Here is a 230,686-nt window from a genome sequence, read left to right on the forward strand (position 1 = left end):
TTCAGGCGAGGCGCGTCAGCCAGTTGCGGGTGTCCTCGGTCCGGCCGTATTGCAGGTCGAGCAGGGTACGGCGGATTTCCGCGGTGACCGGGCCGACGCCGTCGTTGACGTCGTGGTCGCCGATGACCTGGTCGCCGCCTTCCCAGACCAGCCGGCCGACCGGAGTGACCGCGGCCGCCGTGCCGCAGGCGAACACCTCGGTGATCTCGCCACTGGCCACACCGTCGCGCCACTCGTCGATGCTCATCCGGCGCTCTTCCACCTTGTGGCCGAGGTCGGCGGCGAGCTCGATCACCGAGGCGCGGGTGATACCGGCGAGGATCGTGCCGGACAGCTCCGGGGTGACGATCCGGCCGTCCTTGTGCACGAAGAAGAGCAGCATGCTGCCGATCTCCTCCAGCCATTGGCGCTCGACCGCGTCGAGGAAGACGACCTGCTCGCAGCCGTTGGCGACGGCCTCGACCTGGGCGGCGAGGCTGGCGGCGTAGTTGCCACCGGTCTTGGCCTCGCCCGTGCCGCCCGGAGAGGCGCGGGTGTAGCGGGTCGAGAGCCAGATGGAGACCGGCTTCAGCCCGGACTGGAAGTACGCCCCGGCGGGGGAGGCGATCACGCCGTACAACACCTCGCGGGAAGGCCGGACGCTCAGGCTGGCCTCGGTCGCGATCATGTACGGCCGGAGGTAAAGGCTGGACTCGCCGCCGGTCGGCACCCATCGCTTGTCGACACCGACCAGCGCCTGCAGCGACGCGACGAACTCGTCCTCGGGGAGCTCGGGTAGTGCCAGTCGCCTGGCGCTACCCGTGAAACGTGCGGCGTTGTCCTGCGGGCGGAAGGCCCAGACCGAGCCGTCCGCGTGCCGGAACGCCTTGAGGCCCTCGAAGATCTCCTGCGCGTAGTGCAACACCGCTGCCGCCGGGGAGACCTTGAGTGGGGCGAACGCCGTTACGCGCGGGTCATGCCAGCCGAGGTCGGCCGACCAGTTCGCGAGCACCATGTGATCGGTGAAGGCCTGCCCGAAGCCGGGGGCGGCCAGGATCGCCTCCCGGGCTTCTTCGGCGGCCGGATCGGCCCGCAACTCGACCTCGAACTTCCACGCGTCTGGCACTGCTACTCCCGGCTCTGCTGATCACTGCTGATCTCTGATGTCCTGGCACGTTACCGCCGGAACTGGTGTCTCCCTACTCAACGGCCAAGGTGTGGTCGGGTCACCAGCAGCTCCCGGTAATCCCGCACCACGGACTTCGCGAGATCTCCCGGCTGGACACTGGCCAGCACCTGGCCCGCTACGACGTACAACCTCTCGTTGTGGCAGTGCGCGGGTAGCTCCAGCAGAACACGCATTGCGAACCCCAGGCCGGTCAGCTCGCCATAGCCGACCAGGCCGGCCGCACGATGCAGCTGAACCATGGCGAGCTCACCGCACAGCTCTGCCGGGTAGAGCGCGAAGGCGCGGTCCTGGGCGTCGAAGGCCGCCAGGTAATCGCCCAAGGTGGTGAACACCAAGCTCTCGGCATGACGCAGCCTGTACTCCGGCCAGCCGAACAGTGAACCCTCATCCGGCGTCTGCACCACCTCTGCCAACTGCGCGAGCGTCTGCCGCGCCTCGGCCCCGCGGCCCAGCTGTGCGAGCGCTTGCGCCTTCCCCACCAGCACGCCGGCACCGCTCGCTTGGACCGGCCCGCGGGCTTGTGCGAGCGCCTCCTCGCTCAGCCGCAGCAGCTCGGCGGCGGATCTGCGCTCGGACCAGCCGCTCAGGATCTCCCAGGCGCGCGGCAGCAGGCGTAGCTCGGGATCGCCGGTGTGGTCCGCGCTGTGGTCTGCGGTGGCCCGGGCGGTCCGCCACCAGCGCCGGGCCTCCCGAACTCGCCCGAGCCCGGCCAGCGTCCACGCCATCACCACCGTCAGCCGGGTGGCCGGATCCGCCAGGGCGGCCGGGCTGCTCGAGTCGGTGGCGACGGTCTGACGCAGTAGCTCCAGATCCGCCGTCAGCTCGGTCAGCAGCACGGCCGGGTCGGTGCTGAAGACGTCCTGCCCGTACGCCGCGGCGACGGCCTGCCACTCCTGCACGCCGGGCACCTGGGTGAAGGAGAAGGTCAGCCCGTGCCGCGTCGATTCCAGACTCGGCGCCGCCGTCGGCTCCGTCTCGACCTTGCCGCCGGTGGCCGGCGCGGGGCTCGGCGGGTGGGCCTGCTGGTAGGCGGTGGTGAGCTCGCCGCCGGTGGCCAGCCGCTGATCGCACAGCGTCGCCAGGTGCGCCGATCCGGGCCGCAGGCCGCGCTCGACCTGAGACAGATAGCTGTGGTCATAACCGACCTGGCCCGCGAGCTGCCGCAGGCTCAGCCCGGCCGCCTGCCGGCATCGCCGCAGGCGCCCGCCGAACGTGGACTCCGTCAGGGAATCCGTGCTGGGAATCGTCACAGGAACCTCCGCACACTCGAGGACGTGTTGCGCCTGGTGGTTGCGGTGCGCGGTGACGACAGTACAAGCCCCGACCGACAGAACAGGACGTAGTGGAAATCTCCGATATCCCTTGTGGGCTTGAACTCTGTGGGCTGTCGGAACAGCCCACAGATCACGCCTGGTGCCGGTGAAGTGCGCCGGGAAGGCTGGGCGGCATGAAGCGAATCACCGAGTCTGTCAGTCACTTGCCCGCCTCACCGGTAGTGCCGGTGCCGGGTCCCGACGGCCTGTGCAGCCAGTGCGGCCGGCCCTGGCCCTGCCTGCGCTGCCCGGACGACTGGTGTGTGGACGATCTCCGTCCGGACGATCCCGAACCGGACCAATCGGCCCGGGATCCCTGAGGCCAAGGCCGGTCCGTCGACAGTGGCGGATTTCCGACAGGTCCGCAGTGTCCGAATCCATTGACGATCAGTTATGAAACCTCTCTACTAAATGGACCCGCCCGGAAGGTATGCCATGAAACGCTCGCGTCTGCTTGCCCTCGTCTCCGCCCTCGTGCTCGCGACCGCCGGCCTGATCGCCGGTGCCGCCCCGGCCCAGGCCGCGAACCTGCTCACCAACCCCGGCTTCGAGACCGGTTCACTGTCCGGCTGGTCCTGCTCCGGCGGTACCGGCTCGGTCGTGACCAGCCCGGTCCGTTCCGGCAGCCGTGCGCTGGCCGGTGCCGCGAGCAGTTCGGACCAGGCGTTGTGCACCCAGACCGTGTCCGTGCTGCCCAACACGGCGTACTCGCTGACAGCCTGGGTCCGCGGCAACTACGTCTACCTCGGCGTCACGGGTGGTGCTTCGACGTGGACGCCCGGCGCCGCGTCGTACACGCAGCTCACCGTCAACTTCACCACCGGAGCGAGTCAGACGACCGCCCAGGTCTTCCTGCACGGCTGGTACGGCCAGGGAACGTACTACGCCGACGACGTCAGCCTGGACGGCCCTGGCGGTAGCGACCCGCCTACCGGGGGAGTGCCGGGTGCACCGGCCAATCCCAGTGTCACCGGCACAACCGCTAACTCGATCTCCCTGTCCTGGACGGCTTCCACTGGCACGGTGACGGGTTATCGCGTCTACGAAGGCTCGCAGGTGGTCAAGACCGTTACCGGCACCTCGACGGCGATCGACGGCCTCAGCGCCTGTACGTCGCACTCGTACGCAGTCGCGGCGTACAACGCGAATGGAGAGTCGGCGAAGTCCGCAACCGTCTCAGGTACGACAACCGGTTGTGCCAACACCGGCCTGCCCAAGCACGCGCTGATCGGCTACCTGCACGCGAGTTTCGCCAACGGCTCGGGCTATATCCGGATGGCCGACGTGCCTTCGCAGTGGAACATCATCAACCTGTCCTTCGGCGAACCGACCTCGGTCACCTCCGGCGATATCCGCTTCAACCGATGCCCGGTCGCGGAATGCCCGAACGTGGAGAGCGAGGCGGAGTTCATCTCGGCGATCCGGGCCAAACAAGCCGCCGGTAAGAAGGTGCTGATCTCCATCGGCGGCCAGAACGGCCAGGTCCAGCTCACCACCACGGCCGCGCGGGATGCCTTCGTCAGCTCGGTCAGCGCGATCATCGACCGCTACGGGCTGAACGGTCTGGACATCGATTTCGAGGGCCACTCGCTTTACTTCAACTCGGGTGACACCGACTTCCGCAACCCGACCACCCCGGTCGTCGTCAACCTGATCTCCGCGCTGAAGAGCCTCAAGGCCAAGTACGGCGCCAACTTCGTGCTCACGATGGCGCCGGAGACGTTCTTCGTGCAGGTCGGCTACCAGTTCTACGGTGGTGCGGGTGGCGGGGACAACCGCACCGGCTCGTACTTGCCCGTCATCCACGCCATGCGCGACGCGTTGACCGTGCTGCACGTGCAGGACTACAACTCGGGCCCGGTGATGGGCCTCGACGGGCAGTACCACAACATCGGCAACGCCGACTTCCACATCGCGATGACGGACATGATGAAGGCCGGTTTCCCCGTCGCTAATACCGGTCACACCTTCCCCGGCTTGCGGCAGGACCAGCTCGCGTTCGGACTTCCGGCGGCTACTAGTGCCGGTAACGGCTATACGGCGCCGGCGGCCGTGCACCAGGCGCTGGACTGTCTGGCGAAGGGTACGAGCTGTGGCGGCTACACGCTTCGGGGAGGCGCGTCACCGTCGTTCCGGGGCCTGATGACCTGGTCGATCAACTGGGATCGCTACTACAACTGGGAGTTCCAGAACAGCCACGCGCCGTACCTCGCCTCCCTGCCCTGATAAGTGTCCCGAGGCCGGTGTGGCTTGAGGTAGGAGGCCACACGGGCCTCGGGACACTTATCAGCTTGGCCTACCCGTACCTGGTTCTAGCCGGGCGTGGGTAAGAATGTGGGCTTGACGTCCTCCACCCACCTGAAGGTGGGGGATTTCACCCCACTACCCGGAGGTAGCGAGATGAGGTTCGCGGATCAATGCCGTGCCGGACTGCGCAAGAAGGCTCACCGCGCTGCCACGGCCCGTCCGGCCGCAGTAACCACAAGGTTTAACTGTCGTGCTGATGCCGGTCGCTTGGTTATCGCAGGCCAGCACCGCAAAACCTACCCGATGCCACCGACAAACCCTGAATGGAGGGACCGGCGTTTCCTCCCTGCCATGAAGGACGGGGCTTTCACGCCGGACAATCGATGACAGCGTCAACGGTCCGCCCGGTCATCCTGACGGTAGATGACGATCCAGGGGTCTCCAGGTCGATCGCCCGCGACCTCCGCAGGCAGTACGGCGAGCAGAACCGCATTGTGCGGGCCGAGGCGCCAGACCAGGCGCTGGAGGCTCTCCGCGAGCTCAAGTTGCGCGGGGAGCCAGTGGCCGTGCTGCTGGCCGACTACCGGATGCCGGGCATGTCGGGTATCGAGTTCCTGGAGCAGGCGATGGACCTGTTCCCGCGGGCACGACGGGTGCTGCTGACTGCGTACGCCGACACGGACGCGGCGATCCAGGCGATCAACGTGGTCGACCTGGACCACTACCTGTTGAAGCCGTGGGATCCGCCGGAGGAGAAGCTCTACCCGGTCATCGACAATCTGCTGGACGCATGGCGGGCCAGTCCCGAGCGTCCGGCCGACGAGGTGCGGGTGATCGGTCACCGCTGGTCTGCCGCCTCCTACACCGCACGGGACTTCCTGGCCCGCAATGCCGTTCCGTACCGCTGGTACCGGGTGGACGACGATGACGAGGGCTGCCGCCTCCTTGCCGCGGCAGGCGTCGACGGAAGCGATTTGCCCGTAGTGATCTGCCCAGACGGCACAGTGCTGGTTTCGCCGTCAGAGGGCGAGCTGGCGGCAAACGTCGGCCTATCCACCAACCCGGCCGAGGAGTTCTACGACCTCGTAGTGATCGGTGGTGGGCCTGCAGGTCTCGGTGCCGCGGTGTACGGCGCAAGCGAAGGCCTTCGCACGGTCCTGGTCGAACAACTCGCCACAGGTGGTCAGGCCGGCCAGTCGAGCCGGATCGAGAACTACCTGGGCTTTCCGGATGGCGTCTCGGGTGCGCAGCTCACGGATCGGGCCCGTCGTCAGGCGGTCCGGTTCGGGGCGGAATTGCTGACCGCCCGCGAGGTGGTCGCGCTCGAATCCCTCGGGTCGGCGCGGCGGGTGCGGTTCTCCGACGGCAGCGAGCTCTCGGCACACGCGGTCATCCTCGCGACCGGCGTCGCCTACCGCACGCTGGAGGTGCCCGGGCTGGCCGAGATGGCCGGCCGTGGCGTCTTCTACGGCGGCGGATCGACCGAGGCGCCGAGCTGTTCGGGTCAGGACGTCTACATCGTCGGCGGGGCCAACTCGGCCGGACAAGCCGCCGTCTACTTCTCCCGGCACGCCCGCAAAGTGCATCTCCTGGTTCGCGGACCGGGGCTCGAGGCAACTATGTCGAGCTACCTGATCGAGCAGATCCGGGAGATTCCTGGGATCGAGGTGCACACTTGTACGGAGGTGATCAGCGGCAAGGGCGGTGACCACCTCGAGCGCCTGACTCTGCTGAACAACGCGACCGGGGAGTCCCGCGAGGTCAACGCCGAGTGGTTGTTCGTCTTCATCGGCGCGGCACCGCGAACCGACTGGCTGCCTGCCGATCTGTCTCGGGACCAGCGCGGCTTCGTGCTGACCGGCCCGGATCTGAACGGACGCCCGGCCGGCTGGTCCCTCGATCGCGAGCCGTACCACCTGGAGACGAGCCTGCCCGGGGTCTTCGCCGCCGGGGACGTCCGGGCCGAGTCGGTGAAGCGGGTCGCCTCGGCGGTCGGCGACGGCGCGATGGCGGTCACCCTGGTCCACCGATACCTGGAGATGCTCTGATGACGACGACCGAAGACCCGGCCCGGATCGGTATCGACGATCTGCGCACGCTCTTCCTGTTCGAGAGCCTCACCGACGACCAGCTCGAGTGGCTCGCGCGGGAGGGCAAGGTGGAGTCGATCGACGAGGGCATCGTCTTCGCCGAGGGCGACCCCGGTACCTGCTGCTACGTCTTGCTGGACGGCGAGCTCCGGCTGTGCAAGTTGTCGCACGGCCAGGAAGTCGAGATCAACCGGACGTCGCAGCGCGGGGTCTACGCCGGTGCGTTCACGGCATTCCTCGGCGCCGACGAGCGTACGGCGTACACGGCGACGATGCGGGTGACGCGACCGTCGGTCTTCTTCGTCGTGGACGCCAAGACCATGGCCACGATGATGAACACCTGGTTCCCGATGGCGGTGCATCTGATCGAGGGTTTCGTGATGAGCATGCGCCGGACCGGCCAGACGATGGCCCAGCGCGAACGCCTGCTCGCCCTCGGCTCGCTGTCGGCCGGTCTGACCCACGAGCTGAACAACCCGGCGGCAGCCGCCGTACGGGCCGCCGCGACTCTGCGCCAACGAGTCGCCGGGATGCGGGCGAAACTCGCCATGCTCGCCGACGGCACGTTGGACGCGACCAAGTTGCACGCGATCGTCGAGCTCCAAGAGGCCGCCGTCGAGCGCCTCGCGAAGGCGCCCGAACGTTCCCCGATGGAGCTCAGCGACGCCGAGGACACGTTGTCCGACTGGCTCGAGGACCACAACGTGGCCAACAGCTGGGACGTCGCGCCGGTCTTCGCGAGCGCGGGCGTCGACGAGGCGTGGGTGGACAACGTGCTCGCGGCGGTCGGCCCGGAGTACCTCGAAGGCGCTGTGCGCTGGCTGATGTACACCATCGATACCGAATCGCTGATGAACGAGATCGACGACTCGGTCACCCGCATCTCCACGCTCGTCGGCGCCGCCAAGCAGTACTCGCAGATCGATCGCGCGCCGTACCAGACGATCAACCTGCACGAGTTGCTCAAGTCGACGCTGGTGATGATGTCCGGCAAGCTCACCGGTATCGAGGTGGTCAAGGACTTCGACAAGTCACTGCCCGACATCCCGGCCTACGCGGCCGAGCTGAACCAGGTCTGGACCAACATCATCGACAACGCCGTCAGCGCGATGGGCGGCTCCGGCACCCTCACCATCCACACCCGCCGCGACGGCGAAGACGCCGTAGTCGAGATCACCGATAGCGGACCCGGCATCCCCGCGGATATCCGCGACCGCATCTTCGACCCCTTCTTCACCACCAAGCCGATCGGCGAAGGCACCGGTCTGGGCCTCGACATCTCCTGGCGCATCATCGTCAAAAAACACCACGGCGACCTCCGCGTCGACTCGGTCCCCGGCCGCACCACCTTCAAAATCGTCCTCCCGCTAGACCCCGAATCCGAGCCCGACATCGAGCTCGCCTGACGCCGGGCTTCGCGTGACCGACCCACCAGTCATTGGCGTGGTCGCCAGTGGTGCGGGCGGGGCTGAAGATTTGCGCGCAGGTCTGGTGGAACCGTTGCTCGCGAAGGGATGCCGAGTCGCCGTGACTCTCACCCCAACGGCCGCGCGATGGCTGGGCGAACTCGGGGAGATCGACCGCCTGGCCGAACTCACTGGCCTGCCGGTGCGCTCAACGCCTCGCATGCCCGGCGAACCTCGCGAGCACCCGAAGGTCGACGTGTTCGCAGTTGCTCCCGCGACAGCCAACACGGTGGCCAAACTCGCCCTCGGCATCGCCGACAACCAGGCGCTCTCGCTCCTCTGCGAAGCCGTCGGTTCCACGCCGATGCTGGTCTTCCCGCGCGTGAACGCCGCCCACGCACGTCACCCGTCCTGGCCGTCACACCTGAAGTTGCTCCAGTCCGCAGGCGTCCACCTGGTCTACGGCGACGACGTCTGGCCTCTCTACGAACCACGCGACGCAGGCGACGTACGACCGCTGCTCTGGGCTGCCATCCTCACCGGCATCGAGCGCCTTCTTCATCCCTCGCGGTAATCCCTCACGTTTGGTCACAAGGGCCCGATGAACGGCGACACGCCGCGTCACAAGGGCCCGATGACCAGGTTTGACTCAGGCGACGATTGCGCGGATGTGGGTTAGGGACTTGGGGGAGTCGGGGGTGGAGGGGCTGTATTCGAGGCCGAGGGGGCACTGGTAGCCGATGGTGGTCAAGGTGGCGATTTGCTGGCGCCAGTCGATGTGGCCCGAGCCGGGTTCGTGGCGGCCGGGATGGTCGGCGATCTGGACGTGGCCGATCAGGTCTGCGGCTCCCGAGAGCACCTCCGAAGGCGTCTCGCCCATGACGACTGAGTGGTAGAGGTCGTATAGCAGCTTGACGTTGGGCGAGTCGATCTCGGCCAGTAGTTCCAGGGCGAGCGGAGTCGAGTCCAGGAAGTTGCCGATGTGGTCGACCCGCGTGTTGAGCGGTTCGAGCACGAGGGTCACGCCCGCGGCCTCGGCGATCGGTGCGGCTGCTCGTAGCCCGGTGACGATCGCGCTCGTCTGTTCTGCGGCGGGGATCCCCGGGCGGGAGTCGCCGGACAGCACAACGAGGTTTGGCACACCAAGCCGGTTGGCAACTCGCACCGAGTCACGAACACCGCTGAGGAACTCGTCGTGACGGCTCGGGTCAACGAGATGGCTCGTCGGCTCACTTACCATGGACGTGATTCGTAGGCCGAGTTCGCTGGTGAGTCGCTCGATGGAGTCGATGTTCTTGTTGCGCCACATCCAGAACTCGACCGCGTCGATACCGGCCGCCTTCACCGCCTTGAGTTGCTGCTCCGACATTGGGTCGCCGTGCTCGCGGAACAACATCTCTACACAGACAGACAGTTCGTACGCCATACCGCTCTTCTCTCGTGGACGGTTCACCGCAGTCGCCGCGTGACGATCATGCCTTGCTCAACGGCGCGGTGAGATTTAGCGGAGGGTGGTGCCGGGGGTGTGGGGGGTTAGGTCTTGGCGGGTGGGGAGGGATTCCCAGTCGCCGTGGGCGGAGACGCAGAAGGCGCCGCAGGCGGTGGCTCGGGCTAGGCGGGCGGGGATGTCGAGGGCGTCGAGGGTGGCGCTTAGGTAGCCCGCTACGAAGGCGTCGCCGGCGCCGATGCTGTCGACTACCGTGACCGGGAGGGCGGGTTGGTGGATGGTGCCCGCCGAGGTGTGGGTCCACGCGCCGGCGCCGCCTGCGGTGACGACGACTTCCGTCACGCCGGCTGCTAGGAGGGCCGGGACCGGGTCGGGCGCTGCGGTGAGGATGTCGAGTTCGTCGTCGGAGGCGAAGACCGTGGTGAGGTGGGGAAGTAGGGGCCGAAGGCAACTAGCCGCCCCGGCGCGGGACCACAGACGGCTGCGGTAGTTGACGTCCAGCGAGACCGGTACGCCCTCGGCAGCAGCAGCCTGTACGACGTACGCCGTTGCCTTGCGGGCGCGTTCGGATAACGCCGGGGTGATGCCGGTGACGTGCAGGAGGCGCGGCCGGGCTGCCGCCAAGGCCTTTGCGACATCGGCGACGGTCAGTTCCGAACCGGCCGAGCCGCGGCGGTGATAGCTCACCCGGGTGACGTCGTGCGCGGGTTGGTCGAACGCGATGAAACCGGTGAACGAGGTGTCCGACAAGCGGGTCAGGCTTATGTCGACGCCTTCGGCGCGGAGCGTGCGTAGCACCAGTTGGCCGGGTTGGTCGTTGCCGACGGCACCTACCCAGCGGGGGTGATGGCCAAGCCGGGCAAGGCCGATCGCGACATTGCTCTCGGAGCCTGCGACGGATAGCGATGCCTCGCCGCCGAGTCGTAAGGCCTGGCGGGTGCGGATCGAGACCATCGCTTCGCCAAACGTCAGCACATCCGGAGCTGGCGCGCCACTGGCCGCGAGGCCAGCGGCGCCGGGCTCAGCAGCCGCGGGGTCAGCGGCGGCGGGGGCAGAGGTCGGGTCGTCCGACGTGGGGAGGTCGGAGTTCTCGGCGTCAGGCATTTGCGACTGCCTTGAGGAATTCGTTGGCTCGGGCGGCTAGTGCGGTCTGGGAACCGCCTTGGCCGGCATCGCCTAGCAGGGGGGAGCCGATGCCGACGGCGAAGGCGCCGGCGCGGAGGTACTCAGGGGCGGAGGTCGCGTCGATACCGCCGACGGCGATCAAAGGGGCCTTGGGCAACGGTGCGCGCAGCTCCTTGAGATAGCCGGGGCCGTACAGCTTGGCCGGGAAGATCTTCACCGCGAGCGCGCCGAGGTCCAGCGCGGTGATGACCTCGGTCGGGGTCAACGCGCCGCACAGCAGTGGCAGACCGAGCTCGATACTCCGCTGGGCACCACGCGTGATCGCCGGAGTGACGATGAACCCGACCCCGGCGGCGGCCACCTCGTCGGCCTGCTCCGGTGTCACCACCGTGCCCGCGCCGAGCAGCACCTCCGGGCCGAACTCCGCCCGCGCTTCTCGCAGAGCCTCGGCCGCGCCGGGCGTGGTCAGCGAGATCTCGAGCGCGGTCACGCCGGCCTCGATCAACGTGCGCACGCTGGTGAGCGCGAGCTCGGCACTGTCCGCGCGGATGATCGCGAGCACCCGCCTCCGGGTGAGTTCCGCCAGTAGTTCCATGTCGCTTCCTTCCCTGGACATCTCACACCGTAGTGCGGTCACGTTCCGTCGTGGTTAACTTACCGAGAGAGTTGATCTTCAGGTAACTAAGTTCCGAACCGCCCGAATCGGAAGGTCACCATGCGCAGACTCCTCACCCTCGCCCTCCTCAGCGCCACCCTGACCGCCACCGCCACCACCCAAACCGCCGCGACCACCCAGCTGACCGCAACCGGCCAAACCGCTGCGACCGCGCAAACCGCCGGGACTGACCGAACCGCCGCCACCGCCCGTGCGGCCGCGACCGACCGAACCGCCGCGACCGCGCAACCTGCCGCGATTAACGCGATCACCCAGACCGTGTTGTTCGACAAGGGTGGCGCGGGCTACGGCTGCTACCGCATCCCAGCGATCGTCCGTACCAACACCGGCGCCCTGCTCGCCTTTGCCGAGGCTCGTCGCGCCTGGTGTGGCGACTCGCAGGAGATCGACCTGGTGATGCGCCGATCGATCGACAACGGCCGGACCTGGAGCCCACAGAAGATCGTGCTCTCCGGCACCGACACCAACCCGAACGCCGTCGCGACCCGCGGCAACCCCACCCCAATCGCCGATCTCGAGACGGGCCGAGTGGTTCTGCTGAGCACGTTCGACCCCGGTACGACGACGGACCGCCCGCGGACGCCGTACGTGCAGATCAGCGACGACGACGGCGTCACCTTCAAACCGGCGCGAAGCCTGGCAGGCGAGATCGACGACCCCGCGTGGGGTTGGTATGCGACAGGTCCCGGCCATGGCATCCAGTTGACCCGCGGCGAACACGCGGGCGATCTCGTCGCGGGCACGAACTACGACACGAGCGGTCGGGGTGCGGGCCAACTCGTCTACAGCAGCGATCACGGCGATACCTGGCACAAAGGCGCGACCGACCTGCGCAGCGACTCTGCGGTGCCGCAGGAGATCAGCCTGGTGGAGAAGGCGGGCGGCGGTATCTACGCCGCCGCGCGGAACAACACGGGCGCGCCTGGCGCCAGCCGAATGGGTGCCGTGAGCAACGACGGCGGCCGGACCTTCGCGGCACCGTTCGCGACGATCCCGAACCTCACCACCCCGGTCGTCCAAGGCGCGGTGCAACGCCTGCGAGCGACCGACGAGGGTGACCGCTACAACCGGATCCTCTTCTCGGCGCCGGCCGATCCCGAACGCCGCCGCTACATGACCATCCGCTCCAGCTACGACGAAGGCAAGAACTGGGACACCGGCACTCGCATCACCTCGGACTGGTCCGGCTATTCCGACCTGACCGAATTGGCGACAGGCGAGCTCGGCCTGCTCTACGAGGCGGGCGCGGTCGATGCGCGAGACCAGATCCGTTTCGCGCGCTTCACCGAGTCGGACCTCGGGCTGCCCGATGGCGCGACCGGTCCGACCACCCCGGACATCTCGGGCCTCGGGAACCACGCCTACCTTCGCGGCGGTCCGGCCGTTGCCACGGGCAAGTTCGGTCAAGGGCGGGATCTCGACGGGACGGACGATCACCTGCAACTGCCGTTCGCCGAATCCCTCGCGCTCGGCGCGGGCGACTTCACCACGATGACGTGGATCAAGTACGGCGCTTCGACCGCGAATCAGGCGATCTTCTGGGGTTACGGGATCGACCAGTTCTCGCAGTTCTGGTTGCGCGCCGAACCGGGATCGAGCCGGATCCGCGGCCTGATCACCAGCAACGGAAACACCGGATCGGTCGCCACCACCAAGGCGTACAACGACAACGCCTGGCACCACGTCGCCCTGCAACGGAAGGCCGGAACGCTGTCGATCTGGGTCGACGGCGTCCAGGTGGCGTCGGCGGCTGCGCCCGCTGGTTCGATCAGCCCGGCTCGCCCGTTCCGGATGTACGTCGGCCAGCGGTTGGACGGCCTGCACCGGTTCGACGGAACGCTCGACGAGGTCCGGATCTACCGACGGGCGTTGACCGTCGACGAGTTGAAGCGGATCTACTCGAGTAACTCGACCGACGTGCCCGGCGCCGTGCTCGATCTGCCGCTCGGATGACCCGGTCATCCGGATGACGTGATCATTCGACACTGAGGGTCAGTCGCCAGTTGACCTCGCCGGACGGACCAACGACAGCAGTGTCGGATGGTCCGGCGTCGGCGAGGTCGAAGGCCCTGCCCAGCATTGGTTCGACGCCGAGGCTGCGATAGGGCGACGAGGCGGGAAAGCCGCCGAGGTTCCGCCACAACGCGATCGACACTGGTTGCCCCGGGCAACTGACCGCCAACGTCAACGTCTGGCCGCGATCGACCACCGACGCGGCCGGGCAATCGACCAGCACCGCACCAACCGCCGTACCGTCGTCCGGCCCGTACGACGCAAGGTCCAGCGACGTTGGCCAGACACGATCCACCCACGGCTCAGAAGAGAACTCGCCGAGCAACTCGAACGCCTCAGGATGCAGCCGCGCAACCGTCCCAGCGGGTACGACGATCCGCGCGCCCACCTCGCAATCCAGCAACGCGTGCGCCGCCCAAATGAACCGATAACCGGGCGCGGCCAAGAGCCGATAGTCGGCCCACATCGAATGCGGCCCAAGCTCATCCGGAGCCTCGCCACCATTGACCCGGCGCAGGAACAACGCGTCTTCGAGCTCCACGACGTCCCACTCGTCAGCCTTGTCGACCACACCCCAAGGCTGGTTCCACAACGACCCGTGATCGGGAGTGCCGCGCACGGTCGGGAAGCACTCGTCCAGCCCGCCCGCATCGACGTACGACGTGAGGCCGTTCCGATTCCCGCGATGCGGGCCGGTCCAGAACCACTCCCGCCCGCCGAGGATCAGCGACGTCCAGCGCCCGCCATCGTCGAGATCCAGCCCGACCGTGTTCTCGGGTATCACCATTCCGCGAAAGATCCATCCTCGTGCGTCCACACCGGGTTACGCCACGTATGCCCGGTCTTGTCAGCGGCCCGAACCGCATCCTCGTCGACGCTGATTCCCAAGCCAGGCAGGAGATTCAGCTCGGCGTGTCCCTGCACCCATTCGAACGGCGCGGGATCCAGCACGTAGTCGACCAGATCGCCCTCCCGCTGGTAGTGCAGCCCACGGCTCTGCTCCTGGATCAGGAAGTTCGGCGTCGCGAAGGCCACCTGCAGACTCGCCGCGAGCGAGATCGGCCCGAGCGGGCAGTGCGGAGCGAGCATCGCGCCATGCGTCTCGGCCAGTACGGCGATCCGCCGCAACTCCGAGATGCCGCCAGCATGCGAAACATCAGGCTGAACCACCGCCACGCCGGCCGCCAACGGGCCGATGAACTCGCTGCGATGAAACAGCCGTTCCCCAAGCGCCACCGGCACGGTCGAACTCTCGACCACCTCGCGCAGATGCGCCAGGTTCTCCGGCAGCACCGGCTCCTCCACGAAGAGCGGGTGGTACTCCTCGACACGACGCATGATCCGCCGGGCGCCGGCCACGCCGACGCGTCCGTGCAGGTCGATCGCGACATCCCGATCCGGCCCGAGCACCTCGCGCGCGGCCGCGAGCCGTCCCGCGATGAGGTCGACCTCGCCGAGCGTCGGCATCGGGTGGATCCGGCCGCTGCCGTTCATCTTCACGGCCGTCATCCCGGCTTCGACCTGAGCCGCGACCTGGTCCGCGACCTCGCCCGGCTCGTCACCACCGACCCACGCGTAGACCCGGACCCGGTCGCGGACCCGTCCACCGAGCAGCGCGTGCACCGGTGCGTCGTACACCTTGCCGGCGATATCCCACAGCGCGTGGTCGAGTCCGGCGACGGCGCTGCTGAGCACCGGGCCGCCTCGGTAGAAGCCGCCCTTGGTGAGGATCTGCCAGTGCCGTTCGATCTGGAGCGGGTCCTTGCCGATCAAGTACTCGGACAAGGTCTCGATCGCTGTCCGGACCACCTCGGCGCGCCCCTCGACCACAGGTTCGCCCCAGCCGACGACGCCATCGCTGGTCTCGATCCGGCAGAACAGCCAGCGCGGCGGAACCAGGAACGTCTCGATCCGCTCGATTCTCACTTGCGCCGGCCCTTGCGCGTACGAACCTCGGTGACGTCCTCGGCGGCCTTCGCGAGCAACTTGCGCATGGCCTTCTCGGCGATATCCGGATCCTGGCTGCGCACCGCCTCCAGCACGGCGCGGTGACTCGGGATCGGGTCGTCGGCCGGCTTGGTGCGATGGACCAGCCGGTCCCGATCGGCGAGACCGGTCGCCATCACGACCTCCATCCGGATCAGCAGCTCGTTGCCGGTGGCAACCAGTAGCGCGCGGTGGAAGGCCAGGTCGGCGTCGACGGCGTCGAGGTCGGTCTTGGCCGTCGCCATCGATTCCAGCGCCGTTTCGAGGGCTTCGAGTTGCGCGGAGTCGGCCCGTACGGCGGCCAGGCGCGCGGCGGCCGGCTCGATGATGCCGCGGACCTCGTGTAATTCCTCCAGCAATTCGGGCCGGACGTCATCGTCGAAGTGCCAGCGGATCATGTCCGCGTCGAGCAGGTTCCAGGCGGAGCGCGGGCGGACGAACGTGCCGCGCTTCTGCCGCGCATCGACCAGGCCCTTCGCGGTCAGCACCTTGAGCGCCTCGCGGACGGCCGTCAGGCTGACCCCGAGATCCTGCTGCAGGTCGGGCACGTTGATCGTCGCGCCCTCGGCGATCTGGCCGGACAGGATGCGCTGGGCCATCGTCTCGACGATCTGGCCGTGCAGTCCTCGCGACACCCCGCGCTGAATCCCCGTCACCCGTGTCACTCCGCTCTCATCTGATCAGAAACAGAAACAGAAACAGAAACAGCCATCATGCCGAGTCCTTACTGGCAGCCCAGCCGCCGTCCACGAGCAGGTCCGCACCGGTGACGAACGAGGCCTGGTCCGACAGCAGGAACGCGATCGCCGCGGCGACCTCATCCGGTCGTCCGAGCCGGTTCATCGCGGTGGCCCGGGCGCTGCGCTCCTTGCCCTCGGCCGGTACCCGCTGCCACGCGGCCGTGTCGATCGGCCCGGGCAAGACCGAGTTCACCCGGATGGCCGGGCCGTACTCGACCGCGAGCTGCCGGCCGAGCGAGACCAGCGCGCCCTTGCTCGCGGCGTACGCCGGTTGCCCGGGAATGCCCGCGACCGCGTGCACCGAGGAGACCAGTACGACGGAACCGCCGCGCGCGAGATCGTCGTACAGGCTCCGGAATCCGAGGTAGGCCGCCGTGAGATTGACGTCGAGCTGCCGCTGCCAAGATGCCGGATCGAGCGTGTGCGCGGGGGAGACCTCGGTGATGAAGGCGTTGCTGACGAGGCCGTCAACCCGGCCGAGCTCGGATCGCCGCTGAGCCACCAAATCCCAGGTCCGCGCATCACTGACGTCGCCGGTGATCGCGATGGATCGGCCGGGAATCTCCTTGCACGGCTGGACGTCGACCTGGACGACGGACGCGCCTTCGTCCAGAAGTCGCGTGACACAAGCGGCGCCGATACCGCTCGCGGCACCCGTCACCACAATGACGCGATCACTCAGCAGCACACCGGCCTCCTTGGACTCGCTCGGACCCTGGTTGAAGGGTGCCGGTCCGAACACGATAATCGATTACGCCATTATTTACGAATTAATATTGCCATGCAAGGCGGGTCAAAGCCAGATGTCGTCGATCTCGAAGGTCTGGATCGTGTTGGCCGGGAACCACGCCCAGACCCGCTTGCCGGCCTGGATCTTTGTGTCGGTGTGATGCGCGACGTACCGTTCGATGGCGGAATCGGTCTGGGTCTCCCACCGGCGGACGAAGCAGGGAGCGAACTGAATCCCGACAGGTCGTACGTCACCCACTGAGGTGTGCCGTAGTTGGCGGTGACCAGGACCAGCCGGTGCGCCACTGAGTCGTACGCCGCGACGGTATTGACGTCGGCTCCGCCGGACAGGATGTGCATGCCGGGACGGATGTGGCGTGCGTACTGCGCCATCACCCAGTACTTCGGGCTCACCGCGCCAGCCAACGAGGTGCCCCAGCCCTCCCACGTTCCCCAGTTCGACGCTGGGTCAGGCGTCCCGGCAGTCGCTTGCAGGAACTTTCTGCGGGTGCTCATGACGCTCCGCCTATCAACCGGCTGTTCAAGCGGTGCTGCCAGTCGAGGTTGCGCCAGCCGGGGTGATGGGGCGCGGAGTTCGAGCCGAGCACGGTGCCCCAGAAGCCGTGCTCCTCGCACTTCCTGACCGCGTACTCGGCGATGTCCTGGCCGACCGGGCCGTCCTCGAACTCGGCGAGCAGCGGGGTGTACCCGATCCACCCTTCGCCGATCACCGCGGGAATGTCGTGGCGTTGCGCGAACTGGGAGATCGCCTGGAGCCGGTCGTCGATCGCCTGCCGCATCGCGACGCGGTAGGCGCCGTAGTTGTCGTACAGCCAACGGTCCCACTTGGCCGGGTCCACCCAGTCATAGGTGTAGAACATGCTGGCCGAAACTCCGGTGGCCTCGAGCCGCCACGGTTCGGCAGCCTCTGCGTAGGTCTGGAAGTCCGGCGCCTCGTCCCGCAGCAATGACCGCAGCGAAGTACGCGGGAATTCCGGCGGTGATACCCGTACTCCGGCCCACTCCTCCAGTGCGGACAGCACGCCGTAGACGTAGACGTGGAAGTGCGCTATCTGGCCGTTGTCCGGCACGGAGTCCATGTCGAGGTACGGCGTGATGCCGTAGCAGGACGTGGCCAGGATGTCGGGGTGCCGCTTACGCATCAGCTCGACAGCCTCGGCGACATGGCCGCGCTGGGACCAATAGGGATTGTCGCCGACGTCCCTGAGGCGGCTGAGGTCCACCTCGTTGTGCAGTTCCGCATAGGCGATGCGGTCGGCGAGATCGCAGTCCTTCAAGTACTGCACGAGGTCGGCCATCGCGAGAGCCATGGCGCGGTGGCGTTCCTCCGGCGGCACGCCCGTCAGAGCGTCGTACCAGTCCCGGCTGTCGAGGAACGCCGGACTCTGCTGGTACTCCCACGAGGAGAGGATCACGTAGCAGCCATGGCGGCGTGCCGCCTCGAAGAGCTCGCGCAAATGCTGCCGCCCGTCGATGACGGCACCGCCCCTGACGTCGTACCAGCGGGTGTGCCGGCCGATCGAGCCGCCCATCCCGGCGATGCGCAGGTGGGCGGTGTCGATGCCGTGATCGCCGAAGAGCAGGTACGGCATGGCGCAGATGCGGACGGTGTTGTAGCCACGTTCGACCGCTTGACCGAAGGCCACGTCCAGGTCGTGGAAGGGCTCGGCCGCGGTCGTCTGGGTGTACCAGGTGAAGTCCCATAGCGTGATGGTGAGCCTCGCCGGCAGATGTGAGGGAATCTTGGTGGAAGGCATAGCAACCTTTCAAGGCGAGGTGAGCGGTTATCGGGGGTTCTGGGCGCGCTGGAAGTCGTTGTAGATGACGCGTTTCGTGGTGGAATCGAAGCCGACCAGGCCCATCACCGAGATGCCGTTGAGGTGCATGTTGTAGCCGAGCCGCTCCTTGTAGTCCTTGAGGACCCAGAAGGTGTAGCCGGCCACGAACTCGCTGCGTGCGGTGACCTGGTCCCAGTGCGAGCGGAAGCCCGCCGCGTGCCACTCCTCGGTGCCGATCTGGGTTTCCGGTCCGTGCACCCCGAGGTCGGACCATGAGCCGTTCTCGGTGATCAGGATCGGCTTGTCCGGATGCAGCTCGTGCACCTTGTCGAGGTTCGGGCCGAGGTCCTCGTTCTTGCCATAGAAGTAGCCGAAGTACTCGTTGTAGCCGATCACGTCGGCGATATCGAACGCGGGATCCCACGACGACCCAGACGCCCAGGTGACGGGCCGATCCTGGATGTCGAGCGCCTTGACCGCCGCTTTCATGTCCAGCAGCCACGCGCGGTAGATCGGTCCGCGGTTCGGGTCGGTGCCGGGCTCGTTGACGAAGTTGTCGATCTCCGACTCGTTCTGCAGGCACCACAAGATCACCGACGGCCGGTTGTGCTGGTTCCATGCCATCGCCGCGGCGAGGGCCCGGCATAACCCGTAGCGCTCGGTCTGCACCTTCTGCTGCGCGGTGTTCATCCACATGGTGTCGATGTCGTCCATCACGAACACGCCATGACGGTCGGCCCACTCATAGGCATAGGGATGCCGGTTGTAGACACAGTTGCGGAGGAAGTTCGCGCCGACGGTGGTCGCGTGACCGAGTTCCTGGTCGTACTCCTCGATCGTCATCGACCGGCCACGCGCGGCCGACTCCTCGTGCCAGTTGAATCCCTTCAGGAACACCGGCTCGCCGTTGACAGTGAGGGTTGAACCCTGGGTACCGACGGTGCGCACGCCGTAGGTGGTGGACAGTTGGTCCACCGCCGATCGTTGCGGCACGATCGGACCTTCGCGCAACTCCGCGCCGGCGGTGAGCAGCGTCGGTGAGTCCGGGGACCACGCGGGCGCAGCAGGGATCGCCACGACCGCGCGGGCAACGGTTACCCCGCCCGCGGTGACCGTCACCGGTACGACGGCCGGCCGGCCGCCGGATCCTTCGCCAGGTCGCAGCAGCACGTGGCCGGTGAAGGTTCGGGCGCTGTGGTTGGCGACGACGATCCGCGCGTCCAACCGGCCGTCCGTGGCGGCGACCAGGACCTTCGCGATGGTGACCTGCGGCACCACCTCGAGCCAGACCGAGCGGGTGATGCCGGCGTACGGCCAATAGTCCACCGGCTTGTACGGAACCGCGAGCGGATCGGTGATGGGCCCGGAACCGGAGACGTAATCGGTGAAGGTCGCGCGACGATGTACGCGCACCACGATGACCGCCGGCCGGCCTGGCCGGGCCGCATCACCGAGCGGCAGTGCGAACGGCGTATGACCGCCCTCGTGGGCACCAACGAAGGCGCCGTTCACCCACACGTCGGCTCGGTAGTTCACCGCCAGGAACATCAGCCGGATCCGCTTCCCGGTCCACGCGCCCGGAACCCGCAGCGTCGTCCGGTACCAGGCATACCCGTCACTGAACGCGGTGCCCGTGCCGAACCGCGAACCGTCGTAGCTGCCCCACGGCGTGGGGTTGTTCTTCAGGTCCCAGGCCGACGGGACTGCCAGCTGGTCCCACTCCGAGACATCCGTGTTCGGCAGGTGCCAGTTTTGCGCTAGTCCCTCGTCGCGCGGATCGAACCGGAACGCCCAGTCGCCATCCAGGCTGCGGTAGGAGCGGGTGGGCTCGTGTTGTGCCCAGCCGTCGAATGACGGCACTACCTCGCCGTACTGGAACAGCACGCCGGTGTCCGCGATCCGTTCGATCCGGGTATCGGCGGGCTCGCGTTCACCGTGCGGGGGCAGGCTCGGATCGCCTGCGGTGATTGCCGCGTGGGCTGCGGCGAATCCTGCGGGGGCTGGTACGGCGACGGCCGCGCCGGTGGCCAGGCCGGCCATCAGAACGGTCCTGCGTCGGGGCAGATCGGGCATTGCGTTCCCTTCGATGGTCAAGCTGGGCATTGGCACCGGGTTGTTCGTGTTCGTGCTCAGCCGCCGTCGATTTCGAAGCCTTGTCGCTTGCCGTAGTCGACGAGCGCGTCCTGCCAGGCCTTGAGCCCGGCGTTGAGGTCGGACTTGTTCTTGTAGGACTGGCCGACGGTGTCACCGAAGATGCTGTTGGCGTAGGTCTGGTAGGGCAGGAACTGCCATCCCTCACCCACGGTGTCGCTGGTCACGTCGAACAGCCGGTTGATCTTCTGGTCGCCGAACGCGGCGTAGGCCTTGTCCAGGAAAGCGGGGTCGCGGGTCTCTTCGAGCGATGACGGGTAGCCTCCCGCCTCGATGTACAGGTCGTTGCCGTCCTCGTGGTTGAGCCAGCGCAGGAAGGCCGCCGCGAGGGCAGGATTCTGGCTCTGCTTGAGGACCGCCTGAGCGCTGCCGCCGTGCTCGGCGCTTACTGGCTTACCGCCGTCATAGGTCGGCATCGGGGCGACGCGCCAGAGGTCCTTGACCTTGGGCCCCAGGCCGTCGATGACCCCGCCCATCCAGTTGCCGAAGGGCAGTGTGGCGATGCTTCCGTCGACGAGGCCCTTGAACCACTCGTCGGTCCAGTGGGCGGAGGGCTGCAGCAGTCCTTCGGAGAGGAGCTGATTCCAGACCGACGTCCACTTCAGGGTTCCCTCGTCCGCGAGGTTGACGGTGATCTTCTTGCCGTCGACGGTGAACGGTCTGCCCCCGGCCTGCCAGATCATGCTGGTCGCGAAACCGGCATCGCCGACGTCGGCGGTGATGTACTTGGTGGGATCGGCCTGGTGCAGCTTCCGGGCCGCGGCGAGGTACTCGTCCCAGGTCTTCGGTACGGCGATGCCGTACTTGTCGAAGACCTTCTTGTTGTAGAACAGCGCCATCGGGCCCGGGCCCTGCGGCAGGCCGACCAGGCTCTCACCGACGTGCGAGATCGCCCAGCTCGACTGCGCGTAGTCGGGCCCGAAAGCCTCGAACCCGTACTGCCTGAGGTCCACCAGGTGCCCAGGCAGCCCGAACTGCGGGAGCGCGAAGAACTCGATCTGCGCCACATCCGGGGCTCCGCTGCCGGCCTTGATGGTGTTCTGCAGCTTCGTGTAGTGCTCGTCCCCGGTGCCGGCGTTGACCAGCTTCACCTTGACGTTCGGGTACTTCTTCTGGAATGCCTCGACCTGCTTCTTGGCATCTGTCCAGGTCCAGTAGGTGATCGTGCCGCCGGCCTGCAGCGCGGCGTCCACCGCCTCCTGCGATCCCTGGCCGCCGCCTTGACCGTTGTCGGCGGTCCCGGCCGGGCCTCCGCACGCGGCCAGCACGAGCGATGCGGACGCGACGGCGACGGCCGTCACCAACGCGAATCGCCGGCTGCCATACCGTCGTCTGAAAATCATGGCTGGTCCTTTCACTGCTTGGTGAATTGCTCGGCTCATTGCTTGACGCCTCCCGCGGTCAGGCCGGACTGCCAGTACCGCTGGAGTAGGAAGAAGACGATGATCAGCGGGACGATGGTCAGCAGGGATCCGGTGATCACGAGGTTGTAGATCGGGTCCGCGCCGACCCCGGCGGCCTGCTTGCTCCATTGCGAGAGGCCCACCGTGAGCGGGTAGAGATCCGGTTCGCTGAGCATGATCAGAGGCAGGAAGTAGTTGTTCCAGACCCCGACCACGCCGAACAGCAGCACCGTCACGATCCCCGGCGCCAGGAGGCGCAGCGCGACCGTGGTGAAGATCCTGATCTCGCCCGCGCCGTCGATGCGGGCCGCTTCGAGCAGCTCCTGCGGCACGGCCTCGGTGGCGTAGATCCAGATCAGGTAGAGGCCGAACGGGCTGACCAGTGACGGGACCACGATCGCCCAGATCGTGTTGGTCAGGCCCATCGACGAGAACATCAGGAACGTCGGGACCGCCAACGCCGTACCCGGCACCGCGATGGATCCGAGCAGCAGCGCGAACACCGCCCGTCGGCCGCGGAACCGGTATTTCGCCAGGCCGTAGCCGGCGGCGGTTGCCAGCGCGGTCGCACCGCCGGCCCCCAGTACGACGTACAGCAGAGTGTTGCCGACCCAGCGCAGGAAGATGCCGTCGCGATACGTCAGCGTTTCCCGCACGTTGGAGAACAGGGCGAACGTGTCACCCAGCTCCCAGCCCGCGGTGGACACCAGGTCGTCTTGGGTCTTGGTGGCGCTGATCAGCAGCCACACCAGAGGGACCAGCGTGTAGATCAGGAAGATCGCCATCACGCCGGTCAACAGCGGCGACTTCCGCGGCTTCAAGGTCGGTTTCCTGCGCCGCACCACGGGCAGTCGCAGCGAACGCCGCCTCCCGGCACTGGCTTTCACAGCGCCTCCCGGGAACCACGCAGCTGCAGGACATACGCGATGGCCGCGGTCAAGACGCCCATGATGATCGCGACGGTGGCCGAGTAGCTGAACTCCTGTCCGGCGAACGACAGGTTGTAGGCGTACATGTTGGGCGTGTAGAAGGTCGTGATCTCGTTCGGCGCCAGCGAGCGCAGGATGTTCGGCTCGTTGAACAGCTGGAAAGTACCGATGATCGAGAAGATCGTGACGATCACGAGCGCACCGCGCAGCGCGGGAAGCTTGATCGCTCGCGCGATCCGGATCGGGCCCGCACCGTCGATCGCCGCCGCCTCGTACAGCTCCTCCGGAATGGTGCGCAGCGCGGAGTAGAAGACGAGCATGTTGTAACCCACGAACTCCCAGGTCACGATGTTCGCGATCGCGGGCAGCATCCAGCTGCCGCTGAGCGGGTGGAGCGCCGTTCCGAGCAGGTTGTTCAGATCGCCGGCCAGCCCGAACTTGTCGCCGTACAGGTATCCCCACATCAGCACCGCGACCACGCCGGGAACCGCGTAGGGCAAGAAGATCACCAACCGGAACATGCCCGCCGCGTGCAGCCGCGCGCTGTCGATGGCCAGCGCCGCCAGCAACGCCAGCACCAGCATGAGCGGGACCTGGATGACGAAGAACACCAGCACCCGGGCCGCCGCTTCCAGCAGCTTCGCGTCGCTCAGGGCATCGGCGTAGTTCCCCAGGCCGACGAACACGTTGCCGCCGAAGAAGGTCTGCTCGCGAAACAGGCTCAGGTACAAGGCGTATCCGATCGGCGCCAAGAACAGGAGCGCGAACACGGCCAGGAACGGGGCGACGAACAACCAGCCCTTGGACTCCTGCCGAGCCAGCAGGCGTCCTCGTTCGTGCACGAGCGGCTGAGCCACGCGTCGCCTCCTCCATCGGTAGTGGCCGGCCCGTCTGGCCGGATTCGATCCACTGCGAGCGTGGCCCCGGAGGTCGATGCTGTCAAGATGTAATAGTAATTAATGTTTTCATGTAAAGTTGCGGTGGCGCTTGGGAAGGCCCCACCGTCGACGGAGGCTGGAGGGTGGTAAAGGATTCCCTATGAACACGAATCGGCAGGCAGGCAGTTACGGCGGTCGCGGCATCCACGGCGAGGTCGTCGAGGAACTCGGCCAGCGCATCGTCGGCGGCCAAATTGCCGAAGGCGAGACCCTCGACATCGTCGCGCTGGAGGCCGAGCTGGACATCAGCCGGACCGTTCTTCGTGAGTCGCTCCGCGTGCTCAAGGCGAAAGGCCTCGTCGATGCGCGGCAGAAGCGCGGCACGTTCGTTCAGCCACGCAGCGAGTGGCGCCTGCTCGACCCGGACATGATCCGCTGGCAGTTCCACGGCCGCGAGGACAGCCAGTTCCTGGACGATCTGGCCGAGGTCCGCGGCATCATCGAACCGGCCAGTGCCCGGCTGGCAGCGATCCGGCGAGACGACCAGGACATCGCCACCATGGAGCAAGCCCTCGAACGCATGTCCGCGGCAGCAAAGGGTGACGGTGACGCGGTCGATGCCGACCTGGCGTTCCACCGTGCCTTGCTGGCATCCACCCACAACGAGTTGCTGCTGCGGATGGAGGTCGTCCTGGAGGCAGGCCTTGCCGCTCGCGACTCCCTCGTCCACGGAGCCGTCGCGGACGACGACCCCACACCGGCTCATGCCGCCGTGCTGGACGCCATCCGCGACCGCGACTCCGACCGCGCGGCCCACGCCGCGAGCGCCCTACTCGCCAAGTCCCTGTTCGACCTGGACCGCGCCCGCTCCACCGCCACCGACGACGCCTGAAGACCGCCTCCGCTGAACGTCCGCGTTCGTACCTCCCGCGAGTGGTCGCTTCTGAACCCCGCGAGTGGTCGGGTAGCACGCGACCACTCGCGGGGACCTTGAACGCCTACTTCACTACCGGCACCCCACCTGCCGACAGTTGCTTCTAAGCGCCGCGGGTGGTGAGGATGGTGTCGCGATACCAGAGGGCGCTTTGCTTCGGCGTGCGCTTTTGGGTGTCGTAGTCGACGCGGACGATGCCGAAGCGTTTGTCGTAGCCGTAGGCCCATTCGAAGTTGTCCATGAGGGACCAGGCGAAGTAGCCGCGTACGTCAGCGCCCTGCTGGCGCGCGGCCGCGACAGCTGCCACGTGCGAGACGAAGTACGCCGTACGGCCGTCGTCGGTGACGTAGCCGTTCTCGTCCGCCTCGTCCTCGAAGGCGGCACCGTTCTCCGTCACCACCAGCGGGATCCCCGGGTAGTCCTTGCTGATCCGCACCAGCAGATCGGTGAAGCCCTCAGGCACGATCTCCCAGTCCATCGCCGTCGTCGGCCGGCCGAGCGGAAGCGTCCGGCTGATCGGATTACCCTCGTCGTCGGTAGTCCGGCCGTTCTCGTCCGACCCGCTGAACTTCTGGCTGAAGTAGTAGTTCAGCCCGAGTACGTCGATCGGCGTCGAGATGATCTCCAAATCGCCATCCTGGATCGGCAGCTCGATCCCACGCTTACCCAGGTCGGCCACGACGTCAGCCGGATACCGCCCATGGACCAACGGGTCGAGGTAGATCCGCGCCCCCATCCCGTCGGCCCGTCGCGCCGCCTCGACATCCTCAACAGCGTCAGTAGCCGGGTACGCCGTCGCGGCGTTCAGCACGATGGCCAAGTCGATCGGCGCAGACGCGGCCGCCCGCATCGCCTTGGTGGCAAGACCATGCCCAAGCAACAGGTGATGTACGGCGTTCATCGCGGCCGGGAAATCCTGCTTACCAGGCGCGTGCAACCCATAGGCATACCCGAGCATCGCGGAACACCACGGCTCGTTCAACGTGGTCCAGTTCTTGACCCGATCCTGCAACGCGTCGAACACCAGCATCGAGTAGTCCGCGAACCGGTACGCCGTATCCCGCGCCGGCCAACCGCCCGCGTCCTCGAGCTCCTGCGGCAGATCCCAGTGATAGAGCGTCAGCCACGGATCGATGCCCTGAGCAAGCAATTCGTCCACTAGTCGGTCATAGAACGCCAGGCCGGCCGGGTTCACAGGCCCACGCCCGCGCGGCTGCACGCGCGGCCACGCCACCGAGAACCGGTAGCTGTCGATCGCGAGATCCTTCAGCATGGCCACGTCGGCGGGCATCCGGGTGTAGTGCTCGCAGGCGACATCCCCGTTGTCACCCTCGTGCACCGCACCGGGCACCCGGCAGAAGGTGTCCCAGATGGAAGGCGTGCGGCCGTCGACGTCCACCGCGCCCTCGATCTGGTACGACGAGGTGGCGACACCCCAGCGGAAGTCGGTCGGCAGACTCGCGATCAGCGCTCGATCCTGCTCGGAAACAGATACGGCCACAGGCGCGGCAACAGTGTTCATAGGCGGAGTACGGCGCGCGGTGGACCGCGTGCCGTACGAACTCCCTTCGGAAGGTCAGGCGACCGGGGTGAGGTTGGTTTCGTGCAACCAGCAGGCGACCGATCGGCTTGCATCGGTCCGGACGGTCGGATTACCGAGCAGCGGGATCTCCGTCGAGCACCGGTCGAAGGCGTGCGGGCAGCGCGGGTGGAACGCACACCCCGTGGGCATCCCGCGCAGGTCCGGCGGCGAACCGGGGATACCGGCCAGCTCCTTCTTTGGACCACGCAACGCCGGGAACGACTTCAGCAGGCCCTCGCTGTACGGATGCAGGCTGTCCCGGTAGAGGTCGGCCGCCCGCGCCTCCTCGACGATGCGACCGCCGTACATGATCGCGATCCGGTCGGAGAACTCCACCAGCAAGGACAAGTCGTGCGTGATGAACAGGACTGAGAAGTCGAGCCGCTCGCGTAGTTCGACCAGCTGGGCCAGGATTTGCCGCTGCATCACCACGTCGAGCGCGGTGGTCGGCTCGTCCATGATCACGACCTGCGGTTCGAGCGCGAGCGCCATCCCGATCATCACCCGCTGGCGCATACCGCCGGAGAGCTGATGCGGGTACGCCTCCATCCGGTCGCCGGAGATACCGACCAGCTTGAGCAACTCCCGCGCGCGAGCCATCCGGGCGGCCGGAGTGGTGTGTGGCTGGTGGGCCTTCAGTACGTCGAGCAACTGGGTCGAGACCTTGTGCACCGGGTTCAGCGAGTTCATCGCACCCTGGAACACGATCGACGTCTCGGCCCAACGGAACTTGCGCAGATCCTGGTCGGAAAGGCTCATCACGTCGTACGGCTGCCCGTTCGGCGGGTGGTAGATGACCGAGCCGCCGCTGATCACGCCCGGAGGCGGCAGCAGCCGGGTCACGCCGTACGCCAGCGTCGACTTGCCGCTGCCACTCTCGCCGGCCAGGCCGAGCACCTCGCCCTTGCGCAAGGTCAGCGTGACGTCGCGAACCGCCTGGACCGCCTTGTCACCAAGGCCGTAGTCGACGTTGAGGTTCTTGATCTCGAGCACGGGTGGCTTCATCGCACGACGTCCTTCACCTTGTCGTCGTCGGCCGGGGCCGGACGGAGAACGGGGGTGGCGAGCGGCTGGGTGCCGAGGACGGGAGTGAACCCGACCCGCATCCGCACGGTGCGGCCGTCGACCGTCTTCACCTTGGTCTTGCCGCTGTTGCGCAGTCGCGGGCTGACGAACTCGTCGATGCCGAAGTTGATCAGCGACAACGCGGTACCGAGGATGGCGATGGCCAGACCCGCCGGTACGAACCACCACCAGGCGCCCTGGGCAAGGGCCTGCTGGCTCTGCGCCCAGAACAGGATCGTGCCCCAGTTCCATTCGGAGATGGTGGAGATACCGATGAAGGCCAGCGTGATCTCGGACATGACGGCGAAGATCACCGTGCCGACGAAGCTGGAGGCGATGATCGCGGTCAGGTTCGGCAGGATCTCGACACAGACGATGCGCCAGGTGCTCTCACCAGTGGCGCGCGCGGCCTCGACGTAATCCCGCCGTCGTAGCGACAACGTCTGCGCCCGCAACACTCGAGCCCCCCATGCCCACGACGTCAAACCGATGACCAGGGCGACCATCAGGTCACCCGCGCCGGGAATGGTGGAGGCCACGATGATGATCAGCGGCAGGGCCGGGATGACCAGGAAGACGTTCGACAGTGCGGACAGTCCCTCGTCGGCGGCACCGCCGAGGAAGCCCGAGCTGACACCGATGAGCACGGACAGCACAGTCGCGATGACGCCGGCCAGCAGCCCGACGAACATAACGCCCCGGGTGCCGACCAGGATCTGGCTGAAGATGTCCTGGCCCAGGTGGGTGGTGCCGAACCAGTGCTTACCGGATGGCCCCTGGAGGATGTCGCTACTACGCGCGGACGGGTCGAACGGCGCGATCCACGAACCGATGATCGCGATCAAGACGAAGAAGGCGAGTACGACGAGACCGGTGGCCGCCTTGCCGTTGGCGACGAAGCGCAGGCGCTGCCGTTTCGCCGCGGGCGCGGTTTCGGCGGCGACGACCGGGCCGTCCGGTCCGACCGTGGTGGCGGTGCTGGCGGAGACGGACATGCTCAGCCCTCCTTGCGGGTGCGCGGGTCGAGGACGAGGTAGGCCACGTCGGCGATCAGGTTCGCGACCAGGACCGACAAGGTGATGACCAGGAAGACGCCCTGCATCAGCGGGTAGTCCTTCGAGCCGACCGCCTGGAACAGGTTGAAGCCGATGCCGGGATAGGAGAAGACGATCTCCACCAGCAGCGTGCCGCCGACGATGAAGCCGAGCGACAACGCGAACCCGGCCACGTTCGGCAGCAGCGCGTTGCGGGCGGCGTACCCGACCATGACGCGACGCTCGGACAGGCCCTTGGCGTGCGCGACGGTGATGTAGTCCTCGGAGGCGACCGTGATCATCATGTTCCGCATGCCGAGGATCCAGCCGCTGACCGACGAGATCAGGATCGTGATCGCGGGCAGCAGGCTGTGCCGGATCGCGCTGCCGATGAACTCGCCGTCCCAGCTCGGCACCAGGCCGGGCTCGTAACCACCCGACGAGGGGAAGTAGCTGCCCTGACCGGCGAACAACGCGATCGCGATCAGGCCGAGCCAGAAGTAGGGGATCGACGACAGGAACGTTGTCGCCGGCAACAATCCGTCGATCCACGAACCACGACGCCAACCGGCGAGCACGCCAAGGAAGGTGCCGATCATGAAGCTGGCCATAGTGGTGATACCGACCAGCGCGACCGTCCAGGGCAGGCTCTGCCCGATCACGGATGCCACCGGCGTCGGGAAGAACGTGAAGGACAATCCAAGGTCGCCGCTGAACAGCTGGCCCCAGTAGTCGACGTACTGACTCCACATGCTGGCGTCTTTATCCAACCCGAACAGCACATAGAGAGAGTCGAGCGCCTCCGTGCTGATCTGGCCCTGGTACCGGTTGATCAGCGAGGTGACCGGGTCACCCGGGATCAGCCGCGGGATGAAGAAGTTGATCGTGATCGCGGCCCACGCGGTGAAGAGATAGAACGCGATCCGCTGCAGCAGGAACTTCACAGCTTCACTCCTTGCGGCTTCTCGGTGATCTCGTAAAGCCAGCAGGCGGCCCAGTGACCCTCGCCATCGGGCAGGTCGAACCGGGGCGGCAGGTCGGTCGAGCACTTCGGCATCGCGTGAATACAGCGCGGGTGGAACCGGCAGCCCGACGGCGGCCGGATCAGGCTCGGCGGTTCGCCACCGGCCTTGTCCTCCGGCACCTCGTCCGGCCCGACAGCGGTCATCCGGTCCGGATCGGGCGCGCTCTCGATCAGCAGCCGCGTGTACGGATGGGCCGGCGCCTGCGTCACGGTCTCGGAATCACCGCCCTCGACCATGCGGCCGGCGTACATCACCAACGTCTCGTCCGCGAAGTACCGCGCGGAGGCGATGTCGTGGGTGATGTAGAGAATGGCCAGATCGAGGCGATCCTTCAGATCACGCAGCAGGTTCAGGACGCCGAGGCGGATCGAGACGTCGAGCATCGAGACGGGCTCATCCGCCAGCAGGGCCTCGGGATTCGCCCCGAGCGCGCGGGCGATCGCGACCCGCTGGCGCTGGCCACCGGACAGCTCGTGCGGGAACTTGTCGATATAGCGCTCCGCCGGAACGAGCTGGACCCGCTGCAGCAAGGTCTCGAGCGCCTTCTCCAGTTCGGCGGAACCCTTACCGGCGTTGCCGTGGATCTTGAGCGCGCGAGTCAGGTGGTACCGCACGGTGTGCACCGGGTTCAGCGAGGCGAACGGGTCCTGGAAGATCATCTGGACCTGCCGGACATACCGGCGGAAGGGCCGGCCGCCCTTCACGGTGATGCTCTTGCCGTGCAGGCGGATATCGCCGCCGGTGCGCGGGTACAGCTGGGCGAGCAACCGCGCGACGGTCGACTTGCCGGAACCGGACTCGCCCACGAGGGCCGTCACGCGGCCGCGTCGCAGGGTCACGGTGACATCGTCGACGGCGTGGACCGCGTGCTTCTCCCTGGTCAGGAGGTCGCGAACGCCGCGTCGTACGGAGAAGTGTTTGGTGAGGCCTTCTGCCTCGAGGACCACATCGGACGTGGTCTGAGCCGTGGGGGTGGCCGTCATGCCTGGACTCCTAGCTGGGACTCATCGTGGCGGTGAAGAGCGCCCGGACAGGGAACCGGAGGGCGGTCCGATTCCCTGTCCAGGCGGGCTAGAAGGTCACGAAGCAGCGGGCTTCAGGTTGAGGACGATCTGCAGCGCGTTCTGCTGCGTCGGCTGGGCCGGCGCGTACTGGTTCTGCTCGTCGGGCCAGCCGATCCAGTTCTTCGTGTTGTACATACCGCCGACGTTCGACGCCGAGGTGGGCACCATCGGCATCTGCTCGACCATGATCTTCTGCAGCGTGTTCAGCGCCTTGGTCCGGGCGGCGTCGTTGGTGGCGTTGGCGTACTCGTCGAGCGCCTTGGTGGCCTCGGCGTTCTGGAAGCGGCCGTAGTTGCCGGAGACGCCACCCTTGCCGAGCGGCTTGTAGATCTTGCCGTCCATGATGTTCTGGTAGATGTCGTACGGCGTGGCGCCACCGTTGGTCCAGTGCATCGTGGCGTCGAAGTTGCCCTCGTCAACGGCCTTGAACCACGCGTCCTGGTTCGCCTTGTCGACGGTCGCCTTGATCCCGATCGTGGACAGGTTGTCCTTGATGATCTCGAGGTCGGTGATGTAGTCGGACCAGCCGGCCGGGTCGGTCAGCGTGATCGTGACGGGCTTGCCGCTCGGGTCCGACAGCACGTCGCCCTCGAGCTTGAAGCCGGCGGCGGCCAGTTCCTTCTTCGCGCCTTCGACGTCGACCTTGTGCATCGCGTCCTTGAACTCGGGTGCGATGAACGACTCACCGGCCGGGGTCGGGATACCGGTCACGCTCTCGATCTTCGGGTAGAAGTACCCGGCCTCACCCTGCAGGAAGATGTCGTCGCGGTTGATCACCTTGTCCATCGCGCGGCGCAGGGCGGGGTTGTCGAACGGCTTCTTCTGGGTGTTGATCCACAGACCGTGAATACCGAGGTTCGCCGGGAACCAGAGCTTGTGGTGCGCCGGGTCCTTGTCGACGTACACGGTCTTGTAGTTCGGGATGAAGACGAAGCTCCACTCCGAGGCGCCGTTGGCCAGCGCCGTGGTCTGCGCGTTGTTGTCGTTGTACGACGTGTAGCGCAGCTCCTTGACCTTCGGCAGCTCCTGCCAGTACTCGGCGCGCACCGTCAGGGTGGTGGTCTGCGGGGTGAACGACTTCAGCGTGTACGGGCCGGTGCCGATCGGGTTCTTCACCACGTCCGTCGTCGGGTCCTTGACCGCCGACCAGATGTGCTTGGGAATGACGAAGGTCGTCAGCACCTTGGCCTGGTTGACGAACTGCGACTTGGTGAAGGTCAGGTCGACCTTGCTCCCGGTCTGCTTGATCTCGCCGTACGGAATGGCCTCGGGGTTCAGACCGGCGTTCTTCTTGCGCAGCTCGAACGTGTACGCCACGTCCTCGGCGCTCATCGGCTTGCCGTCCGACCACTTCACGCCGTCGCGAATCGTGAACGACAGCTTGGTGAAGTTGTCGGCCCACTTCCACTCGGTCGCCAGCCACGGCTTGCCTTCTTCGGCCGGCTTGATCGAGTTCAGCATCACCAGCGGCTCGTAGATCATCCACCGGTAGCCGAGCGAGGCGCCCGAGGACGACCCGAGGAACGGGTTGTGGTTCTCGGTCTGCGGGCCGTTCGGCATGCCCACGTTCAGCACGGTGGCCGGGCCGTTCGAGCCGCTGTTGTTGTTCGATTCACCACTACAGGCAGCCATGGCTACCGCGAGCACGCCCGCTAGGGCGAGAGCGACTGTACGTCGAGCTCGCATGACGTTCCTCCTGTTGATCGGTCACAGCTTGTTGGACGGATGACTGACGGTTACTACTCGCCTAGGTGATGCAGGGGGAGAGAGCCTGGACGGCGAGGCACGGGCAGGTACCTCGCCGTCGCGGCGGCTCGTCGGGCTACGCCGGGGCGGTCGAACCACGCACGACCAGCGTCGTGGGCAGCACGGTGGGTTCCTCGGGTAGCGGTTGACCGTTGAAGTAGCCCATCAGCATCCGGGCCGCGGCCTGACCCATCAGGCGCATCGGCTGATGCACCGTGGTGAGCGGTGGCTCGGTGTGCTGGGCGTAGGGGATGTCGTCGAACCCGACCACGGAGACGTCGCCGGGAACTGTCCGGCCCGACTCCCGGACGGCTTGGATGGCGCCGCCGGCGGTCAGGTCGTTGTGCGCGAAGATCGCGTCGAACTCGAGCTTGGAGTCGATCGCGTACTGGACCCCGCGCCGGCCGCAGTCGTGGGTGAAGTCACCCTCGAAGACCAGCCGTGGATCCAGTTCGATACCGGCGGCCGCGTAGGTGTCGCGGAAACCGCTGAGCCGTTCTTGCGTGCAGCCGAAGCGCTCGACACCGGTGATCACGAGCGGGCGCTTGCGGCCGAGCTCGATCAGGTGCCGGGCGGCGGCCTCGGCCCCGTCGACATTGGTGGTGGCCACCGACGGGAAGACTGGTTGTTTGCTGCGGTCGTCGATCATCACGACCGGCAGACCACGGGCGTGCAGCTGCTCGATGTACGCCAGCGTGCCCTCGGGCTCGATCACCAGCAGACCGTCGAACGACTGCGCCGAGACCTGCGAGGCGAACTGCTGCATCGACTCCTCACCCCGGTTGCAGGTGAACAGCAGCAGGCCGTAGCCCTCGGTCTCGACCACGTCGACGGCACCCTGCAGCACCTCGCCCATCCAGGGCCAGGTCAGCGAGGGCACCAGCATGCCGACGATCCGGGTACGGCCACGAGCCAGGCCGACGGCTCGTGCGCTGGGCACGTAACCGAGCTCGGCGATCACCTGGCGGACCCGTTCGGCCGTACGCAGGTCCAGCTCGCCCTTGCCGTTCAGGACTCGCGAAACAGTGGTCTTGCTGACCCCTGCTCGGGCCGCGACGTCGGCGATCGTGATCGACATTTGAACTCCCCTCGGGCGGTTGGGGCTTGTTTCCGAACCGTGAACGGAGTGTTCGGAACCGGTTTCGGAAGCGGTTCCGAGAACTAAAGCCGAGTGGTTCAGGTCACGTCAATCACGGTTCGGTAACGAAGTCGACGTCGTGACCGAACTGTGTTGAAAGGTCTTTCGTTGTCACGCTCAAATCTCCCAGCTCATCCGTAAGAGCGCTCTCATGCGCTGACGCCAGCCTGTCAGAGCGCTCTCATGCGCGCTAGCCCTCAGCTGCTGGTGCATGATGGCTGGGCGCTTCGTTCGGGCGTTTCAGGGCCGGCACAGACAGGTGGGGCGAGCACGCGATGGAGTCACGTCGGACCACGGTCCGCGATATGCGACGGTCCAACCGGTCCGTCATCCTGACCAGCATCTACCGGTCCGGCCCGCTGAGCCGGTTCGAGCTGGTCCGGGAGACGTCGCTGAGCGCCGCGAGCGTCAGCAACCTGGTCGGTGAGCTGCTGGACGAAGGCGTCGTAGAGGAGGCCGGTTCGGTCGAGTCCGACGGCGGCCGCCCGCGCGTACTGCTCCGCGTCGCGCCCGGGTTCGGGGCCGTCGCGGGCGCCGAGGTGGGGGAGACGCGCGTCCGCGTCGAGCTGTTCGACCTCGCGATGAAGGTGCTGGCCGCCGTCGAGTATCCGATCGAGTCGCCGACGCCCGAGCCGTCCCTCGTGGTCGACCGGGTGCTGCAAGGCCTCGGCGAGGTGACCGCGCAAGCCGGCGTCTCGCCGTCGCAGGTGCTCGGCCTCGGTGTCGCCGTCGCGGGCATCGTGGAGGGACCGGCCGATGCCGTCGTGCACGCGCAGACGCTCGGCTGGGACGCCGTACCGCTGGGTGCCATGTTGCAAGCCGGTACGACGGTGCCGGTCGAGGTCGACAACGGCGCGAACACCCTTGGCCAGGCCGAGATGTGGTTCGGCGCAGGCCGCGGTGCCGAACACGCCGTCGTCGCACTGGTCGGGTCCGGCGTCGGCTCCGGCCTTGTCGCCAACGGATTGAGCTACCGCGGTGCGCGGAGTAGTGCCGGCGAATGGGGTCACACGACCATCGCGTACGGCGGGCGCAAGTGCCGGTGCGGGTCATCCGGTTGCCTCGAGGCGTACGTCGGGGCCGAGGGGGTGCTGGATCGATTCCGGCTGGCCAACCGGGGGAAGCCCGCGCCTGGTGCTGACGAGGAGTCGGCGTTCGTCGCGTTGCTCGAGTTGGCGGGGTCGTCGAAGATCGCCGCGGGCGTGGTGGACGAGACGATCGGGTATCTCGGGGCGGGGTTTGCGAACTTGGTCAACCTGTTCAACCCCGAGCGGATCGTGCTCGGCGGGTGGGCCGGGTTGGCGTTGGGCGAGCGGTATCTGCCGCAGTTGCGGGAGGCCACGGCCAACCATGCGCTGCGCCAGCCGTTCGCCCAGGTATCGATCGTGCTGTGCGAGCTCGGCCAGGACGCGGTCGCGCTCGGCGCGGCCACCCTCCCGGTCCTCCGTCTCCTCCGCGAAGGCGGCGCCACCCGCCCAGACGCCCTGATCGCCCGCGCCCGCTGACTTTTCGGAATTCCTGCTGCGGGGATTCCACCGGATGGACGTTCGGCTAGGCCGGATTCACGACTTCAACTATCGTGTGTAAAAAGTTCTTCTCCGTGGGGGTTCGCAGATGCCAGACTTGACCGCGCTCGGCCAGGATTTCGTCTGGGGCAGCGCCACCTCGGCGTACCAGATCGAAGGCGCCATCGACGTCGACGGCCGACTGCCGTCCATCTGGGACACCTTTTGCGACACCCCGGGCGCGATCGACAATGGCGATACCGGCGCGGTCGCGTGCGACTCGTACCACCGCTGGACCGAGGACATCGCCCTGCTGAAGCAACTCGGCGTCGACGCGTACCGGTTCTCCGTCGCCTGGCCGCGGGTCATCCCGACAGGCTCGGGCGCGGTCAACGCGGCCGGGCTCGACTACTACGACCGCCTGGTCGACGGATTGCTTGCCGAGGGCATCAAACCCTTTCTGACCTTGTATCACTGGGATCTGCCGCAGGCGCTGCAGGATCTCGGCGGCTGGTCGGAGCGCGACACGGCGTACCGCTTCGCCGAATACGCGACGGTCGTGGGCGAGCGCCTCGGCGATCGCGTGCACGACTGGGTGACGTTGAACGAGCCGCTGTGCTCGGCGTGGATCGGCCACTGGGAAGGCCGGATGGCGCCGGGCATCACCGACCCCGCGACCGCCGTGCGCGCGTCGTACAACTTGTTGCTGGCACACGGTCTCGGCGTACAGGCCCTGCGTGCTGCCGCACCGGACGCCTCGGTCGGCATCGTCGTGAACCTCAGCCCGATCGAGCCCGCGACCGACTCCGCCGAAGACGGCCGCGCCGCCCGAATCGCCGACGGCCACATCAACCGCTGGTGGCTCGACCCGGTCAACGGCCGCGGTTTCCCAACGGACATGGTCGAGCAGTACGGCGTGGAGCTGCCCGAGCAGCCAGGTGATACCGACATCATCGCGGCGCCGACGGACTTCATCGGGCTGAACTACTACTTCCGGCAGATCGTGAAGGCCGACGAAACCGTGCCAGTGCTGGGTTTCAGCCAGGTCGAGGGCCCTAATCCCGAGCGCACGATGCTCGACTGGGAGGTCCATCCGGGGGGTCTCGAGGACCTGCTGCTCCGGCTGACCAAGGAGTACGGCGCGGAGAAGATCTACGTGACGGAGAACGGTTCGGCCTGGGTCGATACACCCGACGCGTCGTTCAACGTCGACGACGAGCCGCGTACCCGCTTCCTCGAAGACCACCTCGCCGCCTGCGCCCGAGCCGTCGAACAAGGCGCACCCCTGGCCGGCTACTTCGCCTGGAGCCTGCTCGACAACTTCGAATGGGCCTACGGCTACGCCCCCCGCTTCGGCCTCGCCTACGTCGACTACCCCACCGGCACCCGCACCCTAAAATCCAGCGGCCACCACTACGCCACCCTCATCAAGTCCCACCGCGCCTAACACCAAAATCCTTTGCACTCATTCGTCGGAATCCGCCCTCTCAGCACCACGAACTTGTACAGGTTCGCGGCGGGAAGAGGGCGGATTCCGACGAATGAGTGCAAAGGATTAGCGGCAACGTCCGAAGGCCTGGGGCTTGGCCGTCGGACGTTGGCGATTCCGCCTGCGGGATTGCGGGCTAGCTGATGGTCCACTTCTGGTTGGCGCCGCCGCCGCAGTCCCAGATCTGGACAGGCGTGGCGTTGGCCGAGTTGTTGCCGGTGACATCAAGGCACTTGTTCGCCCTTGGGTTCACTAGATCTTTCGCGGCCGTGTAGGTCCACTGCTGCGCGGCATTCCCGTTGCAGGTGGCGATCTGGACGCGGGTGCCGTTGGCGGTGGCGGCGTTCGCGACGTCCAGGCACTTGCCGAGGGCGCGGATGGTGCCGTCACCTGGGCGGGACCACTGCTGGGCCGCCGTACCGTTGCAGTCGTACAGCTGGACCGTCGTACCGTCGGCCGAGTTGGCGCCGGCAACGTCGAGGCACTTGCCCGCCAGGCCGGTGATCTGGCCACCGCCGCCGCTGGTCAGCTCGTAGACGCGGACGTAGTCGATCGCCATGGTCTGCGGCATCACCGTGCTGCCGTCGGGGTAGCCCGGCCAGTGGCCGCCGACCGCGACGTTCATGATCATGAAGAACGGGTGGTTGAAGACCCACGGGTCGCCGCCGAGATCAGCCGGCGTCTTGCGGGCGAACTGCTGGCCGTCGACGTACCAGGTGACCGCGTTCGGCTCCCAGTCCATCGTGAAGGTATGGAAGGCGTCGGCGAACTGCTGGCCGTTCGGCAACGTGTAGCGCGAGCTGACGGCCTCACCGGCGGAGTAGCCCGGACCGTGCAGCGTGCCGTAGGAGTTGCTCGGCTCGCGGCCGATGTTCTCCATGATGTCGATCTCGCCGTTGGCCGGCCATTGCGCGCCGCCATCGCCGAGCATCCAGAACGCCGGCCAGAGACCCTGCGTACGCGGCAGCTTGAGCCGCGCCTCGAAGCGGCCGTACTGCTTGGCGTATGTGCCGGCCGTGAGCAACCGTGCCGACGTGTATTCGCATGGTCCGTAGTGGCAGTTGTAACCACCTTCGCGGCGGGCGGTGATCACCAGGTTCCCGTTGCCGTCGTGGGCGGAGTTGCGGGTGCTGTTGGTGTAGTACTGGCGCTCGTTGTTGCCCCAGCCGTGGCCGCCGATGTCGTAGCGCCACTTGCTGGAGTTGGGCGGTGTGCCCGCGGCCGCGTTCATCTCGTCGGACCAGACCAGCGGGCCGACCGCGGCTGGGGCGTTCACGGCGTTTGCCGCACTGTCTGCGGCTGGAAGAGTGACTGGAAGAGCAGCCGGAAGAGCGGCTGGAAGGGCGTTCGGTTGGGCGGTCGCGGTGGGCTGGATCAGGCCGGAGCCGGCCAGGAGGGCGCCGGCGGCGAGCAGGAAGGCGGTACGACGACGCCGTCGGCGGGCGGGCAGGGTGTTGGCAAGCATCGTGGAGCCTCTACTTTCGCTCGGCCGGTGGGGCACCGGCCACGGGGGCGGACACGAACGAGGCAGGGGAATCGCAGGGGCAGCCTGCTGGTAGAACAGGGTTCCGGTCAAGACTAAGCATTAATTAAAGACTTGAAAAAAGTCTACTACCAATCGTTGACACGTCTTACGCACAGTGGTTATCTCGGGGTGACCAGCTGTTGCGGCGCGGGCAGACGCCGGGAACTCGGGGATGACCCAGCTGGTCGCCCGCCCTGTAGAAGCCCTTGGCACAAAGGGAGATTCCGCCATGCCCCGATCCGCCCCGCACCCCCGGCGCGACCGCCGCCCTTCCCCGGTCGCCCGGGCCTTCCGGCGCAGACGTCCGCGCGCCCGCACCCTGATCTCCGGACTGACCGCAGTCTGCGCTGTCGCCGCAGGTCTGACCGTCGTAAAACCTGCGGACCCTGCATATGCCGCCGGTGAGCAGGTGAACGTCTGGCTCACCACCACGAACGACAGCGCAGGCCGCAACGTGACCCGAGGGCTGCAGCAGCAGACGCCGGTAAACTTCGGCCCGGCCGGTGGTAGCGCCAACCAGACCATCACGGTCAACGAGAACACGACGTACCAGACGTTCGAGGGTGGCGGTGCGTCCTTCACCGACAGCGCCGCCTGGTTGCTCAACAGCAGCAACACGATCAGCGCGACCACCCGCAACCAGGTGATGCGCGACCTGTTCGACCCGGTCAACGGCATCGGCCTCGCGTTCATGCGCAACCCGATGGGCGCCTCGGACCTTGCCCGGTTCAACTACTCGTACGACGACACCTGCTGCGACCTCGGCAACTTCAGCATCAACCACGACCTCACGGACGTAGTGCCGTTGACGAAACAGGCCCGCCAGCTGAACCCGGCGCTCAAGGTCAAGGGCGCGCCGTGGAGTGCGCCGGCCTGGATGAAGGACAACAACAAGTTCACGAACCGCGGTTGGCTCAAGTGGGAGTACTACCCGATGTACGCCCAGTACTTCGTGAAGTACGTGCAGCAGAACGCTGCCCAGGGCAACCGGATCGACTACGTCTCCGTGCAGAACGAGCCGACTTGTTGCGGTACGGACGACACCGGCTACGCGTCGATGAACTGGAACGGCGCGGGTCTGCTCGAGTTCACCAAGAACCACCTGATCCCGGCATTTCGGGCGGCCGGCATCACCACGAAGGTGATGATCCTGGACTACAACTGGGGCAACTACAACGACCTCGGCTCGGTCCCGCTGGCCGACGCGGCGTTGCGCAACGACCCGTTGTTCGGCGGGATCGCGTGGCACGGCTACGGCGGTGACGTGAACCTGCAGACGACGGTCCACAACCAGTACCCGGCGGTCAACCACTACATGACCGAGCACTCGGGCGGTACGTGGATCCCGAACCAGCAGGTCGAGGACATGAACAACCTGATCGACTACACCCGGAACTGGAGCAAGTCCTGGGTGAAGTGGAGCCTCGGCCAAGACCAGAACATGCTTCCGTACGTCGGTGCCGGGTGCAACGTCTGCACTGGCCTCGTGACGATCCAGCGTGGCGGTAGCCGGCCGGGTCAGGTCGACAAGACCGTCGAGTACTACACGATGGGCCACCTGACGAAGTTCGTGAAGCCGGGTGCGGCTCGTATCGAGTCCAACGCCAACAGTGCCGTGAAGAACGTGGCGTGGAAGAACCCTGACGGTTCGAAGGCCTTGATCGCCTTCAACACCACTAGTGGTTCGCAGTCGGTTCGGGTGAACTGGGGGAGTCAGTCGTTCGTCTACACGCTGCCGACGAAGACCTCCGCGACGTTCACGTGGTCTGGCTCTCAGAGCGGTGACGGCGGTGGAACCACTGGACAGATCACCGGTCTGGCCGGCAAGTGTGTCGATGTCGCTGGGGCCAACAGCGCTGACGGCACCGCGGTGAACCTGTACGACTGCAACGGGACTTCTGCCCAGCAGTGGAACCGTCCGGGCGACGGGACCCTGCGGGCGCTCGGCAAGTGCCTGGACGTCAGTGCGGGCTCGGTCGCCGATGGAGCGAAGGTGCAGCTCTGGACTTGTAATGGCAGTGGAGCCCAACAGTGGAGCTACACCGCCTCTAAGGATCTAGTGAATCCACAAGCCAACAAGTGCCTCGATGTGACCGGCAATAACTCTGCCAACGGCACACCACTCCAGATCTGGTCCTGCTCTGGTGCTGCCAATCAGAAGTGGAACTTGTAGTAGTCGAGTAGTTGCGGGCGTGTCGGCTGCTAGCCCGGCTCAGGCGGCCGAGGCCACCGGAACCTGTGTGGACGTAGTCGGAGCCAACGGGACCTAGTCGGTGTCAACTCGGCCGGCGGGACGGCAGTCGACCTGTACGACTACGGCGGACTACAAGAGGGACCTCACCGGCTCGCGATGGTTTATTCGCGGGCCGGTGAGGTTTTTTGGGCCTCCGCGTTTGACCCTCCGGTAGCCGGAGGGTGAATGCTGGTCCCATGACCGCATCGGTGACCATCGGGGAGTTTTCCCGGCTCACGCATCTGAGCGTGAAGACGCTGCATCACTATCACGACATCGGCCTGTTGCAGCCGGCCCGGATCGACCCGTCCTCGGGTTACCGGCAGTACGAGACGTCCCAAGTCGCGGTGGCGCAGCTGATCCGCCGCTTGCGCGAGCTGAAGATGCCGCTGCCGCAGGTCCGGGCCGTGGTCGAGGCGCCGGATGTGCCGTCACGGGATGTCGCATTGCGCGCGCACTTGGATCAGATGGAGGGCGAACTCGTCCGGACGCAGCAGGTGATCGCGTCCTTGCGGTCGATGCTGACGCTGGCCGTGCCGGCGGCCCGGGTGGAGTACCGGTTCATCCCCGCCTTCCGCGCGCTCACGATCACCGCACAGGTCGATCGGGCCGAAATCGACGTCTGGTGCGAGACCACCTTCGGCCGCCTCGGCGCAACGGCCGGGGCACTCGGCATCACGGCCACGGCCGGTGCGACGTACGGCGATGGCTTCTTCACCGACGACATCGGCGAGGTGATGGCCTTCCTTCCGGTCGCGCCCGACCAGACGCCGTACGACGGGCTGGGGCTGACCGACCTGCCGGCCGGGTTCTTCGCGGTCACGCCGCATGACGGACCGTTCAACGATTTCGACCGCACGTACGGCGCACTCGGCAGCCACGTCGCCGAGTACTGCGAGGTGGCACCGGGCCCGATCCGCGAGCTGTACGTCGTGGGGCCGGACGCCACCGCCGACGAGACGGCCTTCCGCACCGACGTGTGCTGGCCGATCCAGGCCATTCCGGCTGTCACCAAGTCTGGCCAGTAATTCCCGTGCCCCCGCCCCGGCAATTCCCCTGCCGCGGTGTTCCTCTGCTGCGGTGTTGCTCTGCCCAGTAGTTGCATCCGACCAGTTGTTTGACCAAAGAAGGGTTCCACCATGTCCATCCAGCTTGAGCACGTTACCTTCGACGCGGCCAACGCCGCCGGCCTCGCCGCCTTCTGGTCCGGGGTCTTCGAGCGTCCGGTAGATGCCGAGGGCAACGAGTTCTTCGCGACCGTCGGCCGTGCCGAGCCGGCCTTGTCGCCGGTGCTGATGTTCATCCAGGTGCCGGAGGAGCGTGCGGGCAAGAACCGGTTGCACCTGGACCTGGCCAGCGACGACTGGTCCGCCGAGGTAGACCGGCTCGTCGGCCTGGGCGCCAAACGTCTCAACGAGTACGACGAGTACGGCGCGCACTGGGTCACGCTCGCCGACCCCGAGGGCAACCTCTTCGACGTGGCCGAGATCCGCGCCTGACCCCAGCGAGTTGCGGTGGATCCAGCGGTGCCCGTTCCAGTGGCTCAGTCCATGGTGTCGAGGTGGCGCTCGAGGGCGGACAGGCGGTCGCGCCAAAGGTCGCGGTAGGGCTCGAGCCACGCGTCGATCTCGGTGAGTGGCTCGGGCCGCAGGCGATACCACCGGCGCTGCGCGTCTTGCCGCACTACGACCAGCCCGGCGTCGCGAAGGATCTTCAGGTGCTTCGAGACGGCGGGCTGGCTCAAGCCCAGGTGGTCGACCAGATCCCCGACGGGCCGCTCGCCGCCTCGCAACAGGTCGAGGATCTGGCGACGCCGCGGCTCCGCGAGCACCTCGAACGTAGTTGCCATACCGGCAATATAACCGCTCCGGCACGCAATCCGTACTGCGCGGGCCGGTCAGACGAGGGCGTGCCACGGCGCTGGCGGGTCGTTGGCGAAGAACTCGAGTAGCCCGAGTAATCGGCTGGCGGGTGGGGCGGTCCAATGCCGTTCGCTCGGACGGGGTCCCTTGGCGAGGCCGGACACGCCCCAGCTGAGGTGATACCAAAGAGCCCGGGCCGCGATCGCTGTCGGATCCACCTCGCCGTACCGCCCGCCACTCAAGACGGCGGCCACATCCCGAAGTCGCAGCTTCGCGAACTCCATGCCCGGTTCGGCCCAGGCGGCATCACCCCAATCGATCAGGCCGGTGAGGTCTCCGGTTTGCGGATCGACCATGAGGTTCTGCGGGGCGATATCCCCATGCACAAGTACGACGCGCTCGTCGGCGGGGAATCCCGCCTCCAGCCGGTCGAACCACCCGACCAGCCACCGCGCCGTGCCGGCATCGAGGTATCCGCGCCGGACGAGATCCCCAACACCCGGCCGTGGATCACCTGGCCGGTCGATCGGCACGCCCGCCAAGGCGCCAACCGAATCCGGCGTCATCCGATGCAACGCATCGAGCTCCCGCCCCAGCTCGCCCCACAGCCCGTCCGCCGTCCGCGGAGTCGCGATATGCCCCGCGGCGATGTGCCCCGCAGCGGAGTGTCCCGCGGTGGTGTGCCCCGCGCCGGTGTGCACTGCCGTGGTGTTCCGCGTTGCGAGGTCTGTGCCGGGTTGCCGCTCGAGCAGTAGATACGGCGACTCGATCAGATCGAGGCTCTCGTTGAACTCAACGATCCCGGGCGTCCGCACGCCGGCCTTCCGGGCCACTGGGATGACGCCGACCTCCTTGCGCAAATCCGCCACGAAGTCGGCACTCCGCGGAATCCGAAGAACCAGCTCGTCCCCAAGCATGAAGACGTGGTTCGCCACCCCACCAGGCACGCTCACCACCTGCTCCCGCATCACGCCGTACTTCTGCGCAATCGCCGTCACCGCGTCGATCATGGTGCGCCGCCCGCGCCCGCGCCCGCCTGTCGGCCGCGACCGTTTGACCGGCTGCTCAGTGGGTTCGTCATGAGTCGAGGTATCTGAGGACGGCCAGCACGCGGCGGCTGTAGCCGGAGGTGTGGGCGATGCTGAGTTTGTCGAAGATGGCGTTGACGTGCTTCTCGACGGCGCTTTGGGAGATGAAGAGTTCGCCGGCGATACCCGCGTTGGTATGGCCTTGGGCCATCCGGTCGAGCACCTCGCGCTCCCGGCCGGTGAGGCTGCCGAGGGGATCGGTATGCGTGCTGCGGGTGAGCAGTTGGCGGACCACCTCGGGGTCGAAGGCAGCGCCGCCGTTGCCGACCCGTTCCAGGGCGTCGAGGAACTCCTCCATTCGCATCACTCGGTCCTTCAGCAGATAGCCCACGCCATCGGCATCGGCGGTGATCAGCTCAGCGGCATACGAACGCTCGACATATTGCGACAGCACCAGCACACCCACGTCCGCCCAGCGGCGGCGGATCTCTAACGCGGCACGCAGCCCTTCGTCCGTATGGGTAGGCGGCATCCGAACGTCGACAACCACGACATCCGGCTGATCCGCGGCCACCGCTTTGACCAGGGCTTCACCGTCGCTGACCGCGGCGATGACCTCGTGCCCCTCGTCCTCGAGAAGGCGCACCAGCCCTTCGCGCAGCAGCGTGGCGTCTTCGGCCAGGATCACCCGCATGGCAGCTCCGCCCAGATGGTCGTCGGCCCGCCGGGCGGACTGATCACTTCGAAGTGGCCGTCGGTCGCCGCCACGCGCCCGGCCAGCCCGGTCAGGCCGCGCCCGCCCGGATCCGCGCCGCCGCGGCCGTTGTCCGCGATCATCACGGCGATCGACTCCGGAGCATCCTGCATGGGCCGTCCTATCGGGGTGACGGTGATCTCGAGCCGATCGGCGCCAGAGTGTTTGACGGCATTGCTGACCGCCTCGGAAATGACGAAATAGGCGACGGTCTCAGTGGCTGCTGGTGGTCTGCTGCGGAGCTGGTACGCCAAGGTGACCGGGATGCCTGCGCGATCCGCCACGTCGATGAGCACGTCGTGCAGGCCGAGCTGGTCCAGAACGGTGGGGTAGACCCGCCAGGCGACATCTCGAAGATCGTGCAGGGCTTGCTCGGACTCCTCGTGAGCCTGCCGGACGAGGTCGGCGGACTTCGCCGCGTCCCCGCTGTTGCGCGCCCGGCTGAGGAGGAGCCCGAGAGCGACGAGTCGTTGCTGGACGCCGTCGTGCAGGTCGCGCTCGATCCGGCGACGCTCATCGTTCACCGCCTGCACCACTTCGGCTCGGCTGATCGACAGCTCCGAGACTCGGCGCTGGAGCAACTCGGCAGCCGTGGGACCCAGGAATCGGCGGGCCGTGTACACCTCAAGATCGGCGACACCCTTCAGGCCGGTGATGTCCAGATAGAGCAACACGATCCCAGGCACGGCTGCGAGCAATATCGTCGGTGTGCTGACACCGCCGCCGTCCTCGACCATGCTCCACGAGCCACCCGTCACCCAGGCGCTGACCATGGATCCGGCGACCGCGAGGCCGAGCAATAGTAAGAGGACGACGATGGCGCCGAGGAAGCCGACGACACAGCGAACCGCCAGATACCTCAGTGCCGCGCGATCGGTGAACGGGCCGACCTCTGGATGAGGCCCGAACCGGTCGAGCCGCCACAGCTCGAGCCTGGTCAGTTGCCTCGCACAACGAAACACCGGGGGGCGCAGCGCGGGGATCGCCTTGCCTGCGAGCAGCATCGGGCCGGCCCAGATCAGGAATATCAGCTCGAGCACGGCGCTATACGACCCGAGCGCGACGCCCAGCAATGTCCGCCCGCTTCGTCGTATCAACGCTGCCACTGTCATGTGCCCGAGGTTAGTCGGCGAGAAGGCTCTGCAAACTGTGGTTTTCCACAATTCAGTACTGTGGAAAAGCGTCGCCAATCGGGTGGCAAACCTCAGTGTGCGGGCGATTCCGCATTCCTAGGGTTGACGACATGATCTGGACGAATGTGGTGGTGACCTCGCAGGCAGCTGCGGCAATCGATGAACCGATGGGTGGCGTGGCCGGCTGGGCCGTCGACCTGATGGAGAAGCTCGGCGGCCCTGGCGCCGGGCTGGCGATCGCCTTGGAGAACCTGTTTCCACCGTTGCCGAGCGAGTTGATCCTGCCCTTGGCGGGTTTCGCCGCCAACCGGGGAGAACTCGGCCTGGTCAGCGCCATCGTGTGGACCACACTCGGCTCGATCGTCGGTGCGCTCCTTTTGTACGGGGTGGGCGCCGGGCTCGGGCGGCAACGGACTAGAGCGCTGGTCGGCAAGTTGCCGCTGGTCAAGATCGAGGACGTCGACAAAGCCGAGGGCTGGTTCGCGCGGCATGGGCCGAAGGCGGTGCTGATCGGGCGGCTGGTCCCGGTCGTGCGCAGCCTGATCTCGATCCCGGCCGGCGTCGAACGGATGAGTGTGCCGTTGTTCCTCGGCCTCACCGCTGTCGGAAGTCTGATCTGGAACAGCCTGCTGATCATCGCCGGGTATCAGCTGGGTGAGCAGTGGCACCTGATCGAGCAGTATGTCGGGGTTCTGCAGAAGGTGGTGATCGTGGCGGTGGTCGGGTCGCTCGCGTGGTTCGTATTCAGCCGGATCCGGAGCAAACGTCCAGCCAGTGAGAAAGTCGAGTAGCGCGCTCGACTTTGACTAGGCTCGGAGCATCACCACGCGGGTGTTGACCAGGTCGCCATCTGCGTCCGATCTCTTGCTGGGAGACCTACCCGATGCCATCAGTCGCCTTCGAGCCCCGGATCGTGCCCGATCCGCCGATCTGGCCGCAGTCCGTCGTGACCGTCGTTGGTAATCCGAAGCCCGCCTCGCGGACGGCGACCGCGGCAACCTCCGTGGCGGAGCTGCTGGCTTCCGAGCTCGGTGCGCCGTTCAAGGTCGATGCGCTGGTCGATCTCGTCACTTTCGCGCCCGCGTTGTTCCAGCAGGTGGGGGAGTCGGAGGACCAGATCGCCTTGGCCGACGCGATCGACCTGGCCACCTCGGCATCGGTGCTGGTGCTGGCGACGCCTGTCTACAAGGGCAGCTACACCGGTTTGCTCAAGTCGTTCCTGGACGTATTGCCACCACATGCGCTGGCCGGATCGGTCGTGGTCCCGGTGACGATCTCGGCGTCGCCCGCACATCGCCTGTTGGCCGACTTGCACCTGCGGCCGGTGCTGGCGGAGCTTGGGGCGAGTGTGCCCACACCTCCAGTGGCACTCGAGGAGCGCGACCTGGAAGACCTGCAGTTGGCGGTCTCCGCCTGGGTCCGGCACAACGCCGGCCTGGTCCAAGCCGCCACCATCGCCCTCCAACCCGTAGCCGAACCGACCCCCGCCCGCTAGCCGCAAACCCGCCGCTAGCCGCGACCCGCCGACGCTTGCGAGCTCGCCGCTTGACCCGAGCGTGCCGATAACCGTGTGCCCGTCGCTTGACGCGAACACGCTAGATAGACGCGCACCTAGGCCCGTGTGTCGAGCGGCCTGGCATGAGGGAAATGGTGTGCGTGCGGCCTTGGGTGCGTGGTTGGTTGAGGGGGTGGCCGAGACCGAGACCGAGACCGAGACCGATACCAAGACCGAGAGCGCCAGCGCGCGCGAGACCGTCAGCGCGACTCAGACCGGTAGCGATAGCGAGGCCGTGGCGTCGCATGGGAAGGAGACGTTCTGCCTGAAGGCCGAGAGCGTCGGTGGGGCTGAGGGTGGTAGTGGGGAGTTTGCGGCGTTGGTGGGGCGGGTTGAGGGGGATGCGGGGGTGGTTGGGGTGGTGCTGAGTGGGTCGCGGGCTCGGGAAGGGACGGCTACTGAGTACTCCGACTACGACGTGTTGTTGGTGGTGGGGGATGAGGTGGGGGAGCGGTTGGATGGTGAGGCGCGGCGGGATGCGCGGTTGGATGTGTCGACGATGGCGTTGGGGGAGTTTCGGACGCATGCGTTGGCGGGTTCTGGGGCTGAGTGGAATCGGTATGCCTTTAGGGGTGCCAAGGTGCTCAAGGACACTGCCGATGGGTTGATCGCTGGGCTGGTTGCGGAGAAAGGGCGGCTGGCGGAGGCTGAGGCGGGCCAGTTGGCGCCGGGAGTGCTTGATGCCTTTCTCAACAGCGTGTATCGCTGTCTGAAGAACGACCGCGATGGGAACGAGGTCGGCGCCCGGATGGATGGGGCTGAGGCCATCCCTCACTACCTCACGTACGTCTTCGCTTTGCACGGTCGGGTTCGGCCGTACAACAAGTACCTGGCTTGGGAGTTGGAGCGCTATCCGCTGAGTCGGCCGGAGCGGGGGCGCGATGAGCTGCTGTCGCGGTTGGTGCGGGTGTATTTCGACGATGTGGCTCAGGTTGTTCGGGAGCTCTTCAGGGAGTTGGAGCCGCACGCGCGGGCGGCCGGACATGGTGGGGTTCTAGATGCCTGGGGCAACGACCTCGTCTTCATGCGAGGCGGTGCGTAAAGGCGAGGCGGCGAGTGAAGGCGAGGCGGCGAGTGAAGGCGAGGCGGCGGGTAGGGCGAGGCGGCGCGTGGGGCGAGGCGGCGGGTAAGGCGAGGTAGCGCGACAGCCTGAGCCCGAGCCGGGGGCCGGGTCGGGCTCAGGGTGGGGGAGAGGACGGGTTAGTCGGCGCGGGCGGCGGCTTGGGCGGGGTGGGAGCGGAGGGAGAGGGTGGTTGGGAGGAGGGTGGCGGTGAGGGTTAGGAGGATGGCGGTGGCGGCGATGCCCAGGTAGATCCAGATCGGGCCGCTGGGGAGGGCCGAGCCGGAGAGGGATTGGCTGAAGGGGAGGAGGCAGGCGACGGCTACCAAGGTGCCGAGGGCGAGGCCGACGGCGGCTACCAGGAGGGCTTCGGTTGTCATCATGCGGAGTACCTGCAGGCGGGTTGAGCCGGTCAGGCGTTGCAGCGCGAACTCGCGACGGCGTCGTACGGTCGAAGAGGCGAGTGTGTTGAGGACCGCGACCGCCGTGTAGGCGATGATCATGCCGACCAGTAGGTAGTTCACCCACGCTTGGGTTTGCAGGCCTTCTTGGTTGCTCTTGATCAACGACTGCCGATCCGCGAGTACGACACCCGGCGGCAGCGAGGCGAAGGCCGGCTGGGCGCCGGGTTCGGCGCGGATCAGGATCTGGTCCGCCAGACCGTTGGTCGTGTGCGAAGCGAGGAAGGTCGCCGGGAGCAGCAGAGTTTCGTAGCCACGCCGAGCCTCGTACGTCGCGACTACCCGCAGGTCGACGCGAGTGCCATCGCCGAGAGTCATGGTGATGGTCGAACCCGGCTGCCGGTCGATCTTCTTGGCCAAAGTGGTCGGCAGCGCCACGGTCGACCCGGTCAACGCCTGCAGGGATCCCGAGGCCACTGTGACCTGGGTGGTGCCGTCGTTGCCGATGCCTTGCAGGGGCCAGCCGTCTTCGGTTCGGCCGCGCGCGGGTTCGTCGATCACGCCGAGGCTGCGTACGTAAGGGGAGGCGCTCGCCACGCCGGGCGTACGTCGTACCGTGTCGAGCAGGTCCGGGGTCAGGCCGCCGGTGGTCGAGACCAGGACCGCGTCCGCGCGGAGGTCCGCGGTGAAGGCCTTGTCGGCAGCGTCTACCGAAGTCGTCTGCATGTAGAGGTTGGCCGTCGCGATACCGGTGGCCAGCATGACCGGCATCACCGCGGCGGACATCGCGACAGTGCGGGCGGTGACGTTGCGTATGGCGAGCCGCCCGTTGACGCCGGCCATCGCCTGCACGGGCCAGCGCACCAACGCGAGCACGGCGCCCGTCATGGCCGGACCGAGCAACGCGACACCGATCGCCAGGCACAACACCGCGGGTCCGGCCGTCGCGCTCGCCAGCGGACCGCTCATCACGGTGGCGGTGATGATCAGCAATGCGGCGGCACCGCCGAGGAAGAGCAGACCGGCGACCAAACGCGTCCAGGTGAACCACTTCCGGCCGAGACCGGCTTCCGTGAGGGCCTCCACCGGGCGGGCCTTCCCGGCGCGACGTCCGGCGATCACGGCCGCGCCGAAGGCCGCGAGTACGGCCGCACCGGCACCGGCGATGAGCGGGATCCACCCTTGCTCGTAACTGATCAGCGGCGACGTCACGCCCTGAGACGCGAGCCGATCGAAGAGGAACCGCCCGAGCGCAAGCCCCGGCAGACAACCGATCAACACGGCAGGCAGCGAAACGACCATGGCCTCACCGAGGACCATCCGGCGTACCTGCCCGGGCGTGGTGCCGATCGTGCGCAGCAACGCGAGTTCCCGCTGCCGCTGCTGCGTGGACAGCGTCAAAGTCGAGGCGACCACGAACATCATCGTCATCGCGGCGATACCGCCGAGCGAGCCGGCCAACGCGATCAGGTTCTCCCGATCGGCGAACTCGGGATGTTCCGCGAGCCCGCGTTCCGTGCCCTGCAAGGCGACAGCCCGGCCCGAGACGGCCGAGTCGATCTGCTTGCGAAGCGCGGTGATATCGGTGCCGGGAGCAACGGTCACGCCGATCGCGTCGAGCTGACCCGGCCGTCCGGACAACCGCGAGGCCTCGGCGGCGGTGAAGAAGCTGGCTGCCGCAGGGCCGTCGGCGATGCCGCGAAGAGTAAAGCTACGGGGCTCACCGCGAACGAGTAGACGTACCGAAGACCCTGGCGAAGCCTTCAGACGTGTGGCGGTCGCGGAGTCGAGTACGACGTCCCCGCGCCGCGCAGGCGCCGTACCAGTGACAAGGCGGTACGGCGCGAGACTGGCCGCCGCCCAGTTGTGGCCGAGCCCCGGCGCCGTACCGGACAAAGGCTGGTTGTTGTCCAGGGCAACGGCTGGGAACGAGATGTCGGGAATGGCCGCCGTGACGCCGCGGACGGCGCTCACGATGGGAACAAGGTCAGAGGAGAGCCGGACCCGCTCGGGTAGCGGGACAGCGTGGGTTTCGTCGCCGGCCTGCCAGCGATGGCTTTGCTCGGCCGCGACCACGATCGGCGCGGCGGCGTACCGCTCGGCGGGGATGTTGGACCGGATGCCGGTCTCCATCAGACCGCCACAAGCCATCACGATCGCGGCGCCGAGGGCTACCGCGACGAAGGTGGCGACAAATCCACCTTTGCGATAACGCAGCGTACGAAGGGCGAGGCGGATCATCGGACCTCACCACCAGAAACCACAGCAAGGGCAGGGGAACGGTCGGCCCAGGCGCCGAGGTGGGTCATCCGGTCCGCGATCTGCTCGGCCGTCGGGGCGATCAGGCTGCCGACCAGAACGCCGTCGGCGAGGAAGACGACCTGATCGGCGTACGACGCGGCGACCGGGTCGTGCGTCACCATCACCACGGTCTGGCCGTCGGTGTGTACCGGTCCGCGCAGGAGGTCGAGTACGTCAGCGGCGGTCCGGGTGTCGAGGGCGCCGGTCGGTTCGTCGGCGAAGATCACCGCGGGCCGTGCGACCAGCGCGCGAGCGATCGCGACTCGTTGCTGCTGGCCACCGGACAACTCGGCCGGCCGGTGCTTGTGCCGGTCGCCGAGTCCGACCCGGTCCAGTACGGCGGCGACGGCCCGGCGGTCCGGATGGCGGCCGCCGAGTTCGAGCGGCAGCGTGACGTTCTGCCAGACCGTCAACGCGGGCAGCAGGTTGAACGCCTGGAAGATGAAACCGACTCGGTCGCGGCGCAGCCTGGTCAGCTGGGCCTCCTTCAACTCGGCCAGCGGCGTGCCGTCGATCGACACCGACCCGGAGGTGGGCCGATCCAGGCCGGCCGCGCAATGCAGGAAGGTGCTCTTACCGGACCCCGACGGGCCCATCACAGCAGTGAAAGTGCCCCGGGCGAAGCCGATGGTCACCCCGTCGAGCGCGGCGACGGCATTACCGCCGCGACCGTAGACCCGGCGTACAGCCTGCAACGCCACCGCGTCCACCGCATCGGTCCCGCGCTCGTACTTGTTTCTCATGATCGCCCCTCGGTTCGCGTCGTACTTCGTCAGCGCGACCGACGCTACGGATCCGCGACCGGCGTCCCCAGGGCGCTGAACCGCCATCAGGGGTAGACAAAACTCCCCAACAGACTGGCGCCAAACGCCAGCGGGGTCAGGCGAAGAGAGCGGCGAAACCCGCGCTATAGCTGGCAGGAGTCACATCGCCAAGGATCAGCCGCTGCAGGATGAACCCCGGGATGAGCCCGAACAGCACCTGCGCGACCTCTTCCGAATCAGCGTCCGCGGCGATCGTGCCATCGGCCTTCGCGCGATCGGCCACCTCGACGAAGCGCCCGCGCAGCATCGCGTACTTCCCGCTGGCCGTGGCCATGATCGCGTCGTTGTGCAGCGCCTCGGCCCAGGCCTGGACGCCGACGCGGGTGACGTCGCCGTCCGGGTGATCGGCGACCTCGACGACGTACTCCAAGGCACTGCGCAGGGCCGCGACCGGGGTGACCGGCTCGGTGCTGGAAAGGATCGCGCGGAAGACCTGGTCGACCGAGCCGAGGGCCTCGTCGGCGATGGCCGCGACCAACTCGTCCTTGCTCTTGAAATAGCTGTAGACGGCACCTGCGGACAGGCCGGAGGCGCTGATGACATCGGCCATCGTCGTCTTGTGGAAGCCCTGCCGGATCACACATTGCCGCGCGGCCATCACGATCTGGCTGCGCCTGGCAGTGCGGTGTTCGTCAGTGACCTTGGGCATGGCGTGAACAATAAAACGAATGTCCGTTCTTGACAAGTAAGCCCCTCGCTGCCAGGCTCGAAATCCAAGAGAACGAGCATTCGGTTTAGGAGACAGCGATGACAGCGGACCCCTCCGTAATCCCGACGGAGTCCCCCAAGGAAGGCCCACCGAAGGCGGAGCGCAAGCCGCCCGTCGCCGCGGTGGTCACGCTGCTGACGGTGGTCCTGACCGTGCTGCTGATCGCGTTCGCCTGGCCCGCCACCCGTTCCGCGCCGCGGGATCTGCCGATCGCCATCGCGGCGCCAGCGCCGGTCGCAGCCCAGATCACCACGGCGCTGAACGGCGCGATGCCCGGCGCCTTCGAACTGAAGACCGAGGCCAACCGCGACGCCGCGGTCGAGGCGATAAAGGACCGCGAGGTGTACGGCGCGATCGTGGTCGGCGAGAAGGGGCCCGAGGTGCTGACCGCCTCGGCGGCGAGCCCGGCCGTCGCGCAGATCCTCACGCAGCTCGCGACCAGGCTTGCCCAGCAGCAGCCCGGCACGGTCATTCCCGTCACTGACGTGGTCCCGGTGCCGGCGGACGATCCCCGAGGTGCCGGTTTGGCCGCGGGCGCGTTGCCGTTGGTGCTCGGCGGGATCCTGGCCGCGGTGGCGTTGACCCAGCTCGTCAGCGCAGGCGCTCGCCGGATCGTGGGCGCGTTGGCCTTCTCCGTGACGGGTGCCCTCGCGCTCACCGCCGTACTGCAGTATTGGCTCGGCTCGCTCGGCGGCAACTACTGGGCGAACGCCTCGATCATCGCGTTTTCGGTGGCGGCCATCTCGGTGACCCTGCTCGGCCTCGAATGGTTGCTCGGATCACCGGGTCTCGGTCTCGGCGCCGCCACGATGATGCTCCTGGGCAATCCGTTGTCGGGTCTGGCCAGTGCGCCGGAGATGCTGCCGAGTGGCTGGGGAGCTTTCGGGCAATACCTGCCGCCGGGAGCAGCTGGTACGGCGCTTCGCTCGGTCTCGTTCTTCGATGGCGCCGGTGTGGGTCGTTCGTTGCTGGTGCTGGCCGCCTGGCTGGCCTTCGGTCTGATCCTGGTCGCGATCGCCTCCGCGCGCAGCCGCCGCACCACCTAGGCGCGGACCTGGCAATGGTGACCGTACCCGTAGGCGGCGGTCACCGGCCGTCAGCGGCCAGGGTGATCGGATTGTTACGTCAAAGTCCCGCTGGGGCGGCGACAACGTTGTCTGCCAACCATTGACTTCGGCCGTCGGAGCCTCCTAAGTTCACGGACTAGGCCGACTGTTTTCCCTGCGGTCGAGCGGCCCGACGCGATGACAACGATTGCCAGAAGGTGGACGAGATGGTCCTGAGGAACGGTTTCAAGCGGGCGGGAATCCTCGCCACAGGTGCGGTCTTGCTGGCGCTGTCGGCCTGTGGTCAGGGTTCGACCACCAAGCAGCCCGACGCCGGCGGATCGCAGAGCTCCGGCCCGGCGAATATCAAGATCGCCTACCAGCAGTGGGGCCCCGGCACGGTGATGAAGAAGTTCCTCACCGCGGCGAAGGCCGAGTACGAGGCGGCGAACGCGGGCTCGACCGTCGAGATCGTGCCGATCGTGGCCAGTGAGAACGACTACTACACCAAGATTCAGTTGATGATGCGGTCGCCCAACACCGCGCCGGACATCGTCTACGAGGACACCTTCCTGATCAACTCCGACATCACCGCGGGGTATCTCAAGCCGCTTGACGACTACATCAAGGGCTGGGAGGACTGGAACCAGTTCGAGGAGACCGCCAAGGGTGCGGCCAAGGGCCAGGACGGCAAGATCTACGGCATTCCGGACGGTACGGACACCCGCGCCCTTTGGTACAACAAGCAGATCTTCGCCAAGGCGGGTCTGCCGGCCAACTGGACTCCGAAGACCTGGGACGAGGTACTGGCGGCCGCTCGCACCATCAAGGAGAAGGTGCCGAACGTCATCCCGCTGAACGTCTACTCGGGTAAGCCGATGGGTGAAGCCTCTGCGATGCAGGGCATGGAGATGCTGCTCTACGGCACCAAAGACACCCTCTACAACTTCGACCAGGCCAAGTGGGTTGTAGGCAGCCAGGGCTTCAAGGACTCTCTCGGCTTCGTCAAGACGATCTTCGACTCGGGACTGGCCCCGCAGCCCAAGCAGTCTCTCGACCCGAACTGGGGCAACAAGGTCGGTAGCGACCTGCTGCCCAACGGGAAGCTAGCCATCGCTCTGGACGGCTCCTGGCTCTACAACAACTGGATGAAGTCCGGTGCGAAGCCCTGGCCGCAGTGGTCCGAGGTGCTCGGTCAGACCGCTATGCCGACTCAGGACGGCAGTGGCAAGGGCAAGGTCTCGCTGTCGGGTGGTTGGACTTGGGCCATCCCCGCCAAGTCGAAGGCGCCCGACGCCGCGTGGAAGTTCATCCAGACGCTGCAGACTCAGAAGAACGCGACGCGCTACGCCACCGAAGGCGCCCAGATCGCCGTACGTAAGGACGTCGCGGCTGACCCGGGCTACAAGTCCTCGGCCAAGAGCACGCAGTTCTTCACCGACCTGGTGTCGGTCACGGTCTACCGCCCGGCACTGCCGGAGTACCCGAAGGTCTCCAACGAGATCATCACCGCGATGGAGGCCGTGATGACCGGCCAGTCGTCACCTGAGGATGCCGCGAAGAACTATGACGAGGCCGTCGAGAGCATCGTCGGCAAGGACAAGACGACCACCGAGAGCCAGTAGCGGTGACTTCAACGATCGCCCCCGCCGTACCGGGTTCCGTAGACGACAAGGGACCCGGTCCGGTGGGACCACCGCGCGGTGCCAAGTTCTTGAAGATGTTGCCGTTGGCACCTTCGATCGCGTTGATGGTCGTCTTCCTGGCCGGCCCGATCCTCTACTGCCTGTACGCCGCCTTCACGAATATGGCGCTGACCGGCACGGGGGCGGCCGAGGTCAAGTTCATCGGCTTCGACAACTTCCGCAAGGCGTTCGGCAGTAGCGCGTTCATCAACTCGATTTGGCTGACCCTGGTCTTCACGCTGATCTCCGCGATCATCGGCCAGAACACCCTTGGCCTCGGTCTCGCCCTGCTGATGCGGCGTTCGACCAAACTCGTGCGTTCGCTGGTCGGTACGGCCGTGATCGGCGCGTGGGTGTTGCCCGAGATCGTCGCGGCGTACCTGCTGAGCGCGTTCCTCAACTCCGAGGGCACGCTGAACGTCATCCTCGAGAGGGTCGGCCTCAACGGCCAGGACTGGATGTACGGCGCCCCGATCATCGCGGTCTCGATCGCGAACATCTGGCGCGGTACCGCGTTCTCGATGCTGGTCTATTCGGCCGCGCTCAGCGAGATCCCCAAGGAGATCGAGGAGTCGGCCGAGATGGACGGGGCCGCTGGTGGCCGGCGGTTGTGGTGGGTGACGCTGCCGATGATCAGTCGCGCCATCCTGACCAACCTGATGCTGATCACGCTGCAGACGCTGAGCGTGTTCGGTCTGATCTACGCGATGACGCGAGGCGGTCCCGGCACCAAGAGCCAGACCCTGCCGCTTTACATGTACGAGCAGGCGTTCAGCTTCTCCCAGATCGGCTACGGCACAGCGATCGCTCTGGTGATGCTGGCGATCGGCGCGGTCTTCTCGCTGATCTATCTGCGTGGACTGAACTCGGAGGCAGCATGACCCGGGCGCACGTCAGCAAACTGACGGCCAACCTGATCCTTCTGGCGATCGGCGCGGTGTTCGTGCTGCCCCTGCTGTGGGTGCTATTCGCCTCGATCAACTCGACGGCAGGCCTTCGGGTCGAGGTGCCGGACAGCCCGACGCTGAACAACTTCCGAGCGGTGCTGAACGTCGACACGACGTACAGGCCGATGCTGAATGGTCTAGTGCTCTGTGGTGGCTCTGCCCTCCTGACGCTGCTCTGCGCCGTACTGGCGGCCTATCCGCTGTCTAGGTTCAAGACGAAGTTCAACCGGCCATTCCTGCTCACTGTGCTCTTTGCGACGGGCCTGCCGATTACTGCAGTCATGGTGCCGGTCTACGGCCTGTTCGTGCAGCTGAACCTTGTGGACACCATCGGCGGCACGATCATGTTCATGACAACCACCTCGTTGCCGTTCGCGATCTGGCTGACGAAGACCTTCATGGACGGCGTGCCGATCTCGCTGGAGGAGGCGGCCTGGGTGGACGGCGCGGGCAGTATGCAGGCGCTCTTCCGGATCGTGCTGCCGCTGATGTGGCCGGGCATTGCCGTGGTGCTGATCTTCACCTTCATCGGCCTGTGGGGGAACTTCTTCGTCCCGTTCATGCTGCTGCTGTCGCCGGAGCGGTTGCCGGCCTCAGTCACCATCTTCACGTTCTTCAGTCAGTACGGCGAAGTCAACTACGGCCAGCTCGCGGCGTACTCCCTGATCTACACGATGCCGGTGCTCATCCTGTACCTGCTTTTGAGCAAGAAACTGGGCGGTGCCTTCGCTCTTGGCGGTGCTATCAAGGGGTAGCAACACGCGTCCCTTCCGGCGTCGCTCGCTCAGGGCGTACGGTCGGTGACCATGGGCCACAGCAGCACGCTCGGAGCGCGGATCGGCGGCTGGCGAGCAGGCGGTCCGGCGACGGCGGCGATCGCGGCCGTCGCCGCTTGCGTGCTCGGTACGGCGATCGTCGCGAGCCGTCCCGAGTTGGTCGTCGGCTCCCGCAGCCCGGCCGTCCACCTGATGCTCGAGACCGTCGACTCGGGGATCGCGCTGCTGCTCGCCTATCTCGTGCTCGGGCGGTTCCAGCGCAGCGCCCGTTGGCAGGACACCAGAGCCACCGTCGTCGCCACCGCAATCGCACCGGCCGCTGCCGCCCCCCGGCGGACGCGCTGAGCGGACCATGTCATAACTGTTCCTCCCCTGATGACGGGCACCCCTCCGCGCCCATCTGGTGGTAACCAGAGGTAGTCGAGGCCCGATCGACTAGAGCCTTTGGTCCGATCCAGCGTTCACCTACCTAAACGGCCGCAGTGGTCCAAGGGCCTGTGGACAGTGCCGTGAACGAGGTCCAATCGCCACGTAGGGTGGCGTCATGCCGCTGACCTACCCCATCGCCGAGCAGACGCTGGACAACGGGCTTCGCGTTGTCGTCAGCTCCGATCGCGCCGTGCCCATCGTCTCCGTGAACCTCTGGTACGACGTGGGTTCGCGCCACGAACCGCCTGGTCTGACCGGGTTCGCGCACCTCTTCGAGCACCTGATGTTCCAGGGGTCGCGCAATGTCGAGTCCGGGCAGCACTTCGCCCTGCTCGAGGCCGTCGGCGCCAGCCTGAACGCGACCACCTTCTTCGACCGGACCAACTACTTCGAGGCGCTGCCGAGCGGCGGCCTCGACCTGGCCCTGTGGCTCGAGGCCGACCGGATGGCCTACCTGCTCGACGCGGTCAACCAGGAGAACCTGGACAACCAGCGCGACGTGGTCAAGGAGGAGAAGCGGCAGAGCTACGACAACCGCCCGTACGGCGACTCGTATGAGCGGCTGGTCCGGCTGGCCTTCGGCCCCAACCACCCGTATGGCCATATGACGATCGGGTCGATGGCCGATCTGGACGCCGCGACCGTGGAGGACGTGCACGCCTTCTTCCGCACCCACTACGGGCCGAACAACGCCGTCCTGACGATCGTCGGTGACGTCTCCGAGGAGGACGCGTTCACCGCGGCGAAGCGCTATTTCGGGCACATTCCCGCGATTCCGCAGCCGCCTGCGGCCCCGGACGGCACGATCGGCCCGCTGCACGGCGTAGCCCGTGACGACGTCGTCGAGGATGTCCCGTCCGACCTCGTCACGATGCTCTTCCGCTTGCCGCCCGACGGCAGCCCGGAGCTGGACGCGGGCGCGCTCGCTCTCGACGTACTCGCTGGTGGTCAGAGCAGCCGGCTGAACCGGCGCCTGGTTCGCGACGAGCAGATCGCGCAGTCCGTCTCGGGTGGCGCCCTGCCGCTGATCGGCGGCGTCTCCTTCGGCACGTTGACCGGGATCGCCGTCGAGGGCGTCGAGCTGCAGCGGGTCGAGGACGCCATCGCCGAGGAGGTCGAGAAGCTCGCGGCCGACGGCGTTACCGACGAGGAGCTGCTCACCGTGCAGGCGCAGGCCGAGCGCGATTGGCTCGAGCAACTTTCCACCTGCTCCGGCCGGGCCGACGAGTTGTCGCACCACGCGTTGCTGTTCGGGGACCCGGGCCGGATCAACCGGCGCATCGACGACATTCGCGCGGTCACCGCCGAGCAGGTCCAGGCCGTCGCCGCCGAATGGATTCGCGCGGATCGCCGGGCCCAGGTCACCTACCGCAAACCTGCCGCCGAGGCCGCTGAAGAGACCATGACCACCGATGGGGAGCAGCAGTGAGCAGCCCAGCCGTGACCACCCCGCCCGCCGTCGCGCCGCCGCGGCCGTGGAAGTTCCCGACCGCGGTCAGCACGCAGACCCGGGCCGGCACCCCGGTGCACGTCTTCGAGCGCCCAGGACAGTACGTCGCGACCGTGCGCGTCACGGTCGAGCTGCCGTTGGCCGTCGAGCCGCGTGAGCTCGAAGGCGTCGCGATGATCATGTCGCGCACGCTCGACGAAGGCACCGAGCTGCGATCGGCCAACGAGTTCGCGGCCGCCCTGGAGCGGCACGGCGCGGCGTACGGCGTGGATGTCACCGCCGACGCGCTGCACGTGGAGATCTCGGTGCCGGTCTCGCATCTGAGCGAGGCCGTCGCCCTGCTCGCCGAGGCCATCACCAAGCCCGCGTTCAACGCCGGCGACGTCGGCCGGCACGTCACGATCCGCCTCGGCGAGATCGGCCAGGAGCGCGCCGGCGCGGCGTACCGGGCCCGCGAGGCCTTCGCCGCCAACATCTTCGACCCGTCCGTGCGACGCTCCCGCCCGAGCGGGGGTACGCCGGACACCGTGCGCGGGCTGACCCCGGAGGCGGTGCGCGAGTTCTACCGGCGCAACATCGGGCCGGCGCGGGCGCAGATCCTGTTCGCCGGCGATTCCGGTGGCCAGGATGTCGCCGCGATCATCGACGAGGCCTTCGGTTCGTGGACGTCGCAAGCCGAGGCGGCCACGCCGACGCCCGAGCCCATCTTCCTTTCGGGCAACCGGATCGTCGTGGTGAACCGCCCGGGTTCGGTGCAGAGCCAGCTGATGATCGGCTGCCCGGGTCCGGACCGGCGCGACGAGGTGTGGGGCGCCGCCGCGGTCGCCTCGCACGTGGTCGGCGGCACGATCAGCTCGCGGGTGGACCGGGTGCTGCGTGAGGAGAAGGGTTACACCTACGGCACGCGATCGAGTTTCGCTGCGCCGCGCAAGGGTGGGCTGTTCAGCCTCGGTGGCTCGGTGCGGACCGAGGTGACCGGTGCGTCCGTGGATGACGCGGTGCGGATCCTGCTCGAGGCCCGCGACGGCTTGACCGATCGCGAGGTCGCCGAGGCCAAGGACAACCTGATCCGGACGGCGCCGCTGCGCTACGAGCAGGCTGACTCGATCGCGCAGCAGGTCGGCAGCAATATCGCCGCCGGGGTGCCGCTCGACTTCGCCGACACGTATCTGGCCCAGATCGCCGACACCACCGCTGAGTCGGCGACCGAGGCCTATCGCAAGTACGTCGGAACCAGCGGGCTGCTGATCGTCGTCGTAGGGGATGAGCCGGCCATCACCGGTCAGCTCACCGGCTTGGCCCTCGGAGATGTCACCGTGGTCGAGTAGCCGATCCCACCACGGTGCCGCAGGGCACTGCCACAGTGCCGCGGGGCACTCGAAGGAGCCGATGATGGCGCAGCAGCAGCCGACGCAGGGTTATGCCGTGCCGCAGGACAACCGGACCGCCACGGTCGCCCTGGTGCTCGGCATCGTCGGTCTGATGATGGGCGTGCTGGTTGTCGCGCCGTTCGCCTGGATTTACGGGCGGAAGGCACGCAATGAGATCGACTCGTTACCGGGTGTCTACAAGAACCGGTCGGTCGCGACGGCCGGCTACTGGTTCGGCATCATCGGCACGGTGCTGCTGGTCGTCGTGGTGGTGCTCTGGGTAGTGATGGGCCTCATCATCGGCGCCTCGCTGGACGAACTGACCACCGACTACTGATCACTCGCTTGATCAGTTGCCATTGACAACGTAATCCTCGCTTCGAGGTCTGGCACGACGGGCTCACCGCACCTACGGTGAGCCCGTAATGCTGTCCTTGGGAGGGGAAACCAGTGAGGGATTTCCGTCGAACTCTGGGCGTTGCCGCGGGTGTATTAGCACTCGTCGGAGCCTCGCTCACGATCACACCGACCGCGGTGGGGTCCGCGGCCGCGAGCACCACCGAATACCTGGTTCTGCTGGAGTCAGGTGCTGACCGCGCCGCCGCACTCGCCGCCGTCAAGGCCGCAGGCGGCACGCTGGTCAAGGAAAACGTCAATCTGGGCACGATGACCGTTCGTGCGCCGGCAGCAGGATTCGTCACGAAGGTGTCGAAGTCACCGGCCATCGAAGGCGCCGCGCGGAACCAGAAGATCGGCTCGGTACCGCGGTCGAAGTTGAACCCGGTCGAGCAGGAGCACCTGATCGCGGGTGCTGCTCGGGCTGCCAAGTCCTCCGCGGCTACGGCTGCGGTGGGGATGGACCCGCTCGACACCAAGTTGTGGGGTCTGCGGATGGTCCGCTCCGACCTCGCCCGTGAGGTTCAACCCGGCAAGAAGCTCGTCAAGGTGGGCGTGCTCGACTCGGGTATCGACGCCCGCAACCCCGATATCGCCCCGAACTTCGACTGGGCCCTGTCGCGCAACTTCGTGACGGATATTCCCGAGGTCGACGGGCCGTGCGAGTTCGCGAGTTGTGTCGACCCGGTCGGCTGGGACGACAGCGGTCACGGTACGCACGTGGCCGGCACGATCGGCGCCGCCGCGAACGGCCTCGGCGTCTCGGGTGTCGCCCCGAACGTCAGCCTGGTGGAGATCCGAGGCGGTCAGGACAGTGGATTCCTTTTCCTCGGACCGGTCGTGGACGCGTTGACGTACGCCGCCGACGTACGGCTCGATGTGGTGAACATGTCGTTCTACATCGACCCGTGGCTCTACAACTGCTTCGCCAACCCGGCCGATAGCCCAGAGGCGCAGGCGGAGCAGCGGACGATCATCGCGGTGGTTACCCGTGCGCTGGAATACGCGCACGACCGGCAGGTCACGCTGGTCGGCTCACTGGGTAACAACCATGAGGATCTGGGCAAACCGCGGACCGACTTCTCGAGCCCGGACTACGGCGACGTACCGCCGTACCCGCGACCGATTGACAACGCGACCTGCTTCGATCTGCCGATCGAGGGGCCGCACGTGATCGGCGTTTCGGCTCTCGGCCCGTCCGAGAAGAAGGCCGACTACTCGAACTACGGTCTGGAGCAGATCGAGGTGTCGGCCCCTGGTGGCTGGTTCCGCGACTTCTTCGGTACGCCGAACTTCAGGGTGAACGAGAACCTCATCCTGTCGACGTACCCCGTCAACACACTGCAGGCCGACGGTCTCGTGGACGCCGCCGGCAACATCACCCCAGCCGGAGTGGCCGGGGGAATCCAGAAGGAATGCCCGGCGGGGGAGACCGACTACACCCGCTGTGGCTACTACAACTACCTGCAAGGTACGTCGATGGCCTCGCCGCATGCGACTGGCGTAGTCGCTCTGATCGTCAGCCAGTTCGGCAAGGGCACTGGTGCGAAGTTCGGCCTCTCGCCGGACCAGGTGCACAAGAGGCTCTTCAGCTCGGCACAGGAGCGGTCGTGCCCAGTGCCGCCTCTGCAGACGTACACCAACGAGGGACGGTCTGCGGAGTTCAACGCTCTCTGTGAAGGCACTACGAGCTTCAACGGGTTCTACGGTCACGGGATCGTAGACGCCTATGGAGCAGTCACTCAGAAGTAGAACGCACTGTGGGCCCGGGAGTCAGCTCCCGGGCCCACAGGTGTTTCTGGCTTGGGGTCAGCCTGCCGAAGCGATGTACTTCGAGAGTTGCTCGCGCTCGAACTCCAGTTCACCGATGCGGGTCTTGACCACGTCACCGATGCTGACGATGCCGGACAGCGAGCCGTCGATGACCACCGGCACATGCCGGATCCGGCGGTCGGTCATCAGCCGCATCAGGTCGTCGATATGGGTATCCGGGTCACAGGTATGGACTTCAGCCGTCATGATCGTGGCCACCTGGGCCCGTAGGCCGTCCGGGTCACGATGAATCAGGCGAACGATGTCACGTTCGGAGACGATGCCGTCCACGGAACGGCCGTCGGCGCTGACCACGAGCGCGCCGACATTGTGCTCGGCCAGCAGAGCGAGCAGCTCGCTGACGGTGGCTTCTGGAGAGATGGTCACGACTTCATTGCCCTTGCCGCGCAGAACGTCGTTGATCTTCATGGAGCCTCCTGCTTCGTCTTCGGAGCCCAAAAGCCAAGGCTAGCCAGGATCTTGCTTCCCGTCAGTAGTAAACGCGTTGCCCTGTTGTAACGACCTCTGACACCATCCGGCGGTGAGCTCCGATCGCAGTGGCTGGCGGGCAGATCTGGCAGTGCTCCGTCACCGCAGCGTCCGGACCTTCCTCGCCGCCCGGTTCATCTCCGTGCTGGGCTCGTCGATCGCCCCGATCGCGCTGGTTTTCGCCGTTCTGGACATCTCCGACTCGGCGACGGCGGTCGGCGTCGTATTGGCGGCGCGCAGCATCCCGCAGGTGGTGCTGATGCTGGTCGGCGGCGTGATCGCGGACCGGCTGCCGCGCAATCTCGTCATCGTCGTGGCCAACGCGATCTGCGCGATCACCCAGGCCCTCGCAGCGACCCTGCTCGTCACCGGTCATGCCGAGATCTGGCAACTGGCGGTGATCGAGGCGGTCAACGGTGCTGCCGCGGCCTTCGTCTTCCCCGCGATGGTGGGGATTCTGCCCGCGCTGATCGACCGCGCCGAACTGCCGCAGGCGAACGCGCTCGCGGGTTTCGCCAAGTCCAGCGCGCTGATCGGCGGCAGTGCGCTCGCGGGCGTGATCGTGGCCTTCGCGGGTTCGGCGACCGGCCTGTACGTCGACGCGGCCACCTTCGCGCTTGGCGCCTTCCTGATGTCGCGACTGCGGATGCCGCCGATCGAGCGCAGCGGCGAATCGATGCTGACGGAACTTCGGGTCGGCTGGACCGAGTTCGTATCGCACCAGTGGGTCTGGGTCATCGTCGCCGCGTTCGGCCTGATCAACCTGACCTGGGCCGCTTGCTGGGCAACCCTCGGCCCGGTCATCGCCGACGACACCTTCGGCCGGGCCGGCTGGGGCGTGGTCAGCGCGGCCTTCGGCGCGGGCCTGATCGTCGGCGGTTTGCTGATGGTCCGGGTCAAGCCGCGGTTTCCCCTTCGTGCGGGCATGATCGGTACGTTCCTGACCGCGCCGGTCCTGCTCTGCCTGGCCGTACTGCCGACCACCTGGGCCGTAGCGGCCGCCGCCTTCTGCACCGGAATCGGCTTCGAGATGTTCGGCATCGGCTGGGAAACCGCCATCGGCCAGCACATCCCGCTCGACAAGATCTCCCGCGTCTCGTCGTACGACGCCCTCGGCTCCTTCGTCGCGATCCCCCTCGGCCAACTCAGCGCCGGCTACCTCGCAGGCACCCTCACCGCCCGCACGGTAGAGATCTACGGCGCCACCCTCATCACCCTCCTAGTCCTAACCACCCTCCTCTTCCCCTCAATCCGCACCCTCCCCCGCTCCACCACCTAACCCCCCGGCCACACGCTCCTCCCGGCGTGTCGGTATCCCGTTCATCGGGCCCTTCTGACGCGGCGTGTCGAGGTTCATCGGTCCCTTGTGACCAAAGGTGACCGATGAATGCAAAGAGAGGGTGCCTGGCGGATCGCCGCGAAAAGGCTTCCCGCCCTGGTCGCGAGGGCTCGATTAGGCGTCGGCGACTGGTCAGAAGGGACCGACGAACCGCGACACGCCGCATCACAAGGGCTCGATGAACCGCGACACGCCGCGTCAGAAGGGACCGATGAGCGGGAAGCGACACGCCGGGAGAGTGGCGGGGCGCGAGGGGGTAACGGAGGGTGGTGGGTGCGTAACGTGGGGGAGTGGTGGGGCGTTAGGGAATGAGCAGGCCGTCGTTCTAGGTCCGTGTTGCTGCTGGGGAGTCGTCACGGGAGGGTTCGATGAGGGCGCTGGCTGCCGTTGGGGTGGTGGTGATGCTGGTGGCGTGTTCGGGGTGTGGGGGGCAGAGTCGGGAGCCGGGTTCGCGGACGGACGCGTTCTGTAAGCCGGCCAAGGCTCGTGGGGCGGCGGCGCTGACCGATGATCGTGGCGCCATTCCGGCGAACAACATCGTGCCGGTGAGCTCGGCGACGGGCCAGTTCCGGACCGTGCTCGCGCTGACCGCGACGATCTCCCGGGCGATTTCGCCTGCCGACGTCGAGAAGGTGGCTCGGGCTGTGAGTGCGGATCGGGCGAAGGCTGTCGAAACCGCATTGGCCGACCTTCGGGGCTTGCCCGCGAAATCCCGGCTGACGGCGTTGGCCATCGGCGTACCGGCTGAACGGTCCGCTGGGGCTGTTGCGGCGCTGTACGCTGCCGCGTTGTTGCGGGCCGATGTCGCTGTGACCACCTTGCCGGTGGCAGACGCGGGTACGGCGCTGCGCCAGCTTGGGGCCGGGCGGATCGGGCTGGTGCCGCTGCCACTTGGTGCCGTTGCGACAGCTGTCGGTGCTCCCAAAGGCCCGGGCGAGTTGCAGGCCCGGTTGCAGGCCGTGTCGACCGCGGGCATGAAGCGCAATGTGGCGATCGGCGCGCCGACGCAGGTCGCGGATCAGCCGGTGCTGGCGCTTTCGCCGTCGGTCGCGAGTTCGCTGTCGGTGCACACGATCGCGGGTCTGATCGAGCTCTGCGGCAAGAAGGGGCTGGTGATCGGCGCGACCGAGAAGGTCCACGACGCCGCGACGGCCTTCACCAAGACTTACGGACCTCCCGTCACCACGCTCAAGGGCACCACCGCGCTCGCCGCGTTGGAGGCCGGCCGGGTGACCGCCGTACTGGTCACCGCGAAGGAGCTGGCCATGGCGCGCCGGTGATCACTGTTGCTAGCGGCAACTTCATGAGATGTTGCCGTCGGCAATGAAGCGATAACGCACAAGTGAACGCACCACCTCTGCAGTTGAATCGCAAGGCATGCGCCCGCCACGCTGCCACGCCTGAGAAATTGGGATGGGCATGTATCTAGTAGCGGGGGCACGTCGACGACGTGCGCTGATCGCGGCGGCGGCCGCACTGGGCCTGGTTTTCCTCGGGTCCAGTCTGACCGCATCGGCCTACCAGGTGCCGGATACGGCATTCACCCAGGGCGCGAGCGGCACCGGCACGATGCCAGGCTCGTCCCTCACCCAGACGATCAGCACCACGGGCAACACCGCCCTCCTCGCGGCTACCACGGCCGGAGCGCGCGGGACCACGGCGGCGACGTACTCGCCCGGCCTCGCTACGACCACGCCAGCCCAGGACATCGTCGTCAACACCGGCGACTGCGCCTCCACCGGCACCTGCTCCAACCGGGGCACCGTCACCATCGCCTTCTCCCAGCCCGTCCTGAACCCGATCCTCCACGTCGCGGGTATCGGCGGCGTCGCGACCCAGACCGTCAGCGGCAACCCGACGGCCCAGTCCGAGTTGCATGCGATCTTCGCCCTGACCACGGCCGGCGTCACCCTGAGCAAGGCCAGCACGGGCAACAACTTCGCGGTCACCGGTGGCAACACCATCACCGCGACCAACCACGACACCAGCCCGTCATGTGTCTCGACCGGCACCGGCACCGGCGGCCCCGCCGCGGGCGCGACCGCCAGCTGTGGTTCGGTCCAGGTCACTGGCCTGGTCACCTCGCTGACCTTCAACGTGACGGCGATCTTCACCAAGAACCCGTCGTTGCCCGCGTTCAACCAGCCCGCCTCGGGCGACGGCGTCTCCATCGTCGCTTCGGTCGGCCAGGACTTCGGCGACGCGCCTTCGTCGTATGACGGCAGCAACGCGGCCCGCGCCGTGCTGAGCAACGTCAAGCTCGGCAGCGCCGTCTCCGAGGATTACCAGAACGTCGCCAACTCCACCACCAGCCCGAACGCGGGCGCGAGTGCGACCGGCGACAGCAACGACGACGGCGTCACGCTGACCCCGATCCTCGCCACGGCCACGACGTACAGCGCCGCGGTCGCCCTCAGCGGTGCGACCAAGGCCGGTCAGGTCTGCGGCTGGATCGACTTCAACAAGAACGGCACCTTCCAGATGGGCGAGCGCGCCTGCGCCGCCGTCGCGTCGGGCCAGACCAGCGCGACCCTGAACTGGACGGGCCTCAGCGGCCTTACCGGCGGTGCGACGTACGCGCGCTTCCGCGTCGGCTACACGACCGCCCAGATCCAAAGCCCGCAAGGTGCTTCGGATTCGGGTGAGGTCGAGGACTACCCGTTCACGATCGTCGTGCCGCAGCCGCCGACTGCTACGCCGGATACCGACACCACTCCGCAGGACGTCAACGTCACCGTCAACCCGCTGACCAACGACAGCGCGGGCCCCGGCGCCGTACTCGTACCCACCTCCGTGGTGCTAAAGGATCCGGCCGACGGCACGTTCAAGAAGACCGTGACGATTCCGGGCGAGGGCACGTACACGATCCAAGCGGACGGCACGGTCACGTTCGACCCGCTGCCGGCCTTCTCCGGTACGGCGACCCCGGTCACCTACCGGGTCGGCGACAACGCGGGCCAAACCGCGACCTCGACGATCACGATCACCGTCACCCCGGTCAAGCCGGACGCGGTGAACGACTCCGAGACCACGTCGTTCGAGACGCCGATCACGGTTGGCGTGCTGGCGAACGACAAGCCGGGTGACCCGAGTGCTCCGCTCGTCCCGGCCAGCGTGTGCATCGTCGACGGCGCCACTTGCGTCAAGACGCTGACCACGCCGCAAGGCACGTACACGGTCAACGCCAACGGCTCGATCACGTTCGACCCGGCCGACGGCTACACCGGTACGACGCCTCCGATCACCTACCGGGTGGCGGACGACAACGGCACTACCGACACCGCGACGCTGGTCATCACGGTCCCGGCCCCGGGTAAGCCGACGGCCACGCCGGATACCGAGACCACCAAGCAGGACGTCAACGTCACGGTGAACCCGCTGACCAACGACTCCGCGGGTGCGGGCGCCACCCTGGTCCCGGGCAGCGTTTGCCTGACCAGTGGTGACGAGTGCGTGAAGACGCTGACGGTTCCGGGCGAGGGCACGTACACGGTTCAGCCGAACGGCACCGTTGTGTTCGACCCGTTGCCGACGTTCACCGGCGAGGCCAAGCCGGTGCCCTACCGGGTCTCCGACAACGCGGGCCAGACGGCAACGTCGACGATCACGATCACCGTCACCCCGGTCAAGCCGGACGCGGTGAACGACACCGACACCACGCCGTACAACACCCCGGTCACCACCAACGTGCTGACCAACGACAACCCGGGTGACCCGAGCGCGCCGCTCGTCCCGGCCAGCGTCTGCATCGTCGACGGCGCCACTTGCGTCAAGACACTGACCACGGCCCAGGGCACCTACACGGTCAACCCGGACGGGTCGATCAAGTTCGACCCGGTGCCAGGTTTCACCGGACCGACCACGCCGATCACGTACCGGGTGACCGACGACAACGGCAGCACCGACACCGCGACGCTGATCATCACGGTGGACCTGCCCGCCCCGCCCGCCGCGCAACCCGACACCGGCACCACCCCGCAGAATGTGAACCTCACGGTCGATGCCCTGGGCAACGACTCGGCCTCGCCGGGCGTCGCGCTGGTACCGGGGTCGGTGGTGCTGCGTGATCCCGCGGACGGCACCTTCAAGAAGACGGTGACGATTCCGGGCGAAGGCACGTACTCGGTCCAGGCCGACGGCAAGGTCGTGTTCGATCCGCTGCCGCAATTCACCGGTACGGCGACCTCGATCGGCTACCGGGTCACGGACTCGACCGGTCAGACCGCTGAGTCGACCATCACGATCACGGTCACGCCGGTCACGCCGGAGGCGGTCAGCGACTCGCGCACCACGCCGTACAAGACGCCGGTGACGATTGCGGTGCTCGAGAACGACAAGGCCGGCTCGGACACCACCTCGCTCAACCCGGCGAGCGTCTGCATCGTCGACGGCACGGAATGCGTGAAGACGCTGGCGGTTCCGGGTGAGGGGACGTACGTCGTCAACCCGGACGGAACGGTCAAGTTCACCCCGGTGGATGGGTTCCGCGGCACCACCACCTCCGTGACGTACGAGGTGAAGGACAGCAACGGCACTCCGACCCGGGCCCAGATCACCGTCTCGGTCGAGGCTCCGGCACCACCGGTCGCAAACCCCGATACCAACACCACCCCGCAGGGGCAGTTGGTCAACACTGGTGTGCTCGGCAACGACCAGGCCGGCCCGACCGGCTCGCCGCTCACGCCGGGCAGCGTGTGCCTGATCAGCGGTGACACTTGCGAGAAGACGCTCACGATCGCCGGCGAGGGCACGTACATCGTGAAGGACGATGGCAGCGTCGACTTCCAGCCGCTGCCGGGCTTCACCGGTGAGGCCAAGCCGGTGGAGTACCGCGTCACCGACGGCAACGGCGCGAATGCCTCGTCGACGTTGACCATCACCGTCACGCCGGTCAAGCCGGACGCGGTCGACGACGCGGCCACCACGCCGTACGACACGAACGTGACCGTGCCGCTGCTGGGTAACGACAACCCGGGCAACCCGGCAGTGCCGCTCGTCCCTGGCAGCGTGTGCTTGGTGAGCCTTGACGCTTGCGTGAAGACGCTGGCGGTTCCGGGCGACGGCACGTACACGGTGAACCCGGACGGTTCGATCGCGTTCGACCCGCTGCCGACGTTCACCGGTAAGGCCACGCCGCAGACCTACCGCGTGGCGGACGAGAACGGCACCACGGCCACCGCCGTCGTCACGATCACGGTCACGCCGCCGCCGGCGCCTGAGGCCAAGCCCGACACCGGGACCACGCCGCAGAACGTCAACGTCACGGTTGATCCGCTCACGAACGACGAGGCCGGCACCGGTACGACGCTCGTCCCCGCCAGCGTTTGCCTGATCAGCGGTGACGAGTGTGTGAAGACCCTGACGGTTCCAGGCGAAGGCACCTACACGGTGGCGCCGGACGGCAAGGTCACGTTCGACCCGCTGCCGACGTTCAGCGGCGAGGTCAAGCCGGTGCCCTACCGGGTGACGGATTCGCTCGGCCGGAACGCGACGTCGACCATCACCATCACGGTCACGCCGATCACCCCGGACGCGGTCGACGACACGGGCAAGACGCCGAACGACACCCCGGTCACCGTGCCGGTGCTCGGCAACGACGAGCCGGGTGCGCCGACGGTTCCGCTGGACCCGGCGAGCGTCTGCCTGGTCGACGGCGCCACTTGCGTCAAGACGCTGACCACGCCCCAGGGCACGTACACGGTGAACCCGGACGGGACGATCAAGTTCGACCCGGTGCCGACGTTCTCCGGTGCGACCACGCAGATCACCTACCGGGTGACCGACGAGAACGGCACCACCGCTACCGCGAAGCTGACGATCACCGTGGGCGAAGCGCCGAAGGCCGCTCCGGACTCCGGCACCACCCCGCAGAATGTCAACGTCACGGTCAATCCGCTGACGAACGACACTCCGGGCACCGGCGCCACGCTGGTCCCGGGCAGCGTCTGCATCGTTGTCGCCGACACGTGCGTGAAGACCCACACGGTTCCGGGCGAAGGCACGTACACGGTGGCGCCGGATGGCAAGGTCACGTTCGACCCGGTCCCGTCGTTCACGGGTACGGCCACGCCGATCACCTATGAGGTCAAGGATTCCGACGGGCTGACGGCGATGTCGACCATCGGGATCACGGTCACGCCGATCAAGCCGACGGCCGTTGACGACGCGTCCACCACGCCGTTCCAGACGCCCGTGACTGTGCCGGTTTTGGTCAACGACAAGGCGGGCGATCCGTCGGCGCCGCTGGTGCCGGGCAGCGTGAAGCTGAAGGACCCGTCCGACGGCGCGTTCAAGGCGACGGTGACGATTCCGGGTGAGGGCACCTACACCGCGAACCCGGAGGGCACGATCACTTTCAGTCCGGTGGACGGGTTCGAGGGTGTCACCACGCCGCTCACGTACGAGGTGGAGGACGGTAACGGCACCACCGCCGACGCGCTGCTGACCATCACGGTCGGCGACGCGCCGGACGCCAACCCCGATACAAGTACGACGAAGCAGAACGTCAACGTGACGGTGGACCCGCTCACCAACGACAAGCCGGGCACCGGCGCGACGCTGGTACCGGGTTCGGTCGAGGTGTTCGACGAGGGCACCCAGACCTGGGGCAAGACGGCCACCGTGCCGGGCGAGGGCAAGTACACGGTCGACCCGGAGACGGGCCAGATCACCTTCGACCCCGAGCCCGGGTTCACCGGTCAGAGCTCGGTGCCCTACCGGGTCTCCGACTCGGACAAGCACACGGCCGCATCGACGGTGACCATCACGGTCGACCCGATCAAGCCGACGGCGACGGACGACAAGACCACCACGCCGTACAACACGCCGGTGACCGTGCCGGTGGCGGCGAACGACAAGGCGGGTGACCCGAGTGCCCCGCTGGTGCCGAGCAGCGTGATGCTGATCGACCCGGGGAGCGGCGATCCGGTCAGCACGTTGAAGGTTCCCGGCGAGGGTACGTTCACGGTCCAGCCCGATGGAGGGATTCGGTTCGTGCCGGAGAAGGGCTTCACCGGTACGACGACGCCAGTGACGTACCGGATCAGCGATACGAACGGCACGCCGACCACGGCCGAGTTGACCGTGACGATCGGGGACAAGCCGGTCGCCGTACCGGATGCGAAGACGACCAAGCAAGACGTACCGGTCACGATCGACCCGCTGGCCAACGACAAGCCGGGTGGCGGTGCCGAGCTCGATCCGTCGACGCTCTGTCTGAGCTCGGCCGGCAAGTGCGTGCAGACGCTGGTGGTTCCGGGCGAGGGCACGTACACGGTCAAGGACGGCAAGGTCGTCTTCGACCCGATCCCGGGCTTCACCGGCAAGACCACGCCGGTGACGTACGAGGTGAAGGACACCGATGGCAACCCGACCCGGTCGACCATCACCGTCACGGTCACGCCGATCAAGCCGGCTGCGGTGGACGACGTTCGCAAGACGCCGTTCAACACCGCGATCACGGTTCCGGTTTTGGGCAACGACAAGGCGGGTGACGCCAAGGCTCCACTGGTGCCGGGCAGCGTCTGCCTCATCTCGGGCACCACGTGCGTGAAGACGCTCACGGTTCCGGGCGAAGGCACGTACACGGTCAAGGACGGCGAGGTGACGTTCACCCCGGTGAAGGGCTTCACCGGCACCACGCGGACGCCGTACCGGGTGACCGATGCGAACGGTACGACCAGCAAGGCGACGCTGATCATCACGGTCGGCAAGCCGGGTGGCGCCAAGGCCGATCCGGACAGCGGTAACGGCCGACCGGCGCAGCCGATCGTGATCAACCCGCTGGCGAACGACAAGCCGAGCACGGGGTCGAAGTGGAAGCCGGGCAGCGTCTGCCTGATCGACTCCACCGGGACCTGTGTGAAGAGAGTCGTGGTGCCGAATGTCGGGACGTGGACCGTGCAGAAAAACGGCACGGTGCGATTCGTCTCGGACCCGGACTACACGGGTACGGCCCGGATCAACTACCTGGTCACCGACACCGACGGGGTGACGGTCGAGTCGCGGATCACGGTCAAGGTCGGCGATCAGCCGGCACCGCCGCCGGACGACGAGGAGGAGCTGCCCGACACGGGTGGTCCGTCCACCTTGTTCTTCACGCTCGGCGCGTTGCTGGTCGCGATGGGTGGCGCACTGCTGTTGATGGCCCGCAGGAGAAGGCCGTAAGCCGTGGTGCATGACTGAGGAATGAAGCGCCGGGACCCCGCTGAGGAGCGGGGTCCCGGTACTTGCACCAACTTTTCGGCGTTCGGCGGCATCTGGGTCTAGAGGGGCCTTGACCGTCGATCGCCTCCCGGAGGTGATTTACGTGTACGTCGGACCAGGCTCGCCGGGTTCCGAATTCGGTTCGGGTAAGCGCGTTATGCCCGCTGTCGCTGTTGCGGAACAGCGGGCGTTGACGCGGATCCAGGCGACCACGCCGCATGCCTATGTGCCGTTCGGTCAGCGGGTGGTCGCGTCGGGGGTGCTCGAGGGCTGGACCGGTACCGGCTGGCAGCCGCTCGCCGGCCGGGCCGTGACCGTGAGCGGCGGGCCGGATGATCCCGCCGCGCGGCACGTCGTGACCAACCAGGCGGGCGCCTACGAGACGAACGTGCGGGCCATGTTCTCCTTCGAGGCCGGCCAGGCGTATTTCGCCGGGGACCACTGCTGGCTCGCGGCGTACAGCCATCCGTCCGTCCAGGTGCACGCCCGGCTGACCTGCGCGCCGAGCGAGGCCGTCGTGGCCGTCGGCCGGGAGGTGCGGGTGTCGGGCAAGGTGGTGCCCGGGGCGATGCCGGTCTGGCTCGAGCAGTTCGCGGACTCGGGGTGGACGCGCGTGACTGAGCCGGTGCGGGCCGATGCTGAAGGCCGCTACGGCGTGACCTTCCGTCCGACGGTCTCGGGTCTGCTCCGGATGCGGGTCTGGACGGACGGCACGGAGGCCGGTGTGCTGCCCTACTCGCGGGAGTTCACGCTCAGCGTTGGTTGAGGCTCATCACGAGGCTGAGCTCGTCGCGGTAGTCGTCCGCGCTCAATCGGATCGCGCGCGGATGGGTGCCGACGACCTGGTAACCGAAGCGCTCGTAGAACCGCTCCAGGCCCTGGCCGCCGCGGACGGTCAGCTTGAGCTGCTCGAGGCCGAGGCCCCGGGCGGCTTCGTGGAGACCGGTCATCAGCTGGGTGCCGGCACCACTGCCCTGGTACTTCGGGTGCACCATCACGCGCAGCACCGTGCGCCAATGCTCGAACAGGACACCGGCATTCGCGACGAGCAGGCCCATGCCGATAAAACGGCTGCCGTCATGCAACGCGCCGAGCAGGTCCTGGCCGGCAGCCACCCGCTCCAGGGCGAGGTCGAGCGTGACCGCGACCTTGTGCACCGGCGCAGGCGCCACGAAGCCGACGCTGCCACCCGCGTCCGTCGCGGCGATCCAGGTATCGAGCAGATCGGCCCGTAGAACCGGATCGGTGACGTCGGACGAATCGACGACGGCGAACTCCATGGACTCTCCTCCAGGTGCGACTGGGTTGCAGGAGGAAGCTTATGCTTTTTGCAGCGCGTCGAGCTCGGCCAGGGTGGGCAGCGTGGTGAGTTTGTCGGGATTGCGGACGATGTACACCTTGCTGATCGCGCCGGTCTCGTCCAGCTGCAGGAACGACACGTTGTCGAGCTCCCCGTTGAGGTAGGCGACGGTCGCCAACTCACCATTGGCCGACATGAACCGGATATCGATGTTCGAGTTCTGCTCGCGGTTGAGCACCCCGAACAGCCAGCGCGCCACCTTGTCGGCGCCTTCGATCGGCCGGAGCGCCGCGGTCTTCTTGCCGCCGCCATCGCTGACGAGTTGTACGTCCGGCGCCAGCAACGCGATCAACCCGTCGAAGTCACCCTGGACGGCTCGCTCCAGGAACGACGCCGTCACCTCGGCATGGCGGACCTTGTCCACGCTCTGCCGGGGCTGGCGCGCGTGCACGTGTTCGCGGGCGCGATGCGCCAGCTGCCGCACGGCCGATTCGGACCGCCCGAGCGTCTCCGCGATCTCCCCGAACGGAAGGTCGAACACCTCGCGCAACACGAACGCGGCCCGCTCCAAGGGCGTGAGCGTTTCGAGGATGACCATCATGGCCATCGACACCGAGTCGGCGACTTCCGCCACCACGGCCGGGTCGTCGGCGTCCGACGTGGCCGCGATCGGTTCGGGCAGCCACGGTCCGACGTACGTCTCGCGTTGGGATTTCTGCTGGCGGAGCCGGTTCAGCGCGAGCCGGGTGGTGATGCGCACCAGGTAGGCGCGGGTGTCCCGGACCTCGGAACGATCGGCCGCGGCCCATCGCAACCACGCCTCCTGTACGACGTCCTCGGCGTCCGTCATGCTGCCGACGACCCGGTACGCGGCTCCGAGTAGTACGGGCCGGTGTCCGTCGAACTCCGTTGCCAGTTCGTCGTTCACGCTGTTCTCAACTCGCATTGCTCCTTGAAGCCCTGACCGGTCAGACCGGCGGCGGCGTTGCTGCGGGAGCGCTGGTTCTCGAGGGCGATCAAGGCGGTCAGCTCGACCAACTGCTCGTCGGTCAGGTCGGCTCGCAGTTCTTCGACCATCTCGTCGGTGACCTCCGGCGGGGTGGCCGTCATCGCCTCGGCATACGCCAGCACTTTCCGCTCCAGCTCGGTGTAGACGGTACTGTCCCGCCACCCTGACACATCGCGCAGTTTCGCGACCGGAACCCCTCGGTGGTGGTACTCCCAGTAGCCGAAGTCCATGCACCACGAGCAGCCGATCATCGCGGCCGGCGCCATCGTGGCAAGCGCCGCGAGGGTCGGGTCGAGGCTGTTCCACCGGGTGACGCTGCCCTCGGTCAGCATCATCGTCCGGAAGACGCGGCGGTTGTGCAGCGCCACCAGGCCCGGTTCGAGCTGCGCGCCGTACTTGCGCCGGCTCCACCACTGCACGAACCGCACCATCGGGGTCCTGCGATTCTCCAACGGAATACGCGCCATCGCTCTACTCCTTTGTCGTCTAGTCCTGTTACCCAGCACGACACCGCTGACGCTCCCGTTTGTGACATGACCTGCCTCACACCGGCCCTCGGTCAGAAGATTCAGTAGAAGATGTCCGCGCCGAACCACGCCACGCCGATTCCGGCCACGACGCAGGCCCAGAAGATGGCGGTCCCGATCAGCACCGGGTGACGCGCGTGTGGCTTGCGCCAGTACACGATCAGGACGATCAGGAGGCTCACGACCTCCGCGCCGATCAGCACCGGCACCCCGGCCGCCACGCCGATGATGAACAGGAGCAACTCAACGTCGTTCGAGCACATGTACCCCTGATCGGGACAGTCGGGCCCACCACCATCCGGAGCCACCATCATCGCCACGATCCAGGCCGCCACTAGTAATACGGCCCAGCCGAACACCACCGCGACCGCCCAGTCCCGCTTGCTGATCTTCATGCCTCGACTCTGTCCCGCACGCGCCCTCACAGCCTGAGCACAACTACTCAACCCCGCCCGGCAACGACGTAGACCGCGATGCCAAGCACGACGCAGACCCAGAAGATCCCGGTCCCGACGAGCACCGGCCTCCGGGCGTCGGGGTTCCGGTGGTAGACGAGGAGGACCGCGATCACGCTGACCAGCAGGCTGGCACCTATCACCGGCAGCCCGACCACGAACCCGGCTACGAACAGCGTGAACTCGACGTCCTCCGGGCAGCCGAATCCCTGGTTGGCGCACCTATCACCACCATCGGGCGCGACGACGACACCAACGATCCAGAGCACGACCAGCAGCAGCGCCCACCCGAACACCACCGCCACCGCCCGGCCTCTCACATCCGCCAGTCTGCCCTTTCTTTTGCGTTCATTCGTCGCAATCCGCCCTCTCAGACCGCTCACCTGCACAAGGCAGGCGACGAAGGAGGGCGGATTGCGACGAATGAACGCAAAAGAAGAAACACACACGCGTCATCGGGCCGTTCGGGTCAGCGGGTGGCGGCCAGGCCGGGGCGATGACGAAGTTGGCGATGACGCTGGCGACGAGGCCCCAGAGGATGACGTGGCCGACGAGCAGGGGCATGCGGTAGCGGAAGCCGTAGTTGTGCCCCACCAGGATGACGACGAGGCTGACTACCACGCTGCCGCCGACCAGAGGCAGTCCGAAGACTTAGCCGAAGAGGAAGAGGTTGAACTGGATATCGGCGTCGCAGTCGAATGCTTTGCTGCCGCACAGACCGCGGTCGCCGGGCGCGATCCCCATCCCCAGCCACCAGGCCACCACCACGACCAGTGCCCACGCGATGACGAGGGCGACGGCGAGATTGCGTTGTCTCCGGGATTTAGTCATACCTCAAGCCTTCTGCTTCTGCCGCTGGAACGGATCCGTGCAACTACTCAATGGGCTAGCTGAAGGTGCCGGTTCGCATCGCGATCTCCCATGCCGTGTAGAGGCCGAGGGCGATGCACGTCCAGAAGATTCCGCTCGCGACGAGCACGGGCCGGGTCTTCTGCGCGACGCGGTTCGGGCGGTAGATGAGCAGGACCGCCAGCAGGCTGACGACCAGGCTGGTGGTGAGCAGTGGCACGCCGACGAGGACCCCGACCCACACGAGGAAGGACTGCAGGTCGCAACCGAAACCCGCGCCTCCGCTGCACGGATCGTCGTCGGGAGCGACGATCACCGCGAGGACATAGGTCACGGCCACCAGCCCGACCCATCCGAGAACCGTCCGGACGGCCCGATCCCGGGAGATCACGCCGTTCATCGTGCCGCTCCAGCCGTGGCTCGCGTTGTGACCAGGTGGGCAACGAGTACGGCGAAGGCCGACGGGTAGATGGCCAGCCAGGCCCGGGTCTTCCTCAACGAAGTACGCATGCGAGAAGCCTCGCCCGCGTCGACCGCCCCTGTCCTGAGTGCTTCTACTCGGATCCCTAGTGGTCGGCGTTGAGGTTGCCGGCCAGGCGTTGGTGGCGTTCGGCGCTGGCGGTGTTCAGGCCGACGGTCTCGACGGTCTTTCACCGGTCCGACCACTCGCGGCCGGATTATGGAGAGTGGGCGCGGGGGAAGTGGGTACTGGCGGGTGAAACGCTGGTTGGATATTCTTTCAGTTGATGGCATACTCATTCACATGAGTTTGAGGATCGCCGTCGCCGGTGCGAGTGGTTATGCCGGGGGAGAGTTGCTTCGGTTGCTGGTCGCGCACCCGGAGGTCGAGATCGGGGCGCTGACCGCCGGGAGCAACGCGGGTTCGGTGCTCGGGCAGCATCACCCGCACCTGGTGCCGCTGGCCGCTCGCGTCCTGCAGGAGACCTCGGCCGAGACGCTCCAGGGCCACGACGTCGTCTTCCTCGCGCTGCCGCACGGCCAGTCGGCCGAGATCGCCGCGCAGCTCGGTGAGGACGTGACGGTCATCGACTGCGGCGCCGACTTCCGGCTGATCGATTCCGAGGCGTGGGTCGAGTTCTACGGCGGCAAGCACGCGGGCCACTGGCCGTACGGCCTGCCCGAGCTCCCCGGCCAACGCGAAAAGTTGCGCGGCAGCAATCGCGTGGCGGTGCCCGGCTGCTATCCGACGGTCTCGACGCTCGCGCTGCTCCCCGCCGTACAGGCTGGTCTCGTCGACGCGAACGACCTGGTCGTTGTCGCCGTCAGCGGGACGTCCGGCGCGGGCAAGTCGCCGAAAGCGCATCTGCTCGGGTCCGAGATCATGGGCTCGGCCACGGCGTACGGCGTGGGCGGCGTGCATCGGCACACCCCGGAGATCGAGCAGAACCTCAAAGCCGTGACGGACGAGCCAGTATCGGTTTCGTTCACCCCGGTGCTGGTGCCGATGTCGCGGGGGATCCTCGCCACCTGCACGGCACCGATCCAGGCCGGTACGACGGCCGAGGCGCTGCGCGAGACGTACGAAGTTGCTTATGGCAACGAGCCGTTCGTGCACCTGCTGCCCGAAGGCCAATGGCCGCAGACCCAGGCCACGCTCGGCGCGAACACGGTGCAACTGCAGGTCACGCTGGATCAGCGGACCGGCCGGGCCGTGATCGTGGCCGCGATGGACAACCTCACCAAGGGCACCGCCGGCGCCGCCGTGCAGTGCATGAACCTGGCCGCCGGTCTCGAGGAGACCACGGCCCTTCCCCTCGTAGGAGTAGCCCCGTGACGATCGCAGTCAGCCCGCAGGCACAAGTCGATCGGAGCGCCGGAGTCACCGCGCCGGCCGGCTTCCGCGCGGCCGGTGTGATCGCGGGCATCAAGCCGGCCGGTAAGCCCGATCTGACCGTGGTGGTGAACGACGGTCCGGACAACGCCGCGGCCGGCGTCTTCACCACGAACAAGGTCAAGGCCGCGCCGGTGCTCTGGTCCCAGCAGGTCCTGACCGCTGGCAAGCTGAAGGCCGTCGTACTGAACTCGGGTGGTGCGAACGCGTGCACCGGCCCCGAGGGCTTCCAGGACACCCACGCCACCGCCGAGGAACTCGCGGCGGTCCTGCAGGTCGGCGCGGCCGAGATCGGTGTCTGCTCTACCGGTTTGATCGGCGAACGGCTCCCGATGGAGAAGCTGATCCCGGGGATCACCCAGTGTGTCGACGCGCTGGGGGCGTCCGCAGCACACGGTCTCGCCGCGGCGACCGCGGTGATGACGACCGACAACGTGCCGAAACAGGCCGTACTGGTGAGTGGAAACGGCTGGAGCATCGGCGGCTTCGCGAAGGGCGCCGGAATGTGCGCTCCGAACATGGCCACCATGCTCTCCGTCATCACCACCGACGCCGTCGTCGCGCAGCCGCAGCTCGACCACGCGTTGCGCAACGCGGTGGCGCACACGTTCAACCGGCTCGATGTTGATGGTGGTACGTCGACCAATGACACGGTGTTGCTTTTGAGCTCGGGCGCATCCGGGATCAGCGTGCCGGCCGACGAGTTCGAGGCGGCCCTGACCACGTTGGCCGCCGACCTGGTCAAGCAGTTGCAGGCCGACGCGGAGGGCGTTACCAAACACGTCAGCATCACGGTCAAGGGCGCGGCCAGCGAGGCTGAGGCTGTCGCGGCTGCCAAGGTCGTTGCCGAGGACAACCTCTGCAAAACCGCCTTCTTCGCCGCCGATCCGAACTGGGGACGGATCGCGATGGCGATCGGCAACGCGCCAACGGCGTTCGACCCGGCCCTGCTCGACATCACCCTCAACGGCGCACCGATCATGGTTGCCGGGGGCAAGGGTGTCGACCGGTCCGAGGCCGACCTGAGCGGTCTGGAGATCGACGTGCTGATCGACCTGCATGCGGGTGACGCGTCGGCCACGGTGCTGACGACGGACCTGTCGCACGCGTACGTCGAAGAGAACTCGGCGTACTCGTCATGACCAATTCGCACGCCGGAGCCGTCGAGAAGGCGGCAGTGCTGACCGAGGCGCTGCCGTGGCTCAAGGAGTTCCACGGCAAGACGATCGTGGTGAAGTACGGCGGTAATGCGATGGTGGACGAGGAGCTGAAACAGGCCTTCGCGTCGGACATCGTGTTCCTGCGGCATTGCGGGGTGAAGGTCGTCGTCGTGCACGGCGGTGGTCCGCAGATCAGCGACATGCTCGCGCGGCTCGGCATCGACAGCGAGTTCCGCGGCGGCCTGCGGGTCACCACGCCCGAGGCGATGGACATCGTCGGCATGGTCCTGGTCGGCAAGGTCGGCCGCGAGCTGGTCGGCCTGCTGAACGCGCACGGCCCGTTCGCCGTCGGCATGTCCGGCGAGGACGCGGGCCTGTTCACGGCCGAGCGGCGCGGCGCGATGATCGACGGCGAGTCGGTCGATATCGGCCTGGTCGGCGACGTCGTGAACGTGCGGCCCGAGACCGTGCTGGACCTGATCGACGCCGGCCGGATCCCGGTCGTCTCGACGATCGCGCCGGACGAGGACGGCCAGGTGCACAACGTGAACGCCGATACCGCGGCGGCCGCGCTGGCGATCGCGCTCAAGGCCGAGAAGCTCGTGATACTGACCGATGTCGCGGGCCTTTACCGCAATTGGCCGGACAGCGACGAGATCGTCACCCAGATTGACGCCAAGGAGCTGGCCGTACTGCTGCCGACCCTGGCATCGGGCATGGTGCCCAAGATGGAGGCCTGCCTGCGGGCGGTCGAGTCCGGCGTGGTGTCGCGGGCGACCGTCATCGACGGCCGGGTGCCGCACTCGCTTTTGCTCGAGATCTTCACCGACGCCGGAAGTGGAACCCAGGTGATCCCGTCATGACCGAGCTCGTCGCCGTCGAAGGCACTGGCGCCAGCCTCACCGAGCGCTATACCGGCGCCCTGATGAACACCTTCGGCGCACCGAAGCGGGTCCTCGTTCGTGGCGAGGGCTGCTACCTGTGGGACGCCGATGGACGGAAGTACCTCGACCTGCTCGGTGGGCTCGCGGTGAACTCACTCGGCCACGCCCATCCGTTCATCGTGTCGGCCGTGACCAGTCAGCTCGCCACTCTCGGCCACGTGTCGAACTTCTTCGCGAGCGCCCCGCAGATCTTGTTGGCCGAGAAACTGCTCGGACTCTTCGACGTACCGGGCAAAGTGTTCTTCACCAACTCCGGCACCGAGGCGAACGAGGCGGCTTTCAAGATCACCCGGCGCACCGGCCGGACCAAGATCATCTCGACCATCGGCGCCTTCCACGGCCGGACGATGGGCGCGTTGGCGTTGACCTATAAACCGGCCTATCGCGAGTTGTTCGCACCGCTGCCGGGTGACGTGACCTTCGTGCCGTACGGCGATGCCGAGGCCCTCGCGGCCGCGGTCGACGACCAGACGGCGGCGGTCATCCTCGAGCCGATCCAGGGCGAGAACGGCGTCGTCGTACCGCCGCCTGGCTATCTGTCGAAGGCGCGCGAGATCACTTCCGAGCATGGCGCGCTGCTCTGGTTGGACGAGATCCAGACGGGCATCGGCCGTACGGGCGACTGGTTCGCTTTTAACGCCGAAGGCATCACGCCGGACCTGGTGACGGTGGCGAAGGGCCTCGGCGCGGGCATTCCGATCGGCGCGTGCATCGGGCTCGGCGCGGCGGCGGATCTGCTGCAGCCCGGCAACCACGGCACCACCTTCGGGGGTAACCCGGTGGCCGCGATCGCCGGGCTCGCCGTACTGACCGTGATCGAGCGGGACGGCCTGCTCAACAACGTGGTGGCCGTGGGCAACCACCTGGTGAAGTCGATCGAGGCGCTGGACCACCCGTTGGTCGCGGGAGTGCGCGGCCGGGGGCTGTTGCTGGCGATCGAGTTGACCCAGCCCGTGTCGGACAAGGTCGCGGACTTGGCGTTGCAGGCCGGATTCGTGATCAACAACCCGGTGCCGACGATCATCCGGATGGCGCCGCCGTACATTCTGACCAAGGCCGACGTCGACTCGTTCGTCGCGGCACTGCCGGCGATCCTGACGGAGGCGAGCGCATGACCAGGCACTTCCTGCGGGACGACGACCTCAGCCCGATCGAGCAGGACGAGGTGCTGACCCTCGCCGAGCAAATGGTGGCGGAGCGGTTCGAGCACAAGCCGTTGGCCGGGCCGCAGACCGTCGCGGTGATCTTCGACAAGACGTCCACCCGGACCCGGGTCTCGTTCGCCGTCGGGATCGCGGACCTCGGCGGCGTGCCGCTGGTCATCGACGCGCAGACCTCGCAGATGGGTCGCGGTGAGCCGATCGCCGATACCGCCAAGGTGCTGGAGCGGATGTGCGCCGCGATCGTCTGGCGGACCGGCGCGCAGACCCGGATCGACGAGATGGCCGCCGCGTCGAACGTACCCGTGATCAACGCGCTGACCGACGAGTTTCACCCGTGCCAGATCCTCGCGGACCTGCTGACGATCCGGCAGTACAAGGGCAAGACGAAGGGCCTCAAACTCGTCTATCTCGGCGACGGCGCGAACAACATGGCCCACTCGTACCTGCTGGGTGGCGTGACCGCTGGGATGGACGTGGTGATCGCGTCGCCGATCGAGTACGTGCCGGACCCGGGCATCATGCTGAAGGCCGACGAGATCGCGGCCAAGACCGGAGCGAAGGCCTGGTGGACGTCGTCCGCCGAGGACGCCGTCGCCGGCGCCGACGTGATCGCGACCGACACGTGGGTGTCGATGGGCCAGGAGTCGGAGGCGGCCGAGCGCGAGGCGCCCTTCGCACCGTATGCCGTGACCGAGCAGTTGATGGCCAAGGCGAAGGACGACGCGATCGTGCTGCACTGCCTGCCCGCCTACCGCGGCAAGGAGATCGAGGCGGCGGTTATCGACGGACCGCAATCAGCTGTCTGGGACGAGGCCGAGAACCGCCTACACGCCCAGAAGGCACTACTGGCCTGGTTGCTTGCTAGAAACTTCACTTCATGAGCATGGTCGTTCCAACCACCAAGACCGCCCGCCAGCAGCGAATCGTCGAGCTGCTCGGCCGTCAGCCCGTGCGTTCCCAGACGGAGCTGGCAGATCTACTAGCCGAGGCAGGTCTCGTGGTCGGCCAGGCCACGTTGTCGCGCGACCTGGTTGAACTAGGCGCTGTGAAGGTTCGGGAGTCCTCCGGCCAACTGGTGTACGCCGTACCGGGTGAAGGCGGTGACCGTACGCCCCGCGCGGGTGAGGCCGCTGCCTTCGAGGCGCGGCTGGCCCGGGTGGCGTCGGAGCTACTGGTGTCGGCCGAGGGCAGCGCCAACCTGGTCATCCTGCGAACCCCGCCGGGCGCCGCCCAGTACTTCGCGTCGGCCATCGACCACGTCGGCCTCGACGACGTGCTCGGCACCATCGCCGGCGACGACACGGTCATGGTCGTCTCGCGAAATCCGGTCGGGGGAGAAGCCCTGGCCGGCCGGTTCCTGAATCTCGCCGCCCGCACCGACTCTGCCCGCACCGATTACAAGGAGAACTCGAAGTGAGCAACACAGGTACGGGCGAAGGGCAGCTGTGGGGCGGGCGTTTTGCCGGCGGGCCGGCGGATGCGCTGGCGGCGCTGAGTAAGTCGACGCACTTCGACTGGCGGCTCGCGCAGTACGACATCGCCGGGTCGAAGGCGCACGCGAAGGTGCTGAACCAGGCCGGCCTGCTGACCGATGACGACCTGGTGGCGATGCTGGCCGGGCTCGACCAGCTCGCGGCCGATGTCGCGTCGGGCGCGTTCGTGGCGGCCGAGAGCGACGAGGACGTGCACGCGGCGCTGGAGCGCGGGCTGCTCGACCGGGTCGGCGCCGAGGTCGGTGGACGGTTGCGGGCCGGGCGTTCGCGGAATGACCAGGTCGCCACTTTGTTCAAGGCGTTCTTGCGTGATCACGGCAAGGCCATCTCTTTGTTGGTGGCGGACCTCGCGGCGACGCTGGCCGACCGGGCCGAGGAGCACCTTGGCGTGATCATGCCCGGGCGGACGCATCTGCAGCACGCGCAGCCGGTTTTGCTGTCGCACCACCTGATGGCGCACGCGTGGCCGCTGGTCCGCGACTTGGATCGCCTGCGCGAGTGGGATGCGCGGGTCGCGGCCGATTCGCCGTACGGCTCGGGTGCGTTGGCTGGTTCGTCGCTTGGGCTGGATCCGGTTTTCGTCGCGACGGAGCTCGGGTTCACGAACAGCTCGCCCAACTCTTTGGACGGTACGTCGGCGCGGGACTTCGTGGCCGAGTTCGCGTACATCACCGCGCAGATCGGCGTGGACATCTCGCGGCTTGCCGAGGAGGTGATTATCTGGGCGACGAAGGAGTTCGGGTTCGTCGTTCTGGACGACGCGTACTCCACCGGGTCGAGCATCATGCCGCAGAAGAAGAACCCGGATATCGCTGAGCTGGCTCGCGGCAAGTCCGGTCGGCTGATCGGCAATCTGACCGGGTTGCTCGCGACGCTGAAGGCTCAGCCGCTGGCGTACAACCGGGATCTGCAGGAGGACAAGGAGCCGGTCTTCGACTCGGTCGACACCCTCGAGGTGTTGCTGCCGGCCGTCACCGGGATGATGCGCACGTTGGTCTTCAACGTCGAACGCCTCGAAGAGTTGGCGCCGCAGGGCTTCTCGCTGGCGACGGATATCGCCGAGTGGCTGGTCCGGCAGCGGGTGCCGTTCCGGGTGGCGCACGAGCTGGCCGGCACGTGCGTCCAGGAGTGCGAGAAGCGCGGTATCGAGCTCTGGGACCTCTCCGACTCCGACCTCGCCGCGATCTCCCCGTCCCTGACCCCCGAGGTCCGCGACGTCCTCACCGTCCAAGGCTCAGTAGCTTCCCGCAACGCCCGCGGCGGCACCGCCCCCGTCCGCGTCACCGAACAACTAACCGAACTCCGCTTGCGTCTCTCTCGCTAGGTAGCCCTTCAGCTTCGCAACGTACGGCGCACGCTCGTCGGCACTCGCCTCCTCTTCCAGGTGGCGAGTGCCGTACAAGTTGTCGCCCGGGTATCGCGGGAAGACGTGCACGTGGTGATGCCAGGTGTCCTGGTACCCCGCGGGCTCGTTGTGCTGCCTGGTCGAGATCCCCTCGCAGCCGTAGGTATGCCGCATGGCGATCGCCACCTCACGAACAACGTCCTGCACGGCATGCCCGGACACGGCCGGCAGCTCGTAGAGGTTCTCGTGGTGGGACGTCGGGATCACGAGCACATGGCCCCGGTTGTTGGGCCACCAACGCGCGGCGACGAACGCCATCGCGTGCTCTGTCCGCACCACGATGTCCTGCTGCCCGGTCATCGCGTCGCCACCACCCGCCACGACCGCACAAAACGGACACCGATAACCGACGGGCTCGTGATTGAACATCATCATCACCTCCGCTCCTCCCGGTTGCGTTCATTCGTCGGAATCCGCCCCTCAGCGCCGCGGACCCCTGCAGGTCCGCGGCGGGAAGGGGCGGATTCCGACGAATGAACGCTAAAGGTTGGGCACCACAGGCGCCCGCGGGCTGCGTTTGTACGTTGAGACCGTCGGGTCGTCCGTGAGCCAGAAGCGCCAGGCTGTTTCGGCGGCGACGCTGATGCCGACGCGTGGGCCGGTCGAGATGGCGGCTGGTTTGATCCGGCGGCCGGGCTCGAGCCGGAGGACGCCGTTGTCGAGCAGGTTCGCGCCGTTCTGGTCTTTGCCGAGGGCAAGGGCTTGAGCCAGGCAGGCCGGCCCGCGCGCCAGCCCTCGCTCGGGCACCTTCTCGCCCCGGCGTAACCAGGCCAGCTCGGCGCCCTCGATCACCCGTCCGGCGCGCAGCAGCACGGCGGACGCCTCACCGTCCGGCCCGGTCACCACGTTGGCGCACCAGTGCATGCCATAGGTGAAGTAGGTGTAGAGGAACCCCGCCGGACCGAACATCACCTGGTTCCGCGGAGACGGCCCGCGATACGCGTGCGACGCCGGATCCGCCGTACCGGCGTACGCCTCGACCTCGGTGAGCTCGACCGTCACAGTGCCGGCCTCGGTTTTGTGGCTGAGCGTCCAGCCGAGCAACTTCGGCGCGACCAGCGGCGCCCGCCGGCTCAGTAGCTGCTGTGGATCGGCCATCGGCTACCGGTTGGCCAGCGTGATGACGTGGTCGACCTGGTTCATCGCGAGATCGACATCCGCCAGTGGGAACAACCCGACGTGGTGAACACCGGCATCCGCCAGCACGTCGAGATGCGCGGCGGCGTCGTCGATGGTGCCGATCGGGCCGATCTCGCTCCACCACTCGGGCGGCATGGTCAGCAGCCCGTCGACCCCCTTGTCGGCGTACAGCTTGGTCAGCTCGTCGAAGAACGGCACCGGCACGAGCGAGGGGTTGCGCTCCTCGATGTTGCGGCCGAGCCAAGGTGCCATGATCCGGTACGCCGTCGCGCGATCGTCCTGCACGCAGACCGAGCTGAACGCCGCGACCACGAAGTCGTCCGGATGCCCGGCCTGATCCAGCGCCAGCCGAACCGTCGAAGGCGTCGAGGGCTCGGCCAGAACGATGCCACCGGCAACCTTGCCCGCGAGGGCGAGCGACTTCGGCCCGCGAACGCCCGCCAGGATCGGCGGCGCCTCGGCGGGCGGCGGATCAAGTCGTACGTCGGTGAGCCGGACGTACTCCCCATCAGTCGTGACAGTCTCGCCCTCGAGCAGCAGCCGGACCGCGTCGATGACCTCCTCCAGCGCGCGCAACGGCGACTTGGGCCGCACGCCCATCTGGCCCATCCAGTCCTGCACGCCATGGCCGAGGCCCGGCAGCACGCGGCCCGGCGCGAGGCCGATCAGCGTGGCGATCTCCATCGCGGTGATGGCGGGATTTCGCGCGACGACGGGCAGAATGCCGAGGCCGATGCTCAGCCGCTCGGTGACGGCCAGAGCCGCCGCGGCGAGGCTGATACCCCCGGTATAGAAGCAGTCCTCGATGATCCAGAGGCGGTCCGCGCCACCGGCCTCGAGACGGCGCGCGACATCGGTCACGAGCGCGGGCGGAAAAGTCCGATCGAAACAGAAGCCGACACCGGCGGAGCTGGTCATGCACAAGACCGTAACGGCTGGCTCCGACATTCCGCGGCGGCACCCTTGGCCCGGTAGGTTCGGACCCATGGCCCGCCCGCACTACTCATCCCGTCTCGAGGACTGGTTCAACCTCGGCCTGCAGGCACTGCTGCGGCGCCGGGGCTGGCGCGAGCGGATCATCCCGCACATGGGCTACGGCACCGGCGAGTTCGTCCGGGTGCTGGCCCGCGTCGTGCTCAGCCGCGATCCCCGCAGCCAACCCCGGTACGACGAGGACCAGGTGGTGCGAGGCTGGCGCGTCTTCGTCACCGCGCCGGCCGTCGGCGTGACGATCTCGGTCGTCGTCGGCGGTGAGACGTATGAGGCGGTCACCGATCGCGGCGGCTTCATCGACCTGTCCGTGCCGCAGAGCCTGGAACCGGGTTGGCACGAGATCAGCCTCGGCGTGGACGGCGAACAACGCGCCCGCGGCAAGGTGCTGGTCTTCGATCCGACCGCGGAGTTCGGGCTCGTCAGCGATATCGACGACACGGTGATGCTGACCATGCTGCCGCGGCCGTTGATCGCCGCGTGGAACACCTTCGTCCGCGAGGAGCAGGCCCGCCGGGTGGTGCCGGGGATGGCCGAGCTGTACCGCGACCTCCTGGCCGAACATCCGGGCGCGCCGATCTTCTACCTCTCGACTGGCGCCTGGAACACGGCGCCGACGCTGACCCGGTTCCTCGCCCGGCATGGTTATCCGGCCGGCCCGATGCTGCTGACCGACTGGGGTCCGACCAACACCGGCTGGTTCCGCAGCGGCCGCGAGCACAAACGCACGGCCCTCGCCCGACTGGCCCGCGAGCTGCCGTCCGTGAAATGGGTCCTGGTCGGCGACGACGGTCAGCACGACCCGCAGCTGTACGGCGATTTCGCCCGCACCCATCCCGAACACGTGCGGGCCATCGGTATCCGTCAGCTCACCCCGACCGAACAGGTCCTCTCGCACGGTCTGCCGGTGCCGAACCCGGACCCGGGCGCGCACGATCCGGATCGTCCGATCGCCGCCACCGTGCACGGCCCGGACGGGTTCGCCCTGTCCGGAATGCTGCGCCAGGTCCTCAACCGGGACTAACCAGTTGTCGCTCGCGCGGGGTGATGCGGCAGGTAAGTGTGCCGTGAACGAGCCTGCGCAAACGCTGGTGGCGCCCAGGCACGCACCTCGCGGCGTTGGAGATACGGCCACGATGAACACCGCATCGAGGCCGCATCTCCGCCTTGCGATGCACGCACCTGGACACCACCATCGTTCACGCAACCTCGTTCACGGCACACTAGTGCTCGTTCCTACGTAACTCTCGAGGAGAGCAAAAGTGACCGACAGCCGCACCGCGGTACTGGATGAGCTGGGATGGCGTGGCCTGATCGCGCATTCCACCGACCTCGACGCCTTGCGCGCCAGCATGGCGAAGGAGCCGATCACCAGTTATGTCGGTTTCGACCCGACCGCGCCGAGCCTGCACATGGGCAACCTGCTGCAACTGCTGACGTTGCGCCGGCTGCAGAACGCCGGGCACAACCCGATCGGGCTGGTCGGTGGTGCCACCGGGTTGATCGGTGACCCGAAGGAGAGCTCCGAGCGCACGCTGAACCCGCAGGACGTCGTCCAGGGCTGGGTCGAGCGGGTGCGCGGTCAGGTCGAGCGGTTCATCGACTTCGACGCCGCGTTGGCGAACCCGGCGCGGATCGTGAACAACCTCGACTGGACCAAGGACCTCAACACGCTCGACTTCCTGCGGGATATCGGCAAGCACTTCCCGGTGAACCGGATGCTCGGCCGCGAGGTGGTGCGGGCCCGGCTGGAGCAGGGGATCAGCTACACGGAGTTCAGCTACGTACTCCTGCAGTCGATGGATTACCTCGAGTTGTTCCGGCGGTACGGGTGCACCTTGCAGACGGGTGGTAGCGACCAGTTCGGCAACATCACCGCCGGCGTGGAGCTCATCCGTCGAGTCGAGGCCGCGAAGGTGCATGCGCTGGCGACGCCTCTGGTGACGAAGGCGGACGGTACGAAGTTCGGCAAGACCGAGACGGGGACCGTGTGGCTCGACGCCGAGCTGACCTCGCCGTACGCGTTCTTCCAGTTCTGGTTCAACGCCGATGACCGTGACGTGATGCAGCTGGTGCGCTACTACACGTTCCGTACGGCGGAGGAGATCGCGGCGCTGGAGGAGGCGACGGCTGAACGGCCCTTTGCCCGGGAGGCGCAGCGTGCGTTGGCCGAAGAGGTGACGACGTTGGTGCATGGCGCTGACGAGACCCGGCGTGTGCAGGAGGCGTCGAAGGCGCTGTTCGGTCAGGGGGAGTTGGCTGCGTTGAACGGCGAGACTCTGGTGGCCGCGCTGCGGGAGGCGCCGCATGTGGAGCTGGGTGCCGGCGAACCGATGCCGACGTACGCCGATCTCCTGGTGAAGACGGGGTTGGTGGCGAGTAAGTCGGCCGCGCGTCGGACCATCTCCGAGGGTGGCGGCTACCTGAACAACGCGAAGGTGGAGGACCCGGAGTTTGTGCCTGGGGCTGACGATCTGCTGCCTGGCGGGACGCTCGTTTTGCGGCGGGGAAAGCGCACGTTCGCTGGTGTGCTGACCGCGGGGAGCTAGGCCGTCTGTGTGGTCCGGAGGGGAGAGTACGACGCTCCGCTCCGGGCCGCCAGTATCCGATTTGACTCTTACCCCGCAGGCTACGTAATGTTCTTCTTGTTGGAGCGAGTGCGGGACGCGGAAGCGGCCGGACGCTCCGAACCCCCTTCAGGCTCACCGCCACCGAGACTTGTCTCCGGACGAGGTCGCGGCGCTGGTGTTATGGCCGGGGGTGGCTCAAAAATTCGGGCTTGACCCGAGGTTGCGAGTCCGGTAAAGTAGCGCAGGTTGCCCCGGAGCTGAACACGAGAGTGTTGGGCGCGGTGTGCGTCTGATTTTTGAGAACTCAACAGCGTGCCGAAAGTCAATGCCGAATTATCCCGTCCATGGGATTCGGTTGGACGACTTCGTCGTTTGATCGTTTCTTGTGAATGGAAATTCCTTTGTAATTATTGAAATAAGTCAGTTTGATTGTTTCTGATTCATCGGATCGCTTTAAGTTAGATTGTTTGTTCACTGGGTTCGCCTGGTTTACATATTGATTTCAACGGAGAGTTTGATCCTGGCTCAGGACGAACGCTGGCGGCGTGCTTAACACATGCAAGTCGAGCGGTAAGGCCCTTCGGGGTACACGAGCGGCGAACGGGTGAGTAACACGTGAGCAACCTACCCTCAACTTTGGGATAAGCCTCGGAAACGGGGTCTAATACCGAATAATAGCCCTGCTCTCATGTGTGGGGTTTGAAAGTTCTGGCGGTTGGGGATGGGCTCGCGGACTATCAGCTTGTTGGTGGGGTAATGGCCTACCAAGGCGTCGACGGTTAGCCGGCCTGAGAGGGCGACCGGCCACACTGGGACTGAGACACGGCCCAGACTCCTACGGGAGGCAGCAGTGGGGAATATTGCGCAATGGGCGAAAGCCTGACGCAGCAACGCCGCGTGAGGGATGACGGCCTTCGGGTTGTAAACCTCTTTCAGCAGGGACGAAGCGAGAGTGACGGTACCTGCAGAAGAAGGACCGGCCAACTACGTGCCAGCAGCCGCGGTAATACGTAGGGTCCGAGCGTTGTCCGGAATTATTGGGCGTAAAGGGCTCGTAGGCGGTATGTCGCGTCGGGAGTGAAAACTCGGAGCTTAACTCCGAGCCTGCTTCCGATACGGGCAGACTAGAGGTAGGCAGGGGAGAGCGGAACTCCTGGTGTAGCGGTGGAATGCGCAGATATCAGGAAGAACACCGGTGGCGAAGGCGGCTCTCTGGGCCTTACCTGACGCTGAGGAGCGAAAGCGTGGGTAGCGAACAGGATTAGATACCCTGGTAGTCCACGCCGTAAACGTTGGGCGCTAGGTGTGGGGGACATTCCACGTCCTCCGTGCCGCAGCTAACGCATTAAGCGCCCCGCCTGGGGAGTACGGCCGCAAGGCTAAAACTCAAAGGAATTGACGGGGGCCCGCACAAGCGGCGGAGCATGCGGATTAATTCGATGCAACGCGAAGAACCTTACCTGGGTTTGACATATGCCGGAAAGCCATGGAGACATGGCCCCTTTTAGTCGGTTTACAGGTGGTGCATGGCTGTCGTCAGCTCGTGTCGTGAGATGTTGGGTTAAGTCCCGCAACGAGCGCAACCCTCGTCCTATGTTGCCAGCACGTTATGGTGGGGACTCATAGGAGACTGCCGGGGTCAACTCGGAGGAAGGTGGGGATGACGTCAAGTCATCATGCCCCTTATGTCCAGGGCTTCACGCATGCTACAATGGCCGGTACAAAGGGCTGCGAAACCGCAAGGTGGAGCGAATCCCAAAAAGCCGGTCTCAGTTCGGATTGGGGTCTGCAACTCGACCCCATGAAGTCGGAGTCGCTAGTAATCGCAGATCAGCAACGCTGCGGTGAATACGTTCCCGGGCCTTGTACACACCGCCCGTCACGTCATGAAAGTCGGCAACACCCGAAGCCGGTGGCCTAACCCTTGTGGAGGGAGCCGTCGAAGGTGGGGCTGGCGATTAGGACGAAGTCGTAACAAGGTAGCCGTACCGGAAGGTGCGGCTGGATCACCTCCTTTCTAAGGAGCAAGAGACAGTGTCCACGGAAGTGGCGCTGTCCATTCGATGTTTCCTGGACGAACGTTCCAGGGCGTCGATGCTTCGGAATGTGGAACATTGACCATTAGGCACCGAGCGATACCGAGAACGCTAGTACTGCGATCATCCACTTGTGGGTGGGAGCGTGGAACGTGGACGAGGTGGAGTGAGGTGCCGAGGCGCGCTGTTGGGTCCTGAAAAATCAGGCCGGCTAGACCCGTGAGGGTCGAGGCCGAACCGGTTTTTCTGGGTCACTGAACTACACCTGGCCGTTGGGTTGGGTGTGGTGGTGTGGCTGGGGCCAGTCGTCACCAGACTGCCGAGACTAGGGTTGTCTGTCGGGTGTTTTTCCTCGACGGGATCTGTGTTCTCTGCAAGTGGTGGTAGCAACTGGTTTTCCTGTCTGTTTTTTGAGAACTGCATAGTGGACGCGAGCATCTTTGTTTTTGTTGTCTTTAGTTTTTTGTTGTGTGTTGATGACAAGCTACTAAGGGCAATCGGTGGATGTCTTGGCACCAAGAGCCGATGAAGGACGTTGGAGCCTGCGATAAGCCCCGGGGAGTTGGCAACCAAGCTGTGATCCGGGGGTGTCCGAATGGGGAAACCCAGCTGGCATTCTAAAGCCAGTTACCAGTGCCTGAACACATAGGGTGTCTGGAGGGAACGCGGGGAAGTGAAACATCTCAGTACCCGCAGGAAGAGAAAACAATAGTGATTCCGTGAGTAGTGGCGAGCGAAAGCGGAAGAGGCTAAACCATGTGCGTGTGATAGCCGGCGAGCGTTGCGTATGTGGGGTTGTGGGAGCATTCAGGATTCTATTGCCGTAGGTCCGGAGAGTCAGAAATTGTTGTTGAAGTCGAAGTTTTCTGGAAAGTCGTGCCGTAGAGGGTAATAGCCCCGTAGACGTAAGACGACAACTCTCGAGTGTTTTCCCGAGTAGCACGGGACCCCTGAAATCTTGTGTGAATCTGGCGGGACCACCCGCTAAGCCTAAATACTTCTTGGTGACCGATAGCGGAATAGTACCGTGAGGGAAAGATGAAAAGTACCCCAGGCGGGGAGTGAAATAGTACCTGAAACCGATTGCCTACAATCCGTCGGAGCGATCCTTTTGGGGGTTGTGACGGCGTGCCTTTTGAAGAATGAGCCTGCGAGTTAGTGGTATGTGGCGAGGTTAACCCGTGTGGGGTAGCCGTAGCGAAAGCGAGTCTGAATAGGGCGCTGTAGTCGCATGCTCTAGACCCGAAGCGGAGTGATCTATCCATGGGCAGGTTGAAGCGCGGGTAAGACCGCGTGGAGGACCGAACCCACCAGGGTTGAAAACCTGGGGGATGACCTGTGGATAGGGGTGAAAGGCCAATCAAACTCCGTGATAGCTGGTTCTCCCCGAAATGCATATAGGTGCAGCGTCGCGTGTTTCTTACCGGAGGTAGAGCACTGGATGGTCTAGGGGGCTTACCGGCTTACCGAAATCAGCCAAACTCCGAATGCCGGTAAGTGAGAGCGCGGCAGTGAGACTGCGGGGGATAAGCTCCGTAGTCGAGAGGGAAACAGCCCAGATCACCAGCTAAGGCCCCTAAGCGCTTGCTAAGTGGAAAAGGATGTGGAGTTGCCCAGACAACCAGGAGGTTGGCTTAGAAGCAGCCACCCTTGAAAGAGTGCGTAATAGCTCACTGGTCAAGTGATTCCGCGCCGACAATGTAGCGGGGCTCAAGCAAGCCGCCGAAGCTGTGGCATTCATGCAAGTACCCGGCTCAACCTTCGGGTTGGGTCCAGGTGTGTGGATGGGTAGGGGAGCGTCGTGTAGCGAGTGAAGCAGCAGAGTGATCTAGTTGTGGACGCTACACGAGTGAGAATGCAGGCATGAGTAGCGAATGACGGGTGAGAAACCCGTCCGCCGAATGATCAAGGGTTCCAGGGTCAAGCTAATCTGCCCTGGGTAAGTCGGGACCTAAGGCGAGGCCGACAGGCGTAGTCGATGGACAACGGGTTGATATTCCCGTACCGGCATTAACACGACCCGACCGAACCCGGTGATGCTAAGGATGTGAAGCCACAAGACCTTCGGGTTGAGTGGGGGATCTTCTGACCCGAGCTGGTATTAGGTGCACTAAGGAGTGACGCAGGAGGGTAGTCCAACCGCGGCGATGGTAGGCGCAAGCTGATCCGCGGGCAAGGTGGTAGGGCGAGACATAGGCAAATCCGTGTCTCATTGAGCCTGAGAGCCGAGGCGGACCCGTTTAGGGGAAGTGGATGATCCCATGCTGCCGAGAAAAACTTCGTAGTGAGTGTTAGAGCCGCCCGTACCCCAAACCGACACAGGTGATCAGGTAGAGAATACCAAGGCGATCGAGTGAACCATGGTTAAGGAACTCGGCAAAATGCCCCCGTAACTTCGGGAGAAGGGGGGCCTGATGCGTGACACCACTTGCTGGTGGAAGCGTTGATGGCCGCAGAGACCAGGCCCAAGCGACTGTTTACTAAAAACACAGGTCCGTGCGAAGAAGTAATTCGATGTATACGGACTGACGCCTGCCCGGTGCTGGAACGTTAAGGGGACGAGTTAGCTGGTTTCGGCCGGCGAAGCTTTGAACTTAAGCGCCAGTAAACGGCGGTGGTAACTATAACCATCCTAAGGTAGCGAAATTCCTTGTCGGGTAAGTTCCGACCTGCACGAATGGCGTAACGACTTGGGCGCTGTCTCAACCGTGGACTCGGCGAAATTGCATTACGAGTAAAGATGCTCGTTACGCGCAGCAGGACGGAAAGACCCCGGGACCTTTACTACAACTTGGTATTGGTGGTCGGTACAACTTGTGTAGGATAGGTGGGAGACTGTGAAGCATTCACGCCAGTGAGTGTGGAGTCATCGTTGAAATACCACTCTGGTTGTTCTGGCTGTCTAACCTCGGTCCGTTATCCGGATCAGGGACAGTGCCTGGTGGGTAGTTTGACTGGGGCGGTCGCCTCCTAAAAGGTAACGGAGGCGCTCAAAGGTTCCCTCAGCCTGGTTGGCAATCAGGTGTCGAGTGCAAGTGCACAAGGGAGCTTGACTGTGAGACAGACATGTCGAGCAGGGACGAAAGTCGGAACTAGTGATCCGGCGGTGGCAAGTGGAAGCGCCGTCGCTCAACGGATAAAAGGTACCCCGGGGATAACAGGCTGATCTTCCCCAAGAGTCCATATCGACGGGATGGTTTGGCACCTCGATGTCGGCTCGTCGCATCCTGGGGCTGGAGTAGGTCCCAAGGGTTGGGCTGTTCGCCCATTAAAGCGGCACGCGAGCTGGGTTTAGAACGTCGTGAGACAGTTCGGTCCCTATCCGCTGCGCGCGCAGGAGACTTGAGAAGGGCTGCCCCTAGTACGAGAGGACCGGGGTGGACGAACCTCTGGTGTGCCAGTTGTTCCGCCAGGAGCACGGCTGGTTGGCTACGTTCGGAAGTGATAACCGCTGAAAGCATCTAAGCGGGAAGCACGCTTCAAGATGAGGTCTCCCACCGGGTTAACCGGGTAAGGCCCCCAGCAGACCACTGGGTTGATAGGCCAGAAGTGGAAGCACGGCAACGTGTGCAGCTGACTGGTACTAATAGGCCGAGGGCTTGTCTCAACACGCAACAAAGAACTCGAGACAAGCACAACAAACACAAAGACCCGACACCACACACGTGGTGGTGTCTGCGTAACAATGCGTCCACTATGCAGCTTTCAGAACACAGTCAGACCCAGCAACACGTGGGTGGCTTGTAGTTCTACAAGAGTTACGGTGACCATAGCGTCGGGGAAACACCCAGTCTCCATTCCGAACCTGGAAGTTAAGCCCGCCAGCGCCGATGGTACTGCGACCGGGAGGTCGTGGGAGAGTAGGACGTCGCCGGACATTCACACTGTTAAGGGCCACCCGGCAACGGGTGGCCCTTAACATTTGTGGCGAATTCAACAGAGAGCGAAGAACTCGGCAAAGCCGCGCGGAAGTTCGCGGGTTTTGGAGAGTCCATACAGCTGTAGCGGCTCCAGCGATGCCTGCGGGCATTTTGGCAGCCCGCGGCTTGTTACCTTTAGACGTCCATACGTTTGAGTGTCTGCACCACCTTGTGTTCGATCGATAGGAGTCACCGTGGCCACGCCACCTCGTTCACCTCGTTCCGGTCCTGGCGATCGCGGCCGGGGCTCTTCTGGCGGGGGTGCGGGGCGTTCCGGCGCCGGCCGTGGTGGTAACGACCGCTCGGGCACCGGCCGCGGCGGCGGCAGCGACCGCGGCGACGACCGCTCCGGCGGCGGCCAAGGTCGTGGCGGAGCCGGCCAGGGCGGTTCCGGTCGCTCTGGTGGTTCCGGCGGCTACGGTGCGCCTCGTTCCGGTGGTCCGGGTGGCTTTGGCCCCGGTCGTTCCGGTGACGCTGGCCGCTCCGGTGGCACCGCCGGCCGTGGTGAAGGCCGCGGCGACAGTCGTGGTGACAGAAGTGATGGACCGCGTTCCGGCGGAGGAGCCCGTTCAGGCGGATCCGGCGGTAGTTCGTGGTCTGGCGGCCAGTCTGGTGGCGGTTCCCGCTCCGGTGGTCCTTCTAGGTCTGGTGGTTCCGGATCGTCCGGTGGCAGCCGTGGGTATTCCGGTGGCTCTGGTTCGTCCGGTGGCGGGCGTAGTTTCTCGGGTGGCTCCGGCGGCGACCGTCGTGGTCCCGCTGGACCGCGCCGGGATGACGAGCGTGGCGGCTACGCCGATCGTGGTGACCGCGACAACCGCGGTTACTCCGAGCGTGGTGACAGCAACGACCGCTTCGGTAGCCGCCCGGCGCGTGATGACCGCGGCTCGAGCGACCGCTTCGGCAGTCGTCCGGCCCGCGATGACCGTGGTTCCGGCGACCGCAGCGCACGTCCTGCCACCAACGATCGCAACGAACGCGGTGGCGGCGCGCCCCGCGGTGCCGGTCGCGACGACCGTGGTGGCAGTGCGCCTCGTGGTGGCTTCGGCGACCGCGGCGGCAGGGATGACCGTGGTGGGCGCGATGACCGCGGCGGCTCGGGTGCGCGGGATGACCGTGGCTTTGGTGCGCGTGGTCCCGCGGGCGACCGTGGTGCGCGTGGGCCGGCTGCGGGAGACCGTGGTGCCCGCGATACGCGTGGTGGTGACCGTGACCGTGGTGGCGATCGTGGCCGCGATGATCGCAGTCCCTTCGGCCGCGGGGGTGACCGGGCTGTCTATGGCGACCGTTCAGGGCGTCCCGCCGCTGGTGGGTCTGCTGGTGGCCGTGGCGCTCGCGACGACCGTACGGGCTACAGCGACCGGCCCAGCCGCGACCGTGATGACCGCGCACCGCGCGAGGACCGTGGCGCAGGCCGTGGTGCCGGCGCGGGTGCGGGCAGCCGTGGTGGCTTCGGCGAACGTGGTGAGCGTGGTGGCAGGGACCAGCGCGGTAGCGGTGACCGCCGTCGTCCGCCGGCCCCGCGTGATCGCGACAAGGCCCGCGGTCCGCGTCGGGAGGACAGCGAAGAGAGAGTTGGCCCGCGCAAGGACGATCCGCCCATCCCGGCGGGCGTGACCGGCTCCGAGCTGGACAAGTCGGTCAAGCAGGAGCTCCGTGGTCTGCCGCGTTCGCTCGCGGACCTGGTCGCGCAGCACCTGGTCGCCTCCGGCATGACCATCGACTCCGACCCGGAGTTGGCCTACCAGCACGCGAAGACCGCTCGACGGCTGGCGGCACGCCTCGGTGGCGTCCGCGAGGCGGTTGCGGTCACGGCGTACCTGGCGGGTCATTACGACGAGGCGCTGGTGGAGTTCCGCGCCGTTCGGCGTATGACCGGGAACAACGAGGTGCTGCCGACGATGGCCGACTGCGAGCGTGCGCTCGGCCGGCCGGAGAAGGCGCTGGCGTTGTCGCGTGAGCGTGCCGTCAAGGATCTCGAGCTCGGCTCCCAGATGGAGATGCTGATCGTGGCCGCCGGCGCCCGTCGCGATATGGGTCAGGCCGCGGCCGCGTTGCAGACCCTCGAGGTGCCCGAGCTGAACAAGCGGGTGCGGGTCGAGTGGCTGGCGCGTCTGCGTTACGCGTACGCCGACACGTTGGCGGCGCTGGATCGGGACGAAGAGGCGCTGGTCTGGTTCCACCGGGCCGCGGGCGTCGACATCGACGGCGCGACGGATGCCGCTGAGCGTGCGGCCGCTCTCGAAGGCCTCGAGTTCACCGACCTCGACGAGGACGATGACGACGAGGACTACGAAGAGCGCGGCCCCGCCATCATCGACGTCACCGACACCGCCACCCCGGCCGAATCCGCCGAGGACGACGCCGACACCGACGACAAGGATGAGGCTGCCGACTCCGACGACGACGCCGCAGACACCGCCGAGACAGACGACGAAGACGACGAAGACGACGCGGATGAGGATGACGACGACGTCGATTCCCCGGCCGAGTCTGCTGAGCTGGACGAGTCTGCCGAGTCCGTTGAGGTGGTTGAGTCGGACGAGGTCGACGAGACGGACGATTCCGAGTCGGATAAAGCGGACGAGGACGGCGCCGATGTCGTTGGTACTGAGGACGATGAGGCTGACGAGGACGAGTCGGATGAGGTTGACGGCGACGATAAGCCGGGCGATCTGACCGACAAGTAACCGGCGGCCGCCGGGCGGTGGCGGACGCGGCGCGCGCTGTTTTGGTACGGCGACGCGCCGGGTCCGCGAGAATTGCCCGATGGCGCCGATCGCGGTGGAGTTGTCCCCGGCCTCACCGGTCGGGGCGTTGGTGACGGGTTCGCTGGTGAGCGGTGCTGCGCGCTTGCGGCGATCCGTCGCGATGGTGGAGGCGTCGGAGTACGACGGCGTCCACCAGGTGCGGGTCTCCTGCCGGCGGCTGCGCAGCGACCTGCGGCTGTACCGGCGCCTTCTCACCGGCGACCAGGCCCTCCAGCTCCGCCAGGAACTGTCCCAGCTTGCGATGAGCTGCAGCCAGGCCCGCGATCTCGAGGTGGTTTCCGCCCTCATCCGCGATCACGCGACCAGCGAGGACGACGCCGACTACGTCGCGACCATCCTGCACCTACTCGCTACGAGCCTCGAACGAGCTGCCGCAACAGCCGAAGCCGCCGTCGCGAGCCAGCGAACCGCCATGCTGCTCGACCTCCTCGACGCCGTCGCCGCCGCTCCCGAACTCCGCGCCCGCGCCGATCGCCCCTGCGCCAAAGTCCTGCCACGGTTGCTGGACGCCACTCGGATCAAGTTCACCGAGGCGGCCGACCAGCTCACCCAGTGGTCCCCAGACGAGCAATGGCACGACGTACGCCTCGACGCCAAGCGCCTCCGCTACGCCGCCGAGAGCGTCTCCGTCGTACTCGGCGAAGAGGCGAAAGAACTCGCCGGTCGCGCGGCCAAATTCCAGGACCTGCTCGGGCAACACCAGGACCACTGCGCCGCCGCGGACACCCTCTGGCTCTTCCTCGACGAGGCGGACAAGGCCGGCGACGTCGAAATGGCCTTCGCCTTGGGCCGCCTGATGGAACGTCACCGTGCCGCCCGCCGCCCCCTCCGCGAAGAATTCCTAGCCCACTACCACCGCCCGTAACCCCCTCGCGCCCCCACGCGCACATCTGTGGAAAACCCTCCGCGAAGTGCCTCCTTGTGTTTGCACACGCGCGACACAACAAGGCACCTCGCGGGAGGGTTTTCCACAGATTCGGGCCGCGGGGTTGGGTTTTGGGGATTCGCCGGGTAGAGCGAGGCGGCAGAAGGCGCTGTGGTTAGAGGGTGCGGAAGAGGAGGCCGGTGCGGGGTTTGGGGCCGAAGGAGGTTGCTTTTTGGGGGAGGCGGGCGCCGTGGGCCGCGGTGGAGAGGACTTGGTCCAGGCGTGGTGGGTCGAGTTCGATGACGGCGGTCGCGACTGTCGCTTGGGCAAGGGCGTCGGCTAGGCGGTGGTGGAAGCCGACTGGCTCGGGGTCGACGCCCCACGCCGGGAAGAGCTCCTCGTGGAGCAGGGATACCTCGGGCTTGGCGACGGCTGCGGGCGACGTACGGGCGTCGGTGCGGTAGAGCGTCAGCCACGACGTACCGTCGAAAACCGAGAGGCGGTGCGCGTCGTCCTGCTGGCGGCCCGGAACCACTCGCCATCCTTCGGGCGTACGGGAGAGCACGGTTTCCAGAGATAGGCCTGGCACGGTTCGGTGGATGGCGTCGAGGGTGAGCGGGTGGCGGCCGTGGTCGACGAGCATGGCCAGGCCGAGGTCGGTGCCGGGGCGGTCGGGTTCGCGGCGGTTGCGTTCGAGGTATGCCGCGTATCGGTGGTGGCCGTCGGCGATCAGGGCTTCGCGGGTGGCCAGGTCGGCGGCGATGGCGGCGAGCGTCGTGGGGGAGTCGATCCGCCAGATCGTGTGGGTGGCGCCGTTCTCGGAGTCCGCGACCAGCCACGGCACGCCCGCGCGGGCCTCGTCGATGGCGTCACTCGCGGCGCCTCCACCGGTGTAGGCGAGCAGGATCGGTTCGAGATCCGCGTCGGTGGCCTCCATCAGGGTGAACCGGTCGTCGACCCAGTTCGGCATCGTGTCCTCGTGCGGGAGCACCACGTGGCCGCCCGGGTCGAGGCCGAGGGCACCGATCAGGCCGCACAGGAAGGCATCCCCGAGGCGTTGTTCGTAGACGTAGAGCGCGGGCTTGGCGTCCTGGACGACGACGCCCGCGTGCTGCCAGTCGGTCAGCCGTACGGCCGCCTGGTCGTACCGGCTCGGGCCAAGGTCCTGGTCGCGTGGAAGGATGAGCCGCACCATGTTGTGGAGATCAGAATCAGTCAGCCGCCGGACCAGGGCGGGTTCAAGGACGTCGTACGGCGGAGAGGTCACCGCGCCCAGCGTGCTGACCCGGCCGGCGACGAACCGCCACGCCCGCAACGGCTCCAGCCGCAACGGCCTCGACACCTGCGCACCCGAAGCAGCGTGGGCGTCCGGAGACACCTGGGCGTCCGAAGCACCCGGGGACACCGGCGCGCCGGAAGGCAGCGGCGAAGGCGTGTTGAGCGACTCGGGCATGAGCGGCATCGTACGGGGGCGGTCGTGAGCGCGCGCGGTAAGGACGGCCAGTCGCCGCCACCGCTGTCGGCCTGTGACCAGCCCCTTTCGATCCGGTACGACGTGGCGCTGCTCGATCTGGACGGCGTCGTGTACGTCGGGCCCGATCCGGTGCCGGGTGCGCCGGAGAGTCTGCGCAAAGCCGCCGAGGCCGGGATCCGCCTCGGCTACATCACGAACAACGCGAGCCGGCCGGCCAGCGTCGTCGCCGAGCACCTGAGCTCGTTCGGCCTCGACGTGACCGGGGATGACGTGGTCACGTCCGCGCAGGCGGCGGCCCGGCTGATCTCCCAGCAGTACCCGGCCGGCGCCAAGGTGATGGTCGTCGGTGGCGAAGGGCTGTTCGCGGCGCTGGACGAATACGGCATGACCGCCGTGCGCAGCAGCGACGAGGACCCGGTCGCCGTTGTGCAGGGCTTTCACCCGGAGGTCAACTGGGTGCTGCTCGCGGATGGCGCGCATGCGATCAACGCGGGCGCCAAGTGGTTCGCGACGAATCTCGACCTCACGATCCCGACCGCCGGCGGCAAGGCCCCTGGCAATGGGGCGCTGGTGAAGGCCGTGCGCGAGGCCGTGGAGGTCGATCCGGTCGTAGCCGGTAAGCCCGAGCCGCCCTTGCTGCTGACCAGCATCGAGCGGTTGAAGGCCGAGGCGCCGTTGATGGTGGGCGATCGCCTCGACACGGATATCGCCGGCGCGTACGCGGTCGGCATCCCCAGTTTGTGGGTCGCGACGGGCGTGAACGACGCGGTCGACCTGGCCGCCGCCCCGAAGGACCAGCGGCCGACGTACATCGGTGCCGGGTTGAGCGCGCTCGTGGAGAAGCACCCGGCCGTGGAGGTCGACGGCGGCATGCACTCGTGCGAGGGCTGGATCGCCGAGGTGGCCGACGGTGAGGTCGTGGTCGAGGGAGAGGGCGAGTCGTACGACGGACTGCGCGCGATCCTCTCCGCGGCCTGGGCGGAGGCGGACGAGAACGGCAAAACCCCGGCCGTGCGCGCCGCGCTGACCAAGGTTGGCCTGGGTAAACGGTGAACGCACGCTACCGTGGCTGGCAACGAACCCCAGCCTCAGCGAGGAGGCCATCATGGTGATGGATGCACTGCGCGGTTATGTTCAGCTCGCCAACGGCCTGACCGAGGTCACCAAGCAGCGTGCCCAGGCGGCCGCGAAGGCGCTGATCCAGCAGACCGGCGCCGAGCAGCTGACCACCGGACTGACCACGAAGGTGAGCGACCTCGCCGAAGAGATCGTGGCCACCAGCAAGAGCAATCGCCAGCTGCTGCAGGCGATCGTGGCCAACGAGGTCGAAGGTGCCGTGGCGAAGCTCGGTTTCGTGCGCGCCGAGGAGGTCTCCGCACTGGCTCGCCGGATCGAAAGCCTCGAGAAGGAGCTGGCCGCCGCGGAGAAGCCGGCCATGAGCACGCCGCCGATCAAGCAGGCTCCGGCCGCGAAGAAGGCCGCGCCGGCGAAGGAGGCCGCTGCCAAGAAGGCACCGGCGAAGAAGGCAGCCGCCAAGAAGACTGCCGCGAAGAAGACCACTGCCAAGAAGGCCTGAAGGTGACCGAGTTCCCGTCTGAACAGCCGTACCACGGCCCGGATCCCGATGCCGAGCCACAACCCGAGGACCTGCCGCCCGAAGAGCCGGACTACGAGACCGAGCCCGAGCGGGAGGGCAGCCACCCGCTGGTCGAGGAGACGATGAACCGGCTCGACGAGCTCCGTGAGCGTCCGGTGTCGGAACACGGCGAGGTTTACGCGGATCTGCACGAGCGGTTGCAGAACGCCCTCGCCGAGTCCGACGGCGAGCCCAGCTGAGCACCTGTGGCTAAAGCGGTACGACGTGCCCGGCTGGACGCCGAGCTGGTCCGGCGCGGCCTGGCGCGATCCCGGGACCATGCGGGCGAGTTGATCGCTGCTGGCCGGGTGAAGGTCTCAGGAACTGTCGCGACCAAACCGGCGACAGGAGTCGGCGCAGACGCGGCAATCGTCGTGGACACGTCTGAGATGGATGACCCGGGTTATGCGTCTAGAGGTGCGCACAAGCTCGTCGGCGCGCTAGAGGCGTTCAAAGAGCTCACTGTCGACGGCAAGCGGTGTCTAGACGCAGGAGCGTCTACCGGCGGCTTCACCGACGTCCTGCTGCGTAACGGCGCACAGCACGTCTTTGCCGTTGACGTCGGCTATGGCCAGCTTGTCTGGGCCCTTCAGACTGATGACCGGGTGACGGTGATGGATCGCACCAACGTGCGGACGCTCACGCCCGAGACGCTGGGGGAGCAGGTCGCGTTGGTCGTCAGCGATCTGTCGTTCATCTCGCTGACGCTGGTGCTGCCCGCGCTGATCGCGGTGACGCAGCCGGAAGGCGATCTCGTGCTGATGGTCAAACCCCAGTTCGAGGTCGGCAAGGAGCGGCTCGGCAAGGGCGGCGTGGTGCGCGATCCGGAGCTACGGGCCGACGCGGTGCGCGGAGTGGCGGCAAAAGCCACGGACCTGGGCTGGGGAATCGCCGGAGTCGCGGCCAGCCCGTTGCCCGGTCCGTCCGGAAATGTCGAGTATTTCCTGTGGATACGCCGTTCGGCACCGCCGCTCGATGAGACGATGCTCCGGACTGCTGTCGAGACGGGACCGCAGTGACTCAAGACGAGGAAGGGATGGCCGTGAGCGAGCCGCGTCGCGTGCTGCTGGTCACCCATACCGGTCGCGAACACGCCATCGAGGTCGCCCGAAAGGCGCACAGCCTGCTCACCGCCGCCGGGATCTCCGTGCGCGTGGGCGGTGCCGACGCCGATGTGCTCGCGCTGGACCCGGTCGAGGTGGCCCAAGACCCGGACAAGGCCGCCCTCGACGTCGAGCTGATCATGGTGCTCGGCGGCGACGGCTCGATCCTGCGCGGCGCCGAGCTGGCCCGCCCGCACGGCACCCCCGTGCTCGGTGTGAACCTCGGCCACGTCGGCTTCCTGGCCGAAGCGGAGTACGAGGACCTCGAGCGCACGGTGCAGTCCGTGGTCGACCGCAAGTACACCGTCGAGGAGCGGATGACCCTCGACATCTCCGTGTACGCCGATGGCGAGCTCGTCACCGAGACCTGGGCGCTGAACGAGGCGAGCGTGGAGAAGGCCGCCCGCGAGCGAATGCTCGAGGTGATGGTCGAGGTCGATGGGCGGCCGTTGTCCCGTTGGGGCTGCGATGGCGTGGTCTGTGCGACGCCGACCGGTTCGACCGCCTACGCGTTCTCCGCCGGCGGTCCGGTGGTGTGGCCGGAGGTCGAGGCCATCCTGATGGTGCCGCTGAGCGCGCACGCGTTGTACTCGCGGCCAATGGTGGTTGGGCCCGGGTCGACCGTGTCGATCGAGCTGGTGCGCGCCTCGGAAGGCCTGGGCGTGATGTGGTGTGACGGCCGCCGGACGGTGGAGCTTCCCCGTGCGGCGCGCATCGACGTACGGCGCGGTAAAACCCCGGTGCGACTGGCGAGGGTGCACGAGGCGCCCTTCACCGATCGCCTGGTAGCCAAGTTCGACCTGCCGGTGCTGGGCTGGCGGGGCACTGCCGAGCGTAAGAACGGACGGTCTGGCTGATGTTGTCCGAAATCCGGATCACCGGACTCGGGGTGATCGAGGACGCCACCTTGGACCTCGACCCTGGTTTCACCGCGGTCACCGGCGAGACCGGTGCGGGCAAGACGATGGTGGTGACCGGCGTGAGCATGTTGCTCGGCGGCCGGGCCGACAGCGGTCTGGTCCGGCACGGCGTACGGCGGGCCCGGGTCGAGGGGCGAGCCACTTCGGTGCCGAAATCCCTGGCCCAGCAGACCGAAGACCGCGGCGGTGAGCTGGAAGACGGCGAGCTGCTGATCGCGCGAGAGCTCTCGTCGGAGGGCAGATCCCGCGCGTTCTTGGGCGGCGCAAGCGTGCCCGTGAGTGTGCTCGCGGACGTCTCGGGCGATCTGGTCGCGATCCACGGCCAGGCGGACCAATGGCGTCTGCTGCAGCCGATTCGCCAGCGGGAAACGCTCGACACGTTTGCCGGCAAGCCCGTGCTCGAGCCCCTCGCCGAGTACACCGCGGCTTACCGAAGGCATCGCGAGGTCGAGTCCGAGTTGACCGAGCTCACCACCCGCCAGCGCGACCGGTTGGCCGAGGCAGACCTGCTGCGGTTCGGCCTGGAGGAGATCGCGAAGGCCGAGCCTCTACCCGGCGAAGACCTGGAGCTCGCCGCCGAGGAGGAGCGCCTCGCGTATGCGGACGGCCTGCGGACGGCGGCCACCACCGCGGCAGGCGCGCTCGCGGCCGAGGACCTCGACGCGACCCGGCCAAACGACGTGCTAGGCCTGCTTTCACTCGCAAAACAAGCCCTCGACGGCGAGCGCGAGCACGACCCGACCCTGGCGGGACTGGCCGATCGCGTGGCGGAGCTGAGTTATCTCGCGGCAGACCTGTCGGGCGAGCTCTCGTCGTACGCGTCGGACATTGATACCGATCCGGCCCGGCTGTCCGTGGTGAGCGAGCGGCGCGCGCTGCTGACGTCATTGGCCCGCAAGTACGGCGATGCCGACGGCACGATCGACGAGGTGCTGGAGTGGTCCAAGCGCTCCGCGGCACGTCTTGCCGAGCTCGACGGCAGCGACGAGCGGGTCGAGCTGCTGATGGCGGAACAGGCTGACCTGCAGACCCGGTTGACCGAGCTGGGCCACGTCATCGCGACCGCCCGGCGGGATGCGGCCGAGCGGCTCGGCAAGTCCGTGACCGGGGAGCTCGCCGGCCTGGCCATGCCGCATGCGCAGCTGACGGTCGACGTGCACGACAGTACGCCGGGACCGTTCGGCGCCGACGAGGTCGAGTTCTGCTTCGCGGCCAACCCTGGAAGCCCTGCGAGGCCGTTGCAGAAGGCGGCTTCGGGTGGTGAGTTGTCGCGCGTGATGCTGGCGCTCGAGGTCATCCTGTCGGACACGCATCCCGTGCCGACGCTGGTCTTCGACGAGATCGACGCGGGTATCGGCGGCCGCGCGGCCGTGGAGGTCGGCAAACGGCTCGCGAAGCTGGCCGAGAAGACCCAGGTCATCGTGGTCACGCACCTACCGCAGGTGGCAGCGTTCGCGGACCGTCACGCCGTTGTGCTGAAGAGTGACGACGGTTCGGTCACCACCAGCGGTCTGGTCGCGCTGGACGATGACGCCCGGCTGAAAGAGCTTTCCCGGATGATGGCAGGCCTGGAGAACTCCGATGCCGCCCAGGCGCATGCGGAGGAGTTGCTGGCCCTCGCGGCCGAGCGGCACGGCAAGGGCGGCAAGAAGCGAACTAAGAAGAATCTGTAGACATCAGGGCTCAACGACGTTTACAGTGCCCGGCCCGGTCCCTTGACATGGCAGGATGGCAGTCGCGATGAGACTGCCCACCTTGAGACGTACGCGCCCAACCGAACTTCCCGGTATTCACGGAGTGGTCCGGCTGGATCGCCGTACCAAGAACCTCACCAAGCGCCTGAAGCCCGGCGAGATCGCGGTGATCGACCACGTCGACCTGGATCGGGTCAGTGCCGAGGCGCTGGTCGACTGCAAGGTCGCCGCGGTCGTCAACGTGGCCGACTCGATCAGCGGCCGCTATCCGAACCTCGGCCCCGAGATCCTGGTCGAGGCAGGGATCCCACTGGTCGACGGCATCGGCCGCGAGGTCTTCTCCACCCTGCACGAGGGCGAGAAGGTCCGGCTGCACGAAGGCGTGCTGTACCGCGGTGAGGACGTGCTCGCGAAGGGCGCCAGCCAGGACAGCGAGACCGTCGCCGAGTCGATGGACGACGCCCGCGCGGGTCTGTCCACGCAGCTCGAGGCCTTCACCGCCAACACCTTGGAGTACCTGCGCCGCGAGCGGGATCTGCTGCTCGACGGCGTCGGTGTGCCCGAGATCCACACCCCGATGGACGGTCGCCATGTGCTGATCGTCGTCCGGGGGTACGACTACCGCGACGACCTGGTGGCCCTCCGGCCGTACATTCGCGAGTACCGCCCGGTCCTGATCGGCGTTGACGGCGGTGCCGACGCGCTGGTCGAGAACGGGTATGCGCCGGACCTGATCATCGGCGATATGGACTCGGTCACCGACGACACTCTGAAAAGTGGTGCCGAGGTGGTCGTGCACGCCTATCGCGACGGTCGCGCGCCGGGTTCGGATCGGCTCGAGCGGCTCGGCGTGCAGTCGATCGAGTTCCCCGCGACGGGTACCAGTGAGGATGTCGCGATGTTGCTGGCCGACTCCAAGGGCGCGTCGCTGATCGTCGCGGTCGGCACGCACAACTCGCTGGTCGAGTTCCTGGACAAGGGCCGCTCCGGAATGGCCAGCACCTTCATCACCCGGCTGCGGGTGGGGGCGAAACTGGTCGACGCCAAGGGTGTCAGCCGCCTCTATCGCAGCCGTGTCTCTACGTTCCAGATCATCGCGCTGATCACGGCCGGCGTTTTCGTGCTCAGCGTCGCGATGGTGTCGATCGACGCGCACACGATCTTGTGGTCGATCCTCAGAGCGCGCTGGAACGACATCGTCTTCGGGATCCAGGAGTTGTTCACGTGATCGACTTTCGCTATCACATCGTCTCGATCGTGGCGATCTTCTTCGCCCTCGGTGCCGGTGTGGTCCTGGGGGCGGGCCCGCTGAAGGGCACCGCGAGCCAGGTCGTGCAGGACCAGGCCCAAAGGGATCGCAATGCGCTCGAGAATGCGCGGGCGGAGCTGATCCAGGCCAAAGCGCTCGAGAAGTACCGCGACGACTACGTCACCAAGGTCACCGGCAGCATGACCACCGGCAAGCTCGCCGGTAAGAACGTCGCCGTCGTGACGATGCCCGACGTCGACGGTGGTCTGGCCAACACGACGGTCGAGACCCTGGAGAAGGCCGGCGCCACGGTCACCACCCGGGTCTCGCTGGACGGCAAGCTGTTCCAGGCCGACCAGCGCCAGCTGATCGACCAGCTCAGCACCGAGCTCGTCACCGCCGACGTCACCTTCGGCAAGGACAGCACCACCTTCGAGCGGACCGGCCAGATCCTCGGCCGGGCCATCGCGGCGAAGGAAGAGGGCAAGACCGTCGACGGTGACGCCACCAAGATCCTCGGTGGCCTGACCGGTTCGAAGCTCTTCGGTCTGAAGCCGACGCCGAAACAGCGCGCCAGCCTGGTTGTCGTAGTCGCGGGCAAGACCCCGAGCCCCGTGCCCGACACCTCGGCGTACGACGATGCCGTCGACCTCGCCGAGGGCCTCGACATCGCCAGCGGTGGTGTGGTCGTCGCCGGTGCGCCGGACAGCGCGCAGAACGGTGGCTACGTCAAGGACCTGCGCGGTGATTCCGATGCGACCAAGCTGGTCTCGTCCGTCGACGTCGCGACCATGCCGAGCGGCCAGGCCACGATCGTGTTCGCGCTGATCGAGCAGGCGGAGGGCAAGGCCGGGCAGTACGGCGGTGTCGACGCGAAGAACGGTGTCGCCCCGAGCGCCTTCCAGGCCAAGGACAACTGATGGGGCTGGGCAGGATCGCCGTCGCCCTGGCTTCGGCCGCCGCGACCGGTGCCGTCGAAGGCGCGACCCAGCGCCTCACGAAGGAGCAGCGCGAGCCGTTCGAGCGCGTCAACCACCGTGGTGAGCCCGTCACGCTGCTCGAGGGACCGATCGCCGTGCTCGGCGCGCTCTCGGGTGTTGCCGGTGACACCGCCACGCATCCGCGAGTGCGTGCCGCCGCGTTGCTGGCCGGTTCGGTTTCAGGCGCTGTCGGCGCGTACGACGACTTGCTCGGGACTACGCAGGCCAAGGGGTTCAAGGGCCACCTGAGCGCTCTGCGTCGTGGTGAAGTGACCAGTGGCGCCATCAAGATTCTCGGCGTCGGTGTGGCCGCTCTAGGCGCTGCCGCACTCCTTCCGCGCAAGACGACCGGTGTGGCCCGCGTCGTGGACGTAGTGGCGGATACGGCGCTCATCGCCGGTACTGCCAACCTCACGAACTTGCTGGATCTGCGACCGGGTAGAGCTTTGAAGGCCGTCACTCTGCTCAGTGCGCCCGCGGTGTTGGCCAAGGGCCCTGCAGCCGCCGTCGCGGGTGCAGCGGTCGCAGTGGCGCCGGCTGACCTCGACGAGCGCTCGATGCTCGGCGACTGCGGTGCGAACGGCCTGGGTGCCATGGCCGGTACGGCGCTCGCCTCCGCGCTGCCGAGGCCCTTGCGTCTGCTGGCCCTCGCAGGCGTCATCGCGCTGAACGCCGCCAGCGAAAAGGTCAGCTTCACCAAGGTCATCGCCGGCAACCCGACCCTCGACCGCATCGACCAGTGGGGCCGACGCCCCCGGTGAGCGTTGGCCGTCGGTTGGCCCAAGCCGCCGTACTGGTCGCCGCTGTCACCGTGCTGGCCCGCGTGGTCGGGTTCGGTCGATGGCTGGTCTTCTCGAAGACCGTTGGCGCGGGCTGTTTGGCGGACGCGTACGCGACGGCCAACCAGTTGCCGAACGTGCTCTTCGAGATCGTCGTTGGTGGTGCGCTCGCGGGCGCGGTGATCCCGGTACTGGCCGGTCCTGTCGCTCGCGGCGATCGTGCCGCGCAAGGGCGGATCGTTGGCGCCTTGCTGACTTGGTCGTTCGTGGTGCTGCTGCCGGTGGCGGGGTTGGCGTGGTTGCTCGCCGACCGCTACACCGACGCCATGCTGGATCCGGGCGTCGAATGTGGAGGTACGGCCGCAACCGCCACGAGGATGCTGGCGATCTTCGTGCCGCAGATCTTCGGGTACGCCGTTGCAGTCGTGGCTACGGCGGTTCTCCAATCCCACCAGCGCTTCGCGGCCGGAGCCGTCGCGCCGTTGGTGTCGAGTCTCGTTGTCGTCGCCACCTACGTGTTGTTCGCCTCCATGGCCCCTCGCGCGGACGAGGCTTCTGGTGGTGCCGTAAACCTGCTGGCCTGGGGTACGACGGCCGGCGTGGTCGCACTGGCGTTGAGCGTGTTGATCCCGATGCTGCTGCTGCGTCTGCCTATCCGGCCCACCCTGCGGTTAGACCCGGGCGTCGGGCCGGTGCTGCGTCGGCTCGCCCTTGCCGGACTAGCCGTACTGGTCGCGCAACAGGTGGCCTACCTCGCCACGACGTACCTTGCGAACCACCGAGGTGCAGCAGGAAGTATCGCGGTCTACACGTGGGCCAACGCGGTCTACCTGCTGCCGTACGCCGTACTGGCCGTCCCGATCACCACGGCCGTCTTCCCGCGCCTGGCCGCTGCGTACTCCGCTGGGTCCTCCGAGTTTGACCGGGTCGCGTCCACTTCCACGCGAGCGGTGTTGCTCGCCGGGGGAGTGGGTGCGGCGGCACTGGTCGGTACGGCGGTCCCGGTGGCGCGGATCTTCGCGTACGACAACGGACAGGTCCAGGCCGCGCAGGCGTCATCGCTCGCCGATGGCCTGCTCTGGTTCGCGCCCGGGCTTATCGGCTTCGGGCTGCTCATGCACCTCGGCCGGGTTCTGTACGCGCGTCAGGCCGGTCGACACGTCGCAGCGGTCACGGGGATCGCCTGGTTGGCCGTCGCAGTCTTGGGGTTCGTCCTGACGTCTCGGTGGGATGGCGTGGACGTAGTCGGCGCACTGGCCGCCGCGATGTCCTGCGGGATGCTTGCCGGGTCGCTGGCGCTACTGGTGGTTCTACGGCGGCAAGCTGGCTCAGCGGTCATGGCCGGTCTTCCGCGGGCTGCGGTGGCTGCAGTTGTCGGTGCGCTCGCTGCCGGGTTTGTCGGGCAGTTGGTTGCCTCACCCGCGTCTAGCGGCGGCTGGGGCCGGTCCCTGGTCTTCGCGCTGCTGTCGGGTCTGGCGGTCGTAGCCGTCTATTCCGTCGTAGCGGCTCTCGTGGCACGGCAGGACTTGAAGCTGTTATTGCGGCGTGGCGAGTAGGATCGCCGAATGCGCGTTGGGTTGGTGCTGGCCGAGTCCCGAGGCGGGATAGGGCAGCACGTTGCCTCCCTGGTGCCCAGGTTCGTCGCGGCCGGGCATGAGGTGGTCGTCTGCGCACCGCCAGGTACTGCCGATCACTTCGACTTCGGCCAAGCTCTTATGGTCTCCAACCCGGCAGGTCTGCGTGGTTGCGACGTAACGCATGCGCATGGCTACAGAGCCGGGATGACGGCGCTGCAGGACCGTACGCGTCTCCGCCCACTCATAGTCACGTGGCACAACGCTGTGATCACCAAGGGCTTCAAGGGCTTTGTGATGCGGCTAGGTCAGCGTCTGGTCGCACGTGGCGCAGACGTCACCCTGGGCGCCTCTACCGACTTGGTAGACCTTGCCCGTGGTCTAGGTGCCAAGGACGTTCGCCTGGCGCCTGTGGCCGCTCCAGCCGTCTCTGAGAGCCGTACGTCGCCTGAGGCTGTACGCATCAAGCTTGGTATCGGGGACGCGCCACTGGTGCTCTCGGTCGGGCGGCTCGCTCCGCAGAAGGACTACTCGACACTGCTCGACGTGGCGGCGCTTGTCGGCTCTAAGCAGCCAGAAGTCGTTTTCGCTGTCGTAGGCGGCGGGCCGCTCCAGGAGGAGCTGCAGGCGCGTATCGATGCGGAAGGCCTTCCGGTTCGCCTGCTCGGTCACAGAGACGATGTGGGCGATCTACTCCGTGCAGCCGACGTCTTCCTGCTCACCTCGCACTGGGAGGCCCGGGCTCTGGTGATCCAGGAGGCCCTGCAAGTCGGCGTGCCGGTTGTGGCGACTGCTGTGGGCGGAATCCCCGAGCTGGTGGGGGAGGCGGCTCTGCTCGCGCCGGCGGGCGACACGCCCGCACTCGCGGTCGGCGTACAAACTCTTGTGGCGGACCCGGAAACAGCCTCCGTCTTACGGGATCGAGGCTTGAAGCTGGCCGGAACGTGGCCGGACGAAGACGATGTCGCCCGCGATCTGCTCGCGCTTTATGCGGGTCTGGTCACGAGCACCCCCTGAGAGCAGGTAGGCTGAAGGCCCGTGGACAGAGCTTCGTTCTCGCAGCAGACCAAGCACGTATTCGTCACCGGTGGCGTCGCCTCCAGCCTAGGCAAAGGGCTGACGGCTTCCAGCCTCGGCAGTCTGCTGACGGCACGCGGCATCCGGGTCACCATGCAGAAGCTGGATCCGTATCTCAACGTGGATCCCGGCACCATGAACCCGTTCCAGCACGGCGAGGTGTTCGTCACCAATGACGGCGCCGAAACCGACCTGGACATCGGACATTACGAGCGTTTCCTCGATCGCGACCTTTCCCAGGTCGCCAACGTCACCACCGGCCAGGTGTACTCCTCGGTCATCGCCAAAGAACGTCGCGGCGAGTACCTGGGCGACACCGTCCAGGTGATCCCGCACATCACCAACGAGATCAAGGACCGGATGCTGGCCATGGCCGGTCCGGACGTCGATGTCGTCCTGCACGAGATCGGCGGCACGGTCGGTGACATCGAGTCACTGCCGTTCCTGGAGGCGGCCCGCCAGGTCCGTCACGATGTCGGCCGCGACAACGTCTTCTTCCTGCACATCTCGCTGGTGCCCTACCTGGCGCCGTCGGGTGAGCTGAAGACCAAGCCGACGCAGCACTCGGTGGCCCAGCTCCGCTCGATCGGTATCCAGCCCGACGCGGTCGTCTGCCGCGCGGATCGCCCGATCCCGGACAGCGTCAAGCGCAAGATCTCGCTGATGTGCGACGTCGATGTCGAGGCCGTCGTGGCCGCGGTCGACGCGCCGAGCATCTACGACATCCCCAAGGTGCTGCACTCCGAAGGCCTGGACGCCTTCGTCGTTCGGCGGCTGAACCTGCCGTTCCGCGATGTCGACTGGACGCGCTGGGACGAGCTGCTCCGGGTCGTGCACCACCCGGCCGACGAGGTCACGGTCGCGCTCGTCGGTAAGTACATCGACCTCCCCGACGCGTATCTCTCGGTCGCCGAGGCCCTGCGCGCCGGCGGTTTCAACAACGACGCAAAGGTGCAGCTGCGCTGGATCGCGTCCGACGAGTGCGCGACGCCCGAGGCCGCGGCGAAGCTGCTCGGCGACGTGGACGCGATCTGCATTCCCGGCGGCTTCGGCGTGCGTGGCATCGAGGGCAAGATCGGCGCGATCCGGTTCGCCCGCGAGTCCGGTACGCCGATCCTCGGGCTGTGCCTCGGCCTGCAGTGCATGGTGATCGAGGTGGCTCGCGACCTGGCCGGTCTGACCGAGGCGAACTCCAGCGAGTTCGACCCGGACGCCGAGCAGCCGGTCGTCGCCACCATGGAAGAGCAGAAGGACATCGTCTCCGGCGCGGGCGACCTCGGCGGCACGATGCGCCTCGGCCTCTACCCGGCGAACCTGTCCGAGGGCTCGATTGTGCGCGAGCTGTACGGCGCTCCGTCGGTCCAGGAGCGTCACCGCCATCGCTACGAGGTCAACAACGCCTACCGCGACAAGTTGGAGACGGCCGGTCTGGTCTTCAGTGGTACGTCGCCGGACAACGAGCTGGTCGAGTTCATCGAGCTGGACCGCAAGCTGCACCCGTACTTCGTCGCCACCCAGGCCCACCCGGAGCTGCGCTCACGGCCGACCAAGCCGCATCCGCTGTTCTCCGGCCTGATCTCGGCAGCGTTGGTCCGTCAGCGTGAATCGCGTCTTCCCGTTGAAGCGCCTGTTGCTGGGTCGGCTGCGCCGGTTCCGCCGGTGAAGAAGGCCGCCAAGGCGTCGGCGGCGAAGGCCTGATGGATCAGCCTGAGCTCCGGTTCGGCGCGGGCCTGCGGGACGAGGCCGAGTCCTGGCCGGTGACCGAATCCGAGATCGTGCACGCGACGGGCCGGGTCATCTCGGTCCGTCGCGACCGGATCGAACCGGCGTCCGGCGAGGCGTTCACCCGCGACATCGTCGAACACCCCGGCGCGGTCGGCGTGGTGGCGCTCGACGAGAACGAGCGCATGCTGCTCGTCCGGCAGTACCGCCACCCGGTCCGCCACCGGCTGCTCGAGCCACCGGCAGGCCTCCTCGACGTACAGGGGGAGGACTACCGAATCGGCGCCGAGCGCGAGCTCTGGGAGGAGGCCGCCACCAAGGCCGCCGACTGGCGCGTCCTGGTCGACGCCTTCACCTCACCGGGCCTGACGTCAGAGGCCGTGCGCATCTTCCTGGCCCGCGAGCTGTCGGCCGCCGACGAGGTCTACGACCGCCTCCACGAGGAAGCCGACATGGAAGTCGTCTGGGCGCCCCTCGCAGACGTCGTCAAGGCCGTCCTAGCCGGCGACCTCCACAACCCAGTCCTAGTAATGGGCGCCCTAGCCGCCTGGACCACCCTCCACACCACCGGCTTCGCCTCCCTCCGCCCAGCCAACGCCCCCTGGCCGGCCAAAGACGCCTGAGGCCCCTGCGCTTGGGTGCGCAGGGGCCGCTTAGGTCAGCCGGTGCGGCGGGCTAGGAGGATGTCGGTTTTTAGGTTGGGGGCGCCGTCTACGGGGGCCGGGTTTTCGGGGGTGGGCTTGATGCCGCCGGCGTTGATCCGGTCGAGGGTGGCCAGGCCTAGGCGGTCTACCGAGCCGAAGATGGTGTAGTTGGGGCGGAGGCGGGAGTCGCCGAATACCAGGAAGAACTGGCTGCCGTTGGTGTCGGGGCCGGCGTTGGCCATGGCCAGGGTGCCGCGGGCGTAGATCTTGCGCTCGCCGGTGGGGTCGTCCGGCCAGTTGGGAAGGTCAGTGGGCAGTTCGTCCTTGTAGCGGTAGCCCGGGCCCTTCTCGCCGGTGCCACTCGGGTCACCGCACTGCAACACCTTCAGCGTCGGGTACTGCGTCAGGCGGTGGCAGGTGGTGAAGTCGTAGAAACGCTTCTTGGCCAGGTGGAGGAAGCTCTGCACCGTGCAGGGCGCCTTGGCCCGGTCTAGCGACAAGAGCATCGGGCCCTGGTTGGTGGCGAGTATGACCGTCACCTTGCCCCTGTCCGGCGTGTGAGCCGGGTCGGGCGGCAGCGATACAGGGCGAGCCGCCGGGTCGTCCGGGGTCTCGGTGTACTTGCAGGGGCCCTTGGTCACTTCAGGAATGTCTGCTGCGTACGTCGTGCCAGTAGTCGCCACCAACCCAGTTACGGCCAGGGCGGTGGCAGCGATTGTTCGGGCTACTCGCATGTCAGGGGATCTCCCTCAGGAATAGGCGACGGTGAAGAGCCGGAGGCTGGTGTTGCCCGGCAGCGTCACGCTAACGGGCCGCTTGCCTGCCGGGAAGTCAAACGGCTTGGTGGCGAAGATATGCGTCGCCACGTTGTCCTTGCCTCCGCCGGACTGGTTCCGGTACGGCGTGGTCGCGATGACCAGGTTGCCGAAGTGCACGGTGTCGCCGCCGCCACCGAGCGTCCAGTCGCTGAACGACAGGTCGACCTCCTCGGTCGTGCCGTCGGCGTACTTCAGCGTGGCCTTGTCCTCCTGGTTGCCATTGACCGCACTGCCGACGAACGCCAGCTTGGTCGCAGTGGCCGGCACGTCCAGGTTGAGGAGTTGCCCGTTCATGGCGACGTTGTCGGGATCACCAGCCGGTACGCCGGGCCACGTGAACGTCAGACCCTGCTGCGTCGTCGTGCCGCCACCGGTTAGTCCAGCCGCCGCAAGCGCCTGCCGGGAATAGCTGACGCCACCACCGTCGTAGTCGGCCTCCTCGTGGTCACCCGCGTCATCCGAGATACCCACGCCATCGCGCAATACGGCCATCGTGTTCGGTTCACCAACTACAACCGAGAACCCGAGCCGGGGGAGCGCCGTACCGTCTGCAGCGGTCAGTGCCACCGATACGTCGTACCGGCCGTCAGGGGTGCCCGGTGCGACCTCAATCGACACTGAGGCACTACCGGTCTGGTCTACGGCGAAGGAACCGCTTGCAGGCTTAGCGATTAGCCCTGCCGGCGTGGTGACGGTATAGCTCACAGTGCTGGCTTTACCGCTCAGGCGATGCGCCTTGATCACCACGGGCTCGGTGCTGGTCGTACCGGGCGCTACGACAATTCGACTGGTGCTGGTTGATGTCTGGTACGGCAGCTCGCCGGTACGCCACGAAGGCGGCGCGTCATTCGGCTTGCTACCCCACGACGTGTTCGCGGTGGCGCCGATCTTGAAGTCGAGCGTGCCGCCGTTGGTGACGAAGGACTCCGGCAGGTACGTCTTGCTGGTGGTCTTGCCGTTGACCTTCAGGCTCTGGACGTACGGCGTATCGGTGGTCGCGCCGGGCGCGTTGATGCGAACCGTACGGCCGTTGTCGCGGTGGACGACCGCGCTCGGGAAGAGTGGTCCGGCCACGAGGAGCTCCGCACGGCTCGGCACCTGCGGGTAGAGGCCGAGGGCGGTCCAGACGTACCACGAGGACATCGCACCGAGGTCGTCGTTGCCGGGGATACCGCCGGTTCCCGCGTTCCAGAGTTGCTTCATGGACTCGCGGAGAGTCTCCTGCGTCTTGTACGGCTGGCCGCTGTAGTTGTACGTCCACGGCACGTTGATCGACGGCTCGTTGTCCATCTCGGCGTGGAGCGCACCCGCGCGCGTCAACGCCCAGGAGCCGTCAGGGTTGCGGAAGAACGCGTCGAGCCGTTTGTTGGCCGCGTCAACGCCTCCCATCGCGTCGAACAGGCCTGCCCGGTTGTGCGGGATCATCCAGGTGTACTGGGCGCTACTGCCCTCTGCGAAGCCGTCACCGGTCTCAGGTACGAAGGCCGGCCAGGCGCCGTTCTCGTCCCGGTTCTGGATGTAGCCACCAGCTCCCGGGTTGAAGACGTTCTGCCAGTACTGCGACCGCTTGAGGAACTTGTCGTACGTCGCCCTGTCACCAGTACGTCTAGCCAGCTCTGCGATCGCGAAGTCGGCAGTGACGTCCTCAAGCGTCTCTACCGCGCCACCCCAGGCGTTGGACTTAGTGGGGATGTAGTGAAGCGCGAGGTACTTGTCGAGCGACGGGCGCTGTCCGATCGACATGACCGGCTTACCGGCAGAGCTGAGGTCCTTGGCCGTTGGCACGGTCGCGGCCTTCACCAATGACTTGAGCGAGGCCTTGACGTCGAAGTTCGTACCGCCGAACGCGTGGATTCCTGCGAGTGCTGGAGCCGACGGATCGCCCGTCATCACCGCCGTACTGCCCGAGGCGTGAGTCCAGCGGTCCCAGACGCCGCCGTTCTGGTTGGCCTGGTTCAGCAGGGATTGCGCGACATCGCCCGCGATCTTCGGCTCTAGGAACGCCAGTAGTTGTACCTGTGATCGGTAGACGTCCCAGCCGGAGAACGTGGCGTACTGCGCGGTCTGGCCCTTACTGACGCGATGAGCCTGCTGGTCGAATCCCCAGTACTGGCCGTTGACATCGCTGAACAGGTTCGGGTGCAGCAACGCGTGGTACAGCGCGGTGTAGAAGGTCGTCCGCTCGTCGGTAGTTCCTCCGGTGATCTCTACCCGCTTGAGCTGCTTGTGCCAGGCCTGCTTCGCCTTGGCGGTTACAGACTCCAGCGTGGTCCCTGCCGGGTTCTCCGCGTTGAGGTTGGCCTTGGCGTTCGCCGTACTCACGTAGGAGATACCGACGCGCATGTTGACCGTCTTGGCGTCGAAGCCCAGGTATGCGCCAGAGCCTTTACCAGCGGGCATCCAGCCGTTAGTCCCGTACGTCGAACCGCCGCGGGCTACGAGACCACTGGGCTGTACGACGTTGTTCGTCCAGGTGCCGTGGTTGCTGAAGGGCTGATCGAACTGTGCGACGAAGTGGAGCTTGTAGTAACTACGCTGGCCTACCGTCGCCAGGTAGCCGCAGAAGTTGCCACTGGTCACAGTGCCGCTGACAGTTCGCGTTGCCGGGTCTACCCGCACCTCGGCGTCACTGCTGCCTACTTCGGAGTTGGCGACACGGAACAGCACCGATGACGGCTTGTCGGCAGGGAAGGCGAAACGCGCAGAGCCGGTACGGGCGGTCGCGCCGAGTTCAGCGGTCACACCCGAGTCGAGGCCGACCTTGTAGTAGCCGGGCTTGGCGATCTCGTTGGCGTGCGAGAACTTGCTGGCGTAAACCGAGTCGGTGTTGTCCGTCTGCGGCGACGACTCGACCGTACCGGCGTGCGGGAAGATCGGGATGTCGCCGGAACCACCCGCGCAGCCCGTGCCCGACATATGCGTCAGGCTGAAGCCGCGGATCTTGGTGGCGGTGTAGAGATAACCCGCGGGCGCCGCCGTGCGGAACTGGTTGCCGCGGCTGTTCTCCGGGCTGAACGAGAACATCCCGAACGGGACGACCGCGCCCGGGAAGACGTTGCCGGCGTTCGTCGTACCGATCAGCGGGTCAACGTGCTCGACGGGATCGGCCGAACTGGTCGTGATCCGCGACGGTACATCCAGCTGAGCCCCACGCTCCAGCTGATGCGTCGGCTGATCCCGGTCAACAGTGGACGGGACGCCAGGCGACGGAACACCGGCGGCCGGTGCGGCCAGGGCGATCGCCAGGACGAGTGAGCCAGCCAGCACGGCTTGAGCGCGGCGGCGTACGGCAAAAAGTGAACCCTTCACGGGCTTTCCCCACCTTCGACATCGGGACACGTCGCAGCCTCGCCGCGATCAGCGACCAAGCAGCGACGGCACGGGCGGCGTGACATCGTTGTCAGCAAAGGAAACCCGACTCCCGGCCTCACGTCAAGACTTTCCGTTACGCCTCAACCCCGCTCCGCAACCAACTTCTTTGCGTTCATTCGTCGGAATCCGCCCTCTTCCCGTCGCGATCCTGTGCCGGTCCGCTGAGGTTGAGAGGGCGGATTCCGACGAATGAACGCAAAGAAGGGGTCCACCGCGCTCCCTCGCCACGCAGTACGACCGGCGGATGGACTAGGCGGCGGCGCCGCGGGGTTCGCCGGAGATTTCGGCGAGGGCGGTGGCGACGGTGCGGGCGTTGGCGCGGAACTCCTCGTCGGGGAGCGCCGGCAAGAGGTCCGACCAGGCGGCGATCATCGGGCCACGCAACTGCATCTGCCCGAGCGGCCGGGCGAGGAACCAGACATGGAAATGCGAGCCGCCGTCGCCCCACCGGTTGAAGTGGCACCGCGCGACGCTGTCGATGCGCCGTACGGCCTCGGTCGTGCGCTGCAGCATCGGGCCGAGCGTGGCCAGCAACTCCGGCGGCAAATTGTCGAGCCGGTAGTGCTCGTTCGGGACCAGCAGCGCCATCATCGGCAGGCCCGTCGGCTCCAGGCCGGCCAGGAGCCGCCACTGGTCATCCCGCCAGATCACGTCGCGCTCCGGCTCTGAGCAGCTGTGGCACGGGTGCCCGCCCTCTTCCCCGGCCCGAGGCGGTTCGGGCAGCACGGGCTCGGCGAGCGGCTTCACCTGGATGTCGCCCTCGAAGGGGAAGAACGGGCTTTCGAGCATCGGATCGACCGGCACACGCTCGCCGTACGGGAGTCGCTGGTGGTACTCACTGAGACTGGTCACGGCGCTCATTGTGCCGCTCGATAACGTCTGAGGCATGACGAATAAGCCCGCGCTGGCGGTTGCACTGGAGCTCGAGCAGCATCCCGAGGGCGGGTGGTTTCGCGAGACCTGGCGGTCGGTCGTCAGCTTCGAGCCGCCCGGGTACGACGGTGGGCGCGCGTCGGCGACGGCGATCTACTTCCTGCTGGCACCGGGGGAGGAGTCGCGCTGGCATCGGGTGAAGTCGGCCGAGATCTGGCTCTGGCACTCCGGCGGCCCGCTGGAGCTCACCCTTGGCGGCAGCGGGGACGACCCGGGCGATCCGCGGACGATCGTGCTCGGGCCCGATGTGGCGAACGGCCAGCACCCCCAAGCCGTCGTACCGGCCGGGGCATGGCAAGCCGCCCGCCCGGCCGGTGACGTCGAGGTGCTGGTCTCATGCGTGGTCTCACCCGGCTTCGACTTCGCCGACTTCGAACTGCGTTAAGAGCTACGGCGTCGGGGGACCAGTCACCCAGCCGCCGGTCTCGTTCTCTTCGGAGTAGAACCAGCCGCCTGGCCTAGGCCACCAACCGACTTTCAGTTGCGAGACGAACCCGTCCGCGTGGCTGATCACGTGGACGAGTGCTGCGTCGAGGGGCCGCCTCAGCATTTGCTCGTGGCTGCGGGTCACTTCGACGCCGTGCTCGGTCAGGAGGCCGTGCACTTCCGCCAGCTGCAGCTTTCCGACAGATGCGATGGGTCGCGGCGTGATCGCCTCAGGCAGGATCAGCGGTTGATCGCCGGTGAACGTGATGGTGATGGCGGCGAGCGCAAGGTCCAGTCCAGCCCCACGCCGGGTCGTGGAATCCCTGCTGAAGCACCTCATGCTGAGTTCAAGTGGAGAGTCCCGGCGCTTGCTGAGTTCAACCGGACAGTAGCGGTACGACTGGAAACAATCGTCACCTTGCCCGTTCTTGATCCTTCTGGGTTCCCCGATCAGCTGCACCACGTCCGCTGGTGACATACCCAAGACCAGCGGACCGAAGGTGCCACTTCGGCAGAATTCGACCAGAAACTCATCCATAGTGCGAAAACTCAGAACAACACCGTCGCGAGCGCCTCGTAACCAGGCAGCAGATCGAGATCGGTGTGCCCGAGCTGCTGGATGACGACGTGATCGGCACCGGCTTCCAGATGCGCGGTCAGGCCGTCGCTGATCTCGACAGCGCTGCCGTGCAGGACCAGCTCATCGATCAGCCGGTCGCTGCCGCCGTTGTCGATATCGTGCTGCGCATAACCGATGCGGCGCAGGTTCTTCCGGTAATTCGTCAGCCCGAGATACGGCTTCTCGACGTACGGCCGGCCGATCGACCGGGCGATGTCGTCGTCGGTCTCCAGCACCACTTTGTGCTCCGGAGCCAGCAGCGCGTTCGGCCCCATCAGCTCGCGGGCCTCGCGGGTGTGCTCCGGCGTCGTCAGGTACGGGATGGCGCCGGCGGTTCGTTCGGCGGCGACCTTCAGCACCTTCGGGCCAAGGGCCGCGAGCAGCCGGCCGGCCACCGGGACCTTGCCTTCGTCGAGGGCGTCCAGGTACTCGATGACCTTGTCGTACGGCGAGCTGTAGACCGCGCTCTGCTCCGGATGGCCGATGCCGACACCGAGGATGAACCTGTTCGGATAGGCGTCCACGAGCCGGTGGTACGACGCGGCGACTTCGGCCGGATTCGACGTCCACATGTTCACGATGCTGGTGCCGATCACCACCGAATTGGTGGCCTTCAGAAGGTTCTCCGCGGCCTGCAGATCAGCTGTCGGAGAGCTGCCGAGCCAAAACGTGCCATATCCGAGCTGCTCCAGCCCTTGGGCCAACTCCGGAGTCCATTTGTGCCACTGATGCCAGACCCCGAACCGCCCCAGCTCGACCGTCACGCCCTGCTCCTCTCGTCGGTGGGTTCATTCCACCACGAGGCGATCAACCGGCTAGCACCGCGAGCAATTCCCGAGGTGCCTCCTCGGGGATGAAGTGCCCGCAGGGCAGGCCCTTACCGTCCAGGTCCGCCGCCCAGTGCGACCAGACCTCCAGTACGTCGAACCACTGCGGCAGGTCGCCGGAATCACCCCAGTAGACCCGCACCGGGCAGACGATCTTCCTCCCGGCGGCCAGGTCGGCCTCGTCGTGGTCCCGGTCCACCGAGGCACCTGCGCGGTAGTCCTGGCACATCGCGTGCACGACCTCGGGCTTCAGCGCGGCCGAGACGTAGTCGGCGAGCGCACCCGGATGTACGTCGACGGGATGTCCCGAGATCGCCGGACTGCCGTTCGGGAACAGGTACTCCGCGGGATCGCGGTTGATCTCGTCCTCTGGCACTGGACATGCCCTGGAGAGCTTGTTCCAGTGCCACTCGCGCTGTAGCTCGTCCGGCTGTTTCTCGGCGGCACGCCACATGTCGGCCGTCGGCACGATGTCCAGCACGGTGAGCCGGGAAATGGACGCCGGATGATCCAGTGCCAGCCGATAGCCGACCCGGCCGCCTCTGTCATGCCCGACCACCTCGAACCGGTCATGCCCGAGTCTGCCCATCAGTTCGACCTGGTCGGCCGCCATCGCCCTTTTGGAATAGGCCTCGGCCGAATCGACCAGTGGCAGCCCGGAACCGCCGTACCCCCTCAAGTCCGGCAACACGACAGTGCGGGTCTTAGCCAGTTCAGGCGCTACCAGATGCCACATGACGTGGGACTCCGGGAATCCGTGCAGTAGCAGGAGTGGCGGGCCGGAGCCGCCTATCCGGCAGCGCACGTCGAATTGGGCCAACCGGATCGTCTGCACTTCGAAGTCGTCGAACACCAAGGAATTAGTACCCCTGAAAACCTCAAAGATGCGCGGCGATCTCCGGAATCCGCTCCTCGAGACCGGCCAGCTGCCGCTCGGTCCGCTCGGGCTCACCGACCTTGGCCAGGTTGAGCATGCCGGGATCGCCAGCGGCCTGCCCTGCCCGGATGACCCGCACCGAACGCGCAACGCGAGCGGTAGCGCCCTTGAGGATCTCCAGTGGGTCGACACCGCCGTACGCATCCGCCATCAAGCGAAGACGCGCAGCCCGGTACGACGCGGCCAGTGGTGCCTCGTACAAGGGTGCTGTGTTCCATGCGGCGAACGCGATGTCGTCCAGCGGTTTGCCGGGGCCGGCCATGTCCCAATCGATCACGCCGACGAACCCGGACTTGTCGCCGACCCAGTTGTAGTAGCCGAAGTCGTGCATACAGACGATCTCGTCCGGCCCTAGCTCCGCACGGCTGTTACGCCATTGGATGACGCCTACAGGCCGGTACGACGCGACCACGCGGTGGTACTCCCTCAGCCAGCGCATGGCCGCCGCGAGCACGTCGTCCGATGGTGGCTCTGTGTAGGTATCACCTGGCAGAAAGTCGAGGATTTCCCGGCCCTGGTCGTCGAACCCGTGCACCCGCGGTACGCCGTACAGGTCGTGGTCAGCGAGGTGCTGGAGCAGCCCGTGCACAGCGGGTGTCCACGGCCCGGCAGGTCGTCGCACGGTGTCACCAACGCGCACCGCGCCGCCAACGTTGCCGCCGGGCAGAGCGATCTCTTCCATTGGTCAACCCTTCGAGCTGTGATGTAAAAGCGCACGCAAAATTTTCGCTAAGAATCACGGAAACGACGCAGAACTTGGGGAATTGGCGTGGAGTCGGAGCAAACCTCACGGACCGCCGTGGCGTCATACAGGAGTGTAATCGTTCTGCAGGGCGGCCGTGTGCGCGTCGCGTTAAGAACAGACCATCCCGTCCGGTGGTATGGACCTTGGAGGCTTACACTCGGCAGCGACCTAGCGGTATCACCCCTCATTCCGGCTGGGCCGCGGTGCCACGAAATCCCGTGAGCCGCTCACCCGAACAGAAGGGCAAGTTGTGAAGGTCGGAGTACCGAAGGAAGTCAAGAACCACGAGTACCGGGTCGCCATCACCCCGGCGGGCGTGCACGAATTCGTGCGCAACGGACACGAGGTTCTGATCGAAAGGGAAGCCGGCGAGGGCTCATCCATTCCCGACGCCGAGTTCGTCGCGGCGGGAGCTCGTATCCTCGACTCCGCCGACGACGTGTGGGCCGACGCCGAGCTGGTGCTGAAGGTCAAGGAGCCGGTCGAAGAGGAGTACCACCGGATGCGCAAGGAGCAGGTGCTGTTCACCTACCTGCACCTGGCCGCCAGCCGGGACTGCACCTCCGCGCTGCTCAAGTCCGGCACGACTGGGATCGCCTATGAAACCGTGCAGGCCCCGGACGGGTCGCTGCCGCTGCTCGCGCCGATGAGCGAGGTCGCCGGCCGGCTCGCGCCGCAGGCCGGTGCCTACCACCTGATGCGTACCGGTGGCGGTCGCGGCATCCTGATGGGCGGTGTCTCCGGTGTGCACGCGGCCCGGGTCGTCGTCATCGGCGCCGGCGTCTCCGGCATGAACGCGGCCGCGATCGCGCTCGGGATGCAGGCCGAGGTGCAGCTGCTCGACCGCAACATCAACCGGCTGCGCGAGGCCGACCGGATCTACCAGGGCCACCTGCAGACGGTCGCGTCGAACGCGTTCGAGGTCGAGCGGGCCGTGCTGTCCGCGGATATGGTCATCGGCGCCGTGCTGATCCCCGGTGCGAAGGCGCCGATGCTGATCAGCAACGAACTGGTCTCGCGGATGAAGCCCGGCAGCGTGCTCGTCGACATCTCGATCGACCAGGGCGGCTGTTTCGAGGACTCGCGCCCGACCACGCACGCCGATCCGGTCTACCGCGTGCACAACTCGTTGTTCTACTGCGTCGCGAACATGCCCGGCGCCGTACCGAACACCTCCACGCACGCACTCACCAACGTGACCTTGCCGTACGCCGTGGAGCTGGCCAACCTCGGCTGGCGCGAGGCGTGCAAGAAGGACCACAGCCTGGCCCTCGGCCTGAACACGCACGACGGTCACGTCACCTACGGGCCCGTCGCGGACGCACACGACCTGGACCATGTCGGCCTCGACGAGGTGCTGGCCTGAGCACGGAGATCACCCGGGCCGTCAGCTCGTACCTCGACCACCTCACGGTCGAGCGCGGGCTGGCGGCCAACACCCTCGCGTCGTACCGCCGTGATCTCAAGCGGTACGTCGGATTCCTGGCGGAGGCCTCGGTTTCCGAGCTGTCCGGGATTTCGGAGGCCTCCGTCTCGGGCTTCTTGATGCGTTTGCGCGAGGGGGATGCGGACCACCCGCCGCTCACCACGTCGAGCGCGGGCCGGAGTGTCGTGGCGGTGCGGGGGTTTCACCGGTTTTGCTTGCGCGAGGGGTTGACCGGCACGGACCCGGCCGCCGCGGTCAAGCCGCCGCCGCCTCCGCAGCGGTTGCCGAAGGCGTTGTCGGTTGATGAGGTGACGCGCATTCTGAACGCGGCCGCGGGGGAGGACGTGTTGAACGCGCGGGATGCGGCGCTGCTCGAGTTCTTGTACGGGACGGGCGCGCGCATCTCTGAGGCCGTCGGGCTGGATGTGGACGACATCGACATCGAGGCCGGCGCGGTTTTGCTGCGTGGCAAGGGCGGCAAGGAGCGGGTCGTACCGGTGGGGTCGTACGCGTTGGAGGCTCTGTCTGCTTATAAGGTCCGCGCTCGGCCCGAGTTGGTGTCGCGAGGGCGGGGCAGTCATGCGCTCTTTCTTAATGCGCGAGGTGGTCGGTTGTCTCGGCAGAGCGCGTGGACGGTTCTGCGCCGCGCGGCCGCGAAGGCTGGGATCGCGAAGGAGATCTCGCCGCACACCCTGCGCCACTCCTTCGCCACCCACCTCCTCGACGGCGGCGCCGACGTCCGCGTCGTCCAAGAGCTCCTAGGCCACGCCTCGGTGACCACCACCCAGGTCTACACCTTGGTAACCGTCGACAAACTCCGCGAAATCTACGCCACCACCCATCCAAGGGCCCTCTAGCCGGGCGAGCGAGCGGCTGTGTTTGTTGGCCAGCGAGTGGCCCCCCTTTACTTTTCGTCCGCGAGTGGTCGCATCTGGTCCGGGGATGTGGGTGCCTGGTTGGGCGCCGCGCGGACCAGATGCGACCACTCGCGGACGAAAAGGGGGACCGCTCGCGGCAAAAGCAACCTGGCGGACGTTGGTTCATTTACGTGTGGGCGTTAGGACGGCGTGGTGGTCAGGATTTGGCCGGATCGGGTTGTCAGCATGTCGGGGCCGTAGTGGTTTGCGGTGATGAAGAGGGTTTGGCCGGTTGGGCCGCCTAGGGCGCAGGAGAAGGCGCCGCGGTCGACGTTGATGGTTGGAGGATCTCGCCGCCTTCGCGGATGTGGACGCATTGTTGCTTTGGGACGGAGGCGTACCAGATCGTGCCGTCAGCGGCTAGGCAGATGCCGTCTGGGGCGGCGCCGTCGGGGAGGGCGGCCCAGATTCGGCGGTTGGTCAGGGTGGCGTTGGGGGTGACGTCGAAGGCGGTGAGGCGGTCGGCGTAGGACTCGGCCACGATCAGGGTCGAGCCGTCTGGGGTTAGGGCCATGCCGTTGGGGAAGGCGACGTTGTCGGCTACTTGGGTGACGCTGCCGTCGGGGGTGACCAGCGCGATGACGCCGGGCTGGAACTCGCCGTACGGGAACTCGAAGTTGATGCAGTTCACGTAGGCGTTGCCCTGCTGGTCGACGACGATCTCGTTCCAAGGGTGGGTGGATACGCCGGACAGGTCGGCGTACGTCGTCAGCGAACCGTCGTGCTCGCGGCACAGCACCCGGGACTCGCCGCCGGATACCACCAGCAGTCGGCCGTCCGGCAGCCAGTCGAAGCAGAACGGCATCGACGGCATCTCCAGTACGACCTCACTCCGGCCCTCCAGGTCGACCGCGATCAGCTGCCGCGCACCCCAGTCGGAGAACCAGAGGCGGCCGTCGTGCCAGCGCGGCGACTCGACCATCACCAACTCGGTCATCAAGGCGGACAACTCGGACATGGTGAACTCCCTCGCTCGGGCACCCTGGTGGCGCCTTCATACCGGAGTAGAAGCCGCCGCGCGATTTTCGACATCCGGCGACCGATCGGCTTTGACGCCCGTCGTACGAGCCGGTGCAGCGTTGGGTGGTAGCAGGCTGCAGCCGCGCGAACACCCCGTGCGGTGGAACCCGCCTGGCGGGCGGAAAAGTCATCCCACAGCGGACGACCTGACCCCTCTACGGAGTGGCCGCTTGAGAGTGCTTGAATGCACGCCTACAGTCGCTGGGATCGCCCGTATCGGTGGAAAGGTTTGACGAGTTGTGAACGAGTCGACATACCCGGGCACCCCGCAGACCCCGTCGCAGGTGACACCGCTGTCGACGACCGAGTCTGCCCAGGCCCCGCACACCGGCCAGATCCCGCCCATCACCACCGATTACAGCCATCCCGGGTACCACCAAAACGGCAATTCCGAACACAGCAGTAACGAACACGGCACCAGCGAGTTACCCCTTAACGAGAACCCGAATACCGAGACCCCGGGCATCGCGCCCGCGAGCATCGAGTCACCGAGCACGGAGCCACTGAGCCCTGAGCCGGTGCGTGCCGAGCCCGTGAGCGATGGACAGACCCAGGCGCGGCAGGTCAGCCCGCCCAACGGTTACGCCGAGATGCCCCGACCGACCCCGAAGCTGACCGCAGAGGATGTGGAGACCGCGACCGCCGGTGTGAAGAACAAGATCGGACCCACCGGTCGCCCCATGCCCGACCTTCCGGACATCCTGCCGCCGACCCGTCGTGGTCCGGCGCAGGTGATCGCGATGTGCAACCAGAAGGGTGGCGTCGGTAAGACGACCACGACCATCAACCTCGGCGCCGCGATCGCCGAGACCGGCCGCAAGGTGCTGCTGATCGACTTCGATCCGCAGGGTTCGGCGTCGATCGGGCTGGGTGTGCAACCGCACGACCTGGACATCTCCGTCTACAACCTGCTGATGCAGCGCGACATCCGCCATGACGAGGTGATCCGGCCGACCCGGGTGGAGAACCTCGACCTGCTGCCGGCCAATATCGACCTTTCCGCGGCCGAGGTGCAGCTGGTCCAGGAAGTCGCCCGTGAGTACACGCTGCAGCGCGTGCTGGAGCCGATCATCCCGTTGTACGACGTGATCCTGATCGACTGCGCACCCAGCCTCGGCCTGCTCACGGTCAACGCCCTGACCGCGTCGAACGGCATCGTCGTACCGCTCGAGTGCGAGTTCTTCGCGCTGCGCGGACTGGCCATGCTGACCGACACCATCGGCAAGGTACAAGACCGTCTGAACCCGAAACTGGAGATCGTGGGCATTCTCGGCACCATGTTCGACGGCCGGACGACACATGCCCGCGAGGTGCTCGACCGTGTCGTCCAGGCCTTTGACGAGCGCGTCTTCCACACCGTCATCCGGCGCACGGTGAAGTTCCCCGAGACGACCGTCGTCGGCGAACCCATCACCACGTACGCGCCTTCCTCGTCCGCCGCGTCCCAATACCGCGAGCTGGCCAAGGAGGTGCTGGCGCGTTGTCCCGCCGGGTGAGCCTGCCGGGTGCCAGTGAACTCTTCGGCGGCACGGCACCCAGGCAGACACGCCCCGAGCCCTCCACGAACGGCACCGCGACCGAGGACCGAAAGTCCAGCGGCCGGGTCCGGCACGACACGAAGATCACCGTGTACGTGACCGAGGAGGAACTGCTCGGGCTCGAACAGACACGTCTGGCGTTGCGCGCCGAGCACGGGCTGGCCGCTGACCGCGGCCGGATCGTGCGCGAGGCGATCGACGTCCTACTGGCCGACTTCGTCGAACGTGGTCCCGACTCGGTCCTGGTCCAACGGCTCCGGGCGCAATGACCTCCGGTTCGTCGTCTGCTCTCCCGATCGACTTGGACGCTCCCGTCGATCTGGAGAGTCCGCCGTCGTCCGGGCACAAGGGTTTCAGCGTTCATCTGGTCAACTTCGACGGGCCGTTCGACCTGTTGCTGCAGTTGATCGCCAAGCACAAGCTGGACATCACCGAGATCGCGTTGTCGCAGGTCACCGACGACTTCATCGCCCACATCAAGGCGGGCGGACCGAAGTGGGACCTGGACCAGACCTCGGAGTTCCTGCTCGTCGCGGCGACCCTGCTCGACCTGAAGGCCGCCCGGCTGTTGCCGCAGGCCGAGGTCGAGGACGCGGAGGACCTCGCGCTGCTGGAGGCCCGGGATCTGCTCTTCGCGCGCCTGTTGCAGTACCGCGCGTTCAAGCAGATCGCGGCACTGGTGAATCAGCGGATGGCCGAGGAGGCCAAGCGGTTCGCCCGGTCCGTGAGTATGGAACCGCGCTTCGCCGAACTGCTGCCCGAGGTGCTGCTGGGGATCGACCCGGCGGGGCTGGCGGCGTTGGCCGCGCGGGCGTTGGCGCCGAAGCCGATCGAGGAAGTTTCGCTTACGCACTTGCACGCGCCTTCGGTCACCGTGCGGGAGCAGGCGTTGGTGGTGGTCGATCGGTTGCGGTTCTCGCGTTCGCTGACCTTCCGGGACTTGATCGCCGATTCGCCGGACACGGTGACGACGGTCTGCCGGTTCTTGTCCCTGCTGGAGCTGTTCCGCGCTAGTGCTGTGGCTTTTGATCAGGTGACGCCGCTTGGTGAGCTGACGGTTCGTTGGACCGGTAGTGAGGAAGGCGACGTGCTGGTCAGCGCCGAGTTCGACGAGGAGGCCAAGGCGCCTGAGGATGCCGAATCGGTCGACGCCGGTCCGGAGCCGGAGTTCGAGGCGCTTGCCGTTCTCACCGAAGACGATGTTGATGTGGATGAGCCGCAGTACGACGAAGGGGCCGGCGCGACCGCGGCCGACCCTGCGCCGGGTGAGGCCGGAGAAGCGACGCCCGGACCGAACGAGACGGAAGACCAGTGACCGAACAACACGACGCCTCGACCGACCAGACCTCTGTCGTACCCGGCGCCGAAGAGCCCGTCGCGACCGAGACGCCCGAGTACGACGTCCAGGCTGACGAAACCGAGTCGGCCGAGTACGACGTACAGGCTGATCCCGCCGCTGGCGCCGACCCGGTCGAGTCCGGGTCCGACGAAGCCGCGGCCGTCGATCCGGCCGAGGCTGCCGAAACCGAGGCGGCGGAGGACGACGTACGGGCTGGTCCCGCTGCGGGCGTTGACCCGGGCGAGGCCGACGACGCGGGCGCTGTTGCCGAGTCGGGGGAATCGGCGGTTGGGGCGGTGTCGGCGGAGGAGTGGCGACCGGGTGGGGATGTGCCGGCCGCGGTGGCTGCGGAGCACGCGGATCCGGCTGAGGTCGATGAGGCTGTTGTTGCGGCTGATCCCGAGGCTGAGGCGGATGCCGCTGAGGACAAGGACTATCTGGAGCCGGGAGAGTTGCCGGTCGAGCCCGAGGTCGTCATCGATGACGAGACGATGCGGCGGGCGCTCGAGGCGATCCTGATGGTGACCGATGAGCCGTTGCCGGTGCTGACGTTGGCTCGTGCGGTTGGACGTCCGACTGCTGATGTCGCGGGGGCGCTGGCCGATCTTTCCGGGGAGTACACCGAACAGGGCCGTGGGTTCGACCTGCGCGAGGTCGCCGGTGGGTGGCGGTATTACACCCGTGAGGAGTCGGCCATTTTTGTCGAGCGCTTCGTGCTGGACGGCCAGCAGTCGCGGTTGACCCAAGCGGCGCTGGAGACGCTCGCGGTCGTCGCGTACAAGCAGCCGGTCAGCCGTGCGCGCGTCTCGGCGATCCGTGGCGTGAACGTGGACGGCGTGATGCGGACGCTCGTCACGCGCGGGCTGGTCGAGGAAGCCGGCGCGGATACCGAATCGCAGGCGACGCTCTACCGCACCAGCTCGTACTTCCTCGAGCGAATGGGCATGCAAAGCCTCGACGATCTCCCCGAACTCGCGCCGTATCTCCCCGAGATGGACGACGTCGAAGACGAGATGGCCGCCCAGGACAAGGCAGCCCAGGACAAACTCGACAACCTCGACCGCGAAGCCGCCGCAGCCGCCGCCCCCGAGGCCGAAGCCGCCGCCCCAGCCGCCGCGGCCGACATCGAGGTCACCGCGGCCGAGGCGGAAGCGGACCACTCCGCCGAAGCCGGCAACCCCTCCGCCGAAGCCGCCGAAACCACGGACTCCGCCGAAGCGACCGACCTCACCGAAGGCGCCGAAGCGCCCGGAACCGTCGAAGCAACGGAATCCGCCGAGGCCGCCGTACCTGCTGACGTCACCGAAGTGACCGAGCCAGCCGAAGTGACCGAGCCCGCCGAAGCGACCGGAGCCGCCGAAGCAACGGAAGCCGCTGAAGCCGCCGTACCTGCTGAAGTCGCCGAAGAGACCGAGTCCTCCGAAGCGATCGAAGCCGTCGAAGAGACCGAGTTCGCCAAAGCGACCGAAGCCGCCGTACTCGCTGAAGTCGACGACGCCGCTGACGGTGCTGAAGTCGCCGAATCGGAAGGCGACGCCGGGTTTGAAGCGGAAGCCGAGTCCGATCACGAGCGCCAGGACGAGGACACGGCCAGCGTGGAGTCCGAGGCTGATACTGCGCTGGACTCCGAGTCCGACGCCGATGACGCGCAGGACTCCGAATCCGAGGCCGGAGACGAAGCTGAGGGTGAGGCCGGAGCCGAGGGGGAGATCGAGGCAGAAGGCGTTGGTGAGGTTGGCGGGGAGCGTGGGGGAGTAGGGGCCGGAGAGGACGCGGGGGAGGCGTTCGGGACTGTGGATGCGGAAGAACGCGGCTCGGCGTGGTCGAATCGGACTGATGACTGAGACGAACGAGCCCGGCGGTATCCGGTTGCAGAAGGCCCTCGCGCAGGCAGGCGTGTCCAGCCGACGGGCCGCCGAGCACCTGATCGAGCAGCGCCGGGTGGAGGTGGACGGCGAGGTCGTCACCGAATTCGGGCTGCGAGTGGACCCGGCCGTCTCGGTGATCCGCGTCGATGGCGAACGCATTCCACCCGTAACCGCGCACGTCTACCTCGTCCTGAACAAGCCCCGCGGCGTGGTCACCACCATGTCCGACCCGCAGGGACGCCCGTGCATCGCGGACTACACCGGTGAACGGGACGAGCGGCTGTTCCACGTCGGCCGACTCGACACCGACACCGAAGGCCTGCTCCTGCTGACGAACCACGGCGAGTTCGCGCACCGCCTGGCCCACCCGTCGTACGAGGTCTCCAAAACGTACGTCGCCGAAGTCGAAGGCAACGTCAAACCCGTCGTGCTGCGGCGCCTCCTCGACGGCGTCAAACTGGAAGACGGTTTCGCCCAGGCCGACACGGTCAAGGTCGTCTCAACGATCCGCGGCCGAACCCTGATCGAGATGTCCCTCCACGAGGGCCGGAACCGAATCGTCCGCCGCATGTTCGACGAAGTCGGCCACCCGGTCAAACGCCTGACCCGTACCGCGATCGGCCCAGTCCGCCGAGGCAACCTCCACACCGGAGACCTACGCGAACTAACCGACAAAGAACTAGGCCAACTCCTAGACCTAGTAAACCTCTAACCCCCCGCCCCCACCTCACCCGCCGCCCGCCCCCGGGGGACGCCCTCTCGCGCCCTCCCCACAGGCGGCCACGCCATACGCGTCCACTCGCGGGCAAACGCTTGCGACGGTCGGACGCAAAATGCGGCTCACCTGTGGATACCGCTGCCACGGTCGGACGCGAAGTGCGGGCCGCACCCGTACATCTGCCACGGTCGGACGCGGAATGCGGCCTCACCTGTGGACGCCGAGCCCACGGCACCAAGGTCCGACCCGCACACTCCTGGGCCAATTTGTGGAAAACCCTCTCGCGAGGTGCCTCCTTGTGTTTGCACACGCGCGACGCAACAAGGCACCTAGTCCGAAAATGACTGTGTTGGGGCGTGCGTGTGTTCCGGCGGAGCGCAGCGGAGCCGGGAGGTTGTGTGCTCGGTGGTCAGGCGACGGGTTCGAGGGTGACGTTGTAGCCGAGGGCTTGGAGTTGGCGGACGTGGTTGCGTCGTTTCCGTTCGGGGTTGATGCGGTTGTCGTAGAAGTCGGGGCCGAGGTCGTGGAAGTGGGCGTCGGGATCGGATAGCAGGTGCCAGACGATGACCAGGATGGAGCGGCCGACCGCGACGATGGCTTTCTTGCGGCCGCGGCGTCTGGCGATGCGCCGGTAGCGTTCGCCGAGGAAGGTGTCGGTTTTACCGGCGCAGACGGCGGCCTCGCCCAGGACCCGGGCCAGGTAGGAGTTGCCGTGGCCGGTGGCGCCGGTGCCTTTCTTCTTCCCGGCCGATTCTTTAACCCCGGGGGCGAACCTGGCCCACGACGCCAGGTGGCCCGGGGTGGGGAACCGGGTCATGTCGGTCCCGATTTCGGCGATGATCACGTGCGCGGTGACCCGCCCGATGCCGGGGATCTCATCGAGTCGTTCCACCGCCTCGGCGAAAGGGGCGATCTGGTCGCCGATCCTGTCTTCGAGGTCGGCGATATCGGCTTCGATCTGGTCGATCCGGGCCAGCATCTTGGCCAGCAGATAGGCGTGGTGGTCGGTGAAGTATCCGGTGAAGGCTTCTTCCAGGTCACCGATCTTGGCCCGCATCCGGGACCGGGCCAACTGCGCCAGCACCTTCGGGTCCCGCTCACCCCCGGCCAGCGCGGCCAGCATGTCCCGCCCCGACACCCCGAAAATGTCCGACGCGACCACCGACACCTTGATACAGGCATCTTCCAGCAGCTTCTCCACCCGGTTCTTCTCCGCAGTGCACGCGTTCACCAAATCAACCCGATACCGGGTCAGATCCCGCAACTGGCGGATCGGCAACGGCGGCACGAAACTGGCCCGCAGCATCTGCCGCTCCGCCACCTTGCACAACCACACCGCATCCAGCCGGTCGGTCTTCGGCCGACCCGGCAAATGCTTCACATCCTTGGCGTTCACCAGCCAGGTCTCCAACCCGGCCGCCTCCAGCAGATAGAACGGCGGCTTCCAATAGTCCGAGGTCGCCTCCATCACCACCCGCGACACCCCCAGCTCGACCAGCCGGTCAGCCAGCCGCAACAACGACCGCGTCATCGTCGAATACCGGTCCACCTCCTGCAACCGGCGCCCCGGCCGGCCCGGATCCGGAATCCGCACACAACACACCAACTCGGCCTTACCGATGTCCAGCGCCGCGACCCGCGCGATGATCTCCTCGACATCCTGCGTCTGCTCCAGCACCACAACCCACCTCCACACAACGCACCGGCAAACACGGTGCCCGCAGGAGCTGCAAGGATCCGGCGAATCTAGTCCGCGTGCTCAAAGGCAACACTGAAAGGCCCACAACGCAACTCCCGGCGCCCGACTCGCGGACGGCCTCAAACGAACCACAGTGATACGGCGTCAACGGGCACCACCCCAATTTTCAGCCCGGAACGGGCCGCCCACCAGAGCAGTGCCAGACTCGCGGGAGAGTTGTCCCCAGATTCGCCCGCGCATTCGTATTCCGCGTCCGACCGTGGCAGGTCTTTCCACAGCCGAACCCGCAGGGTCGGACGCGGAATTGGTCCACCCTGTGGATACCGCTGCCACGGTCGGACGCGGAATGCGGTTCGCCTGTGGAAACCCCTACCCACGGTCGGACGCGGAATGCGGCCTGTGGACGTCGAGCGCCCGGCACCGAGATCCGCACCGCACACGCCTGGGCCAATTTGGGGATAACTCTCCCGCGAGGTGCCTCCTTGTGGTTGCAGAGGCGCGACGTAACAAGGCACCTCGCGGGAGGGTTATCCCCAGATTCGCCCGCGCGTTCGCATTCCGCGTCCGACCGTGGCAGGGGGCGGCGTGGGGGCGGGACGCATGTGGGGCAAAGGGGGGAACGGCAACGATGGGGTGACGGCGCGCCTGGGACGACGCCAAAGTGTCGGAGGCGGGACGTAGGGTGGGGACTGTGAACCGGCGAATCTTCGGCCTGGAGAACGAGTACGGCGTCACTTGCACCTTTCGCGGTCAGCGCCGACTGACCCCCGACGAGGTGGCGCGGTACTTGTTTCGGCGAGTCGTGTCCTGGGGGCGGAGCAGCAACGTCTTCCTCCGCAACGGGGCCCGGCTCTATCTCGATGTGGGGTCCCACCCGGAGTATGCGACGGGTGAGTGCGACTCCGTCACCGACCTGATAGCCCACGACAAGGCCGGCGAGCGGATCCTCGAGGGCCTGCTGGTCGACGCGCAGAAGCGGCTGCACGACGAGGGCATCTTCGGTGACGTCTACCTGTTCAAGAACAACACCGACTCCGCCGGCAACTCGTACGGCTGCCACGAGAACTACCTGGTCAGCCGCCATGGGGACTTCGCCAAACTGGCCGACGTGCTGATCCCGTTCCTGGTCACGCGGCAGCTGATCTGCGGCGCCGGCAAGGTGCTGCAGACGCCGCGCGGTGCGGTCTACTCCGTCAGCCAGCGCGCCGAGCACATCTGGGAAGGCGTTTCCAGCGCCACCACGCGCTCCCGCCCGATCATCAACACCCGCGACGAGCCGCATGCCGACGCCGAGCGATTCCGCCGGCTGCACGTCATCGTCGGCGACTCGAACATGTCCGAGACCACGATGCTGCTCAAGGTCGCGAGCACCGACCTGGTGCTGCGGATGATCGAGGCCGGCATCGTGATGCGCGACCTCACCCTGGACAACCCGATCCGGGCGATCCGTGAGATCAGCCACGACATGACCGGCCGCCGTGAGGTCCGGCTCGCCAACGGCCGCGAGGCCAGCGCGCTGGACATCCAAGGGGAGTACCTGACCAAGGCGCGCGACTTCGTCGACCGCCGCGAGTTGGGTACGCCGGCCGTCGAGCGCGCGCTGAACCTGTGGGAGCGCTGCCTCAAGGCGATCGAGTCGGGCGACCTGTCCGGGATCGAGCGGGAGATCGACTGGGTGATCAAGTACCGGTTGATCGAGCGCTATCGCGAGCAGAACAACCTCGGTCTGGCCAGCCCCCGGGTGGCGCAGCTCGACCTGGCGTACCACGACATCCACCGCCCGCGCGGGCTGTACTACCTGCTCGAGCGCAAGGGCGCGGTCACCCGGGTCGTCGACGATCTGCGCGTCTTCGAGGCGAAGTCCGTGCCGCCGCAGACGACGCGGGCGCGACTGCGTGGCGAGTTCATCAAGCGGGCCCAGGAGCGTCGTCGCGACTTCACGGTCGACTGGGTGCACCTCAAGCTGAACGACCAGGCGCAGCGCACTGTGCTGTGCAAGGACCCGTTCAAGTCGCACGACGAGAGGGTCGAGAAGCTCATCGCCAGCATGTAGGGCAAGCGTTCTCACACAGACGGTTTGCCGGGCCACGCTGGGTGGCCTTGCGAGCGCAGGCTAGGGTGGTCGGCGTTCATCTGGCCGTACTGAGGCGGGCCTGCCGAGACAGGGTCGCGCCGTGAGATTTTCGAGGTGCTCGTGCGCAAGCTGTTGAGTCTGGTCGCAGCCGTGGCCCTGGGTTCGTCCCTGGTCGCCTGTGGCTCGGAAGACAAAGCCGGAGACGGCGGTGACTTCGGCAAGAGCGGTATCAAGGTCACCGAATCGTTCGGCAAGAAGCCGACCATCACCCACAAAGAGGGTGAGCCGGACAAGGCTCTGGTGACCGAGGTCCTCGCCGAGGGCAAGGGCGCCGAGGTGAAGAAGGGCGAGCTGCTGGTCGCCAACTACATCGGCCAGATCTGGCGCGACGGCAAGGTCTTCGACAACTCCTACGACCGTGGCGCGCCCGCGGCGTTCCCGATCGGCGTCGGCAAGGTCGTCACCGGTTGGGACGAGGCTCTCGTCGGCAAGAAGATCGGCAGCCGCGTGCTGCTCTCGATCCCGCCGGACAAGGGCTACAAGGAGGCCGGCAACAAGGACGCCGGCATCACCGGTACCGACACGCTGATCTTCGTCGTCGACATCGTCGGCGCCTTCGACACCAGCAAGAAGTCCGTGGGTGGCGCGGCGCAGACGATCCCCGCGGGCAACCCGGCCGTCACCGGTGCCGTCACCGCCGAGCCGAAGGTCACCGTCCCGAAGGGCTACAAGGCCCCGAAGACCACCGGTAAGCCGATCCTCGTGGTCAAGGGCACCGGCGCGCCCGTCGAGAAGAACTCGATGGTGCGGATGCACTACGCGATCTTCGACTACACCGGTAAGAAGCAGTTCAGCACCTATGTGCCGAGCCAGCAGTCGCCGGTCGCCGAGGCGGTCGCACAGCCGGTCGCCCCGACCGGTGCAGCCGCCGGCCAGGCCGGACCGCTCGCCGCGCTCGTCGGCGTACCGGTCGGAAGCCGCGTCCTGATGCACCTGCCGGCGCAGCAGGGCCAGGCCGCGTTCGTGGTGCTCGACGTGATCGACAGTCTGCCGATCACCGTCGCCTGATCCACTCAAACGGCCGGGTCGCCCTCTCTTCCAGAGGACGGCCCGGCCGTTGGCATTTCAGGCCTTGGGTAGATCTACTAGTGCGGCAGCGTGGCGGCCGGCGGCTGCGGCGGCTTCGAAGTACGCGCGGTCGCCGTCGAGGTCCCTGCCCATTGTCGAGAGCTTGACCGGCGCAGCAGCCAGTACGTCGTACAGGCCGTCTACGGAGGCTCGGACGACTCGGTGGCGGGCGTGCAGGGGTTCGGCCGCATCGCGGACCAGGTCGCCGAATTCGCCCGGGAGATCCGGTACGACGACGTCAGCGGGTTGAAGCGCCACGCGGCCGTAAGCGGTCAGGCTGTGGTGAGAGATGCCGCGGTGGCGTGGTCGGGGATCGGCCTCAGAGATGCGTAGTGACGCGACTGCGCGGCCGCCGAGCGTTCCGATCGCGTTGATGGCTTCACCCGACTGGACGCCGGAGAAACCCCAGCGAGTACCAGTACCGAGGTTGCCTGGGCCTTGCGTGATCACGACCAGTTCGGCCCCTAGTACGCGCACTGCCGTCAGTAGGCCCGTGTGGACCGTCACGGCCTCCCTGTCGCCGCCGTACGCCTGCCCGACCGTAACCGTGCCAGCGAGCCACCCCGCGTCGCGTAGAGCCGGAACCGTACGGGAGAAGGCCATCGGCAATGCCCCGCCGTCGGTCATCACGTAGACCACCCTCGTCCCGGGGCGAGCGTCGTACACCCCGGCGAGTACGGCGGGCAGTGCCGAGTGCAGGTCTGCCACGACGACAGGCGTGCCCGCGAGGTCGTCCGCGTCGCGAAGCACCTCGTGGTCCGGCGAATCCTGCTCGTCGGCGCCGAGCACCATCGACTGCAAGGGCGTGTACCGCGCTTTGACCAGGTGCCCGCTCTCCGGCGGATCGGCCGGCAAGCGGTCCGGAATCGCCACCACCAAGGCGTATCCGCCCGTACCGAGACCTCGATCGAGGGCGCCGACGTTCAGCAGGACGCGATCGCCGATCAGCGGCAGGCCGACCAGGTCCGGATAGGCCAGGGCCTTCACGGCGGTGTCGCCGACCGAGACCACCAACTCCTGCGCTCCGGTCCAACTACGCCCGAGTTCGGTCACGAAACCTGCACGCCAACGCATCACAGGGTGACTTTAATGTCCGCACTCGCCACCACATGCCCGGCACCACGCCCAGCGGCCCGCGCGACAACCCGCCCACCCCGAATCCGCACCGCCACCTCGACCCGATCCCCGGCCGCCGCAATCCCGAGGCAGGACGGATCGAGTACGACCTGGAGTGCGGGCCAAGCCGACGCCGGAAAGGCCTCGCGCAAACACGTGCTCACCTCGGCGATGACCAATCGCGTCAACGGCGCCCGCTCGTCAGACGCGTCGACCGGGATCACGAGAGTCGTCGCAGCTCCAGCCCGTACGGCGTCCTCGGCGGCCTCGAGCCGTTCGAGGCCGAGCACCGTGACGACGCCATCGCGGTCGAGGCGCGCGGGCTGACCGGTGACCAGGTCGACCGAGGGCGGGGGAGCCCATTCCTCGTCGACCGGTTCGACCGGCACGATGCTTTGCGAAGGCGGCCACCAGTCGTCGAAGTCCAACTGCAGCAACCGCTCGCAGGCGTTCACCACGTTGAAGGGCTCGACGAATCCCGGGGCTGCCGCCACGAGTTGGCTCGCGCCGTACAGGCTGGTCAGGGCGGACTCCGCCACCCGAACCAGCCGACGGCCCGGACGCAGGCTTTCGAGCGCGAGGCCGAGCAGGATGGCGTCGAGTTTCATCAGCTGGCCGAAGGTCTGCCGGAGTGTCTCGTCGCCGATGATCTCCGGCAGCAGGTCCTGGCTGATCCGCGCATCACCGCGGGGATCGAGCTCGAGCGGCAGCCCGGTCACCCAGATCCGCGCGAACTCCCGCAACGCCTCAGTCGCCGTACGACGTCCAGGTGGTGCCTCCACCGGGCGGTCGGCGGCCTCGGCCAGCACGCTGAAGTAGAGCGCGCGTTTGCCCGGGAAGTTCGAGTAGACGGCGCCGCGGGTCAACCCGGCGCGGTCCGCGATCAAGTCCACCCGGGCGGCCCGGAACCCGTGTTCGGCGAATTCCTCGCGCGCGGCAGCGAGAACCCGACCTCGGGTCTGTAGCTGCGCTTGGGTTCTGCTGAGACGACCTGCCACCTGGTTAAGATACTCGGACCATCCGGATGATCTGAACATCTGGATTCGTGAGGGAAGGACCGCTGACGTGGCCGACCGGGATCTGCTCAGGTGTTCCTTCTGTGGCAAATCACAAAAGCAGGTCCGCAAGCTGATCGCAGGTCCGGCCGGCGTGTACATCTGCGACGAGTGCGTCGACGTCTGCAACGAGCTGATCGAGGAGGAGCTGTTCGAGTCGGCGGCACCCGGCCTCGAGGAGCTGCCCCGGCCGGTGGAGATCTGTGCCTTCCTCGATCAGTACGTGATCGGCCAGGATCGGGCGAAGAAGACGTTGGCCGTCGCGGTCTACAACCACTACAAGCGGATCCAGGCATCGGCCAAGCGCGGCGTCGACCAGATCGAGCTGGCCAAGTCCAACATCCTGCTGATCGGCCCGACCGGCTGCGGTAAGACCCATCTCGCCCAGACGCTGGCCCGGATGCTCAAGGTGCCCTTCGCGATCGCGGACGCCACCGCGCTGACCGAGGCCGGGTATGTCGGCGAGGACGTCGAGAACATCCTGCTCAAGCTGATCCAGGCCGCCGACTTCGACATCGCGAAGGCCGAGACCGGCATCATCTACCTCGACGAGGTGGACAAGGTCGCCCGCAAGAGCGAGAACCCGTCCATCACCCGGGACGTGTCCGGCGAAGGCGTCCAGCAGGCCCTGCTGAAGATCATCGAGGGCACGGTCGCGAGCGTGCCGCCGCAGGGTGGCCGCAAACACCCGAACCAGGAGTTCCTCCAGCTCGACACCTCGAACATCCTCTTCATCGTCGGTGGTGCCTTCGCCGGCCTCGACCGCATCATCGACCAGCGGGTCAACCAGGGCGGCATCGGCTTCGGTGCCCGGATCCAGACCACCCGGGATCTCGACGACGTATTCGGCGAGGTCACGCCGGAGGACTTGCTCAAGTTCGGCCTGATTCCCGAGTTCGTCGGCCGGCTGCCGATGGTGACGAGTGTGCGCAGTCTCGACCGCGACGCGCTGGTGCGGATCCTGACCGAGCCGCGCAACGCCCTGATCCGGCAGTACCGCCGCCTCTTCGAATTGGACGGCGTCGAGCTCGAGTTCACCGGCGAGGCGATCGAGGCCGTCGCCGACCAGGCCATCCTGCGCCGGACCGGTGCCCGTGGCCTGCGCGCCATCCTCGAGGAGGTGCTGATGGCGGTGATGTACGACATCCCGGGCCGCGATGACGTCGAGCGCGTGGTCATCACCGCCGAGGTCGTCGCCGAACACGCCCTGCCCACGCTCGTTCCCCGCCCGGCTCCGGAGCGTCACGACAAGTCCGCCTGAGCCCACACCTCCGTGAGGTGGCCAGACGTGATGCGATGAAGGGGCGGGGCCTCCCGCCCGTCGTGGTTTCCGAGTGATGCTCGGTGTGCAGGTTTTGCACGAGTGGGGAAGGAGGCCCCTTATGTGTGCAGAGTACGACGGTCGGCAGGTTGTGGGTATTGATCTGCATCGGCGGCGTTCGGTGATTGCTCGTCAGTCTGAGTCTGGTGAGTCGTTGGGGTGGGTCCGGATTGTGAATGACCGTGAGGTGTTGCGCGAGCAGATCGGGTTGGCGGGTCCGGTGCCGCGGGTCGTGGTCGAGGCCACGTATGGCTGGTACTGGGCGGTGGACGAGCTGCGGGCGGCGGGTGCGGAGGTGTATTTGGCGCATCCGCTGGGGGTGAAAGGGTTCAGGTACCGGCGGGTGAAAAACGATGTCCGGGACGCGTTCGATCTGGCGGATTTGTTGCGGATGGGGCGGTTGCCGCAGGCGTGGATCGCGCCGCCGCCGGTGCGGGAGGTGCGGGAGCTGGTGCGGTATCGGGCCAAGCTGGTGAAGGTCCGGTCGGGGTTGAAGGCGCAGGTTCATGCGGTGCTGGCCAAGAATGGTCTCGGGGCGAGGGTGAGTGACCTGTTCGGTGTCGCCGGGCGCGAATGGCTGGCGGGGTGCCGGTTGCCGGCGGCGTATGCGGTCCGGGTCGGGTCGCTGCTGGATCTGATCGATCATCTTGATCGGGAAGAGGCCCGGTTCGCGGCGTTGATTGCGGCCCGGCTGGCCGGTGATGAGGGGTATCGGGTGATTCAGCAGTTGCCTGGTGTCGGGCCGACGTTCGCGGCCGTGTTCGTGGTCGAGATCGGTGATGTGCACCGGTTCGCCAACGCCGCCGCGCTGGCCAGCTGGGCAGGGTTGACCCCGCGGCATCGTGAGTCCGACACGACCGTTCACCGCGGTCACATCAGCAAGCAGGGCTCCCGGCTGGTGCGGTGGGCAGCGGTGGAGGCCGTGCAGCACGCCACCGTGGCCAAGATCGCTGCCGACCGGCACCGCATCGAGCAACGCCGCGGTACCAACATCGCCAAGGTCGCCGCGGCCCGCAAACTACTCACCCTGGTCTATTACGGGCTGCGCGACCACGAGATCCGTGCGCTGGCCCGCTGCCAGGACCCGGTATGAGTAGCTCGACCGCAGCGCACGCAGGGTCGTTGAGTGGTCAGACCTCCCGATCCCGAACCGGTGATCCAGGGCACGGTCGTTGTACGTGATTGACCTCGCGCGCTGCGGGCCGAACCACTCCATGCCCCCAAGACCTGCGGGGCGAAGGGATGACAGGGCAGTCGAGCAACCCGACCTGCCGGACCCTTGCACAAGACAAGGGATGGAGAACCGACCCACAACCCCTATACCGGCATTCCGGTCACAGCAAGGCTGGCGATGGTCTACGACCAGCGTCAAGACCAAGCCCTCCGGGCGGCCTCCGGCCGGCCCTGACCCCGGCCGCACACCACGCTGCCCAAAACCCGACCGGAACCCCACAAAACACGCACCCACCAGCCCCTTGCACAACCCCACCCCTTCAGGGATGACTACTCGCGGTGGGAAAATTCGGGAAAGGCCGGCTGTGGAAGTGTCCGGCGGCGGGTTTGGCAAATGAGGCGGGTTCGTGGCCCGCGACCGCATAAGGTGGACGGGTGTCGGCGCGGAAGAGTGAGCGGCTGCTCAACCTGGTGATCTGCCTGTTGGTGGCGCGCACCTACGTGACCAAAGAGCGCATCCGCGAGGTCGTCGAGGGCTACGCCGGCCTCACCGTGGATGCCTTCGAGAAGATGTTCGAGCGGGACAAGGACGAGCTGCGCGATCTCGGCATCCCGATCGAGATGGGCACGATCGACAAGTTCTTCTCCGACGACATCGGCTACCGGATCCGCCGCGACGTCTTCGAGCTGCCCGAGGTCCACCTCGAGCCGGATGAGGCCGCCGTGCTCGGCGTCGCCGCCCGGGTCTGGCAGCACGCGAGCCTGGCCGAGGCGACCAGTTCGGCCGTGCTCAAGCTGAAGGCGGCCGGGATCCAGACCGACCAGTCGGCGTTGAGCGCGATCGAGCCGCACGTCGGCGCCTCCGAACCGGCCTTCGACCCGCTCTGGTCGGCCGTCGTGACCCGGACCGTGGTGACGTTCGAGCACCTGCGCAGCGGCGCGGCCCAGCCGACCCACCGCACGCTCGAACCGTGGGGCATCGTCTCCTGGCACGGCCGGTGGTACGTCGTCGGCCGGGATCGCGATCGCCAGGCGACCCGGATGTTCCGGCTGTCCCGGATCGGCGGCAACGTCAAGACGATCGGCTCACCCGAAGCCTTCGCCGTGCCGGAGGGCACCGACTTGCGCGGCCTGGTCTCCGAGCTCGCGCCGCCGCCACCGACGTCCGAGGCGAAGGTCCGGGCTCGCGCCGGCTCCTGCGTGAGCCTGCGCCGCCGCGCGACCGCCGTCGAGCCGTATGAGGACGGCTGGGACCTTCTGCACGTGCCGTACGCCGATGCCGGCGTCCTTGCCGAGGAGATCGCGTCGTACGGGCCACAAGCCGTGGTCGAGGCGCCTGGTGACGTCCTCGACGGAGTACTGCGACGCCTGCGCGACGTGGCCGGGGTGCCGAGTGACAGCGCCGGGGTGCCCTCGTGAGTAGCGCGCGGGATCAGGTCCAGCGCCTGCTCGCCCTCGTGCCGTATCTCCGCGAGAACGACGGCGCCCTGGTGGAGGATGTCGCCGCCGAGTTCGGGGTCAAACCCAAGCAGATCATCGCCGATCTCAAGGTGCTCTGGTTCTGCGGTCTGCCCGGCGCGCAGATGGGCGACCTGATCGAGATCGACATCGAAGCCGCCGAGGGTGACGGCGTCATCCACATCAACAACGCCGACTACCTGGCGCGGCCGCTGCGCCTCGCCGCGGATGAGGCCCTCGCGCTGCTGACGGCCCTCCGCACGCTGCGCGAGGTCACCGGCGACAACGACCGGGACGCCGTCGACCGGGCCATCGCGAAACTCGAGCGCGCCGCCGGCGAAGGCGCTGCCGCGGCGGTCGAGGGTGCGGTCGCCCACGTGCACGTCGAACCGACCCGGCCGGAGATCGCCGAGACGGTCAACCGCGCGCTGGCCGGTCATCGCCGGATGCACCTGACGTACGACGTACCGTCGCGGGACGAGACGACCGAGCGGGACGTCGACCCGATGCGCCTGGTCGTTTCGGACGGTCGCACGTATCTCGAGGCCTGGTGCCGTCTCGCCGAGGACGTCCGCTTGTTCCGGCTGGACCGGATCGCCGCCGCCCAGCTGCTCGACCTCCCCAGCGAGCCGCCCGCGCAGGCCACCCCGCGCGACTTGTCGAACGGGATGTTCCAGCCGTCCGAGGCGGATCTGCTGGCCACCGTCCGGCTGGCGCCACCCGCGCGCTGGGTCGCCGAGTACTACCCGACCGAGTCGGTCGAAGAAGGCCCGAACGGCTCCCTGGTGATCACCCTGCGCGTGGCCGACACGGCCTGGCTGCAACGCCTCATCCTGCGCCTCGGCGGCTCTGCCCAGGTCCTCGAACCGGCCGACCTCGGCGCTCGCATCGCCGAAACCGCCCGCGAAGCCCTCAAGGCGTACGACTTCTGAAGTTTTTATTGGCTTAGTTCACGCTCCAGGGGACAGCGGAAGCGGTGTGGGACCCGGATCCCGTTGAGCCAGCTGCTCCACCGGGCCACCTCGGCCTCGACGGCAGCCGCGGCTTCCTGGCCGATATCGGTCAAAAGGCGATAGCGAATCTCACCCGATTCGGGTTGACCCCAGCCGCCGACGATCCGGCCGTCACACCAGATGGTCGGCCCGACGTTGCCGGTGTTGTCGAAGAGCTGGGGTTTGTGCTCGCCGAGATACCAATCGCGCTCCTTCCAGCCCATCGGCGTCGGATCGAGCGCGGGCAACAGCGCGACCCACGGCTCCACCGGCTCGACCGGCTCCTCGTCACCCGGCAGCACCCAGCCCGTCGTACCGGTGCCGGTCAGCTCGACCTCCACAGCGTCGACGGCGGCGAGGGCCTTCTTGGTCTGGCCGCCATTCCACCCCGTCCACCACTGCAGGTCAGACGTCGAACCCGGGCCGAACGACGCCAGCCAGCGCCGCGCCAGCTCCACCCGGGCCTCCTCGGCGGACAGGCCGACGTGGAGCCCTGCCGGCAGCCACGTCTCGATCGGGGACCACTGGTGCTGGCCGCTCATCCACGTCCCCAACGGGCGCCCGCGCACGATCAGGCCGTCGGCGGCGAGCTGGAACAACACCCGGCTAGTGACGAACGGCTGGGCGGCATACGCCTTGCCCTCGGACATCGAGAGCCTGGTCCGCAGCCTCGGCTCGTCCTCGCCAAGTTGCGTGGCGGTCGCCGAACCACGCGCCTGCAGGGCCTTGACGGTCGACGCCTCGACCTCGGTGAGCCAGTCGGCCGCGTCGGGCACGCCCGCCTCGGCGAGATGCTTGACCAGCAACTTCCGCTGCCGAACGGCGATGTCGTCCGTGCACGCCGTCTGGACCACTCCGGCGAGAGTGGTCGGCACCACGAAGACCGTGCGCCGCATGCCGAGCATCCGCAGCAGGCTCCGGTCGTCGTACAGCGCCTGCTCCGTGTCGGCGACCGTCATGCCCGGGACGCGCGCGGTGACCGACAGGTAGACGGTTGCCGGATCCGTGGCGTGCAGCACCACGAGCGACTCGGCGGCTTCGAGCGGGCTCGCCGCCTGGGCGGACGGGGCCAGCCGGTGCCGTCGGCCGATCCTGGCCCGCCGCTCGGTGACGTCGATCTTTCGCATGCGGAAGTCTTATCAGGGGCTGCCGACAATTCCGTTCAAAGTGAACGATGGACGGCTGGCCTGCGGTCGGGCCGGATGACCGGCTAGGCTCGGACGCATGTACTGGTTCCTGCTGTTCCTCGGCGTGGCGGTGGTGTGGGCGATAGTCCTCGTGCTGCTCGCGCGGAAGTTGTGGGGGCAGAGCAAGGCGCTGGCCCGGGAGATCGGCGTCGCGCAGGCCAAACTCGAAGCGGCCCAGCGGGCACCGGCGGACGCCGCCACGGCGGACACCGGTACGAAGGTCGGCAGCCGGGCGTAGGATCGGCCACGAATTCGCGGTCGATGAGAACCAGTTGGTGTGGGAAAAGGGAGATCCGTCATGATTACGCTTCTCACGATGCCTTCGGGCGCGGAGTGGCTCATCGTTCTTGCCATCGTCGTGCTGCTGTTCGGCTCGACCAAGCTGCCGACGCTCGTGCGTCAGCTCGGCAAGTCGAAGAAGATCTGGGAAGAAGAGGTCGGCCCGGGCAAGAAGAAGGCAGATGGTGAGCTGACCCAGGGCACGCAGAGCCCGGAGCAGTCGATCCACCCGCCCGTGCAGGCGCCCAGCCAGCAGCCGCAGCCGAGCGCTCAGCCGAACACGCAGGTGAACGGCCAGGGCCCGGGCGACGGCGTGCCGCCGACGCACACGGCCAACTGAGCCACGCGCTTCACCTCTTGTGGCGCTGATGAAGATCGGACGGTGGAAAGAGCGCCGCCCGAAGGACGAAGAGGGTCGGATGACCCTGCGCGAGCACATCACCGAGCTGCGCAACCGGCTGGTCAAGGCCATTCTCGCGATCGTTTTGGGTGCCGTGGCAGGCTGGATCTACTTCGATCCGCTGCTGGACATTTTGCGGCATCCGTTCGAGACGAGCATCGGCGATCTGCTCCGGGCCAAGGGTGAAGAGCCGAAGCTGACCTTCACCAACGTCACCGATCCGTTCACGTTCCGGATCAAGATCGCGCTGGTCTTCGGCGTCATCCTGGCCGCGCCGGTCTGGCTGTACCAGCTGTGGGCGTTCATCGTGCCCGGGCTGCACCGCACCGAGCGCAAGTGGACGATGTTGTTCGCCGCCATCGCCACCCCGCTGTTCGGCGCGGGTATCGCAGTCGCTTACTGGACCCTGCCGAAGGGCCTGGAGATCCTGATCGGCTTCACCCCCGAGGCCGTGCAGAACCTCATCGCGCTGCCGGACTACCTGAACTTCGTGCTGCGGACCCTGCTGGTCTTCGGCATCGCCTTCCTGATCCCGCTCGTGGTCGTGCTGCTCAACCTGCTCGGCGTGGTGCCGGCCACCGCGCTGGCGAAGTTCCGGCCGTACACGATCATCATCATCTTCGTCTTCGGCGCGGTCGCGACGCCCTCGGGTGACCCGTTCTCGCTGATGTTCCTGGCCGTGCCGATGTGCGTGCTGTACTTCGCGGCCGAGATCATCGCGCGGATCGTGGACAAACGCCGCGCGAAGAAGCTCGAAGAAGATCTGGCCGCCGACTGATGGCCCGTCATATCGCGCTGGTGGTCAACCCGACCTCCGGCCGGGGCCTCGGCGCCCGCGTCGCTCCAGTGGTCCGGGCCCGGCTGGAGTCTGCCGGCCTGACCGTTTCGGAGTTCGCCACCAGCTGTGCGGAGGACGTCGGCCGGATCTCCGCCGAGGTGATCGCATCCGGCGCGGACGCGGTCGCCCTGGTCGGCGGCGACGGCACGATCCACCTGGCCGCCCAGGTGCTCGGTGGCTCGGGCCTGCCGACCGGCATCATCCCGGCCGGTACCGGGAACGACTTCGCCCGCGCCATCGGCGTACCGCTGAAGAACCCCGAGGCCGCCGCCGACCGCATCATCGCGGGGGAGACCCGGGCGGTGGACCTGGCGACCGCCAAGGGTGAACTGATCACCACGATCATGTGCAGCGGGTTCGACTCGAAGGTAAACGAGCGGGTCAACCGGATGAACTGGCCGAAGGGGCAGCAGCGCTACACGGTCGCGACGATCGCCGAATTGCGAACGTTCACGCCGCTGCCGTTCAAGGTGACGGTCGACGGTCAGCTGATCGAGACCGAGGCGATGATCGTGGCCGTCGGCAGCACCCCGTCGTACGGCGGCGGCCTGCAGATCCTGGCCGGCGCGGTGATCGACGACGGGCTGCTCGACGTCACGATCATCGAGCCGATCTCGCGACTCAAGCTGCTCCAGCTGTTCCCGAAGCTTGCCAAGGGCACCCATGTCCCGCATCCGCTGGTGCGCCAGCTGCGCGGCACCAGCGTGCGGGTGGAGGCGCCGGGTGTCACGGCGTACGCCGATGGCGAGCGGCTCGGTCCGCTGCCGATCGACATCGGTATCAAACCTGGCGCGCTGATCGTCTACTGATCACGGTGCGTCGCGGTCCGGTCGCGGACTGAATCGTGCGATCTTCAGCTTGATCGCACGAAAGGTGACAGCTGATGCCGAAGGTCCTTTCCGGCCTGTCCACGGTAATCGACGCGGGTTTGCTTGCCCTCGGCCTCTACATTCTCTTCTGGGTGCCGCAACCGTCGATGAACACGGCCTTGCTGGGCTGGAATCTGCTGGCCTTGCTCTACCTGGTGGTCCGGGTCTCGCGCGCCTTCCGGCTACGCCCGATCACGGAGACGGCCTGGCTCGTCGGGCCGCTCGCGTGGCGGCGGGCGCGTTTCGTCTTCACCTTGCTGACCAGCCTGATCGGCATCGGCTGCGGCCTCGATATCGTTGCCACCAGCAACTCGGATGAGATCGACGTGGCCCGCCTCTTCGGCGCCGCCGCGGTGGTCGTTCTGGCCTGGTTCATCCTGCACTTCGGGTACGCCGAGCGCTATGCGCAGGTCTACCGCCGGCTCGTTCCGGACCGGTCACTGGTCTTTCCCGGCACCGAGGCGCCGGCCTACCTCGACTTCGTCTACTTCTCCTTCACCACCGGCTGTTCGTTCGCCGCGTCCGACGTCGAGGTACGCAACCGGCCGACGCGAATCCTGGTCCTGACGCACAGCGTGCTCTCGTTCTTCTACAACACCGCCATCCTCGGCATCGCCGTCGGCGTCATCAGCGGCCGCTGACCGCTCACCCCTGACGTTCCCAGCGGCCAACGGTGGCGGGTGGTGATTGCCGGATCACGGACTGAAATCTCTGGACTCTTGTTGTGGCCTGGATCTCTCTGATAGGAAGCTTTCCTAACAGATAAGCCCCACGATTCAGCTCAGGAGGACCAGGTGCGCAGTCTCGCCCGGAGCACCACCCGCCGCCGCTTCACCGCCGTCGGCGTTCTGCTCGGCCTCACCCTTGCCGGTACGTCGTCGCCGGCCGGCGCCATGCCGCTGCGCGACGTTCCTCTCGAATACCCGACCAGCAAGGCCGTTGCCGCTGATCGGGTAGTCGCCGCCGTCGGTCTGGATGACCCGGCGAAGAAGGAAATCGCGATGAAGATCGTCTCCAGCGCCGAGAACTCCTCGCTCAACTGGAAGGCCCAGTACAAGTACATCGAGGACATCAACGACGGCCGCGGATACACCGCCGGCATCATCGGATTCTGCTCCGGGACGGGCGACATGCTCGACCTGGTTGAGCTTTACCAGGCACGCAAGCCCGGCAACGTCCTCGCGAAGTACCTCCCCGCCCTCCGTGAGGTGGACGGCACCGACTCGCACGCGGGGCTCGATCCCAATTACACCCGCGACTGGAAGACCGCTGCGAACGACAGCGTCTTCAAGGCCGCGCAGAACGCCGAGCGCGACCGGGTCTACTTCAACCCGGCGGTCTCGCGCGCCAAGTCGGACGGCCTCGGCGTACTCGGCCAGTTCATCTACTACGACGCCATCGTCATGCACGGCAACGGCGGCGACTCGACCAGCTTCGGCTCGATCCGCAAGCGTGCTCGCGGGAAGGCGAAGACCCCGGCAGAGGGCGGCAACCAGACGACGTACCTGCACGCCTTCCTCGACGCCCGCGTCTGGGCGATGAAGCAGGAGGCGGCGCACGAAGACACCAGCCGCGTCGACACCGCCCAGCGCGTGTTCCTCAACAAGGGCAACCTCAACCTCAACACGCCCCTCGACTGGAAGGTCTACGGCGACAGCTTCCACATCGGCTGATGTGGAACGGCCTCCGCTCCCACCGCCCGCCGGAGCGGAGGCCCACCCAGATGGTCTCGTCATCGCGATGACGGGACCATCGGTACGCCCTTGCCAGGGGTGTTCGGGAATTGGGGGTGGCGTCGCATAGCCTGGCGTCATGACCTCCCCGTCCGAGAAGTACGCAAATTTCCGCTCGGACCAGGGCCACCCGGCGGTCGCCGAGTTCCGCTCGCTGTACGACTTCAAGCTGGACGACTTCCAGCTGCGCGCGTGTGCCGCCCTGGAGGACGGGCATCAGGTGCTGGTCGCGGCGCCGACTGGGTCGGGCAAGACCATCGTCGGCGAGTTCGCGGTGCACCTGGCGCTCAAGAGCGGGAAGAAGTGCTTCTACACCACCCCGATCAAGGCGCTCAGCAACCAGAAGTACGGCGATCTCGTCCGCCGGTACGGCAGTGAGAACGTCGGCCTGCTGACCGGGGACAACTCGATCAACTCCGAGGCGCCGATCGTGGTGATGACCACCGAGGTGCTGCGCAACATGCTGTACGCCGGTTCGCACACGCTGCTCGGCCTGTCGTATGTGGTGATGGACGAGGTGCACTACCTGGCCGACCGCGCCCGCGGTGCGGTTTGGGAAGAGGTCATCATCCACCTGCCGGACTCGGTCGCGGTGGTCTCGCTGTCGGCCACGGTGAGTAATGCCGAGGAGTTCGGCGACTGGCTCGAGACCGTCCGCGGTAACACCGTCGTCGTGCTGGAGGAGAAGCGGCCCGTTCCGCTCTTCCAGCACGTGATGGTCGGCAAGCGCCTGCACGATCTGTTCGCCGGCGAGGCCCCGACCGCCCGGACAGGTGCGCCGGTGCCGGCACAGGCCAAACCCCAGCGCTCGGGCAATCCGGCAAAGCAGGAAGCCTTCGACGTGAAGGACCTGGTCAACCCGCAGCTCGTCCGGATCGCGCGCGACGACAACCGGATCTTCCGCGACGACTCGCGCAAGCCCCGGCGCCGCCGCGACCTGCCGAAGCAGCGGCCGGGCAAGTCGCACTTCACCCCGTTCCGGTCGGATGTGGTGGAGGAGCTCGACGCGGCCGCGCTGCTGCCCGCCATCTTCTTCATCTTCTCCCGCAAGGGCTGCGAGGACGCGATGGTCCAGTGCCTGCGTTCCGGCCTGCGGCTGACCAAACCGGCCGAGCGGGACGAGATCAAGCGCGTGCTCGCGGAGCGTACGGTCGACCTGCCGGACGAGGATCTCGGCGTGCTCGGCTACCACGATTTCGCCGAGGCGCTGAGCCGCGGGATCGCCGCGCACCATGCCGGCATGCTCGCCGCGTTCAAGGAGTGCGTCGAGGAGTTGTTCGCGCGAGGCCTGATCAAGGTGGTGTTCGCGACCGAGACGCTCGCCCTCGGTATCAACATGCCCGCGCGAACCGTCGTACTCGAGAAGCTCAGCAAGTGGAACGGCGAGACCCACGCCGACATCACCCCGGGGGAGTACACCCAGCTCACCGGCCGGGCCGGACGGCGCGGGATCGACGTGGAGGGTCACGCGGTCGTGCTCTGGCAGCCCGGATTCGACCCGCGCGCGGTGGCCGGTCTGGCCTCGACGCGTACGTATCCGCTCCGCTCGTCGTTCTCCCCGTCGTACAACATGGCCGTCAACCTGGTCCGCCAGGTCGGTCGCGGGCGCGCTCGGGACATGCTGGAGCTGTCGTTCGCGCAGTTCCAGTCCGACCAGGCGGTCGTTGGTCTGGCCCGGCAGGTGCAGCGCAACACCGAGGCGCTCGAGGGGTACAAGGAGTCGATTGACTGCCACCTCGGCGACTTCCTGGAGTACGCCGCTTTGCGCCGCAAGATCAGCGAGTACGAATCGTCCGGGTCCAAGCAGCGCAAGCTGGATCGCCGGGTCGAGGCGCAGGAGTCGATCGAGAAGCTGCGGATCGGCGACATCATCCGGGTGCCGGCCGGCCGGAGTGCGGGCTGGGCGCTGGTGCTCGATCCGGGCGTGCGTTCCGAGCGCGAGGGCCCGCGGCCGACCGTGCTCACGCTCGACCGGCAGGTGCGCAAACTGTCGATGATCGACTTCCCGGCACCGGTCGAGTCGATCGGCTCGTTGCGCGTGCCGAAGAAGTTCAACGCGCGCAATCCGCAGCAGCGCCGCGATCTCGCCCACGTGTTGCGCGGCCGGACCGACATGCTCGGCGAGGACGGGCCGCCGTCCCGCAGCCGCGGCCGCGATGCCGTGCAGCAGTCGGACGACCCGGAGCTGCAGCGGATGCGCGCCGAGCTGCGGGCACACCCCTGCCATGGTTGTGCCGACCGCGAGGACCACGCCCGCTGGGCCGAGCGCTACTTCCGCCTCGAGCGGGAGACTCGCGAGACCCAGCGCAAGATCGAGCAGCGGACGAATACGATCGCCCGCCAGTTCGACCGGGTCTGCCAGGTGCTGGACGCGTTGCACTATCTCGACGGCGATCAGACCACCGAGGCGGGCGACCGGCTGTCCCGGATCTATACCGAGCTCGACCTGGTCGCGGCCGAGTGCCTGCGCCAAGGCGTGTTCGACGGTCTGGACGTGCCGCAGCTCGCGGCCTGCCTCGCCGCGCTGGTCTTCGAATCGCGTGCCAAGGACGAGCCGACCTCGCCACGCCTGCCGGGTGGCGACGTGCGAACCGTGCTGGACCAGATGGGCGGGATCTGGCGCGAGCTGTCCACCCTCGAGCGGAACATGCGGGTCGACTTCCTCCGGCCGATGGACCTCGGGTTCTGCTGGGCCGCCTTCCGTTGGGCGTCCGGCGCCTCGCTGACCGAAGTGCTGTACGAGTCGGATCTCGCGGCGGGCGACTTCGTCCGCTGGGTCAAGCAGCTGATCGACCTCACCGAGCAGGTCGCCGACGCTGCCGGCCCGGGTGATCTGCGCAAGACCGCGCGCGCCGTGACCGACGAGATCCGCCGTGGCGTCATCTCGTACGCGTCCGTCGTCGACTGACCTTTTCTGCTTGTACCTTTCAAGACCGCCCTGTTGAAGGAGAGCACGTCAGTGGAATTGTCACGCCGTAAATTCGGCAAGCTCGCCGTTGTGACCGGAGCGGCTGTCGCAGCTGGTTCTGTTGCCGGTACGACGCTTGGTGGTCCGGCCGGCGCGGCCGCGACGTGGCGCGCCACGGGCACCGCCGTACCGGCCTTGAGTGGTTTCGACAACCAGTTGAAGGCGTTCATGCAGGCCCGCGGCATCACGGCCGGCCAGGTCGCAGTCACCTACAAGGGCAGGCTGGTGCTCGCCCGCGGCTACAGCACCGAGAGCACGCTGGATGTCCAGCCCACTTCGCTGTTCCGGGTCGCGAGTGTGTCGAAGACGGTCACCGGTGCGGCGATCATGAAGCTTGTGCAGGACGGCAAGCTGAGCCTGTCGACGCCGGTCACGTCGATCCTCACCTTCACGCCGCCGACCGGCCAGACCGTGGACGCCCGGCTGAAGTCGGTCACGATCAAGCGGCTGCTCCAGCACCTCGGCGGTTGGGATCGCAACGTCTCCGGCGATCCGAATTTCAAGGACGCGGCGATCGCGCAGGCGCTTGGTGTCCCGATGCAGCTTCGCCACGCCGACGTCATCAAGTACATGGCTGGACGGCCGCTCGACCTCGCCCCGGGCAGCAAGTACGCCTACTCGAACTACGGTTATCTGCTCGCGGGCCGGGTGATCGAGAAGGTCTCCGGGTTGAGCTACGAGGCCTATGTGAAGCAGAAGTTGCTTACCCCGTTGAAGATCACCCGGATGGCGCTCGGCGCGTCCGTGTGGAAACGCGCTGGCGAGGTTCCGTACGAGTCGCAGTCCACCGGGCGCACAGTGATGGACAACTCCGGCGCCATCGTTCCCGCGCCGTACGGGTCGTTCAGCATGCGCACCCAGGACGCCAACGGTGGTTGGCTCGCGAGCGCCCCGGACCTGGTGCGTTGGGCGAAGATGTTCGATGCGCCGGGCGTTTTGAACAGTACGTCGCTCGCGAGCGTTTGGGCGAAGCCGGAGACGGGCCTCGCGACCGACGGCTCGTACTATGGTCTTGGTTGGAATGTGCGGCCGACCACTGGTGGTACTGGGCGCAACACCTGGCACACCGGGAGCATGCCGGGCACGTTTTCGCTGCTCGTGCGGACGTCGTCGGGGCTTAGCTGGGCGGCGGTGTTCAACCGGCGGGACGACGCGAGTGGCAAGTCGTACGGCGATATCGACGCTGCGATGTGGACCGCCGCCAACGGCGTAACCAGCTGGCCCACCCACGACCTCTTCCCCAAGTACTTCGTCTAACCCCGTTCATCGGGCCCTTGTGACCAGGCGTGTCGCCGTTCATCGGTCCCTTCTGACCACCGGCGTCGGGCCCATCGACGGCGGGGTCAGAGGTAGAGGGCGCGGAAGTGGGGGTCGGTGGGGTCGTGGTCGCCGGCCATGGTGGCGAGGACCTCGCGAACGGCGTCGACGCTCTCGTTGCCGTGGGCCCGTTTGAGGCGTCGCTCGTACGTCTGGTGGAACTTGCGCGCGGCCTTGAGCGCGTCATGCCCGCGCTGGGACAGCTGCAGGATCCGCGCGCGCCCATCGGTCGGAGACGGCACGCGTACGACGTACCCCCGCTGCTCCATGTCGTCGACGATCTGGCCCGCGCCCTGTTTGCTGATCTCGAGCCGCTCGGCCAGAGCGCTCACGGTCATCGGCTCGGCGCTCAGCGTCCGTAGCACGTAGCCGTCGGATCGGCCCTGGTCGGGAAACCCTTGTGCCGCAAGGGTTTCGCGTAGGTCGCGGACGAATTCCTGGTACGCGAGCACGAGCAGGATCCCGAAGTCGGTTGTCTTCGTCATGGCTCCATGATAGACAAGAGCAGTTGAACAAGTCAGCTTGTCTATTTTAAGGGGTGGAGATGACTGTCATCCGCGCGGCCGAGGCGCCGCGATTCGAATTGCCCGGGGCCGAGTTCGTCGGTCTGGCCGCACCGAGCCGCGGTTCGGCGGGTCTGTGCACCTGGCGGTTGACCCTGAAGCCGGGGCAGGCCAACGACGAGTCGCACACCATCGATCGGGACGAGGTGTTCATGGTGGTCTCGGGCACGGTGCGCATCACGCCGGACGGCCCCGAGATCGGCCCGGGCGACGCGGTCGTCGTCGCGGCCGGTGATCCGATCCAGGTCGCCAACCTCGGCGCCGACCCGGCCGTGCTGCACGTCGCCATCACCGCGGGCTTCACCGGCACCATGGCCAACGGCACCACCATCCAGCCGCCCTGGGCCCAGTAGTCCCATCTTGACGAGCCGGCGGAAGCTCCCGCCGGCTCGTCAGCCCGCGGAATGTGGTTGACGGTGGTGGGGCTGGTGGGGTGTGCTGCGCGGATGGTTGACCTTCGCATCGTGCGGCCGGAGGACGACGCCATGCTCGAGCAGTGGCGGTTCGTCCATAACACGATCATCCCGACTCACCTGCTGACGTTGGACGACGTACGGGACCGCAGCAAGCGGCATCACCTGGAGGTCGCGTATCTCGGAGAGGTGCTCGTGGGCTGCAGCACCGTGCGCCCTCCGGCCGAGGACGCGCCCGCTGCGACGGTTATCGCGCGCGTGCTCGCCGACCACCGGCGCCAGGGGATTGGGGAGGCCCTCTATTTACGCGGCCTCGCCCGCGCGCGAGAGCTAGATGCCGAAGCCATCGAGACTGTCGTCTTGTCGTCCAACGAAGACGGCTTGCTCTTCGCCCTCAAGCACGGATTCGTCGAGACCGAACGATACGTACTGCCAGGAGAAACCATCCCCTGGATCGACCTCCGACTTCCCTGAACGCACCCGAGTGGTCAGTCGGGGAAGACGGCGAGGTGGACCTTTTCGCCCTGGACTCCGATCAGGGTCAGGAGCTCGGCGGACCGCTCGTCGGCGCTGCCGATCCAATGCGGCACCCGGGTGTCGAACTCGGCGGCCTCACCGGCTCGCAGCACGAGGTCCTGCTTGCCGAGAACAAGGCGAATGGTCCCGTTCATCACGTAGAACCACTCGTACCCCTCGTGAGTCTTCAGCGCCGGCGCTCCCCAAACAGACGCCGGCGGGTAGACGACCTTGAAGGCCTGGATGCCTCCGGCACGGCGGTTCAGCGGGACGAAGGTCATGCCCTGGTGCGTGACCGGGCGCAGGTGAACCCGCGGATCGCCCGCGTGTTCCGATCCGACCAGCTCGTCCAGCGGCACCCGATAAGCCCTCGCCAACGGCAGGAGCTGTTCGAGGGTGGGGCGCCGTTTGCCGTTCTCGAGCCGCGACAGCGTGCTGGGGGTGAGCCCGGTCTCGTTGGCCAGCTCGGTCAGCGTGGTCCCACGGGCTTGGCGCAAGGCCCTCAGTCGTGGCCCGACGGCTGCCAGCACGGTGTCTTCGCTGTCGCTCATGAACCCGATGTTGCCAATTGGCAAGGGAAATTGCCAGCGGGACCGGCGACTGGCGAGGCTTCCCGTCAGGAGGTGAGGCCTGATGATCAGGTACAGAAGCCGGTTGGGTGCCGTGCTGAGTGTGGTGGTTTTGAGCTTGCTGGGGTGCACATCTATGTCCGCTATGTCCGCTATGTCCGCGCCGGAGGGGGCCGGCGTTGCCGAGGCTCAGCGGACGGCCTTCGACGCCGCGACGCGGGATGACGACGAGTTCAATCGGCAGTTCCGGCATGAGTTCGCCGTCGTCGATGGAGTCCGCATGCACTATGTGACCGGCGGTTCCGGTGAGCCGTTGGTGTTGCTCCATGGCTGGCCACAGTCGTGGTACGAGTGGCGTGGAATCATGCCGGAGTTGGCTAAGCGCTATCGCGTCTACGCTCTCGATCTGCCTGGCCTCGGCGACAGCAGTGGTTCGCCGAAGAGCTTCGACAAGGCGACGCTGGCCCGCTACGTGCACGGTCTTCTGGTCGACCGTCTCGGCCTGAAGGCCATCCGGCTGGTGGCGCACGATCTGGGCGCAGGGGTCGGTTTCCGGTACGCCGCGCAGTACCCGAACCACGTCGTCCGGTACGCGCATCTGGACTATCCGCTGCCTGGTCCGGCGTTGAGCGCGGCCACGTATCGCACGTTCAGCTGGCATATGGCCTTCCATGCTCAGCCGAAGGTGCCGGAGATGCTTGTTGACGACGAAGTACGGGACTACCTGGCGGCGTTCTACCCGCAAGTGGCGTACGGCGGAGTGGCCTTTGGCGGCAAGGGCGCGCGGTCGCCGTTCTCCGCGGCTCAGACCGACGAGTTCGCCCGTACGTATAAGCGGCCCGAGGTGTTGCGTGGCGGGTTCGAGCTATACCGGACTCTGGGTCGGGACGAGCGTGACAACTTGACCGCCCGTACGGATGTCCCGACGCTGCTCATGACCGCCGAGGGCGTCCTCGCCGGCACGCGGCCAACGCTCGACCCGCTGGTCAGCAGGCTCGAACGCGCGGTCGAGGTGCCTCGCGCCGGCCACTGGCTGCCCGAAGAGAACCCCGCCTTTGTCACCAAGGAACTCCTAGCCTTCTTCGCCAAACCGTAATACCGCGGTCACCGGGATCGCGGCGAGCGCAGCATCAGGATCGGACTCACAGCGGCCGTCCCGTACGCGAACAGGGCCGGCATGCGTCGGCGAACCTTCATCGGGCGTTTTCCAGAAACTGTCGGTGGCCTTCGGCAGGATGGCCGGGTCGGGATAGTGCGATGCCGCGGCGTCGCGGACTTCGATGGGAGGAATCGGATGGGGAACGAGCCGACAGTTGTAGAGCGTGCCGAGCAGCCCACGGTGGGCATCGTGGCGAAGGTGGCGATGGACCGGATCGGGGAGGTCGCGGACCGGCTGGGCGACGTCTTCGGTTGGGTCGCGGCGCGCGGCCTCACGCCGGCGGGCGCGCCGTACTTCCGGTATCGGGTGATCGATATGGAGGGCGAACTCGAGATCGAGGTCGGGGTGCCGCTCGAGACCGCGGTGACGGGCGATGGGGAGATCGTCGCGGACGTACTGCCCGCCGGGCGGTACGTCTCGCTCACTCACATCGGTCACCCCGATCAACTGGTGCATCGGACGGCCGAGCTGCTCGCCTGGGCCGACGCCCAGGGGCTGCGGTTCGACGAGACCGATGACCACTGGGGCTGCCGATTGGAGATCTACAAGTCCGATCCGGAGCGCGAGCCCGATATGAACAAGTGGGAGACCGAGCTCGCCTTCCGCCTGGCCGACTAACCGAGCCGGCGTCCCGCTTGGCCGATTGACCGAGCCGGCGTTCCGACTGGCCGATTGACCGAGTTGGCGTTCCGATCGGCCTGCTGACCCGGTGCCGACACCTACGCCGATGCAAAGCCGACACCACCTTCGACGCGGAGGAGACAAACCTGGCGACTGACATGATCAACGCGTGCCTACCGTACTGACCGGCCTGAACCGGCTGACCGGGGAGCAGATCCGGCCGATCGTCTCGCCGTTGCTGGAGCTTGGTTCGGCGCTGCACGTACTGGCCGAGCCCGGGCACCACGACCGGCTCGAGTGGGCTGCCCGGATCAGGGCAACGATGACTCCTGCCGAGAACGCGGAACTCGACGCCTGGTCCTGGACCTACCGCGCCGTCCGCTCCCGCATCTTCGTCACCTACCCACCCGCACCCGGCGCCGGAGCGGCAACGGCGACCGCGGTTGGGACCGGAGCGACGGACGCCGCTGGGGCGAGCCGAGTCGGCGCGGCAGCGTCGCCCGGCGTTGGGACCGGAGCGGTGGACGCCGCTGGGGCGAGCGGAGTTGGCGCGGCAGCGGCGGCCGGGGTTGGGACCGGAGCAGTGGGTACTACTGGGGCGAGCGGAGTTGGCGCGGGCGCGGCGGCCGGGACTGGTGCTGTGACTGCGGGGAGCGGGTGGCAGTGGGAGTTGGAGCGGTTGCGGGCTCGTCCGGCCGAGGAACTCGCGGCCGATCTCGTGCGGCCGTTGCGAGGTGACGGTTCGGGCGGTCTCGACGACGTACGGCATTGGGCGCGCAGTCGCGGACGCGTGGTCGACGTACTGGTGGAGGGTTTGCTGGCCGACCCGGATCAGGCGGTCGGGCGCTTCCTCGGCGTACTCGATCACTGCTGGCAGACCTGGTTCGCGGCGGAGTGGGCCCAGGTCGCGCCGAGGCTGACCGCGCGCGCCCGGCATGACCGGGACCTTGCCATCCGTCAGGACCCGGCCGCCATGCTGATCTCGCTCGATCCAGCGATCGACGGCAAACCCGGAGCGGACTCCGTGATCGCGCAACGCCTGCACAGCAAGCGGCTCGACGTCGGCAGCCGGGGACTGCTGCTGGTACCGAGCGCCTTCGTGGCCCCGCATCTGTATCTCACAGAGATTCCCGACGAGCCCGTGATGGCGATCTATCCCGTCGACGGTACGGCGGGTCCGGCCGTACCCACCGCCAAGGCGATCCAGACCAGGCTCGAGACTCTCAGCTCGCCGATCGCGCTGCGCATCTGCCGAGCCGTCGCCAGCGAGCCGCGTACAGCCGGCGAGATCGCGGCCTTGTGGAGCATCAACCCGACCCAGGTCACCCGGCACCTCCGCGCGCTGACCCGCGCCGGCGTGGTGACGGCCGAACGCCAAGGCCGCTTCGTCACCTACCGCCTCGACCAATCGGCAATGCGCGACCTAGGCACCGAAATCCTCACCCTCATCCTGCGCTAACCCACCCAACCGCCTGTTCGGGCCGGGGTGTTCGTTTGACGCTATTCGGCAATCGTCGGTCCGGACCGAAGCTGACCGGCTGGGATGGCGGGCATGACGTCCTTGGTCCGCCAGCCGGTGATCCGCCGCCTGATCCTCGCCACCTTGGTGAACACCCTCGGCAACGGCGTGTACGCCGCGGTCGGCGCGCTCTTCCTCACCCGCGTCGCCGGGCTCTCCGTACCCTCGGTCGGCCTCGGCCTAACGCTGGCGGCAGTGGCCGGCCTGATCACGAGTACTCCACTGGGCGTCGTCGCCGACCGCCTCGGCCCGAACCGTGCGTACGTGGTGTTCCTGCTCATCCAAGCAGTCGCGATGGCATCGCTGACCCAAGTCCGTTCGCTCGGCTGGTTCATCGCCATAGCGGCAGTCACCGCCATCGCGGACTCCGGCCAGCGCGGCGCGAAGGGCGCCCTGATCGCCGGCGTCGTACCGGCCGAGCAGCGAGTCCGCACCCGCGCCCACCTCCGGGTCGCGACCAACATCGGCATGGCCGCGGGGATCGCCCTCGCCGGCATCGTGCTCGCCATCGACCAGCCCACCGTGTACGTCGCCGCGCTACTCGCCGACGTCGCGACCTTCCTGGTAACCGCCGCCATGGTCGCCTGGGGCCTACCGTCCGTTCCGCCGGTGCCAACGGCCGCCGGGCCATCCGCGCTGACCGCCCTGCGCGACCGGCCGTTCCTGGCCTTCGTCGCGCTGGACGGCCTACTCACGATGCACAACGCGATGATCCAAGTGGCGTTGCCGCTCTGGGTGGCTACCGCGACGGACGCGCCCACCTGGTTGATCGCCGTACTCCTGCTGCTGAACTCGATCGCGGTCATCCTCCTGCAAGTACGTGTGGCCCGCGGTACCGAGAACCTCACCGGCGCCGCACGTGCCGGCCGCCGAGCGGGTTGGCTCCTGGCGATCGCCTGCGCCGTACTCGCCCTGACCGACGTAACCTCCGGCGCCGCAACGATCAGCCTTTTGATCCTCGCCGCCTTGGCCCACGTACTCGGCGAAATGCTCCAATCCGCAGGCGGTTGGGGCGTCAGCTTCGAACTCGCACCACCCGGCGGGCAAGGCCAATACCAGGGCGCCTACGCAATGGGCCGCCAAATGGGCGACCTCTTCGCCCCAACAGTCCTCACCGTCATCGCCGTCACCATCGGCTGGCCCGGCTGGCTCGCCACCGGCGCCATCTTCCTCCTAGCCGGAACCCTCATCCCCCCAACCGTCCGCCACCACACCCTCCACCCCGCCCCCACCCCCACCCCCGCCTAACCCACCCGCCCAACCCCGGCCCTCGCCGCCGATACCCCGTGTATCCCGTTCATCGGGCCCTTCTGACCCGGCGTGTCGGCGTTCATCGGGCCCTTGTGACGCGGCGTGTCGCCATTGATCGGGCCCTTGTGACCAAGCGGGAGGTCAGAGCGTGGCGGGGGAGTTGAGTAGGGTGCGGAGGGCGCGGGCGGCGGCGTGGCCGGCGCGGTTGGCGCCGATGGTGCTGGCGGAGGGGCCGTAGCCGACGAGGTGGATCCGGTCGTCGCGGACCACCCGGGTGCCGTCCATCCGGATGCCGCCGGCCGATTCGCGCAGGTGCAGCGGCGCGAGGTGGGCCAGATCGGCGCGGAAGCCCGTCGCCCAAAGGATCGCGTCGAACCGTTCGATCGTGCCGTCGGCCCAGCGCACCCCGTCCGGCAGAATCCGCTGGAACATCGGCCGACGCCGGTACACCCCGCGAGCCGCAGCCGCCTGCTCCTGCTCGCGCAACTGGAGCCCGGTCACACTCACCACGCTGTGCGGAGGCAGACCCGCGCGGACGCGTTCCTCGACCTTCGCGACGACGGCACGCCCGATCTCCGGACCGAATTCCTCGCCCGTACGCCAGACAGGCTCGCGTCGCGTCACCCACGTCGTATTGGCGTGCTCAGAAACCTCGGCGAGCAGTTGAACGGCAGAAGCACCCCCGCCCACCACAAGCACGCGTTGTCCGGCGAACTCCTCAGCACCGGCGTAGTCGGCCGTGTGAAGCTGACGCCCCTTGAAGGTCTCAATGCCCGGATACCAAGGGATGAGCCGCCCCAGCGTGTCCGGAGGCTTCGTTAGGTGTTAACCGGCCTCGGCGAGACGGGTTCGGTGAGTGTAGTGAGTGTGCTCGGCTTGGGTCGGTGTGAGGTCTTGGATCGATCCGTGAGGGCGGGCGGTGTTGAACCAGTGGACCCAGTTCAAGGTGGCTGCTTCGACGTCGTGGAGGCCTTGCCAGGGGCCGTAGGAGTGGATCAGTTCGGACTTGTAGAGGCCCATGTGGGTCTCGGCCAGGGCGTTGTCGTAGGCGTCGCCGACCGATCCGACCGAGGCGTCGATTCCGGCGTTGAGCAGGGCTTTGGTGAAGGTGATCGAGGTGTATTGGGTGCCGGCGTCGTTGTGGTGGACCAGTCCGGTCAGGTCGGTGGTGCCTTCGGTTCGGCGGGTCCACATCGCCATCTCGAGGGCGTCCAGGACCAGCGGTGTGGTCATCGTGGTGGCTGCTTTCCAGCCGATGATCCGGCGGGAGAATACGTCCACGATGTGCGCGACGTAGACCGTGCCGGTCCTGGTCGCGACGTAGGTGAAGTCGGCGACCCACAACCGGTTCGGGGCTGAGGCGACGAACCGGCGATCGACCAGATCGGGCGGCCGGTGAGCGGACTCGTCAGCGATGGTGGTCCGTGGCTTCTTGCCGCGGATCACGCCACTGATGCCCATCTGGGTCATCAATCGTTCCACCGTGCAGCGAGCCACGTCGTGGCCCAGGCCACGCAGATGCAGCCAGAGTTTGTCGGCTCCGAACAACCGCACGAACCGGACCTCGGCGCGGACCTTCTCGATCACCGCGATCAACTCGGCATCGCGGAGTTTCTTCTTACTGGGTTGACGATTCCGGTTGTCGTAGTAGGTGGATGGGGCGATCTTGCAGCCATGCTCGGTGAGCACGCGGCAGATCGGCTCGACCCCGAACCGGTCTTTGTGATCGTTGATGAACGCCACGATCACTTCTGTGGGCGGTCGAGCTCCGCCGCGAAGAAAGTCGCTGCAGATTTCAGGATCTCGTTCGCCCGCCGCAGCTCGGCGTTCTCCCGCTTCAGTGCCTTCAGCTGGTCCGACTCCGAGGTGGTGACACCAGGACGCTGCCCAGCATCGATCTCGGCACGACGGACCCACTTGCGCAGCGTCTCCGGCGCCCCGATCCCCAGCTTCAACGCGACCGACTTGATCGCCTCGAACTCCGAGCCATAGTCGGCCTTGGACTCAACAACCATCCGAACAGCGCGCTCACGGATCTCGGGCGAATACGACGACGGACGTGACATGGACTTCATCCTTCCAACAAATGAAGTCTCCAGACACGCCGGGGCGGCTCAGGATGAAGGGCCTATCCCAGGTACCAGTGGCGTTGACCAGTGCAGCCGTGTTCCAGCTGCCGTGATTGGTCACAACCTCTAGCCGACGCTCCGGCGCCTCGCGGACGGTAGTAACCGCCACAGGCCGCATTATCGGCAGGTCGAACTGCTGCTCGTACTCCCCGAAGTAGTGCGGCACGAACTCGTTAGCCCGTTCACTCCCAGCACTCTCGGGTACGCCAAGACCTGGCAGCGTGGCGATCCCGTGGACGTCGTACATCGTCAGAGAGTCCCACCGGTGCTGCCAGGCACCTCCCGGCGCGGGGTTGCGATCGAGCACTACCACCTCGTCGTACGGGCGAAAGCCCATCCGAACGAGGTGGTAGGCGGCAGACAAACCTGCTTGTCCTGCACCGATCACTACTACGTCGACATGCTCCACACCAGCTTCAACCAGTCAGCGGGCGTGGATCTTCCGGAGTCAGTTCCAGCTGGTGTCGATCTTGCGGTGGTACCGCAGACCCGCCTTGCCGCCGACGATCGCGGCGAGCAGTGTGACCAGCAAGAGCGCTCCGGCCAGGATCAGGCCGCCAGCGGTCAGAGTGTCGGTCGATAGCGACAACGTGGGGACCTCGACCCGGTCGAGCACGTTGTACTCATTACCCGCGAACGCGCCGACGCCGGCCACAACCAGCGTGACAAGCAGCCCGATCACCCAAACACCAAAGCCCTGCCGGCCACCGTCGAACCGCGCGAGCCGCCCGGCGACGTACCCGCCGGTGTAATAGGCCAGTGCCATCACAACCAGCAGTAGGGCGCCGGAAACGATGCCGACCGTACCGGCCTGGTTGCGCATCTCGGCCCAGTCGATCGTGGCCGCATAGTCCACGCCTGTGGCGATCGCGCCCACCACACCGGCAAGCAGCACCGTGATGGCGACGGCGATCAGCCAACCGAAGAACGCCGCCCCGAACTTGAAGCCCCGGAACGAGGGGTCGACGGCCTCGACCGTCCTCGTATCGGCGCGGTGTGCCGCGAGCGTGGGTGTTTCCTCGGTCTCTACTGCGTACTGCTGAACCATGACCTCTCCTCAGCGATCAGCCCGTGCGGCCCCCCAGTACCCCGGCACCCTACGGGGCATGCGTGCGCAGTCGCCAGACGTTGCCAGGCGTCACTACGGGTAGCGACGGGGCGTGAACACCAGCCGGCCCGCCTCCCGCTCGACCACCTGAGTCGTGGACGAGCCGATGATCAGCAGGCAGCGCATGTCCACCTGGGCCGGGTCAAGCTCGGCCAGCGTGGTGACCGTCACGGTCTCCTGAGCGCCACCGACATCGCGGCCGATCACCACCGGCGTCGAGGGGGCGCGCTCGGCCAGCAACAGGTCACGTGTCGCCGCGACCTGCCAGGTCCGCGTCTTCGAGGCCGGGTTGTAGATCGCGATGGCCAGATCCGCCGCCGCAGCCGCCCGGATCCGGGTCTCGATGACCTCCCACGGCTTTAGCCGATCCGACAGCGACAGCACGCAATAGTCATGGCCGAGCGGCGCGCCCACCCGGCTCGCGACGGCCTGCGCCGCGGTCAGCCCGGGCAGTACGACGACCTCGACATCCTGGTACGTCGGCTCGCTCGCGACCTCGGTCACCGCGGACGCCATCGCGAACACACCGGGATCGCCCGACGACACCACGACAACGCGCGAACCCTTGCGGGCCAGGTCGAGCGCAAAGGCGGCGCGCTCGGACTCGACCCGGTTGTCCGAGCCGTGCTTGCGCTGGCGAGCCCGATCCGGGAGCCGATCCAGGTACGGCCCATAGCCGATGAGGTCATCCGCCTGGGCGATGGCCGATCGCACCTGCGGAGTCATCCACTCCACGCCGGCCGGGCCGAGGCCCACGACGGTGACGGATCCGCCGACGGTCGACTCGTTGCTTGGAGCAACGAAATTGCTGATCGGGCTGGGCAGCAGCGCCAGCGAGAAGTACGGCACGGAGTCGGGGTCGACGTCCGCCAACGGCAGCGTGCGCTGGTCGACGGTGGTGGCCCGCTCGACGTAGAACGCCTCGTCCGCACGCCCGGCCAGTTCGAACGCCTCGCGCACATTGCCGAACGTCCTGCCGAGCTTCATCACCGCGGCCGCATCGGTATTCCGCAGGCGCTCGGCCAAGACGTCGGGCGGGAGTGTGCCCGGGAGCACCGTGAGGATCTCGTCGCGCTCGCACAGCGGTCGGCCGAGCACCGCGGCGGCGGCACTCACCGAGGTCACGCCCGGAACCACCTCGCACGGGTAGCGATCGGCGAGCCGTTTGTGCATGTGCATATAGGAGCCGTAGAAGAGCGGATCGCCTTCGGCCAGTACGACGACGTTGCGCCCGGCGTCGAGATGCGCCGCGAGACGCTCGGCGCAATCGGCGTAGAAATCGTCCATCGCGCCCTGGTATCCGCCCGGGTGGTCCGTCGTCTCGACGGTCAGCGGATAGACGAGGTGCTCCTCGAGTTGGCCTTCGCGCAGGTACGGCTCGGCGACCGAGCGGGCGATACTCCGGCCGTGCCGCGCGCTGTGGAACGCGATCACGTCAGCCGCGCCGATCAGCCGGGCGGCCTTGACGGTCACGAGCTCGGGATCGCCGGGACCGAGCCCGACACCCCACAGTTGTCCGGTCATTCTTCCTCGCTCGCGATCGCGTTGATGGCGGCCGCGGTGATCGCACTACCGCCGCGACGACCCCGAACCACCAGGTACTCCAGGCCGAGCGAGTTGGCCGCGAGGGCCTCCTTGGACTCGGCCGCGCCGATGAAACCGACCGGAATCCCCAGTACGGCGGCCGGTTTCGGCGCCCCGTGGGCAATCAGCTCGAGCAATCGGAACAACGCGGTCGGCGCGTTACCGATGGCGACCACCGCGCCGTCGAGGCGATCGAGCCAGAGATCGAGAGCCGCCGCGCTGCGAGTGGTCCCGAGCTGGGCGGCGAGCTCCGGAACGCCAGGAGCGGACAACGTGCAGACGACCTCGTTGTCGGCCGGCAACCGGCGCCGGGTGATGCCGGCGGCGACCATCGCGGCGTCACAGAGGATCGGCGCTCCGGTCTGCAACGCCTCGCGCGCGGACTTCACCGCGGCGGCGGACCAGGCCAGGTCGTCGACCAGATCGACCATGCCGCAGGCGTGGATCATCCGCACCGCGACCTGCGCGACGTCGTCGGGCAGGCCCGACAACGCGGCCTCCGACCGGATGGTGGCGAACGACTGCCGGTAGATCTCGGCCCCGTCGCGCTCGTAGTCGAGCTGGCTCACAGCGTCCTCATAGTCTCGTCATCCCACACTGCCTGGTCACTTCGTCTTGCCTGGTCATCTCGCTGGGCCCGGTCATTTCGCCCTGCCTGGTCAATTCGCACTGTCTCGTCATCTCGCACGCGGTTTCAGTGCTCCCCGATTCTCCGGCGCGCGGCGATCAGTTCGCCCACACCGTCCTGGTCGACGGCGATTCCGTCCACCAGATACCCGTTGCCATCAGCAACGACGTCCACCATCTCACCGGCCGGATGCCCGCACCGCCGGTCACAACCCGACCAATGCACAGGCTTTCCGATGCCAACCAGCCGGACCGTCGCACGCCGCGCATCAGCCCGTACGTCGGCCAAGGCCTTCGCACAGCCAGGCTGTCCCGCACAGGCGGTCACGCCACCCCAGCCCGACTCGGGATCAACCACAAGCCCAGCCCGAGTCAGTCCCGCCTCAACCACCTCGACCTGATCCGCAGGCACGCCAGGCAAAACCACCGACCGCCAAGGCGTAACCCGCACACCCCACCCCTCCGCCCCGCGCTGTCCCGCCGCCGCGACCTGTCCGGACGCCGCGCGCTGTCCCGCCGCCGAGCGCTGTCCGGACGCCGCGAGCTGTCCCGCCGCCACACCCCGCCCCTCCGCGACGCGCCGCCTCGACGCCGCGCCCTGTTCCGCCGCTACGCCCTGTCCGGACGCCGCGCCCTGTCCCGCCGCCGCGACCTCTCCCAGCGCCGCGACATGGTCCGCGGTCAGGCTGCCGAGCGGAACGGTCACCACCAGGGCGATCCGTCCATCCGCCTGCGAGTGACGCCCAGCTCGAACCGGCCCAGCCGTCGCCAACGCTTCTGGCGGTGCCGGGGGAGAGGACGTGGCGGGGCCCTGTCCTTGCCGGAGGCGGGCGAGGACGCGGGTAATACCGTCGTCGAGCTCGGTCAGCCGCCAGGCCTCGGACTTCTGCTCGGCGCGTTCGGCCAGGAAGGCCCGCGCCGTAGCGAGCAACAGGCCCGTCGCCTCGCGCCGGTCCGCCCGAACGCCAGTGTCGATGCCGCCCAGCACAAGCGCGACCCGTCCTCCGGGCAACGCCTGGATCCCGGCGTCAGCCTTGAGCGCGGTCAGATCTCCGCGGCCGTCGTCGAGTGCGAACAGAAACCGCCCAGGCAACTCGGCCAGATCCGCTCGCGCGCAGAGCAGCCGATCGAGCTGTGCCACGAACGGACGCACGTCGTACTGGCTGACCGCGTCGAGCCCCGCCAGCGGGGACGCCAAGATGTTCCGGACTCGCTCGTGGGTCATCGACGGCAGCAACCCGACTGCGTACAAGCTGTCGGAGAGTGCTTGCTCGCTACCTGGCTCGAGCCCCCGGATCTGGACGTTCGCGCGTGACGTCAGCTCGAGCCGTCCGTCGCCCAAGTCGGTCGCAGCAGTGGCGAGCACGCCGAGCTGTTCCGCGCTGAGCGTGCCGCCCGGGAGCCGGATCCGAGCCAGTCCACCGTCGGCCGCCCGGTGAACGGCCAGCACACCCGGACATCTGTCCGGGCTGGTTCGGGCTGGCGGCGTGCGGAGGACCACGGCCGCGATGCTACTTGGCCGAATCGGGTGCCCCGATCGACGTCGGTCACGATATTGAGTTGTGTGGGATCAATCGCACTATTTCCTCTGCCCAGAGTGACTCCTCCAATACGGAACGTTCATACTTGATATCTCGACGATCACCTCACGATAGGTCGCGATCGACTCGAACACAAATTCGAATACGGCGCAAAGTGTTGGTATAGTTCAGGTCATGAGTCTTCGTGAGCGACCTTGGCCGGACCGGGCGGCAGTGCTGCCCGCGGCTGTGCTGGGGTTCCTGGAGTTCGTGCACACGACCGCGGTGAACAAGCTCGCCGGCCTGCGTGAGGAGCAGGCCCGGGCCACACCGTTGCCGACCTCGCCGTTGATGAGCCCGCTCGGGCTGATCAAGCACCTCACCGCGGTGCAGCGGCAGCACATCCAGGTCCACATCGGTGGCAGCCGGCTGCCGCTGCTGTGGAGCCACGAGGACCATGACTTCGACTTCCGGCTCGGTCCGGAGGACACCATCACCAGCGTCATCGCGGCTTACGACGAGGAGTGGCTGCGATCCCAGCAGACGCTCGCCGAGGTGGACTGGAGTGCATTCGTCGAGGTCTACGGTCAGCAGGTCCGCGTTGAGCGCCTACTCACGGACGTGCTCCAGGAATCGGCCCGCCACCTAGGCCACCTGGACATCCTCCGCGAACTCATCGACGGCACAACCGGAGAGTGATGCCCTTGCCCCCCAACCGAGGCTAGTAGCAGCAGCGGGATGCCCCGGGCGTACTGCAGCATGCCAAAGAGCGACGTGCCACTTGGCAGTACGGCATGAGGGGCCAACTCCGTGCCACTGCCGCAGACGATGATCGATCGGTGCATCGATCGGCCTGGGTGGGTCCGACGGCGCCGTCGGATCAGTCGCGCGGCCAGTCCTTCGACGTGGCCAGGCTTTCGGGCAGCTTGTCCGCTTCTCGACCAGCTTGTCCGCCTAGGGCAGGTCGGTTCGCACCTCGATCGCCGGCAGTGGCTTGATCCGGCCGGTAAGGAGCGGGTCGACTGACCGGTCGTCGAGTAGGTGGCGGCGGTAGAAGGCGCTCGCGTACATCAGGAATACGGCGTGCTGCTGCCCTTCCGTGAGCTGCTTGTCGTCCTTGATCGGCTCGGCGCTGTCCCGGCAATAACCAGGTGCCGGAGGCGGGTTGGTGTTCGACAGCACGGCATCGTCGTACGAGCGGACTTGGCCGCTTGCGGGTGACCACTGGGTGTTGAAGAAGTTGTGGTTCGCTCCGAGCGCGTACCACTGGTAGAGCGGCGCCTTGTTCTTCTGGTCGTAGAAGTCGAACCGGCGGCCGTCGGTCGCGCCGTCGCAACTGCCGGCGATGATCCCGACCGGGATGTTCGTGACGCGGTATGGCGTGTGTTCCGGCGTATTCGGCTCGTCGTCCGGCGAATAGTGTTCGACCGCTGCCAGCGGCAAGATCGCCTTGACACTCGCACCGGCAGGCCATTGGGCCTGATGTACGTCAGCCGCTTGGAAGGCCATGCCACGGCCACCACGCGAGTGACCGCTCAGGCCCACATTGGTGAGATCAGCGTGGCCTTTGAACCGCTGTGCGCCCTTGAGGGCGTGAGCCAATGGACCGTCGCCCTTGGTGGACAGCCGCTGCCACAGACTCAGGTGTTTGTTGATCAGTGCGGCACGAGCCTCATCCTGGATCTGGCCTCCCTCGCCGGCGTTGACTCCGTTGGCGCTGATGGAGATCGTGATGATGCCTTGAGCCGCCAGAGCCTTGCCGAGGTAGTCGTAACCGCGATAGCTAGGCATTGCAGGCGTACCGGCTGCGCACGGCCAGGCGTTCAGTGCCTTGAACGACTTCGCGATGATCGCTTCCAGTCGTGCTTGTTCGGCAGGGTCGGTCGTCTGCGCCAGGTCGGCGCTGGCCTTCTTCTCGGCCCGGTCGGCTTCGCGGTCCGCGCACGTTTCCCAGAGACCGTGCGAGATCAACACGACAGGCTGGCGCCCTCTGCCTAGGTTCTTCGGGTAGTGCACGACACCCGTCAGCTCGATCTTGGCAAGCGGCCCGGAGTCGCCCTCGGTGTGGAACCCCGGCACCTCGAACGCGGCATCGCCCAGCGTGTAAACCGCGCTTTCAACAGGTAGCGCCCGATATTGCGCGGGCACCTGGGCCAATCCCGGCTGGGACGAAAGTGCGGTGGTGGCGGAGGCGGCAATTGCGGCGGCAGTGGCGGGGGCGGTAATCGCGGCAGCGGTGGCGGTGGCGGTGGCGGTCAGCAGGACCGCTGCGATTCCGCCCGCGAGCACCCGTCGGCGTGGCCTTATGAACTCCGGCAAAACACGTCCTTCCCTCAAGGGAACAACCAGTCCAGCTGGCTCACCCCGATTGGGAGAGCGCTAGAGAACTGCTTGCAGGGTGACGCTTTGCGGGACGAAGCCGTTTACCTGGTAGAAGCGTTGCGCGCGTTCGTTCGCCGCGTAGGCGCTGACTGTTGCGTACACGGCCCCTTGCTCCCGAGCCCACTTCAGGAACTCCTCGACTAGCAAAGCGCCGACGCCCTGGCCGCGGACATCGGCGAAGACGTAGAGGCTCTCCAGTACGGCGGAACGGTTCGGTCGCGTCGGAGTCGGTTCGCCCACGCGGCCGACCAGATGCCCGACTGCCCGGTCGTCATCGTCGTACGCGAGTAGTTGCAGCCACGCGGGATCGCCAACCAGGGCGCCGTACCGCGTGTGGCCTTCGCGTTGCGGCCAGGTGGTGTCGGTGAAGCGGTCGTGCTGCCCGGCGTCGTCGCGGAAGAGGTTGGTGACGGACTCGACCAGTTGATCGAGGTCGTCGGCGGTGACCACTCGAACCGTTGGCATGCGGACGAAACTAGCCCATCAACGGGCGACCGGATCGGGTGTTCACGCGACGCGCGGCTTGCCGCAGACACGCGGCTTCCAGCAAATGGGCGGCTTGCCGTAGACGCGCGGCTTCCCGCAGACGCGTGGCTTCGGCAAGAAGGTGGTGTCCCGCAGCAGGAATGCTTGCCGCAGGTGCGCAGCTATTGACGTTCGGGATTCGGCGGAAGCGTGGGCGGGCCGGAGGGGTGGGGTTAGGACTTTTGGCGGGGGCGGCGGACTTGGGGGGACTGGGGGGCGGTTTCGGCGGGGGTGGCTAGTTGGCCGGTTACGAGGGTGGCTAGGGCGGTGGCGAAGGTTGGGCCGCCGTTGTCGGGGACGGCTGACAGGACCTTTGCGTGCACGTGGTCGACGATGCGTTGGCCTTCGGCGGCGAGTTTGGCGCCGGCGGGGGTGACCTCGATGATCCTGGCCCGGCGGTCGGTGGCCGACGGCTTTCGCTCGGCGAGGCCGGCCTTTTCCAGCGCGTCGACCGTGACGACCATCGTGGTCTTGTCGAGGTAGGCCAACTCGGCCAGCTGGTTCTGGGTACGTTCCTCCGCCAGCGCGTGGCCCAGCACACACTGCATCCGTGGCGTCATTCCGATCTCGGCCAATGCCGCCGTCAGCTGGGTCTCCAGCACATGGCCGGCGTGCTTGAGCATCCCGGTCAGGTCAGGCACCTGCCGCGTCGGTGCCCGGCCGGTCTTCTTCACTGCCATCTTGATCGCCATCTATCCAGTCTACTCCGGGATGATCCGCAACAAGATCGGTCCGAAGAAGATTGGTTAGAAATAGATCGTCTATTACGGAACTATCTGCTACGGTCACACCTGTGAGTTTCGACGAGGCAGGGAGCGGATCTGTGAGTACTGGAACGGAAGTAGCAGCGAAGGTGCGGGCGCGGTGGCAAGCGCTGGCGGTGTTGCTCGCCATGCAGCTGATGATCATCCTCGACGGCACCGTGGTGACGATCGCGTTGCCGACGATCCAGGGGGAGCTCGGGTTCAGCCAGGCCGGCCTCGCTTGGGTGATGAACGCCTACCTGATCGCGTTCGCGGGCCTGTTGCTGTTGGCCGGGCGATTCGGCGACTTGGTCGGCGGCAGGCAGGTATTCCTCGGCGGCCTCGCGCTCTTCACCGCAGCCTCGCTGCTGTGCGGCGTGGCCAACTCGCCCGAGCTGCTGATCACCGGGCGGTTCCTCCAGGGCGTCGGGGGAGCGCTGGCCTCAGCCGTCATCCTCGGCATGATCGTCGCCCTCTATCCCGAGCCGGCCGGCCAAGCCCGCGCGATGGGCAGCTACGGCTTCGTCTCCGCGGGCGGCGCGTCGATCGGCCTGATCGCCGGTGGTGTGATCACCCAGAGCATCGGCTGGCACTGGGCGTTCCTGATCAACGTGCCGATCGGCATCGTCGCGTTCGTGCTCGCCGCCCGTCTGCTGGCCCGCGATCGGGGTGTCGGCCTGGCCAAGGGCGCGGACGTGCTCGGCGCGATCCTCGTCACCGTCGGCCTCTCGCTGGCGGTCTTCACCATCGTGCAGACGGCCGAGCCGTCGGTCGGCGCGACTCAGAGCTTGCTGTACGGCGCGGTGGCCGTCGCGTTGCTGGCCGGCTTCGTAATTCGGCAAGCCCGTGCCGCGCAGCCGTTGATGCCGTTGCGGATCTTCCGGAATCGGATGATCTCCGCGGCCAATGTGGTGGTGGTGCTGATGTTCGCGGGTGGGTTCGGCTTCCAGTTCATGACGGCGCTCTACCTCCAGCGCGTCCTCGGGTACAACTCGCTGCACACTGGTCTCGCGTTCCTGCCGGCGCCGTTCATGGGCGCGGTGATGTCGCTGTTCCTGGTGGCGCGATTGACCGCGAGGTTCGGCACATACCGGGTGTTGGTGGTGGGCCTGGCGCTCTTCGCGACGGCTTTGCTGCTGATCTCGCGTACGCCGGTCGACGGGCAATACCTGGTCGACGTTGCGCCGGCGCTCCTGCTCGTCGGCACCGGCATGGGTGTCGCCATCCCGGCCGCGATCATGTTGGCCATGTCCGGCGCCGAACCGGGCGATGCGGGTCTGGCCTCCGGCATCAACAACACCGCCCAGCAAACTGGTGCCGCGATCGGCACCGCAGTCCTGGCCACCCTCGCCGCCTCCACCACTCAAGCGAGTGCGCAGACTGCCGCCTCGGACGCCGCCGCCATCGCCGTACGGGCCCTTCGTGACGGCTACCACGCAGCCTTCCTGGGCGCGGCCGCGTTCCTACTCCTGGCCCTAGCGCTAGCGGCCTTCCTCCTTCGTCCCACTTCCACCAATAACCCGTAGCCCTTTGACCGACGGCGACCGCCTACCTCCCTTTGCATTCATCGGTCCGAATCCGCCCTCTGAGCTCCGCGGACCTCTGCAGGTTCGCAGACAGGAGGGGGCGGATTCGGACCGATGAATGCAAAGGGAGGGAACGGCGCGCCTGGGCGGGCGTTGGTCACAAGGGCCCGATGAAGGGCGACACGCCGCGTCACAAGGGCCCGATGACGGGGGAGGCGGCACGCCGGTGTGGGAGGTGGGCTGCACCGAGCCGCACCATCCCGCACCCGCGCCCGCACCATCCCGCACGCGCACCCGCACGTGCCCGCACCAACCCGCACCCGCACGTGCCCGCGCCAACCCGCAGGTGCCCGCGCCAACCCGCAGGTGCCCGCGCCAACCCGCAGGTGCCCGCGCCAACGCGCGGCGGCTGGAGGAGGCGGGCTGAGGCGGGGGCTTGGTGGGCGGGAGGGTTAGGCCTCGAGGGGGCCGGTGGCGTAGCGGGCTTGCATGGCTTCGCTGGCGGCTGGGCCTGCGGTGAAGACGAAGGCGGGGCCGTCGACGCGGCGGCCCGTCGTACGGTCGACCATGACGGGGTCCACCTCGGTGTTGGTTTCGGCGTCGACCAGGATCATGCAGCGCTCGTCCGGCTTCAGCTGCTGGTTGCCCCAGGCGGCCAGTGCCACGATCACCGGACGCAGGGAACGACCGAGGTCGGTCAGCACGTACTCGAAGCGGGGCGGGTGTTCCTGGTACTGGCGACGTTCCAGTAGGTCGTCCGCGACGAGTTCCTTCAGGCGGCTGGTGAGGATGCTCGACGAGATGTTGAGGTTCTGCTGGAACTCGTCGAACTTGGTGAAACCGTCGAACGCGTCGTGCAGGAGCAGGAGTTTCCACCACTCGCCGACGTGCTGGACCGCTGTGGACAGCGGGCATTCCCGGTCCTCGTCGCGGATCTGGCTAGTACTGATCTCGACCACGCCCCCTCGACCGCCGTCCTGGAGAAACCAGCCCGTTCCGGAGTGCGCGGTGGTGCGAAAAACCGCCCGTTCCAGAGAAGAGGCCCCGAACCAAAAGAGGTTCAGGGCCTTACGCGCTGGGCGCCCCCGGCAGGATTCGAACCTGCGCACCCGCCTCCGGAGGGCGGTGCTCTATCCCCTGAGCTACGGGGGCTCGGGACGGGAGGAACAGTACCAGGAATTCCGCGCCGGTTTCGCACCCGGGGCATCCCTGACTCGACCCTGGCTTGTCCGCGCGGCGGGATCTCGCTGCCCGAACAGGTCGTCATAGTGGATGTAGGCCCAACCAGTGAAAGGAATTCCGAACCATGGCTACCACTTTGGTCCGTCCGAGGCACGATCGCTGGATCGGCGGTGTCTGCGCCGGACTGGCTCGCCGGTTCGGCATGTCGTCCAGCACCATGCGGTTGATCTTCGTGATCAGTTGCCTGCTGCCCGGCCCGCAGGTCCTGATCTACCTCGTGCTCTGGATCCTGATGCCGTCCGAGCGCTGAAAAAACCGCGCCAAGCCGTCAACGCTGAGCCGTTGACAACGGAGTGAGAGCGGTTTCACAGTAGGGGCGATCCCCGAGTGTGTCCGAGTCGGCACACCCGGTGACGAACGCCGCCCCGCCGGAAGGAACCGCCATGATCCTCGGCCAGCAGCCAGGGCGGCCCGTCGCGAGACGGACCACCCTGAGCTGTGGGTGGGGATCAGCAGTACAGGTTGCTCCCCGGCGATACGCCCAGCAGTTGGGTGAATCGCTGATAGGCGTCGACCCGGGACTGGACCTGCCCGGGGTTGCCGCCGTTGCACTCAATCGAGCCGTTGATACTCCGGATGGTCTCGCCGAAGCCGGCGTTGTTGACCATCGCGTTGTGCGGCGTCATCGTGCCCGGACCGGTCTGGGTGTTCCAGTACCAAAGACCCGTCTTCCAGGCCACGGCCGCGTCCTGCTCGACCAGCCAGGGGTTCGTCAGCAACGGCAGCCCGAGCGCGTCGCCGGCGGCCTTGTAGTTGAAGTTCCAGCTGAGCTGGATCGGGCCGCGGCCGTAGTACGCCGCCTGGCCGGCCGGACAACCGTACGACTGACCCCAGTCGCAGTAGTGCGGGTAGTTCGCCTCGTTGATCTCCTTGATGTAGACGAGGCCACCCGTCTCGTGGTTGACGTTCGCCAGGAAGGCGGCGGCCTCCCGCTTTTTGGTGGTGTCGTCGCCGGTGTTCGCGAAGCCGGGGTAGGCGCTGAGCGCGTTGGTCAGACCGGAGTAGGTGTAGAAGGGATTCCGGTTCGGGAACATCTGGTTGAACATCGACTCGCTCACGGGGAAGGCGGACGGGCCGGGGCCACCGCCACAGTCGTACGGCTCCCAGTACCAGGTGCTGATTGTCGGGTCGTAGCCCGGGTTGTCGTGCTCGGCGATGTAGTAAAGGCCGTTCGTGTACTTGACGACGCTTCCCGTCACGTACCACTGGCCCTGGGTCCAGGTGCTGAAACTGCACGCCGTGGTGCCGGCCGGCTCGGCCGCTGCCGGGCCGGGCCTACTCGCGACTGGGACGACCAATGCGGTCAAGGCCGCGATCAGCAGAATGGCTCGTCTCATACCGAACTCCGTTCGTTCACTGGCCGCGCCCGGAAAGGGGGGCGGTGACGCGGCGGAATTCAGGCTAGGGAGCCGTAACCGGTCTCGACAGGGCTCGGCGCAATCCCTGTGCACGGGTATTTCCCGGGTTTGTGCCTGCGGAGGTCCGTAGGGTTCTGAATGACGTCTTGACAACATGAGCGGCGACCGTCCACATTTGCAGCCACTGCCCGGTCCCGGGTCTGCGGCGGGTTATCCCTGCGCCAATTCTCACGCAGATTTAGCCGTCAATGCGGAGGCGAAATGAAGAGAATTCTCACGGCCATCCTCGCCCTGTTTCTCACCATGTCGGTGACGCCTGTCGCGGCAGGCCAGGTGGCCGCGGTGCATACGGTGACGTTCGTCAACCAGTCCGGTCAGACCCTGTGGATCGGCGCGACCGTCAACGCCGACGGCTCGGCCAACCTCACCGGGCTGCCGCGGTTGGCCAACGGCGAGTCGGCGACGATCACGATTCCCGAGGGCGCTTGGCCGTACCACTGGCGTGGCAAGTTCTTCGGCCGGCAAGGGTGTTCCGGCGTGAACGGCTCGACTTTCCGTTGTGCGGTGGGGGATTGCGGCCCGTACGCCGATCGGTGCAGCGCGGGTGACCAACCGACGAGTCTGGCCGAGTTCAACTTCGACCAGAACGACGGGCTCGCACCCTGGTACAACGTCAGTTACGTGAACGCCTTCGCGCTGCCGATCACCATCAAGGCGGACACTGCGCAGGCGCCGCCGGGATCACGCGAGTGCGAGACGATGGGCTGTCCCGAAAACCTGCTGCCGTATTGCCCGGCGGAGAACCGGCGCCTCGGCACGGATGGCGTCACGCCGTACTGTCTGAATCTCAACCGGGATGCCCGAACGCCTTATAGTGACGCGCTCAGTTCGCGCTGTCCGAAGGCTTATGCGTGGTCTAAACAGGACGCTGAGCAGGGGAATCAGACCGTTCGCCAGTGCCGTCAATGTACTGGTTTCACGGTCACATTTCACGGCGTTAGCTGAGAGTGCTCGTTTGAGCGAATAGGTGAATTTACCTGTCGATGACGTTAAAGGTGGTGAGTTTCGCCAGGTCTCTGCATATACTCACTCTCAGGTGACCGCCGGTTGCGCGCTGTCGCCGTATGGGGCCGACCGTGAGGCAGGTGAGTATTGATGGTGGCCGAGACGAACGGCACGTTGCTGGCTCCCCGGGAAGAACCCGCGCTGCCCGAATTGGATGTCGGGGCGGTGGTGATCGCCCGCGCGATCGCCGTGCTCGGGGCGGACGCGCCGGTCTGGGCGGTTGCCGAGTTGGCCCGCATGCCCGTTCCCGATCTGCTCGCCGGGCTCGATGATCTGGTGGCTCGTGGGCTCGTCGCGAACAGGTTCCCGTTGTCGCTGAAGTCTCCCGAGGTACGGGCCGCATTGCTGGCCGAGACGCCGATCGGCGCTCGCATTCAGGCTCATCTGGACGCCGCCCATCTCCTGCGAGGTGCCGGCGCTGGTCCCGAGAAGGTGGCCGAGCAACTCCAGCAGGCTGGCCCGGCCGGTGTGCCGTGGGCCGCCGAGACCCTGCGCGCGGCCGCTGCCCAGGCCCGCGGCCGGGGTGCTCCCGAGCTCGCGACCGCCTATCTACGACAGGCTCTGGCGGAGCGGCTTGACCCGGCCGAGCGAGCCGCCGTACTGAGCGAGTTGGCCGGCATTCGTGCCGAGACCGATGCGCCTGGCGCGATCGCGATGTTGCTGGACGAGTTGCCATGGGCGGGTACGGCGGAGGAGTTGCAGGCCATCGTCGGTCCATTGCGCCGGCTGCTGATCGCGGGCGGGCGGCATGACGAGGTGCCGTGGATGTTCGACAGCGCGCAGGAGCGATTGGCCGAGTCCGATCCCGTTGGCGCTGCCCGGCTGCAGTTGAGCCGCGCGGCGGTCCAGGCCCGGTTGGCATCCGGCGTCGCCTCGATCGAGGTCACGAAGGGTTGGCTGGACGAGCGGGTCAAGCGTGAGCCGCAGCTCGCCGTACCGCTGCTGGCGTTGCGGGCATCGCTCGCGACGCTTACCGGGGCTGACGCGACCAAGGCGGTGCGGTCGGCTCGGGCGGTGTTGGCCGAGGCGGATCCGCGGGTTGACTTTGATCTTTGCTGGCATGCGTTGTTTGCGTTGTCCGTGTTCGGCGAGCCTGCCGCGGCTGATGCAGCTTGTCTTCGGGTACGACGTGAGCTGGCGGGGCATGCCGACGAGTGGGACCTGGTCGAGCTCGACATCCTGCGGGCGCGAGCTTTTCGTCGGAAGGGTGACTTGCGGGCCGCGATCTCCTTGCTGAGCGGGCTTTTGCCTCGGTTGGAAGGGCAGGTCAACCGGCCGTTGGTCGCGAGTGTGGTGAGTTCGTTGGCGGAGGCAATGGTTCCGGCCGGTGCGGGTGAGAGCGCGAGCGCGTTGCTACAAGCCCACAGGTCGCCGGACGGGCATGAGCCCTCGCCGTACGGCCTGCTTGCGCGTGGGTTGGTGTTGAGTGCGGGCGGTCAGACGGCCGCGGCCGCGCGGGATCACCTCGAGTGCGGGCGGCAGTTGACCGGCTGGCGGGCCGACAACCCGGAGTTGATCCGTTGGCGTCCGGCCGCGATCGGCGCGCTGCTTCGGCTGGATCGGCCGGCTGATGCCGTACGTCTTGCCGAGGAGAACTACGAACGGGCCCAGGCCTGCCATTCGTCCGCCGCCCTCGGTTTCGCGCAGTACGTGCTGGCCGGCACGCGTCCGTTGCGGGAGCGGCCGGTGTTGCTGACGGAGGCGGTCGAGCGTTCGCAGGCGGCGGGCCATTTGCTGGACGAGGCGTTCGCGCATTACGAGCTGGGCAAGGCGTTGCGATCGACGTCCGGCGAGCAATCCGCGCATCACCACCTCCTGCGGGCCGTCACGCTCGCGGAGGAATGCGGCGCGCGCCCACTCGCCGAACGGGCCCGCGCCCTCGCCGGCCCGTCCGCGTCGGCCGGTCGAACGCGCGGGTTGACGCCGCAGGAGTGGAAGATCGCGCAGCTCGCCACCGACGGCCGGAGCAATCCCGAGATCGCCAAAGAACTCTTCCTGGCAAGGCGAACCGTCGAGTTCCACCTCTCCGGCGTCTACCGCAAACTAGCCATCTCCGGCCGCCGCGAACTCACCCAACTAATGCGCGGCCGCCGACCCTAGCTCGAGCATGCCGCCCGCCCGCCCGCCTGCCTGCTCGCGTCGCACTCGACCACCCGCTCGCTCCCTATTCCGAGTGTCGACCCTCGGAATAGGGAGTCGACCCTCCAAATTTGGCGAGTCCACGCCCCATTCCGAGGGTCGACACTCGGAATAGGGGCCGCCGCTCAGCGCCCGAGGGTGTGACCCGGCTGGGCGCCGTCCGCGATCGCGGCGCGCGGGTGGTGGGCGCGGAAGAGGTGGACGTGACCGGCGACGCGCGCCTGGTGAACGCGGAAGGGGCGGCGCGTGGGAAACTGCGGGTCGCTGGAAGGAGGCGGGTTGTTGACGAAGTACGTGAGGTGGCGCGGGTTGTGCGCCGTACTGGTGTTGGCCGCCTCCAGCGTCACCGCCTGCCAGGTTGGGCCTGCGCCGCCCGGGCCGGCCGAGGCGCGGTTGGGGCCGCCTCCGTGGTCCGCGCCGCGTGATGCCGTGTCGTACATCGACAAGGCTGGGATGGAGCGGCTGCCGCTCGACTTCAAGGGGCCCACGCCGTACTACGTGAAGCTGATCGTCACGGTTGACGGCAATCCGGTGGACCTGCCCGTGGACATCGGGATCGACCGGGTCCGTGCCGAACAGGCCTCGGTGCACACCCACGCGACCGACGGCATCGTCAACGTCGAGGCCAAGACGACCGCCGAACGACCGACGCTCGCCCAGTTCTTCACCCTCTGGGGCGTCCGGTACGACGCGAAGTGCCTCGGCGACGCGTGTGGTGGCGTCGAAGTCCAGGTGAACGGCGAACCCGCACCCTGGGACACCAAACTCCAGCGCGAAAGCCTGATCGAGGTCGCCGCGAAGCACTGACCCCCGCCCCGCGAAGCACTGACCCGCGCCCCGCGAAGCACTGACCCGCACCCCGCGAAGCACCGAACCCGCGCGCGCCGCGAAGCACTGACCTGCGCCCCGTGAAGCCCTGACCCGCGCGCCGCGAAGGTTTTACCTTGCGTGTCCAGGTCATACCTGTACGTAGCGACCCGCGTCTGCTGCACTGAACCCGTCTCGGGTGTGAGGCCGGAGCCGGACGAGGGGAACCACCGCCATGGTTTTGTCGCGCCAGAAGTTACGCATGCTCTCTGGGCTGGCGGTCATCGCCGCCATCACGGGGCTGACCGCCACCACCAGCTGGGCGCACGACCCGGACACGCCGGCCGGCCGCGACGCCGCCCGGCGCTTCCTGGTCGACCGCGAACCGGCGAGCAAGGCCGCCCCCATCACCGGCGCGGCCGCCACGCCCTGTGTGAACGGCACGGCCGCCGGCTATCCGTGCAAGAGCGTCGACCTGCTGAGCGTGCTGCCGATGAGCAGTATCGGCGGTGGCCAGGGCAACGACATCTGGGGCTGGACCGATCAGCTCACGGGTAAGGAATACGCCTTGATGGGCCGGACCAACGGCACGGCGTTTGTCGACATCTCGTCGCCGACGTCGCCGGTGTACCTCGGGAATCTGCCGACCCACAGCGGTACGGCGCCGTGGCGCGACATCAAGGTCTACAAGGACCACGCGTTCATCGTGGCCGACGTGTCCGGGCACGGCATGCAGGTGTTCGACCTGACCCGCCTGCGGAACGTGTCGAGCCCGCAGACGTTCACCGCGGACAAGCACTACGCCAACTTCGGCAACTCCCACAACATCGCGATCAACGAGGCGACGGGATATGCGTACGCCGTCGGCTCGAACACGTGCAGCGGTGGACCGCACATGGTCGACATCCGTACGCCGAAGTCGCCCGTCTCCGCGGGGTGCGTGGCGGCCGACGGGTATACGCACGACACCCAGTGCGTGGTTTACCGCGGGCCGGATACGACGTACACCGGTCGTGAGCTGTGCTTCAACGCGAACGAGGACACGCTCACGATCGTGGACGTGACCAACAAGGCCACCCCGAAACAGGTGGTGCGCAAGACGTACAACGGGTCGGCGTACAGCCATCAAGGCTGGTTGACCGAGGACCACAAGTACTTCCTGCTGGACGACGAGCTGGATGAGCAGAACCGTACGGTCAACACGCAGACGTACATCTGGAACGTGCAAGACCTGGATGCGCCGGTCCACACCGGGACCTACACGGCGCCGTCGAAGGCGATCGATCACAACCAGTACGTGCTGGGCAACTACTCGTACCAGGCGAACTACCGCGCGGGTCTGCGGATCGTGGACATCAGCAAGGTCGCGACGGCGCAGTTGACCGAGGCGGCGTACTTCGACATCTACCCGGCTGACAGCAACGCGAGCTTCAACGGCGCTTGGAGCACGTACCCGTATTTCCCGAGTGGGAATGTCGTGGTGAGCGGGATCGAGCAGGGGTTGTTCGTGGTCAAGCCGCAGCTTGGGAATATCCCGCCGCCATCGGGGCAGGCGTATACGAATGGCACGGATTTCGCGATCCGTGACAACACGACTGTGCAGAGCGAGATCCCGGTGACCGGTCGGACCGGGAACGCGTCGTCGGCGGTGAAGGTGGCGGTGGATATCCGGCATACCTATCGGGGCGACCTCGCGATCGACGTGGTGGCGCCTGACGGGACGGCGTACCGGGTGAAGAACGCGAGTAGTGGCGATGGAGCGGACGACGTGGTCGCGACGTACACGATCGACGCGTCATCCGAGACCATCAACGGGACGTGGAAGCTCCGCGTCCAGGACCTCTACTCCGGCGACACCGGCACCCTCAACACCTGGACCATCACGCTCTAACCTCTCCGAACCGCCGGCGCCACCCCTCCGGCGTCGGCGGTTCCCCCACCACTTTCTTCATGTACGACGGGGTCGCCCACCTCTTTGCGTACGACGCATCCCACCTCCTCGCGTACGGCGCCCCACCTCTGCGTTGATTCGTCTGTATCCGCTCGCCCCTTACGGCGGCGGGTCGTCTGGTCACCGGCGTAGGCGGGCGGATGCGGACGAATCAACGCCCGCGTCCGCCCGGTATCGACTTCGGCCCGGTGGTGTTGGGTGCACCCGTCCCCTGAGGTCTTGCGAAGTGTCTGGTGGACCCGGGCCGCGTCAAGGGTTTCATCGGCTAGCGCCGACGCATGCGCGCCCTTGACCCGGCCCGGGTCCACCAAGTGCGGCGGGCTATCTCAGGGGACGGGTGAGGTATGACCGGGTTGGACGTCTCGCGTTGCGTCGACGCCTGGGCGTGCGAGTGGCTAGCCATCGCGCGGTGGGGTTACCACCTCGGATTCCGAGGTGGTAACCCACCTTCGGAGTGGCTAGCCACTGCCTAGGCGCACGAATTCGGGGCGCTTCCTGAGCGGACTGGACGTTTCTCGGGCCGAAATACGTCCAGTCCGCTCAGGAAGCTGCGTTTGCGGTCGTTGGTGCGCGTCGAGTCGTGGATTGTGGTGCCGGAAAGGCCTTGCTGGCCGCCAAAGGCCACAACTCGACGCGTCGGCGGACCGCCAGGACCACGCGGTGACCCGAAACAGCCTGAATCGGCGTGAAAACGAGCACCGCGTGGTCCTGGCCGTCCACAACCCGGCCAGACCCGACCCGGCCAGACCTCACCCGGCCCCCTGATAGCCGGCCTGACAATTCGCAAGACTCAGGGGGCCGGGTGCACCCGAAGACCCCGCGGAACACCCCGAACCGACCACCTGGTGGACGGTCAACACGGCCGGAAACCGGAAGAATAGGCACCGCACCCGCCTTGGGGACGTAAAACCAGGGGCAAGGTGTGACCAGGGAACGGAAACCCTGTCCAGAGCACGGGATGGACGCCGTTAGGCTTGGCCGGTGACCCCGGAACAGCTCGCTACCACGATCCTGCAGGCCCTGACCACCCTGGTCGACGATGGCACGCTCACCGTCGAGGGCGGTTTGCCGGCCGAGCTCAAGGTGGAGCGCCCCAAGAATCCCGAGCATGGCGACTACGCGACCAACGTGGCGATGCAGCTCGGTAAGAAGGCCGGTATGGCGCCGCGCCAGTTCGCGGAGCTGCTGGCGGCTCGGTTGAGCGATGATCCGTCCATCACGGCGGTGGAGATCGCCGGGCCGGGGTTCATCAACATCCGCGTGGCGGCCGACGCCCAGGGCAAGATCGCCTCGGCGATTCTGGAGGCCGGGGAGAAGTACGGCACCAGCGACTCGCTCCACGGCCAGAAGATCAACCTCGAGTTCATCTCGGCCAACCCGACTGGCCCGCTGCACCTCGGGCACACCCGCTGGGCCGCCGTCGGCGACGCGCTGGCCCGGGTGCTGATCGCGGCAGGCGCGGACGTCAGCCGCGAGTTCTACGTGAACGACCGTGGCGCCCAGATGGAGAAGTTCGGCGCCTCGCTGTTCGCCTCCGCCAAGGGCGAGCCGGTGCCGGAAGACGGTTACCACGGCGAGTACATCCACGACCTCGCCCAGCGCATCCTCGCCGAGAACCCCGACATCCTGACCAACGAAGACCCGCAGACCGCGTTCCGCGAGGCCGGGTATCAGCTGCAGCTCAAGGAGCAGCAGGGCCAGCTCGAGCACTTCCGGACGAGCTTCGACGTCTGGTTCTCCGAGCGCAGCCTGCACGAGCAAGGCGGCGTACCGCACGCCATCGAGAAGCTCCGCGAGCAGGGCCATCTGTATGAGGCCGACGAGGCGCTCTGGATGCGGACCACCGACTTCACCGACGACAAGGACCGGGTGCTGATCCGGACCGGCGGCGAACCGACGTACTTCGCCTCCGACGCGGCGTACTACATCAACAAGCGCGAGCGCGGTTTCGACGTCTGTATCTACCTGCTCGGCGCGGACCACCACGGCTACGTGAATCGTCTCAAGGCGATCGCGGCCTGCGCCGGTGACGACCCCGAGCACAACATCGAGATCCTGATCGGCCAGCTGGTGAAGATCCTCAAGGGTGGCGAGGAGATGAAGCTGTCCAAGCGGGCCGGCACCATCGTCACGCTGGCCGAGCTGGTCGAGGAGGGCGGCGTCGACCCGCTGCGCTACACGCTGTGCCGCTATCCGGTGGACTCGCCGCTGACGCTGGACATCGAGGAGATGACCCGCCAGGTCAGCGAGAACCCGGTCTACTACGTGCAGTACGCGCACGCACGGCTGGCCTCGATCCTGCGCAACGCGTCCGATCTCGGCATCAAGCTGGACGAGTTCGACCCGGGCCTGCTGAACCACGACCGCGAGGGCGACCTGCTCCGCGCGCTGGCCGAGTTCCCGCGGATCGTGGCGACGGCCGCCGAGCTGCGCGAGCCGCACCGGATCGCGCGCTACCTGGAGGACACGGCCTCGCGGTTCCACAAGTTCTACGACAGTTGCCGGGTGCTTCCGCGCGGTGACGAGGAGGTGGAGCCGGTGCACAAGGCTCGTCTCACCCTGGTCTCCGCCACCAAGACCGTGCTCGCCAACGGGCTCGACCTGCTCGGCGTCTCCGCTCCGGAGCGGATGTGAGGGCGCACGAGGCGGGCGCGCTGCACGCGGACCTCGGTCACCGCGGTCCGGCCTGGTTGCGCGCGCCGCGAGACGCCAACGAGCTGGTCAAGCCGCTCTGGTCGATGACCGCGCTGAAGAACGCCGATGGCGCGCTGGAGATCGGCGGCCTCGACGTACGGCAATTGGTCGCAGAGCACGGCAGCCCGGCGTACGTGCTGGACGAGGCCGACTTCCGCGCCCGCGCTCGGGCCTTTAAGGAAGGCTTCAAGGACTTCGACGTCTTCTACGCGGGCAAGGCCTTTCTCTGTACGACGGTCGTGCGCTGGGTGATGGAGGAAGGGCTCAACCTCGACATCTGCTCGGGTGGTGAGCTCGCGACCGCCTTGCGCGCGGGCGCGGATCCGGCCCGGCTCGGGTTCCACGGCAACAACAAGTCGGTCAGCGAGTTGACCCGCGCGCTCGAGGCGGGCGTCGGCCGGATCATCGTCGACAGCTTCCACGAGATCGAGCGCCTGGACGCTCTCGCGGTCGAGCGTGGTCTGGTCGCACCGGTGATGGTCCGCGTCACCGCGGGCGTCGAGGCGCACACCCACGAGTACATCGCGACCGCGCACGAGGACCAGAAGTTCGGCTTCTCGATCACGTCGGGCGACGGCTTCGAGGCGATCAACCGGGTCCAGCGGGCGGAGGGGCTGAAGCTGCTCGGGTTGCACTCGCACATCGGGTCGCAGATCTTCGACTCGTCCGGGTTCGAGGTCGCCGCAAAGCGCGTACTCGCCTTGCACGCAAGGGTTTCCGAGGAGCTCGGCGTCGATATGCCCGAGCTGGACCTGGGCGGCGGTTTCGGTATCGCCTACACCACCCAGGACGATCCGTCCGACCCGCACCAGCTCGCCACCGAGCTCGGCAAGATCGTCGAGCACGAGTGCAAGGCGTTCGGCGTTGACGTACCGCGGGTCTCGATCGAGCCGGGTCGCGCGATCGTCGGGCCTGCCGTCTGCACGGTGTACGAGGTGGGCACGGTCAAGGAGGTCGAGCTCGACGCCGGTGCCTCCCGGACGTACGTCTCGGTGGACGGCGGGATGAGCGACAACATCCGGACCGCCCTGTACGACGCGGACTACTCGTGCACGCTGGCCGGGCGTCGTTCCGAGGCGGAGCCCACGTTGGCCCGCGTCGTCGGCAAGCACTGCGAATCGGGTGACATCGTGGTGAAGGACGAGTTCCTGCCGTCCGACGTCCGCCCGGGCGATCTCCTCGCCGTACCGGGCACCGGGGCCTATTGCCGGTCGATGGCGAGCAACTACAACCACGTACCGCGCCCGCCGGTGATCGCCGTGCGGGACGGGCAGGCGCGAGTCGTCGTACGCCGGGAGACCGAGGACGACCTGCTCGCATTGGACATGGGAGTGCAGTGATGAGTCACGGTACGGTGAAACCCTTAAAAGTGGCCCTGCTCGGCTGTGGTGTGGTCGGGACCGAGGTGGTCCGGATCCTCACCGACCAGGCGGACGACCTGGCCGCCCGGGTCGGCGCCCGCCTGGAGATCGCCGGCATCGCCGTACGTCGTGCCGGGCGGGTTCGCGATATCCGCGTCGACGAGTCGCTGATCACCACCGACGCACACGCGCTGGTCTCGCGCGAGGACATCGACCTGGTGATCGAGGTGATCGGCGGGATCGAGCCGGCCCGCACGCTCATCCTCACCGCGCTGGAGAACGGCGCCTCGGTGATCAGCGCGAACAAGGCCCTGCTCGCCGAGGACGGCAGCACGCTGTTCGCCGCGGCCGAGAAGTACCAGCGGGACCTGTACTACGAGGCGGCCGTCGCGGGCGCGATCCCGATCCTGCGCCCGTTGCGTGAATCGCTCGCGGGGGATGACGTCACCAAGGTGATGGGCATTGTCAACGGCACCACGAACTACATCCTCGACAAGATGGACTCGACCGGCGCCGGGTTCGACGAGGCGCTCGAAGAGGCCCAGGCCCTGGGGTACGCCGAGGCCGATCCGACTGCGGATATCGAGGGGTTCGACGCCGCGGCGAAGGCGGCGATCCTGGCGAGTTTGGCCTTCCACACAAGGGTTTCCATCGCCGACGTGCATCGCGAGGGCATCACCGAGGTGTCCGCGACGGATATCGCGTCGGCGCGTGAAATGGGCTGCGTGGTCAAGTCGCTGGCCATCTGCGAGCTCGACCCGGAGACCGATTCGGTCAGCGCCCGCGTGCATCCGGCGATGATCCCGCTGAGCCATCCGCTGGCGTCGGTGCGGGACGCGTACAACGCCGTTTTCGTTGAATCCAAAGCGGCCGGCCAGCTGATGTTCTATGGTCGTGGTGCCGGCGGCGCCCCGACGGCCAGTGCTGTCCTCGGGGATCTGGTGTCCGCCGCGCGCAACCGGCTCAAGGGAGTGCCGGGGGTCGGCGAGTCGTCGTACACCCAGCGGGCCGTGCGCCCGATGGGGGATACCCAGACCCGCTATCACGTGTCGCTGGACGTGGCCGACAAGGCCGGTGTGCTCGCGGCGGTGGCCTTTGCGTTCTCCGAGCACGGCGTGTCGATCCAGACCGTGCGCCAGGAGGGCCGGGGTGGTGACGCGCAGCTCGTCGTGGTCACCCACACCGCCAGTGACGCCGCGTTGTCCGCGACCGTGGAGGCCCTGCGGGATATGGACATCGTGCGGGAAGTCAGCAGTGTCATGCGGGTTGAAGGAGAGTAAGACCATGGTTCACCAGTGGCGTGGCGTCATCGAGGAGTACCGAGACCGATTGCCGGTTTCGACCGACACTCCCGTGGTGACGCTGGGGGAGGGTGGTACGCCGCTGGTGGCCGCGCAATGGCTCAGCGAGCAGACCGGGTGCGAGGTCTGGCTCAAGGTCGAGGGCAACAACCCGACCGGTTCGTTCAAGGACCGCGGGATGACCGTCGCGATCTCCCTGGCCGCGCAGGCAGGGGACAAGGCCGTCGTCTGCGCCTCGACAGGCAACACGTCCGCTTCAGCTGCCGCGTACGCCGTACGGGCGGGTCTGTTGCCGTTAGTGCTGATTCCGGCCGGCCGGATCGCGAAGGGCAAGCTCGCGCAGGCGATCGTGCACGGCGCGCAGCTGGTCTCGATCGACGGCAGCTTCGACGACTGCCTGCGGATCGTGCGCGAACTCGGCAAGAACTACCCGGTCGCCCTGGTGAACTCGGTCAATCCGGTCCGCCTGGAAGGGCAGAAGACCGCCGCCTTCGAGGTGTGCGACGCCCTCGGGGACGCGCCGGACCTGCACCTGCTGCCGGTCGGGAACGCGGGCAACATCGCCGCGTACTGGAAGGGCTACAACGAATACGCGAAGGACAAACTCGCCTCGAAAACCCCGCAGATGTGGGGATTCCAGGCCGAGGGCGCGGCGCCGATCGTGCGCGGTCACGTGGTGGACAAGCCGGACACGCAGGCGACCGCCATCCGCGTCGGCAACCCCGCCTCGTGGAAACTCGCCGAGGCCGCGCGGGACGAGTCGGGCGGCCGGATCGAGGCCGTCACCGACGAGCAGATCCTCTCGGCCCAGCGCGAACTCGCCGGTAAAGAAGGCGTTTTCGTCGAGCCCGCCTCGGCCGCAGGCGTCGCCGGGCTGCTAGCGACCAAGGCCGCCGGACGTCTCGACGGAGGCCAGACGATCGTCATCACCGTCACCGGGCACGGCCTGAAGGACACCGACACCGCCCTCGCGTACGCCGTACCGGATGGAGTGGACGCACCGGTCACCCCGGCCGAGACCGACGCCGTCGCCCGCGTCGCCGGACTGGTATGAGCCCGGTCGTCCGGGTCCGCGTTCCCGCCACCAGCGCGAACCTCGGTCCCGGCTTCGACGCCTTCGGCCTGGCCCTCGAGCTGTACGACGAACTGACCGTGGTGCCGCGCGCCTCGGGCCTCTCCGTTGAGGTCACGGGCGAGGGCGCGGACGCCGTACCGCGGGACGAGTCGCACCTCGTCGTCCGGGCCATCCGCGCGGGCTTATCGTCCCTTGGTGCGTCAGTGGGCGGGTTCGACCTGCACTGCACGAACCACATCCCGCACGGCCGTGGGCTCGGGTCGTCGGCGGCCGCGATCGTGGGCGGTATCGCTGCCGCCTATGGTCTGACCGGTACTCCGCTGGACCACCCGAAAGTGCTCGAACTCGCGAACGAACTGGAAGGCCATCCGGACAACGTCGCGGCCGCGGTTTATGGCGGATTCACGATCGCGTGGGTGGATGGTGTGGCCGGTCGCGCCGTACGGCTCGACCCGGCCGAAAGCCTTTCTGTCACTGGTTATGTGCCATCCACACCACTGTCGACCGAGGTGGCGCGCGGTCTGCTGCCGGAGCAGGTCTCGCATGGCGACGCGGCGGCGAACGCGGGTAGGGCCGCGCTGCTCGTGGCGGCCCTGACCACCCGGCCAGACCTGTTGCTGACCGCGACCGAGGACCGGTTGCACCAGGAATACCGGGCACCCGCGATGCCCGAAAGCCTGGCCCTGATCAGAAAGCTGCGCGACAACGGTCAGGCGGCGATCGTCAGTGGTGCCGGTCCGACTGTGCTGGTGTTGGGGGAGGCCACGCTGGAGCCGCCGGAGGGCTGGACCGTGCTGCGGTGCGGAATTGATCCAGTGGGTGCACAGGTCTGGTCGGAGGCCCGTGCCGCCGATCGGGAATGATCAATCGATGACACGCGTTGTACCCCTCGAGTCGTGTTGTTGGCCTTCTGTAGTGCTAGTCTCGACTCACCCGATCCCCTCCAGGTGATCGGTGAACTCTCGCCACGATCCGGGCCTTGTCCCGGCACCATGGTGTTCGGTGGCGATCTCCTATGAATTCCTGACGCCGCCTGCGTCAGTGGTTCCAGGGGACCAGATCTTCCGCGAGAGCCTCTATGCCCACGTACCCGTTTCGAGGTCGTGGGTGATGATTCCGGGCGATGAACCTGAGGACATCGTCCATCCGTGTGGGAAGGACCTCACGTGACAGAAACTGTTGAAGCCTCCAGCGCGGTCGGCGCCTCGTCGTCCGCTGCCGGTGAGACGCCCGCGCGTCGCCGGAAGGCTGGCGGCGGCCTCGAGGGAATGCTGCTGCCCGAGCTGAAGCAGCTCGCCGGCACGCTGGGCATCAAGGGCACCGGCGCGCTGCGCAAGGGCCAGCTCATCGAGGCGATCAAGGCCGCCCAGTCGGGTGGCGGTTCGGCCCCGGCCACAAGCCGGGCGAAGTCGAGCCAGCCGACCCTGGACGAGGCGGTCGCCGAGCCGGTGGTGGCGAAGGCAGCGAAGGCTGAGACCCGCGCCGAGGCCCGCACCGAGGCCCGCGCCGAGGCTCGGAAGAACGACGGTGAGAACACTGCCGGGAACAGTCGGCGGGAGAACGGCCGGACCCGTGGCGAGCGTGCCCAGGCCGCCGCTACCGAGGCCGCTCCGGTTGAGCAGGCCCGGGCCGAGGTGGCTGAGCCGAAGACGGCCGAGAGCCAGGTCGAGAGTGGTGAAGCCCGCGAGGGTGGCCAGGACCGCGGCGAGCAGACTCGTGGTGAGCGCAGCCGTAACCGCGACTCGCAGCGCACTGATTCCCGCCGCACTGAGCAGCGGACCGCCGAGCGCACTGAGCAGCGGACCGAGGGTCGCGCTGAGGGCCGGGGTGAGACGCAGGGCGCCGAGCGTGGCGAGGCGCAGCGTGGTGGTCAGGACGGTCGTGACCGGAACCAGGATCGCAACCGCGATGCCGGCCGGAACACCGAAAGCCGTGACCGCAACCAGGACAACCGCGACGGTGGCGAGGACGGCGATGGCCGTCGGCGTCGTCGCCGGGGCCGCGACCGGGATCGCAACCGCGATGGCGGCGGTGCCCCGCAGACCGGTGGCCGCACCGAGCGCAACGAGCGCAGCCGCGGCGGCCGCAACGAGCGGTACGAGCAGGAGCCGGTGGTCAACGAGGACGACGTCCTGGTTCCCGCCGCGGGCATCCTCGACGTGCTCGACAACTACGCCTTCGTCCGGACCAGCGGCTACCTGCCCGGCCCGAACGATGTGTATGTCGCGCTGTCGATGGTCAAGCGCTACGGCCTGCGCAAGGGTGACGCGATCACCGGTGCGGTCAAGCAGCCGAAGGACGGCGAGCGCAAGGAGAAGTTCAACCCGCTGGTGCGGATCGACACGGTCAACGGGTCCGACCCGGAGGCCGCGAAGCACCGCCAGGACTTCAACAAGCTCACCCCGTTGTACGCCTCGGAGCGGCTGCGCCTGGAGACCGAGTCGAACATTCTGGTCACCCGGATCGTCGACATCGTCAGCCCGATCGGTAAGGGCCAGCGTGGTCTGATCGTCTCGCCGCCGAAGGCCGGTAAGACGATGGTGCTGCAGGCACTCGCCAACGCGATCACCACGAACAACCCCGAAGTGCACCTGATGGTCGTGCTCGTCGACGAGCGGCCTGAAGAGGTCACCGACATGCAGCGCACGGTCAAGGGTGAGGTCATCGCCTCCACCTTCGACCGGCCGGCCGATGACCACACCACCGTCGCCGAACTGGCGATCGAGCGGGCCAAGCGCCTGGTCGAGCTCGGCCACGACGTGGTCGTCCTGCTCGACTCGATCACCCGGCTCGGCCGCGCGTACAACATCGCGGCCCCGGCCAGCGGCCGGATCCTGTCCGGTGGTGTCGACTCGTCCGCGCTGTACCCGCCGAAGCGGTTCTTCGGTGCGGCCCGCAACATCGAGGACGGTGGCTCGCTCACCATTCTCGCGACGGCGCTGATCGAGACCGGCTCCAAGATGGACGAGGTCATCTTCGAGGAGTTCAAGGGCACCGGAAACATGGAGCTGAGGCTCCGCCGCGAGTTCGCCGATCGCCGGATCTTCCCGGCCATCGACGTGGTCGCCTCCGGTACCCGCCGCGAAGAGCTGCTGATGAGCAAGGACGAGACGGCTGTTACCTGGAAGCTGCGCCGGGTGCTGTCCGCACTCGACGGCCAGGCCGCGCTCGAGCTGCTGATCGGCAAGCTCAAGGAGTCAAAGTCGAACATCGAGTTCCTGATGCAGGTGAACAAGACCACGCCCACCTCGGGCAACGGTGGTCGAAGCACCGACGACGGCAGCTGAAGTTACTGATACAAACGGGCCCGCCTACTCTCCGGAGTCGGCGGGCCCGTTTGTGTTGCCTGGAATAGGGGGCCGATTGGTGGTGTTGGGTGGGGAAGTGGCAGACTTGTCTGTTGGTTCCGGTTCACGTCGGCGTCCGTTGACGACCCGGGCCGCCTAAGACCTAGGAGATCCATGAAGAGCGACATCCACCCGACCTACGTCGCGACCACGGTGACCTGCACCTGTGGCTCGACGTTCACGACGCACTCGACGGCTGAGAGCGGCAGCATTCACGCTGACGTGTGCTCGCAGTGCCACCCCTTCTACACCGGTAAGCAGAAGATCCTCGACACCGGTGGCCGGGTTGCTCGCTTCGAGAAGCGTTACGCCAAGAAGTAGCTGACTTCCGGCGCCGGTCCTGAGCCTCACGGTTCGGGACCGGCGCCGTTTGCGTGTTTTTGCTGACCTATGGAAGGTGGTGCGGGAGAGATGTTCGAGGCTGTCGAAGCGCTGAAGGACGAGTACGCCGAGCTCGAGAAGCGGATGTCGGATCCCGAGCTGCACTCCGACCAGGCCGTCGCCCGTCAGGTCGGCAAGCGTTATGCGGCGCTGGCGCCGATCGTGCGCGCCTACACCGAGTGGTTGCAGACGGCCGATGACATCGAGGCCGCGAAGGAGCTGGCGTCCGAGGACGAGAGTTTCGCCGAAGAGGCGATCCGGCTGACCACGCGCCGCGAGGAGCTGGCCGAGAAGCTGCAGATGCTGCTGGTGCCGCGCGATCCGGGCGACGACAAGGACGCGATCCTCGAGATCAAGGCCGGCGAGGGTGGCGACGAGTCGGCGCTGTTCGCGGGCGATCTGCTCAAGATGTACCTGAAGTACGCCGAGAACCAGGGCTGGAAGACCGAGGTGCTCGACGCCGCGGATTCCGATCTGGGCGGCTACAAGTCGGTCACTGTCGCGGTGAAGGCCAAGGGCGTGCCCGAGCCGGGCGAAGCGCCGTACGCGAAGTTGAAGTTCGAGGGCGGCGTGCACCGGGTGCAGCGGGTGCCGGTGACCGAGTCGCAGGGCCGGATCCACACGTCCGCGGCCGGCGTACTGGTGCTGCCCGAGGCCGAGGACGTCGATGTCGAGGTTGACGTCAATGACCTGCGGATCGACGTGTTCCGGTCCTCCGGTCCCGGCGGCCAGAGCGTCAACACGACCGACTCGGCGGTGCGCATCACGCACCTGCCGACCGGCATCGTGGTGTCCTGCCAGAACGAGAAGTCCCAGCTGCAGAACCGCGAACAGGCCATGCGCATCCTCCGGTCCAGGCTGCTCGCCGCCGCGCAGGAGGCCGCGAACCAGGAGGCCTCGGACGCGCGCCGGCTCCAGATCCGTACGGTCGACCGGTCCGAGCGGGTCCGGACGTACAACTACCCGGAGAACCGTTTTTCCGATCACCGGGTCGGGTTCAAGACGCACAACCTGGACCAGGTCCTCGGCGGCGAGCTCGCCCCGGTGATCCAGGCCCTGACCGAGGCGGACCTGGCCGAGCGACTGGCCGCGGTCGCCCCGAAGTGACCGCGCCCGAAGTGATCCCGCCGCGTGCTCTGCTGGCCGATGCCGCCGAGCGGCTGCGGGCCGGCGGCGTCGGTTCTCCGGAGTACGACGCGGCGGAGTTGCTCGCCTTCGTACTCGGCACCACTCGCGGCAATCTCGTTCTGGCCGCGCCGACTTCCGCCCAGCTCGAGGTGTACGACGCGCTGGTGGCCCGCCGCGCGCAGCGTGAGCCGTTGCAGCACCTCCTTGGTACGGCGGCCTTCCGGTACCGCGAGCTGGCCGTCGGCCCGGGCGTTTTCGTGCCGCGTCCCGAGACCGAGGTGATGGTCGGCTGGATCCTCGACCGGCTGGTGGGCGTCGAGAACCCGCTGGTGGTCGACCTCTGTTCGGGTTCGGGCGCGATCGCCGGCGCCGTCGCGACGGAGCGGCCCGACAGCACCGTGCACGCGGTCGAGCTCTCAGCGGACGCCTGCGTCTGGGCTCGGCGGAACCTGGCCGGGACGGGCGCGATCCTGCACGAAGGCGATATCGATGGCTGCCTGCCGGAGCTCAACGGCCAGGTGGATGCGGTGATCGCCAACCCGCCGTACATCCCGTTGACCGCGTGGGAGTCCGTCGCCACCGAGGCCCGGGATCACGATCCGGCGCTGGCGCTGTGGTCGGGGGATGACGGCCTCGACGCGATCAAGGTGGTCGCCGCGACGGCTGGGCGATTGCTGAAACCGGGCGGCTGGTTCGGCTGCGAACATGCCGACGTACAGGGGGAGTCCGCGCCTGCGGTCTTCGCCGCGACCGGGTTCTTCGCCGAGGTCCGCGATCAACCCGACCTGGCCGGCAAACCCCGCTTCGTCACCGGACGTCGTATCTAAGGTGGCGGCAACTTTGCCGCTCTGCGAGGCCGTCTAGTCGCAGTTGCAGGCGTTCTGCGTGCACTGGCAGGCCTTGGCCCAACTGGATCAGGGCTTGCCGTAGTAGCGCCCGTGCCTCGCCGGGATCGTCGTTGTGCTCAGCACAGTCCGCGAGACCTTCTAGCGCTTGAGCGGCTAATCGCGGCTGCTGATTCACCGTACGACGCAGGGCAATCTCGAACTGCTCTTGGCTGTCGTCGACACGTCCAGCCGCCAGGAGAGTTCGTCCGAGGTGAAGGCGGGCAAAGTTCTCACCGAGGTGCGTGCAGTTCTTGACGGCTATGACGAGCCCTTGTTGATGAGTCTCGACTGCCAGGTCCATCTCGCCCAGTAGCCGGTACGCGTCGCCGAGGTAGGACATCGTGTTCGATAGCGAGTACTCCAGTTTGTGCTCGATAGAGAGCGTCTTAGCGGCCATAGCGGCCTGCAGCGCCTCTGTCGGTCGCCCGAACCATAGGTGGCACTCGGCAATACCGTTCAGCAGATCGGGTTGTAGCTGCTCATTGCCGATTCGCTCGGCAGCAGCCAGTGCATCCTCGTAGTACGTCAGGGCGTTCGCGAAGTCCCATTGCTCGCCATAGAGCCCGCCGAGATATCCAAGGGCCAGGGACGCCAACGGCTCGTGCCCGACCTTGCGAGCGAGTCGTACCGACTCCTTCAACAGCTCGGGCCACTCGGATCGCGCGTCGATCGCGCCAGTGGCATAACCGAGCGAACTGAGGATATGCGCTCGCAGCGCCGGATCCCCGCCGATCGACAACTCCGCGGCCTCGCGCAGATCGGCGATGCCCTTGCGCGCGCCACACCGGATCCGGCCGTAGTGCCCGCGGATGTGCAGCAGTCGCGCCCGGCCTTCGGCATCACCGAGGCGGTCCGCGGCGGCGAGGCCGATCGTGAGCACGGTGTCGATCTCGTCCAGCCGGGTCCGCCGATGCAGGTACGGCGCGACTACGTTCGCCAGCCGCCAGGCCAGGTCGTCCCGGCCGATCGCCTCGGCCTGCGCGACGGCGGCCACCAGGTTCGGCCATTCGGTGTCGCACCACTCAAGGTTTGGCCCGACAGCGGGGCCTGCAACGGCCGGACGGTCGGACAAGTCGGCGTACAACACCTGCGACACCTGTTGCAGGGAACGCTGGACCGTCTGCAGGTAGTACTCCAGGAGGCGGCAGATCGCGTCAGACCGCTCCACGTCGGACTCCTCGGCCCGTGCGACTTGTGCGGCGTACTCCCGCAGCAGGTCGTGGAACTGGAACCGGCCCGGCTCTGGCTGGAGCAGGAGATTCGCGTCGACCAAGGCCTCGAGAACCGGCTCGGCCTCGTCCGGCGGCGTGGCGGTCAGCGCGCCGGCGCCGTACGCGTCAGTGTCCTTGCCGGGCATGAGGCTCAGTCGGCGGAACATGCTCTGCCGTTCGGCCGTGAGCTGCTCGTACGACACAGCGAAGGCGGAGGCGACTCCACTGCCGTCGGCGCTCAATTCGGTCAGCCGTCGGTCCTGGGCGTCTAGCCGCTGGTTGAGGTGTGCGACGGTCCACGCGGGCCGATGCCGCAACCGCGAACCAGCGATGCGAATGGCCAGGGGTAGATGTCCACACCGCTCTACCAGTTCGAGAGCGGCTGGAGCCTCCTTGCCGCTGCGGGCCGCTCCGATGATCTGGCTCAACAAGGCGGACGCATCCGACTCATCGAGTACGTCGAGCGCGAGGCGGGCCCTGGTGTCGAGACTCGTCAGTTGGCGTCTACTCGTCACCAGCACGCCGCAGGTCGGCGTACCAGGCAGGAGCGGGTAGACCGAGGCACTGTCGAGTGCGTTGTCCAGGATGATCAGCAGGCGCTTGCCAGCGACCTCTGACCGCCAGAGCGCTAGACGTGCCTCAGAGTCCTGCGGAATCTGCTTGGCCGGTACGCCGATACTGCGCAACAGGTGGTCGACAGCGCTCTCAGTGGCGAGTGGCTCCCGCCCAGGCGAATGACCGTGCAAGTCCACGAATAGCTGGCCGTCGGGATAGGTGGTGGCCAGTTCGCGTCCAGCCCGTACGGCGAGGGCGGTCTTGCCGACACCGGCCATGCCGTCGATGGTCACCACTGGTGGTGTAGACCGATCACCCGGACGTAGAGAGGTGATGACGTCGGCCAGTTGCGTCGTACGACCTATGAAGGCTGCACCGCTGTACGGAAGCTCATCCCGGCCGAGCGGCTTAGGGCTGTCGTTGCGGAGGATCGTCTCGTGAGCTGCCCGTAGTTCCGGACCCGGCTCCACGCCCAGCTGCTCGACCAGGATCGCCCGCGTCTTGCCGTAGTTCGCAAGGGCCTCTGCCTGCCTACCGCTGCGGTAAAGCGCGAGCATGAGCTGTGCCGCGACTCGCTCGTCCAGCGGTCTGTCGGCGACTAGGCCGACCAGTTCCGACACAACCTCCGCATGGCGACCGTTGGCCAGGTCTAGGTCGATCCGGTCGCTCAGGACCTTGTCGCGCCGCTCTGCCAACCGGTGCCGCTGGGTGCTGAGGTAAGACCCTGGAAGCCCGCTAAGCGGTTCACCCCGGAACAGCGTCAGGGCGTCGCCGTACATCTCTGCAGCCCATTCTGGATCGCCCTGGTGGTCTACAGCCGCCACTGCCGCCTCGAAGCGGTCCACGTCGACACAGTCGGCTGGAACGCGCAGCACGTAGCCATCCCGCGTACGGTCCAGCAGGCCCTCTGACGGCAACAGCTTGCGAATTCGGTAGATGTACGGCGGGATGACCTTCAGACCGGTAGGAGGCGGGCTGTCGCCCCAGACGGCGTCGAGCAGCTCCTCCGGGGTGGAGACCCGATTGGCCCGCAGCGCGAGGACTGCCAGCAGCACCTGCTGTCGGATCGGCCCGGTGTCGAGGGCGCGGCCGCCGAACCGCACGGCCAACGGCCCGAGCAGATCAATGCGTAGCGCCTCGGTCACAGTTCGAAGTCTGCGTAGTCACCGGGTTCAACACCAGCCGGAATATCACCTGTCGGCCAGGATCTACTGCGAACGGGCATAGGCGTCGATCTCGGCGAGCAGCCCGGCCTTCACCGCGTCGCCGGCGAACGACGCCCGCACGGCGGCCTTGGCCAGCTCCGCCAGCCCGGCGTTGTCGAGCTCGAGCAGCCGCGCGGCCACGGCGTACTCGTTGGAGAGCGTGGTGCCGAACATGGGCGGGTCGTCGGAGTTGATCGTGACGGTCAACCCCGCTTCCACCATCGCCTTGACCGGGTGCTGCTCGTAGGCGGCGACCATCTGGGTGGCCAGGTTCGACGTGGGGCAGACCTCGAGCACGATGCCGGTCTCACCGAGGTGGTCGACGAGGGCCGGGTCCTGGGTGGCGGAGGTGCCGTGCCCGATCCGCTCGGCGCCGAGCACCCGGATCGCGTCCCAGATCGTCTCCGGCCCGGTGGTCTCACCCGCATGCGGCACGCTGTGCAGACCAGCGGCCCGGGCGGCGTCGAAGTACGGCTTGAACTGCGGCCGCGGCACGCCGATCTCGGGACCGCCGAGCCCGAACGAGACGAGCCCGTCCGGGCGCACCTGGGTCGCGATGCGCATCGTCTCCTCGGCGCCGGGCAACCCCTCCTCGCCGGGGATGTCGAAGGTCCAGCGCAGCACCACGCCGAGCTCCTTCTCCGCGGCGACGCGCGCGTCCTCGATCGCCTCGCAGAACGCCTCCGGCGCGATCCCCCGCAGCAGCGAGGTGTACGGCGTCACGGTCAGCTCGGCGTACCGGATGTTCTGCCCGGCCATGTCGCGCGCGACCTCGTAGGTGAGGAAGCGGACGTCCTCCGGCGTACGGATCAGGTCGACGACACTCAGGTAGATCTCGATGAACTTGGCGAAGTCGGTGAAGACGAAGTACTTCGCGAGTTCCTCCGGATCGACCGGCACCGGCGAGGACGGATGACGGGCAGCCAGCTCGGCCACGATCCGGGGGGTGGCGGATCCGACGTGGTGCACGTGCAGCTCGGCCTTGGGCAGACCGGCGGCGAAGGTGGGAGACGCGATCATGGCGCCGATCCTATGTGGCACGATGCACTGCGTGAGCGAGCGTTATGACTTCACCGGTGATGAGCTTGGCCCGGCCTATGCGGCTGCCGTCGACGCGATCGAGGCCGGCGAACTGGTGGTCCTGCCGACCGACACCGTGTACGGCTTGGCCGCCGACGCGTTCAAGGCCGAGGCGGTGCAACGACTGCTGGATACCAAGGGCCGCGGCCGGGACATGCCGCCGCCGGTGCTGATCTCGGTCGTCGACACCATGGACGCCCTCGCCACCGACATCCCCGAGGCCGGTCGCGAGCTGTGCAAGGCCTTCTGGCCCGGCCCGCTGACCGTGATCTGCCACGCGCAGACCTCGCTGATGTGGGACCTGGGGGAGACCCAGGGCACGGTCGCGCTGCGCGTTCCCGACCAGGCCGACACCCGCGAGCTGTTGTCCCGCACGGGGCCGCTGGCGGTCAGCTCGGCCAACCTGAGCGGGCAGCCCGCGGCCACGGACGTGTACGACGCGGAGCGCCAGCTGGGCGACGCGGTCGCGGTCTACCTGGACGGGGGAGTGTCGCCGAAGGGCGAGCCCTCCACCATCGTCGACCTGACCGGCGACATCCCGAACGTGGTCCGCGTCGGCGCGCTCAGCGTCGAGGACCTGCGCAAGGTGGTGCGCCGCATCTCCGCCCCCGGCGACCCGGCGCCGGAAGACGAGCCTGAGGTCGAGATCGTGGAGGACGCGAACAAATCCGCGTCGGCCGACGTCTCAGCCCCTGAGGACGCGGACGCCCCGGCGCCCGACCCCGATGCCAAGAAGACCGACGTCGCGGCGCCTGACGACGCCGACGCCAAGACCGACGTCTCCGCACCTGAAGGTGTCGATGCCAAGACCGACGTCTCGGCACCTGAAGATGCCAAGACCGCAGTTGAGAAGACCGACGCTGACAAGACCGACGAAACGAAGCCAGGCGAGTAAGTGCGCGAATACCTGCTGGTCCTCTTCGTGGCCGCGGCCACGACCTTCCTGCTGACCGGCATCGCGCGCACGATCGCGCTGCGGTACGGCGCGGTGGCGAAGGTCCGTTCCCGCGACGTGCACGCCGTCCCGATCCCGTACTTCGGCGGCGTCGCGATCCTCGGCGGCCTGATCGCCGGTTTCGCCGTCGCGTCGTCGCTGCCGTTCCTCGGCGACAGCCTCCAGGTCGCGCACGACGCCCGGGCGATCCTGCTCGGCGGCGTCATCATCTGCGCGGTCGGCGTGGTGGACGACCTGGTCGAGCTCGACCCGATCACCAAACTCGCCGGCCAGGTTCTCGCGGTCGGCGTACTGGTCGTCCAGGGCATCCAGCTCTTCTGGCTGCCCCTGCCCGGCGGCATCCTCTCGCCGCCACTCGCACAGCTCGCCGTCGTCACCGCCGGCATCCTGCTCGTCTCGACCAACGCGACGAACTTCGTGGACGGCCTGGACGGTCTGGCCGCCGGTGTCACCGCGATTGGCGCACTGGCCTTCTTCACCTACTCGTATCTGCTGAACGTCGAGCAGGGCCTGGACCGCGCGACCACCGCCACCCTCATCACGGCGGCCCTCGCGGGTGCCTGCCTCGGGTTCCTGCCGCACAACTTCTGGCCGGCCCGCATCTTCATGGGCGACTCCGGTTCACTGCTGATCGGCCTGATGCTCGCGGCCTCCACGATCAGCCTGACCGGCCAGATGGACCCCAACGCCGTCCCGTACGAGGTCGGTGGCTCGAGCCTGCTGCCCGCACTGCTCCCGCTCATCCTGCCGGTGGCCGTGCTGGCCATCCCCGCGCTGGACCTGACGCTCGCCTACATCCGCCGTACCAAGGCCGGCCGTTCCCCCTTCGCCGCGGACAAGCTGCACCTCCACCACCGCCTCCTGCAACGCGGTCACTCCCACCGCCGCGCCGTCCTCCTGATGTACCTCTGGACCGCCCTCATCGCCTTCGGCGTAGTAGTCCTAGGCCTCCTCCTCTCCTGGTGGACCGTCATCCTGGTCCTAGCCATCACCATCACCGCCATCCTCCTAACCACCGGCCGCCCCCACCGCCGCACCCCCACCACCCCACCCCTAGCCAAGGTCTGACCCCTCTTCTGTCGCGAGTGGTCACATCTGGTCCAGCCTGCGGTCGCCCGGCGCGGCGCTCTGCGCCACACACTGGCCGGTCCGTACGGGATCGAGGCGCATGCAGGAGCGATTTTGCTGACGCATCAGATAACAACAAAGTCGCTTGATTGTATGGGTCGGTTGTATGAGTTGTATCTGTTGCGTTTTCATCTCGACTGACATTGTCGTTCTCACGTTCCGCCACAAACGGCCCGGGAAATATATGCGATACCTATCGATCCGGACGTTGCGATAGCAGCGTCGCTGGAGCGGTTGACTGTGCCCTTTGTGGTGGCTATCAAGGGAGGCATGTCATGAAACGACCGTTTATGCGAGCTGTTGTCGCGGTGCTTGCTGGAGCGTCGGCAGTCGGCGGTGTATCTGCGGTTGCTTGGGCTAACACAGAGACGGCCCAAGCCTGCGTGCATTACGTCGATCCGCCGGGGTCGGCGATCAACGTGTGGGTAAGGGGCGGCCGGACGGGGTGCACCAACAACGTAAGTCTGACGCTGGAGCTCTTCAGGGGTTACTGGGGCGTCGACGGGGTGGTGCGCACTGCGCACGGCAATGGCACGAACTTCTCTCTGCTGCCCAACCGGCCCTGCGCGGAAACCGGGCGCCAGGAGTACTACGGGAAGCTGCGTAGTACAGCGGGAGGCACCTGGCAGGGGCCAAAGGCAACGCGCTGCTGATCAATTAGACGTTCCGAATAGCGGCTCCAGATTACCTGGAGCCGCTATTCGGCAACGCCGAAATCAGCATGTCCTTGCCGTAAGTGATCGGCGAATCGGCTCTAGGAGTGGCGGGCGTGTATTACCAGCGGATTCCGATTATCTTCCGAATAATCACGGTGATTGCTGTCGCGATCTCCGTGAGCCTTCTGACCGGCGTGGCGTCCGCTGGCGGCAGCCGGTACGCCTCCTGGTCTGAGGTGGGGCGCCTTGCATCCGCAGGCCTCACTTTCGTACTGCCGGTCGTCGTGCTCGCATCGGCCTTCGTTGCCGGTCGCTGCCGACTGGCGCTGCCGGGGGTCGGTGACGTTGCCACAGGGCGCAAAGTTCCTGCGGTGGGGCTTGTCGCGCTGGCCTTTGGCGGCTTCGTTTTGGGCCTCTTGCCGATGATCGGCTGGGCGGCGCGGACCGCGACAGACTCGGTCCCGGTCTGGATGTTGCTGCCGGCGTTGGTCTGGATTCCGGTCGCGGCTCTCGCTGGCGCCGCGGCGGAGGCTTGGCTCGGATGGCGGAGGGCTGGAATCGGGAGCGTGATCCTTGCGACCGTCTTCTGGGGGATCTCGCGAGGTCCGGCTGTGGTGACTGATCACCTGCAGTTCCTGCCGTTCACCGGGATGCTGGAGCGACCTGGCGGTGAGGTCGGATGGAACCCCTGGCTATTCGTGCTGAGGGTCATCGTCGGCCTGGTCGTAGGGCTGGTGCTTCTGCGTGCCGTCACACGCAAGGCTCGTGGTGGGTCTGTCGTGAATGAGAGGGGGATCGGCGACCTCCTCATCTGGGGGTGCCTGGGTGTGGTCGGCGCCGCCGCGGCCGTTCAGGTCCAGCCGCATGTCGTGCTCAGAGATCCCGATCTGCGTTGTGGCAGTGGCGAACTCGTCGTCTGTGTGTTGGCCGGTCATGAGAGGGATCTCGGCGAGGTTGAAGATCTGGTCCGGCTCTTCGCGAATGAGGCCGGGCCGGCACTGCTCCCGGTGGAACTGGTCAGCGAGGCCGTCACGGCTGGCCCAGGAGTAGTGCGGATCGCGATCGGGCCGGAGAAGAGCGCCTCCGTCTCGCTGGATGTGGGAAGTCAAGTCGCCACGGCGATCGCGGGGATGGATCGATGCGGGATCGACGAGAGTCATAAGGCGTTCGGCGCCTATCGATTGGTTGCTGTCTGGTTCATGGAGCGAGCTGAGGTATTCGCCGCGGGGGAGCAGGGGGATCCCGGTGCGGAGCGGACCCTCGTGGAGTGGCGGAAGCGACCGGCAGGGGTCACGAGCGCGCTCCGCGGATTGGCTTCGACCATCCATGCTTGCGCGCTCACGCTGGACATGCTGCCGTGACCGCGCTAGGCCCGACTGGGGACCAGACCACTGGTCCGCGTGGTGTGTGGATAAGGTGGGCCTGACCAGCGGGGTTTGAAGGCGCTGGTTTTGCCTGTTGCGGCGACTTTGTGCTAGTTTTCACAAGCAACGCAGCAAAACAGAGTGAGACCCTGACCCCGCCCATTCGACGCTTTGGCTAGGACCTGAGCGCCAGCAGGACGGAACCACCAGATGGCCCCCGAAGACGTAGCCGGCCAGGCGACGCGATATCCCGCATTGGTGATGTTGCGCGGCGCTCTTGTCGCAGCCGTCGTGGTCGGCGTGAACGCGAGCGCTATCGCCGCGGTCGCCGCCGGGATCAAAGGGCTCTGGGGCGCGTTGCTCGGCCTTCTGATGGTCATCATCTTCTCTGGCGCAGGCCTTCTCGCCTTGCATGCTTCGCGAAAGACCAGCCCGACCACCCAGCTTGCGGTTGCCCTCGGCTCCTATACCGGCCGGATCGCCTTGTTCGGCGCACTCCTGGTCGTAGCGCTCGGCTCCGACTCGCTCGCCCGCAACGTCAACCTCACCGCTCTCGGCATCACCGCGATGGTGGTCGTGATGGCATGGATGGCGGGGGAGATCTGGGCCTGGTCGCGGCTGCGTGTGCCGATCTACGACCTTGACCACGAGGTGTCGAAATGACCACGTACTGTGGCGTTTCCGCCGCCTCGCGCAGTGGTGTGTTCGACCGCACTGACGCCGATGTGACCCGGCGTGTCGCCGACTGCTACCGTTCGGGTGCCAATGAGCCAGCAATCGGATCCACCGCCGCCGCCGAGCAATTCGACAGACGGCTGGAGGGTCCTGTCCTACTTGATCGGCGGACTTGTTCTGTACGCCGGCATCGGGTGGCTGCTGGATCGCTGGCTCGATACCTCGTTCTTCCTTCCGGCGGGCATCGTCCTCGGTGCCGGGCTCGCTGTAGTGCTGATCTACTTCCGGTACAGGGACTCCTGAGCCCTTCCGGATCGACTGAGACCGCCTTGTTTGAGTACGACTTGAGCACGACGCGAAAGGAGACCCGGTGATCACCGGCGTTCCGACCGAGGGTGGATTCACCCCGCCCGGGCCAGAGGCCTTCAACCTGCCGGGAATGTTCGGCCTGGATTGGTTCACCAAGCCAGTCCTGGTGGCGTTCGTATCCGTGATCGTGATCGTCTGGTTCTTCTGGGCGGCGTCGCGCAAGGCAGCGGTTGTGCCGGGCCGGCTGCAGTTCGCCGGTGAGCTGGGCTACAACTTCGTCCGGAACTCGATCGCCCGCGACGCGATCGGCAGCCATGAGTACATGAGGTTCGTGCCCTACTTGATGGGCCTCTTCTACTTCATCCTGCTGAACAACGTCGCCGCGACCATCCCGGTGATCCAGTTCCCGACGTTCAGCCATGTCGGCTGGGCCTACGGTGCGGCTCTTCTGAGCTGGATCATCTACAACTTCGTCGGCGTCCGTAAGCACGGCGTGTTCGGCTATCTGAAGCACCAGACCATGCCGGCCGGTGTGCCGATGTGGCTGATGCCGCTGATGATCCCGATCGAGTTCATCTCGAACATCGTGGTTCGTCCGATCTCGCTGTCGCTGCGACTGTTCGCGAACATGTTCGCCGGCCACATCCTGCTGCTGGTCTTCGTGCTCGGCGGCGAGTACATGGTCCTCGAGAGCGGCAACATCGCTCTCGGCGGTGTTGGCATCATCACCTGGTTGATGGGCCTGGCGATCGCGGGCCTGGAGCTGTTCGTGCAGGTCATCCAGGCTTACATCTTCACTGTCCTCACCGCGCAGTACATCGGCAGCGCCATCGCCGAGGATCACTGATCCAGCCAGCACCACCAGACCCGTAGTACACGGAACCCCGGATATCTCATCCGTACCGAAAGGAAGCACCTGAAATGGTGAGCAACATCGCTCTCGCACTGACCGGCGACATCGCTGTCCTGGGCTACGGCCTCGCGGCAATCGGCCCGGGTGTCGGCGTTGGTCTGATCTTCGCGGCCGTCATCAACGGCACCGCGCGTCAGCCCGAGGCGCAGAGCAAGCTCCAGTCGATCGCGTGGATCGGCTTCGGTGTCACCGAGGTTCTGGCGATCATTGGTATCGCCCTTGCCTTCGTGTTCCGCGGCACCGCCGGCTGATTCACCCCCTGACTGACAGGACACCGACATGTTCACGACAATGATCCGGCTGACTGACGCAGCCGGCGGGGAAGAGGCTCCGAGCCCGATCATCCCCGAGCACCCGATCGAGGTTGCTTTCGGGTTCGTCGTCCTGATCCTGCTGGCCATTGCCTTCGCGAAGGTCGTCGTTCCGAAGTTCGAGAAGGCTTATGCCGACCGGACTCAGGCGATCGAAGGCGGTATGAACGAGGCCAAGCAGGCGCAGGCCGAGGCGAAGGCGGCGCTCGAGAAGTACAACGCGCAGCTGGCCGAGGCCCGCCAGGAGGCGGCCCGGATCCGTGAGGACGCCCGCGAGCAGGGTGCGGTCATCATCGCGGAGATGCGCGAGCAGGCGAACACCGAGGCGGAGCGCATCGTGACCCACGCGCGCACGCAGATCGAGGCGGAGCGTTCGCAGGCCGTCGCGCAGTTGCGTCACGAGGTGGGCGCGGTTGCCACCACGCTGGCGGGACGCATCGTCGGTGAGTCGCTCGAGGACGAGGCGCGCCAGCGTCGTACGGTCGAGCGCTTCCTGGCCGAGCTTGAGTCGCAGGAGTCCGCTGCTCAGGCCGTGGGAACGGAGCGCTGATGCGCGGCGCATCGCGGGAGTCGCTCGCCCGGGCCCTCGAGGCCCTGGCGGGCAGCACCGTCACGGAGGAGCTGGGCACCGAGCTGTTCTCGGTCGTCACGCTGCTCGACTCCAACGGAACGCTGCGCCGTGCGCTGACCGACCCGGCTCGCCCGAAGGCGGCCCGGACCGGACTGGCCGACCAGCTGCTCCGCGGCAAGATCTCCGACACCGCGCTGGCCCTGGTGGTGGCCGCGGTCGAGGGCCGGTGGAGCAGTAGTCGTGACCTCGGCGATGCGCTCGAGAAGCTGAGCGTCGACGCCGATGTGGCGTACGCCGATGGTCAGCGCAAGCTCGACGAGCTCGAGGACCAGCTGTTCCGGCTGGAGCGCATCATCGCGGCCGAGCGGGCGCTCGCCGCGAAGCTCGGCGATCGCGGTATTCCCCTGGCCCAGCGCCAGGAGCTGATCCGCGGTCTGCTGGCCGGTAAGGCAGACGCGACCACCGTCCGGCTCGCCGAGCGCGCCGTGGCCGGTCGTGGTCTCAGTCTGGCGGCCGCGTTGCGGTCCCAGCAGACGGCTGCCGCGGCCCGGCGGAGCGCGAGTATCGCGACCGTGCGGGTGGCGCAGGACCTGTCCGAGGCCGAGCGCACCAGGCTCGCCGAGGCACTAGGCCGGCAGTACGGCCGGCAGATCCAGCTGAACGTCATCGTGGACCCGTCCGTCGTGGGCGGCGTTCGGGTAGACATCGGTGACGACGTGATCGATGGAACCATCGCGGCACGGCTCGACGAGGCGTCTCGGCGCATCGCGGGTTGACCCTCACAGACCACAAGGCGCTGAGGGCCGGAAAAAACCCCAGAGCCACCACGAGCCAAGGAAGCAGGGACGGAAGATAATGGCGGAGCTCACGATCAGGCCGGAGGAAATCCGGGATGCCCTGGATCGCTTCGTCTCCAGCTATGAGCCGGAGACGGCGACCCGCGAAGAGGTCGGCACGGTTGTCGACGCCGGTGACGGCATCGCCCACGTAGAGGGCATGCCCTCGGTGATGGCGAACGAGCTGCTGACGTTCGAGGACGGTACCCGCGGTATCGCACTGAACCTCGACGTGCGCGACATCGGTGTCGTCGTCCTCGGTGAGTTCGACAAGATCGAGGAAGGCCAGCAGGTCCGCCGGACCGGCGAGGTTCTCTCGGTGCCGGTCGGCGAGGGCTACCTCGGCCGCGTCGTGGACGCGCTGGCCAACCCGATCGACGGCCTCGGCGAGATCGAGAACCTCGAGGGCCGTCGCGCCCTGGAGCTGCAGGCCGCCGGCGTAATGGACCGCCAAGAGGTCCGTCAGCCGATGCAGACCGGTATCAAGGCCATCGACGCGATGACCCCGATCGGCCGTGGCCAGCGTCAGCTGATCATCGGCGACCGGAAGACCGGCAAGACCGCGATCGCGATCGACACGATCATCAACCAGAAGGAATTCTGGGAGTCCGGCGACCCGGAGAAGCAGGTTCGCTGCATCTACGTCGCCATCGGTCAGAAGGGCTCCACGATCGCGGCCGTCAAGGGCGCGCTCGAAGAGGCCGACGCGATGAAGTACACCACCATCGTGGCGTCCCCGGCGTCCGACCCGGCCGGCTTCAAGTACGTCGCGCCGTACACCGGTTCGGCCATCGGCCAGCACTGGATGTATCAGGGCAAGCACGTCCTGATCGTGTTCGACGACCTGACCAAGCAGGCTGAGGCCTACCGGTCGATGTCGCTGCTGCTGCGCCGCCCGCCGGGTCGTGAGGCCTACCCGGGTGACGTCTTCTACCTGCACAGCCGTCTGCTCGAGCGTTGCGCGAAGCTGTCGAACGAGCTCGGCGCGGGCTCGATGACCGGTCTGCCGATCATCGAGACCAAGGCGAACGACGTGTCGGCCTTCATCCCGACCAACGTCATCTCGATCACCGACGGCCAGATCTTCCTGCAGTCGGACCTCTTCAACGCCAACCAGCGGCCCGCCATCGACGTCGGTGTGTCGGTCTCGCGTGTTGGTGGTGCCGCCCAGGTCAAGGGTATGAAGAGTGTTTCCGGAACGCTGAAGATCGACCTCGCGCAGTACCGCGCGATGGAGGCGTTCGCGATGTTCGCGTCCGACCTGGACGCCACCTCGCGCCGCCAGCTGGACCGTGGTCAGCGTCTGGTCGAGCTGCTCCGCCAGCCGCAGTACTCGCCGTACCCGGTCGAAGAGCAGACCGTGTCGATCTGGTCCGGTACGACCGGCAAGTTCGACGATGTCCCGGTTCAGGACGTGCTGCGCTTCGAGCGTGAGTTCCTGGACTACCTGCGCCGCTCCGGCGACACCCTGGCCAGCATCCGCGAGTCCGGCAAGTTCGACGACGACCACCAGGCCGCCGTGACGAACGCGCTGGACGAGTTCAAGAAGACCTTCCAGACGTCCGACGGCAAGCTGCTGGCCGGTCGCGAAGAGGTCGCATCGCTGGAGCAGGACGAGGTCGAGCAGGAGCAGATCGTCCGGCAGAAGCGGGGCTGATCAGCCATGGCTGCAAGTCTCCGACAGCTGAAACAGCGACGGACCTCGGTTACCACGATCAAGAAGATCACCCGGGCCATGGAGCTGATCGCGGCGTCGCGGATCGTCAAGGCGCAGCAGCGTGCGCAGGCGGCCGCGCCGTACGCTCGTGAGCTGACCCGTGCGGTGTCGGCGGTGGCGACGTTCTCGAACGTCGACCACCCGCTGACCACCGAGAAGCCGGACGCCAAGCGGGCGGCGGTGCTGGTGATCACGTCCGACCGCGGTCTGGCCGGGGCGTACTCGTCCAGCGTGCTGCGCGAGGGCGAGCGGCTGAACGCGCTGCTCAAGGACGCCGGCCGTGAGGTCGTGCCATACCTGAGCGGCCGGAAGGCGATCGCGTACTACGGCTTCCGCCGCCGCACCGTGGCACAGTCCTGGAGCGGTTCGTCGGACAGCCCGTCGTACGACGACGCGAAGGCGATCGCGGACGCGCTGATCGAGGCGTTCCTGACGCCGACCGAGGAAGGTGGCGTGGACGAGATCCACGTCGTCTTCACCCGGTTCGTGTCGATGCTGACGCAGCGTCCCGAGGTCATCCGGCTGCTACCGCTGGAGGTCGTCGAGGGCACTGAACCGCCGGCCGAGGACGAGGTCCTGCCGCTGTACGAGTTCGAGCCGTCCCCCGAGGACGTGCTCGATGCACTGCTGCCGAAGTACGTCGCCAGCCGGATCCACTTCTGCATGTTGCAGGCGGCGGCGTCCGAGCTGGCCAACCGGCAGCGGGCGATGAAGTCGGCGACGGACAACGCCGACGATCTGATCAAGCGGCTGACGCGTGAGGAGAACCAGGCGCGTCAGGCCGGTATTACCCAGGAAATCAGCGAGATCGTCGGTGGCGCGAACGCGCTCGCCGATGCCAACGCCGGGAGCGAGTGAGAGAGATGACTGCCACAGTTACCGAGAACGCCGACGCCACCACGCCTGGCGTGGGCCGCGTCGCCCGGGTGATCGGCCCGGTCGTCGACATCGAGTTCCCCGCGGACGCGATGCCCGAGATGTACAACGCGCTCGAGGTGGACATCACCCTGGGTGAGACCACCACGACGATCACGATGGAGGTCGCGCTGCACGTCGGCGACAACATCGTCCGTGCGATCTCGATGAAGCCGACCGACGGTCTGGTCCGTGGTACGGAGGTGCGCGACACCGGTTCGGCCATCTCCGTGCCGGTCGGCGACGTCACCAAGGGCCGCGTCTGGTCCGTCACCGGCAAGTGCCTGAACCAGGACGAGTCGACGTTCGAGATCACCGAGCGCTGGCCGATCCACCGGAAGGCGCCGGCCTTCGACCAGCTCGAGTCCAAGACCGAGATGCTCGAGACCGGTATCAAGGTGCTCGACCTGCTCACGCCGTACGTCCAGGGCGGCAAGATCGGCCTGTTCGGCGGTGCGGGTGTCGGCAAGACCGTCATGATCCAGGAGATGATCTACCGGATCGCCCACAACTTCGGTGGCACCTCGGTGTTCGCCGGTGTCGGTGAGCGCACCCGTGAGGGCAACGACCTGATCAACGAAATGGACGAGGCCGGCGTCTTCAAGGACACCGCGCTCGTCTTCGGTCAGATGGACGAGCCGCCGGGCACGCGTCTTCGCGTCGCGCTGTCGGCGCTGACCATGGCGGAGTACTTCCGCGATGTGCAGAAGCAGGACGTGCTGCTCTTCATCGACAACATCTTCCGCTTCACCCAGGCCGGTTCGGAGGTGTCGACCCTGCTGGGCCGGATGCCTTCGGCCGTGGGTTACCAGCCCAACCTGGCGGACGAGATGGGCGTGCTGCAGGAGCGGATCACGTCGACCCGTGGCCACTCGATCACCTCGATGCAGGCGATCTACGTGCCCGCGGACGACTACACCGACCCGGCGCCGGCGACCACCTTCGCCCACCTGGACGCGACCACCGAGCTCTCGCGTGACATCGCGTCGCGGGGTCTGTACCCGGCCGTCGACCCGCTGACCTCCACGTCGCGGATCCTCGACCCGCAGTACGTCGGCCAGGAGCACTACGACGTGGCCGTCCGGGTGAAGCAGATCCTGCAGAAGAACAAGGAACTGCAGGACATCATCGCCATCCTCGGTGTCGACGAGCTTTCCGAAGAGGACAAGATCGTCGTCGCCCGTGCGCGCCGGATCGAGCAGTTCCTGTCGCAGAACACGTACATGGCGGAGAAGTTCACCAACGTGCCGGGTTCGACGGTGCCGCTGAAGGAGACGATCGAGTCCTTCAAGAAGATCACCGAAGGCGAGTGCGACCACATCGCCGAGCAGGCGTTCTTCAACGTGGGTAGCCTCGACGACGTCGAGCGTCGTTGGGCAGAGCTTCAGAAGGAAGCCTGATGGCTGAGGAATCCGGTAAGCACCTCGAGGTCGCGCTGGTCGCGGCCGAGCGGACCGTGTGGTCGGGCGAGGCGACGATCGTCATCGCCCGCACCACCGACGGCGATATCGGCATCCTGCCCGGTCACGCGCCGTTGCTGGGCCTGCTTGCCGGCGGCACCGTTCAGGTGCGGACCACCGACGACGAGTACTTCGTCGCCGCCGCACCCGAGGGGTTCATCTCGGTCGCCAACGACCGGGTCTCGATCCTCGCGGAGCACGCCGAAATGGCCCACGAGATCGACCTGGAAGAGGCTCGTCACGACCTCGATCGGGCCCGCGCCGCGGGTGTGATGGACGAGGCGCACGCGGAACATGTGCGACTCGCCGAAGCCCGAGTGAGGGCCGCCGAGTCGGCGTCCTGATCCGACCTGCCATAATTCAATAACGTCACTTTCAGTACTGCTCGGGGCCGGTGCCGAACAAGGTGCACCAGGAAGAGGTCGGCAAGATATGAGGACAGTCCTCGATGTGGTCGGGGTCTGTTTGCTTGCCGCAGTACTGCTGCTGGTTGCTTTCGCGTGCCGCCGTCGCTTGATCTCAAGGGACGGCGGCACGTTCGATTGCAGCCTGCAATTGGCGGAGAAGGACCACGGCCGCGGCTGGGCCCTCGGTCTCGCGCGGTATGTGGGCGATGACCTGCAGTGGTTCCGCGTCTTCAGCCTGGCCTGGTGGCCGAAGCTGACGGTCAACCGCCGCCAGCTCGACGGCGTCACCACCCGCCGCCCGATCGGCAACGAGCCGCTGGTCACCTATGCGGGCCATGTCATAGTCGACGCCAAACTCAAAGACAAAACCGTGCATTTCGCCATGACCGAGGAAGCCCTGACCGGCGTCCTCGCGTGGATGGAATCCGCACCTCCGGGTACGCCGACCTTCCGCTAAGGCTTTCTCGCCAGTAGGCGAAGGTTCGACCCCATCAGCTTGTACGGCTCCCCGTTGCGGGCTTCTTCGACCGTGCCCGTGCCGCGCTTCTCCTCAATCCGGGTCCAGCTCGCGTACAGCCGGTTGATGACGTCGTCGAGCTCCTCCCCAGTCAGCGGGAACTCCACCAGCGCAGGCCGTACGACGCCCGTCATCTCGATCTCGTAGCGGTCGTAGAACACCTCTAGGCAGTGCAGGCCACCCGGCTTCGTGCCGTCCTGCATGCGGCGCAGTAGGTCCTCAAACGCCTCCAAGTTGGATACGTGCTCAAGCGCGGATATCCCGACTACTAGATCAGCTGTCTCCGCTGGCAGCTTGAACTCCTCCAGGTCTGCCTGAACGGCTTCAACCTCCACGCCGGCCTCTGCGGCGTTCTGCAGGAGCTTCTCGTTAGCCAGCGGGAGAAAGTCCACCCCGATGACTCTCGAGCCCTCTGGCACAGCGGCCGCGATCGGCAACGTATGCCGCCCAACCCCTGCGCCGAGGTCGTACACGGTGACCGGTCCCTCGGGGAGCTGGTCTAGAGCGCGCAGTACGAGCTTGGACGGCTTGTGGAGCCACGTGCCGGGCTCGTCCAGGGCGTGACGGCTGTAGAACTCCTGGTGATAGCGGAGTGTCTCGTCGCGCCCGTTCATACCCCTAGCTGTACCCCACCGCATGCTTTGGCAGGGGTGACTATGGTCGAACCATGACGGCGATTCTGCTCGAACTGGACCTCACCCGCGGCGTTCTGACGGCACCACCCGCTAGTCCGGTGGCGGCGTTCCGCGCGCGGCATTTGCCTTCGCTGCGCGACTTGGTCTCCGCATTGCGCAAAGGCGCTCGCGACGAGCACGTGCTGGGCTTGATCGCGCATATCGGTGGCCCGACGCTGACGTTGGCGCAGACGCAGGAGCTGCGCGACGCCGTACTGGCCTTCCGGGAGTCGGGCAAGAAGGCCATCGCGTGGACCGAGTCGTTCGGCGAGGTTGGCGCGGGCACCGTGCCGTACTACCTGGCGACCGGGTTCGACGAGATCTGGGTCCAGCCGTCGGGGGAGCTGGGGATCACGGGTGTCTCGGTCGAGGCCAAGTTCTTGCGGGGTGCGCTGGATAAGGCGGGAGTGGTTCCCCAGTTCGGCAAGCGGCATGAGTACAAGACGGCGGCGGACACCTTCACCGAGAAGGAGATGACCGGTCCGGCCAAGGAGATGGCGTCGCGCCTCGCGGCGTCGGCGTACGAGCAGATCGTGGACGGAATCGCCTCAGGTCGTCGGCTCGAGCCCAGCGCCGTACGGACGCTGGTGGACCGTGCACCGCTCGCAGCCGCCGATGCCGAACAGGCAGGCCTGGTGGATCGCCTGGGCTACCGGTCGGACGTTTATGACTCGCTGAAGGCGCGGCTGGGGGAGACGACTGCGCTACTTGCAGAGCGTTATGTACGTCGACGCCCGCGTTCCTTGCAGGAGAACTTGCCGTGGCCGAAGAAGCCAGTGGTCGCCGTAGTCCAGGTGACGGGCGGAATCACCGTAGGGCGCAACAGAGGCGCCGGTCCCTTCGGAGGACCCGGAGTCGGCTCAGACACGATTGGCGCGGCTCTCCGAGCTGTCGGCGCCGACAAGGACGTCCGAGCCGTCGTACTGCGCATAGACAGCCCTGGCGGCTCGTACGTCGCTTCTGACGCCATCCGCCACGAGGTTCTCCGCCTACGTGCGACGGGGAAGCCGGTTGTGGCGTCTATGGCGAGTGTTGCCGCTTCCGGCGGGTACTACGTGGCCATGCCGGCTGACGTGGTTGTAGCCGAGCCCGGGACGATTACCGGCTCGATCGGCGTACTGGCGGGCAAGGGCGTTCTACGCGATGCGCTCGGGCGGATCGGCATTACGTCAGAAGGGGTTTCCGAAGGCCAGAACGCGCGCATGTTCTCGGCCCAAGAGGAGTTCACGGACGACCAGTGGGCCCGGCTGGAAGAGACCCTCGACCGGATCTACGCCGACTTCGTCTCCAAGGCCGCCGAGGACCGCGGCATGACCTTCAACGCCTTGGAGAAGCTGGCCCGCGGCCGCGTCTGGACAGGCGCCGACGCCCACGCCAACAACCTCGTAGACGAACTAGGCGGCCTAGAACGCGCCCTCGAACTCGCCTGCCACCGTGCCGGCCTCGACCGCGACGAAATCACCATCAGCGCCCGCCCCCACAAGTCCTTCGTCGACCAACTCAAACCCCCAACCTCCACCGAGGACCTAGCCGTCCGCACCCAAGCCTGGCTCCCCACCCTCGACGGCCTAACCACCACCGCCTACGCCGCCCTAGGCCTCCCCCCAGCCGGAGCCCTAACCATGCCCCTAACCTGGCAACTGCAGTAGAACCCCCACAAAAGGCGTCCACGCCGTCGTGGGCGGGAGCCACCGACACCGTAGGTAAGGCTCTTCTGACTCATCGTGGGTCGTCGTGTACGTCCTTGGTTGCTGAGGCGATCACCGGACTCCGTGCGACGAGTGGACGCGGAGTGCACAGCCGACACGCGGGGGCAGTCCCTCGATGATGCGACGAGTGGACGCGTTATGCACCCGGCGGACCGCCAGCACCACACGGTGGCCTCAAAACGGCTGAAAAGGCGCGAAAACCACAACCGTGTGGTCCTGGCGGTCCGCTTTGCTCACCGGGGCCTTGATTCGTGGCGGATTCTGCGTCCGACCAGCCTTCTGCCGCCTGACGGCTGCGCACCACGCGTCCACTCGTTGCAGGGAGTCGGCACCCAGCCGGTCATCGCGCAACACCTGAGTACATGCGCGACCACCCATGGATAGGTCAGGTGAGCCGAAATAAAGGTTCCCAATTCGGCTCAAGGCTGGCAAGCTCCCTTCGGCATGGGCTTTACGGCCCGGATCTGCCTACTTACGTTGAGTGCCGTTGTCCTGGGGGGACTACATGCCTGTCTTGCGCCGTATTGCCGTCTGCCTGCTGATCGTCCCGTCGCTTCTCCTCGCCGGTGCTCCCGGGGCCAATGGCGCCGTTTCGGAGACACCGTCGCCAACACCCAGTGCCAGGTCGTCGGACTCGAAGAGTCGTCCGGAGACTGGTATTACCGACCGTGCGACCAGCTACGACCATCGGTTTGCCGGGCTGCCAGCGGCCGAGCAAGCGGCAGTCGAGATCACTCCTGGGATTCCACAACGCACCGTCACCAAGGGGGAGGTGATCCTCGACAAGACTCTCACTGTCACCCAGAACGCGTCGGATGTTCTGGCCATCGCGCGGGCGACCACGGCTTATGGCGCTGTCCGCGTGGATGATGTCCTGACCGTGGAAGTCACACACCAGGACGGCTCGAAGATCACCAAGAGCCTTGACTTCAGCGGCGGCTGCATCGGCTGGGTCACTCCCGCGGGCCCACTGAGTCTCTCCGGCGTGTTGGAGCCAGGGAACAACACCGTTCGCTTCATCCTGCGAGACGGATGTGGAGGCTTCGCCAGCGCAGACCCGATGTACATCGTCCCGGTGACGACCAAGGTCTCCAACCTCGCGATCCTGGGGTCCGGCTGCGATCTCTGTGCCAAGAACCCGACCGTGTCCCGTGGTTACCCGGTCAACACGGCGACCGGTAACGAGACCAAGTCCGTTACGGATCTGCAGCTGGCAGGCCCGGGCACTGCGTTCCTGTTGCTCCGTAGCTACAACTCCGCCAGCGATCATGTCGGCGCCCTCGGCCGGGGCTGGAACCATGCGTATGAAGGCCGACTGGTAGTCACGGAGGCAGGCGCGAAGGTCACCTACGTCGGGATCGACGGGCAGCAGGCCGGCTACACGCGTGCGGCGGACGGCTCCTACACACCCGGTACCGGGGTGGACGCCGCGCTCAAGAAGCTCAGTGACGGGACCTTCGAGCTACAGCAGCCCAATCACAGTGTCGCCAGGTTCTCCGCGGACGGCCTGCTCCAGTCGTTGCTCGACCAATCCGGTGTGGGCTTGCAGCTGGCACACGCCAACGGTTTGCTCTCGACGGTCACCGATGCGGCCGGTCGGATCGTTCGCTTCACTCACAATGCAGACGGACGCTTGGAAAGCGTCGAGCTTCCGGACGGTCGGTCGGTTGGTTACACCTACACCAACGGCCTCTTGACGGGGGTAAGGGACGTCCGGGGTGGAAACACCGTGTACGCCTACGATGCCGGCGGCCGTCTGAACCGAGCGACCGACCCGCTAGGCCGCGCTGTCGTCAACGAGTACGACACCGACGGCCGGGTCATCAAACAGACCGACCCGCGCGGCAAGGTAACCCTGTACACCTACGATCCGCTCCTCGGTACGACCACTACCAGGCCGGATGGGGGCAAGTGGACCGATCACTACCTGGGCAACGTGCTGATCGGAACCTCCGACGCCCGGGGCGGTCACACGTCCTTCGGTTATGACGCGAACCTCAACCTGACCTCGACCACGGATCCGCGTGGCAACACGACGACCATGACGTACGACGCCCGCGGGAACATGCTGACCCGCACGGCGCCGGCTCCGTTGTCCTATGTCGAGCGGTGGACGTACGACGCCTCCGACAACGTACTGACATCGACCGATGCCCGAGGGCAGGTCACCAGCTTCACCTACGACACGGCGAACCGAGTCACGAAGAAGTCGTTCCCGGATTCGACCAGCAACCTCTTCACCTACACGGACCTGGGCCAGCCCAAGACGCGGACGGCCGGACGCGGGCAAGTCTGGACCAATAACTACGACGCCGCCGGTAACCTCACCTCCATAGTCTCGCCCTCGGCAACACCACCTCGCTGACGTATGACGCCAGCGGGCGGCTGCTCAGCAGGACGGACCCACGTGGCACGGTGCAAGGTCAACCGTCGGAGCCGTATACGACGACGTACACCTATGACGCCGCCGACAAGGTCACATCGGTCAAGCAGCCTCCTGATGGGTCGTTGACGACGACCGGGTACGACGCGGTCGGCAATGTGATCTCCGAGCAGGTTGCGGCACCTGACACCACGGTGCTGAAGAGCGAGACATTCCGGTACGACGCGGAGAACCGCCTGCTCGAGGTCAAGAATCGCGACCGCGTGACGCTCACTCTGACGTACGACAACGCTGGCAACAAGTCATCCTCGACGGATGCTACCGGGGCGAAGACGACCTATCTCTACGACCGCGTCGGCCGCCTGGACGAGATGACCACTCCCCGCGGGAATGTCGCGGCTGCCGACCCGGTGGATTTCAGGTGGGAATACCAGTACGACGCGAACGGCAACAAGGTCCGCGAGTTTCCCCCGACCGGCGGTTACGAGGAATTCGTCTATGACGTCATCAACAGGACGTCGTCGCGACGCAGCACCCTGGGCTATAAGACCAGCTACGGCTACGACGGCAACGGAAACATCTGGACGGTGACCGACCACACCGGGCAGGTCACCAACAACACGTATGACTCGGTCGGACGGCTTGCCTCGGAGGCGCCGCCGGGATTGCAGCCGACCAAGTACACCTACGACGCCGACGGTGCGCGACTCAGTACCACGTCCCCAAGCGGTGCCTCCGTGACGAAGTGGACGTACGACGCGGACGGGCGCCAGATCACCCAGACGGATCCCCGCGGGAATGTCTCCGGAGGAACGCCGGCGGACTACACGACGACCTACGGTTATGACCCTGCTGGCAACCAGTTGACGATCAAGGACAAGCTCGGGCGAGTTACGACGAAGGCGTACGACGGCCGCAATAACCTGCTTAGCCAGAAGGATCCACGCGGCGGTTCGACGTCGTACGCCTACGACGCATTGCAGCGACTGACTTCTGTGACTTCGCCGGTTGGTGCCCAGACGACGTACAGCTACGACGACTTTGGTGACCTGGTCGAGCGGCGCAATGCCAAAGGCGCGGTCACCAAATACGGCTACAACCTTCGCGGCGAGCTCACCTCGACCACCGATCCGCTGGATCGCAAGCAGACGTTCGGATACGACCCTGACGGCAATGTCTCGGAGATCATCAAGGCCCGCGGCTACGCATCCGGTGATCTCGCCGCCTGGACGATCAAGCAGTCGTACGACGCGCGTGGTCTGCGTACGGCTGTGACGACCGCGGCGGCTGCGTCGACTTCGACCTTCAGTTACGACACCGACGGCCGGATGACCACTTTCAACGACGTCACGGGGACCACCACGCAGACCTGGAACAGCCTGAACCAACTGACGGGTGTGAACCACCCGCAGGGCAACCATGTGTACACCTACACGGCATTTGGTGGCGTTGAGTCGCGCACCTATCCCGGTGGCGGCAAGGCGGACTACGGCTACGACGCAGACGGGCGTATCACGTCGATGGCCGCGTATGGTCAGACGACGTCCTTCGCCTATGACGTCGATGACAACCTGACGAGTGCCACGTATCCCGCGGCCAGCGGATATGTGGAAACCAGGGCGTACGACCGAGTCGGGGACATCTCGTCGATCCGTAGTCAGAAGAACGGTGTGTCCACACCGCTGAGTCGCTATGACTACGTCCGCGATGGGGTCGGTAATCCCACCTCGATCAAGCGCACGCGGGGAACGACGGTCTACGACGAAGCGTTCGAGTACGACGGCGCGAACCGCCTGACCAAGAACTGCGTCGAGGCGACCAGTTGTGCGTCGGCGAGCAAGCACGTCACTTACGGGTACGACGCAGTCGGCAACAGGGAATCGGAAACTCGTGTAGGGGTGGCGAACCCGGGCACGATCACGACCGCCTTCGACGCGGCCGACCAGATCGTGACTCGGACGAGCCAGACCGGCACTGTTTCGCAGCTGACCTACAACGCCGACGGGATGGTGCAGAACGGCCGTGAGTGGGACGTACTCGGTCGGCTCACGAAGCTCGGCGGATCGACGTTCACCTACGACGCGATGGATCTGCGGCGGACGGTGCAGAGCGCGGCCGGTACGAAGAAGATGTCTTGGGACATCAACAACGAGTTGCCCCTGCTCAACGTGGTCTGGCAGACCGACAACAGCTACTGGCGCTACCGGTACACGCCGGACGGGATGCCGATGTACGTCGAGCACCCAGGCAAGTCCTACCCGATGTCGCTGATGATGCACGACAACATGGGCACGGTCACCGACATCGTCGACAATGCCGGGGCCGGCCGGTGGCGCTACGCCTACGAGCCTTTCGGCGTGCGCACTTCCTCGGAGAAGCTCCAGACGGTCGCCGAGGACCCGCAGTTCGGTTTCACCGGCGCCTATCTGGAGTCGACGACGGGCGAGTACCACCTCCGCGCCCGCGACTACAACCTCTGGGGAATCTTCTCCGCACGGGACCCGCTGCAGCCTGATGTCGCCGATCCCTACGTTTCGGCGTATATCTATGCCGACCAGCGTCCCACGGTTCTAACCGACCCCAGCGGCCTCGTTCCAGGCTGGCCCGAGATCTTGGGTGGCGTCAAGACCGGTGCCAAGTGGCTTGGTCAAGGTGCGGTCGGCTCCGGGGGCGGCCTGGCTCAGCTCTCCGAGATGGTGCCGGTGACGGGGCAGATATCGCAAGGCCTGGACCTCCTCGGTCTTGGAACCTACTCGGAGCAGTACTACTGGCTGACCAACAAAGCCGTCGGTGTCACCGGTGACGAGACCGCCACTCGCATTGGCGAGTTCTTTGCCCCGATCCCCGGCGGGACTGGCGTCGTGGCATGCAGATCAGCATCGAAAGCGATCCCAAGAGCCATCGATTCTGCGGCCGTCATGCTCGCGCGGCGAAGGCTGGGCGCTGTTCTGCCCACAAACATAAACGATCCCGCTGCTAATGCACTGGCGCAAAGGATCGGCGGAGTCCCTTCAGCGCGATTTGCCAAAATCGATCGTGAGTTCGATGTGATATCGGACAAATATGTGGCCCAAGCCAAGCCTGCCAACTTCCAGCTGGGCTCGTCTTTCCGCGGCCAGGCTAAGGCAACATTCGAAGCGGCTAAGGCAACTGGGCGGACGCCGTACTTCCAGTTTGACGGTCCGCCGTCAAGAGACGTGTTGCGAGCGCTGGAGCGCTACGCCGCGAAGTACGGTATCAAGCCGGTCATCGATGTGCAACCCCTGAAATGAGTCCGACATGTACGATCTCCATGCTTGGTTCCGGCTCGCCGAGACCACTACAGATGCTGATGTGGGCGGCCTCGAATCGGTGGTCAGAGAAATCAACCGACTTGTGTCTATCGCCACTGGGCATACTCTCCGCGCGGAAGTCTTTCCATTGAACGGGACTTACTACGTCACTATCACGTGTGATGCGAACCGAAGGCGCGCGCATGAATCGGACGCTATCGAGAGCATTATCGCCGCAATAATGTCCGGAGCACCTGGTTCATTTGGCCTGATCTATGACCGAGATGATGAGGCGCCGGAGGCTCAGGATGCGAATGCGTATCGCGTGAGGGTCCTGGCGAGAGGGACGCTGTCTATTCAGCCAGATCCGTTCTTATCGCCCTGCGTGCCAAGGATTGAGGACTGACCGACCCGTTGCGGCCAGAGCTGCCATGTCGGTTGGCCGACTGCAATATCAGGTGTTGCGACGGACTATCGGAAATCTTCCGGCTGAATGCCTCGACCGACTCGCGAGGAGGCGATCAGTCGATCGGCTGTACGTGCCAATACCGCATATGCAAGGCAACGGCTGGGTCCGCTCGGCTCTACCCCGGAGTGATTCCACCATGACGACCACAGCTTTGCTATTTCTCATCGATTGGTTCGCAGCTCATTGCGACGGCGACTGGGAGCACGACCTAGGCATCAGAATCGCGCCCTTGGACAATCCCGGATGGTCGCTGGACGTCTCGACCGCGGATACAGAGCTCAAGGGTCGCGTCATCGATTGGGTCCGTATCGATGATGACGAGAATGGTTGGCTTCACTGGCGCTCGACTGGAATAGCTTTCGAGGCACGTTGCGGTCCAGTTGACCTTCAGCGAGCTCTCGATGCCTTCCGATCGTTTGCCACAGGGGACGGGGGTGAATGACCAGGCTGACCGTTCGCTGGTTCGTCGCTATCACGTTCGGGCTCATCGTGGCACTCGCGTTGACCTCGACAAGGCGACACGGTCAGGACTATGACCAGTGGTGAGTCTAAGGCGATCGATGGGACCTCGCTGCCGTTCGGCGGGGCTAGGTTGCCGCAAAGGCGGCAGAGCGCTCGTCAAGTACGGCGCCGACTTTGTGGCCGGTCTACGGCTAAGGACGGGCATGGCACAGCAGAACGCGCAGGTGGTTGGCTGATGAGCGGGGCCGATGCGCTTGCCCTTGGGGCAAGGTGTGTTGCGGCGTCGCGAGCAATCTTGTCGGGACCTGGCGACCCACCGCAGCCGTACGCCCTCGAACTCAAGTGGAGTGAAGGCTCCGTTACCGTCTTTGACACGAGGTCAGACTGGACCTTGTCTGTTTCGCTGTAACCGTGGCGGAACCCGTTCGAGGGCGTTGATGTCGACGATCCGTTGTGGAGTCTGGGTAAATGGACCAAGGAACCCGTCGCTGCCTCAGATCCAATCGCGCTGGTTGTCGGTGACGTGCTGATTTCCTCGATGCCCCGGTTCGATGAGTTCGTGAATTCGTTGGACTGGACCTGCAGTTCGAGTCAGGCTTGCTGCGACTGGCTGTGTGGAGCGGAGACCTGAGAGTCCAAGTTTTCCAAGGATCTGAGGATGCGAAGAACGGCATCCCGTGACTGTGCTTGCAGCAGGTGTTCCTGCTCGCACCGATCGCGGGTCGGCGGCTAGGAAACCGAGTTGGCGGGTCGTGCTCGTGGCGGCTGTCGGTCGAGAACCTCGTCGCGCGAGGAAGGAAGGGGTTTGGCGATGCCGGTATTCCGTGAGCTCGACGAGCTTGTTTTGCGGGCAAAGGAAGGGGCCGTGACCGTTAGTGAAATCGAGGCGGTGGCGTCCGCCCTTTCGAGTCGGGGCAATGTCGCGGACACATATCGCATGGTGTACATATTGGGGCGGATGGGTTGCTATCAATATGAAGACTTGCTGGCGAGATTTCTAAATTTCCCCAGTGAGCCGCAAGTTGCTGGCCTGGTGATAAGCATCCTGTGTTCTCAATGGGGCCTCGCAGCCAAGTACAGGGACGAGTTGCTCCAAGCTCTTCGAAGCCATCCATGGGATGTCGATAACGAGGTTCGGCTGGTTGCAATCTCTGCGTCGGGGAAGTATCTGGTCAGCAATTCTGACTGTGACGTACTTGTGAGATTGATCGAGATTGCGGAATCTGATGACTATAGCCATATGAGGAGGTTTGCGCTTGAGGCCCTGTCGCGTTCTCTCGGTGCTGGATATTCTGAAGCGGTGATGCCCAGTGATCAGGTAGCGAAGGCGACGTGGTCGCGAGAGATTATGGATCAGGCGCGGTCCAGCATGCTTAAAGATTGTGTGAAGTAGGCCATTAGATTAATGGGCAGATTATCAGGGGAGCTCGGATGAAGGGAGCGTTCGTTCTGGCAAACGATACGGAGTTGTATGAGCAGATCGAGCGAGTCTTGATTGGGTTCGGAGCGAGAACCGCGAGTGATCGGACCGCTCAGATCGAGGACGACTCCGGATATCTCTTTACGGTCTTTGGGGACGTTGGCCCGGAGTCAGAGGCCGATCTGCGGGCAGCGCCGATTCGAGTTCGCGGCGATGTGAGCGGTCTCGATCAAGCCAGTGCCACGGCCTGTTGGGTCGAATGCAGATCGGAGGATGTCTTCGTTCAGTGGGTTCGCACCGTCTCGGCGGAGCGGATGACTCCCACATGGGTGCTCGACGGCGATGGAGTGATCTGGAACGTCGAAGCCGTGGATCCAGACGAGCTGCAACTGTGAAATCCGCGCTGCGGATCCTGGGAGCGGTGGTCGCGCTTGTCGTTGCGATCGTCGACTGCCCGAGGCCAACGTGAACGCGGTTTCCGAGCCCCGCTCAGCCCGCGCCAAACCTACGGCCGGTTCCATCCCAGGATCGACCGGCTCCACCGCGGCAGATTCGGACCATGGTCCGATCGCGGCGGCGGCTGCTGATGTCCCAGCGGCGCGAATGATCGGCTCAACTCCAGTGGACCTTCCTGGTTATTTCCCTGGCTCAGCAGTAGCGGAGCCGCCGGGGATCCAGAGGACGTCGCCGCCGGAGGAGAGGTTGGCTACTCGGCCGAGGATGAAGAGGAGGTCGGAGAGGCGGTTTAGGTACGTGATGGCGAGCAGGTTGATCGCGGGGCCGTGTGCCTCGACGGCGACCCAGCCCGCGCGCTCGGCACGTCGTACGACGCAGCGGGCGACGTTGAGATAGGCCGCGCCCTCCGAACCGCCCGGAAGCACGAACGACCGGAGCTTGGTGAGGCGGTTGTTGTACTCGTCGCACCACCCTTCCAGCCGGTCGACGTACTCCTGGGTGATGCGCAGAGGCGGGTACTCCGGGTTCGGCACGATCGGGGTGCAGAGGTCGGCGCCGACGTCGAACAGGTCGTTCTGGATCTTCGTCAGCAGCACGACGATGGCGCTGTTCAGGTGACCGGCGGCGATCGCCACACCGATCGAGGAGTTGGCCTCGTCGACCTCGCCGTACGCCGCGAGGCGCGGGTCGGTCTTCGTGGTCTTGCTCATGTCGCCCAGGCGGGTCTCGCCGGCGTCACCGGTCCGGGTATAGATCCGCGTCAAGTTCACAGCCATGGCGGCACTCTACGCAGGCAGGCAACCTGCTACCGCTAGAGTCGGATGGTGGAACGGTTCCGGATCGCGGGTGAGGCACGGCTGGCCGGCTCGGTCGAGGTGGCAGGTGCGAAGAACAGTGTGCTGAAGCTGATGGCGGTGGCACTGCTGGCGGAGGGTACGACGACGCTGCGGCAGGTGCCGGCCATCCTTGACGTCACCTTCATGGCGCAACTGCTCGACACCCTCGGGTGCTCGGTCAAGGTCGACAGCGACGCCGGTACGGCGACAGTCGCGGTGCCGGGGGAGATCGGTCACCACTGCGACTACGAGCTGGTTCGCAAGCTGCGCGCGTCGATCTCGGTGCTCGGTCCGTTGCTGGCGCGGTGCGGCCAGGCCGAGGTGGCGCTGCCGGGTGGCGACAACATCGGCTCGCGCGGGCTCAACATGCACGTGGCCGGGCTGGAGGCGATGGGCGCGAAGGTGCACATCGAGCACGGTTTCGTGATCGCCGAGGCGCCGCACGGGTTGCACGGTGCCGAGGTCTGGCTGGACTTCCCGAGTGTCGGCGCCACTGAGACGATCATGATGGCGGCCGTGCTGGCCAAGGGCACCACCGTGATCGAGAATGCGGCCCGCGAGCCCGAGATCCAGGACATCGCCGCCATGCTGGTCGAGATGGGCGCGCAGATCGAGGGTGCGGGCACGCCCCGGATCGAGGTCACCGGGGTGACGGGCCTGCTCGAGCCGGTCGACCACACCGTCGTACCGGATCGCATCGTGGCCGGCAGCTGGGCCTTCGCGGCAGCCGTCACCAAGGGCGATGTGACCGTGCTGAACGGCCACGCCGAGCACCTCGAACTGCCGCTCGACAAGCTGCACAAGGCCGGCGCCGAGATCACCGTGCTGGACAACGGTTTCCGCGTGGTGATGAACGATCGGCCCAAACCGGTCGACGTCGTCACCCTGCCGTACCCGGGCTTCCCGACCGACCTGCAGGCCTTCGTGATCGCGATGAACGCCCTCAGCGACGGCGCCGCCATGGTCACCGAAAACCTCTTCGAAGGCCGATTCACCTTCGCCCAGGAGCTCACCCGGCTCGGCGCCCACGTGCAGACCGACGGCCACCACGCGGTCGTCCGCGGCGTACCTCGTCTCTCTGGCGCTCCAGTGGTCGCCAGCGACATCCGAGCCGGCGCCGCCCTCGTCATCGCAGGCCTCGCCGCCGAAGGCGAAACCCTCGTCTCCGCCGCTCACCACGTCCACCGCGGCTACACCGACTTCGCCGGCAACCTCCGCCGCCTAGGCGCCGACGTCACCGTAGAACCCGACGACGCCGAGCTCTACTGGAACTAGAGCGGCTTGAAGCTGGTCACCGTGAGCGACAGCTCGGCGGCTTCGTCGGAGGCGGCTAGGTCGACGGACGCGGTGATGCGCCAGTCGTGGTTGCCTTCGGGGTCTTCGATGATCTGGCTGACTTCCCAGTAGCCGGGGTGTTCCTCGACCAGGAAGAACGCTGGGCCGCGGGCGGAGGGGCCGGTGCCAACGACGGCGTGCTCGGCGTAGTACTCGGTGCCGGCTTCGGCCCAGCGCGCGGCGTCCCAGCCGGCTTCGGCGTCGAGGGCGCCCAGTTCGGCCCAGCGGTGCAGCGCGACCAACTCGACTCGGCGGAACATCGCGTTGCGGACCAGGACCCGGAAAGCCCTTGTGTTCAAGGTGATCCGGCGCGGACCCATCGGTACGGGCGGCGCCTCGGGGAGGTCGGTCGAAGGGTTGGTGAGCTCTTCCCACTCGTCGAGCAGGCTGGAGTCGGTCTGTCGTACGACCTCGCCGAGCCACTCGATCAGGTCGGTCAGTTCCTCGGTGTGCTGGTGCGGCGGCACGGTCTGGCGCAGCGCCTTGTACGCATCACTGAGATAACGCAGTACGACGCCTTCGGACCGCGCCATCTGGTAGTACGCGATGAACTCGCCGAACGTCATCGCCCGCTCGAACATGTCCCGTACGACGCTCTTCGGCGACAACCCGGCCTCGGCGATCCACGGATGCGTCACGCGGTACATGTCCAGCGTTGCCGTCAGCAACTCCTCCAACGGCTTGGGCCAAGTGATCTCCTCGAGCAGCTCCATCCGCTCCTCGTACTCGATGCCGTCCGACTTCATCAGTTGAACGGCCTCGCCCTTGGCGTGGTGCAACTGCGCCATCAGCACCGCACGCGGATCCTCCAGGGTCGCCTCGACCACCGAAACCACGTCCAGCGCGTACGTCGGATCCTCCGGGTCGAGGAGATCCAGGGCCGCGAGGGCGAAGGTGGAGAGCGGCTGGTTCAGCGAGAAGTCCTTCTGCAGGTCCACGGTGAGCCGGAGTGTGCGGCCGTTCTCGTCGGGCTCGTCCAGCCGTTCGACCACGCCCGCGGTGAGCAGGGTGCGGTAGATCTGGATCGCCCGGCGGATCAGCCGGAGCTGGGCCTTCGAGTCCTCGTGGTTGTCCTGCAGCAGGTGCCGCATGCTGGCGAAGGCGTCGCCGTCGCGGGCGATCACGTTCAGTAGCATCGCGTGGCTGACGCGCATCTTCGACTGCAGCGGTTCGGGCTCGGCCGCGACCAGCCGGTCGAACGTCTCCTCGCTCCAGGTGACGAAGCCCTCCGGCGCCTTCTTGCGCTGGATCCGGTTGATCTTCTTCGGGTCGTCGCCCGCCTTGCCCAGGGCTCGCACGTTCTCGATGACGTGGTCCGGCGCTTCGACGACGACCGTGCCGGAGGTGTCGTAACCGGCCCGGCCGGCCCGACCGGCGATCTGGTGGAACTCGCGCGCCTTGAGGATGCGCTGGCGCCGGCCGTCGTACTTGCTCAGGGCGGTCAGCAGAACGGTTCGGATCGGGACGTTGATGCCGACGCCGAGGGTGTCGGTGCCGCAGATGACCTTGAGCAGGCCGGCCTGGGCGAGCTGCTCGACCAGGCGGCGGTACTTCGGCAGCATGCCCGCGTGGTGCACGCCGATGCCGTGCCGGACCAGCCGCTGCAGGGTCTTGCCGAAGCCCGGGCTGAAGCGGAAGTGCCCGATGAGGTCGGAGATCTTCTCCTTCTCCTCGCGGGTGCAGACGTTGATGCTGGTCAGCGACTGGGCTCGCTCGAGCGCCGATGCCTGGGTGAAGTGCACGACGTACACGGGAGCCTGGTGGGTCCGCAGCAGGTCTTCGAGGGTCTCGTGCAGCGGCGTCGTGACGTACTTGTAGACGAGCGGCACCGGGCGATCGCCCGAACTGACGATCGAGGTCGGACGGCCGGTCCGCCGGGACAAGTCGATCTTGAAGCGCTCGACGTCACCGAGGGTCGCGGACATCAGGATGAACTGCGCGTTCGGCAGTTCGAGCAGCGGGACCTGCCAGGCCCAGCCGCGATCCGGCTCGGAGTAGAAGTGGAACTCGTCCATCACGACCTGGCCGACGTCGGCCTTGGCGCCTTCGCGGAGCGCGACGTTGGCCAGTACTTCGGCGGTGCAGCAGATGATCGGCGCACCGGGGTTGACCGAGGCGTCGCCGGTGAGCATGCCGACCTGGGACGCGCCGAACACGTCGCATAGCGCGAAGAACTTCTCCGACACCAACGCCTTGATCGGGGCGGTGTAGAAGCTGCGCCGTCCAGCGGCCAACGCGGCGAAGTGTGAACCGGTCGCCACGAGGCTCTTACCGGAGCCGGTCGGGGTGGACAGGATCACGTTCGACCCCGTCATCACCTCGATCAGCGCCTCCTCCTGCGCCGGGTACAGCGAAATGCCCTGCTCGCCGACCCACAAGGAGAAGGCGTCATACAGGGCATCAGCTTCGGCATTACCGGGAAGGCGCTCGCTAAGTGTCATCCCCCCCATCTTCGCTCATCCCTCCCAACGCCCCCACCATCAGTGCCACCCCAACCCCCACCCCGCCACACGCGCCCCCGGTCACAACCCGCCCCACCCGCCAAACCCCACGCCACGGTCGGACGCGAAATGCGGCGCTCGCCTGTGGATACCCCTGCCACGGTCGGACGCGGAATGCGCCGCCTGTGGACGGCGAGCCCACGGCGCCAAAGTCCGAACCGCACACGTCCGCGCGTAACTGTGGAAAACCTTTCCGCGAGGTGCCTCCTTGTGCTTGCACACGCGCGACGCAAGGAGGCACCTCGCGGGAGAGTCATCCCCAAATTCGCCCGCGCCTGCGCATTCCGCGTCCGACCGTGGCAGCACTATCCACAGGGCGCGCCCCACCTCTCGTGAGTGGTCGTGTCATCCGCGACCACTCGCGGATGAGGGGAGGCGGCCGCATTTCGCGTCCGACCGTGGCTGGTTCACGGGCCGGACCGGCTCCCGCATTCCGCGTCCGACGGTGGCGGGGGCTTCCACAGGTGGCACGTGCTTCGCGCATCCGGCTGGGTTCTGGATTGTGCTGCCACAGTCGGAAACGGAATGCGCCGGGCGAACCGCCTTCCTGCCACGGTCGGACGCGGAATGCGGGTCGCCTGTGGACGCCGAGCCCACGGCACCTAGATCCGAACCGCACACGTCCGGGCCAATTTGTGCAAAACCCTCCCGCGAGGTGCCTTGTTGTGCTTGCACACGTGCGACGCAAGGAGGCACCTCGCGGGAGAGTTATCCCCAAATCCGCCCGCGCCTGCGCATTCCGCGTCCGACCGTGGCAGGGGTATCCACAGGCGAGTGCCGCATTTCGCGTCCGACCGTGGGACTGCGGGAGGTCCTCCGCGTTTGTGTCCGGGGTGGGCGGGGAGGGGTGGGGCAGATAGAGGCGGGCCCGGGCCCTTCGCGATTGGTGAGGGGCCGGGCCCGGTATCAGGGGGTTAGTCGGGGGTTAGTTCGTAGGCGCGGTGGATGGTTTGGGTGGTGGTGTTGCCGGAGAGGTCGCGGGCTTTTGCGCGGAGGGAGACGAAGCCGGTGGAGGGTTGGTTCAGGCTGGCGGTCCAGCGGGTGAGGGTTTTGCGGACTGGTACGGCGGACCAGGTTTTTCCGTCGTACGACGCCTCGATGGTGAGACTGGTGACCGGGCTGGCGGGAGCGCCGTGTTGGTGCTCCACCCAGACCGGTATGTCGAAGCGTCCGGCGACGGCCTGGTTGCGGTCGTTGAGGCGTGGGGCGAAGCGGACGGACATCAGCGGCAGGCGGGTGTCCGTACCGTCCGGCGTGCGGGCCGACCGGAACGTCCACGACGAGGTGATGTCCGTCGACCAGCGGAAGTATTCCTCCGACCGCTGGACGTGCTTCGTCAGCCGGTAATCCCCAGCCTCACCCGGCAACGCGAACGTCTGCTGGATACCCGCCTCGGTAGTCCGCAGCAAGACGCCGTTGCGATAAAGCGAAGTCGTCTCCCGCAGCACTTCGGACGCGCCAAACCGCCCGCGACCCGGGTCGGCGAACATCGGCGCGACCACCGTCAAGCTGTCGCCGTCGCGGGATACCCACGCCTCGTCATCGCGTCCGGGCATACCCGCCTGCGAGCTGGGCAGGTTCGGCCCGACGACCGCGTTATTCCAGGTCAGCTTGGTGGTCTTGCCCGCCGGGTACGACCGGGCCGGCGCGTCGATCAACGCGATGTACTTGACCTCCTCCGGCGTGATCCGGAAGGTCTCCGCCTGGAACGCCCAGCGCATACCGCCCTTGGCCGAGTAGTACTCCTCGCGGTGGAACGGCATCGTCATCTCGACCGCCGGCGTGAAGACGAACGCGGCGACAGTGCGCCCGCCCGCGTCGTCACGAGGCAGCACCGGAAAGCCCCAGTTGTTCATTCGGTTGCCCTCGGCACCGACGTACGTCGCGTCGATCCGAGCATAGTCCTTCGCCGCGGTCACCAGCGACGGGTTCGCCGGGAATCGCGCCGGCCAACTCACCGCATCGTGATAGAGGTACGGGCTGTTCAGGAAGAAGTCGCGCTCCGGACTCTGGCCGTCCGGCATCCCGGCCCACGCCAGATGCGCGAACCCGGTGAAGGTCTTCGCGGAACCCGTCACGTTCGGCGCGACCAACAGCCGCGGCACGAAGTCCGGCTTGAACGTCGTACTGATCGCCAGCCCCGTGTTGAAAGTGATGTCGCCAATCGGCCGCGCGAATCCGACACCACCGGTAGCCGCCGACGCGCCGGGTACGGGCGCCTTCACCGCGATCGGCTTGGCCCGGCGGGCGTCGAGGACCAGCTCGCCCGGCCGGTCGATGACCACATCGGGCTCGCCCAGGTAGATCGAATTCCCATAGCCGAAGCCGTCCGCGTTGAAGGTCGCGATACCGCCATCCACGACGTACCGGCCCTTGGGCAGGTCCAACGTGTCGCCGGGAGACGCGAAGTAGCCGAACAGGTTGTCGACGTTCAGCAGAAAAAGGCCTGCGTACTTGTTGTCGCTGGCAACGACCGGCTTGCCGTCCGTGTCGAGGACCGTGAGCTTCTGCTGGTACGACGGAATCGCCTTTGCGACTCCGACCGCCGTCCGTACGACCTGGCCGTTGCCGGTAGCAACAAGCCATCCCGCATAAGCGCCGTCTGCCCCGGAGACCGACGTGTCCGCGGTGACGTCGAGCGTGACCGTGCCATGGGCCGGGATCCGTACGACGGACCGGCTCAGCGTGAACACGCCCGCCCGCCGCCCGTTCGGTCCAAAAGCGTCCAGCTTGAGCGTCAACGTGACCGGCTTGTCCCCGTCATTGCGATAGGTCACGGCCTTGGTCACCGGCTTATCCCCAGCCGCGACTGGACCGAGATCGATCTTGCTCGGCGAAGTCGTGACCGTCTGCTTCAACGCGCGAGTGAGATCAACCCGGCCGGCCCCTTGGCCGAAGACCCCGATGCCGGGCAGGCCGAGGGACGACCCGGTCAACGCGGACCGCAACTCGTCCGCCTTCCAAGACGGATGCAGCTGAGCGAGCAAGGCGGCAGCACCCGTCACGTGCGGAGCGGCCATCGACGTACCGGACAGATCGGCGTACGACTCGTTGACCGCGAACGGCTCCAGCGGCGCACCGGCAGCCCGGGCGGCGACGATATGACTGCCCGGTGCCGCGATATCGGGTTTGAGGCCAAGGTCATGGGCACGCGGCCCGCGACTGGAGAACGAGCTGAGGCCGTCCGACTTGGTCACCGAGGCCACGGCCAGCGCGGCGTCCGCCTCGGCGGGACTACCCACGCTCGAGTCGGCGCCGGAGTTGCCGGCGGAGATGACGAACAACGCGCCCGTGCTCGCGGTCAGGTCGTTCACCGCCTGCTCCATCGGGTCCACGTCGGGCGTCGGCCCGCCGCCGAGGCTCATGTTGATCACCCGGGCGCCGGAGTTCGCGGCCCACTCCATGCCGGCGATGATCGCGGAGAACTCGCAGTTGCGCATGCCGCAGACCTTGCCGACCATGAGCTCCGCATCCGGCGCGACACCGCGGTACTTGCCGTTCGACGCGGCGCCAGTACCACCGACGGTCGAGGCCACGTGGGTGCCGTGCCCGCCTTGGTCGGTGGCGTCCTCGCCCTCGCTGGTGAAGCCCTTGGCCACGGATACCCGGCCCTTGAGATCCGGGTGGGACTGGTCGATACCGCTGTCCAGTACGGCGACCTTCACGCCCTTGCCCGTCGCCCCGGCGGCCCAGGCATCGGGCGCACCGATCTGCTGGACGCTACGGTCGAGCAGCGGCTTGACGCCACCGTCGAGCCAGACCTTGCGTACGTCGCCCGCGAGCGCAGTACGGCGGTTGGTCGCGCCCGCGGTCCAGCTTTGCCAGAGGAGGCTGGCCGAGACGCGCTGCTGGGTAATGGCCAGGGCGTCCACGATCGGCAGCTCCCGGCGTACCGTCGTACCGGCTGTGAGGGCGGAGCGCGCCGTCCGGGTGGTGCCGTTGTGCTGGACCAGCAGGGGTAACGTCGGCGAGTTGGCGTCGTCGAGTCCGAGGTCTGCCAGCAGGGATACGTCGAACAGGCGCTGGTCGAGTACGCCGGAGGCCAGCAGGGGTACGGCGTCCATCGGGACGATCGTCTGTTTGTTGCCGAGGGCATGCTTTTGGAAGACCATGCCGTCGCGCCCGGGGCCGGGTTGCACGGTCGTGGCCTGACCGGCGCGGTAGGTGACCTTGTCGCCGGTGATGAGGGTGATGGTCACGGCGTTGCTCAGCTTGGCTGAGGTGGCGGTGGTGCTTTCGTCGGCCGCGACGGATGGGCGGAACGGGATTGCGGTCGCGGCCAGTGCGGCCGCGACGGCAGCGGCCGCAAGCCAGCGCTTACGGATTCTAGGGGTCGTCAAAACACACCTCTTCGAATGGTTTTGGGCAGGCGAGGTCCGGCGACGGCCCGAGTTGGACCGTCGCCGAGGGATTGCGGATCAGGGCAGCTTGGCGACCGGCGGCTTGGGAGTGTCGTTGGTCCAGCCGGATTCCAGTACGACGGTCTTGCCGCGCTTCATCGGCGAGAGCTCCTCCGAGCTCAGCAGGAATCCCGTCTTCCGGTCGATGATCAACTGGCTGACGTACCGCTCACCGTGGACGTCGACGCTCAGCATCACGATCGCGCCGGTCCGGCCGAGCGGGTCCTGGACGCCTTCGCGGAGGTTGACGCCGGGCAGTGCCGCCAGCACGCGGAGAGCGGCACCGCGCAATTTGGGCGACGACGGTGCTTCGAAGAGCAACTGGCTGGCACCGGAGAAGATCGTGTACGTGCCTGCGTCGGCCGGAAGGCTCTTGTCGATCTCCCTGCCGAGGAAGGCCCTCAGCGCCGCCGGGTCGGTCGGAAGTGCGGCGACCTCCGCCGCCGTCAGTGGCTTGGTGCCGCCGATGTAGTAGCCGTCGGGCCGGGGACTGTACTTCATGCTGCGGAACTTCGGCGGCTCTGGCGCGATGGTGATCGGTGTGCGCTCGTAGCTGAGCTGCCAGGACTTAGGGGAGCCCTGAGCTCGCCACTTCGCCTTGTCCTTCGCGGTCGCCGGACGGTAGCCGAAGTCGGCCCAGCCGAAGAAGGACTCGTCACTCTGGTTAGGCGGCGTCCAGCGCTCTACAACCTGACGGCGCTCTAGCTCGTAGCTGTCGCCAGGCTTGCCTACTGTCCGGTGCGAGTACCAGAGGGTGCGGAGGCGGAAGTACTTGCCAGTGGCCGCCTCATGGCTCTCCTGCTGCATGGCGGCCGCTAGAAGTGCCTGACTGGCCGCAGAGAGTCTCAGAGTCGGTGCGCTGCTTGTGCCGGGCACTGGCCGGACATCGGCGTCACCGCCGGGAGAAAGCAGCAGAGGTGCGCCAAGAGCGGCAAGCGCGACTGTGGCGGCCGTAGCGGTCAGTGCGATGCCGAACCGGCCTGAGCGGGCAGCAGCGAGCCAACGGTCGCGACGACGCTCGTTGGTGGCAAGCGCTAGGACCTGGCGGCGGGCCTGGTTACGGACCTCGGCGGACGGGCCTGGGCGCTCGGGAAAGGCCGAACGGATCTTGTCGAACTCGTCCATCAGGACACCTTCTGCTCTGCGGTGGGATCAGTGTGGTTGAGACCTTCGCGTACGACGCGACGGGCTCGGGAGAGACGGGAACAGACCGTGCCGTAGGCGATGCCCAGAGCTGCCGCGACCTCGTCGTACGTCAGTTCGCCAAGTGCCACCAGCATCAGCACCTCGCGGTCCTTCGCGTTCACCTTGGCCAGCGCGGCCGCGAGTTGCCCGCTCGCGCCCTGTGCCGTGACCTGGGCGGCGATCCGGTCCTCCTCGCCGGTGGACTCGGCCGGTGGCGGCAGTTTCGCCGCGGCGCGCCAGGCCCGGACCTCGTCCCGGCGGTGCCGGCGGATCAGGTTGGTGGCGATGCCGTACAGCCAGGCCCGGACCACGCCACTGCGGCTGTCGAACTTGGCCCGCTGCCGGAACGCGATCAGGAACGTCTCGGACGACAGATCGTCGGCGATATCGGTACCGAGGCGTCGCGCGACGTACGAGTGGACCTGGCCGAAGTACCGGTCGAAGATCAGCGTGAACCGGTCCGGCTCACGCACCGAGGCGCGCAACACCCAGGCGTCCTCGTCAACGGCAGGGGCGGAACGGCTGGGCAGAACGGCCGCGGCCAAGGCTAGATCGGGCGGGGGTGGCATCAAGCTCCTCAAGTGGCTGCCGGTTGGCTCTACCCGTTCTTGTCCGATGTCCACAAACCCCTTCTCACGTCGGCCGTCCCCGGCAGCAAGACGCGCTGAAGCCGCTCCCGGTTGACCGGGGAATGGCGGCGGCAGGCTCGCGGTTGCCTCTTTCGACAGCCGTCTAACCAGTGAGGAGCCGTCGGATGAGTGGAGCAGTGGTGATCGGGGCCGGTCCGGGGATCGGGTCGGCCGTGGCCCGCCGATTCGCGAAGGAGGGCCTGCCGGTGACGGTGATCGCGCGCAGCCGGGCAAGCGTCGATGCGGCCGTCGAGGCTCTG

The 230,686-nt window shown here is 66.8% G+C and carries 195 protein-coding genes, 1 tRNA gene, 3 rRNA genes and 1 other annotated feature (1 of these 200 only partly in view); of the genes, 122 read left to right on the plus strand and 77 right to left on the minus strand.

Annotated features, from left to right (window positions below):
• Position 1 precedes the first annotated feature (1 nt).
• Both OG394_RS36610 and OG394_RS36615 read right to left on the minus strand, forming a co-directional pair.
• Positions 2–1,105 (minus strand): branched-chain amino acid aminotransferase, encoded by a 1,104-nt coding sequence (locus tag OG394_RS36610; protein WP_328991867.1) that lies wholly within the window; start codon positions 1,103–1,105, stop codon positions 2–4.
• A gap of 77 nt (positions 1,106–1,182) precedes the next feature.
• Positions 1,183–2,418, minus strand: coding sequence for a helix-turn-helix transcriptional regulator (locus OG394_RS36615; RefSeq protein ID WP_328991868.1), 1,236 nt, complete (start codon positions 2,416–2,418; stop codon positions 1,183–1,185).
• Between the two features lie 498 nt (positions 2,419–2,916).
• Here OG394_RS36615 and OG394_RS36620 point away from each other — a divergent pair, with 498 nt between their 5' ends.
• From OG394_RS36620 to OG394_RS36635, 4 genes are all read left to right on the plus strand, one after another.
• Complete coding sequence (locus OG394_RS36620; protein WP_328991869.1) at positions 2,917–4,707, plus strand: chitinase; 1,791 nt, start codon at positions 2,917–2,919, stop codon at positions 4,705–4,707.
• Between the two features lie 404 nt (positions 4,708–5,111).
• Entirely contained in the window at positions 5,112–6,776 is a 1,665-nt protein-coding gene (locus OG394_RS36625; RefSeq protein WP_328991870.1) for an FAD-dependent oxidoreductase, read from the plus strand.
• The gene (locus OG394_RS36630) at positions 6,776–8,224 is read left to right on the plus strand and encodes an ATP-binding protein (RefSeq protein WP_328991872.1); all 1,449 of its coding nucleotides are present in this window, start codon (positions 6,776–6,778) and stop codon (positions 8,222–8,224) included. Before OG394_RS36625 ends, OG394_RS36630 begins: the two co-directional genes overlap by 1 nt.
• A 37-nt stretch (positions 8,225–8,261) precedes the next feature.
• Positions 8,262–8,798, plus strand: a complete 537-nt coding sequence (locus tag OG394_RS36635) for a flavoprotein (protein ID WP_328996905.1) — start codon at positions 8,262–8,264, stop codon at positions 8,796–8,798.
• 75 nt (positions 8,799–8,873) lie between these two features.
• On the opposite strand, the gene OG394_RS36640 is transcribed toward OG394_RS36635, so the two are convergent.
• The 3 genes from OG394_RS36640 to OG394_RS36650 form a co-directional block, all read right to left on the minus strand.
• On the minus strand, positions 8,874–9,650 hold the full coding sequence (locus OG394_RS36640; RefSeq protein ID WP_328991873.1) for a TIM barrel protein: 777 nt from the start codon (positions 9,648–9,650) through the stop codon (positions 8,874–8,876).
• A 75-nt stretch (positions 9,651–9,725) separates the two neighbouring features.
• Positions 9,726–10,775: a sugar kinase gene (locus OG394_RS36645; RefSeq protein ID WP_328991874.1), complete on the minus strand. Its 1,050-nt coding sequence runs from the start codon at positions 10,773–10,775 to the stop codon at positions 9,726–9,728.
• Entirely contained in the window at positions 10,768–11,391 is a 624-nt protein-coding gene (locus OG394_RS36650) for a bifunctional 4-hydroxy-2-oxoglutarate aldolase/2-dehydro-3-deoxy-phosphogluconate aldolase (protein WP_328991875.1), read from the minus strand. The genes OG394_RS36645 and OG394_RS36650 overlap by 8 nt, the downstream gene beginning before the upstream one ends.
• A 120-nt stretch (positions 11,392–11,511) precedes the next feature.
• On the opposite strand from OG394_RS36650, the gene OG394_RS36655 reads away from it, so the two are divergent.
• Positions 11,512–13,425, plus strand: coding sequence for a sialidase family protein (locus OG394_RS36655; RefSeq protein ID WP_328991876.1), 1,914 nt, complete (start codon positions 11,512–11,514; stop codon positions 13,423–13,425).
• 22 nt (positions 13,426–13,447) lie between these two features.
• Here OG394_RS36655 and OG394_RS36660 read toward each other — a convergent pair whose 3' ends face one another.
• From OG394_RS36660 to OG394_RS36705, 10 genes are all read right to left on the minus strand, one after another.
• Complete coding sequence (locus OG394_RS36660) at positions 13,448–14,272, minus strand: hypothetical protein (RefSeq protein WP_328991877.1); 825 nt, start codon at positions 14,270–14,272, stop codon at positions 13,448–13,450.
• On the minus strand, positions 14,266–15,411 hold the full coding sequence (gene dgoD / locus OG394_RS36665; protein ID WP_328991878.1) for a galactonate dehydratase: 1,146 nt from the start codon (positions 15,409–15,411) through the stop codon (positions 14,266–14,268). The genes OG394_RS36660 and dgoD overlap by 7 nt, the downstream gene beginning before the upstream one ends.
• Positions 15,408–16,136 carry a FadR/GntR family transcriptional regulator gene (locus OG394_RS36670; RefSeq protein WP_328991879.1) on the minus strand — a complete coding sequence of 243 codons (729 nt, stop codon included), beginning with the start codon at positions 16,134–16,136 and terminating at the stop codon, positions 15,408–15,410. Before OG394_RS36670 ends, dgoD begins: the two co-directional genes overlap by 4 nt.
• Before the next feature lie 46 nt (positions 16,137–16,182).
• The gene (locus OG394_RS36675; RefSeq protein WP_328991880.1) at positions 16,183–16,899 is read right to left on the minus strand and encodes an SDR family NAD(P)-dependent oxidoreductase; all 717 of its coding nucleotides are present in this window, start codon (positions 16,897–16,899) and stop codon (positions 16,183–16,185) included.
• Positions 16,900–17,004: 105 nt separating this feature from the next.
• Complete coding sequence (locus OG394_RS36680) at positions 17,005–17,199, minus strand: hypothetical protein (RefSeq protein ID WP_328991881.1); 195 nt, start codon at positions 17,197–17,199, stop codon at positions 17,005–17,007.
• Positions 17,200–17,452: 253 nt separating this feature from the next.
• Positions 17,453–18,718, minus strand: coding sequence for a cellulase-like family protein (locus tag OG394_RS36685; protein ID WP_328991882.1), 1,266 nt, complete (start codon positions 18,716–18,718; stop codon positions 17,453–17,455).
• A gap of 27 nt (positions 18,719–18,745) precedes the next feature.
• Complete coding sequence (locus OG394_RS36690) at positions 18,746–20,812, minus strand: glycoside hydrolase family 2 protein (RefSeq protein WP_328991883.1); 2,067 nt, start codon at positions 20,810–20,812, stop codon at positions 18,746–18,748.
• A 56-nt stretch (positions 20,813–20,868) separates the two neighbouring features.
• Positions 20,869–22,233, minus strand: a complete 1,365-nt coding sequence (locus tag OG394_RS36695) for an ABC transporter substrate-binding protein (protein ID WP_328991884.1) — start codon at positions 22,231–22,233, stop codon at positions 20,869–20,871.
• A gap of 35 nt (positions 22,234–22,268) precedes the next feature.
• A complete protein-coding gene (locus OG394_RS36700; protein WP_328991886.1) occupies positions 22,269–23,114 on the minus strand; it encodes a carbohydrate ABC transporter permease in 846 nt (281 codons plus the stop codon).
• Positions 23,115–23,176: 62 nt separating this feature from the next.
• Entirely contained in the window at positions 23,177–24,079 is a 903-nt protein-coding gene (locus OG394_RS36705; protein ID WP_328991887.1) for a carbohydrate ABC transporter permease, read from the minus strand.
• A gap of 181 nt (positions 24,080–24,260) precedes the next feature.
• On the opposite strand from OG394_RS36705, the gene OG394_RS36710 reads away from it, so the two are divergent.
• Positions 24,261–24,992, plus strand: a complete 732-nt coding sequence (locus OG394_RS36710; RefSeq protein ID WP_328991888.1) for a FadR/GntR family transcriptional regulator — start codon at positions 24,261–24,263, stop codon at positions 24,990–24,992.
• Positions 24,993–25,137: 145 nt separating this feature from the next.
• On the opposite strand, the gene OG394_RS36715 is transcribed toward OG394_RS36710, so the two are convergent.
• From OG394_RS36715 to OG394_RS36745, 7 genes are all read right to left on the minus strand, one after another.
• Positions 25,138–26,556 (minus strand): GH1 family beta-glucosidase, encoded by a 1,419-nt coding sequence (locus tag OG394_RS36715; protein WP_328991889.1) that lies wholly within the window; start codon positions 26,554–26,556, stop codon positions 25,138–25,140.
• A gap of 54 nt (positions 26,557–26,610) precedes the next feature.
• The gene (locus tag OG394_RS36720) at positions 26,611–27,621 is read right to left on the minus strand and encodes an ABC transporter ATP-binding protein (protein ID WP_328991890.1); all 1,011 of its coding nucleotides are present in this window, start codon (positions 27,619–27,621) and stop codon (positions 26,611–26,613) included.
• Entirely contained in the window at positions 27,618–28,676 is a 1,059-nt protein-coding gene (locus OG394_RS36725; protein ID WP_328991892.1) for an ABC transporter permease, read from the minus strand. The genes OG394_RS36720 and OG394_RS36725 overlap by 4 nt, the downstream gene beginning before the upstream one ends.
• Before the next feature lie 2 nt (positions 28,677–28,678).
• On the minus strand, positions 28,679–29,659 hold the full coding sequence (locus tag OG394_RS36730; RefSeq protein WP_328991893.1) for an ABC transporter permease: 981 nt from the start codon (positions 29,657–29,659) through the stop codon (positions 28,679–28,681).
• A complete protein-coding gene (locus OG394_RS36735) occupies positions 29,656–30,723 on the minus strand; it encodes an ABC transporter ATP-binding protein (protein WP_328991895.1) in 1,068 nt (355 codons plus the stop codon). Before OG394_RS36735 ends, OG394_RS36730 begins: the two co-directional genes overlap by 4 nt.
• A 96-nt stretch (positions 30,724–30,819) precedes the next feature.
• Positions 30,820–32,490: an ABC transporter substrate-binding protein gene (locus OG394_RS36740; RefSeq protein WP_328991896.1), complete on the minus strand. Its 1,671-nt coding sequence runs from the start codon at positions 32,488–32,490 to the stop codon at positions 30,820–30,822.
• A 136-nt stretch (positions 32,491–32,626) separates the two neighbouring features.
• Positions 32,627–33,628, minus strand: a complete 1,002-nt coding sequence (locus OG394_RS36745) for a LacI family DNA-binding transcriptional regulator (protein WP_328991897.1) — start codon at positions 33,626–33,628, stop codon at positions 32,627–32,629.
• 365 nt (positions 33,629–33,993) lie between these two features.
• Here OG394_RS36745 and OG394_RS36750 point away from each other — a divergent pair, with 365 nt between their 5' ends.
• Entirely contained in the window at positions 33,994–35,193 is a 1,200-nt protein-coding gene (locus OG394_RS36750) for an ROK family transcriptional regulator (RefSeq protein ID WP_328991898.1), read from the plus strand.
• Positions 35,194–35,302: 109 nt separating this feature from the next.
• Positions 35,303–36,640 (plus strand): GH1 family beta-glucosidase, encoded by a 1,338-nt coding sequence (locus OG394_RS36755; RefSeq protein ID WP_328991899.1) that lies wholly within the window; start codon positions 35,303–35,305, stop codon positions 36,638–36,640.
• Between the two features lie 178 nt (positions 36,641–36,818).
• Here the strand turns inward: OG394_RS36755 and OG394_RS36760 are convergent, their stop codons facing one another.
• A complete protein-coding gene (locus OG394_RS36760) occupies positions 36,819–38,147 on the minus strand; it encodes a ricin-type beta-trefoil lectin domain protein (protein WP_328991900.1) in 1,329 nt (442 codons plus the stop codon).
• Between the two features lie 289 nt (positions 38,148–38,436).
• Between OG394_RS36760 and OG394_RS36765 the strand changes: the two genes are divergently transcribed.
• From OG394_RS36765 to OG394_RS36775, 3 genes are all read left to right on the plus strand, one after another.
• Positions 38,437–40,380, plus strand: coding sequence for a ricin-type beta-trefoil lectin domain protein (locus tag OG394_RS36765; RefSeq protein WP_328991901.1), 1,944 nt, complete (start codon positions 38,437–38,439; stop codon positions 40,378–40,380).
• Between the two features lie 257 nt (positions 40,381–40,637).
• Positions 40,638–41,468: a MerR family transcriptional regulator gene (locus OG394_RS36770; RefSeq protein WP_328991902.1), complete on the plus strand. Its 831-nt coding sequence runs from the start codon at positions 40,638–40,640 to the stop codon at positions 41,466–41,468.
• A gap of 111 nt (positions 41,469–41,579) precedes the next feature.
• The gene (locus OG394_RS36775; RefSeq protein WP_328991903.1) at positions 41,580–41,939 is read left to right on the plus strand and encodes a VOC family protein; all 360 of its coding nucleotides are present in this window, start codon (positions 41,580–41,582) and stop codon (positions 41,937–41,939) included.
• Between the two features lie 44 nt (positions 41,940–41,983).
• Here the strand turns inward: OG394_RS36775 and OG394_RS36780 are convergent, their stop codons facing one another.
• The 4 genes from OG394_RS36780 to OG394_RS36795 form a co-directional block, all read right to left on the minus strand.
• Positions 41,984–42,289 (minus strand): ArsR/SmtB family transcription factor, encoded by a 306-nt coding sequence (locus OG394_RS36780; protein ID WP_328991904.1) that lies wholly within the window; start codon positions 42,287–42,289, stop codon positions 41,984–41,986.
• A 48-nt stretch (positions 42,290–42,337) separates the two neighbouring features.
• Positions 42,338–43,300 (minus strand): phosphotransferase family protein, encoded by a 963-nt coding sequence (locus tag OG394_RS36785; protein WP_328991905.1) that lies wholly within the window; start codon positions 43,298–43,300, stop codon positions 42,338–42,340.
• A gap of 79 nt (positions 43,301–43,379) precedes the next feature.
• On the minus strand, positions 43,380–44,024 hold the full coding sequence (locus tag OG394_RS36790; RefSeq protein WP_328991906.1) for a response regulator transcription factor: 645 nt from the start codon (positions 44,022–44,024) through the stop codon (positions 43,380–43,382).
• Complete coding sequence (locus OG394_RS36795) at positions 44,015–45,196, minus strand: sensor histidine kinase (protein WP_328991907.1); 1,182 nt, start codon at positions 45,194–45,196, stop codon at positions 44,015–44,017. Before OG394_RS36795 ends, OG394_RS36790 begins: the two co-directional genes overlap by 10 nt.
• A 131-nt stretch (positions 45,197–45,327) precedes the next feature.
• On the opposite strand from OG394_RS36795, the gene OG394_RS36800 reads away from it, so the two are divergent.
• From OG394_RS36800 to OG394_RS36810, 3 genes are all read left to right on the plus strand, one after another.
• Positions 45,328–46,008: a DedA family protein gene (locus OG394_RS36800; protein ID WP_328991908.1), complete on the plus strand. Its 681-nt coding sequence runs from the start codon at positions 45,328–45,330 to the stop codon at positions 46,006–46,008.
• Positions 46,009–46,100: 92 nt separating this feature from the next.
• Entirely contained in the window at positions 46,101–46,712 is a 612-nt protein-coding gene (locus tag OG394_RS36805) for an NADPH-dependent FMN reductase (protein ID WP_328991909.1), read from the plus strand.
• Between the two features lie 193 nt (positions 46,713–46,905).
• Positions 46,906–47,814 (plus strand): nucleotidyltransferase domain-containing protein, encoded by a 909-nt coding sequence (locus tag OG394_RS36810; protein WP_328991910.1) that lies wholly within the window; start codon positions 46,906–46,908, stop codon positions 47,812–47,814.
• 158 nt (positions 47,815–47,972) lie between these two features.
• Here OG394_RS36810 and OG394_RS36815 read toward each other — a convergent pair whose 3' ends face one another.
• The 3 genes from OG394_RS36815 to OG394_RS36825 form a co-directional block, all read right to left on the minus strand.
• On the minus strand, positions 47,973–50,474 hold the full coding sequence (locus OG394_RS36815; protein WP_328991911.1) for an FtsX-like permease family protein: 2,502 nt from the start codon (positions 50,472–50,474) through the stop codon (positions 47,973–47,975).
• The gene (locus tag OG394_RS36820; RefSeq protein WP_328991912.1) at positions 50,471–51,277 is read right to left on the minus strand and encodes an ABC transporter ATP-binding protein; all 807 of its coding nucleotides are present in this window, start codon (positions 51,275–51,277) and stop codon (positions 50,471–50,473) included. Before OG394_RS36820 ends, OG394_RS36815 begins: the two co-directional genes overlap by 4 nt.
• 136 nt (positions 51,278–51,413) lie before the next feature.
• Positions 51,414–52,007, minus strand: a complete 594-nt coding sequence (locus OG394_RS36825; RefSeq protein ID WP_328991913.1) for a TetR/AcrR family transcriptional regulator — start codon at positions 52,005–52,007, stop codon at positions 51,414–51,416.
• A 98-nt stretch (positions 52,008–52,105) separates the two neighbouring features.
• Between OG394_RS36825 and OG394_RS36830 the strand changes: the two genes are divergently transcribed.
• From OG394_RS36830 to OG394_RS36870, 9 genes are all read left to right on the plus strand, one after another.
• Complete coding sequence (locus OG394_RS36830) at positions 52,106–53,113, plus strand: hypothetical protein (protein WP_328991916.1); 1,008 nt, start codon at positions 52,106–52,108, stop codon at positions 53,111–53,113.
• A 227-nt stretch (positions 53,114–53,340) separates the two neighbouring features.
• Positions 53,341–54,738 (plus strand): extracellular solute-binding protein, encoded by a 1,398-nt coding sequence (locus OG394_RS36835; RefSeq protein ID WP_328991917.1) that lies wholly within the window; start codon positions 53,341–53,343, stop codon positions 54,736–54,738.
• A 2-nt stretch (positions 54,739–54,740) separates the two neighbouring features.
• The gene (locus tag OG394_RS36840) at positions 54,741–55,679 is read left to right on the plus strand and encodes a carbohydrate ABC transporter permease (protein ID WP_328991919.1); all 939 of its coding nucleotides are present in this window, start codon (positions 54,741–54,743) and stop codon (positions 55,677–55,679) included.
• Positions 55,676–56,500 (plus strand): carbohydrate ABC transporter permease, encoded by an 825-nt coding sequence (locus tag OG394_RS36845; protein WP_328991921.1) that lies wholly within the window; start codon positions 55,676–55,678, stop codon positions 56,498–56,500. Before OG394_RS36840 ends, OG394_RS36845 begins: the two co-directional genes overlap by 4 nt.
• Before the next feature lie 51 nt (positions 56,501–56,551).
• Entirely contained in the window at positions 56,552–56,866 is a 315-nt protein-coding gene (locus OG394_RS36850; RefSeq protein WP_328991922.1) for a hypothetical protein, read from the plus strand.
• A 199-nt stretch (positions 56,867–57,065) separates the two neighbouring features.
• The gene (locus OG394_RS36855; protein WP_328991923.1) at positions 57,066–58,379 is read left to right on the plus strand and encodes a M16 family metallopeptidase; all 1,314 of its coding nucleotides are present in this window, start codon (positions 57,066–57,068) and stop codon (positions 58,377–58,379) included.
• Positions 58,376–59,728 (plus strand): M16 family metallopeptidase, encoded by a 1,353-nt coding sequence (locus tag OG394_RS36860; RefSeq protein ID WP_328991924.1) that lies wholly within the window; start codon positions 58,376–58,378, stop codon positions 59,726–59,728. The genes OG394_RS36855 and OG394_RS36860 overlap by 4 nt, the downstream gene beginning before the upstream one ends.
• A 64-nt stretch (positions 59,729–59,792) precedes the next feature.
• On the plus strand, positions 59,793–60,107 hold the full coding sequence (locus OG394_RS36865; RefSeq protein ID WP_328991925.1) for a DUF4190 domain-containing protein: 315 nt from the start codon (positions 59,793–59,795) through the stop codon (positions 60,105–60,107).
• A gap of 113 nt (positions 60,108–60,220) precedes the next feature.
• A complete protein-coding gene (locus OG394_RS36870) occupies positions 60,221–61,918 on the plus strand; it encodes a S8 family serine peptidase (protein ID WP_328991926.1) in 1,698 nt (565 codons plus the stop codon).
• Positions 61,919–61,975: 57 nt separating this feature from the next.
• On the opposite strand, the gene OG394_RS36875 is transcribed toward OG394_RS36870, so the two are convergent.
• Complete coding sequence (locus OG394_RS36875; RefSeq protein WP_328991927.1) at positions 61,976–62,407, minus strand: CBS domain-containing protein; 432 nt, start codon at positions 62,405–62,407, stop codon at positions 61,976–61,978.
• A gap of 112 nt (positions 62,408–62,519) precedes the next feature.
• On the opposite strand from OG394_RS36875, the gene OG394_RS36880 reads away from it, so the two are divergent.
• The 4 genes from OG394_RS36880 to OG394_RS36895 all read left to right on the plus strand — a co-directional run bounded on the left by OG394_RS36880 (position 62,520) and on the right by OG394_RS36895 (position 72,777).
• On the plus strand, positions 62,520–63,746 hold the full coding sequence (locus tag OG394_RS36880; RefSeq protein ID WP_328991928.1) for an MFS transporter: 1,227 nt from the start codon (positions 62,520–62,522) through the stop codon (positions 63,744–63,746).
• A gap of 428 nt (positions 63,747–64,174) precedes the next feature.
• Positions 64,175–65,086, plus strand: coding sequence for a hypothetical protein (locus OG394_RS36885; RefSeq protein ID WP_328991929.1), 912 nt, complete (start codon positions 64,175–64,177; stop codon positions 65,084–65,086).
• A 139-nt stretch (positions 65,087–65,225) separates the two neighbouring features.
• A complete protein-coding gene (locus tag OG394_RS36890) occupies positions 65,226–71,972 on the plus strand; it encodes an Ig-like domain-containing protein (RefSeq protein WP_328991930.1) in 6,747 nt (2,248 codons plus the stop codon).
• A 142-nt stretch (positions 71,973–72,114) separates the two neighbouring features.
• Positions 72,115–72,777 carry a hypothetical protein gene (locus OG394_RS36895; protein ID WP_328991931.1) on the plus strand — a complete coding sequence of 221 codons (663 nt, stop codon included), beginning with the start codon at positions 72,115–72,117 and terminating at the stop codon, positions 72,775–72,777.
• Here the strand turns inward: OG394_RS36895 and OG394_RS36900 are convergent.
• The 7 genes from OG394_RS36900 to OG394_RS36930 form a co-directional block, all read right to left on the minus strand.
• Positions 72,764–73,291 carry a GNAT family N-acetyltransferase gene (locus OG394_RS36900; RefSeq protein ID WP_328991932.1) on the minus strand — a complete coding sequence of 176 codons (528 nt, stop codon included), beginning with the start codon at positions 73,289–73,291 and terminating at the stop codon, positions 72,764–72,766. The genes OG394_RS36895 and OG394_RS36900 overlap by 14 nt on opposite strands.
• Positions 73,292–73,330: 39 nt before the next feature.
• The gene (locus tag OG394_RS36905) at positions 73,331–74,257 is read right to left on the minus strand and encodes an RNA polymerase sigma-70 factor (protein ID WP_328991933.1); all 927 of its coding nucleotides are present in this window, start codon (positions 74,255–74,257) and stop codon (positions 73,331–73,333) included.
• Positions 74,236–74,787 carry a carboxymuconolactone decarboxylase family protein gene (locus OG394_RS36910; protein WP_328991934.1) on the minus strand — a complete coding sequence of 184 codons (552 nt, stop codon included), beginning with the start codon at positions 74,785–74,787 and terminating at the stop codon, positions 74,236–74,238. The genes OG394_RS36905 and OG394_RS36910 overlap by 22 nt, the downstream gene beginning before the upstream one ends.
• A 101-nt stretch (positions 74,788–74,888) precedes the next feature.
• Positions 74,889–75,242: a hypothetical protein gene (locus OG394_RS36915; RefSeq protein WP_328991935.1), complete on the minus strand. Its 354-nt coding sequence runs from the start codon at positions 75,240–75,242 to the stop codon at positions 74,889–74,891.
• 47 nt (positions 75,243–75,289) lie between these two features.
• Positions 75,290–75,622: a hypothetical protein gene (locus tag OG394_RS36920; RefSeq protein ID WP_328991936.1), complete on the minus strand. Its 333-nt coding sequence runs from the start codon at positions 75,620–75,622 to the stop codon at positions 75,290–75,292.
• A 331-nt stretch (positions 75,623–75,953) separates the two neighbouring features.
• A complete protein-coding gene (locus tag OG394_RS36925; RefSeq protein WP_328991937.1) occupies positions 75,954–76,133 on the minus strand; it encodes a hypothetical protein in 180 nt (59 codons plus the stop codon).
• 55 nt (positions 76,134–76,188) lie between these two features.
• A complete protein-coding gene (locus OG394_RS36930) occupies positions 76,189–76,551 on the minus strand; it encodes a hypothetical protein (RefSeq protein WP_328991938.1) in 363 nt (120 codons plus the stop codon).
• Positions 76,552–76,914: 363 nt separating this feature from the next.
• Between OG394_RS36930 and argC the strand changes: the two genes are divergently transcribed.
• Genes argC through argH form a run of 7 tightly spaced genes read left to right on the plus strand, consistent with a single transcriptional unit; the run spans position 76,915 to position 84,087 of the window.
• A complete protein-coding gene (gene argC, locus OG394_RS36935; RefSeq protein ID WP_328991939.1) occupies positions 76,915–77,946 on the plus strand; it encodes an N-acetyl-gamma-glutamyl-phosphate reductase in 1,032 nt (343 codons plus the stop codon).
• A complete protein-coding gene (gene argJ / locus OG394_RS36940; RefSeq protein ID WP_328991940.1) occupies positions 77,943–79,145 on the plus strand; it encodes a bifunctional glutamate N-acetyltransferase/amino-acid acetyltransferase ArgJ in 1,203 nt (400 codons plus the stop codon). Before argC ends, argJ begins: the two co-directional genes overlap by 4 nt.
• A complete protein-coding gene (gene argB / locus OG394_RS36945) occupies positions 79,142–80,026 on the plus strand; it encodes an acetylglutamate kinase (protein WP_328991941.1) in 885 nt (294 codons plus the stop codon). The genes argJ and argB overlap by 4 nt, the downstream gene beginning before the upstream one ends.
• Complete coding sequence (locus OG394_RS36950) at positions 80,023–81,222, plus strand: acetylornithine transaminase (RefSeq protein WP_328991942.1); 1,200 nt, start codon at positions 80,023–80,025, stop codon at positions 81,220–81,222. The genes argB and OG394_RS36950 overlap by 4 nt, the downstream gene beginning before the upstream one ends.
• Positions 81,219–82,151: an ornithine carbamoyltransferase gene (gene argF, locus OG394_RS36955; protein ID WP_328991943.1), complete on the plus strand. Its 933-nt coding sequence runs from the start codon at positions 81,219–81,221 to the stop codon at positions 82,149–82,151. Before OG394_RS36950 ends, argF begins: the two co-directional genes overlap by 4 nt.
• Complete coding sequence (locus OG394_RS36960; protein ID WP_328991944.1) at positions 82,148–82,687, plus strand: arginine repressor; 540 nt, start codon at positions 82,148–82,150, stop codon at positions 82,685–82,687. Before argF ends, OG394_RS36960 begins: the two co-directional genes overlap by 4 nt.
• On the plus strand, positions 82,684–84,087 hold the full coding sequence (gene argH / locus OG394_RS36965; RefSeq protein ID WP_328991945.1) for an argininosuccinate lyase: 1,404 nt from the start codon (positions 82,684–82,686) through the stop codon (positions 84,085–84,087). The genes OG394_RS36960 and argH overlap by 4 nt, the downstream gene beginning before the upstream one ends.
• Here argH and OG394_RS36970 read toward each other — a convergent pair.
• The 3 genes from OG394_RS36970 to OG394_RS36980 form a co-directional block, all read right to left on the minus strand.
• Positions 84,055–84,543 (minus strand): HIT family protein, encoded by a 489-nt coding sequence (locus OG394_RS36970; protein ID WP_328991946.1) that lies wholly within the window; start codon positions 84,541–84,543, stop codon positions 84,055–84,057. The genes argH and OG394_RS36970 overlap by 33 nt on opposite strands.
• Before the next feature lie 105 nt (positions 84,544–84,648).
• Entirely contained in the window at positions 84,649–85,266 is a 618-nt protein-coding gene (locus OG394_RS36975; protein WP_328991947.1) for a DNA-3-methyladenine glycosylase, read from the minus strand.
• A gap of 3 nt (positions 85,267–85,269) precedes the next feature.
• Positions 85,270–86,226, minus strand: coding sequence for an LLM class flavin-dependent oxidoreductase (locus OG394_RS36980; RefSeq protein WP_328991948.1), 957 nt, complete (start codon positions 86,224–86,226; stop codon positions 85,270–85,272).
• 67 nt (positions 86,227–86,293) lie between these two features.
• Between OG394_RS36980 and OG394_RS36985 the strand changes: the two genes are divergently transcribed.
• The 8 genes from OG394_RS36985 to OG394_RS37020 all read left to right on the plus strand — a co-directional run bounded on the left by OG394_RS36985 (position 86,294) and on the right by OG394_RS37020 (position 98,457).
• Complete coding sequence (locus OG394_RS36985) at positions 86,294–87,322, plus strand: App1 family protein (protein WP_328991949.1); 1,029 nt, start codon at positions 86,294–86,296, stop codon at positions 87,320–87,322.
• A 238-nt stretch (positions 87,323–87,560) separates the two neighbouring features.
• Entirely contained in the window at positions 87,561–88,847 is a 1,287-nt protein-coding gene (gene tyrS, locus OG394_RS36990; protein WP_328991950.1) for a tyrosine--tRNA ligase, read from the plus strand.
• A 523-nt stretch (positions 88,848–89,370) separates the two neighbouring features.
• Positions 89,371–90,885 (plus strand): 16S ribosomal RNA (locus tag OG394_RS36995).
• A 496-nt stretch (positions 90,886–91,381) separates the two neighbouring features.
• Positions 91,382–94,511: ribosomal RNA gene (locus OG394_RS37000) — 23S ribosomal RNA — on the plus strand.
• Between the two features lie 152 nt (positions 94,512–94,663).
• Positions 94,664–94,781 (plus strand): 5S ribosomal RNA (gene rrf, locus OG394_RS37005).
• The 16S, 23S and 5S rRNA genes sit together here, the layout of an rRNA operon.
• A 328-nt stretch (positions 94,782–95,109) precedes the next feature.
• Positions 95,110–96,438 (plus strand): hypothetical protein, encoded by a 1,329-nt coding sequence (locus OG394_RS37010; protein ID WP_328991951.1) that lies wholly within the window; start codon positions 95,110–95,112, stop codon positions 96,436–96,438.
• On the plus strand, positions 96,435–97,511 hold the full coding sequence (locus OG394_RS37015) for a hypothetical protein (protein ID WP_328991952.1): 1,077 nt from the start codon (positions 96,435–96,437) through the stop codon (positions 97,509–97,511). The genes OG394_RS37010 and OG394_RS37015 overlap by 4 nt, the downstream gene beginning before the upstream one ends.
• Before the next feature lie 79 nt (positions 97,512–97,590).
• Positions 97,591–98,457, plus strand: a complete 867-nt coding sequence (locus OG394_RS37020) for a CHAD domain-containing protein (protein ID WP_328991953.1) — start codon at positions 97,591–97,593, stop codon at positions 98,455–98,457.
• A 175-nt stretch (positions 98,458–98,632) separates the two neighbouring features.
• On the opposite strand, the gene OG394_RS37025 is transcribed toward OG394_RS37020, so the two are convergent.
• Positions 98,633–99,910: a DUF1015 domain-containing protein gene (locus OG394_RS37025; RefSeq protein WP_328991955.1), complete on the minus strand. Its 1,278-nt coding sequence runs from the start codon at positions 99,908–99,910 to the stop codon at positions 98,633–98,635.
• Positions 99,911–99,934: 24 nt separating this feature from the next.
• Here OG394_RS37025 and OG394_RS37030 point away from each other — a divergent pair, with 24 nt between their 5' ends.
• From OG394_RS37030 to OG394_RS37090, 13 genes are all read left to right on the plus strand, one after another.
• Complete coding sequence (locus OG394_RS37030) at positions 99,935–100,984, plus strand: HAD-IIA family hydrolase (RefSeq protein ID WP_328991956.1); 1,050 nt, start codon at positions 99,935–99,937, stop codon at positions 100,982–100,984.
• A 52-nt stretch (positions 100,985–101,036) separates the two neighbouring features.
• Entirely contained in the window at positions 101,037–101,507 is a 471-nt protein-coding gene (locus OG394_RS37035) for a phasin family protein (RefSeq protein WP_328991957.1), read from the plus strand.
• A 2-nt stretch (positions 101,508–101,509) separates the two neighbouring features.
• The gene (locus OG394_RS37040) at positions 101,510–101,767 is read left to right on the plus strand and encodes a hypothetical protein (protein ID WP_328991958.1); all 258 of its coding nucleotides are present in this window, start codon (positions 101,510–101,512) and stop codon (positions 101,765–101,767) included.
• 6 nt (positions 101,768–101,773) lie between these two features.
• Entirely contained in the window at positions 101,774–102,586 is an 813-nt protein-coding gene (locus OG394_RS37045) for a TlyA family RNA methyltransferase (RefSeq protein WP_328991959.1), read from the plus strand.
• A 17-nt stretch (positions 102,587–102,603) separates the two neighbouring features.
• Positions 102,604–103,527, plus strand: coding sequence for an NAD kinase (locus tag OG394_RS37050; protein WP_442914254.1), 924 nt, complete (start codon positions 102,604–102,606; stop codon positions 103,525–103,527).
• Positions 103,527–105,263, plus strand: a complete 1,737-nt coding sequence (gene recN, locus OG394_RS37055; RefSeq protein WP_328991961.1) for a DNA repair protein RecN — start codon at positions 103,527–103,529, stop codon at positions 105,261–105,263. Before OG394_RS37050 ends, recN begins: the two co-directional genes overlap by 1 nt.
• A 67-nt stretch (positions 105,264–105,330) precedes the next feature.
• Positions 105,331–106,512 carry a putative cytokinetic ring protein SteA gene (gene steA, locus OG394_RS37060; protein ID WP_328991962.1) on the plus strand — a complete coding sequence of 394 codons (1,182 nt, stop codon included), beginning with the start codon at positions 105,331–105,333 and terminating at the stop codon, positions 106,510–106,512.
• A complete protein-coding gene (locus OG394_RS37065) occupies positions 106,509–107,453 on the plus strand; it encodes a copper transporter (RefSeq protein ID WP_328991963.1) in 945 nt (314 codons plus the stop codon). The genes steA and OG394_RS37065 overlap by 4 nt, the downstream gene beginning before the upstream one ends.
• On the plus strand, positions 107,453–108,274 hold the full coding sequence (locus tag OG394_RS37070; protein WP_328991964.1) for a hypothetical protein: 822 nt from the start codon (positions 107,453–107,455) through the stop codon (positions 108,272–108,274). Before OG394_RS37065 ends, OG394_RS37070 begins: the two co-directional genes overlap by 1 nt.
• Positions 108,271–109,848: a murein biosynthesis integral membrane protein MurJ gene (gene murJ, locus OG394_RS37075; RefSeq protein ID WP_328991965.1), complete on the plus strand. Its 1,578-nt coding sequence runs from the start codon at positions 108,271–108,273 to the stop codon at positions 109,846–109,848. The genes OG394_RS37070 and murJ overlap by 4 nt, the downstream gene beginning before the upstream one ends.
• Before the next feature lie 9 nt (positions 109,849–109,857).
• Positions 109,858–110,883, plus strand: a complete 1,026-nt coding sequence (locus OG394_RS37080; protein WP_328991966.1) for a glycosyltransferase family 4 protein — start codon at positions 109,858–109,860, stop codon at positions 110,881–110,883.
• Between the two features lie 21 nt (positions 110,884–110,904).
• Positions 110,905–112,641: a CTP synthase gene (locus OG394_RS37085; RefSeq protein WP_328991967.1), complete on the plus strand. Its 1,737-nt coding sequence runs from the start codon at positions 110,905–110,907 to the stop codon at positions 112,639–112,641.
• Entirely contained in the window at positions 112,641–113,288 is a 648-nt protein-coding gene (locus OG394_RS37090; RefSeq protein WP_328991968.1) for an NUDIX hydrolase, read from the plus strand. Before OG394_RS37085 ends, OG394_RS37090 begins: the two co-directional genes overlap by 1 nt.
• Before the next feature lie 35 nt (positions 113,289–113,323).
• Here the strand turns inward: OG394_RS37090 and OG394_RS37095 are convergent, their stop codons facing one another.
• The 3 genes from OG394_RS37095 to OG394_RS37105 all read right to left on the minus strand — a co-directional run bounded on the left by OG394_RS37095 (position 113,324) and on the right by OG394_RS37105 (position 118,351).
• A complete protein-coding gene (locus OG394_RS37095; protein ID WP_328991969.1) occupies positions 113,324–114,043 on the minus strand; it encodes a peptidylprolyl isomerase in 720 nt (239 codons plus the stop codon).
• A gap of 15 nt (positions 114,044–114,058) precedes the next feature.
• Positions 114,059–117,436: a GH92 family glycosyl hydrolase gene (locus OG394_RS37100; protein ID WP_328991970.1), complete on the minus strand. Its 3,378-nt coding sequence runs from the start codon at positions 117,434–117,436 to the stop codon at positions 114,059–114,061.
• A gap of 312 nt (positions 117,437–117,748) precedes the next feature.
• Positions 117,749–118,351 (minus strand): hypothetical protein, encoded by a 603-nt coding sequence (locus tag OG394_RS37105; protein ID WP_328991971.1) that lies wholly within the window; start codon positions 118,349–118,351, stop codon positions 117,749–117,751.
• Between the two features lie 34 nt (positions 118,352–118,385).
• Here OG394_RS37105 and OG394_RS37110 point away from each other — a divergent pair, with 34 nt between their 5' ends.
• Positions 118,386–118,817, plus strand: coding sequence for a cupin domain-containing protein (locus OG394_RS37110; RefSeq protein WP_328991972.1), 432 nt, complete (start codon positions 118,386–118,388; stop codon positions 118,815–118,817).
• A 3-nt stretch (positions 118,818–118,820) separates the two neighbouring features.
• Here the strand turns inward: OG394_RS37110 and OG394_RS37115 are convergent, their stop codons facing one another.
• The 4 genes from OG394_RS37115 to OG394_RS37130 are packed head-to-tail and all read right to left on the minus strand — an operon-like array spanning position 118,821 to position 121,923.
• Positions 118,821–119,396: a hypothetical protein gene (locus OG394_RS37115; protein WP_328991973.1), complete on the minus strand. Its 576-nt coding sequence runs from the start codon at positions 119,394–119,396 to the stop codon at positions 118,821–118,823.
• An 11-nt stretch (positions 119,397–119,407) separates the two neighbouring features.
• Positions 119,408–120,241 carry an LLM class F420-dependent oxidoreductase gene (locus OG394_RS37120; RefSeq protein ID WP_328991974.1) on the minus strand — a complete coding sequence of 278 codons (834 nt, stop codon included), beginning with the start codon at positions 120,239–120,241 and terminating at the stop codon, positions 119,408–119,410.
• 43 nt (positions 120,242–120,284) lie between these two features.
• Entirely contained in the window at positions 120,285–121,157 is an 873-nt protein-coding gene (locus OG394_RS37125) for an alpha/beta fold hydrolase (protein WP_328991975.1), read from the minus strand.
• Between the two features lie 25 nt (positions 121,158–121,182).
• Positions 121,183–121,923: a phosphotransferase gene (locus OG394_RS37130; protein ID WP_328991976.1), complete on the minus strand. Its 741-nt coding sequence runs from the start codon at positions 121,921–121,923 to the stop codon at positions 121,183–121,185.
• A 313-nt stretch (positions 121,924–122,236) separates the two neighbouring features.
• On the opposite strand from OG394_RS37130, the gene ald reads away from it, so the two are divergent.
• On the plus strand, positions 122,237–123,352 hold the full coding sequence (gene ald / locus OG394_RS37135) for an alanine dehydrogenase (RefSeq protein ID WP_328991977.1): 1,116 nt from the start codon (positions 122,237–122,239) through the stop codon (positions 123,350–123,352).
• A gap of 8 nt (positions 123,353–123,360) precedes the next feature.
• Positions 123,361–124,269 carry a site-specific tyrosine recombinase XerD gene (xerD, locus tag OG394_RS37140; protein ID WP_442914317.1) on the plus strand — a complete coding sequence of 303 codons (909 nt, stop codon included), beginning with the start codon at positions 123,361–123,363 and terminating at the stop codon, positions 124,267–124,269.
• A 301-nt stretch (positions 124,270–124,570) separates the two neighbouring features.
• On the opposite strand, the gene OG394_RS37145 is transcribed toward xerD, so the two are convergent.
• Positions 124,571–125,287 carry an SMP-30/gluconolactonase/LRE family protein gene (locus OG394_RS37145; protein WP_328991978.1) on the minus strand — a complete coding sequence of 239 codons (717 nt, stop codon included), beginning with the start codon at positions 125,285–125,287 and terminating at the stop codon, positions 124,571–124,573.
• Between the two features lie 652 nt (positions 125,288–125,939).
• Here OG394_RS37145 and OG394_RS37150 point away from each other — a divergent pair.
• Genes OG394_RS37150 through OG394_RS37170 form a run of 5 tightly spaced genes read left to right on the plus strand, consistent with a single transcriptional unit; the run spans position 125,940 to position 130,806 of the window.
• Positions 125,940–126,845, plus strand: coding sequence for a ParA family protein (locus OG394_RS37150; RefSeq protein WP_328996907.1), 906 nt, complete (start codon positions 125,940–125,942; stop codon positions 126,843–126,845).
• A complete protein-coding gene (locus OG394_RS37155; protein WP_328991979.1) occupies positions 126,830–127,156 on the plus strand; it encodes a hypothetical protein in 327 nt (108 codons plus the stop codon). The genes OG394_RS37150 and OG394_RS37155 overlap by 16 nt, the downstream gene beginning before the upstream one ends.
• A complete protein-coding gene (locus tag OG394_RS37160) occupies positions 127,153–128,202 on the plus strand; it encodes a segregation and condensation protein A (RefSeq protein ID WP_328991980.1) in 1,050 nt (349 codons plus the stop codon). Before OG394_RS37155 ends, OG394_RS37160 begins: the two co-directional genes overlap by 4 nt.
• Positions 128,199–130,070 carry an SMC-Scp complex subunit ScpB gene (scpB, locus tag OG394_RS37165; protein WP_328991982.1) on the plus strand — a complete coding sequence of 624 codons (1,872 nt, stop codon included), beginning with the start codon at positions 128,199–128,201 and terminating at the stop codon, positions 130,068–130,070. Before OG394_RS37160 ends, scpB begins: the two co-directional genes overlap by 4 nt.
• The gene (locus OG394_RS37170; RefSeq protein WP_328991983.1) at positions 130,063–130,806 is read left to right on the plus strand and encodes a pseudouridine synthase; all 744 of its coding nucleotides are present in this window, start codon (positions 130,063–130,065) and stop codon (positions 130,804–130,806) included. The genes scpB and OG394_RS37170 overlap by 8 nt, the downstream gene beginning before the upstream one ends.
• Before the next feature lie 415 nt (positions 130,807–131,221).
• Here the strand turns inward: OG394_RS37170 and OG394_RS37175 are convergent, their stop codons facing one another.
• On the minus strand, positions 131,222–132,490 hold the full coding sequence (locus tag OG394_RS37175) for an IS110 family transposase (protein WP_328989086.1): 1,269 nt from the start codon (positions 132,488–132,490) through the stop codon (positions 131,222–131,224).
• A gap of 712 nt (positions 132,491–133,202) precedes the next feature.
• Between OG394_RS37175 and pafA the strand changes: the two genes are divergently transcribed.
• Positions 133,203–134,564 (plus strand): Pup--protein ligase, encoded by a 1,362-nt coding sequence (pafA, locus tag OG394_RS37180; protein ID WP_328991985.1) that lies wholly within the window; start codon positions 133,203–133,205, stop codon positions 134,562–134,564.
• 135 nt (positions 134,565–134,699) lie between these two features.
• Positions 134,700–135,653, plus strand: a complete 954-nt coding sequence (locus tag OG394_RS37185) for an FKBP-type peptidyl-prolyl cis-trans isomerase (protein ID WP_328991987.1) — start codon at positions 134,700–134,702, stop codon at positions 135,651–135,653.
• A gap of 57 nt (positions 135,654–135,710) precedes the next feature.
• Here OG394_RS37185 and OG394_RS37190 read toward each other — a convergent pair whose 3' ends face one another.
• Together OG394_RS37190 and OG394_RS37195 are read right to left on the minus strand one after the other, a co-directional pair.
• Complete coding sequence (locus OG394_RS37190; protein ID WP_328991989.1) at positions 135,711–136,787, minus strand: DUF3866 family protein; 1,077 nt, start codon at positions 136,785–136,787, stop codon at positions 135,711–135,713.
• Complete coding sequence (locus tag OG394_RS37195; RefSeq protein ID WP_328991990.1) at positions 136,787–137,827, minus strand: TetR/AcrR family transcriptional regulator; 1,041 nt, start codon at positions 137,825–137,827, stop codon at positions 136,787–136,789. The genes OG394_RS37190 and OG394_RS37195 overlap by 1 nt, the downstream gene beginning before the upstream one ends.
• 67 nt (positions 137,828–137,894) lie before the next feature.
• On the opposite strand from OG394_RS37195, the gene clpX reads away from it, so the two are divergent.
• From clpX to OG394_RS37215, 4 genes are all read left to right on the plus strand, one after another.
• Complete coding sequence (clpX, locus tag OG394_RS37200; RefSeq protein ID WP_328991991.1) at positions 137,895–139,145, plus strand: ATP-dependent Clp protease ATP-binding subunit ClpX; 1,251 nt, start codon at positions 137,895–137,897, stop codon at positions 139,143–139,145.
• Between the two features lie 121 nt (positions 139,146–139,266).
• On the plus strand, positions 139,267–140,298 hold the full coding sequence (locus tag OG394_RS37205; RefSeq protein WP_328991452.1) for an IS110 family transposase: 1,032 nt from the start codon (positions 139,267–139,269) through the stop codon (positions 140,296–140,298).
• Between the two features lie 515 nt (positions 140,299–140,813).
• Complete coding sequence (locus tag OG394_RS37210) at positions 140,814–141,797, plus strand: helix-turn-helix transcriptional regulator (RefSeq protein ID WP_328991993.1); 984 nt, start codon at positions 140,814–140,816, stop codon at positions 141,795–141,797.
• Positions 141,794–142,768: a helix-turn-helix transcriptional regulator gene (locus OG394_RS37215; protein WP_328991994.1), complete on the plus strand. Its 975-nt coding sequence runs from the start codon at positions 141,794–141,796 to the stop codon at positions 142,766–142,768. The genes OG394_RS37210 and OG394_RS37215 overlap by 4 nt, the downstream gene beginning before the upstream one ends.
• A gap of 5 nt (positions 142,769–142,773) precedes the next feature.
• Here the strand turns inward: OG394_RS37215 and OG394_RS37220 are convergent, their stop codons facing one another.
• Complete coding sequence (locus OG394_RS37220; protein WP_328991995.1) at positions 142,774–143,955, minus strand: winged helix DNA-binding domain-containing protein; 1,182 nt, start codon at positions 143,953–143,955, stop codon at positions 142,774–142,776.
• A 97-nt stretch (positions 143,956–144,052) separates the two neighbouring features.
• Between OG394_RS37220 and OG394_RS37225 the strand changes: the two genes are divergently transcribed.
• From OG394_RS37225 to OG394_RS37260, 8 genes are all read left to right on the plus strand, one after another.
• The gene (locus OG394_RS37225; protein WP_328991996.1) at positions 144,053–144,253 is read left to right on the plus strand and encodes a hypothetical protein; all 201 of its coding nucleotides are present in this window, start codon (positions 144,053–144,055) and stop codon (positions 144,251–144,253) included.
• Between the two features lie 60 nt (positions 144,254–144,313).
• Positions 144,314–144,634, plus strand: a complete 321-nt coding sequence (locus tag OG394_RS37230; RefSeq protein ID WP_328991997.1) for a twin-arginine translocase TatA/TatE family subunit — start codon at positions 144,314–144,316, stop codon at positions 144,632–144,634.
• A 28-nt stretch (positions 144,635–144,662) separates the two neighbouring features.
• The gene (tatC, locus tag OG394_RS37235) at positions 144,663–145,472 is read left to right on the plus strand and encodes a twin-arginine translocase subunit TatC (protein WP_328991998.1); all 810 of its coding nucleotides are present in this window, start codon (positions 144,663–144,665) and stop codon (positions 145,470–145,472) included.
• Positions 145,472–146,341 (plus strand): diacylglycerol/lipid kinase family protein, encoded by an 870-nt coding sequence (locus OG394_RS37240; protein ID WP_328991999.1) that lies wholly within the window; start codon positions 145,472–145,474, stop codon positions 146,339–146,341. The genes tatC and OG394_RS37240 overlap by 1 nt, the downstream gene beginning before the upstream one ends.
• A 74-nt stretch (positions 146,342–146,415) precedes the next feature.
• Complete coding sequence (locus OG394_RS37245) at positions 146,416–147,042, plus strand: DUF1345 domain-containing protein (RefSeq protein ID WP_328992000.1); 627 nt, start codon at positions 146,416–146,418, stop codon at positions 147,040–147,042.
• A gap of 153 nt (positions 147,043–147,195) precedes the next feature.
• Positions 147,196–148,074 carry a chitosanase gene (locus tag OG394_RS37250; protein ID WP_328992002.1) on the plus strand — a complete coding sequence of 293 codons (879 nt, stop codon included), beginning with the start codon at positions 147,196–147,198 and terminating at the stop codon, positions 148,072–148,074.
• 139 nt (positions 148,075–148,213) lie between these two features.
• A complete protein-coding gene (locus OG394_RS37255) occupies positions 148,214–151,042 on the plus strand; it encodes a DEAD/DEAH box helicase (protein ID WP_328992004.1) in 2,829 nt (942 codons plus the stop codon).
• Between the two features lie 51 nt (positions 151,043–151,093).
• A complete protein-coding gene (locus OG394_RS37260; protein ID WP_328992005.1) occupies positions 151,094–152,359 on the plus strand; it encodes a serine hydrolase domain-containing protein in 1,266 nt (421 codons plus the stop codon).
• Positions 152,360–152,445: 86 nt separating this feature from the next.
• Here OG394_RS37260 and OG394_RS37265 read toward each other — a convergent pair whose 3' ends face one another.
• Positions 152,446–152,904, minus strand: a complete 459-nt coding sequence (locus OG394_RS37265) for a MarR family winged helix-turn-helix transcriptional regulator (protein ID WP_328992006.1) — start codon at positions 152,902–152,904, stop codon at positions 152,446–152,448.
• Positions 152,905–152,963: 59 nt separating this feature from the next.
• Between OG394_RS37265 and OG394_RS37270 the strand changes: the two genes are divergently transcribed.
• Positions 152,964–153,335 (plus strand): cupin domain-containing protein, encoded by a 372-nt coding sequence (locus tag OG394_RS37270; protein WP_328992007.1) that lies wholly within the window; start codon positions 152,964–152,966, stop codon positions 153,333–153,335.
• A gap of 93 nt (positions 153,336–153,428) precedes the next feature.
• Complete coding sequence (locus tag OG394_RS37275; RefSeq protein ID WP_328992008.1) at positions 153,429–153,869, plus strand: GNAT family N-acetyltransferase; 441 nt, start codon at positions 153,429–153,431, stop codon at positions 153,867–153,869.
• Between the two features lie 14 nt (positions 153,870–153,883).
• Here OG394_RS37275 and OG394_RS37280 read toward each other — a convergent pair whose 3' ends face one another.
• Positions 153,884–154,462, minus strand: a complete 579-nt coding sequence (locus tag OG394_RS37280; protein ID WP_328992010.1) for a helix-turn-helix domain-containing protein — start codon at positions 154,460–154,462, stop codon at positions 153,884–153,886.
• Between the two features lie 172 nt (positions 154,463–154,634).
• Between OG394_RS37280 and OG394_RS37285 the strand changes: the two genes are divergently transcribed.
• The 4 genes from OG394_RS37285 to OG394_RS37300 all read left to right on the plus strand — a co-directional run bounded on the left by OG394_RS37285 (position 154,635) and on the right by OG394_RS37300 (position 159,027).
• A complete protein-coding gene (locus OG394_RS37285) occupies positions 154,635–155,576 on the plus strand; it encodes an alpha/beta fold hydrolase (RefSeq protein WP_328992011.1) in 942 nt (313 codons plus the stop codon).
• A 198-nt stretch (positions 155,577–155,774) separates the two neighbouring features.
• A complete protein-coding gene (locus OG394_RS37290) occupies positions 155,775–156,257 on the plus strand; it encodes a GyrI-like domain-containing protein (protein WP_328992012.1) in 483 nt (160 codons plus the stop codon).
• 172 nt (positions 156,258–156,429) lie between these two features.
• A complete protein-coding gene (locus OG394_RS37295; protein WP_328992013.1) occupies positions 156,430–157,719 on the plus strand; it encodes an ArsR/SmtB family transcription factor in 1,290 nt (429 codons plus the stop codon).
• 93 nt (positions 157,720–157,812) lie between these two features.
• Positions 157,813–159,027 carry an MFS transporter gene (locus OG394_RS37300; protein ID WP_328992014.1) on the plus strand — a complete coding sequence of 405 codons (1,215 nt, stop codon included), beginning with the start codon at positions 157,813–157,815 and terminating at the stop codon, positions 159,025–159,027.
• A gap of 144 nt (positions 159,028–159,171) precedes the next feature.
• Here OG394_RS37300 and OG394_RS37305 read toward each other — a convergent pair whose 3' ends face one another.
• The 7 genes from OG394_RS37305 to OG394_RS37335 form a co-directional block, all read right to left on the minus strand.
• A complete protein-coding gene (locus tag OG394_RS37305) occupies positions 159,172–159,831 on the minus strand; it encodes an FAD-dependent oxidoreductase (protein WP_328996908.1) in 660 nt (219 codons plus the stop codon).
• 24 nt (positions 159,832–159,855) lie between these two features.
• A protein-coding gene (locus tag OG394_RS37310; protein WP_328989085.1) for an IS3 family transposase occupies positions 159,856–161,096 on the minus strand; the annotation gives its coding sequence in 2 pieces (ribosomal slippage) (positions 159,856–160,814 and positions 160,814–161,096; 1,242 coding nt in all).
• Positions 160,687–160,818: a sequence feature (AL1L pseudoknot), on the minus strand. It overlaps the preceding gene by 132 nt.
• Complete coding sequence (locus OG394_RS37315; protein ID WP_328992016.1) at positions 161,059–161,568, minus strand: oleate hydratase; 510 nt, start codon at positions 161,566–161,568, stop codon at positions 161,059–161,061. Before OG394_RS37315 ends, OG394_RS37310 begins: the two co-directional genes overlap by 38 nt.
• A 39-nt stretch (positions 161,569–161,607) precedes the next feature.
• On the minus strand, positions 161,608–162,207 hold the full coding sequence (locus OG394_RS37320; RefSeq protein ID WP_328992018.1) for a hypothetical protein: 600 nt from the start codon (positions 162,205–162,207) through the stop codon (positions 161,608–161,610).
• A 93-nt stretch (positions 162,208–162,300) separates the two neighbouring features.
• Positions 162,301–163,791 carry a precorrin-2 C(20)-methyltransferase gene (locus OG394_RS37325; RefSeq protein ID WP_328992019.1) on the minus strand — a complete coding sequence of 497 codons (1,491 nt, stop codon included), beginning with the start codon at positions 163,789–163,791 and terminating at the stop codon, positions 162,301–162,303.
• On the minus strand, positions 163,788–164,420 hold the full coding sequence (locus OG394_RS37330) for a precorrin-8X methylmutase (RefSeq protein WP_328992021.1): 633 nt from the start codon (positions 164,418–164,420) through the stop codon (positions 163,788–163,790). The genes OG394_RS37325 and OG394_RS37330 overlap by 4 nt, the downstream gene beginning before the upstream one ends.
• A gap of 125 nt (positions 164,421–164,545) precedes the next feature.
• Entirely contained in the window at positions 164,546–165,928 is a 1,383-nt protein-coding gene (locus OG394_RS37335) for a precorrin-3B synthase (RefSeq protein WP_328992022.1), read from the minus strand.
• A gap of 265 nt (positions 165,929–166,193) precedes the next feature.
• Between OG394_RS37335 and OG394_RS37340 the strand changes: the two genes are divergently transcribed.
• A complete protein-coding gene (locus OG394_RS37340; RefSeq protein ID WP_328992023.1) occupies positions 166,194–166,697 on the plus strand; it encodes a DinB family protein in 504 nt (167 codons plus the stop codon).
• A 255-nt stretch (positions 166,698–166,952) separates the two neighbouring features.
• On the opposite strand, the gene OG394_RS37345 is transcribed toward OG394_RS37340, so the two are convergent.
• The 3 genes from OG394_RS37345 to OG394_RS37355 form a co-directional block, all read right to left on the minus strand.
• Positions 166,953–168,317 (minus strand): hypothetical protein, encoded by a 1,365-nt coding sequence (locus OG394_RS37345; RefSeq protein ID WP_328992024.1) that lies wholly within the window; start codon positions 168,315–168,317, stop codon positions 166,953–166,955.
• Between the two features lie 60 nt (positions 168,318–168,377).
• Positions 168,378–168,845, minus strand: a complete 468-nt coding sequence (locus OG394_RS37350) for a GNAT family N-acetyltransferase (protein ID WP_328992025.1) — start codon at positions 168,843–168,845, stop codon at positions 168,378–168,380.
• 233 nt (positions 168,846–169,078) lie between these two features.
• Positions 169,079–169,597 carry a MarR family winged helix-turn-helix transcriptional regulator gene (locus tag OG394_RS37355; RefSeq protein WP_328992026.1) on the minus strand — a complete coding sequence of 173 codons (519 nt, stop codon included), beginning with the start codon at positions 169,595–169,597 and terminating at the stop codon, positions 169,079–169,081.
• Positions 169,598–169,728: 131 nt separating this feature from the next.
• Here OG394_RS37355 and OG394_RS37360 point away from each other — a divergent pair, with 131 nt between their 5' ends.
• Positions 169,729–171,174, plus strand: coding sequence for an MFS transporter (locus tag OG394_RS37360; RefSeq protein ID WP_328992027.1), 1,446 nt, complete (start codon positions 169,729–169,731; stop codon positions 171,172–171,174).
• A 452-nt stretch (positions 171,175–171,626) separates the two neighbouring features.
• On the opposite strand, the gene OG394_RS37365 is transcribed toward OG394_RS37360, so the two are convergent.
• Both OG394_RS37365 and OG394_RS37370 read right to left on the minus strand, forming a co-directional pair.
• Positions 171,627–172,133, minus strand: a complete 507-nt coding sequence (locus OG394_RS37365; RefSeq protein ID WP_328992028.1) for a winged helix-turn-helix transcriptional regulator — start codon at positions 172,131–172,133, stop codon at positions 171,627–171,629.
• Between the two features lie 121 nt (positions 172,134–172,254).
• Positions 172,255–172,326 (minus strand) — tRNA-Arg (locus OG394_RS37370).
• Between the two features lie 154 nt (positions 172,327–172,480).
• Between OG394_RS37370 and OG394_RS37375 the strand changes: the two genes are divergently transcribed.
• On the plus strand, positions 172,481–172,666 hold the full coding sequence (locus tag OG394_RS37375) for a PspC domain-containing protein (RefSeq protein ID WP_328992029.1): 186 nt from the start codon (positions 172,481–172,483) through the stop codon (positions 172,664–172,666).
• A gap of 199 nt (positions 172,667–172,865) precedes the next feature.
• Here OG394_RS37375 and OG394_RS37380 read toward each other — a convergent pair whose 3' ends face one another.
• Positions 172,866–173,753, minus strand: a complete 888-nt coding sequence (locus OG394_RS37380) for a chitinase (protein ID WP_328992030.1) — start codon at positions 173,751–173,753, stop codon at positions 172,866–172,868.
• A 282-nt stretch (positions 173,754–174,035) separates the two neighbouring features.
• Between OG394_RS37380 and OG394_RS37385 the strand changes: the two genes are divergently transcribed.
• The 13 genes from OG394_RS37385 to prmC all read left to right on the plus strand — a co-directional run bounded on the left by OG394_RS37385 (position 174,036) and on the right by prmC (position 191,850).
• Positions 174,036–174,779 carry a thaumatin family protein gene (locus OG394_RS37385; RefSeq protein ID WP_328992031.1) on the plus strand — a complete coding sequence of 248 codons (744 nt, stop codon included), beginning with the start codon at positions 174,036–174,038 and terminating at the stop codon, positions 174,777–174,779.
• 150 nt (positions 174,780–174,929) lie between these two features.
• Positions 174,930–176,939, plus strand: a complete 2,010-nt coding sequence (locus tag OG394_RS37390) for a LuxR C-terminal-related transcriptional regulator (protein WP_328992032.1) — start codon at positions 174,930–174,932, stop codon at positions 176,937–176,939.
• 321 nt (positions 176,940–177,260) lie between these two features.
• The gene (locus tag OG394_RS37395) at positions 177,261–177,785 is read left to right on the plus strand and encodes a hypothetical protein (RefSeq protein ID WP_328992033.1); all 525 of its coding nucleotides are present in this window, start codon (positions 177,261–177,263) and stop codon (positions 177,783–177,785) included.
• 262 nt (positions 177,786–178,047) lie between these two features.
• Positions 178,048–179,676, plus strand: coding sequence for a choice-of-anchor B family protein (locus OG394_RS37400; RefSeq protein ID WP_328992035.1), 1,629 nt, complete (start codon positions 178,048–178,050; stop codon positions 179,674–179,676).
• 1,041 nt (positions 179,677–180,717) lie between these two features.
• Entirely contained in the window at positions 180,718–182,370 is a 1,653-nt protein-coding gene (gene argS, locus OG394_RS37405; RefSeq protein WP_328992037.1) for an arginine--tRNA ligase, read from the plus strand.
• Positions 182,367–183,770: a diaminopimelate decarboxylase gene (lysA, locus tag OG394_RS37410; RefSeq protein WP_328992038.1), complete on the plus strand. Its 1,404-nt coding sequence runs from the start codon at positions 182,367–182,369 to the stop codon at positions 183,768–183,770. Before argS ends, lysA begins: the two co-directional genes overlap by 4 nt.
• Positions 183,770–185,071 (plus strand): homoserine dehydrogenase, encoded by a 1,302-nt coding sequence (locus tag OG394_RS37415; RefSeq protein WP_328992039.1) that lies wholly within the window; start codon positions 183,770–183,772, stop codon positions 185,069–185,071. Before lysA ends, OG394_RS37415 begins: the two co-directional genes overlap by 1 nt.
• Positions 185,072–185,075: 4 nt before the next feature.
• Entirely contained in the window at positions 185,076–186,146 is a 1,071-nt protein-coding gene (gene thrC / locus OG394_RS37420) for a threonine synthase (RefSeq protein WP_328992040.1), read from the plus strand.
• Positions 186,143–187,030, plus strand: a complete 888-nt coding sequence (gene thrB / locus OG394_RS37425) for a homoserine kinase (protein WP_328992041.1) — start codon at positions 186,143–186,145, stop codon at positions 187,028–187,030. Before thrC ends, thrB begins: the two co-directional genes overlap by 4 nt.
• Before the next feature lie 303 nt (positions 187,031–187,333).
• Positions 187,334–189,454, plus strand: coding sequence for a transcription termination factor Rho (gene rho, locus OG394_RS37430; RefSeq protein WP_328992042.1), 2,121 nt, complete (start codon positions 187,334–187,336; stop codon positions 189,452–189,454).
• A gap of 174 nt (positions 189,455–189,628) precedes the next feature.
• Positions 189,629–189,835 carry a 50S ribosomal protein L31 gene (gene rpmE, locus OG394_RS37435; RefSeq protein ID WP_328992043.1) on the plus strand — a complete coding sequence of 69 codons (207 nt, stop codon included), beginning with the start codon at positions 189,629–189,631 and terminating at the stop codon, positions 189,833–189,835.
• Positions 189,836–189,925: 90 nt separating this feature from the next.
• Positions 189,926–191,002: a peptide chain release factor 1 gene (prfA, locus tag OG394_RS37440; RefSeq protein WP_328992044.1), complete on the plus strand. Its 1,077-nt coding sequence runs from the start codon at positions 189,926–189,928 to the stop codon at positions 191,000–191,002.
• Positions 190,999–191,850, plus strand: a complete 852-nt coding sequence (gene prmC / locus OG394_RS37445) for a peptide chain release factor N(5)-glutamine methyltransferase (RefSeq protein ID WP_442914255.1) — start codon at positions 190,999–191,001, stop codon at positions 191,848–191,850. Before prfA ends, prmC begins: the two co-directional genes overlap by 4 nt.
• On the opposite strand, the gene OG394_RS37450 is transcribed toward prmC, so the two are convergent.
• Positions 191,831–194,821 carry an AfsR/SARP family transcriptional regulator gene (locus OG394_RS37450; protein WP_328992045.1) on the minus strand — a complete coding sequence of 997 codons (2,991 nt, stop codon included), beginning with the start codon at positions 194,819–194,821 and terminating at the stop codon, positions 191,831–191,833. The genes prmC and OG394_RS37450 overlap by 20 nt on opposite strands.
• A 63-nt stretch (positions 194,822–194,884) precedes the next feature.
• Positions 194,885–195,901 carry an adenosine deaminase gene (locus OG394_RS37455; protein WP_328992046.1) on the minus strand — a complete coding sequence of 339 codons (1,017 nt, stop codon included), beginning with the start codon at positions 195,899–195,901 and terminating at the stop codon, positions 194,885–194,887.
• A 22-nt stretch (positions 195,902–195,923) separates the two neighbouring features.
• Between OG394_RS37455 and OG394_RS37460 the strand changes: the two genes are divergently transcribed.
• From OG394_RS37460 to OG394_RS37525, 14 genes are all read left to right on the plus strand, one after another.
• Positions 195,924–196,856 carry an L-threonylcarbamoyladenylate synthase gene (locus tag OG394_RS37460; protein ID WP_328996910.1) on the plus strand — a complete coding sequence of 311 codons (933 nt, stop codon included), beginning with the start codon at positions 195,924–195,926 and terminating at the stop codon, positions 196,854–196,856.
• Positions 196,857–197,984, plus strand: a complete 1,128-nt coding sequence (locus tag OG394_RS37465) for a glycosyltransferase family 4 protein (RefSeq protein WP_328992047.1) — start codon at positions 196,857–196,859, stop codon at positions 197,982–197,984.
• Between the two features lie 1,087 nt (positions 197,985–199,071).
• Positions 199,072–200,061: a hypothetical protein gene (locus OG394_RS37470; protein WP_328992049.1), complete on the plus strand. Its 990-nt coding sequence runs from the start codon at positions 199,072–199,074 to the stop codon at positions 200,059–200,061.
• A 213-nt stretch (positions 200,062–200,274) separates the two neighbouring features.
• Positions 200,275–200,727 carry a hypothetical protein gene (locus tag OG394_RS37475; protein WP_328992050.1) on the plus strand — a complete coding sequence of 151 codons (453 nt, stop codon included), beginning with the start codon at positions 200,275–200,277 and terminating at the stop codon, positions 200,725–200,727.
• A 102-nt stretch (positions 200,728–200,829) separates the two neighbouring features.
• The gene (locus OG394_RS37480; RefSeq protein ID WP_328992051.1) at positions 200,830–201,042 is read left to right on the plus strand and encodes an AtpZ/AtpI family protein; all 213 of its coding nucleotides are present in this window, start codon (positions 200,830–200,832) and stop codon (positions 201,040–201,042) included.
• Positions 201,043–201,109: 67 nt separating this feature from the next.
• Entirely contained in the window at positions 201,110–201,895 is a 786-nt protein-coding gene (atpB, locus tag OG394_RS37485; protein ID WP_328992052.1) for a F0F1 ATP synthase subunit A, read from the plus strand.
• A gap of 74 nt (positions 201,896–201,969) precedes the next feature.
• Positions 201,970–202,212 (plus strand): ATP synthase F0 subunit C, encoded by a 243-nt coding sequence (gene atpE, locus OG394_RS37490; protein WP_328992053.1) that lies wholly within the window; start codon positions 201,970–201,972, stop codon positions 202,210–202,212.
• A gap of 28 nt (positions 202,213–202,240) precedes the next feature.
• Positions 202,241–202,822 (plus strand): F0F1 ATP synthase subunit B, encoded by a 582-nt coding sequence (locus tag OG394_RS37495; protein WP_328992054.1) that lies wholly within the window; start codon positions 202,241–202,243, stop codon positions 202,820–202,822.
• A complete protein-coding gene (locus OG394_RS37500; RefSeq protein ID WP_328992055.1) occupies positions 202,822–203,619 on the plus strand; it encodes a F0F1 ATP synthase subunit delta in 798 nt (265 codons plus the stop codon). The genes OG394_RS37495 and OG394_RS37500 overlap by 1 nt, the downstream gene beginning before the upstream one ends.
• A 79-nt stretch (positions 203,620–203,698) precedes the next feature.
• Positions 203,699–205,336, plus strand: coding sequence for a F0F1 ATP synthase subunit alpha (gene atpA, locus OG394_RS37505; RefSeq protein ID WP_328992056.1), 1,638 nt, complete (start codon positions 203,699–203,701; stop codon positions 205,334–205,336).
• 6 nt (positions 205,337–205,342) lie between these two features.
• Positions 205,343–206,254: a F0F1 ATP synthase subunit gamma gene (locus OG394_RS37510; protein WP_328992057.1), complete on the plus strand. Its 912-nt coding sequence runs from the start codon at positions 205,343–205,345 to the stop codon at positions 206,252–206,254.
• Positions 206,255–206,259: 5 nt separating this feature from the next.
• Positions 206,260–207,711, plus strand: coding sequence for a F0F1 ATP synthase subunit beta (gene atpD, locus OG394_RS37515; protein ID WP_328992058.1), 1,452 nt, complete (start codon positions 206,260–206,262; stop codon positions 207,709–207,711).
• The gene (locus OG394_RS37520; RefSeq protein WP_328992059.1) at positions 207,711–208,115 is read left to right on the plus strand and encodes a F0F1 ATP synthase subunit epsilon; all 405 of its coding nucleotides are present in this window, start codon (positions 207,711–207,713) and stop codon (positions 208,113–208,115) included. Before atpD ends, OG394_RS37520 begins: the two co-directional genes overlap by 1 nt.
• An 88-nt stretch (positions 208,116–208,203) precedes the next feature.
• Positions 208,204–208,635: a DUF2550 domain-containing protein gene (locus OG394_RS37525; RefSeq protein WP_328992060.1), complete on the plus strand. Its 432-nt coding sequence runs from the start codon at positions 208,204–208,206 to the stop codon at positions 208,633–208,635.
• Here the strand turns inward: OG394_RS37525 and OG394_RS37530 are convergent.
• On the minus strand, positions 208,632–209,309 hold the full coding sequence (locus OG394_RS37530) for a class I SAM-dependent methyltransferase (protein ID WP_328992061.1): 678 nt from the start codon (positions 209,307–209,309) through the stop codon (positions 208,632–208,634). The two genes, OG394_RS37525 and OG394_RS37530, sit on opposite strands and share 4 nt — an antisense overlap.
• 53 nt (positions 209,310–209,362) lie before the next feature.
• Here OG394_RS37530 and sppA point away from each other — a divergent pair, with 53 nt between their 5' ends.
• From sppA to OG394_RS37555, 7 genes are all read left to right on the plus strand, one after another.
• Positions 209,363–211,018, plus strand: a complete 1,656-nt coding sequence (gene sppA / locus OG394_RS37535; protein WP_328992062.1) for a signal peptide peptidase SppA — start codon at positions 209,363–209,365, stop codon at positions 211,016–211,018.
• 565 nt (positions 211,019–211,583) lie between these two features.
• Positions 211,584–213,443, plus strand: a complete 1,860-nt coding sequence (locus OG394_RS37540; RefSeq protein WP_328992064.1) for a DUF6531 domain-containing protein — start codon at positions 211,584–211,586, stop codon at positions 213,441–213,443.
• A 50-nt stretch (positions 213,444–213,493) separates the two neighbouring features.
• On the plus strand, positions 213,494–216,733 hold the full coding sequence (locus tag OG394_RS37545) for a restriction endonuclease fold toxin (RefSeq protein ID WP_328992065.1): 3,240 nt from the start codon (positions 213,494–213,496) through the stop codon (positions 216,731–216,733).
• Between the two features lie 7 nt (positions 216,734–216,740).
• Positions 216,741–217,139, plus strand: coding sequence for an Imm7 family immunity protein (locus OG394_RS40185; protein ID WP_442914256.1), 399 nt, complete (start codon positions 216,741–216,743; stop codon positions 217,137–217,139).
• Between the two features lie 199 nt (positions 217,140–217,338).
• Positions 217,339–217,644 (plus strand): Imm53 family immunity protein, encoded by a 306-nt coding sequence (locus OG394_RS40190; RefSeq protein WP_442914257.1) that lies wholly within the window; start codon positions 217,339–217,341, stop codon positions 217,642–217,644.
• A gap of 825 nt (positions 217,645–218,469) precedes the next feature.
• Positions 218,470–219,057 carry a hypothetical protein gene (locus OG394_RS37550; RefSeq protein ID WP_328992066.1) on the plus strand — a complete coding sequence of 196 codons (588 nt, stop codon included), beginning with the start codon at positions 218,470–218,472 and terminating at the stop codon, positions 219,055–219,057.
• Positions 219,058–219,095: 38 nt separating this feature from the next.
• On the plus strand, positions 219,096–219,479 hold the full coding sequence (locus OG394_RS37555) for a hypothetical protein (protein ID WP_328992067.1): 384 nt from the start codon (positions 219,096–219,098) through the stop codon (positions 219,477–219,479).
• A gap of 240 nt (positions 219,480–219,719) precedes the next feature.
• Here OG394_RS37555 and OG394_RS37560 read toward each other — a convergent pair whose 3' ends face one another.
• Entirely contained in the window at positions 219,720–220,316 is a 597-nt protein-coding gene (locus tag OG394_RS37560) for a cob(I)yrinic acid a,c-diamide adenosyltransferase (protein ID WP_328992068.1), read from the minus strand.
• 45 nt (positions 220,317–220,361) lie between these two features.
• On the opposite strand from OG394_RS37560, the gene murA reads away from it, so the two are divergent.
• Positions 220,362–221,651 (plus strand): UDP-N-acetylglucosamine 1-carboxyvinyltransferase, encoded by a 1,290-nt coding sequence (murA, locus tag OG394_RS37565; RefSeq protein ID WP_328992069.1) that lies wholly within the window; start codon positions 220,362–220,364, stop codon positions 221,649–221,651.
• On the opposite strand, the gene OG394_RS37570 is transcribed toward murA, so the two are convergent.
• The 4 genes from OG394_RS37570 to OG394_RS37585 all read right to left on the minus strand — a co-directional run bounded on the left by OG394_RS37570 (position 221,648) and on the right by OG394_RS37585 (position 230,366).
• Positions 221,648–224,152 (minus strand): DEAD/DEAH box helicase, encoded by a 2,505-nt coding sequence (locus tag OG394_RS37570; RefSeq protein ID WP_328992070.1) that lies wholly within the window; start codon positions 224,150–224,152, stop codon positions 221,648–221,650. The two genes, murA and OG394_RS37570, sit on opposite strands and share 4 nt — an antisense overlap.
• 974 nt (positions 224,153–225,126) lie before the next feature.
• Positions 225,127–228,552: a S8 family peptidase gene (locus OG394_RS37575; RefSeq protein WP_328992071.1), complete on the minus strand. Its 3,426-nt coding sequence runs from the start codon at positions 228,550–228,552 to the stop codon at positions 225,127–225,129.
• A gap of 78 nt (positions 228,553–228,630) precedes the next feature.
• Entirely contained in the window at positions 228,631–229,737 is a 1,107-nt protein-coding gene (locus tag OG394_RS37580; RefSeq protein ID WP_328992073.1) for a CU044_5270 family protein, read from the minus strand.
• Positions 229,737–230,366 carry an RNA polymerase sigma factor gene (locus tag OG394_RS37585; RefSeq protein WP_328992074.1) on the minus strand — a complete coding sequence of 210 codons (630 nt, stop codon included), beginning with the start codon at positions 230,364–230,366 and terminating at the stop codon, positions 229,737–229,739. Before OG394_RS37585 ends, OG394_RS37580 begins: the two co-directional genes overlap by 1 nt.
• 185 nt (positions 230,367–230,551) lie before the next feature.
• Here OG394_RS37585 and OG394_RS37590 point away from each other — a divergent pair, with 185 nt between their 5' ends.
• Positions 230,552–230,686, plus strand: partial view of an SDR family NAD(P)-dependent oxidoreductase gene (locus OG394_RS37590; protein ID WP_328992075.1) — the 5' end (the start) only. 510 nt of this gene lie beyond the right edge of the window; only the first 135 of its 645 coding nucleotides appear in the window; it begins with the start codon at positions 230,552–230,554; its stop codon lies beyond the right edge, outside the window.

Origin of the sequence: Kribbella sp. NBC_01245, from assembly GCF_036226525.1 — a bacterium.
Classification (GTDB): Bacteria; Actinomycetota; Actinomycetes; order Propionibacteriales; family Kribbellaceae; genus Kribbella.

Bases quoted from the DNA above. Each gene is read 5' to 3' on its own strand.
- OG394_RS36620 (WP_328991869.1), top strand. From the start codon at position 2,917: ATGAAACGCTCGCGTCTGCTTGCCCTCGTCTCCGCCCTCGTGCTCGCG.
- OG394_RS36625 (WP_328991870.1), top strand. From the start codon at position 5,112: ATGACAGCGTCAACGGTCCGCCCGGTCATCCTGACGGTAGATGACGAT.
- OG394_RS36630 (WP_328991872.1), top strand. From the start codon at position 6,776: ATGACGACGACCGAAGACCCGGCCCGGATCGGTATCGACGATCTGCGC.
- OG394_RS36640 (WP_328991873.1), bottom strand. From the start codon at position 9,650: ATGGCGTACGAACTGTCTGTCTGTGTAGAGATGTTGTTCCGCGAGCAC.
- OG394_RS36645 (WP_328991874.1), bottom strand. From the start codon at position 10,775: ATGCCTGACGCCGAGAACTCCGACCTCCCCACGTCGGACGACCCGACC.
- OG394_RS36650 (WP_328991875.1), bottom strand. From the start codon at position 11,391: ATGGAACTACTGGCGGAACTCACCCGGAGGCGGGTGCTCGCGATCATC.
- OG394_RS36655 (WP_328991876.1), top strand. From the start codon at position 11,512: ATGCGCAGACTCCTCACCCTCGCCCTCCTCAGCGCCACCCTGACCGCC.
- OG394_RS36660 (WP_328991877.1), bottom strand. From the start codon at position 14,272: ATGGTGATACCCGAGAACACGGTCGGGCTGGATCTCGACGATGGCGGG.
- OG394_RS36685 (WP_328991882.1), bottom strand. From the start codon at position 18,718: ATGCCTTCCACCAAGATTCCCTCACATCTGCCGGCGAGGCTCACCATC.
- OG394_RS36690 (WP_328991883.1), bottom strand. From the start codon at position 20,812: ATGCCCGATCTGCCCCGACGCAGGACCGTTCTGATGGCCGGCCTGGCC.
- OG394_RS36695 (WP_328991884.1), bottom strand. From the start codon at position 22,233: ATGATTTTCAGACGACGGTATGGCAGCCGGCGATTCGCGTTGGTGACG.
- OG394_RS36710 (WP_328991888.1), top strand. From the start codon at position 24,261: ATGAACACGAATCGGCAGGCAGGCAGTTACGGCGGTCGCGGCATCCAC.
- OG394_RS36715 (WP_328991889.1), bottom strand. From the start codon at position 26,556: ATGAACACTGTTGCCGCGCCTGTGGCCGTATCTGTTTCCGAGCAGGAT.
- OG394_RS36720 (WP_328991890.1), bottom strand. From the start codon at position 27,621: ATGAAGCCACCCGTGCTCGAGATCAAGAACCTCAACGTCGACTACGGC.
- OG394_RS36725 (WP_328991892.1), bottom strand. From the start codon at position 28,676: ATGTCCGTCTCCGCCAGCACCGCCACCACGGTCGGACCGGACGGCCCG.
- OG394_RS36735 (WP_328991895.1), bottom strand. From the start codon at position 30,723: ATGACGGCCACCCCCACGGCTCAGACCACGTCCGATGTGGTCCTCGAG.
- OG394_RS36740 (WP_328991896.1), bottom strand. From the start codon at position 32,490: ATGCGAGCTCGACGTACAGTCGCTCTCGCCCTAGCGGGCGTGCTCGCG.
- OG394_RS36745 (WP_328991897.1), bottom strand. From the start codon at position 33,628: ATGTCGATCACGATCGCCGACGTCGCGGCCCGAGCAGGGGTCAGCAAG.
- OG394_RS36750 (WP_328991898.1), top strand. From the start codon at position 33,994: ATGCGACGGTCCAACCGGTCCGTCATCCTGACCAGCATCTACCGGTCC.
- OG394_RS36755 (WP_328991899.1), top strand. From the start codon at position 35,303: ATGCCAGACTTGACCGCGCTCGGCCAGGATTTCGTCTGGGGCAGCGCC.
- OG394_RS36760 (WP_328991900.1), bottom strand. From the start codon at position 38,147: ATGCTTGCCAACACCCTGCCCGCCCGCCGACGGCGTCGTCGTACCGCC.
- OG394_RS36765 (WP_328991901.1), top strand. From the start codon at position 38,437: ATGCCCCGATCCGCCCCGCACCCCCGGCGCGACCGCCGCCCTTCCCCG.
- OG394_RS36770 (WP_328991902.1), top strand. From the start codon at position 40,638: ATGACCGCATCGGTGACCATCGGGGAGTTTTCCCGGCTCACGCATCTG.
- OG394_RS36775 (WP_328991903.1), top strand. From the start codon at position 41,580: ATGTCCATCCAGCTTGAGCACGTTACCTTCGACGCGGCCAACGCCGCC.
- OG394_RS36780 (WP_328991904.1), bottom strand. From the start codon at position 42,289: ATGGCAACTACGTTCGAGGTGCTCGCGGAGCCGCGGCGTCGCCAGATC.
- OG394_RS36790 (WP_328991906.1), bottom strand. From the start codon at position 44,024: ATGCGGGTGATCCTGGCCGAAGACGCCACGCTGCTGCGCGAAGGGCTG.
- OG394_RS36795 (WP_328991907.1), bottom strand. From the start codon at position 45,196: ATGACAGTGGCAGCGTTGATACGACGAAGCGGGCGGACATTGCTGGGC.
- OG394_RS36800 (WP_328991908.1), top strand. From the start codon at position 45,328: ATGATCTGGACGAATGTGGTGGTGACCTCGCAGGCAGCTGCGGCAATC.
- OG394_RS36805 (WP_328991909.1), top strand. From the start codon at position 46,101: ATGCCATCAGTCGCCTTCGAGCCCCGGATCGTGCCCGATCCGCCGATC.
- OG394_RS36815 (WP_328991911.1), bottom strand. From the start codon at position 50,474: ATGATCCGCCTCGCCCTTCGTACGCTGCGTTATCGCAAAGGTGGATTT.
- OG394_RS36820 (WP_328991912.1), bottom strand. From the start codon at position 51,277: ATGAGAAACAAGTACGAGCGCGGGACCGATGCGGTGGACGCGGTGGCG.
- OG394_RS36825 (WP_328991913.1), bottom strand. From the start codon at position 52,007: ATGCCCAAGGTCACTGACGAACACCGCACTGCCAGGCGCAGCCAGATC.
- OG394_RS36830 (WP_328991916.1), top strand. From the start codon at position 52,106: ATGACAGCGGACCCCTCCGTAATCCCGACGGAGTCCCCCAAGGAAGGC.
- OG394_RS36835 (WP_328991917.1), top strand. From the start codon at position 53,341: ATGGTCCTGAGGAACGGTTTCAAGCGGGCGGGAATCCTCGCCACAGGT.
- OG394_RS36845 (WP_328991921.1), top strand. From the start codon at position 55,676: ATGACCCGGGCGCACGTCAGCAAACTGACGGCCAACCTGATCCTTCTG.
- OG394_RS36850 (WP_328991922.1), top strand. From the start codon at position 56,552: ATGGGCCACAGCAGCACGCTCGGAGCGCGGATCGGCGGCTGGCGAGCA.
- OG394_RS36855 (WP_328991923.1), top strand. From the start codon at position 57,066: ATGCCGCTGACCTACCCCATCGCCGAGCAGACGCTGGACAACGGGCTT.
- OG394_RS36865 (WP_328991925.1), top strand. From the start codon at position 59,793: ATGGCGCAGCAGCAGCCGACGCAGGGTTATGCCGTGCCGCAGGACAAC.
- OG394_RS36875 (WP_328991927.1), bottom strand. From the start codon at position 62,407: ATGAAGATCAACGACGTTCTGCGCGGCAAGGGCAATGAAGTCGTGACC.
- OG394_RS36885 (WP_328991929.1), top strand. From the start codon at position 64,175: ATGAGGGCGCTGGCTGCCGTTGGGGTGGTGGTGATGCTGGTGGCGTGT.
- OG394_RS36890 (WP_328991930.1), top strand. From the start codon at position 65,226: ATGTATCTAGTAGCGGGGGCACGTCGACGACGTGCGCTGATCGCGGCG.
- OG394_RS36900 (WP_328991932.1), bottom strand. From the start codon at position 73,291: ATGGAGTTCGCCGTCGTCGATTCGTCCGACGTCACCGATCCGGTTCTA.
- OG394_RS36905 (WP_328991933.1), bottom strand. From the start codon at position 74,257: ATGCGAGTTGAGAACAGCGTGAACGACGAACTGGCAACGGAGTTCGAC.
- OG394_RS36910 (WP_328991934.1), bottom strand. From the start codon at position 74,787: ATGGCGCGTATTCCGTTGGAGAATCGCAGGACCCCGATGGTGCGGTTC.
- OG394_RS36915 (WP_328991935.1), bottom strand. From the start codon at position 75,242: ATGAAGATCAGCAAGCGGGACTGGGCGGTCGCGGTGGTGTTCGGCTGG.
- OG394_RS36925 (WP_328991937.1), bottom strand. From the start codon at position 76,133: ATGACTAAATCCCGGAGACAACGCAATCTCGCCGTCGCCCTCGTCATC.
- OG394_RS36930 (WP_328991938.1), bottom strand. From the start codon at position 76,551: ATGAACGGCGTGATCTCCCGGGATCGGGCCGTCCGGACGGTTCTCGGA.
- argC (WP_328991939.1), top strand. From the start codon at position 76,915: ATGAGTTTGAGGATCGCCGTCGCCGGTGCGAGTGGTTATGCCGGGGGA.
- argB (WP_328991941.1), top strand. From the start codon at position 79,142: ATGACCAATTCGCACGCCGGAGCCGTCGAGAAGGCGGCAGTGCTGACC.
- OG394_RS36950 (WP_328991942.1), top strand. From the start codon at position 80,023: ATGACCGAGCTCGTCGCCGTCGAAGGCACTGGCGCCAGCCTCACCGAG.
- argF (WP_328991943.1), top strand. From the start codon at position 81,219: ATGACCAGGCACTTCCTGCGGGACGACGACCTCAGCCCGATCGAGCAG.
- OG394_RS36960 (WP_328991944.1), top strand. From the start codon at position 82,148: ATGAGCATGGTCGTTCCAACCACCAAGACCGCCCGCCAGCAGCGAATC.
- OG394_RS36970 (WP_328991946.1), bottom strand. From the start codon at position 84,543: ATGATGATGTTCAATCACGAGCCCGTCGGTTATCGGTGTCCGTTTTGT.
- OG394_RS36975 (WP_328991947.1), bottom strand. From the start codon at position 85,266: ATGGCCGATCCACAGCAGCTACTGAGCCGGCGGGCGCCGCTGGTCGCG.
- OG394_RS36980 (WP_328991948.1), bottom strand. From the start codon at position 86,226: ATGACCAGCTCCGCCGGTGTCGGCTTCTGTTTCGATCGGACTTTTCCG.
- OG394_RS36985 (WP_328991949.1), top strand. From the start codon at position 86,294: ATGGCCCGCCCGCACTACTCATCCCGTCTCGAGGACTGGTTCAACCTC.
- OG394_RS37020 (WP_328991953.1), top strand. From the start codon at position 97,591: ATGGCGCCGATCGCGGTGGAGTTGTCCCCGGCCTCACCGGTCGGGGCG.
- OG394_RS37025 (WP_328991955.1), bottom strand. From the start codon at position 99,910: ATGCCCGAGTCGCTCAACACGCCTTCGCCGCTGCCTTCCGGCGCGCCG.
- OG394_RS37035 (WP_328991957.1), top strand. From the start codon at position 101,037: ATGGTGATGGATGCACTGCGCGGTTATGTTCAGCTCGCCAACGGCCTG.
- OG394_RS37050 (WP_442914254.1), top strand. From the start codon at position 102,604: ATGGCCGTGAGCGAGCCGCGTCGCGTGCTGCTGGTCACCCATACCGGT.
- recN (WP_328991961.1), top strand. From the start codon at position 103,527: ATGTTGTCCGAAATCCGGATCACCGGACTCGGGGTGATCGAGGACGCC.
- steA (WP_328991962.1), top strand. From the start codon at position 105,331: ATGAGACTGCCCACCTTGAGACGTACGCGCCCAACCGAACTTCCCGGT.
- OG394_RS37070 (WP_328991964.1), top strand. From the start codon at position 107,453: ATGGGGCTGGGCAGGATCGCCGTCGCCCTGGCTTCGGCCGCCGCGACC.
- OG394_RS37080 (WP_328991966.1), top strand. From the start codon at position 109,858: ATGCGCGTTGGGTTGGTGCTGGCCGAGTCCCGAGGCGGGATAGGGCAG.
- OG394_RS37090 (WP_328991968.1), top strand. From the start codon at position 112,641: ATGGATCAGCCTGAGCTCCGGTTCGGCGCGGGCCTGCGGGACGAGGCC.
- OG394_RS37095 (WP_328991969.1), bottom strand. From the start codon at position 114,043: ATGCGAGTAGCCCGAACAATCGCTGCCACCGCCCTGGCCGTAACTGGG.
- OG394_RS37110 (WP_328991972.1), top strand. From the start codon at position 118,386: ATGACGAATAAGCCCGCGCTGGCGGTTGCACTGGAGCTCGAGCAGCAT.
- OG394_RS37115 (WP_328991973.1), bottom strand. From the start codon at position 119,396: ATGGATGAGTTTCTGGTCGAATTCTGCCGAAGTGGCACCTTCGGTCCG.
- OG394_RS37130 (WP_328991976.1), bottom strand. From the start codon at position 121,923: ATGGAAGAGATCGCTCTGCCCGGCGGCAACGTTGGCGGCGCGGTGCGC.
- OG394_RS37145 (WP_328991978.1), bottom strand. From the start codon at position 125,287: ATGTCCGAGTTGTCCGCCTTGATGACCGAGTTGGTGATGGTCGAGTCG.
- OG394_RS37150 (WP_328996907.1), top strand. From the start codon at position 125,940: ATGCCCCGACCGACCCCGAAGCTGACCGCAGAGGATGTGGAGACCGCG.
- OG394_RS37160 (WP_328991980.1), top strand. From the start codon at position 127,153: ATGACCTCCGGTTCGTCGTCTGCTCTCCCGATCGACTTGGACGCTCCC.
- OG394_RS37170 (WP_328991983.1), top strand. From the start codon at position 130,063: ATGACTGAGACGAACGAGCCCGGCGGTATCCGGTTGCAGAAGGCCCTC.
- OG394_RS37190 (WP_328991989.1), bottom strand. From the start codon at position 136,787: ATGCGTTGGCGTGCAGGTTTCGTGACCGAACTCGGGCGTAGTTGGACC.
- OG394_RS37205 (WP_328991452.1), top strand. From the start codon at position 139,267: ATGTGTGCAGAGTACGACGGTCGGCAGGTTGTGGGTATTGATCTGCAT.
- OG394_RS37220 (WP_328991995.1), bottom strand. From the start codon at position 143,955: ATGCGAAAGATCGACGTCACCGAGCGGCGGGCCAGGATCGGCCGACGG.
- OG394_RS37225 (WP_328991996.1), top strand. From the start codon at position 144,053: ATGTACTGGTTCCTGCTGTTCCTCGGCGTGGCGGTGGTGTGGGCGATA.
- OG394_RS37230 (WP_328991997.1), top strand. From the start codon at position 144,314: ATGATTACGCTTCTCACGATGCCTTCGGGCGCGGAGTGGCTCATCGTT.
- tatC (WP_328991998.1), top strand. From the start codon at position 144,663: ATGAAGATCGGACGGTGGAAAGAGCGCCGCCCGAAGGACGAAGAGGGT.
- OG394_RS37240 (WP_328991999.1), top strand. From the start codon at position 145,472: ATGGCCCGTCATATCGCGCTGGTGGTCAACCCGACCTCCGGCCGGGGC.
- OG394_RS37245 (WP_328992000.1), top strand. From the start codon at position 146,416: ATGCCGAAGGTCCTTTCCGGCCTGTCCACGGTAATCGACGCGGGTTTG.
- OG394_RS37255 (WP_328992004.1), top strand. From the start codon at position 148,214: ATGACCTCCCCGTCCGAGAAGTACGCAAATTTCCGCTCGGACCAGGGC.
- OG394_RS37265 (WP_328992006.1), bottom strand. From the start codon at position 152,904: ATGACGAAGACAACCGACTTCGGGATCCTGCTCGTGCTCGCGTACCAG.
- OG394_RS37270 (WP_328992007.1), top strand. From the start codon at position 152,964: ATGACTGTCATCCGCGCGGCCGAGGCGCCGCGATTCGAATTGCCCGGG.
- OG394_RS37275 (WP_328992008.1), top strand. From the start codon at position 153,429: ATGGTTGACCTTCGCATCGTGCGGCCGGAGGACGACGCCATGCTCGAG.
- OG394_RS37280 (WP_328992010.1), bottom strand. From the start codon at position 154,462: ATGAGCGACAGCGAAGACACCGTGCTGGCAGCCGTCGGGCCACGACTG.
- OG394_RS37285 (WP_328992011.1), top strand. From the start codon at position 154,635: ATGTCCGCGCCGGAGGGGGCCGGCGTTGCCGAGGCTCAGCGGACGGCC.
- OG394_RS37290 (WP_328992012.1), top strand. From the start codon at position 155,775: ATGGGGAACGAGCCGACAGTTGTAGAGCGTGCCGAGCAGCCCACGGTG.
- OG394_RS37300 (WP_328992014.1), top strand. From the start codon at position 157,813: ATGACGTCCTTGGTCCGCCAGCCGGTGATCCGCCGCCTGATCCTCGCC.
- OG394_RS37320 (WP_328992018.1), bottom strand. From the start codon at position 162,207: ATGGTTCAGCAGTACGCAGTAGAGACCGAGGAAACACCCACGCTCGCG.
- OG394_RS37325 (WP_328992019.1), bottom strand. From the start codon at position 163,791: ATGACCGGACAACTGTGGGGTGTCGGGCTCGGTCCCGGCGATCCCGAG.
- OG394_RS37340 (WP_328992023.1), top strand. From the start codon at position 166,194: ATGAGTCTTCGTGAGCGACCTTGGCCGGACCGGGCGGCAGTGCTGCCC.
- OG394_RS37350 (WP_328992025.1), bottom strand. From the start codon at position 168,845: ATGCCAACGGTTCGAGTGGTCACCGCCGACGACCTCGATCAACTGGTC.
- OG394_RS37355 (WP_328992026.1), bottom strand. From the start codon at position 169,597: ATGGCGATCAAGATGGCAGTGAAGAAGACCGGCCGGGCACCGACGCGG.
- OG394_RS37375 (WP_328992029.1), top strand. From the start codon at position 172,481: ATGGCTACCACTTTGGTCCGTCCGAGGCACGATCGCTGGATCGGCGGT.
- OG394_RS37380 (WP_328992030.1), bottom strand. From the start codon at position 173,753: ATGAGACGAGCCATTCTGCTGATCGCGGCCTTGACCGCATTGGTCGTC.
- OG394_RS37385 (WP_328992031.1), top strand. From the start codon at position 174,036: ATGAAGAGAATTCTCACGGCCATCCTCGCCCTGTTTCTCACCATGTCG.
- OG394_RS37390 (WP_328992032.1), top strand. From the start codon at position 174,930: ATGGTGGCCGAGACGAACGGCACGTTGCTGGCTCCCCGGGAAGAACCC.
- OG394_RS37400 (WP_328992035.1), top strand. From the start codon at position 178,048: ATGCTCTCTGGGCTGGCGGTCATCGCCGCCATCACGGGGCTGACCGCC.
- OG394_RS37415 (WP_328992039.1), top strand. From the start codon at position 183,770: ATGAGTCACGGTACGGTGAAACCCTTAAAAGTGGCCCTGCTCGGCTGT.
- thrC (WP_328992040.1), top strand. From the start codon at position 185,076: ATGGTTCACCAGTGGCGTGGCGTCATCGAGGAGTACCGAGACCGATTG.
- thrB (WP_328992041.1), top strand. From the start codon at position 186,143: ATGAGCCCGGTCGTCCGGGTCCGCGTTCCCGCCACCAGCGCGAACCTC.
- rpmE (WP_328992043.1), top strand. From the start codon at position 189,629: ATGAAGAGCGACATCCACCCGACCTACGTCGCGACCACGGTGACCTGC.
- prfA (WP_328992044.1), top strand. From the start codon at position 189,926: ATGTTCGAGGCTGTCGAAGCGCTGAAGGACGAGTACGCCGAGCTCGAG.
- OG394_RS37455 (WP_328992046.1), bottom strand. From the start codon at position 195,901: ATGATCGCGTCTCCCACCTTCGCCGCCGGTCTGCCCAAGGCCGAGCTG.
- OG394_RS37460 (WP_328996910.1), top strand. From the start codon at position 195,924: ATGCACTGCGTGAGCGAGCGTTATGACTTCACCGGTGATGAGCTTGGC.
- OG394_RS37475 (WP_328992050.1), top strand. From the start codon at position 200,275: ATGGCCCCCGAAGACGTAGCCGGCCAGGCGACGCGATATCCCGCATTG.
- OG394_RS37480 (WP_328992051.1), top strand. From the start codon at position 200,830: ATGAGCCAGCAATCGGATCCACCGCCGCCGCCGAGCAATTCGACAGAC.
- atpE (WP_328992053.1), top strand. From the start codon at position 201,970: ATGGTGAGCAACATCGCTCTCGCACTGACCGGCGACATCGCTGTCCTG.
- OG394_RS37495 (WP_328992054.1), top strand. From the start codon at position 202,241: ATGTTCACGACAATGATCCGGCTGACTGACGCAGCCGGCGGGGAAGAG.
- OG394_RS37500 (WP_328992055.1), top strand. From the start codon at position 202,822: ATGCGCGGCGCATCGCGGGAGTCGCTCGCCCGGGCCCTCGAGGCCCTG.
- atpA (WP_328992056.1), top strand. From the start codon at position 203,699: ATGGCGGAGCTCACGATCAGGCCGGAGGAAATCCGGGATGCCCTGGAT.
- OG394_RS37510 (WP_328992057.1), top strand. From the start codon at position 205,343: ATGGCTGCAAGTCTCCGACAGCTGAAACAGCGACGGACCTCGGTTACC.
- atpD (WP_328992058.1), top strand. From the start codon at position 206,260: ATGACTGCCACAGTTACCGAGAACGCCGACGCCACCACGCCTGGCGTG.
- OG394_RS37520 (WP_328992059.1), top strand. From the start codon at position 207,711: ATGGCTGAGGAATCCGGTAAGCACCTCGAGGTCGCGCTGGTCGCGGCC.
- OG394_RS37525 (WP_328992060.1), top strand. From the start codon at position 208,204: ATGAGGACAGTCCTCGATGTGGTCGGGGTCTGTTTGCTTGCCGCAGTA.
- OG394_RS37530 (WP_328992061.1), bottom strand. From the start codon at position 209,309: ATGAACGGGCGCGACGAGACACTCCGCTATCACCAGGAGTTCTACAGC.
- sppA (WP_328992062.1), top strand. From the start codon at position 209,363: ATGACGGCGATTCTGCTCGAACTGGACCTCACCCGCGGCGTTCTGACG.
- OG394_RS37540 (WP_328992064.1), top strand. From the start codon at position 211,584: ATGCCTGTCTTGCGCCGTATTGCCGTCTGCCTGCTGATCGTCCCGTCG.
- OG394_RS40185 (WP_442914256.1), top strand. From the start codon at position 216,741: ATGTACGATCTCCATGCTTGGTTCCGGCTCGCCGAGACCACTACAGAT.
- OG394_RS40190 (WP_442914257.1), top strand. From the start codon at position 217,339: ATGACGACCACAGCTTTGCTATTTCTCATCGATTGGTTCGCAGCTCAT.
- OG394_RS37555 (WP_328992067.1), top strand. From the start codon at position 219,096: ATGAAGGGAGCGTTCGTTCTGGCAAACGATACGGAGTTGTATGAGCAG.
- OG394_RS37560 (WP_328992068.1), bottom strand. From the start codon at position 220,316: ATGGCTGTGAACTTGACGCGGATCTATACCCGGACCGGTGACGCCGGC.
- murA (WP_328992069.1), top strand. From the start codon at position 220,362: ATGGTGGAACGGTTCCGGATCGCGGGTGAGGCACGGCTGGCCGGCTCG.
- OG394_RS37570 (WP_328992070.1), bottom strand. From the start codon at position 224,152: ATGACACTTAGCGAGCGCCTTCCCGGTAATGCCGAAGCTGATGCCCTG.
- OG394_RS37580 (WP_328992073.1), bottom strand. From the start codon at position 229,737: ATGGACGAGTTCGACAAGATCCGTTCGGCCTTTCCCGAGCGCCCAGGC.
- OG394_RS37585 (WP_328992074.1), bottom strand. From the start codon at position 230,366: ATGCCACCCCCGCCCGATCTAGCCTTGGCCGCGGCCGTTCTGCCCAGC.